This window comes from Cuniculiplasma divulgatum, assembly GCA_031200235.1.
In the GTDB taxonomy this organism is placed as follows: domain Archaea; phylum Thermoplasmatota; class Thermoplasmata; order Thermoplasmatales; family Thermoplasmataceae; genus UBA509.
The window spans coordinates 1,034,324-1,265,009 of sequence record CP133595.1 but is presented as its reverse complement, the minus strand read 5'-3'; the positions used below and the strand labels follow the sequence as shown (position 1 = coordinate 1,265,009).

The window sequence follows — 230,686 nt, the reverse complement described above, 5'->3', positions numbered from 1 at the left end:
CATTACCGCATCGGCCCCTGCAGCTATGGCCTTCACAATGTCCCCTGAAAAGCGGATTCCGCCATCTGCAATAACCGGGACACCGTGCTTGGCCGCAATCTCAGCCACATCTGAAATAGCAGTGATCTGTGGGACTCCGATTCCAGCGATGATTCTGGTAGTACATATGGAACCGGGCCCTATCCCAACTCTCAGGCCGTCCACATCAAGTGAGATGAGATCCTCCGCAGCCTCGGCGGTGGCTATATTACCTGCCACTATGTCAACCGATACAAGTTTCCTCATCTTCTTGATGGAGTTCAGCACATTCTCATTGTGGGCGTGAGCAGTATCAATTACTATGGCATCCACGCCCTCCTTTTCAAGTGCCTGCGCCCTTTCCAGATCAAAGGGGCCAACGGCTGCCCCAACAAGAAGCTGGCCGTTTTCATCCCTGCTTGCTTCCGGGAATTTCTCCCTGTTTCTTATGTCCTTGGCGGTTATGAGCCCCACAACCCTGCCATTCCTGTCCACCAGCGGCAGCTTCTCTATCCTGTTCTTGTGCAGTATCTCCACCGCTTCCTCAATTGGTATATTGTCATTGGCGGATATGACCTTCCGGATCATTATGTCCTCAACAGTGTTTCTTCCCTTTCCTGCAAAGTCCAGATCCCTGCGGGTCACGATGCCCACCAGTTTCTCGCCGGAGACCACCGGAAGTCCCCCGATGTTCTTTGTCCTCATTATATCCCTGAGATCGTCTATTGTTGTCTCAGGGGATACAGTGTGCACATTCCTTATTACAATGGTCTCCTCTCTTTTGACTCTTCTTACAAAGCCTATCTGCTGGTTCATGGTGATGTTTCTGTGAATTATTCCCAGTGCCCCCTGCTTTGCCATGGCCATTGCCATTCCGCTCTCTGTGACAGTATCCATGGGGGAACTCACAATGGGAACCTTGAGTTTTATGTGCCTGGAAAAATTTGATGAAATATTTACTTCCCTGGGTTCCACTGCAGTTCTGGAAGGAATCAGAAGGACATCGTCATACGTGAGGGCTTCCCTTATCTGCTGGAATTTATCTGTGAACATGTTGACGTAAGGCTAAACGCCTAAATAAATCTGTTCAGAGCCCATTCTGGATCTCCATTCAATGGCCCTGTACAGGTCTGGATCAGGATTCAATCCCATACAGTTCATGGGCTATGGATGAAGCAAATTCAATGGATTTTAAGGTTTCTGTGGTAAACTCATACCTTACAAGAGAATAGTACCGCTTCATTATTGCACTGGAAATTCCAAGCTTCCTGGCTGATTCCACCGTGCATTCATCCCTGAACTCATGGGCATGCATCATGGCACTGTTGAGATGCCCTATCTCCCGTGAGCAGCCCACTCCCTTTCTCTTCACTGTCACTGCAAATACAGGTGCATGGGAACTGATGCGGTTGAATTCGTAACCTATGTCCCATATAATCCTGAATCCGCTGCTGAATGCACTGAGTGCCTCATCCCCTATGACAAGTGCAAACTCCGCTTCATTGAGAAGGTCTTGGGCCTCAGTGCTGCTGCTTGGTTTTGTTTCATATTCAATGCCTTCACTCCGCAGGATATATTTCAGGTACATCTCCGTTGTCCTGGTATGCCGCGTGACTGCGATTTCCATGCCCTTATGGGGAAGCGTTCCTCGGGAAACAAGCAATGTTGAGATCACAGGACCAATGGATGAAATAACTGCAGAATTCTCAAGTTCCAGAACATCCCTGTGGCTGAAATATTCCAGCAGTGACACCATTCCACAGGCAATGCTCCCGTCAAGGATGGAAGAGATTATTCCACGGGGCGAATCCATGACCATTCCAGCAGGATCTGGATAAGCCCTGTGAAGAGGACAGCTATGGGTGAAATTTATGAGTCCAATCATTCAGTTCTTATGGTAATTGCACCCAGTGTCAAAAATGTAACAGTTATGATCATTCTGCAAAGCATTTGGACAGAACTGCAGATCTGTACCAGAATATTTTATAGCTCAGTTAAGCTGAAAGTTTAATGATGAGCGCACTTGCAGCAAAAATCGTACTAACGGCAGGAAGTGCTGTTGTGGCCGGTACAGCCATTGCGGCTGGTTATCACCATGGTATAGCCGTGGCCCTTCAGAATGTGCCTGCATGGACCCATGCTCATGGTGTCCTCCTCAGGCTTTCGGGAGAACAGCATCCTTGAACCGGGTGGTTTCTAAAAATAATTTTTTATCCTGTAGAATGTGTCTCTCTGGGCAGGTATCTTTCCAATCTGCCTGACGAGTTCATTCAGTTCCTCCACACTTGTGCCCTCTTTCCTGTCTGTAGCCCCGAATATCTTCTCGCTGAATGCTGTACCAACAAGATCACTGCCGCCGCCCGTGAGTGCAACCTGTGCTATTCCCTTGCCCAGTGACACCCAGTACACGCTTATGTTTGGTATATCCTGCCCTGCAAGTATCCTGGCAAGGGCTATGACCTTCAGGTCTGTCTCTCCTGATGCGGGCATCCTGACCCTTCCACTTTTCTGGAGAGGTGTGTTGTCAGGGCTGAACTTCAGTGGGATAAAGGAGAGAAATCCCGGCACTTCACGCTGGTTGTCCCTTATCCTTATTATGTGATCTATGATGTGTTCGATCTTCTCCACGTGGCCGTATGTCATTGTTGAATTGCCTGGTATTCCCATGCTGTGTATTACCTTTGCATCCTCCAGCCATTTCTCGCCGGATATTTTCTGCGGTGTTGTGATCTGTTTCCTTACTTCTGCGTCAAATATCTCCGCTCCACCACCGGTATGTGCATCCATCCCGGCAGCCCTGAATCTGCTCAATATCTCGGTAAGGCTGTTTCCGGTTGTGCGGGCTATGAAATCAATCTCTGGAATGGTAAGCGCCTTGAGGGTTATGTCAGGAATTTCCCTCTTGACTGTCCTGAAAACTTCCTCGTAGTATTCTACTGGAAGATCACTGTTAAAACCGCCAACTATATGGATTTCTGTGGCACCGGCAGCCTTTGCCTTGCCCAGCTCAGACCTTATCTGATCCAGTGACAGCTCATACCCCCTGTCCGTCTTACCCTTCATTTTCATGGGAACATAAAATGCACATATGGGACAGCTAGCTGTACAGTAATTTGAATAGTTTATATTATAAGAAACGGCATATGAGACCACATTGCCAACCTGCACAGACGTGAGATTGTTTGCCAGTTTCATGAGCTGGTAAAGATTCAAGTCCTTTTCCATGGCAACTCCTTCTTTGAAGGAAAGGGGATAGCCAGCCCTAATCTGCTCTGTCCAGTAATCCAGAGGATACTGGGAAAAACCTTCCATTGTTCAAAATTACCTGATTGTAGTTAACCGTTTCTAGTGGATTCATTTTCACCCATTCCGGTAATGATCCATTTCCTCTACCTCATCCATTGCCCAGTTATTCGCCAGGCTTCTGGAAGTCATGAAGTTGCTCAGCACCCTGTATCACGCCGGTTGATCCTGGTTTAACGGTGTTTTTCTGTACCTGGCAGAGTTAAGTGCCCTGGCATAATATAATGGCACGGGACGCGATTCCAACAGCAACCGGAACAATTTGCCAAAGGATTAATAGTCATTATCAATAAAGGACTATGCTCAAACAGCCTGACCAGGTTGATGATATTCTGAGAAGCGTACAGAGTGGTGAAATACCCACCAGGGACGATATTATTTTCATGTATGATGAAGCAGACCTCAATTCTCTGGGCCAGGCTGCCAGATTCCTTGCACAGGAGAAATCCGGGAACACCGTTTCATTCGTATCCAATATGATACTGAATTACACCAACATATGCAACGTCAGGTGCAATTTCTGTGCATTTTACAGAACTGGTACAGAATCTGATGCCTTCCTTCTTACAAAGAAACAGGTCATAAAGGAAATTGAGCCATACTACAGGAATTTCCATATCACGCAGCTGCTCATACAGGGAGGAGTGAATCCTGCCCTTCCTCTTGAATACTATACCGATCTCTTCCGTTCAATTCATGAAGCTTATCCGGATCTGGGGATTCATGGACTCTCCACGTCGGAGATATCATTTATTGCCAGAAAGGAACATACAAGTGTGGCAGATATCATAAAATCACTTGTGGAAGCTGGCATGCAGTCAATACCCGGCGCAGGTGCCGAGATATTTGACGATGATGTCAGGAAGGTTCTTGGCAGGCCGAAAGGCAGTGGGAAGCAGTGGCTTGAAGTGATGGAAACTGCCCACAGGCTTGGCGTCCACAGTTCCGCCACAATGATGTTTGGCCATGTTGAGGAATCACGCCACAAAGCAGATCATCTGCTTGCTCTGGTTGATCTTCAGAGCAAGTACAACGGATTTTTGAGCTTCACTCCGTGGAACTTTGAGCCGGGCAATACCCAGCTTCAGAAGTCTGGGGCGGTGATGTACCGCGCCGGCGGCGCAGACGTACTTCGCAATATAGCCATATCCAGGATTGTCCTGAATAATTCCATTCCAACCATCCAGAGTTCATGGCTGACCAATGGAATCCAGATGGGGCAGATGTCCGTACTTTTCGGGGCGAATGACTGGGGCGGCACCATATACGATGAGAAGGTTATTCCTGCCACTGGAAAGCAGGTGGGCAACCTCAGGAAGGATGCCATAATAAACGGGCTTAACCAGATAGGAATGGAAGCTGTGGAGAGAGATAACCTTTACAGAGTGATAGGCCATTACCCGGCTTGACCCGCCTGAACATGAACTGTCGGTGGGCATGGAAAGTTATGTAACCGACACAAAGCCGCTCAGGGGTGTTTTCAAACAGACTCCGGAGGATTTTCTTGTGCAGGAAATTCCAAAGTGGATCCGGAGATCAGACAACGGCAAATACATTGTCATCAGGGCAAAACTCAGGGAATGGGATACAAACCGGTTCATAATCTTCCTGGCCAGGGAACTCCATATCAGCCACAAGCGCATAACATACTGCGGAACCAAGGATAAACACGCTGTGACCACACAGTATTTCAGCATAAACCATGATTTTGACCCATCCACCATCAGCATATCAGACTGTGAAATCCTGGACTGGTTCAGAACAGACCGGATGCTTGCCCTTGGCGATCTTATTGGCAACAGGTTCACCGTTAACCTTCACCTGAATCGTGACGACATAGGTCTACTTGGTGACTTGCTTGAAGAGCTGAATGCCTCGGGTGGATTTCCAAATTATTTCGGGCTTCAGCGGTTCGGCAGCATCAGGACCAACACTCACCGGGTTGGAAAGCTGCTTGTTGAGGGTAAGGATGAGGAGGCTGCCCTGGAATACATATATGATCCAGAGATAGACACAGAATATTACAGGAAGGATTTTGCCTCCACCATGGATGCAAGGCTGGCGCTGAAGGAATTTCCCATGCATCTAAACTTTGAGAGAACACTTCTTGGATACATGCTGGAGCATGGAACCCTCAGGGGGTCACTGGCTGCGTTCCCCAAGAATCTGGGAATGATGTTCGTTCATGCATACCAGTCATATCTCTTCAATAGGATCGTATCCATGCGTATCAGGGAACTTGGAATCAACTCTGTCAATGAAGGTGATGTTCTATATCCTGTTGACGGACTGTTCAACAGCGACGCAAGGAAGGAGATCAGGGTCAACTCAATGAACCGGGGAATCCTGGAGGACGCAGTGAGACAGAACAGGCTCAGGCCCTCGGCACCGCTCATAGGATTTGATACTCATCTGACGGATGGCCCACAGGGTGAATTCGAAAAGAATATACTTGATGAAGAGGGCGTGAATCCCGGAATGTTCCGCCTCCGGTCATATCCGGAATTTTCATCATCCGGAGAAAGAAGGGTTGTGTCCTGCCTGCAGTCAGACCTTACCATTAACAGTGATGGAATAATGGAATTCAACCTTGGCAGAGGGATTTATGCAACATCCCTTATAAGGGAAATTCTGAAAAATAACATGACCTGGTGATCAGATCAGGCCAACTTTCTGAAGTTCCTTCTTCACCTTTATGACGGCCTGCTCAATCTCGCTTTCTTCCTTTGCACCGGTACAGACCACCTTTCCAGATCCGAAAAGCAGGAGAACCACCTTTGGCTCCTCGACCCTGTAAACGAGGCCCGGGAATTGCTCAGGCTCATACTCCACGTTCTCCAGCCCAAGTGACATGGCAATATCCGTGAGGTTAAGTTCCGCCTCGAGATCATATACGGCAACTATGTTCTGGACAACAATATCAGGGTTGTCATATACCTCAATACCGGCCTTTTTCAGCTTCTGGATTATTGTGTCGATTGTGAGCTTCACATTTGCAAGATTCTTGGCGCCTGTGCAGTTGACCTTGCCACTCCTGAATATGAGAACAGCTGTCTTTGGTTCATGGAGACGGTAGATAAGGCCAGGAAACTGTTCGGGCTCGTATTCCGATCCCTCAAGTGCAAGTGCAATCCTGCTCAGATCAAGATGTTCCGCCAGTGACGTAGAAGCCACGATGTTTTCCACTGTAATCTTTTCTCTCTCGCTCATAAATAACCCTTTCGTTCACTATATAAAAAGGGTATTTAAAGGTGCGTCGTTTCATGAGAGAATCTCGATCCTTATTCAAAATAAAAAGACAGATTCTCGAATGATAATACTATACTCAGAGAGGTCCCACCAATAGCGGGAATCCTATGTCATATTCAGGGCTTCCTTGGCCTCATCTGTCATCATTGAAGGATTCCATGGCGGGTCCCATACTAGCTCTATATCTGCAGCCTCAACACCCTCCATGTTCTCCACTATCCTCTGAGCTTCAGAAAGTATCCATGGTGTAACGGGGCACGTGGGAGCGGTCATTGTCATCTTAATATAGACCCTGTCGCCATTGATCTCCACATCATAAACGAGACCAAGGTTAACCACGTCCATGCCTATTTCCGGATCTGAAACCTGTTTCAGCTGCTCCAGAATTTCCTCCTTGGTAACCATTATGCTCTTTTTTTAATGGCTTCCCCGTACTTAACCATTATGTAGATGTGCAGGAACACTTTTAAGGACTCCATGAGAAGAATAATGGGAATATTGGTGAGCGGCGAAACTCACTGGATCTTTTCATCCAAGCCATAGAATGAAGCGCCGGTCCTTGGGATGAATGCATTCCTGATGGCCTCATAAACAAGTTCCTGTCTGGTGATCCTGTTGCCCGAGATTATTCCTGCAATACCTGAAGTTGATCCGGGGTCCGTTCCGCCATAGGATTCTACAAAAGCCTGAGATTCCGTAAGCCCGTTTCTGATTCCCCTGACGATATCCGGTGGAATGGCGAAACCGCTTCCCGTACCCACTGTAACCCTGGAATACCTGTCAATGACCACACAGTAGTGGATGTCAATCGCGCTTCCAGTAATCCGATCCATATATACACCGGATTCAACACCAACACCATAATCCCGGGATCCCAGGGCGGACTGAGCCCTCTTCATTGCACTTATCTGTGTGTCGATGCCCAGTGGCTGATCTGTCTCCAGTTCATACTCCTGATTGCGAAAGATCTCATAATTTCTCATTACTTTTGAAATATATCTATCCAGAGCCATGACCTTGAGGCTGTTGGCAGTGGATATTCCTATGAGGACTGGCGTGACCCTGCGGCCGTTAGCCCTGATTTCTCCCTTCACAATCCTGCTGGAGCTTATGGGAAAAAGGTCTTCTGCCAGAGCAATGGGTACCTCCACGATCCTCAATGGCTTGAGCCCCTTCCGGATCCTTGACGAATTTATTGCTTCAGCCTGGGCACGGGTTTCTCTTGATACAACAATGGTATCGTATTCAGCAGAAGCATCAGCGTTCCCGTTTCTCGAATCAAGAGGATATATTTCATAATCCGATGTGAACCGGGATATATAGTTATCAAGGGCACGCTTTCTCATAGAATATCTGGGCGCATCATACGCCTTGTGGCTCTTAAGAAAATCATCTGATGCGAGACCCACGATCAGGTGATTTCCTGTCCTGATAGCAGCATCCAGCATCAGCATATGCCCTTTGTGGAATCTTGTGAAAGATCCCCCCAGTACTGTGATCATGGTATTATCAGCCTACTGGGGCTGAAGCACGGACATTTTCTTCTCCAGTACAGAAGCGAGCCTCTTGATTCCCTCGTAAATCTGTTCATCTTCGGAGAACGTGAAGTTCAGCCTCATGCTGTTTGCCTGAGCCCTGGCCGGAGAGAAAGCGTTTCCACTGACATAGGCTACCCCATCCTGTATGGCATCCTGCAGCATATCCGTGGTGTTTATCCTGGAATCAACTGTGGCCCAGAGGAACATTCCGCCAAGCGGCTTTGACCAGCTTGATCCATCTGGAAAATACTCTTCAAGTGCCCTGAACATGGTATCCCTCTTTCTCCTGTACAATTTGATTGTCTTGGGAATCTGCTTCTTCACCTCGTCTCTGGCAAGGTACTGCCACGCCACAAACTGGCTGAAGGTGCTTGAGGACAGATCAAGAGCCTGCTTCAGAAGGTTCACTCTTGATATGAAGGACTCGGGAGCCACTGTGAAGCCCATCCTGAGTCCCGGACACATGATCTTGGAGAATGTGCCAAGATATATGACTTCCGGGTCAAGCGATCTAAGAGATGGTATCCTATCCCCATCATACCTCAGTTCCCCATACGGGTTGTCCTCAACCAGTGGAATCTGGTATTTCTGAGAGATTTCTATGAGGTGGCGCCTTCTTTCCAGACTCAGGGTTACCCCGGTAGGGTTCTGGAATGTTGGTATTGTGTATATGAACTTGGGTTTCTTTCCCTTTGATATGAGTTTCTTGATTTCGGCTTCAACCAGTTCTGTCTTGATCCCATTCTCGTCCATTGGGATGGAATGCATATCCGCATCATTGGCGTCAAACGCCGATATGGCGCCAACGTACGTCGGCTCTTCTGTAATTATGGCGTCACCAGGATTCACAAGTATCTTTGCTAACTCATAGAGCCCCTGCTGTGATCCGGCTGTAACAAGGACCTGCGATTCTGAACTCTTTATGTTTTCAGTTTCCCTGACAAGGCGTACTATTTCCGTGCGCAGCTCGTTGAGGCCTCCAGTGTTCCCATACTGCAGAGCAATTGTCCCATACTGATTCATCACGTCATCCATAATGGACTTGAGGTCTGCCATTGGAAACGTTTCGGGATTGGGCATGCCCCCACCGAATGATATGAGATTCTTGTTGGTCGCATATTTGAGGAGTTCCCTTATCTCGGAAGGCTTCATATTCTTCAGGTTATCTGAAAACTTGAATTCCATAATGTCACCATCCAAGTATGCCCAAAAAGTTAATAAACCTATTCAGTGCGAATCATTGTCAGAGCCAACGTTTTACAAGGTTGACAGAATATTATGCTGAGACGTAACAATATGGCATTCCTCCAGAACAGTGATCAATAGCGAATATTGAATAGCGTCAAAATGTCGGAGAACACGAAGTCACACAGATTGCCTCAATAATGCAGACTTCCCTGCAGTAAAGCTGAGGAAAATTCATGATATTTCCGCGGAAATATCGGAACAGAGCATACCGTATTTGTAACTTTCTGTACTGCGACGGCAATTTGCAACGAACCGAGATTTCACCAGCAAAAACTATAAGAAAATCCTCCTAATCAATTGCCAATGGTCATGGATCGTGTTGCCTGGAAAGTTAGTGTTGCCGGAGGCAAAGGTACCGGCAAAAGTGCCCTCATATCCCGGGTAGTATACGATTCTGACAGCCCTGGTTCGGCTTCAAAACTGCTTTCAAGGAAGCGTCTTGTTGTTGACAGGGACGGCACCAAGATATCTGCTGATCTGCTGCTCCAGGAAATATCTGATGGCCCGGAGGCAGAAAGGTTTCTTCCAGGATCCAACATAATACTTGTGCTGGTGGATGTCACAAACCCTGCTTCACTGGACTTTGCCCATGACATAGTGAAATATTCCAAGACTTTTGAGAAAAAACCCCAGATTTTGCTTGTGGGAACTAAATCTGACATGAAGTACGAGGCCCAGATCTGGACTGAGGATATTGAGAAGATTGGAAAAAAGGAAAAAGTGGACTATGTGATGGTATCCTCGCGGACCGGTGAAGGCATTCCGGAGCTGCTGAACAGCATCACCGACAGCCTTGTGGAGAAGGTTTATGCAAAAAGGCAGCGGACCGCATAGGGCAATATGCCAGAAGGTTGTCTTTTCCATAGAAGAGGGGAAGGGGCCCTCTCATCTGCAGAGCAAGTACAGAGTGGGCAGGATAATTTCCGGGATCCTCTACCTGGATCCGTACGAGGCGCTCTATCTTGTTATTAAGGGAAGAATCACAGCGGAGAATCCCTCCATGAGAAGCCTTCTTTCCCTCATCAGCGCGTTTGATCAGCCCCCAGGGTTCACCGATCGCTTCTACCTGTTTCAGTTGCTGAAATCAAAGGGCTTCCTGGTGAAGGTTGAGAACAACTCCATGTATTACAGAAGAACGCCACGTGAGGATTACAGGGGACCTGTTGTCACGGTCAGGGAAGACCGCACCATTACATTTTCCCAGCTCGTAGCGGGCAATGATTCGATCTATGCAGCCATAGACGACGATCACGATATCACAATGTTCATTGCCAGACCGTTTGAACCTGAAGGTAATGTCAGGACTGCGCTGGGTAACCCAAAAAACATAGTTGATCTCAATGGTACCCCTGCATCCGAGGACAGCGGCATACCTGAGTGGATGGGGACGACCCTTGGGAGCATAAGGCTCCTGAACGAATACGAATCTTCACTTCTGTCCGGAACGGCAGGTAACGATGAGAGCCTCACCATGAGGGTTTTCCGCGATCTTGTGTCCAGGGGATTCATAGTGAGAACAGGATTCAAGTACGGAGCAAATTTCAGGGTTTATGGTGTTAACATTGATGCCCATGCAGAGTTCCTTGTGCATGTGCTTGAGGAAACTGAGGAATGGTACAAAATAAGCAGGGCCGTAAGGGTCGCGCAGGGCGTAAGGAAAGAAATGGTATTTGCCGGAAGATCCGGTTCAAGGACTGCATATGTAAAAATTATCAGGGTAAGGGACCCCTTTCTCAATGACCATCAGATCTGGGACTCGAAATCGTCAATGGTGTAGTTGAACTCCGAGTAATCCCTTATGGTACCACGGTTCTTCAGGATCTCCCTTGCCAGCAGCCAGTATATCACTGCCAGGGATCTTCTTCCCTTGTTGTTTGTGGGTATTATGAGGTCAACGAAATCAGTCTTATTGTTTGCATCGCAGAGAGCCACTATTGGCACTCCAACCCTCTTTGCCTCCTTCATGACCTGCGTGTCTGCCAGGGGATCGGTGATTATGATTACCTTTGCTTCCCTGTAGCTGGACAGCTGTGGGTTGGTCAGGGTGCCCGGAATGAACCTGCCGACTATGGATTCTGCCCCAACCACTTCTGAAAACTTTGTGACTGGTTTGAATGCATACTGCCTCTGGGCTACGACCAGTATTTCAGAGGGCTTGAACCTGGACAGCATCTTTCCTGCAACTATGAGCTTGCTGTTGGTCTTCTTGATGTCAAGGATGTAAAGGCCGTCGTTCCTGATCTTGAAGATGTACTCCTGCATATCCTTTGACTTTACCTGTGTTCCTATGTGAATGCCGGATTTCTGGTATTCCTCTTCCGAAAGCAATAATTCCTCTTCTGTCATGATATCCCTTTAATGATAACTACCCACAATGCTTCGCCATATATTTAAATTACCTGAAGACCTGAATTTTTCATTCCCATTCAATTGTTGCCGGCGGCTTATTCGTCACATCATAAACAACGCGGTTTATGCCTTTCACCTCGTTGGTTATCTCGGTGGAAATTCTGTCCAGGAAGTCCCATGATGGCCTCGTGAATGTGCCGCTCATTGCATCGCTGGTATCAATCATCCTTATGGCCACCGTGTTGCCATAAGTTCTCTTGTCTCCATGTATGCCGGTGCTCTGAACCGGCAGGAGCACTGCAAAGTACTGCCAGGGCCTGCCCGATGCATCAGCATACTCATCCCTGACACCACGTTCCACTATCTCCGTTACATCCCTCAGGAGATCGGCCTTCTCCCTGGTGATCTCCCCAATTATTCGTACGGCAAGTCCGGGGCCGGGAAAAGGCTGTACATCCGTATCTAACCCTACGAAACGTGAAATATCCCGTATCTCATCCTTGTAAAGGTCCCTGAGTGGTTCAATAAGCTTCAGGTTCATTTTCTCCGGGAGGCCGCCAACGTTATGGTGGCTCTTGATTACTTCCCGGACGCTACCGCCGCTCTCAATCCAGTCTGGGGCAATTGTTCCCTGCAGGAGGAATTTTGCGCCATATTCCTTTGCCACCTCCTCAAAAACATCGATGAAGGTCTTGCCTATGATCTTCCTCTTCTGCTCTGGCTCTGATATGCCCTTCAGGGCTGACAGGAAGCGATCTGAGGCATCAATTATGCGGTAGTTCAGGGAAAATCTCTTGAAAATGGCTTCCACTCTTTCAGGTTCACCCTTTCTGAGAAGGCCCGTGTCAACGAACACAGTAAGGACCTTCTCTCCAGCAGCCCTGTTGGCCAGCACCGCAAGGAGTGTGCTGTCCTGCCCACCAGAACATGCCAGGATGCCGCGATCCGTAAGCTTTGATCTTATCTCCTGGATTGCTTCCTCTACGAAGGATTTCTCATTCACCATTTGCAACCCCATGGTATGTATGGTAATTAATCTGACTTTTCTCAAAAGGTTTGCCTATGAAAAATGCCGCATAACGGCAGGACTGAAACTTCAATGAAAGAAGCTAAATCTCAGGTGCCGATTTCTTGCCATGTCTTCGGAATCACTTTATAAGGAATCAAGGGAGATCTTTCCGGGTGGAGTGAACTCACCAGTGCGTTTCTATGAACCTTACCCCAGATTCATCAGGTCTGCATCAGGATCCAGGATTTATGATGCCGATGGCAGGGAATATGTTGATCACTGCCTGGCATTCGGTCCCCTCATCCTGGGACACGGGAATCAGAGAGTAATGAAAGCACTTCAGATCCAGATGGAACGCGGAATACTTTTTGGCGCTCCGTCAGAAGGGGAGATACAGCTTGGTAAGGCCATAAGGGAAGCAATTCCCTCCGTAGAGATGATGAGATTCACAAATTCCGGTACGGAGGCAACAATGCATGCTCTGAGGCTTGCGAGGCACCATACGGGCAGGGATCTGATTCTCAAGATTTCGGGTGGATTCCACGGCGCACACGATATGGCCCTGTCTGCAGCTCCATATAAGCCGGATACTGACCCGGCAAGGTATTCAACACTGGAAATTGCCTTCAATGATATACCTGGCCTTGAAACGGTTTTCAGGAATCTTGGACCGCGGATTGCGGCATTTATCACGGAACCGGTTCTGGGAAATGTTGGGGTTGTGCCACCGGATCCGGAATTCCTGAAGGCTTCCAGGGAACTGACCAGTGACAGTGGTTCAATTCTTATTTTTGACGAGGTCATAACTGGTTTCCGATCATCATACGGCGGCTATCAGGATATGATTGGTGTGAAACCGGACATGACGACGCTTGGAAAGATCATAGGCGGAGGGTTGCCTGTTGGAATGTTCGGGGGCCGCCGTGAAATAATGGAGGATGTTGCACCCAGTGGTACCTTCTACCAGCAGGGCACATTCTCCGGAAGCCCTCTTGCAATGGCTGCAGGATATGCCACACTGCAGGAGTTGAAGAATGTCGACTATACCGGCATATGTTCGTATGTGACAAAACTTGGTGACGAAATAGTGGACTTCGCCGGACAAAAGGGCATAGATATTCAGTTCAACAGATCAGGAACCATGTTCACTGTATTCTTCAATAACCGTGAAATTACAGATGGAGCAGCTGCCTTGAGGTCACGTACTGACCTTTACACAAGGTTCTTTAACACCATGCTGAACAATGGGGTATTTATCCCGAAATCGCAGTTTGAGGCATGTTTCACCAGTTCCGTACATACTCTCGACGATCTAGGGAAAGTGGTGGAGGCATCAAGGAACAGTCTCAAATCAATTTCATGAATTCGTTCCGTCATTCAGGAATGCTGAGCTGATAATTTTCATTTTTTCTGAATCATGGCTCAGGGCGGCATCACGAAGTGATGTGGCATACTGCCCCAGCAGTTTTTTAACTAGGGAGTTTACCATCTTCAGCCTCACGTCATCGGGATTCCTGCCTTTCCTGATCTCCTCCAGAAGCCGATCCACTTCGCTCCTTGTTATTTCCTCTGCATAAGAATAAGATCTGGTGATAAATTCCTCAGCCTGGAACTCCATGAGTTTTTTCGAGAACGTTGCCAGTGATTCATCGATTATGGCCTCGACCTTTGGTATCTCTGACAGTTTTGATTCCCTGTTCCGGGAAGCAATTCCCTCCACTGTATTCAGGTCAATGACCACCTTCTCCGGAATATATCTTACCCCCTGGTCTATATTTATGGGGTTTGATATGTCAATAAAAACCTGCAGTCCTGATTTCGAAATGTCTCCAGGATGTATCAGTATTGATTTTGAAGACGTTGCAGCGATGATTATATCGCTCTGGTTGACAGCCTCCGGCAACCTATCCGTGCTGACATATACCCCGCCATACCGCCTGGCAAGTTCCTCTCCCAGATTGCTGTTGCGCCCTGCAATTGTGAGTTTCCGTGGAGGTGTCTTAACAAGGTACCTTATGAACGTCTCCGCCATCTGCCCCATCCCTATGACCAGAACAGATGATTCCGGTATGGACCTGATTCCTGCAGCCAGATCAAGTGCGATCACAGGTATGGAAGTTTTTCCCCTTGAGATGCTGGTATTTTCCCTTGCAAGTTTCCCCGTACTTATTGCCTTCCGGAAAATGAGGGAAATGAGCTTGTCGGTCCTGTTCATTTTACTGTATTTCTCATAGGAACTCTTGATCTGGGCCAGTATCTCATGCTCTCCCAAAGACATGGATTCGAGCCCGGATGCCACCCTGAAAAGATGTGAAACTGCATCCAGTCCAGAAAGATAAATCCCACCGGCCATGTCCACGTGGGGCGAATCGTCAGAAGTTGTGAAATAGATTTCAACCCTGTTGCAGGTTGAAAGTACCACATAGTGCTGCGATACGCTGGCAGCCAGATTATCTATCTTTTCCGGAGTCAGTGACACCATTTCATTGAATGATGGTGGATCAAGCCTGTAATTCCATATAATGGCACCAAATGACGTCATATTCAACACGAATATCTCGGAGTGTCCATGGTCTCCGGGGACCTACGCTCCAGATTCTTAAAATATATTTAAATTCAGTTTTTTATTGGAAAGTTCCATAATATAAACATCCAGTCACTGCACTATTTTATGCCTGATACGTGCCGGAATTGAAGCGAAGAATGAGGCGATGCTTCCCATCATGATCCACAGGTAGACTCCCACAACAATAAGAACCCACTTCATTTTCAACTGTCCGGTTGACAGTATGAGGGCGGCAAGCATAAACCCCAAAATAAGTATGACAATGTTTGCCTCCCTTCGCCTTTGAATCGAGAAATTATCCTGCCTATATGGTTTTCCCAATCCATAGCATGCATTGCATATCTGCAGGTCGCCGTTATGCGTGTAACCGGTTCCATTGCATTCGCTGCAGATATTTCGAGACTTCAATAGATGGTTATGAGAATGGATTCCTATATACTTTGTCTAAGAATTTTTTTCGTAAATATCTCCTCAACTGCTTCATCAAGTATTTTGGATGGATGATCTATTGCCTGAGCCCTTCCCTGCTGGAAATCGTTTCAAGGACATATGAAATAATATACACAGCTGGAAGCAGATAGAAACCCAGTACCATGGTAATGTCAGCACCAGAAAGGGCAGGAGATGAACCGAATCTTGCCAGAGCTGAGAAGTGAGCCGGGTTGGAAGATACAATCATGGCAATTATGCCCAGCAGAATCCCCATTGACTTTGCTGCATGGCTTCCTTTGTAAACAAAATAGGCATCGACAAAAATTATGGCTGCGGCAACAATTGTGAGATAGGTCAGGTACAGTGGCACAAGGCCGGAAAATCTGAGTATTGCTGCACCTGCAAGAATCACGAAACCTGCCATCGCAAGAATCAAGGAATAATAGGAATCCTTCACGGAGGAGTATTGATCATAATATGAAAATGTTGGGGATGACAACGTGCTGAACCGGAAAAATGTCTGGATCAACTGAAAAAATCAAGTATTAATATTGTTAATTGAAGACTCAGGTCTTCATTATGGCACCCAGGAAGACCAGGAGACCTATTACAACCCCTATTATGGCTGCCACAATATAGAATATGGCACCAATGATCACATTCTGCAGCAGGTGAATATCGGGCATTCTGTAATGTCCGAAGTAAACCATGATTATTCCTATCACGATACCTACAACCAGAAGTAGCGAACCCACTGTTCTGCTCTTTCCGCTGCCAAAGTACGCAGTCAGAACTCCCAGCACAAACAGCGATAATGCAAGGAGCCCCAGAATCACAAACAAAAATACTTCCCAGTTCCATGTGTCGAAAACTATCATTAAGATATGCACCTCATAGCTTTATGCCAGTAAGGGTTTTGGTATCTATAACACCGTCGATTGTCCTGATCTGTTCGATCACGATTTTTCCAAGCTCACTGTAATCCTTTGCATCTATCTTAACGATAAGATCGTATTCTCCAAACAGTGGATGTATTTCCACCACATACTGTATCTTGGATATCTTGTTGTATACTTCATGCTCCTTTCCGGGAACCGTGCTTATCAGAATAAATGCCAAGGACACAATCTCACCCTCGTACTATAAACTTCCCAGCCAATATAAATTTTTTCAAGCGAAACCTGCTTAGTCTGTAAATCATTGACAGTAAGAAATTACAGATTCACGGCAAATATGGGATCTATCCAAAGGCACCAGTCCTATTTGGATACAAATTTGCGAAAACTCAATAAAGGCTGCAAGTCAGAATCCCCTGAAGCAACAGGTCGAAGCACCTATTGCTTCAAAGAGAATCCAGAAATTCAGCGTATGATATGGTTGACTGCTTTCCAGAAACCATATCCTTTATTGTCACTGATTCTGTCTCCACCTCTCTTGCCCCTATTATTACGGATTTTGCCAGTCCTGCCGAAGATGCTGCCCTTAGCTGCGCGGACAATTTCCTTCCACCGGAATCGCGCACTGCAGTTTTCCCACGCTTCCTCACTTCCGCTGCCAACCTCATTGAATACATCTCAACTCCGTCAGATGCCATGCACACGTAATAACCGTCAGTTGCAGTTCGCCTGTTCCACAAACCGTTTCTCCGTAGCAGGAGCTCCAGAACCACATCGCCCATACCAAAACCGACAGCGGGAATCTCCTGCCCGGAAAGCAGCGTCGAAAGGCTGTTGTATCTACCGCCACCAAGTATTGACCTGAGCTCACCCATGACATCAAAGGCCTCAAACACAATGCCTGTATAGTAAGAAAGCCCCCTTACGATTGAAAAATCAACCACAACACGCGAATCCGTGAAGAGTGATACCATCTCCATTGTCTTTGCCATCCTGTCCAGGATATCTGATAGATCCTGTGTGAGGGGGACTATCTCCGAAACTGCCTGCTTCAGGTATACGGATTCAACTCTGGTGCCTGCAAGCTTCAGGATCATTTCAGCGGGTTTTCCGGAGATATTGATGAAACCCAGTGCCTCAATAAATTCGTCTTCTTTGAGCTTCCGGAATCTGTCAATAACAGAGAACGCACGTGCTGTGTCCTCAACTTTCATGGACTTCAGTATCTGCTCCATCATTCCCCTGTGATTCATCCTTATCTCATAGTTTCCAGACAGTCCGAGTGAATCCAGAATCGTTACCGCCAGGCCTATTATCTCCGCGTCAGCATCAGGTGTGTCCGGACCAAAAAGATCCGCGTTGAACTGAACGTGTTCCCTGAGCCTGCCTGACTGTGGCTCCTCATACCTCCATATCTTGGGAAGGCTGAACCATCTTACGGGCTTCTGAAGATCTTTCTTTGAGGTAAGCATCCTCACAACCGAAGGTGTTGCTTCAGGGACCATTGTAACTTCCCTGCCCCCCTTGTCAACAAAGGAGAAAGTCTGGCTCACAAGCTCATCACCTGATTTTATTCTGTAGAGATCAAGCGGTTCAAGGCTTGGAAAGTCTATTATCTGGAACCCAAAGGAATGCGCAACCCTTTTGGCCGTGTTGAACATGTTCTCCCTTGGCTCTGCATCTTCAGGATATATGTCCCTGAAACCCCTCAGGCTTTCAAATTTCATTGTCAAGGCATTCACTCAGGATATATATCCGATTTCATTCTTATGGTCTCGGAACAATACATTTAAATATTTTCATGTTAATATTTATTCAGTTGGATTCCAAACGTGCCGATACAGTTTTCGCCATGCTCAGGGATGGCGGGTTTACAAAGAATCAGTCAAAGATACTTGCTATGCTGGAGCAGGTCAGTGATGTGGGCCTTCCTGAATTTACCCTCTATCTTGGGATGAGTTCGTCCAGGGCTTCAGAAAGCCTGAAGACACTGCTTAGAACCGGCTACATAATGGCAATGGACGTGAAATACGTAATGGGAAAAGGGAGGAGCAGGCGCATATATCGCCTGAAGATGCCCATAGAAGAAATCCTATCTGATTCGCGCAGAAGAGTTGCCGTTATGATAACATACCGCAACAACATCGATCCCTAGTGTCCGTTTATTTTCCTTTCAAGCCGTTTGGAATACCTGTTCAGGGAGAAATGGGAATATGACCCCAGCGTGTTTTTTATCTTAAGCCCGTCCATTCCGTCTATGCCTTTTCCTATGATGTTAACCAGAGACTTCTCTCCCTGGTCGACTATGCTGCTGTAATGAAATTCATGCCCCCGCACGACTTCTCCCTTCCTGAAAAGCAGGGAATCCTGGACGGCCTTAAGCTGCGTATAGCTGAGTGTGAGCCTTTCATTCTTCTTCACAGTACCGTTAAATACACCCCCCATGGAATAAACCCCGGATTCAGTCTCCATATCCTTCTCAAGATACATCAGCCCACCGCATTCTGCAATTATGTTGCCCCCCGATTCAGAATAATCCCTGATCATTCCACTCAGCGCATGGTTGGCAGAAAGTTCCGGTGCATAAAGCTCGGGATAGCCTCCGCCAAAATAAACCATATCTGGATTCTCTGGACGTTCCCCGGATATGGGAGAAAAGTAGTTCACATTGCCAATCCTTTCAAGCCCCCATATGGAATCTGCATAATAGAAGTTGAATGCCCTGTCGAGGGCTATCCAGATATTTTTTCCACCACCTGAAATCCTGGCAGGGCTGGGCTGCTGAAACTCTCTCTCAGGCAGATTTTCTATGAAGTCCATTTCAAGATAATTTGATACCAAGGAGGCTTTCTCCAAGATGTCATCCATCTCCTGCCCGGTGTGCAATCCCAAATGTCTTTCCGGGACAGTGAAGCGGTCTTCCCGCGGTATTGCTCCTATTATTGGTATTCCATGTTCTGTGAAGGGTTTGGATACCATCTCAAGGTGCTTTTGGGATGCATACCTGTTGATAACTACGCCCAGAGTAAGACGGGTTATGAAGGATTTTGCAATGTAATAGGCTGATTCAGCGAGCTTTGATACATCGATGACCAGAACATACGGAATCGAAAACTTCCTGAAGTAATAATATGTACTCAGGTTTATTGGTGACCCTGAATCATAAAGTCCCATGACGCCCTCAACAACTCCGTAGTCATATTTTGAAGCAGCTCCTGCCAGTACGCTGGAATATGCTTTCCCCTGTATCCAGCGATCAATGTTCCATGTCCTGTTTCCGGTGACTCTTGAGGAAAGGCCGCCATCTATATAATCCGGACCAATCTTAAATCCGGTGGAATTTTTAAGCCTGGAAAGAAAGGCCAGCGTCACTGTTGTCTTTCCTGAACCAGTCATTGGGGCAGTTATGCCGAAAACCTTCATGACGGGTTATTCAGTCCCAGATAAAATAAATGACCTTAAATAAGGGTGGTGCGGGCATATCTCAAGTAGCTCTGGGGCATATATGTTATAAACAAATGTTAATTACTAATTAGAAATATAACCTCATGGAACGGGACTATTATGTTGATTCCCTAAGGAAATCAAGTTTCAAGATAACACCGCAGAGGCTCACCGTTATAGATTACGTGAGGGATCACAGCCCAGGACACTTCACTGCAGAAAAGATATTCAACGCAATAAGGGAGGAAGAGCCAACCATCACCCTGGCAACAGTCTACAATATACTCAAGGCACTGCAGTCCGCAGGCACATTGAAATCCCTTGAACTCAACGGCACAACATGGTTTGAGACCAACACAAAATTCCATGCCAATTTCCTTTGCACGGTATGCGGGAACATCTACGACATGGATATGGACGAGGATTCTCTTTTCCGCTCAATAGACGTGGATGGAAACTTGATAGAACAGGCAAGTTTAATTCTGAAGGGCGTATGCCGCGAATGCCGCAGAAACGGCTATGATCACTGATTTTTCAGGGCTTCTATAATTTTCACAGCATCCGAATTTTCAGCTGGATCGTGAACCCTTACAATATCCACCCCTTCTGCTGCAAGATATGCGGTTAGGGCAATGGTTCCGGGAAGTCTTCCCTGCACATCACGACCGGTTATATTTCCTATGAATGCCTTACGCGAAACTCCCACAAGCAATGGAAAGCCGAACCTGTAGGATCTGATATTCCTCAATATATCCATATTCCCAGCGGTATCCTTTGCGAATCCAATTCCGGGATCCACGACGATCCGGTTAGGCTCCACTCCGGAATCCATCATGCGGATAACGCGCTCCTGGATTTCTTTGACTGTCTCCGCAATGAGGTCCCCGTAATGAGTCATAGACTGCATGGTTTTGGGAGTACCGCGCATATGCATGACAACACACTGCAATTTACTCTCAGCAGCAATCTGGATCATCCGCTGGTCCGAAAATCCGGTGATGTCATTAAGCATGCTGATCCTGTCCCTGAAGTGATCGGCTACCTCCGTATGCCTTGTGTCAAGCGACACAGGAATGCTGGAAGTTGAGGTTATGTAATCCAGCACCGGCTTGATTCTCTCAATTTCTTCTGCTGTGCTTACAGGGGCACTGCCTGGCCTGGTGCTTTCCCCACCTATATCAATGATGTCTGGCTTCTGATCAAGTATGCTGTCCACATACTTATCGGGAACACTGTGCCTGGAACCTGGGTAAAAGGAATCTGGAGTTGTATTGATGATGGCCATGATTCTGGTGTGGATCTTGCTGACGTGCCTGCTTTCAATGAGCCGGGCCCCAATCCTGGCATCCACATTCAGATTGGCGATTTCCCTTGAGATATAATGGAAATATAACCTTCCCCATATGTTTACAGGCTCTAGAGGAACGACACCGCCTTCATGGATTTCCTCCACACTGATCAGTTCAAAATTCTCAGGGTATCCCCCATGGAATGGATCATTGGTATTTCTTGCAGGAAAAGCAAATACACCTGTGGACATTGAGCCTGATATAACTCAGACATATTTATCCTGCCCGATCCGGCAAAGAAGCTACATGACAGTTACTGCCATATGGACCCCTGACTTTATGAATAAATAAACATAATTTGATAAAATTTTATGACATTTTGTTGATTTTTCTATTGCCAGATAATCTTATTAATAAAATTACAATTAGGATTACTTGCGTGACTAAGAGGATCGAAACCAACATGGAAAACAGTGAAGACCGCCCTATTGAGGGTATTGGGTACCACAGGAATTACACAAACATTGATGAACTGTCAGTGGCCATAAGCAAAGGCCTCAGCCTGCAGAACAGGAGCATGAGCCCGGAAGAAGCTTTTGAGGCAGCCGAACACCTCATCAACTTTTTTGGGTACAATGATCGGGTCATAGACAACATGCTTGAGCCCGAGGACAGGGATGCTTTCTATACCATGGAAGATATTGGCATTCTCCAGACAGAGAGGGAGGAAACCACCCTGTATGACGGAAGGGAATGGAGAATACATTACTGGATACTCAATGTGAACCGCATTATTGAGCTGTCAAAGATGAAGACGGTTACCACGAAGATTGAGAAAAACCAGGACTTCCAGATATATGATGATATTCCTGATGAGTACTGGAAGATGAACTAGGTGCTGAATTGCAGATCGCTGTACTTGATCGGGAAAGGTGCCATCCAAAGAGATGCCACCATGAATGCCAGTATTACTGCCCACCTGTACGCAGTGGAACGCCTACAATAGAATTTCCGGTGCCGGATGAGCAACCGGTCATAAATGAGCCGCTGTGCATCGGATGCGGCATATGCGTGCATCGGTGCCCCTTTGGCGCAATAAAGATTATCGGGCTGCCGGATGAGCTGAACTCAGAAATTACCCACCAGTACGGGCTGAATTCTTTCCGCCTCTATTCACTCCCAATTCTGGAACAGGGTAAGGTTACAGCCATCCTGGGGCAGAATGGGATGGGCAAGACAACAACACTGAAGATACTTTCAGGGCTGCTGGTGCCTAACTTCGGCAAGTATGAGGAAGAGGCTTCAAAAGACAACGTCATACGTTATTTTGCAACCTCTCTTATGGGCACTTATTTCCAGGACATCTATGAAGGAAAGAGGAAAGCTGTCCTGAAGGATCAGAACGTTGACCTGATTCCAAGGGTAGTGAATGGGACTCTTGGAGAAATCCTGCGAAGGAATGACCCTCAGAACAGGTTCGATGATGTGGTATCACAGCTTGAAATGCAGGGATCACTGGACAGGGACGTAAAGGCATGCTCTGGCGGTGAGCTGCAGAAGCTGGCCATTGCCACAACTCTGCTGAAAGACGCGGACATATATCTCTTTGACGAGATGTCATCCTACCTTGATGTGGCCGAAAGGATCAGGGTTGCCAAAATAATCCAGGAACTGTCAAGAACCAAGACCGTCATGGTTGTTGAGCATGATCTGGCCCTCATGGACTGGATGGCTGATAGCGTTCATCTGGTATACGGCCAGTCTGGTGCCTATGGAATCATAACTGAGCAGAGAACCAGCAACAAAGCGATAAATTCTTTTCTTGAAGGATACCTGAGGGAGGAAAATGTCAGGATAAGGAATTATTCAATAGATTTCCAGGAGAAATCAGCCAGGAGGACTGACAGCGGGTCTGAAATTGCCTCGTGGTCAGACCTCTCCATGGAACTTGAGGGCTTCACCCTGAAGGTGGAAAACGGGTTGATACGCAATGGCGAGGTTATCGGTGTTCTGGGAAGAAATGCACTTGGGAAGTCCACCTTTGCAAAGATGCTTGCCGGCATAATGACACCAACCACGGGATCATTATCAAGGACTCTGAAGATATCATACAAGCCCCAGTACATCTCGTCAGATTTTCAGGGTACTGTGTCTGAGCTGCTCTACCAGGCCCTGAAGGAAAGGATGGACAGCGCCATGGTCAAGAATGAGGTCATGAAGCCCCTGGAAGTTGATTCACTCTTTGATAATAATGTGGGAGACCTTTCAGGTGGTGAGCTGCAGAGGGTTTCAATCGCCCTGACTTTATCCCTTGATGCAGACCTGTACATAATCGATGAGCCTTCTGCCCACCTTGACAGTGCTTACAGGATGTCCGCAGCTAGAATAATAAGGCGGGTAATGGAAAACAACAAGAGGAGCGCCTTCGTAATTGATCATGATGTGTATCTCATTGACCTGATTTCAGATGCACTCATAGTTTTCAACGGTACTCCCGGGAAGGAGGGCTTTTCACGGGGCCCCATGTCCATGAAGGATGGAATGAACATGTTCCTCAGGGATGCGGGTGTGACATTCCGGAGGGACGCCACCACCAAGCGCCCAAGAATAAACAAGATCAACAGCAGGCTTGACAAATCCCAGAGAGAGTCCGGAAATTACTATTATTCGGGATGACATCCCGCATTGAGGTACAGTGTTGGAAATCATACACAGGGATGGCCTGGCAAGGATCGGGAAATTTTCCACAGCACACGGTGATATCCAGACCCCCACAATCCTTCCGGTTGTAAACCCCAATATACCCACACTCACCACAGAGGAAATGGTCAGTCTGGGAGCAAGAGCGTTCATAACGAACAGCTACATAATCAGGAGAAATCCGAAACTTAGGGAAAGAGCCGAGAAATATGGGGTTCATTCCCTGCTTGGATTCGACGGGCCAATAATGACCGACAGTGGCACCTTCCAGAGCCATGTTTACTCCGACGTTGAATTTTCAAATGTTGAGATAGTGGATTTCCAGAGGAAAATAGGAAGTGACATATCCACAATACTTGACATATTCTCAGAACCTGATTTTTCCCATGACCGGGCAAAGGAGGCCGTACTGGAGACACACAGGAGAATGGCTGAATTGCCTCCCGTTGATGATACCATAATGGCAGGGCCCATACAGGGGTCGCTTCACATGGACCTCAGGAAGATGTCTGCTGAACTCATGAGCTCATCCCAGGCAGGATACCTCCCCATAGGTGGTGTTGTCCCTCTGCTTGAAAACTACCGCTATGATGATCTTGTTGATGTCATAATTTCCAGCAAGATCAATGCTGATTTTTCCAAGCCCATACACCTTTTCGGCGGGGGACATCCAATGTTCATGGGAATGGCTGTTCTCCTGGGCGTTGACATTTTCGATTCTGCATCCTATGTCAAGTATGCCAGGGACAACAGAATGCTTTTCCAAGACGGGTCCAGGGACCTTTCAAAGATAGGATCATTTCCCAGGTGGAGCCCCCTTTACGGTAAATACACCGTGGATGAGGTCAGGAATGCCACCCCAGAAGAGCGCTTCAAACTGCTTTCCATGCACAACCTTTCTGCAATCTTCAATGAGCTTGAGGAGATCAGGGAACAGATTTACCAGCAGAGGCTCTGGCAGTATGTGGAAGCCAGATCACGATCTCATCCCTATCTTTTCCGCGCATTCCTGCGCCTTCTTGATAATTCCAGGTCCCTGGAAAAATTTGAGGACCTTTCCAAGAAGAGCACATTCTTCTACTTCGATGAATACAGCGAAAGGGGGCCGTATTTCAAGAGAATTGAGCGGAATCTCGGGTACATCATGTCACCGGATAAGGGAAAATTCAGGGTGCTCTCACCAGACCACTGGCACCCGGGGAGAATCCATTCCCCTGAGTTTGTATCCCTCTATGAGAGAACCAGTGAACGCTTCCTGGTGCCATGGAACAACACTGTGATCCCGGTTGAGCTGGATGAGACCTATCCATTCCAGCAGATGATATCCAGCGGCCTTGTGAGGCCGGATTCCATTGCAGTTGCAGGGGAATGGCCTGCAGATGGAGGACTGCCGGAAGGCATTGAATCCGGATCAAGGAGCTTCAGGCTGGAGAGAGTGAGGATGGTTGCTGATTTCCAGTTTGGTTCGGGAACTGGCAGGAAGCTGTTTCCTGATGCATGCGAAGTGAGAGTTTCACGATCAACAGGCAGGTTGAGGAGCGTCCTGCTAGATGGGCGCCTCCTGGCAACGCTCAGGGCCCATGACGGCTTCTTCACCCTTGGAATTGCAGGTGCGGAAATACTGCATGACATTTCACCGGGCCTGGAGAACAGGGTTGTGGTTACGGACGACAGCGCTGAATTCAATTCACAGGGGTACAATGTATTCTTCAAGTTTGTGAAGAAATTCGACAGTGCAATAATAGCAGGAAATGAGGTGCTTGTTGTTGATGAAGCTGATCACCTTGTGGCTGTGGGTAAATCTGTTGTCTCCGGTCCAGAAATGGGTTACTACAGAAAAGGCCTTGCAGTGAAGGTCCACAGAGGAATCCGGGAAAAGCCTGAGGCAGATCAGGACTGAGCGCCTTGCGTGCGCTTCGTCTTCAGATACTTGTCCAGGGAAGTCATGAGCATTGCCGCAACCATGACTGTACCACCTATTATGACTGATATGCCCAGTGCCTCGTGTGCTATTATAACCGATGCAAGTGCCGCAAATACCGGTTCTCCAACATAAATTACACCAGCAGCCGCGGGATCAACATATATGAGTGCAATTGTTGAGACATAATATCCGAAAATGCTTCCAAATATTGCAGTGAAGACAAGCGCGAAGATCACGTAACCGTTGAATGTCCCTATTCCACCCGGAGATATGGGTATGGCTGCAAAAGAGAATACGGTGACGGCAAGCAGCTGGTAGAAGGTGAATGTGTACGAATTCAGGCTGCCTGAATACCTTGATACGTATGCTATCTGCACTGCATAGGCAACTCCGCATATGAGTGTGAGGAGATCGCCCAGTCTGCTGCCGAAGCCTGCTGATGAACCGGCTGACATTATTATGAGCCCTGTAAAGGCTATGACAGAGGCGTAGACATCCATGCGCGATACTTTGTTGTGAAGGAACAAGAAAGAGATGAGGGGGAGAATCACAACATAGATGCCTGTTATGATGCCGGATGCCGCAGCGCTTGTGTAATCAAGCCCAACTGTCTGGAAATAGTAGCCAAGGAATAGAAGGAAGCCTGCAGTGAAACCTGTCAGGATGTTGCGCCTCTTCCAGAAATCGCCGCCTTTCCGCACCAGTATTCCCATAAGTGCTGTTGCAATCAGGAACCGGAAGGCAAGGAATGCATCTGCGCTTACGTACTGCAGGGCTGTCTTTATTATGGGGAAAGTCACACCCCAGAAGAATGTGACCAGAAGAAGCATGAACATGTAGAAAATTTTCTTCTCCATCAGGCAGCATACGTTATTTCATGGGAATATAACACTTTTGGGGAATGACCTGAAGTCAACATCCGGCAGTCAAATGTCGTCATGCATCAGCCGATCCGGCCACTACCCTGTTCCGGAAGAAATTCATCAAAATTGCTGGATGCCTGATGAGCATCCTGATCACCAGGCGCGATGGATAATCTATGTCTCCAAGGCTGTTTATCATATGCACAACATCAGGGGATGACAGCATGCTGTATATTCGTGAGAGCGATGAATCGCTCAGGCCTGCGAAGATCCTCTGCACAATGCCATCCATCCACAGTTCACGGCCCAGCTGCGATTTCCAGTACCGCTCATATCTTGACAGGAAATTTGCGCTGAAATTCTGATTCTGAAATGCCTCATTTATGGCACTGGCAGCGTGATGAGCAGAAACTATGCCGGTATATATGCCGCCTCCGGTGAGCGGCTTCACTATTCCCGCTGCGTCTCCCACCAGCAGACTCCTTGGCCCTGATGTTCTTGAAAGGTATGCAATTGGTATCGGTCCGCCAGTCACCGACAGGATCCTTCCTTCCGGAAACCTTTTTTGGAGCCTGCTGAAAAGGTCCCTTGCACCCGGACCGATTGTTCCAAGACCGATTCGGGTTATATCACCCGTGGGAACTGCCCATGCAAAGAAACCATGGGAGCTCTCGCTGCCAAGATATACGTTTACGCTTTCCTGATCTGGAAGCCGGACTGCAGAATCCACCTGGTATGTTGAAACGATCCGTGATGGGCGGGACCCGTAGAGAGATTTCCGCACCACGCTGTTGGCCCCGTCAGCGCCAACTATCATGGACGAAGCTGCCTCAAGGAGGTTGCCTTCGTGCCTGTATTTTATATGGACAGAATCACCTGCAACCTTCACTTCGGTTATCCTTGAGTCAAGCCTCACATCGGCTCCGGCAGAAATGGCCATGGCTGAAACATCCCTGTCGAATGAATCCCGGTATATGACTGTGGTCTCCTCGGACTTCTCAATGTGCATTTCCCTGTTCCCTGGAAAGAAAACATTGGCACCACGCACCCTGTTTGCCACTGCACTGCTCTTCACATATCCGAAAACCCGGGACGTCACAACCCCGGTGCATTCAACGGGCCTGCCTATCTCCCTGTGTTCCTCCAGGTTGAGAACGCTGTATCCCATGGAGGCAAGCCTGTATGAGGCATAGGATCCTGCGGGGCCAGCACCGGCCACAATGACATCCAGCACAGCATCACATGCAATTCTTGGTTAAAACGTTCTCGTAGCTATTTACATATGGCTTTTATATGGAAAATCATTGACACATGAAGCCCATGAAGAAGGTCAAGCCGTCCCAGCTGAAATCTATTCTTACTGAGGTTGCAATTAATGGCAGGCTGCCGGTTATGGTGTGGGGTGCACCGGGCATCGGGAAATCCCAGATCGTGAGAGAGACAGCTGCCGGACTTGGAATGAACATTCTTGACCTGAGGCTCAATTATTATGAGGAGACTGATTTCCTTGGCATACCCATCCGCACTGAAAGAGGCATGGAGTTCATCAAGTATTCCCGATTCCCGCGAAGTGGCAGGGGTATATGGTTCCTGGATGAGATCACACATGCAAGGACATCCACCCAGGGGCTTGTTTTTCAGCTGATTAATGACGGGATGATTGAAGATTATACAGTCCCGGAAGGATGGAGGTATTTTGTCGGTTCATCAAATCTGCCTTCACACAGGAGCATTTCAAACACCATGCCATCGGGTCTGTCAAGCAGGTTCACCGGCGGGCACTATGAACTGATCCCTGATGTGGATGACTGGGCAGAGTGGGCCATTGCAAGTGCTGTGGATGAAAGGATCATATCATTTGTAACCTACATGGAGCACAATGATCAGAGGCCCTGGCTCTTCCGGCAGGAGAATGATTATCCACTCACGCCGAGGACATGGGCAACAGGCGTGAATTATGCCGTCAGGAACCTAAAGGGGGAGGCACGTGACATTGCAATAATGGGAATGATTGGGGAGGATAACGGACTTGAGTTTCTTCATTACCTGAAACTTGCCGCCGACATGCCTGACCCCATGAAGATCATAGAAGGCCAGTATGAATGGTTAAACGGGAACCATGATCCATCCCTCTGGTATCTGCTGGCAGGAAGCATTGCCAGGGTAGCCTCGCAGGACCGTGGAAGGATCACAGGATGCCTGAGGGCGCTGCTTCACATGAAGGACGAATACGCTGCTCTTGGATTCAGCCTCATGAGAAAAGCTGTGGAAAAAGAAGCGCTTGCATCCAATGAGTTTCTTGCCTCCAACATTGGTAAATTCAGGGAGATCATGGGTGTTTCAGGTGCAGAATCCTGACAGCACACTTTCCTCCATAAGAAGAAGCCTTCTGGTGGAGTTTCCCTTTCTCGGGTCCATTCTTTCGTCAATTGAATTTATCTCCGACGGCAGCGTCCAGAGGTTTGCCTTACAGGATGCCGCGTTTCATTACAACGCTGATTATCTTGCTTCCGTTGCACCTGTGGAGGCACGATTCCAGCTTGCCAGATCAGTCCTGCATGTGGCTCTGAACCACGGCCCCAGAAGAGGCCGGAGAAATCCTGATCTGTGGTCCTTATGCACAGATATTGCAGTGGATTGCATCCTGGTAGAGGCAGGGCTCGCCAATGGCGTTTCCGGCGTACTTTACGTGAGAAACATGAGAGAAATGTCTGCCGAGGAGATTTATTCAATACTTTCAGCTGAAGCTGGTATTACGGCGGTGAGCCTGTTGGGTGATCCATATTCGTCCAGTGGCGGGCCAGCCCGTGAAATACTTGCAGACCGCATCTCAGCGGCCAGGAAGATTAACAGATCGCTGATTCTGAAAAGCATGCTGGAGAGCCTTGGCACTGATTCCGAAGGTGGACAGTATTCAGCCAGAATGCGCGAAATAATTGCCGGTGCCAGGATGACTGCCATCATGGCTGGTAAGAACACAGTTCCGGCTCAAATCCGGGTTAAGGATAATGAAATTCAGCGGATTTTAATAAGAAATCTTCTGGAACCATACATGGAACCCGACAGATCTGCAAGGAGCAGATCAAGGTTCAGCAGGAAATACATGGATGCTGGCATCTATATTCCCGGTGGGGGAAAGAAATGCCTGAAAGCAGTCATAGCCATTGATGTTTCTGCATCGATTGACCCTGAAATGGCAGATGCGTTCTTCTCTGACAGTGCGGAACTGATCTATGGCCTGCAGCCGGAGGATGAGGTCAGGCTCATTCAGTTTGATTCTGATATTGTTTACGACCGGATGTTCTCAGGACAGCTATCCCGTGGCGGTTTCCAGTTCGTAAGGAGAGGTATAGGGGGCACGGATTTCAATGCCGTTCTCTCGAAGCTGGCAACGGATGGGAACACATGGCCCCTTGTATTCCTCACGGACGGGAAAGGAGAAATTCGCACCAGAGAACCAGATTTTCCGGTGATATGGATAACAACCGGAGAATGCCCTCCTATGGGAAGATGCGTTGTGTACGGGGATTACCCATGAGAATCAACAATATTCTCCGCATATTGGCAGATTTCATAAAGGACTACGGACCTGGCAGCGTTTCACTGGTGGAGGGGTCTGCAGTTCTATCATTTCCTGAACTGGAGCCTATGCTGAGGAGATACGGAAGCCAGTATGGCTACACGGCAATGCCGCTTATGCGCGTTGTCTTCAGCGTGCCTGCCATGGTGGATCTGTCAGGAAAAGCCTACTCTGGTGAAATTACCGTTGATGCAGTGGAAATTGAAACTGGAAGGATCATGATTACAATGGGAGACGGCAGCGGGGGAATTGTAGTGCTGGATCCGGCTGCAGTGGACAGGCTGGTATTCCGTCCTGGCGGAAATGAGCAGAAAAACATGGGCAATGTGAAAAAATTCCTTGATGACATTGATGAAACAGGTCTCTGATTAAAAAAACAATAGATCGTCCCAATTCTGACCTGCACCATCAGGTTAAGCTAAAAAAAAATTTAAATGGTGCAATAAATTATAGCAATAATGACAGAGTATAATATAGTTGGAAACGAAGTGCAGTACCTTGAAACAAAGCTGAGTGAGGGAGATTCTGTGCTCATTGAACCGGGTCACCTCATATCCAAGAGCCCGTCAGCAAGACTGGATGTCAGGAGCGGAGGGCTCAGAGGAGCGTTCTCACACATGCTTGCCGGTTCCGCAGTATTCCTTCTGAAGGTTGACGGCCCGGGCGAGATCAGGTCTGCAGGTTTCCTTCCCGGGAAAATACTGAAGATTGATCTCACCGGTAATGCAATAATAGCTGAATTCAATGCTTTCCTCTGCATGGATTCCACCATCAACTATTCCACGAAATTTGCAGGCATATGGCAGGGCATTCTGGGAGGGGAAGGGCTATTCCTGGAAAGGTTCAGCGGAACCGGTTCAATCATGCTTCACGGCCATGGTCATGTTGTGGAGATGAATCTCAAGGAAGGCGAAGAGATACAGGCAGAGCTAAGCCATGTACTTGCTTTTGATGAATCTGTCCAGTACAACGTCGGCCGAATTGGCGGCCTTAAAACCATGATACTTGGCGGAATGGAGGGAGAGGGGCTCTTCTTTGCGGATATGAGGGGGCCTGGAAGGGTCTGGCTTCACACCATATCCATGTTCCAGTTGGCCGCAAAACTTGCCTTCAAGAGATGATCTTTCAGGAAAGCATGAAGGCCATCCCTACATTTCCAGCGTCTGAACAGTGACAGCCTGCAATTTACGAAAAAGGAATTAAGCACTGCATGATTCAGCATACATGAGAGCCACAATAATGCTTGACGTGGGTGCCGATATTGCGGAAAAATGTTCCGCTGTTGCAGGCATACCTGTGGATGTGAAGAACCCGGATGGCGCGGATATACAGATCGGTATGCGGGATTTTGTCCCAACACCCCATCTGAAGCTTGTCCAGACAGTATCTGCCGGCGTGGACCACCTTAATTTCAGAAACTTTTCTGACCGGGTATTATTCTGCAGCAATGCGGGGGCCTTCTCCGATTCAGTGGCGCAGCATGCCTTCGCCCTTATCCTTTCCAGCACAAATAGAATATGCCGATTCAATGATGAAATCAGATCCGGCGTATACAGGAAAGACCTTGTACATACACTTTACGGGGAAACTCTGGGAATACTTGGATATGGAGGAATAGGCCAGAGCTGCGCCAGGATTGCCAGAAGCCTGGGCATGAATGTGCTGGCGTACACCCGAAGCAGAAGGGATGATGGATATGTTGACAGGTATGCAGACAGCCCTGAGGAGGTCATGTCAGGATCATCTGTGGTTATCATAGCGCTGCCGCTGACGACTGCCACAAAGAACTACGTTGGCAGAAAGCTTCTGCAAAAATTCAGAGGAAACATTATTGTGAACATCGCAAGGGCAGATATTGTGTCAAAGGGTGACATGATTGCATTCCTCAAGGAAAATCCAGGGGTGATGTTCCTTTCAGATGTGTGGTGGAACGAGCCGAATGTTGAGCTTCCGCTTCCTGAGAACTCCGTGATCACGCCCCATGTAGCGGGCATATCGCAGGAATCCATGACAACCGCACTCATGAGGGCATGCGGCAACGTGAAGAAATATCTTGAGGGGAAACCTGAGCATGTTGTGAACGTAAAGGAATATCTCTGAGGTGCAATACAGCTTCTTTCGACAATCAGAACTCGAAGAGGCTGGTCTGCTTCTTCCCTTCCTCGGCATCGGCGACAGGCCTATTCGCCTTAACGTCGGGCTGATCCTTTAAAGCCCCGAAATTCAGAAGGTTTGACTGGCTTTCAGCCGATACGTAGTCCTCTGCGATTCCTTCCAGTACCCTGTCAAGGGTCTCTTCCACCCTTCTTGCGTAATAATCCCAGTCCGGTTTGCCCTGAAATTCAGCACCGTCAATGTATGGCTCAACCTCCTGGGGTGATTTCCTGCTGTTTGTGACTATCCATGAAACTTTCATGCCGGGTATGAATGTCTCTCCCCTTTCCATGAGCATCTTGGCAATCCTTACATTGGCCAGAGATTTTTCCTCCTTGTAACTGCGGAACTCCTTGACCGTGCGGGATATCACCAGGCTTTCTATGTCTATTGAGCTGTCTCCCTTCCTGATCTTGTCAACTATTTCTCTCTTGTACTCCACCGCCCCTTCTATATTACGGTCAAGTACCAGATCAAAGACGTGTGATAATGCCTGGCTCTGCAGATCAAACGAATCTGTGCGCCGTACCTCGTACCCGCGCACCAGTATCTCCCCCTTCTGGGATTCCGGGTAAATTATCTTGCCTGCATAACGCTTCTTGGCCCCATGTGAGAAGAGAGGGTCCATGACCTTCTCGAATTCAACGGTGACACCTTCGTCCCTTGAAACCCTCTCGCTGAGTTCCATGCCAACCTTCACGGCTTCACTGTCACTGCTTGCTCCGGATTCTATGAATATGCTGTCAGTATCTCCGTATATGACCCGGTAGTTCTCGCTTTTGAGCTTTTCGATAAGTGAAGTTATTGTTTTCCTGGCGAACGCCGTTACCGCACCGCCTATGTCCAGATTTGTGAATCTGTAGAATGAGGATGCCAGAACGCCGTAAAATGTGTTCATGAGGATCTTGATGGCCCCCTGCACGCCATCCAGGTATTCCTTTTCTCCGGGACTGGCCGTCTTCATCTGCCTCTTCACGGCATCCCTCTGATCCATGAGCTCCTTCAGCAATCTTGGGACAAGCCCCTCCCTCCTTTCCTTGGCGAGGAAATGGACTCCGTTTGGAGCAACTATTTCCCCGGATGGATCAAATGTCGTGAAGCATATATTGTATTTCATGATCATTGAGGGATACATGCTCTTGAAGTCCAGCACAACAACGTAATCGTAAATTCCGGCACCAATGCTGTGCACATATCCCCCCTCTATGGGGGCTTCCTTGTAGTTGTGCTTTGTCATTGGCACGCCTATGCCTTCCCTGTCAGCTTTCCTGATGAGGAGCGAATCCACATAATTGCTTGTCCCGCCGTTTGTGACGTCGTCAAGGGGGAGCTTGGCCACAGTGCTCATGAACATGTTGCGGTCTACAATGCGTATTTTCTGGAAGATTCTGAGGGTCAGGTCAGCATCCTTGATGCAGTACTGTGTCACCTCATCAGGCCTTGTTGCCCACTCTTCCTCAATCTTCAGCCTGTTGATGTTATCCTTGCCCTCGCCCAGCAGTTCCCTGGAAACATAGTTGAGGCTTTCATGCTTCGGGTGCAGCACCTTCTTGACACCCCACCATGTATCTGATATGATGCGCCCGTGCAGGCGCCAGTACTGCCCCTGCACCCTGTGAGGAGACTGGTGATCCCTGCCTATGCCAAACCTGACGCCGTTCCTCTCCATCCTGTATTTCAGAACCGGAAGGTCGTAGCCATCTATGTTGTACCCGGTGAGCAGATCAGGATCCTTGCTGTTCACGAGCTTAACGAAGTCCCTGAGAAGGTCCCGTTCCTTCCCTGAAACTGCACCTTTTTCAATGGTCTTTCCGTCCGTCAGTGAATAGCCTATGACAAAAATCTGTCCATACTCCTCATCTGGGCCTTTCTGAATGGCATTTTCTATATCAAAGCTCATTATCTTCAGAGGAGAGTTGAATTCAGGTATGTTCCTGATATTCTGGATGCGCAGCACATAATCCGTTGTATAGTTCTGCCTCTCATCAGGCATATCCTGGCCCTCTATCTCAACACATGACCCAAGATCCATATCATATATGAAACGGTGATGGAACGGTATATCTGCTGCAAGCACCTGGACATTCTGGCACTTCTCCCTGAGCTGCGGAACAAGCCACGGTGACTTTACATAAATCCTGATGACACGCTGGTCTGAGCCGGAAACCCAGAGCTTCTTTTCCTCCTCTCTGACATACTGCTCATCGAGCCTGTATTTCTGCAGGCAAGCATCAGTGGGGTTCACAAGATCGAAATAGGGCTGGAATCCAAAGTAAAGTGCGGTCACGGACTTTCCATCATCGGTCCTGCCATAGATCTCCATGGCCACATCTGAACGCCTGTACGAGGCCACCAGTATCCGGACATTCAGCTTCATCATACTTGCTATTGCGGTTACATTGAAATATATGTTGATCAGAAGTTCTGGTCAATCTATGCCATGGTTCCCGGTATAATGCAAATCTGGTACCCCATAAACTAAGCTCTCAGTCTTTTCAGAAATTAGCAGGTATGGGCTGGCGGCTGGATTGATGAGTGCTGATCTGTGGGACAATATTGCCTGAATGTTTACGTTGAGAGATTTTCTTCACAATCCGAGAGCATAACCATTTCATCAGAGGAGTGAATTTTCAAAATGTTAAGCATAGTATGATTAATCATTGACATTTCAGCATAGTCCCTGTGTGTGGAATATTCTGTTGATAGATTCACAAGCAACTTCCTGAGCAGATCATGATCCCTTGATAGCTTCAACAGTGTCGCATCCATCCTAGGGACTGCCGTCTTTATCTCCACGTAGAGAGATGCCTCCTCTTCATCTGCGTGAGCTATAACCTTATCATGCCAGAGATCAATGAGTGTTTTTACAGCAATACCGTTGATGGATTCTGCATTTCTATTATAGCCATCAAGTACAGCCAGCGCCTCTTCAATCTCTCCTTCGACTGCTCTGTGAATCATCATGTGTGATCTTTTTTTCTTTAGCGCTGGACCTGACATAATTACCTCCTTTCATTCCATAGTTGTCTTATATTTCATTGGAACATTATCTCTGCTTCTTCCGGTGAATATCCTGACAACAAGACCAATGAATTCATACACCCATGCCACTATGGCTATATAGACGAAATAATCCGAAATAACCTTGAACTGAGTGAAGGTCGTTGCTTTTGCCATCATATACGTGGAAACAGTGTACATACCCATGGGAAATACCCCGCTCCAGAAGAATGGATCGTATCTCAATATCCTGTCATGTCCCCGGGTATATTTCCAGATGCCAACAATGAATAGCCATGGTATCCACCAGCTGCCGTATGCCCATATCATTAAAGTGGCTCCAAGAAGAAACGGTCTTATCACAGTAAATTCAGCAAAATCCGGTCCCTGACCCTCTATGAGCAGGAGCGCTCCGGCAAGCGTGGTTATGGCTGTTGCCCCCATATTAATCCAGTATGGGCCAGTAATATCGGAGGCATCCAGCTTCATGAACAGCAACCTGTAATTTATCAGTGACATCACCAGGATATACGTCATCCATCCGATCATGTACATGACAAGAGCAACAAGATACATCCAGTGATGCAGTGGAGATAGCTGTGCAGCAAGGACTGCTACGGATTGCGTTGATACGATTGCGACGAGCCAGGCTCCATTGATTCCCTTCTCCAGCGTGGGTTTGTTTTTATCTAAGGAAAGTGCAGAGAATATGAAGTATTGATAGAAAACCCACAGTATGAAACCAAATATCCATAACCCGAATGCTATGGTGTAATTCTTCTCAACCAGTAGAAAAACAGATCCCAGGGTATTGTTCCCTGCTATCACCGTGAAAAAGCCTGGGCCACGGGCATGATCCATAAGATCCGCAAGATATCTCTTTCCATGTACGGCCATTCTGTACAAAGAAAGAGCCCACAAAACAGCATAGCCGATCAGATCGACATAAAACAGGAACTGTGCAAAATAATTCATTCCATAGATGTGTGCAGCGATGGCAACTATGCCAGTTGCCATCACCATGGCAAAGTATGCTGGCAGAAGATCTTTTGCAGTGCTGTCCCATCTTCCTAACAACCTAGGCATAAATTCAGTCATTTTTGTCCCTGCAGTTCAAGTTCGCCAGATTTGGCAAGATCGTTGTTCATCCTCCGGAATACCAGTGGTTTCCTGTAGAGGTATCTAACAGGTGTTGTGAATATGTGAATAAGCCTTGTGAAAGGAATTGACGGGTAGAGAAGGAAAGACAGCAATATGTGTACTTTGAAAATAAGTGGCACGCCCTGCATCAGTGACGCATCCGGCCTGAAGGTGAAGAATCCAGTCATCCACTGGCCCACGTTTGACATTACTGAATTGTATGCAGCGGAACCATTGATAAGATCATATCCCAGTGGAAGGGATAGGCCGAATGACATGATCACAAGAAGCAGGATAAGGACATATGTATCGCCGAAGCTCGAATTCTGCCGTATTCTTTTAACGAATAGCCGCCTGCCAATGAGATAAGCCAGTCCAATCCATGCCATAACGCCGAAAATGCCGCCAGCGAGAACAGATACAGCATAATTCATGTAATCAGACACGCCGAACCTGTTAAGCAGTGATATGGGCACGAAGAGTCCGGCGAAATGCCCCAGGATAACAAAAATTATGCCGTAATGGAACAGTCTGGCTCCCCACCGCAATCTTTCCTTTTCCAGAAGTTCACTGGATTTGGATGTTATGCTGAGAGGCCTGTATTTGAACCTGTAAACCACGCCAATGATCATCAATGAGAACGACATATATGGGTATATCACCCAGGCAAGCTGATTCAGGAAATCCATCAGTACTCGCCCCCTTCGTACCTTAACGGGTACGGCATCTCGCCAGTATCAGCCACAACAAATTCCCTGGTGGCAGTGTCTGTTTTATTGGTGAGTAAGGCTTTCATGAGGGAAAAGACCCCTCTGTACAGTTGAGAATCAATCTTTGTCTCTATTTCAGAGAAATAATGGGCCAATCTGATTTCCAGGGATTCGGGCAAACTTCCGTCCTGAAACGAACCCAAGAACGATAATAAGAGAGGCACATAATCTGGTATCTCGTTCTTTTTCAAGGTGAATCCACTCGATTCGATCATCCTCTTGATTTCAACCATTGCATCTCCTCTCTTCCTAGAATCTCCATACTCAAACGCAGTCAGATATAGAGGGGCAGATTTGCTCATGTCGAACGTTCTGACGTAATCCATCTGCAGGTCCACTATATCAAGCCCAGAGATACTACTCATTATTGTAGAAATTGCCGGGTTGTCGGACGGTGAGCATATCCTGGTTACGTCCTCAAGGAGTTCTCCCACAGATACAAAATCAGGATAATCCAACAATATAGAACCCAACCGAAGTAGATCGGATTTATTTGAGATCAGAGTTCTCTACCCCCCTTCAGTTTAGGATAGATAACCCCCTCTTCCGGCGCTATCCCCTCCAGGCTGCATGCTCCCTGGAGGTACGATGCATCTGCTGTTGCCTCTCTTCTTCCGGTAGGAATCACAAAGCGTTCCTCATATTTGGCAACTCCGAAGAGTCTTGACATTTCCACAACATCTTCCGGAGATAACTCAGATTCCTCTAGCAGTTTTGCGCCTCCAGCCTCATTCAAATTCAAGGATCTCATATAAGCACGCATTGTACTCATTTTCACCAGAACCTTCCTGATGGTCTCTGTGTCACCTGCAGAGAGGATTGATGCGAGATATTCCATGGGTATTCTCATGCTGTCAACAAGGGTGACGTAATCATACGCTCCGATCTCCTCCTCGTGATCCACAGTATTCAGAATGGGGCTCAGAGGTGGAACGTACCATACCATTGGGAGTGTCCTGAATTCCGGGTGCAAGGGAAGAGCGACCTTCCACTTGACGGCCATTTTGTATACGGGTGATTTCTGGGCAGCTTCGATCCACGCATCATTTATTCCTTCTTCGTGCGCGTGTTGAATCACCTCAGGATCAAATGGATCGAGAAATACTGATAGCTGCGAATCATACAGTTTCTTGGGGTCATTCTCTGCAGCAGCTTCTTCTATCCTGTCTGCGTCGTAAAGCACAGGGCCAAGGTATCTGATGCGGCCGACGCAGGTCTCAGAGCACACAGTTGGTAGACCTGCCTCTATTCTTGGATAGCAGAACGTACACTTCTCTGATTTGTGCGTGTTCCAGTTATAATATACCTTCTTGTATGGACAAGCTGTAACACAGAACCTCCAGCCCCTGCATGAATCCTGGTCGACAAGAACTATACCATCCTCATCCCTCTTGTATATGGCACCGGCAGGGCATGCCGCCACACAAGCGGGATTCAGGCAATGTTCACATATCCTTGGAAGATATATCATAAATGCTTTCTCATATTCGAAAGCAAGGTGATTCTGCAATTCCCTGAGATTTGGATCCATGGATGAAGTTGCGGTCCCGCCAGCCAGGTCGTCATTCCAGTTCGGCCCCCATTTAGGATTATCTATGAACTCGCCGGTCAGGGAAGAGAACGGTTTCGCAACAGGTTGATGTTCCTTCCTGGCGCTGTCCAGAAGATTGCCATAGTCATAGTTCCAGGGCTCATAATAGTCATCTATTGTTGGAAGATCCGGATTGAAGAATATATTGAGAAGCCGCTGGAGGGAGCCGCCCGATCTCAAACGCAGCTTGCCGTTCTTCAGAATCCATCCTCCCTTATACTTGTCCTGATTTTCCCATGCAGTGGGATAACCGGGGCCTGGCCGTGTTTCAACATTATTGAACCACATGTACTCCGTGCCGGGCCTATTGGTCCACACGTTCTTGCACGTTACACTGCAGGTGTGGCATCCTATGCATTTGTCAAGGTTCATCACCATAGCTATCTGGGACTTAACTTTCAAGCCATTTCACCTCGTTGAGTTTGCGGATGAAAGCTGTTGCATCTCTCTGGTGACCGGTTGGCCCGTAATAATTAAAAAAGAATGCCAGCTGCGCATATCCGCCTATTAAATGGGTTGGTTTCAGTATCACACGCGTAACACTGTTGTGTGTTCCGCCCCTATCTCCGGTTATCTCACTTCCTGGTGTTCCCACTGTACGATCCTGTGCGTGATACATTATTGCATCTCCTCTGGGTATCCTGTATGACAGGACAGCTCTTGCAACAACAACACCGTTCATGTTGTAAATTTCCACCCAGTCGTTATCTTTCAGATCAATCTCCTTTGCGTCATCCTCATTAATCCACACATACTGCCCTCCGCGGAAAAGTGTAAGCATGATGGGCGTGTCGGCGTAGGTGGAGTGAATGCCCCATTTCTGATGTGGTGTCAGATATCTTACTGTAAGATGTTTGCCTGTTGCCAGTCGCGCGCCGTCCTCCTTGTTTGTATAGAATGCAAGCCCCAACGGAGGCTTATAAATGGGCAAATTCTCGGCCATTTCCGATATTAATTCGTGGTCCAGATAAAATGCCTGTCTGCCTGTCAATGTTCTCCAGGGGATTGAAAATTCAACGTTCGTTGTAAATGGAGAATAACGCCTCCCACCACCTTCATTGCCGCTCCAAACGGGGCCGGCAATTGCACGTCTGGGCTGCCTAACGAGGTCATCGAACGAGATATCCGTTTCATAATTCCCCCGGAATGATTCAGTGAGGTTCTTCCCCATCTTCTTAGAAAGGAAGGCCCATTCTTCTTGAGACCGGTGGCCATTGGTCGCACCGGAAAGTGTCATCATTGCATCGGCAACCTGCCGCTCTTCCTTAATTGATGGAAGGCCAAAACTTGAACCCTGCACATCATATGCCGGCAATTTGCTCTCAAGCAGATCATGGAATGCATTCTCTCCGGGGATCGTTATGCCTTTTGCAGTTATCCTTTTCTTCTCCAGAGGGCCAAGGGTTACCATCTTGTCATAAATTTTGGTATAGTCCCTTTTTACGAGAGAAACTTTGGGAAAGTTCTTTCCAGGTATTGGGGTTGTTTTTGAACTTAACCAGTCATCGACAGTTCCAAATGGCTGCGCAATTTCATCGATTGAATCATGCTGCATGGAATTCAGCATTACATCCTCAACCTCAGGAAGCTCCTTGGCAGCCATTTCTGAGAAATTCTTGGCAAGTATCTTGAAAGTTTCCCAGTCCGACCTAGTTTCCCATGGCGGTGATATAGCCGCACTGAATGGATGGACGAAGGGATGCATGTCAGTGCTGCTAATGTCATATTTCTCGTACCATGTGGCTGCAGGCAGCACGATATCGGAATATAGGGCGGAACTTGTCATTCGGAAGTCCACATCTACCATTAGGTCAAGTTTCCCCTCCGGTACTTTCTCTGGTATGGAAACAGTTTCCGGTTTCCAGCTTTCGCTTAAGTCACCAAGCGGATGGCCACTTGATCCAATCATGTGTTTTATGAAATATTCATGGCCTTTCCCTGCTGCACCTATTAGATTGGAACGCCACAGGAAAAGCACTCGAGGGAAGTTTTTTTCATTATCTGGTTCCTCGACGGAGAATTTAATATCACCGGAAAGGAACTTTTTGACAACGTATTGACCCACCTCCTCATTTGTCTTGCAGCCTGCTTCCCGGGCTTCCTTGGCAATGTCCAGAGGGTTTCTGTTGGTCTGGGGATAACTTGATTGCCAGCCTTCCCTCACAGCTAGAGCCAGAAGATCCGCAGGGTGCTTGCCGGCATATTTCCCCTGAAATGGAGTTAACTGTGTGTAGTCATATTTCTGCTCATACCTGAACTGATCTGATGCCAGATAGAAAAATGAGGTACCATTCTGAAGTCTTGAAGCTGGTTCCCAGTCCATTGCAAAAGCAATATTGCTCCAGCCTTCGAACGGTCTAACCTTTTCCTGGCCCACGTAATGCGCCCAGCCACCACCATTAACTCCCTGGCTGCCTGTGAGAAGCACCAGACTGATGATACTTCTGTATATGACGTCGCTGTTGTACCAGTGATTTGTGCCCGCGCCCATGGCGATCATTGATTTTCCATTGGTTTTAGCGGCGTTGTCAGCAAATTCTCTGGCTACTCTAATAGCCAGATTCCTGTCCACCCCTGTTATCTTTTCCTGCCACGCTGGAGTGTATGCCCCATCGGATTCATAGTTTTCGGGATAGTCACCTTTCAGGCCACGAGGTACGCCCAGACTTGCTGCAAAGAGATCGAATACTGTGGTGACGGATATCATACCCCCGTCTGCGCTTTTTACTTTTTTCACTGGAACCCCACGCGTTGACGTATATGAGCCAGATTCGTCGAAAAATGGGAATTTAACCAGCTCAACAGAATCCTCCGATCCCACAAATGTTAATGCAGGATCTATTTTCTCATTATCTACTCCGACAAGGTCCAGATTCCATCTGGATGACTCATCCCACCTGTAGCCTATACTCCCGCCGGGTATACTCAATTTCCCTGAGGCGCTGTTCCACACAACCGTTTTCCATTCAGAATATTTCTCGCCGACCCCGAGATCACTGGCCCTCAGGAATCTGTCTGACCTGTAGTCATCGCCTTCCTTTTTAAGGATGACAAGGAATGGCAGATCAGTGTACTTTTTTGCATAGGAGGCGAAATATGGTTCAAGCCGATCTGCATAAAACTCCTTGATAATCACGTGTGCCATCGACAGGGCAAGTGCGGCATCTGTGCCGGCCTTTGCGGGAAGCCAGAGGTCACTGAACTTTATGTATTCGGCATAATCAGGGCTTACGCCAACAACTTTTGTCCCGTTGTATCTGGCCTCAACCATAAAATGTGCATCAGGTGTCCTTGTTTGGGGGAGGTTTGTTCCCCATATGATAAAATATTTGGAATTGTACCAGTCCGCACTTTCAGGGACGTCTGTCTGCTCACCCCATATCTGCGGTGAAGCGGGGGGCAAGTCAGCATACCAGTCATAAAAACTGAGCATGCTTCCTCCTATCAATGATAGGAAACGTGAACCTGCTGCGTAGCTGACCATGGACATGGCGGGAATAGGTGTAAACCCCAGTATCCGATCCGGTCCATACTTCTTTATAGTTGAGATCAGAGAAGCGGATATTATCTGGGATATTTCATCCCAATTGCTTCTGACAAAACCTCCTTTTCCACGATCCTTGACATATTTATCCCTTTGCTGCGGATCGCTGGTAATACTGTCCCACGCAGATACAGGATTCCCGGTTTCACTGAGTGCCTTTCTCCACATTCTTACAAGAGACCCACGTATATATGGATATTTTACTCTCATTGGACTATAAGTATACCAAGAAAATGTTGCTCCCCGAGGACAACCCCTGGGCTCGTATTCAGGAAAATCCTGACCATTGGATGGGTAGTCTGTTTGCTGTGTTTCCCAGGTTATTATTCCATCTTTGACGTACACCTGCCAACTGCAGGAACCGGTGCAGTTCACGCCATGTGTTGATCGGACGATCTTGGTGTGATCCCATCTTGATCTGTATACATTCTCCCATTCTCTTGATCTGGGATCGTACTCTATCCATTTGTTATTGCTTGCCTGTCCTTTCTTCTCGCCTATGGCTTCAGTCATTGACTTTCCTCCTGCTCAGTGGATTGAATCTATCACCTGCTATTTTGAACGAATCCTTATTCTCAAGTTCCTGCAGAAAATCCCCATAGCTGCTGACGTTGGCGGCTACAAGTATCAAACGATTCAAGGTGGAAAAATCATTTATTTCTTTTATCATCTGCCTTGCACGCAAATCAATACTGCCGAACCTTCCTTCGAGGACATATAGCAAATCCTCTACGTCCGATTCTTCCATGTAAATGCAATTCCTGAAGGGATATAGTTTTTACCCCGCAAAAATACGCTTATAGGGCAACTAATACTGTTTCTGGTTTTTTATCTTTATTCCACTGAAACACAGAGCTGACAAATTTCTTAAGCACGTGAAAATAATATTCTCTTGGAAGATGGAGTATCTCAGAGATTTCGAAATCATTCTCGTTATAAGGTTCCTGGAAATGTAGCACGTGACTACAGGTAAATATTTTCATAAAAAACACAATTTAACCGAATGGAACCTCGACTCAACTATGGCAGCTTTTCTCCGGAAATACTGAGATCACTGCACACCATGGAAAAGGCAATTTCCAAATCTGGGATAGACAACAGGCTTCTGCACCTTATTAAGATGCGGGCTTCACAACTCAATGGCTGCGGATGGTGCCTTGATATGCACTCCAAAGATGCTCTGTTGGACGGCGAAACGGTCCAACGGATTGCACTCTTGAGCGCATGGTGGGAATGCCCGCAGTACACGGAAAAGGAAAAAGCTGCTCTGGCATGGACAGAGAGGATCACCCTTATATCAAATATCAGGGAGGATAGTGATATTTACAAGAATCTTCAGAAATTCTTTTCTGACGAAGAAATAGTTGTCCTTACATGGGCCATTATAGCCATAAACTCCTGGAATAGGCTGAATGTGTCCTTCAAGACCATCCCGGGTACTTACGAAGCAAAGAAGAAGAGCACAAGCCCATGATGGTCGCCAGATAATCTTCAAGGGTACAACACTCAGGAAAATTGTGGAGAACCAAGCAATTAAACTTTAATCATACAAACAGTGGTCTAAATTGATGGTAAAACTTGAACTGAATGATCCGCCTAAGGAGTTAATTTCTAAAGCAATAGAGGGAATCTCACAGCAATGGGCAGAATGAAAGGACAACTGTAAGGCAAAATTTTTAGGATTTGATCTAGAAAATGGTTACACTGGATAGGTGCTATTGAAGCGTCGAAGGATGCGTGTGTTGTAAGAAAGGTTGGATACGAATGGCTCAAGGTATGGAATAAATCCAGTTATGAAGGCCGTGTTCCGAGATTTGCAGACGGTAAGCCGTCAAGATCCTTTATACCTTAGGTTCAACAAAACAATCTGGCGTGATCTTGCCAAGGAACTTATCTATTATGAGCTGTGTCCTCTTCTTTTCCCTATTCCAGATGCTGTGCGCTATGTACATGTGATATAAATCTTCGCTCTTCCTCTGGATAAGTGTTCCCTTCTTCTCGTACTTCAGTACACAGTCAGAATAGTCAGCCATGTTATGCGTATACAAAACATTACAATATTTAGATTTATACGTTGGGCTCAGAAAATTACAGTTTCTGTAAAAATATTTCATGTAAAAATGAGGGAGTTAGATATCAGTTCAGAATTGTAAAGGTGTGCTGACCGAAGCTACCTCAGATTTAAGTAATGGAGATTTATATTTACAGCGGCCCTTGTGATTGAAGCTGAATTGGAATTCGAACAAACCATGGACTCTTTTAGGACCTTGGTGAAAAAGTATTCCGCGATGATTAAGATCAGAGATATACGAAGAAGTCAGGAAGGTATTAAAGATCTCGTGGATTTCTTTGTGCCACCAGGTGACACTGAGGGCTCTCATGACGAGATACACCGGCTTGTTGGAGACCACAATGAAAGCCTAGTTTTTATTGATGACAACCACATAACCGCTATCGTAAATGCAGATGAATGCAATCTTTGCAGCAAGATGTTGAACTGGGACCTCTTTCTTACAGAAGCTCATACGACTGAAACTGGAAGTATCGTCATGCGTCTACTTGCACCGGATGAGGCTACTCTAGCAGGATTCTTGGAAAGGCTTGAAAATGATGATGTTGCATTTAGATTACTTAAAAAGGCGCGTTTGACCAAGAAAAAAGAAATAACAATCAGGCAAGAGTATGTTGTGAAGACAGCATTGGATCTGGGATTCTTTGAATATCCAAAAAAAATAAATCTAGAAGGTTTATCAAAACGATTGAACGTTTCATATGTGACTTTAGCAGAAATCTTGAGGCGTGCTGAGAAGAATATCATAACTTCATATTTCAAGCAAGGCAAAAATTGATTTCACTTTAAGAGCACATCTGGATACCATTTTGAAAAACTATGTCAATCTTGCATTTTCCAGATCGTATATTACCGGAATACGCTGCGGATTGCCTCCGTTCCCTCCACTGTTCTTATTTCCGCCTTTAATGGAAGTGCCGTCAAGAATTCAGATAACAGACATAAAAGTTGGATTCATAGGCTGTAATAAACGTAATATCATCCTCCTCCATTGCTTCACACCACACGACCTACTATTTACTGTTTTGGACACAATTTTCTGTCATTTCACCTTGTTTTGCAGGCGCCAGAACAATGGGCATATCATCAACCTGAGTGCCCTGTTCATCGGATATGCAACATTATTGTTTCCATCCTCGCATTTCTAATAAATGACCAGATTCCCTGGTGATTCACAGGAAGAATCATGTTGCTAGTCCCATCTTGAAAAATATTACATTTCCTGCTATTTTAACAGCTTGCGCATTTGAACACTGTTGGTTGTGTCATGGCGCCCACAGTTACAATCAGACTGAGTATTGCTTTGAAATACGGAACTCCCAACTTGCTATGATTCCGCGTTTTAGATATGTTCATAGATATTCTTATTTCCAAGCCCTACAGAGTTATTGTCATAGCACCGTGGCCTCAAGAAAATACAAAGCCCTTATTTTCCATAAGAGGATAGTCTAACACGTCTGTTATAGTTCTTGGAAGCAGGAATATCATCGGGTTCAATCTCATGGGAAGGCTCATGGAAACTGGCGTCAGGGTTATCGAGTCACCTAAAGCTGGAGATTTGTTGAAGGTAAGGAACAGGCACGCAGATGCTGTGGTGAACGCCCTGTATGGGGAAGGAATAGGTTCTGCAGTTCCCGAGGACAAACAAACTGGTGAACTGGTTATCGCTGGCCAGAAGTTAATATCATATCTCTTCCCAGAGAGCAAGAACATCCTCGTTTCCTCGGACCTGGTGTACAGACCATGGCCTTCCGAGAAGGACGAAGACTGTGAAGTAGACCCCTCCACACCACTTGGCGAGAGTATGCTGACAGCGGAGAAACTTGCAGATTCCAGCGCACTCATTGTCAGGGCTGGCATTCCTCTTGGCCACTGTGCCCCAAATCTACTTGACGGGTGGGCCCTCAAATCCGTGCAGTGGCATCCAAAGAATGGAAGGAAGAGGGCATTTGTGCTGAATAGAGACCTCTCTTTGGCTCTAATGTCACTGCTGGACAAATCCGGCGTATACAACGTATGTGACTTCAACATGTATGAGGAAGATTTTGCAGACTATACAGGCATTGAAGCAGATGCCACTGAACATGATCCGGCTGACTACTCCCTGAGTTGCACGAGACTTACCAGGGAAACTGGTCTCAGACCTAGCGGTCCTGATGTGGTATTGTGGAATGATGATACAATTTGATTACGAAGCTTACTAAAAATGTAACTGAAGGGATTATGGGCCCTTATAGATAGGATATTGAAGGACTTGCAAGTATGCACCTGTGTTGAATAAGAGAATATTTTTTCCCGGAGCACCTACTGAACACCCCAGGATGCCAGCAGGATTTGACGAACTTGAAATCTAACATGCATCTATGTGGATGCTCATGAACAACATACAGAAGGAAATTGATACAGGCGCAGTGAACAGGTCTCCCAAGTATGCCGGTGAGATCTGCAATGCGCTCCAGGACCATAACAGGCAGGAGGAAAAACAAGTATATCTCATAACAAGCACCGAAAGGGATTTGATTTCATTCTATGAGTCTGATGGCCGAGTATTAAAGAGGACGATATCTTTCCTCAACTAATGCACGGGTCTTTCCGTTCGCCTATGCTAAAGCGACATATCCGGGGGACTTCTGCGAGCCCATATGGTGTGCCTGCATTCCTTACTCCAGTAACCTTCACCTTAAATCTTCTCATTTAAACAACCATAATGCCGCCACCGTATGAACAAACCAGTATGTGCCATATCATGACCTTCACCTTTGATTTATTTGGCCCTGATCTACAGGTACCTGAAAATAGCCTATTGAACTACAAGGGACGTGCTAAAGACGCGCCTTCAGGCTCATTTTTAATCCTCATTATGTTCAGCAGAAATAGCAATATCGCAAGAATGAGAATGTATATTGACAGGTATGATAAGAAATTTCCAAATTTCCACACCATAGCAGATAAATCTCCTCCCACTCTCAGCACAACCGCTAGATCCAGAGCAATGATGGGTGAAAAGGTAACTCTATTGGTATCTGCCCTTAGTTTGAGAATAAGGGGGAAAATAACAGGGCTATGGGCTATTATGAAGGACCCTATGAATCCCAGCGCGATCGCATGGGTTGCTGCGTCCATATAACCATGTGATATGTTCACCTGGATTATGTACAGAATAAGGCCAATCCAGATCCAGATATATGAAGAAAGTATGCCTGCTCCCATAAATCTCTGCAATTTCCCGCGTGGATGCCTGATTCTGAACACGGGGTCAAATATGGTGACAGCGAAAATAAATAAAAACATTGGCAACAGTGCCAAGTCGAACAACAGTCGAATCTCAATTTCGTCTTGCAGAATGGATGAGATGAAAAGTAGCGATGGAATTAAAACCGCAGATATCTTCATTAAAAGCATGTAACCATGTTTGATGCCTCTCATCAAACCGAGTTCAATTCTCTCGCCAAAAATATAGAGAATAGGGAATGAGAGCATCAACAGAGCCACCGATGGCGATGATGTCGCTGACTTGAACGATACAGAAATGGCACCTAACGCCAAAGCCAGCAGCGAGATGCCCATAATGAACTTTATATCAGTGCTGCCAGGATTCCTCCTGGAAATCATGAACCACATGAACAGTAGTCCTGCGGTGGCAATAAGCGCTGCTCCTACGAAACGTAGGTCCTGAAAAATTGTGTAATATGTAACGGAAAGAATGGTAACACCCGAAATCATGCTAGCTACTATGGGATATGATATTGGAATCCCTCCTAGAATCTTGAATTTACCCATCATTTCAAGCTTTTCGCTGATAAGGAGACCCCCTACCACACCAAATACCATTATCACCGGATGCACATGGATATACCCTGCAAGTACTGTATCAATGGTGAATCCATGCTGCTGTGCAAGTTTTGAGGCACCTAACGCAAATCCGATTATGAGCATCGCAACCGTAACTGCGAGGGAAAATGATACCAGACGGTTTATGTGACTGACTCTATTTGCCAACCTCATCGCCTATTTGCCCATCAGTGTTCTGTTTTATTAACCTTGCCAAGTTTCTCCCTGCTGCCGACAGATATCATGTCGTAGGTATGAATCAGCACCGAGACCAGAAGAAATAATACTGCGGGGATAAAAATGATTCTCAAAGCTGCTACATTGAGCGCCACCATGAGGAAAGTCACCCCCAGATCGAGCAGTATTATCTCCACTTTAATCAGCTCGCGGTTGAAAGGAACCCTGCCTGCGTATGATGGTATCATTATATTTGTTATACCGAAGATCATTGATACAACAAAACCGAATAGCCAGAGCATTGATATGCTACCTCCCACAATAAGGAGACCTATGGCAGCTCTCAAAAGATAAAGTATTAACCCAGCCAGAAGGAAAATGAAGGCCTGACTGAAATACACCGTATTCACTGCAATATATTCTCTGTCCATATTTGATCAAACATCCATGCCAGACAACCAGTGCGAAAATTACTCTTACCGGCCACATTCAATAAATTTGAGGTCTGTGGCCGTTAAGTCTGTCCCGTTTCAGGCATATTCTCCCAGTGACAGTTTTCTCTGTACCTCTTCGTGATCCTGTTCCGTTGGCATAGGCACGACAATATGCAGGGCCTCCATGTCAGTCCTGGCTTTTATGCCCCTCCTTTCACCTGCCGGAACAATAATTATACTTCCGGGCTTTATCTGTGCTGTTTTCTCACCCATAGTCGCCTCCCCTTCTCCTTTAAAAACCTGGAATATTAATGCCGTGTTTGGAGAATGCACTGGTATGAACTGGCCTGACCTTATATATGTGATGATAACCCCATATTTCTCATTGGTGAAGACAGGCACGGCGGAAAAATGATCTGACAGGAATTCCCTGCTTTCATCATAATCGGTCAGTATGCATTTACTACGTGCTTCTGCATCCATAGACCTCACATAGTAGGCGTGCCACAGGCCATCTTCATCTAAAACGGCTTCATACTTTGAAGCATCTACAGGCAGGCCGAGATGCTGCATGTGAAGAAGGAGATGATCCGGTCTGTGATCCACGACAACCTCTAATGTTTCACCGGCCCCTATCTTCCGGAATTCCTTGAAAACCAGTTCATGTCTCTCATTTGCAGCTACACTTCTTACATCCACAACATTTACTACAGTCTTTCCCATGAAGTCTGAGCATTCTGGTTAGGATAATATTTATGCCTAAATATTTAGGTATCGGTTTTGTGTCTGCATTTTTTCAGAAAAACCATGACGAACCTCATCATTTAGGAGATTCCTATGAAAATGATGCACAGCTTCCACTTGGGTATCATGAATCTCTGGAGAAGAACTCCCCAATTATTTTCCTTTCAGCCCTGCGGAGAATCTCCGATATCGTGGTGTATGAAATACCCAGGCGTTCTGATAATCCTTTAAGATCAATTCTTTTTGGATAGTCAAAATAGCCAAGTTCCAGAGCAGTTTTAAGAATAAACTCCTGACGGGCAGTTATTTGCGGCTTTATGTCTATATCACTCTTTCTCACTATGATGTAAGACATGCCATCACCATTAAGACAACCCAGAAATTCTGATAATGTTTGTTCGTCAGGCGATAGAAAGACCATACTAACATCCCCTGAAGGGTGGGAACGGGCATCGATGAGAAAAATGTCAAATCTCACAATGGCACTGCATACAGGGCAATTATGTGCATCTATGATTGCAGTTATCCTATTCTGATCTATTATCTTTACTCGATCGCTTCCATTTTGCAGACCTACCGGAAGTCCTTTCGTGGGCAAACTTCCGTGTCCATCCGGGAGGAAAATATCAACAAGATCCATCACACCTCCGCGTCCATTTCTAACATCTCTTATCCTTACAGTGGAAGAATGATTCTCAGCTAGTTCAGATATCCATTCAACGGGCCTGACGAATCGAATCTCTGCCTCTATCAATTTACCCTCTTTCCTATGATCTCCTCATATTTAAACTGGAACAAGTTTGGCAGGACTTCATCCATCTGAAATCATCCAGGATCGGTTCTGAATATAATCTGCCCATTCGTTCTCTGCGGTTCGATGGCACAGCATTCCATTGCGAAATCGCCTGCTCTACTCTGCGATCAAGGTCCTTCAAGCATTTTCTCTTGTGCCAAGATTAATCTTATTGCGTTTTCAGCCCGGTAATTCTCTGGATTAACGTACCTTTACAGGATGAACATAGAGGTTCCGTCTCATCCCACCACCTGAACAAGGTCTTGAAAAGCGCCTTACATTTCTTTGATTTGCATGTGGAAACGATATGGAATAAAACCACGTACACTGCATGCAGGTCATATTTCGTTTCTGACTTACAGTTTCTTTAGGAGCTTTTTCGCAATTTTGTATGACACGCATTCGGACTTGCCATAAATCTTTCAAGCTTCCGGCGGTTTTGTTTTGACTGAATTGCAAAGGACGACAAAGAATAATTCAGCCATAATCCACATCCGTAATAGTTTTCAGCATATTTCATATTAAGTGATGTTAGATTTCCCTGGCGGGACGAATTCGAGATTTCTTGCCTTTGAAGTGATTCCCTTTGAAAAATTTCAGATGAGCATTCTTCGCTGGGAAAACCTATGAATGAGGTGTCAAGATTAAATACTGGGATATGCATTGATTGGAGCACACTGCCTTATCTTGGCAGGGGAAGGTTGTATCATGAGTGAAATCCTGAAGCTTGTAAAGAAGCATGAAAAGTACAGATCAGAATCGTTGAATCTCCAGGCATCTGAAAACGTTATGAGCATGGATGCCAGGGAAGCCCTTTCTTCAGATCTTGCCTCCCGATATTCACTTGTGCTTGATCCAAGCAAGGGCGATGCCTACGGGGGAACACAGTATACGGAAGAGATACTCCATGAAACTGAAAAACTGGCAGCCGCCCTGTATGGATCAAAGCATGCCGAAGTGAGACCCCTGGGAGGCCATATCGCAGCCGAGATGGTTATCCTCTCGCTAATGAGCAAGAGGGAGAACATGATGTCAATCGCTGAGAAGAATGGAGGATATACCGGCTATCAGAATGGATATCTGCCCCAGATGTTCGGTTTCCAGAACTATGAGATCCCCTATGATGAAGCATCCCAGGAAATAAATCTTCAGAAGCTTGAGAAGGCCATGAAGGCATCCAGCCCCTCCCTTGTGGTTCTGGGACAGTCATTCTTCCTGAAGCACTATGACCTGAAACCCATCAGGGAAATGTGTGATGCGTACAATTCATACCTTGCATACGATGGATCACACGTAATGGGCCTCATTGCAGGCCAGGCCTTCCAGAAGGACGTGCTTGAATACTGTGATCTTCTCTTCGGATCCACACACAAGTCGTTCTTCGGCCCACAGGGCGGCATCATACTGACAAACAATGAGGACATTTTCACCAGGATAAGAAAGAACATCACCTGGAGAACCATGGACAATTATCACCCGTCAAGGATAGCTGCACTTGGAGTTGCGCTGGAGGAAATGACAAAATACGGCAGGGACTATGCAGCAGGTGTTGTCCGAAACTCAAGGCACCTTGGAAAGGAACTGCATGAGAATGGCGTGGGAGTAAAATTTTCGCCGTGGTATTCGGAGACACACCAGATTGCACTTGATGGCAATTATTTCCAGAGCAGGGGTATGAGCTTTGAATCAGCATCCCGGATTCTTGAAGATAACGGAATCATCGTGGACAGGGAAGGGAGGATAGGCACTTCTGAGATAAGCCGGATGGGATTCAGCGATATGGGTCGGATTGCAGAACTCATAAGCAGTGCCCTGTCCGGGAAGAATGTAAGTCAGGAAGTCAGTGACCTAATAAAGGAATTGAGAATACACTATACAGGTGCATAATATGAAAGTCAGTGACATAATGATCACCAAGGATCTTGTAACTGTGAGCAACACTGAAAGCGTTGGAGAAGCCCTGTCAAGGATGAGGGACACGGGCGTGCACCAGATTCCCGTACTTTCGGGAAAGCGCTATCTTGGTATGCTGAGCTACAGGGAAATCCTGCGAAGGAGAAGCATATTCCCTGCCTCAAAGGTTGAGACAGTAATGATAAAGACCCCGAAACTGAGTCCGGGCGATAACATCAGTTCTGCCATAAGGCTTTTCAGGGAGGCTGGAGTTCCGGCACTGCCTGTGGTACAGAAGGGGCTCCTGGTTGGCCTCCTTTCAAGAACGGATATCCTGAAGAACATCTCATCAATTGTCAGGCCTGGACAGCTCAGGGTTTCAGAGATCATGTCAGATGACCCCATAACCGCCAGGGAAGATGAGAACCTGGAACAGGCAATAGAAAAGATCAGGGGACTGGATGAAACAGAAATTCCTGTATCTGACGGTAATGGAAAACTCACCGGCATACTGCGCATAGATGAGCTAAGCGGCGACGCCATAATGCCGGGCAAGGAAGGCCATGGCAGAAGGGACTGGATCAGCAACCCCGAGAAGAATGACATAAAGGTTGCCTCCATAATGTCTCAGCCGGTGTCCGTGAAGCCAACAGCCTCAGTTGAGGACCTTACATCAATAATGGTGTCTAACGGGCTTCATGTTGTACCTATTGTTGACGGTTCTGACAGGATTGTAGGAGTTGTTGACGTATATGATGTCATCAATGCAATGGACGTGGGCAGGAGCAGGGCAGGAGTTCTTGTGCAGGTCTCAGGCCTTGGACCCTATGACGATGATCTGTATGACATCATCTACTTTGAGGCGGGAAAGTTCCTGAGCAAGCTTGGCAAGATGTCTGGTGTCAAGAGCGGCACATTCAACGTGCATGTTGCAAAATACCACTCAGAAGGCAGGATTAAGTACTCCGTCAGGACAAAACTCTTTGCCGGCAGCCTGAATATGTCTGTAAGCGACTATGACTGGAACTTTGGAAAGTGCATAGCAAAGATATTCGAGACCTATGAGAACCTGCTGAAGAAGGACAAGGCGAAGCAGTGATGGGAGGTGAACTCATAGACAGGGCGCTGGAATATGCGTCCAGAAGCTCAAGATATTCCGAAGCCCGGTACATGGAGATACTGACAAATGATCTGTCCTACAGGAACTCTGAATTTGAGGGGATGGATTCTGGAAAGGAAAGCGGATATGCCGTCAGGGTGATAAACAACAGCATAGCCATGGCATACTGCGACAGAGAGGACTGGGGACGCCTTAAGGAGGCAATCGATCATGCTGTGAGAATTTCAATGAAGCCTGGCAAATCCTCCATCTGGGAAGGGAATAGCATCAAGGACAGCTGGAAGGTGAACCAGAGAAAGCCCATTGAGGATATGTCCGTGGAGGACAGGGTGACACTTGCCAGAGATTTCGATTCACTCATGAAGAGTGCAGGTGCCGATGTCAGGATGAATGTCATACATGACAAGCGCACGAAGCAGCATTACGTCAATTCAGTGGGAAGCGATATCAGGGGCGATGTTGCCAGGCTTTATTACTTCTACATGGTGGGTGTCATTGAGAACGGTGAATTTGAGCAGTCAACAAAGGAATATGGATCATCCTCAGGATATGAGTACCTGGATTCCCTGAATCTAGAGGAAAGGATAACCAGTGATGTCAGGGATCTGCATGAGAGCGCATCTGCGCCGAGACCTTCACCGGGAAAGTTCGACGTAATCGTTGGTCCGGAGATTTCGGGAATAGTTGCACATGAATCGTGCGGACATCCCACCGAGTATGACCGAATCGTTGGCAGGGAAGGAGCGCTTGCAGGTGAATCATTCCTGACAGGCAAGAAGTTTCCCTTCAGGATAGGCTCTGAAAACGTCAGTGTCATAGATGACCCAACAATACAGGGAAGCTTCGGCTACTACAGATATGATGATGAGGGCGTTCCATCCAGGAAGCGTTACCTCTACAGGAAAGGTTACACAGATGAATTTATCCTGAACAGGGAGAGTGCTTCCATGATAGGCAGAGATTCAAATGCCGGAGGACGGTCTTCCTCATGGGACATGGAACCGCTTGCCAGAATGAGCACCACATATATCGAACCGGGAGATTACAGGTTCGAGGAGCTCTTCGAGGGCGTCAGAAAGGGCATATACATTAAATCATTCACGGAATGGAATATTGACGATATAAGATTCAATGAGAAGTATGTTGGAAAGGAGGCGTACCTCATAACAAACGGAGACCTGTCAGGAAGGGTCCGCAGGCCGGTGATAGAAACAACCACCATCAATTTTTACAGTGCCGTGGACGCTGTAGGCAGAGATCTGGAATTCAGTGCGGGAATGTGCGGAAAGGGTGACCCGGAACAGGGAGTTGACGTGTGGATGGGTGGACCACACATGAGGCTCAGAGAGGTGTACATACAGTGACAGCAGACCTTGTTGATGATGTCTTCAGGAGGCTCCAGAAGGAAGGGTTCCAGGAGATTGCACTGGAGTTTGCAAGGGAGAATGTTGAACAGATCAGGTTCTCCGCCAGCAGCACTGACCTGCACAATTACTGGGATGAGGAAAATCTCTCCGTCTTTGCCGCCATGAACGGCAGGACTGTTTCAACAGTGATCAAGGACCCTGCTTCTGTGGATCAGGCCATTATAAGGCTTAAGGAAGTTGCCCTGCGGACGCCCGAAAACCCTTCATTTGTCTCCATTAACAGGGAACACCAGACATACGGTAATGGAATGAGATCACATTTCCAGTCCGCTGATTTACAGGACCTGCAGAACGCAATGATCAACGGATCACTTGCAGCCGGTGCCGAACGTGCTGCAGGCCTCATATACAACAGGAATTCTGAAATCACAGTGAAGACCAGCTATAATGAATGCCAGTTCAGCACCGGAGGCCTCGAGGGTGTCATCAGGGCTTTCAAAGGGCCGTTCACAGGACAGGAGGCCCAGCATTTCGGATTCAGCACATCCCCAACAGGAAAAACCTTCGAGGAGATGGGATCAGAAGCTGCCGCAACAGCCTCTGCTACCAGCCGGATGTCAGAGATCAATCCGGGAAAATTCAGGGTCCTGCTTTCACCATACGTAATGGGGAACATACTCTCCTACAGTTCCGGATTCCTCTCCTATTACGCAGTGGAAACCGGGCTAAGCTGCTTTGCAGGAATGCTTGGAAAGGAAATCTCCACAGGGGAATTCAGCCTCTACGATGACCCTGAGGATTACAGTGGCGTTGGATCACGAATGTGCGACGACGAGGGGACCCCCACCTCAAGGCTTGAGATCATCGGCCAGGGGAAACTTAAGAGCTATCTTCACTCAACATCCACTGCCACGCGGGCTGGTACCGGAACCACAGGCAATGCCGGAATAATATCTCCCCGAGCATGGCAGATGAGCCTCAACGCGGGAAAAACCAGATTCGAAAACATGCTGGATGATCTTGAGGACGGGCTGCTCATAAACAATGCCTGGTACACCAGATTCCAGGATTACAGGAACGGCATTTTCTCCACGGTTCCCAGGGACGGGGTTTTCCTTGTCAAAGGCGGTGAAGTTCAGGGTGCGCTCTCCGGCATAAGGATCAGCGATTCTGTCATGGATATACTGAAAAACGTGACTGCAATTTCCAGAGAAAGAAAGAGGGTAAAATGGTGGGAGGAGATATCCGCCTCAACAATGCCCTACGTGATGGTTGACGGGATAAACATAAGCAAGGCCTTCTGAAACCTAAGGAATGGCCTTTGCCATCCTTATATTGACATTCAGACCCTCAAGTGATTTTTTAACTCCTGTCTGGAGATCCGGTGATGTATATCCCTGAAGCAGGCGCCTCATCTCAGCCTCTCTGCCGATTCCTATGAGGGGCACCGTTGCCTCTATGGTTCTTGACGGTACCCTTGATCCCACGAAGACCTCCTTGAGCTGGCGAACCATGAAATCAAAGTTTGTCAGGAGGAATTCCCTTGAATCCGGGCAGTTTGCCGCCGAGATGTAGAATCTCCCCGTGTCCTGCTTTTTCACCTGGCCGTTCCTGATGAGATCCAGTGCGCTGCCAAGTGACTCGGGCTTCCCCAGCCAGCCCATTGCACCAATTATCTTTGTCCGATCCTCGTCCGTTACGCATCTGGCCAGTGTTTCCTTCAGGGAATCGAAATCCCCTGTTGTCCTCGCATAGCTTATGGCCACAACCTGCCTTATGTCCGGATCAAGGCTGAAGTATCTGCTGAATTTTTCCGCCATGGCTGCCGCAAACCTGTCATCAACCAGAGACAGGGTCAATGAGAGGGCGGCCCTTGCTATTGAGATGTTGATCTCCTCACCGGGATGTTTTTCTCCCAGCCGTTCCAGGTGCATGGAGGCAAACTTCATTGCAGCTTCCCTCACCGATTTGCTGTGGGGCTTCAGCAGGTAAAGCGAGTTCATCTGGCTGTTGATCTCCTGGAGAACCAGTGGATCAGTGGCATCCCATATGGACATGATGCCCCCCATATAATCACCGTACGGAATCCTGCCGGACTGCAGTGCAGCATACAGATCGTTCGCAAGACCCCAGAGATCATGCCCCGACAGGCTGTTCCTGCTTTCTGAAACAGACGCAAACAGGCCGCTGTCGTATACCGTCCTGTAGAAGCCTGTGAAGTCGCTGTTCAGCTTTATGAATCCAGCTGCTGGAATCTTCATTTCACGATCTTCCATAAGCACGGATTCTGTTCCGTTTTCCCTTACAATTGTGAGAGGTACTGGCCAGGTCTCGTTTGTGCTGCTTCCATCAAGGAGGAACTGCTCCTGCCTCAGTTTCACTGCATCGCCGTCACGGCTGGCCAGAATAACCGGATAACCCTTTCTTCTGATCCATGCCTCCATTATCCTTGACACTGGCATTCCTGATGCCTTCTCTATTGATTCCCAGAGGTCTGAACCCTTTGCATTGCCGTATTCATGATCCTTCAGGTATTTCCTTATGCCATTCCTGAAGTTGTCCTTGCCTGCATATCCCTCTATCATCCTGAGTATGCTTGCACCCTTTCCGTAGCTTATCTCGTCGAATATCTGGGCAATCTCCTCCGGATCCCTGACGGTTGCATCAATGGGGTGTGAATTCTTCAGCGCATCGTTCTTCAGGGCACCCTCGGTTCTCAGGTTTATGAGATCGCCGGTGGCATCCCATTCAGGTTTTATGACATCTATGATCTTGTATGACATGAATGTGGCAAAGCTCTCGTTGAGCCATAGATCGTTCCACCACTCCATTGTCACGAGGTCCCCGAACCACTGGTGCGCCAGCTCGTGCGCTATGACTTCCGCAATGCTCTTGTAGTTGGATGATCCGGTGGAATCATCTATGGACAGATATATCTCCCTGAAAGTGATTGCCCCCCAGTTCTCCATTGCGCCTGCACCGAACTCCGGCACGGAAATCAGGTGGAGCTTGGGCAGCATGTATGGTATCCCAAAGTATTCCCCGTAAAGTTCCAGCACCCTGCCTGCAATTTCAACCGGAAAGTCTGATCTGGTGAGCCCCCCATGGGGTGCTGCCAGGATGATCTCGGTGCTGCCGTGCATTACTGACCTGAAATCAAACTTCCCTGCACCTATGTAAAGCAGGTATGTGGACATCCGTGGTGTCCTGCCGAAGACCACGGTTTTCCTTCCGCCATTCTCTACCACTGATTTCACCGGCATGTTGGATATGGCATCAAGATCTTTGTCTATATCAAGGGAAAGATCAAAGGTTGCCTTGTAGAAAGGATGGTCCACACATGGAAATGCCCGTCTCGCTCCATTGGATTCAAACTGCGTGGTGAAAACATCTGCGTTGCCATACCTTGCCAGATAGAAGCCTGTCAGGAGCCTGGGGATGGCACCACTGAAGTTTATCTTCAGCACAGAGTCCTTTCCCGGGGTGCAGCTGAACACCACGGTCTGGCTTTCCCGTGCATCTGTTGGCTTCACTGCTTTGCCGTCCAGATATGCATCTGCTATGGACAGATCCACGCTGTCAAGGACCAGCTTATCACTGGCTGGTCTGAAGCGTATCTCCTCAGTTCCCCGGTATGTGTGCCTGCCGCTGTCGATGATCATACTAATGGAATAGTTCTCAATTGTGAGGCCAGAGTTTGGATCCACCCTCTCGGAACGGTTCATTCACTTCCCCTTACCCTTTACAAGGCGTGAATATATCTCAAGGGTTTCAAGGCTCTTCTTCACACCCTTGGCAAATGAGGGTTTCTCCAAGGATTCCAGCTTCTTCTTCATCTGCTCCTCACGTCCCAGCCCAACGAACGGAACAACACTTTCAAGCATGGTCCCAGTATATCCGGTGCCCTCGAAATACTTCTCAACAATGGCAACAGCATCATCAAGGTTCTGGAAGACCGCTTCCCTTGCCTCCGGATTCATTGCCATGTAAATGTACACCCTCATTACGTCCTGTTTCTTCACCTCACCGCTCTTCGCCAGTTCAAGGTACTTCCTGTGGTTCTCCTGGCCAGTGAGGAAAGCGAGGCCCATGAGGATCTTAATGCGATCCTCATCAGAATCCGAGACTTTGAAAGCTGACAGCAGACCCTGAAAATCATTGGAGACCATGGCATAGGAAATTGCCACTGCAGACTTGAGGTCAGATTCCACATCGGAGAAGTTTCTGAAGAGGGCAGATAATTCAGACGCATAGTCGTGGTCCACAAGGGCAAGTGCCATCGTTACTGATTCCCTGAGGACTGATGTGGAATCCGGTTCACCTTCCTTATGCCTGCCCAGTGAATCTGCCTGCCTGCGGAGATAATCCCTGGCAGTCTTTGTTATCTTTTCCTCCTCCGGCATCAGAAGGTGCAGCGTCATGAGTTCCCCGCTTATCTCGTGGGCCACTGTGGGATGGGTGTTGCCCATGAATATTGCCAGATCTGACAGGTAGCGGTCCAGATTTATTTCCCCTGCCTTCAGGAGTGCAAAACTGTCCGTGAGCAGCCCCAGGACGTCCATGTAGCCAAGCCTGCCGAAGCTGTGCCTGAGGGATTCCATTGAGGCCTCGTCATAGATAACACGGTAAAAACCTGTGTTCTCTGAGTTGAGTTTTATGAATCCTTTGGCATCAATTTCCATTGATTCGGATTCCATGAGCAGTGATTCCAATCCTGAATCTCTCACCACAGTGAGCGGCACCGGCCACTTTTCTTTCCCTGGTTTTCCAAGCATGAGAAACCTCTTCTGCTCCAGCCTGATTTTGCCGCCAGTCCTTGTTACCCTTACCACGGGATAGCCCATGCGCTTTATCCATGCCTCCATTATCCTTGACACTGGCATTCCTGATGCCTTCTCTATTGATTCCCAGAGGTCTGAACCCTTTGCATTGCCGTATTCATGATCCTTCAGGTATTTCCTTATGCCATTCCTGAAGTTGTCCTTGCCTGCATATCCCTCTATCATCCTGAGTATGCTTGCACCCTTTCCGTAGCTTATCTCGTCGAATATCTGGGCTATATCATCAGGGGTCTTCACCTCTGCCTCTATTGGATGTGAATTCTGGAGCGAATCACCGTTGAGTGCACCCGCCGTCTCTGTCATGAAGAAGTCCCCCCACATGTACCAGTCCTTGTGAAGTTCGTCAACCATCTTGAATGACATGAATGTGGCAAAGCTCTCGTTGAGCCATAGATCGTTCCACCACTCCATTGTCACAAGGTCTCCGAACCACTGGTGCGCAAGTTCATGGGCAACTACCTCTGACACGCGATGCTTCACGGAGGCGCTTGTCCTGTCGTTCACCAGTATGACCAGTTCCCTGAAGGTGATTGCTCCCCAGTTCTCCATTGCGCCTGCACCGAACTCCGGCACAGAAATCAGGTGGAGCTTGGGCAGCACATATTTTATCCCGAAATAGTCCTCGTATTTGGCAATGACATGGTCTGCCTCCACAAGGGGAAAATCATTGCTCATGAGCCTTCCCCGTGGTGCTGTCAGATATCCGTCAATATGCCCCATCTTCCTGCTTATGCTGTCAAACTTGCCCACGCCGATGTACAGCAGATAAGTGGACATCCTTGGTGTGTCATTGAATATGACTCTCTTCTTATCCCCTGCTTTCTCAGTTGAAGCCACCGGCATGTTGGATATGGCCTCCAGATCATTGTCAATGACAAGCTTCAGGGAGAACACAGCCTTGTAATTTGGATGATCCACACAGGGAAACGCCTGTCGGGCACCTGTGGATTCAAACTGTGTGGTGATCATATGATCATTGCCATATTTGGCCACATAGAGACCCATGAGCGTCTCACCCACTCTGGCAGAGAATTTCACCTCAATGGTTTCAGTAGGGCCCAGCTTGTGATCTGTGTTAACCGTTTCATCCTTGCTGTTGATTGTGAATTTAATGGGTTTTCCGCGGGATGATATCTCATGGATGTCAATTCCCACAGAGTTAAGGAAAAACGTGTCGCCCTCTCCTGCTAGGGTGATCTTTTCTACCCCGGTATATTCAAGTTTTCTGAAGTCGATATTGAGCTCTATGTCGTATTTTTCTATTTTCATGCAATTCTGCAAAGCATCTTTGAATTAATAAATGATTCGGGAGATTCAGTTCACAAGAATCAGATTCCGCTGAATTTCTCCCTGAGTATTGATGTTACGTAACCCTTTGCCTGCTCCATATTTATTTTTGGCGGCATTGGCCTTTCGTTGGAATCCACAAAAACATTGAGAACAGCAGGACCCCTGGCCGCCATAAGTTCTGTCAGGGCAGCATCCAGTTCCGAATATTTCCTGGCGGTGAAGGCTTCTATTTCAATGCTCCTTGCCAGGGCTTCGAAATCCGGGTTGTAAAGGTCCACACCGAATTCCGGATAGCCCATGACCTCTTCCTCAAACTTGATCATTCCAAGCTTTGAGTTGTTGAAAACTATGTATTTGACGGGCCTTGAATATTTCCTTGCAGTTATGAGTTCCATCATGGTCATGGCGAAACTCCCGTCTCCAACTATGGCCAGTACGGGCCTTCCCGAGGCAAAAGATGCACCAATTGCACCCGGCACGCCTGCCCCCATGGTCCCGAGCCATGACGAGAACAGGAACCTGTGTCCCTCCTTCAGTCTGAGATTACGGGCTGCCCAGACAGTAACGTTGCCGGTGTCTGCCACTATCACAGCATTGTCCTGAAGCTTACTGGAAACTGCTGAAACAACCGCCTCAGGCTTTATGGGGTCTGATTTGCCCTCCTCAACGGCCTTCAGGTTTTCCAGCCATTTCTCCTTCTCCTGCCGCAGATCATCGTAATATTTCTTCTGCTTCTCCTGAACCTTCAATTTTCTCAGAAATACGCCAGCATCGCAGACACAGTAAAGATCAGGCCTGACCCTCTTGCCGATCTTCAGGGGGTTCGAATCCACCTGAATGTACTTCACGCCTTCCGGAAGGAACTGGACATATGGGAAGGATGTGCCTATGAGTACGACCAGATCGGCTTTCTTCATGGCAGCAACTGATGGTCTGGTACCCAGTAAACCAAGTCCACCCATAACACGCGGATCCGTATCCGAAAGTATACCCTTGCCGTTCAGTGCATATATGAGGGGTGCCCCGATCCTTGTGGAGAGATCCTTCAGGCCATCCGCACAGCCAGCTGCCCCTCTCCCGTACATTATGACAGGATGCTGGCTCTGGTCCACGGCCTTCACTATGGCTCCCAGATCGGGTTCCATTGACACTGCGGGCCTTTCAGTCATGCCATAGTCATCCTGCAGTTTTGCCTGCGATCTCAGTATGTCCACAGGAAGATCAAGGTGGGCAACACCCGGATGTGTGCGCGCCTCGAATATGGCTCTTTTCACCAGATGTCCCGCGGAATCAGGATTAATTATTCTTGCCTGGAATACGGAGACATCGCTGTAGAGATGCATCATGTCAACCTCCTGGAAATAGTCCGTCCCAATGAGGTCCGTCTCTATCTGGCCGGTCAATGCAAGAACTGGAGAGGCTTCCATCTTTGCATCGTAAAGTCCGTTGAGGAGATGTATTGATCCTGGCCCGGAAGTCCCCATGCAGACTGCAATGTCACCTGTATATTTTGCTTCAAATGATGCGGCCAGTGCCGCACCCTCCTCATGCCTCACCTGTATGAACTCAATGGCTGTGTTCCTTCTTATGGCATCCATGAGAGGATTCAGGGAATCCCCTGGTAATCCGTATATCCTCTTCACTCCGGATTTCACCAGGGCATCTATTATCAATTCTGCTACCGTATTCATGCGTCAACATGCCCCTCTTGGTAGTTTAACCTTTGCAGTTGCATTGAAGTGTACGGCAACCTCTGCAATGCCAGACGCCCTTTACATTGCTTCTGTATGTGCCATGGGATGATCATTTAATGGTCAAGGTAATATGTCAGAAAATCATCTGCGGATAATGCCATTCCATACCCGCATAGTTAAGGCCGATCAGAACAGACCTGATCCGGAGGCTGTCCATTCTGGCGCTGAGGTCATTCTTGCCGGAGGTACCGTGATCTTCCCAACTGAAACCGTTTACGGTCTTGGAGCCAACGGCCTTGACCAGGAAGCATGCCTGAAGATATTCACGGCCAAGAGCAGGCCTGCAGACAACCCCCTGATACTTCATATATCCTCACTTGAAATGCTTGATGACATAGCCGTTCTTCCCGATTCCAGACTCCGGGAGAGTCTGATGCGCTTCTGGCCCGGGCCTCTGACTGTGCTGCTTGAGAAGTCAGATGCGGTTCCTGCCGCCGTATCTGCAGGGCAGCCAACTGTTGCAGTGAGAATGCCGGACAACAGACTGGCACTTGAGCTTATATCTGCCTCAGGCGTTCCCATAGCCGCCCCAAGTGCAAACCTTTCCACCAGGCCCAGTATAACTGATTCGCAGGATGCCATCCTAGAAATGTCTGGAAGGGTTGATCTCATTTACGATTCCGGAAAAACCAGCTTCGGACTGGAATCCACAATACTTGATCTCACAACGTCTCCTCCCAGGCTTCTCAGGGCAGGATCCACAACTGTTGAGAGCCTGCAGGAAGTCTTCGGAAGCATTGAAATATCAGATGCTGCCAGAGGCACTGTGGAAAGCAATGTTGCAATAACGCCGGGCATGAAGTACAGGCACTACGCGCCCGAAAAGCCCTTCTTCCTCATGCACAGCGTTGAAGACTTCAGGGCACTTGTGAACCTTGACCTTTGCCATCTGGGGATCCTTGCCATTGGTGCCGATGAGCTATGCCGCAGTGATCAGTGCCTCAGGCTGGGGAGCATGACTGACCTCAGACAGGTGGGGCACAACCTATTCTCTGCCTTCAGGCAGCTTGACCTGGGCGATTATAACATGGCGGTGATTCATCCTTTCCCTGAAAATGGATACGGCCTGGCAATAATGAACAGAATACGAAAGGCCACGGGCCACAGGACCGTGACTGTGAAGGAAGTGCTGGAACTGGCGGGAAACTCAAATCAGTCAGCCTGATGGCTGAACTATCCCGGCAGAAATCTGCAATCCCTTTTATACCATCTGCAAATTTCTAAGCATGGCAAAAGTTGGAGTCATAATGGGCAGCAGCAGTGATTTCGATCACATGAGGGATGCCATTACTGTCCTGGGCGAACTGGGGATTGAGGTTGAATACAGGATAGTTTCTGCGCACAGGACACCTGATCTTATGTATGAATATGCAAAGAGCGCCCAGTCAAGAGGGGTTGAGGTCATCATAGCCGGGGCCGGCGGATCTGCGCACCTTCCGGGAATGACAGCAGCTCTCACTCCACTTCCGGTAATAGGCGTTCCCATTCAGACTAGGAGTTTGAACGGCATTGATTCGCTCCTGTCCATAGTGCAGATGCCGGCAGGAATTCCTGTGGCAACTGTGGCAATAGGAGGGTCAAGGAATGCGGCACTGCTGGCTGCAAGGATTCTTGGCATAAAGTATCCTGAAGTTGCCGAAAGAGTGAAAAAGTTCATGGAAAACCAGACAAAAAAGGTTCTGGGTGAAAAGCTGGAATGAACATAGGAATCATTGGCGGTGGGCAGCTGGGCTGGATGATGGTGCTGGAAGGGCGGAAGCTGGGATACGGATTCAACAGCATTGATTCCGATTTTTCAAAGCCTGGCGTGCGCATCTCGGACCATGGCTTCACCTATGATAACTACAGAGATTTTGTTGATTCATCAGACGTTGTGACATACGAGTTTGAGCATGTTGATGACCGTGTTCTTGATTATGCTGATTCCCTGGGTAAGCTGAAGCCGGGGATGCTTCCCATAAGATTGAAGAGAGACAGATCGCTTGAAAAGGAATTTCTCCGTGATGCCGGTCTGCCTGTGACGCCTTTCACTGTTGTGCATAGCCTTGGGGAACTCAGGAAAGCATCCGGCCAATATGATCGCTCAATAGCAAAAACTGCCATGGGTGGTTATGACGGCAAGGGCCAGTATCCCGTATCACCCGGCAGTATTCCTCAGGGGATGCCGGAGGGCAAATATGTGCTGGAGGAATTTGTAGACTTCAGCCAGGAAGCCTCGGTCATAGCATCCAGGGACATCCACGGAAAGATGGCTTTCCATACGGCTTCCCTGAACGTTAACATGAAGGGGATGCTGCTCTACAACGTAGCCCCGTTTCCCGATATCGGCATGAAAGACGTTGCCATGAAACTTCTTGAGAAACTGGATTACACCGGTGTCATGGGGATTGAATTCTTCATCAGGGACGGAAAGCCCATAATAAATGAATTCTCCCCAAGGGTCCACAACTCAGGGCATCATACTCTTCTTGGTTCCTCAATATCACAGTTTGAGCAGCACATAAGGGCCATAGCCGGGCTTCCTGTGCCGCAACCGGAATTGCTATCTGCATCCGGCATCGTGAATATTATAGGAAGGCAGATGGACGAGGATTTGAAGAACAGGATTCTTGAAATACCAGGGACACAGGTCTACTGGTACGGAAAGGACAACGCGAAAAAAAGGAGGAAGGTTGGCCATGTGAATATTGTCGCCCCTTCAGCAGATGATGTCAGGGAAAGAATAGATGCGCTGATTGACATTATGTATGGGGGAAATATACTGGATTTCCTGGAGTATTCCTAGAGTATCACCACTGCTTCGACCCCGGGAATCTTCTTCAGGTCAGACAGGAGGTGCCCAGGGATTGGGCTGTCCGTAACTATGGTTGCCCTCGGGCTGTCCACAAGCTCAGGATCATCCACGATGACCTGCCTTATGCTGATGTTCTCCCTGGCAATTACCTGTGAAACACCTGAAATTATGCCGGGCTGCGTTGCAGAGGTTGGAACTATCTGAATCACTCCCATGCCCAGTCTTGAGCTGACCATTGAGAAATCGGGGATTGGTTTCAACTGTGAGTAGAAATTGGAAAGTTCAGGATCGCTGATTATTTTTCCCAGTATTTCAATGACGGCTCTCCTGTCAACGCCAAGTGCCTGAGCAATGGCGGAGGCTTTAACCTCAACGTCGCCGCAGTACACCCTGGGCATATTCTCATGATCTTTTCTCACGGATAGACCAAGTGAGATCAGCTTTCTCAGCACCTTCACCTGCGAAGGGTACCTGGCAAAGTTGTCATTTATGTATTTCCACATTTTCCAGTCTTACTTACACTCCATCAATTACTCCGTCCTCGGAGATCTGGATTACCGTCTCTCCTTCAGGAAGATAGGGCGAATCGATGAGCCTGGCAATTCTCTTGCCCCCCTTACTCTTCCTGAGATATATCCTGAACGTTGCGGTGTGACCAACAACATTTCCGCCGATTGGCGCAGTTGGATCGCCAAAGAATACATCCGGCCTGGCCGAAACCTGGTTTGTCACTGTTATAACTGCGTTGTATATAGTACCGAACTTCAGAAGGTCATGCATATGCCTGTTAAGAAGCTGCTGCCTCTCAGCCAGTGAACCTCTTCCCATGTATTCCGACCTGAAATGCGATGTCAGGGAATCCACTATGAGAAGCTTGATCGGGAATTCCTTGGCAAGTTCCGATGCCCTCTCAGCAAGGAGTATCTGGTGATGAGAGTTATACGCCCTTGCGACATGGATGCGCTTCAGAACCTTTTCCGGATCAAGCCCCCTGAACTTTGACATCTGAATGATTCTTTCAGGCCTGAATGTGTTCTCAGTATCTATGATCAGGACATCTGAATCGAAACCGCCATTTTCCACAGGCATTGTTGCATTCACAGCTGCCTGGTGCATGATCTGGGTCTTGCCCGATCCAAATTCTCCGAAGAATTCCGTTATGGACTGTGTCTCGAATCCACCGCCCAGGAGGTTGTCAAGATTCTTGCTGCCTGTGGTGAGTTTCTTCACTTCCTTCCTGCGCTCAAGTATCTCTTCACCGGTTTCGAAATTGCCAACATCGGCATATTTTCTGGCAGCGGCTATTATCTTTGAGGCGTTTCCCTCAGCGATGCCTGCTACATCCGAAAGATCCTTGGGTGAGGCAACGGCTATGGTCATAATGTCATCGTAACCATTCTCCCTAAGCTTCTCTGCTGTTGCTTCTCCAACTCCGGGCAAATCCTCTATTGTGTATTTCTTCTGCTCCTTGCTTTCAACCATTGTTACACCCTTTTTCCAATATTCAGCGTCTTATCAGTCTCAGAAATGGATTTTTCACTGTCCATTAACTGGAACATGGCCCTGATTGCGTCCACATTTTCGGGTACCACATCGCTTTCCTGATGAACTGCCTGTATGTAATTGAGTTTCGTACCTTTTAAGTTTACGCTTTCCTTCCACACTGCTATTTCATAAAGATCGGACCGAGATCTGCCCATCTCCCTGGCCATATCCATTATCTGTGCTGTGGACGTGAGTCCTGATTTGCCGGACACCAGCATGATTCGCCTGTACTTCCCCATCTCAGCTATGACCTGCTTCTGACCCGCTGGCTTTTCCAGATCAATGCTGACCACATGGACATGCATCAGTGTGGTGGGTGCCTTTATGGCCACGGTGTCAACATCAACATTGCCTATGACTGTCTGCAGATCAGGTGCGTGGTGTGACGGAAATTTCAGGCTTGGTTCCAGTGCATTTATTGGCCCCTTTGAGCTGTCATTGGGGTCAGTGGCCCTTCTTATGAGTGTGGCACTGACATGTTTCACGCCAAAGGATTTCCGAACAGATGTTACCGTCCTGGCAAGGGCAGTGGTGTTGCATGAAACAACCCTCACGTAATCCTTTCCCCAGGAATCCATGAAATTTGAGTATGCATTGAATGAGGCCTGGGCAATCTCATGATCCTCGCCTCCCTGGAAGATGGCCTTAATTCCATTCTTCCTGTAGGTTTCAATGTTCTTCCTGCCCATTCCTTCAGGAGTTGCGTCCACAATTATATCTGAATCAGAGATCAGGTCTTCCAGCGTACCGGATGCCTTGATAGAAGAGCTGTTGAAGGATTCCAGCGATTTTGCATCAGCGGCAAATATCCTGAAATCATGCATGGCTGATTCAGCCACATAATCTGGCCTGGTTTTCACTATGCCGGTCACAATCATGTCCTTCTGCAATCTCACTGCCTGAGCGACCCTCCTGCCGATGGTACCATAACCATTGATTCCTACCTTGATCATGTTATTACTCCATTGCCTGCCTGCATATAATAGTTCAATTCTGGTGGTTCATGGATATTTTTTATATAACTTATCCCTTAAGGGTGATTTATTAATCTATGCTACTTAAGGTATTAATGGTATTAATAGTATTAAGTTTATTAATACCAATTACGGTATTTACGTCTGAAGTTTCATCCGGATCAAATATTCAAGCTCCCGTCGGCAGTCCAGGCCTCTATAACTTCACGGAGATTCCCTCTGGCCAGTATCCTGCAAACACAAGCTGGGTGAACTTCAATAACACACCGCTCAATTCCTATTCACACATGGTTGAGGGTAGCGCATTGCCAGTTTCCGGATTCAATATCAATACAAGCGCACCCATATCCAGCCCGGAATATTTTTACATAAACCTCAACGGGACATCAAATGAGAGCATGAAAATCACTTACTCGTGGAACGACGCTGATAATCTGCTGACAACTATTGACAACCTTGCAATAATGCAGGGCGGCCGCAATATCATCCACTACTTTTTTGGGCCCGGTGATCAGCAAAATGGCGTCTCCCATCAGTATATCTACGGAAAAACCATTCAAAATGTAGGACCGGATCCAGCAATTGACGCGTTCCAGACAGTTGAATTGTCATGGAACAGCCTGTATCCAAACAAGATATTCTTTTCAATTGAGAGTGGATACAACTCGACGGGAAATTTCCCCATGACTGTGCCGGTCAACAGTACACTACACCCCGGGAATTTCAGCCTTCTGGTCGGCGGTAGCAACTGCAGTATCACTCTGGACGAACTCTATGTTACCAGCCACGATGCGGGCTTTGCACCTCTACAGTCCAGAAATTATTCATACGAATTGCAGCAGTCCGGAAATGTTACAGGTGACATTCGAAGTGCGTCGATCCCGGTACTGGACCCTGAACTTAATGATGTCCTGTTCGTTGCGCACTCCAGCAAAACTTCTATTTCATACTGGAATTACGCAAACCAGACTGCAGGTATTCTCACCCAGGTACAGCCTATCTCCGGAGGAAACTTTGTATCTGTGGTATCTGGCAACGTGGAATATATTGCCTGTGGGAACAGCACGGAAGTGAACATGATTGCCGTTAACCTGACAGATCTTTCAGTCTCCAGTGCACTCTCCTATGGACATTTTCCCTATTTCACTGGAGTCTTCTTTCTCCACGGAAGCTTTGTAATGGTTTCCCGCTTCTCGCTGGTAGCAATCAATTTCACAAGTGGAACATCCACAGCATACAATATCTCTCTTGGTAGAGACAGCTTACTTGTGGCCATGAGCCAGTCACACGGAAACCTAACGGGAATGGATCTCAATCTCTCGTCCGGGGACACCATTCATTTCATTCTCAATAAAACACTGGATATGACCATGGCTCCTGGACAGACATTCAACGGGAATATTGTGAACACGAGCCTGGCCTGGGAAACAGATGGCGTATACGAAGTTCTGATGAACGCAACAACCAGTGGACATTATTCATTCATGCTTGACCCTGAGGATTACAGCCGGATGCTTATCATCAACGGATCCCTGAGTACCTGGTCAGGGGCCGGAGACACTGCACTGCACATGGATTCTGGACAGGCTGAGTTCCTGAGCCCGTACTATGCCATCGCCAGCAACATTTTTGTGCAGAACATAACCGGAGTCTATCTTGACGAAAATGCCTCTGCCGGTACACTTGCTGCCGGTAGCGACATATACATATTCTACAGCAGCGCTGAGCCACTGTCTACAGATGGTATAGGCATAAGTCTGGAGCCTGCAGGAATAATAACACACAATTCTACCGTGGAATACTCGGTGCATTCAAACCTCACATACAGCCTGAATGCGACCCTTGGCGGTACTGAGCTTAAAGCCAGTAACGGCAGTATCACAATCGATGCCTCACTTTTTCCCACCGGGACATACCGGCTCACTGTAACAGCCAGCAACATGGCCGGTTATTCATCCTCAGTGTATGAGGAGGTTTCCATTGACAGCCAGATACCTGTCATATATGTGAATCCAGGCAATGGGACATACATCGCCCAGTCCCAGGGATTTACAATAAATATAACTGGCACTTCTGGCAATGGCACAACAAGCGTGCAATGGAACAGTGGAACGTACACAACAAATTCTCTGGCATTCGGGCTGTTTGTGTCCTCCAACCCGGGGAAACTGGTTCTCTGGGTGAACTATACAGACTGCTTCGGAATAGTGCATTCCAGATGGTTCAACTACACCACCATAAAGGGCATTTCAGGCAGCACCTCCATAGGTATAACAAATGGGACGTACTACAGCAGGAGCAACATAACTGTACAATGGGTAGGAGTGGAGAACGTTTCATATTACGACCTATATGTCCACGGTGCCGCTATGAATCTCTCGTATCAGCTTGACACCAACTGGACAACCCTCAATCTGACAAACGGAAATTATGTCCTGTCGCTCAATGCAACGCTTCTTGATGGTCAAACTGCATTCCTTGGTTCCAGGAGCTTTGGGATCGAAACATACCGACCTCTGTTGAGTGTGAACACATCCGGTTCCCGTTTACTTTCATTCTATGGTGATTCCAGCAATAACACCATGACAATCAACGCAACAAGCAATGTAACATCACGGATATCTGCATCCATCATTTACTGTGGCAATGTGATTGGAGAGTGGGAGGTCACCGGAAAAAACTGGAATATTGTCCTTGATCAGGGCAGTGGCTTTTTCCACGAGAATGGTACTTATCATATGAATATTGAGGCAATCGGCAGTAGCGGCCTGATTTCATCCCGTAACTTATCATTGAGCGTGAACAACACAATTCCGGTTGTGCCATCCTTCCCGAAGCCTGTCATATACACAAATTCAACTGTGCTGCATTTTCCTGATGTGGACAGTGCCAACATCTCCATCGTGGCAAACATAAGCAGAGGAAGATCGTGGGCAATCCAGTCTGCCGAAGATGGGGAAATAACTTTACCAGAAGGAAATTCAACTTACAACGTGACGTTTTACGCCAGGAACCTCTGGAACAATTCTGCCAGGGAGAACATCATGGTAGCCAGCTATGATCGACCTCCAGCAATATCGGTGAGAGTTGCAGACATGAATCTTTCAGGCACAAACACCACTGAACTGGCATTTTCTGTTATGGATGCCGTACCGGCATACATTGAGATCAAAATGAGCAATTCAAGAGTCCTGTATTCTGGATATACGGGCCGGGGGAATGTCACCATTAACTTCAATGCCGATGGAAATTACAGCGTATTCCTGACAGCCACAGACATGTGTGGAAACATAAACAGCACAGAAATTAGAGGAATAAACGTCACTTACTATCCTCAGATCACAGGCATAGGAATTGCATACAGCATCATATCAGGTTTTGCAGAATTTCATCCAGTTGTTCATGGTACTGACCTTCAGAACCTTAGATACACTTGGACTGTATCAGGGGAATCCTATGGAGGAGATTCATTGAGCATTTTTCTCCTTCCAGGGTACCACACTGTGAACCTTGATGTCCATTTTAACGGTCACGGAAAAAGCACAACCAGGACCGTGTTCACTTTCGGTTTCATTCCTGAGGCACTGGTAGCCATGATCCCGGTATCATTGGTCGCATACAGGCAGGTTGCCTATGGCGCAGATGAGGATGCCGCAGCTGAGATCATAATGGAAATGAGAAACAGAACCATACGTGAAATTATGAAAAAAGGCAAGGCTGGCAGAATCAGGAAGAAGACCATGGAATCGGCTCTCAGAAGATTGGTAGATCGTGGGAAAATCCTCATACTTGCTGATCCTGATGGCCAGAAATACGCCATGGATCCATCAATGGCAAGAAGAGGAAACTGAATCCGTATCTGGAAAATTGCAGTGAAAAACTTATTTAGAGAAATTCATATCTGTTTCGGATTCAATTTCATGAAAAACAAGACAGCCATTTCACTAGCGGCTCTGGCATTCGTTTTTGTGCTGGCCGTTGCTCCAATATCAGCCATGGGAAGCACTCCTGTACTGAATCCGCCCCCATCGAGTCTGCCCTCAGTTACCTATTATATAAACGGAACCGAAAACCATTACACGATCAGCACTACGGAGTGGAACTCATTCTTTGCAGATATAATAGATAACAGCACATACGTAACATACAACTGGAGCGCAAATTCAACGCAGGACCTCATAGTGTTCGATCTGTCATACACAGGCCTCAACCCCTACGGACTTGATGTTATAACTGCGCTGTCTTCAATTGGTTTTCCCAGTGTCCAGAACTTCACCATAGCATTCAAGATGACTGAGAACCAGCAGTCCCTTGTGACCAGCGGCGGAAGCCACCTGTCAAACATCAAAGCCCTTGATTCCGGTGCTTATCCTGGATTTTCGTGGTCCAAGCCCAGGGTTGTCAGTCTTTATGACGATTACAGGGATGCAGCGATAATCGTGGCAATATTCGCCGCAACCTTCGTACTGTACTTCTACTTTAACAGAAAGCGCTGAGACCATCACTTATATATCCCATATACATCTTTTATGGATATTCATTGAAGGGAGACAATAGGATAGTTGTGGGCGTAACAGGAGCTTCAGGAACTGTTCTTGCGTTCAGGCTCCTTGAATCGCTTAAGAATTTTGAACGCCACCTGATCATTTCTGATGGTGCGAAAAGGGTCATGACCGCTGAGACAGACCTGACTCTGGAGGACTTTTCTAAACTGGCTGAACATGTTTATGATGATTCTGACCTTGCTGCACCGGTGAGTTCCGGATCCTTCAGGTTCAGGAGTTTTGTCATAATTCCCTGCTCCAACACCACCCTTGCAAGGATGGCTACCGGCATGGCTGACACTCTCATCACACGGATTGCTGCAGTATCCATGAAGGAGCGTAGGAGGATGGTGATTGTACCAAGAGAGATGCCACTGAGCTCCATTTACATTGAAAACATGCTGAAGCTGTCGACAAACGGAGTGATTGTGGCTCCTGCAATGCCAGGTTATTACACAAGGCCTGAGACTGCTGGTGACATGGTGAATTTTGTTGTATCTCGGGTTCTGGATCTGATGGGCATCGACAATGATATGTCAGGACGATGGAAAGACTACTGAAATGAGATTCTTCGCTGACAGCATGCTGGGGAAGATGTGCAGGTGGTTACGCCTGATGGGCTATGATGTCGGGTATGCAACCTCTGACATGGCGGATGATTCAATCATTGAGACATGTTCAAGGGAAGATTTGATCCTAATAACAAGGGACAGGGAACTTTCCGTAAGGTACAGAAATTCCATATATATCAAATCTGACAGGCATGTGGAACAGCTCAGAGAATTCGTGGCAAGATTTCCGCCTGATGAATCCCTTTATTTCACAAGATGTCCACTCTGTAACGGTCTGCTCAGGGTCACTGATGACCCAGCCATCATGGCAAGTCTGCCACCCGGGGTCAGGAAGTTGCAGAACAGGGTTTACATTTGCACTCACTGCGGAAAGATCTACTGGGAGGGGACTCACTATGCATCAATAAAGAATGAGATCCGGTCCATAGTTGATGGCACGGCGGAGAAAGAAAGATGAGGATCACGGAAAAGAAGGATTCTGAATGGATTACGGTACACGTAGATTCCGATGATGATTTATGGTATCTGAAGAACCTCATAAATCCTGGAGACATGGTCAGGATGACAACCCTGAGAAGGGTGGAGAAGCAGCAGGACATGAACAGATCCAAGGAATCCCCGCGAAAACCTGTCACCGCATCCATAGTTGCTGAGAGCGTTGAATTCCAGGATTTTTCTGGAAATCTGAAGGTTCTTGGCACCATAAGGGAAGGACCTGAGGACATCATTGGAGACCATCAGTCATTCAATATATCACCCGGCGACAACTTCGAACTCAAGAAGCAGCAGTGGCTGGAACAGCAGCGTGAACTCCTGGCTGAGGCCCTGGATAATAAGTTTTCACAGAAATTCTATTTCATCGCCGCAGATGATGAGACCGCATGGATTCTTATGCTGAAGTCATACGGGATACAGAGCATAGGCAAGATCGATTCACATCTCACAGGCAAAGCTTACGAAAGTAATTTCTCTGAACAGGATTTTCACAGGGAAATTGTTGAGTCATGCCGCAGGATGCTGCCAGAAGGAAGCACCATAATAATCCTTGGACCAGGATTCACCAGAGAAAAGATAGTAAACGCATTCAGAACATACGGCGGAACAGGATTCCGGGTGGTGACATACCCCACCAACAGATCAGATGCAGGCGCTGTCTGGGAATTCCTGAATACTCCTGAGGCGGATGCCATTTTCAGGGACCTCAGAATTTCTGGAGATTCCAGACTCGTGGAGAGCTTTCTGAGGCATGTCGGAACAGACGGCCTTGGAACATACGGATACGAAGATGTTCTGACAGCACTTGAAGCTGGCGCCGTGGATACACTGATTGTTTCTGAGGAAAAATTCAGGACCCCCGAGGGCAGGAAACTTCTGGAAGAGTCGAGAAACTATGGTACAAGGGTGCACATAATAGGAACAGGAACTGATCCTGGCAGGATAGTGAGTAATTTCGGAGGCTATTGCGCCATCCTCAGATACAGGTTACTTTGACCTGATGGACTGGCACCTGCTACAAAAATACATATAAGTATGTGGGTTTAGGGTCTGTTCTGCTCCGATGGTGTAGTCCGGCCAAGCATATCGGCCTTTCGAGCCGACGACCCGGGTCCAAATCCCGGTCGGAGCACTCTATTGGGAATCCGGCGTCCTACTGCTTCCAAGATTATTATAGCTTCACAATAATGTTAAAACATAACAACCTTGTTTTTTATCAGGCATCTGTTCTAAATTCAAATAGATCCGCTCTGCTGATCCAGCAAAATAACTCGGATCTTAAAAATGGAGTGCGCTGGAACTCACGTGCCTGCTTTCTGCTTAGACTAAGAACAGGCACTCTTTCATAAGGGATCTACAAGTGCACTTCTTACTGCCTGCAACGCGTTCCTCTTTTCTGGTATGGCCTTTAAGCCAAGGATCTTATCCAGAATCTTTCGCAAAATCCCATCCACAGATTTCAGCCGGAATGCATCAGGGTAGGTGATTCTGTAGCGTTCGATCATGTGCTGAAACATGAAGATATTGCTTTGGTTACAGAGATCTCTAAAGTAGAAATGAAATAAGTGCAATTTTAATGCTACCATACATGATAGTTAAGCATCTTCCAAGCCTGATATCTTGATTACCGGTCATATATTGAAAGCGATTTTCTTTCATATTTAACCGGAGAAATGCGATGTACCTGAAATATGAACAAAATTAATCCGATCATATCAAATGCAACACCTGAAAATGCATTGATAGTTCAGGTTAAGGTAAAACGGGGGAATGGTCAGATTATTGCCGAAGGTAATAAGCTTACTGTTTACACCAACGAGCCTAGAGAAAATGGTAAAGCAAATGCCGATGTATTAAGGCAACTTTGCGCTCATTTCAATGTTGAACAATCCAGAATAAAAATCATCAGAGGAATGAGATCAACAAACAAGACTGTCAAGATTCTTGAGTGAAAGAAAATAAAAGCCATGAATGTGCGGTTCGGAATTTTCAAGGATAGAATAAATTTTTAAGGTGTGCTCGCTGCTTTTTCCATCATTGCAGACTTTCTATACACCGCTATTGAATAAAGCGCTATGAGCACAGCCAGAATTAAAAGCCCAACAACCGTTATTGCCACATATGCCGAGGCCATGGGGCCTGATGATATCAGGCTATTCACGTCTATGTTTCCGCCAAAGGCTGTAGGATACACCATGAATTCAAGCGAAAAGACATCTGCCGATGCCCACGCAATGAAAAACACCTTGTTTGTTACCAGCTTCACCGTGTTTGGAATATAATAAAGGATAGGAACCAGCAGTGCAAGTATTATGGGCACAGCCACCAGGAATGGCAGCGATCCATGCTTGAACAGATCCAGAGAGATCACCGAAACCACAAGGCCCACGACTGTGAATGGGACAACCAGTTTCTTGAGGGGCGCAAGATCGTAGAACACCGGAGCCAGACCCACTGCAATCAGGAGGGCACCGATTATGAAAAGCCAGGATGCAGCATTGCCTGCCCATGCAGATACGCTGAACGTAAGCCTGTTCAAATCAATGCCATTTCCCCCTATTATCCCGGTTATTATGACGAGCACCACCAGGCCAAGGAGCAGTGTGGATATGGAATAACCAGTGTAAAGCTTCTTCTCGTCCAGCCATCCCTTCTTCTTTATGAATTCCGCGAACACTATGGTGGAATTCCTGGCCACAAACAATATCAGGAATATGGCAATGGCTGCTGAGAAGATGCTTGCCAGCGGGATAAGTATCTTTGGATACGCAAAATCAGATGCAACAACCCAGAATGCTCCGAAGGTGCCGGTCACTTCCCAGACAGGGACAATATAGTCCAGAACCTTCTTCCTGACTGCCTCCCATGCAATGAGCATCAGAACGCTACCCATCATTTCAGTTATGATGAGCACGGCGAATACAGCAAATACAGCAAAGTTGATGCCAAACAGAATGTTAATAATTAACACCCCCTTCTGCTGCCGGCTTCATGTCCTCTTTGACCGGATTTGAATTGAAAACCCTGGCAAAGAAATAGAACGTTGCCGGTATGAGCACAAGGTAGAACGCAATGATGAAGTATCCTGGAACAAGCTGCCCAGTGGAATAATTGGCCGCCTGGTAAACCTTCATCACGTTGTAAACAATCCAGGGCTGCCTGCCAACCTCATCGGTCACCCATCCGATTTCATAGACCAGGAGTGCAAAGAAACCAAAGAATATCTGGAAATACATCATGTACCTGTTCTTCACGAAATCTTTCCTGAACACATAGAAGAGGAAGGTTATGAAGAGGAACAGCCCCAGGAACAATCCCCCAACCACCATAATGTCAAATGTGGTGTGTATCATCAGAGGTGGCCAGTCGCTTGCCGGGAACTGTGATAGACCCGGAAGCGTGGTTATCCCTGTCTCTAGCTTTGCAAGGAAGGCCTGCAACCCCGGAATCTGTATGGAATCAAGTATGTGCCCATTGTACAGGTAACCGAACAATCTTTCAGAAAACCCTGTTCCAGGTGTTGGATTGAGGTCCATTGCCGCATATTTTAATGGCTGGTATTGCAGCAGTGTTGACATTTCATTTGATCCCGAAGCACCTGCAAGCAGTATATCAATGATGGACACCCCACTGATAATCCGGAGCATTGACCTGAACATTCCCTTCTCCTCCGGGTCACGTGTCCGCAGATATTTGTAAGCGAAAAATGCACCGATAAGCATTACACCGGCAAAAACTGTTGTTGTGAGGACGTGGGCTATTTCGCCAAAGGTTGAGGGTGTTGCAAAGGCAATCCAAGGAAGAACCCCTGTTACCTTTCCTGTTGAAAGATATACCGGTATGTTGAATCCGTTTGGCGTGTTCATCCAGGCATTGACCATTGTTATTAACACACCTGAGAGAAGTGTCCCGAATGCTACCACAATTGAAAGTGCCAGGTTTGTGTATTTCCACCTGAACACGCCCTCAAAATAAACATAGATCACAAGGCTGATGGTCTCCAGGAAGAAGGCGAATATTTCAGCATAGAATGCACCTATTATGCCGGTTTCTGAAACAAGAGTCATGAAACCGGGAAAGAGATTTATAAGTTCAACAGCCACAACTATTCCGGAAGCAGTACCCACACCAAATGAGATCACAAATACCTTCTTGAGCCGCTTTATTAGGGCCAGGTGGTAACTGTTCCTGTTCCTCAGATACAGGAACTCCAGTATGGATATCAAAAGAATCAGCGCAATGCTCATTGACACAAGAATTATGTGCGATCCTATGGTGAATGCAAAAAGGAATCTGTCAAATCCTACCATTGACATGTTTCTATCAATTGACAAAAGTTATAAGAATTATCGCGAGCAAAACTGTGCTAAAATGCGCTAGTGTGCCAATAAATGCTCATGTGTGGGTTCTTGAGCGCAATACCTCTCCCATCTATTGCAAAGCACGATGAAAAGGGGAGTACGATTGAATTTGCACGGAAGCCCAGGGTACCTATCGGCTGAGATAAATCTATAATAGGAAGAAGCCATGATAAAAGCATGTACGGCGTTAATGGCAGGGTTCTCCATGTTGACCTTACAAAGGGCAGCATAAGAGAGGAGAAGATTCCAGAAGAAATATACAGGAAATACCTGACCGGCTATGGTCTGGGAGCATACATTCTGAACAGAGACATGAAACCTGGGGCAGATCCCCTGGGAGAGGAAAACATCCTGGGAATCACAACCGGGATATTCAACAGCCACTCAGTTCCTCTGGGCGGAAGATTCCAGGTTGTAGCTAAATCTCCCATGACCGGCGGATGGGGTGATGCTGACTGCGGTGGCAAGTTCGGCCCGGAGCTGAAAAACTCCGGCTATGATGCAGTCTTCATACGGGGCATCTCACCAAAGCCAGTTTTCCTGAAAATCACCGACGGCAAGGCTTCCATAGAGGACGCTTCCGGCCTGTGGGGAAAGGACGCATATGCAACCGAGGATGAGCTGAAGAAAATAGAACCCAGGGGACAGGCACTTGTCATAGGTGTCCCCGGGGAGAAGAAACTTCTGGTTGCCTCACTCATGAATGATTACGGCAGAGCAGCAGGCAGATCAGGGCTCGGAGCGGTAATGGGATCAAAGAAGCTGAAGGGACTCATAGTAAGGGGAAAGCCCATATTCAAGCCCTTTGACCAGGCAATGCTCATGGAGACAATAAAGGAGATCCAGATAGAATTCAGGAAGAACATAGATCTGGCAAGGCCATGGCAGCTGTACGGCACAACCGCCGGAACAGAATCCTCACACCTCAACGGCGACACGCCAATAAAGAACTGGGCCGGTGTAGGCATAATAGACTACGGTGCTGACAATGCCAGGAAGATAAGCGGGGAAGAAATTGCAAGGGACAAGCTGAAATCCTACGGATGTGCGCAGTGCACGCTTGCATGTGGTGGCCACATAAGGAGAAAGACCCGCTTCGGAGAGATTGAGGGGCACAGGCTTGAATATGAGGGGACAGGATCATTCGGAGGGCTCAATCTCAACACTGATCTGGATGCCATGGCCATGGCATTTGAGATGTGCAATAGGGCAGGGATGGACATAATATCCGTGGGCGCAGTCATAGCCTTTGCAAACGAATGCTTCGAGAGAGGCATAATAACAGAGAAAGATGTTGGATTCAAGATTGGTTTTGGAGATGCCGATGCCATGGTGAGACTCACCGAATTGATCGGCAGGGGCGAGGGCATTGGATCAGTCCTTGGAATGGGCGCGAAATATGCCGCACAGAAATTCGGCAAGGGCAGCGAGAAATTTGCCATGCAGGTTGGCGGCCAGGATCTGCCAATGCACGACCCCAGACTACTTCCAAGCCTCGCCACCACGTACATTGCAGACCCAACACCAGGAAGGCATACTGCAGGCGGCCTGGGATTTGACGAGGGCGGCACCATGACGCTGCCGTTCCAGTACAGTTTCCCCAGGGAGAAGATAGACAGGTACTCATACCATGGCAAGGGGAAGATGCAGGCGCTTTCTGTATATGGAATGCAGGTACTGAATGCCACTGGCATGTGCCTGTTCTCCACTTCCGTATGGCCTAACTCATACCCGTACTACAAGCTCTTCAAGGCCATCATGGGCTGGGATGTGTCTGAAGAGGAGATCATGGCAATGGGAAAGAGAATACAGCTGCTCCGGCATCTATTCAACTACAGGGAGGGCATCAATCCCAGAAAGATTGTACCGCCATCCAGGATGGTTGGGGAACCACCCCTCACGGCAGGCCCCACTGCCAATGTGACCGTGGACTACCGTTCCATGGTTGATGAATACCTGCAGGAAGTGGGTATTGATTCAGATGGCAGGCCATCACCGGATGTCATGAAGGATCTTTCAGTGGAGATCTGAGACAGGATTTTCAGGAATCATCAGCGATTCCTTATCTTCTTTAAACAAATTTATAAGTTCAGGTTATTACCAATCATGGAAAAATCACGTTTTGCCTTAACTGCCGCTGTAATCCTTGTGGTGGGATTGCTGGTTGGGGGCTTTGCCGGTTACTATATCTCGGAATCGTCACATCCTGCTCCAGCAAGCGTATCTGTATTTGCAGCAGGATCCCTGGAATACGCCCTTGGCAATCATTTTAACCTGCAGTTCAAGAACACAACAGGCATTTCCGTTGGCCCAACATTTTCAGGATCAGTCAGTGGCGCCAAGAACGTGCAGAGCGGAGCCCATTACGATGTGTTCATATCAGCATCGGCTGGAGTGATTCCAGCCAACCTGATGCCTAAATACACCGACTGGATGATCATATTTTCAGCAAATGAGATGGCAGTCACATGGCTGAACCACAAATATAACATTCCCGCCGGGTCCTTCTGGTTTGAGAACATTACCGCCAAGAATGTCACAGTAGCGGCATCAACTTCACAGCTTGACCCAAGCGGATTTCAGGCAATAGAGATGACCAAGCTTGCAGGACTGCTCTACACTGGATGGGACAATGCAACGTATGGAAAGTACGTGCAGCAGGCGTTCTCTGATAACTTCACCATGTACATGAAGTACAACCGTGCCTGGAATGCCTGGTTCGGTCCAGGTGGAACGCTGGCATCAGAATCATGGGGCGGAAACTATCCTGTAAATGATTCAATGGCACTGTACAGCCAGGTGTTCGGATACATGCTGGGCAAGGGCTATACAAAGCTCACCACGGTTGAAATAGGACTTGATGGCCTGCTTGAGGCTGGAACCGCTGACTATGCGCTTACTTACAAGTCCCAGGCCATAAACCAGAACCTGTCATATTTCAAGGCTCCTGACGGATCCAATGGCCTCAGCTCCTGGATCAACCTTGGAAATATTACAGAAGACCACGTCCTGTTCTATGGGATGGTTAATTCCACGGGACCAACCACTCCCGACGACAACATCGGCAATCTTCCCGGAGCGCCCATACTGTATGCTGCAACGATCCTGAACGGGACCGCCAACCCGTCCATGGCTGCCGCCTACATCTACGATCTTGTGACGGGGTACGGACAGCACACTCTTGCTGCCAGCGATTTTGATCCACTTCCGGTGGCATTCGGATATCATATGTCCAATATCCCATCATATTTGGGCACCGTTGTGGAACCTATCCCGAGCTACATCCCGGCTTCAGCCTATGACTGATTCCGGGATGTTCCGGAAACATTATTTTGTCAACATTCCATGTCACATTCCATGAGAAACCGACTTCTTCTGCTGTTTTTTCCGTTCATGGCAGCATACCTGATCTTCCTGGTTCTGCCCATAGTGAGAATACTTACATTCAACTCCTTCAGTTTTCTCATTGGCGACGCCCACAGTGGAATACTGGCCAGCATATACTACACCTACCTCATCGCCCTTGCAGTTGCAGTTATTTCCGTGCTCCTGGCTCTCCCGTACTCCTTCGTCATGGCCCGCAGGAACACCATTCCATACCGGATCGCCGATAGCCTGGTGGAGATTCCCATAATGATCCCAAGCACCGTTGTGGGCATCATGATCCTCATAACATTTGCACCTCAGATGCCGGTGGGATCCGCCATTGCCAGAATTTTTCCCGGATATACATTCCAGGATTCGCTCTTCGCAGTGATCATAACGCTGCTCTTCGTATCCTCCGCATATTCAATCAGGATTATTGGGGTGAGCTACAGGCAGGAGATACTCCGGTATGAGGAGGAGGCCATGACACTTGGAATCAGCGATGCAAAGAGCTTCCTGCTGCTCTCCGTTCCCATGCTGATCAAACCAATGGCAAGAGGCATAGTCCTGTCCTGGGCCCGTGCAATCTCCGCAGTTGGTTCCCTGCTCATTGTGGCGTATTACATATTCCCCAGCTTCACCCAGCTGGCAGGAGTGTTCATCTACAGCCAGTTCCTTGGAGGCGGGCTTCCGAATGCCGCAGCATCATCCAGTATCCTCATAATCACCGGCATCATTGCAATGGCCATTCTCAGGGCCATGGGAGGAAGAAATGCAGCTGTCTATTAGGGACCTGGTATACAGGCATGGCAGCTTCACTCTGTCCATTGATCAGCTTGATTTGCCATCGGGGAAACATTTCATAATGGGCCCAAATGGTTCCGGCAAGACCACGCTGCTGAAGAATGTGTGCGGCATACTCCGTCCTGATTCCGGAAGCATACTTCTTGACGGTGTCCCCTCTGAGGACAGGAAATCGTGGGAGAGGCATGTTGCATATATCCCGCAGGATCTCCTGCTGTTCCCGGGGATGAGCGTCGAAAAGAACCTCATGTTTCCAGTGCGGCATGCAGGCGGGAGCATGGACATTTTTCATGACATGGTGGAGAGCATGGGACTGAAGGATATCCTGCAGAGAAAAGCTGACCAGATATCTGGCGGGCAGGCCCAGAGGGTTGCTGTGGCCAGGGCAGTCATAAGTGCACCTTCCCTCCTCCTGATGGACGAACCGCTCTCCATGCAGGACCAGTCTGCAAGGGTATGGATACTCTCTCGCCTGGATGACATGATGAAGAAGTACTCCTTCTCCATATTATACGTAACGCATGACCAGAGCGATCTGGACTTCGGATATGATTCCCTGACCTTCATGAATGCAGGGCGAATCACTGAGACCATGTCTTCCCTTGATGAGCTGCACCAGGCAACAAGTGCTGCGATGCTCCATTACGGGAACATGGTCAGGATCAATGGAAATCACTACCTGGCCGGTGATGAGTCAATAAGTTTCTCAGATTCCAGCGGGTACGGCTACAGGTGGTGGAAATCCCATGACTACAATGTGCTTCTTGCTTCCATTGACGGAGAGGAATATTTCATAAAGACCTCCAGGGTGCCTGATGGCAAATATCTTGTGCTGAACTTGGAACTTATGAAACCCCTGGGGCATGAATCCATACTGCAGGAAGGACGCTGAATCATCCGGACCGGATCAAATGGGAAAAATATGATTTGTGGAGAAATTGATGGATAAATCCGCAGGTGTGACTGCCTTTTTCATTGGCAGCCGCCGCATTTTCCGGTACAGGCAAATCCGTATATATCTGGATTGGTTTAGTTTTACAGTGGTATCATGAGTTATGGGGGATATACCGGTAAATTCCTGAGGGTGAACCTTTCAAAGGGTTCAATAAGCATTGAGGACACAAACATGAAGTGGGCCAGGGACTACATAGGCGGCCAGGGCATAGCAACAAGGTATTTTGTGGATGAGGTTGATCCAAAGGTCGATCCCCTCTCACCCGACAATATTATGATCATGGCGCCCGGCCCCCTGACCGGCACAAGCTCTCCAACTGCTGCAAGATACATGGTAGTGACCAAGAGCCCGCTCACCGGCACAATAACCAGGAGCAACTCCGGCGGGTTCTTCGGAGCAAAGCTGAAGCATTCCGGATTTGACATGATAATATTTACCGGGAAGGCTGATCATCCCGTGTACCTTTACGTCCATGACGGCAGGGCGGAACTCAGGGATGCAACTCACCTGTGGGGAAAGGATGTCTTTGAAACCGACGATGCACTGAAAGCCGAGACCGGTGTCAACGTTTCTGTTGCGTGCATAGGCCCGGCAGGAGAGAACATGGTGAAGTTCGCATCCATTGTGAATGACAAGCACAGGGCTGCCGGAAGGAATGGTGTTGGTGCGGTAATGGCCTCCAAGAACCTTAAGGCCGTTGTTGCATCAACAGGAAAAATGCCCCAGATCGGCCATGCCGGGAAGTACAGGGATACCCTCACGGCCATGCTCAAGAAGATCAAGGCCAATCCGGTCACAAGCCAGGGTCTCCCTGCATACGGAACAGAAGTCCTTGTGAACATAATCAACCAGTCTGGAATATTCGGCACAAAAAATTACATGGATTCTGGCAATGACCCGCTTGCAGACATGGTCAGCGGAGAGACTCTTGCCGACACATACCTAATAAGGAACACGCCATGCTTTGCCTGCCCCATTGCGTGCGGCAGGGTATCCAGATACAATGAAAGGGAGACGGAGGGACCTGAATATGAATCCACTTGGGCTCTGGGCCCCAATACAGGCGTACACGATCTCTACACAGTCATAGCCGCAAACGACAACGCGGACAGGCTGGGATATGACACCATAACGGCTGGAAACACATTATCTGCCGCAATGGAGCTCTACGGTGAAAAGAAGATACCCGACAGCGTTGTGGGCCCAACAAAACCGGTCTTCGGCAACTCATCCTTCATCCTGGAGGCCTCTGCCAAACTGGCCTACCGCAAGGATTTCGGAAATGACCTGGCTGAGGGGTCCCTGAGGCTGGCCCGCAAATACGGTGATGAGAATGCGTCCGTGAGCGTCAAGGGACAGGAAATTGCTGCATACGATCCCAGGGGCGCTTACGGAATCGGCCTGGAATATGCCACAAGCAATATCGGCGGGTCCCACATGAGGGCATACACCATTTCCAATGAGATACTGGGTGTTGAACCTGTATCCAAGCCTACAGAAAAGGAAGGCAAGGCTGCTCTGGTGAAGTACGTGCAGGATTTCACCGAGGTCATGGATTCATCCGGGCTCTGCCAGTTCCCGTCCTTTGCACTGAACCTGGACGACTACCTGGCACTTGTGAATGACGTCACGGCCTTCGACTACACAAAGGATGAGATTATGCTGGCTGCAGAGAGAACCTGGAACCTCGAGAGGCTCTTCAACCTGAAAGCTGGCATAAAGCCCGAAGAAGACAGGCTTCCGGAAAGGTTCCTGAAGCAGGCCCTTGAAAAGGGTCCCAACAAGGGAAACACGTTCCCAATGGATTACCTCCTGAAGGACTACTACAGGGTCAGGGGCTGGGATGAGAAGGGAATACCCACAAGGGAGACAATAAAGAGGCTGGGCCTGGAATACTACTCACTGTAGTCACCCTCCGGCCACGGGCGGGAATATGTCCACTGAATCCCCGCTCTTTATGACTTCCTGAAGTCCCTTTCCGAAAATTACGTTGACGCCGTTTATGAGTATTATGACATTTCCCCTGAGTTTTCCGTCCTCAAGCATCAGCTTCCTGAATGGCTCACCATAGCGATGGCAGAGGGAATCCACAACCTCGCCCACCGTTGCCTCCTCATAATCCATGGAATCTTCCTTCATGCCTGTAATCTGCCTGAGATTGGCATAATATTTTACCGTAATCATTGCCCTGAAAACATCGGGATATCATATTTACGCTTTTCTGACGCCATGTGTCTATCCATTTCTTATTGCCTGCAGTGAACCGAAAGCTATTGCGTATATGCTGCAATTGAATTCAGTGGCATGATTGAGGCTTTCGTTGGGAAGGGGGGCGTGGGGAAATCCACGATTTCAGCCGCTTACGCAAGGGTACTGTCAGGTCATGGGAAAACCCTGCTGGTTTCAACGGATTATATGCCGTCACTGAGGCACATATTCACCAGGGACTTCCACAACATAACAGTCATGGAGATATCTGAGTCCGACATTGCTGCGGAGTGGAAATCCAGGTATGGAGACCAGGCTTACGCCATCATATCGGAATTTGCCGATGTGGGACCTGAGATACTTGATCACATTGCCAGCAGCCCCGGTGTGGGGGAAGAGTTCATGATATCACGCATCGTTGATCTCCATGATTCCGGCAGGTATGACTATGTTGTCTGGGACACGCCGGCATCGTCCTCCACCATGCACCTCCTCTCACTGGAAAGGGATTTCTACAACCACCTGGGGCGTGACCTGAAGTTCCTCATCTCCGCAAGGGACCGAATCAGAGGCGACAGGATCGGCGCAATACTGAAGGAGTGGCAGAAGCTTGCACAGGATGTGTGGAATCACATGGAAAAGACCAGATTCTTCCTGGTTTCAACGGCAGATGCCCTGAGCCTGATCCAGGCAGATGAGATCCAGGAGGAATTCAGGAAGATGGGCCTCAGCATATACGGGAGGATACTGAACAGATCCAGGGAGACACTGCCGGGATACAGCCTCTCAATTCCTGAGATGCATGGCACGGTGCAGGAGATTGTGGAAGCCATGATGGAACCCATGGAGCGGATTTTCAGGGAATCACACAACCAGTGACATCACCGGGAATATCCCGAAAAATCCCTGCCAAGAACTTCAGTGAACCATCTGCTCTCAAGGACCTCAAGAAATTTCGAAAGCCTGTCCCGGCTCTCCCTGAGAATGAGGAAATCATATTCCTCCTTTCCAAGAGGTATGAAGTCCAGCCCGTACATTACAGCAGCCTGCCTTATTGCCACACCTGCATCTGCCCTGCCGCTCCAAATGGCATTGGCAACCGCATAGTGTGTTTTTACCTCATAGGTGAACCCCCTGATATCCTTCCCGCTTATGCCTGATGACGAAAGCATGCTGTCTATGAGAATCCTTGTCCCGGAACCATGGTTCCTGTTGACAAATGACAGGCCATGGGAGGCTATGTCCGCCAGTGACCTTATTCCATGAGGATTCCCAGGCCTGACAAGTATTCCCTGTTCCCTTGTGTATCCCTTCACAAGCTCCGCCTTCTTCATTAGATCGTCATCCGAGGAGAAATCATTGTACTTCATGCTTGCCGGATTCAGTATGTGTACTCCTGCAAGGTCAGCTTCCCCTCTCCTTATTGCCTCCACACCTCCCGTGGAGCCGATGTTGATGACCTTTACATTCATTGAGATTTTCCGGAATATTGATTCAATGGCAATGTCATGACTTCCAATGAATGTGAGATCAGGAATCTGCACATCGTCTGAATATAGTGACACCTGGGTCATCTCTCCAGCTTCAATGTACGGCCGATTGCCGTATGCAGAAATGTAGCCGTCTGATCTCATTACCCGGGAAACAGACCCGGAATCGCCCAGGAGAGGATAAGCCACCATGGATTCCCTCTGGATCAGGCTCACAGGCACAAGATTGGTTTTTCCCTGCGCCAGGTGCACCCGGACGGGCACGGTGGCGGAAACCTGTCGTGTTTTCCTCCCAATGCCGCATGCCCCCAGGAGCGCAGGGAGGAATACTGTGTCAAATACCATGATGGCAGACACCGGAAAACCGGGGAGGCCTATGACCGGTGTATTTCCCATCATGGAGAGAAGCGTGGGCTTCCCCGGCTTGACCTCAACGCCGTGGAAAACAATGCCCGGCCTGAACTCCGCAAGAACGTCGTACACCATGTCGCCTTCCCCGGCCGATGTGCTTCCGCTTGTTATGACGGCATCATTTTCTGCAGAGAGCTCGGCTACTGTCTTTCGAATTGCTTCCCTGTCATCCTTAACGATACCGTGGTATGTGGCCTGGAATACCGGATACTGTCTGAGTATGGACTGCACCGCAGCGCCGTTGGATTCATACAGCCGTCCCGGAATCAGATGGCTGCCTGGCTCCAGCAGTTCATTCCCCGTGGAGAGTACGGCAATCCGCATTTTCCTCCTGACGGTGACAGAACTGATTCCAACTGAGTGCAGCACGGCAATCTCCCTTGATCCCACTGTGGTGCCGGCCCTGAGGATGAGTTCACCCCTGGAGAGGTCAGATCCGGCCTGCGAGATGTTCTCGCCCGGTTCCACAGACCTGAATACCTCCAGGGTCTCTCCCTTCTGGCGGGTGTACTCCACCATGATGACAGAATCCGCCCCAACTGGAACCACGGCACCCGTGGCGATTCTTATGCATGTGCCGGGCGCATGCATTTCAAGGGCAGGCTCCCCTATGGATGCTGAACCTGCTATCCTCAGCATCACAGGCGTATCCTGTTCAGCTCCCTCCACGTCCTGCGACCTGACGGCGAACCCGTCCACCTCTGACCTGTCAAAGGGAGGGGAATCAATGCCTGAGAATATGTCCGAATCCAGCACCCTGCCCTGGGCGTCCACCGCATCGATCCTCTCTGATCCTGTTATGCTGCCAATACTCTCCGCAGCAAGCCTTTTTGCCTCTTCCATTCCAACAAGTTTGTGAAATATAAGTGCCATCAGTAAACATCTCCAGTGAGTGTTATGTCCACCATCTCTCCTTCCTCCAGTCCCTCCCTGTTTTCCGGAATCACGGTGATGCCGTTTGAAAGGAGCAGAGACGACAGTATGCCTGACCCTGTAATCCGCAACGGGTCAGCAACAAGCCCATTCTCCGTGTTCCTGACCCTGACACGCAGGTATGATCTCATGCCATCCCTGTTGGCGACTCTTTCGGTCATGGCAGCCCTGACCACGACCCTGGTGCGCTTCAGTCCGGTCTGCACTGCCAGGAACGGGCCCAGGAAGGCCTCCAGGGAGATCAGTGCGGCAACGGGCAGGCCCGACACTGAGAATACTGGCTTCCCGCCAACATCATACAGCGATATGGTGCGGCCGGGCCTGATCATTACTCCACCGAATATCATTTCACCCATCCCGTCAAGCACATCTGCCACAAGGTCCCGGGAACCCAGGCTTGTGCCGCCGGTCACTGCCAGGATGTGGTGCCTGCCTATGCTTTCATCTATGGCGGACCTGATTTTATCCGGATCATCGGGCACCACGCCAAGATCGCCTGTACGCATGTATGCAGATGAAAAATAAGACAGGAGCAGCGGCTGGGTGGTGTTTCTGACACCCATCCCCGGCATGATCTCATTTCCCGTTGATATTATGCCCATTTCCATGATTGCAAAGACCTCCAGCTTTTCTATCCCCACGGCAATGCATGCAGCCATGTGCTGTGCCCTGATGATCTCCCCGCTGCCCACAATCTTCTGGCCGCTGGTAATGTCCTCACCGGCACGCGACACGTTCTCGTACTTCCTCACGGACCGGAACACCCTGAGGGAATTTCCGGACCTTTCCGCATATTCTGCCATAACCACTGCATCTGAGCCTTCAGGCATCTCCCCTCCTGTGTATATCTCATATGCCTGGCCGTGATCCATGGATGCTGGATCGGTTCGCCCAGCCTCAATCTCCCCCTTCACTTCAAGGGTTATGAAATTGTATTCCGAAGCGCCGGATACATCTGATGATACAACGGCATAACCGTCCACGGCGCTCCTGCTGAATGACAGTGAGTTCTCGCGTGCATAAACATCTGATGCTGAGATTCTCCCTGCTGATTCACGTACCGGGATCATTTCAGTGGCGATCCTGTCCCATTTTCTCCCAGCCAGACGCTCCAACGCCGTGGAAAATGCCATGAGGCTACCAAAACCCTGCATCTTCCTCCGGTTGCCTCCCATAGAATTGAATTTTTGTACAGTATTAATCTCTATCGATTCACTGCCCTCTGTTCTTCAGGAGGGATGTGACGGCACCAACAAGGCTGAGTATGGCCGAGATGAACATCACCGTGCGGAATCCCTCTGAGAAGCTGTTGAAGTACTGGGGAGTTATCGCCACAACAGTTCCGGAAAACATCCCCATCGTCAGGGGCCTGGGTATGTAGGCGGATATTATCACTGTTGCAAGAACAATGCTGAACAGCTGGCCCGTGAATCTCATGGTTCCAAGGAATCCCGATGCGGTCCCGGAGTTGTCGCGTGATACTGAACCCATTACGGAATTGGTGTTTGGTGCCGAGAACAACCCGAATCCTATGCCGATTATTCCCAGAAGGACAAGTATATTTGCCCTGGTGAGTGGATGCATGAAATAGAGTCCCAGGAATGAGAGGCCTATTATGAGCATTCCCAACGAAGCAATTGATCTTGACTCGAACCTGTCTGAGAGCCTTCCTGCCACCGGTGACAGTGCAACCATGAACACCGGCTCAGGGAGTATCAGTATGCCGGACATGAAGGGGCTCACGTGAAGTATAACCTGCAGGCATATTGAGAAAATGAACACTATGGAGAACGTGCTGAGGTAATTGAGCAGCGCAGTGAGATTTGATGCGGCAAATGTCCTGTTTCCCCGCAACATTTCCATGGGGACTGCCTCACCTGCCCCATGTGTCCCGTACCTTATGAACAGCATCAGGAAAACCGCTGCAATGGGCAGAATGTAAGCTGACCTCAGGAAACCGGTCACATCCCCAAGCGCTACATATGCAGTCAGTGAAAGTATTGCTCCAGCAAGAAAGGCCGGGCCCATGATCCCTGATGCCGTTGTACGCCTCCTTATCTCAATATTCCTCATGCTTACGGCTGACAGTGCCAGGGCTGCAAGGCCCACGGGGCCAGAGAACAGGAATACAGATCTCCACCCGGTGAACTCTATAAGTATACCTCCCAGAAACGGGGCAAAGGTCAGTCCCAGGTACACTGACATTGCATTGATGCCCAGCGCGAAGCCGCGGCCGCCGCGGGAATACACATAACTCACGATGGCGGTTGAGTTTGTGCTTAAGACTGCTGAGCCAAGTCCTGCCAGGAATACCATGGCAATGAGGAACGAATATGATGAAGAGAATGAGGCAGCAATGGAGGCTACGGCAAATATTATGAGACCGGCACGGAAGATCCTCACTCTCCCCACATCGTCGGAGATTCTTCCAAAGAATATCATGAAGGAGGCCAGGGGAATGAGGTAAACCATGGGTATCAGGGCCACCTGCACAAAGTCCAGGTGGAATGAGACACCAATCCGTGGGACCGCAAATGCGATGGCACTTGATAGGAATGGGGTCACGAATGCAGAAATGGAGGTTGTGGTAAGCACAAGCCTCCTTGAGACTGAATCATTCAATCACATCGCCATGGCATGCATGGCCTGTCCGCACATTAACAGTTCCTTTTTATGTTCACTATGAAGGTATCAGGATAATCCATTCCCTGCATTTCCCTCCGGCACAACAACGGATATCCCGCCCCTGATCCTTGAAAGGAAAATCCCTGTGAACATAACCACGACACCTGCAATGGAGAATATGCTGGGAATCCTGGAGGTCATGAATGCTTCCAGCACCACTGTGAATATGGGTACGCTGAATGCAAGGACGGTTATGCGGTTCACCTTGCTTATGCGTATCATGTAATTCCATAAGAGGAACTGAAGGGCACCGCCAAGTGTCCCCATCCAGGCGAGATCAATGAGAAATCCTGTGGTGATCCTGAGATGGAAATCCAGGGGGCTCAGTGCAAGCATTATTCCTGCGCCCACAATGAACTGTGTTGCATTCACCGCCACAGGGTCCTGGTCCTTGAGCTTCCTGTAAAATACGGTGAAGGTGCCCCAGAAAAATGCGTTGATGACTGTCAGTACCATTCCGACCAGGGTAAAGCCCGAAAGAAGCGGTATACCGTATATGAGAACTCCGGCGAAACCTATGACGATTCCAAGTATTTCCATTCTTGATGGCTTCTCCGATACCAGGAGAAAAGCTATGGGGAGGGAGAAGAGCGGCATTGAATAACTGAGGACTGCTGATTCCGATGGGGACACGTAAAGCAGGCCGTATGCCCAGAACACTGTGCTTGTCACCGTTACGGCGGAAAGGAAGAGAAGGCTCTTTGTCAGTATAATTCTCCTTGAAATTGAAAGCAGCATTGCCCCGGCTATGAGATATCTCAGTCCCATGAAAACAAAGGGCGATGCAAATACGAGCCCATCCTTGGCAAAGAAATACGAAAAAGCGGTAAACACAACGTAAGGCAAAAGAAACTTGAGTTCCTTCAACCATGGGGTGAGCATTCTCCCGGCTAAAGCTTTGCCATAGCCGGTATTTTCACTTTTTCCTTCATGAAAATGTCCTCACAGAAATTCTATTGTTAAGAATTAATGATTAAGATAATGCCATGTTGTGAGCAATGCCACGGAATCCATGATATATCAGGAGCTATATTCATAAGTCGGCAAGGAATAACATATCCATGACAAAGATCAATGATGCCGTGAAACTTGTGGTGAAGGAAAATCCGCTCTACGCAACCATGATAAAAAGCGGCCTTGTTAACTATGCAAATCTTGCCAGGAAGATCCAGCCAACTGTGGAGAGCATGACGGAAAAAGATGTGAAGATCAACACCCTTGTGAAGAGCCTCACCCAGATAAAGCCTGAAACAACGTGGGGCAAGCAGATAGATCTCCTGAGGAATTCCAAGCTCTCACTGGATTACAAGTACAAGGAGAAGCTTGTGCCAAGGCCTGAAGATATAGATAGCAAAGCCATTGTTGCGGTAAGGACACCCCAGGGATTCAAGTGCCTCATGGGAGGGATGGATGACGGCGATCTTGCCCTCATAAAGATAGAACTTCCGGAGGATGCATCCAGAAGTCCTGGACTTACGCTCTTTGTGGTGGAATACCTCATGCTGCAGAAGGTGAACATCGAGAAGATATACCGGTTTGACACGGAGATCATACTGACGGCCAGGCAGGAGGATGCTGTCAAGATTCTTGAGCACCTGAGCAACCTTATCTATAGATCCAAGGTGTAGTTCCAGCCAATAAGCCTGTGCCTTAACGGTTCAGGCATACTGTTTTTATTCAACCTGCCGATGAAAGCGGGATATAAATGAGGCCATCAATATCGCCTGAAGGGGATACTGCATATCTGGACGAGATTCATGATGACAGCGTCCTTGCCGTTTCCGGATTCAACCTTGCAACAACACCGGAGTTCCTCATCCTGGAGCTTTACAAAAAGTACCAGGCCACTGGGCATCCGAAATCCTTGTTCCTGGAGACAGATGCGCTGCCGGCTTCTCCCGGGAGAGCCCTGGATCTCGTTCTGAAGGACATGTCGGAATCAGGTGACTGCGGTTTCATCAAAGGGATGCTTGTTCCCTTCATGGGGTTCTCCCCATATCTCCAGAAAATGACCCTGGAGGACAGATTCCAGGTGTATGGATGGCCAATAGGTATCACCGCTTACTGGTTCAGAGAGGTTGCATCCGGCAGGCCGGGCCTGCTCACCAAGATCGGCATAGACACATTCCTGGATCCGGACCAGGATTCCGGCACCCTGAATGAATCCGCCGCAAGGAACAGGATGTGCTATTCAACAAAGATTGATCTCTTCGGGGAGGAATTCCTCATATACAGGGCACCGAAGCCCAATGTTTCCTTCATCAGGGTCACGTCCTCGGACCGGCTTGGAAACCTCAGCATGGAGGATGAGCCCATAAGGGGAACTGTCATGAGCATAGCGCAGGCCAGCAAAGCCATGCCAAATCCTGGAAAGGTTGTTGCCCAGGTCAAGCGGGTTGTGGCCGATGGGGCATTTTCACCCAGGCAGGTTGAGGTCCCATATCCCCTGGTGGATTACGTTGTGACATCCCCACCTCAATACCACTGGCAGGCAAGTTCATTCGAATATGATCCAAGGGCCTGCTTCAGGGTCAGCCCCGGAAATACCGACCGGCTGCTGGGGGACATGGGTGCCAGCAAATCGCCGCAGCTGCACAGGATCATCGCCAGAAGGGTTGCGCTTGAACTCATACAGTTGCTCAACAGCAAGGGTTCCCCAATACTGATCAACCTAGGAGTGGGTGTTCCGGCTTTGCTTTCCGGAATCATCTCTGAAGAAGGTCTTTCCAGGGATGTTGTGAGCGTGGTGGAATCCGGTCCATGGGGCGGTGTTGCCTTAACGGGACCGGACTTTGGAATCTCCATGGGGGCATTTGCCCTTTCCACCATACCTGACATGTTCTCCAATTATGAAGGAGGGATCATAGACACAGCCTCTCTTGGATTCCTCCAGGTGGATCAGAATGGAAACGTGAATCCTTCATACATACCTGGAAAACTCACGGGCCCTGGAGGATTCCCCGTCATAGCCGAGGGTACGCCGCGGGTTTACTTCGCAGGCACTTTCACCGCCGGAAAGAGCGACATCGCTGTTGAAAATGGAAAGCTGAACATCAGGTCGGATGGCGATGTCCTGAAGTTTGTCAACAGGGTATACAAGATCTTTTTCAGCGGGAAGCAAGCCATGAAATTCACAAAGGAGGTCAGGTATTTCACCGAGAGGGCAGTGTTCACCCTGACAGAGAACGGACTCAGGCTGGATGAGATTGCACCCGGCGCTGATCTGGACCGGGACATACTGGGCAAAATGGAGTTCCGGCCAGTGGTCTCCAGGGAACTCAAGGAGATCCTGCCTGCTGTTTTCTCGGGGAACAGGATGAACCTGAAATACATGATCACGCACCACTGATTGGCACCTTCATTCATGATGTGGCACCAGCATGTACGGTGTCATCAACTTTTAATCTGTAATTGTGATATTCATTCATGTCAGATGAAATAAAACAGGAATACATGCAGTTCAACAACGGCACGCTTTTTCACAGAAAACTTGACACAGGGGCACGAAAGAACATAATCCTTCTCCACGGGTGGTCATTCACCTCCAGGAACTGGAAAGATGTGGGTGCTTTCCAGCATCTTGGCGATCTTGGATTCAATGTCTATGCACCGGACTATCCTGGATTTGGGAACTCCGACCCCCAGGACAGGTATACCATAAAGAGAGGTGACATATCCAGGGGCACAGAATTTGTCAGAGACTACATGGGGCACATTGGTCTGAAGAATGCATATTTGCTTGGCGCCTCCATGGGCGGTGGCATGGTGGTCATGGCAGCCCTGGACATCCCGGATATGGTTGATGGCATCATAGCCGTTGCACCTGCATGGGTGGAAGATCAGAAGGACAGGATGGCTGGAATCACGAAGCCTGTTCTATTTATATGGGGTTCCAATGACAATGTGGTGATGCCTTCCCTTGGGCAGCAGTACTCCTCCATCATAAAGGGATCAAGGCTGGAGATTGTGCAGGATGCACCACACCCTGTATACATAGACCAGCCCATTCGGTTTTTCTCAATAGTTTCTGATTTCCTTCGATCCCACTGAAGCCACCGTTTTGAATTGTGGCTTCCCATCAGCCATGGGAAATTTTAAGACCATATGAATAATTTTTTAACATCCTGATGCTTATTCTCCCTATGATAATTGATGAGATAAACGGAATGCTGAACCGCCAGGTGGTATTCTCTTTTTCAGTTGACCTGCCAATCACGGATTTCTCAATGAAGTACAATCTGCCCATGATCGTCAGGATCAGGATCACCAAAGATGGCGGTTATGCCCTGGTGAACATGGAAAACAGCCCCGGCCTGGATGAAAGCGATCTCAAGGAGATATCGAAATATGATGTGAAGAGGACCAGGGATGCCATAATGGCCAAGGTAGACCTTACTGGAACAAAATTTCTTTCCGGTTTCATAGCCCTGAATGCTGTCCCGTCTCTGGTGGTGGACGGAGTCATCGTCCATGATGGATACTGCTACATATATTTCAGGTTCCACGAGAACGACGAGCAGAACGTAACAAAGGCGCTCAGGCAGAATTTCATGGATTTCAGCAGGTATGCAGTTCAGTACATAGGCCCCAGCACCGGAGCCATAGACGTGTTCAAGGAGCTTTCCGATGTCACGCCCCTGAAGTACGTTGAGATAACATCATCAGTTCCACCATCCTTCATGAACATAACGAATGATCCGGTCATTGTCAATCTGGGGGTGTCGTGGACACGGGAGTTGAAGTATCTTCTGGAGGATGAGATAAGAGCCGTATATTATGACAAGCACTCCCTTCTGACCGACAGGAACAACTTCGTTACCGAAATATCAAAAAAGGATCATATATACGAGACATCATTCACAAATCCACTTATCCAGTTCTTTGTGAAGCAGGCCTCGGAGAATTTCACAATAACCCTGGGAATGCCTCAGAAACTTAACGGGAAAACATTCTCCTTTTCCACCATAGTCCCCCAGATCGTTCTGCCGGACTTTTTTGAGACAATGAGGGAGGCAATCAAGCAGTTCCAGGAATGGGATATAGACATACACTATGTCAGGGATGTTGAGGCCCTGGAATCCCCATAATCACCTGTGTCCGGATTCCATCCGGAATCACGCCCTGAACATAGCTACCTTCATATATACAGGGCCACAAGTGAAACCGCTATGGCCGCAAGCACCGCATATCCCAGATTCCTGGTGCGCAGTGCCACCATGGCTGCGACGACCAGCGACACCAGCGATCCGGCAGTGAATTCCGTTATGTTGTAAACTGCAAGGGCAGAGAAGGCCGAGACTGCAAAAAGGTTGAATATCTGCTCCATGTGCCTGCCCCCGCTGAACCTGGAAATGACAAGCCACGGCACCAGCCTCTGTGAGAGACTGAGAATGGCAAGGACAGCGATCAACAGTATGAGGATCATGCTGGCCTCCTGCTCATCACAATGGCCATACCAGATGCAACTCCCACCAGGATTGGAACTATTATGAAGTATGAAGGCAGGTGCAGCGCTCTTGCCGCAACAGAAACTGCAATGGATGCGGCGGCAGTCACAGCTGTCGATCGGTCGGATATCTTTGGCAGGAGCAGCGCCAGAAAAAGTGCAGGAAGTGCGATGGCTATTGCGGCTTCAACTCCTGGCGGCAGGAAATTCACCAGAATGGAACCAACCGCTGTGGAACCTATCCAGTTCACGTAGGCATAGAGGCTCAGAATCCTCACTGAGCGCTTCGGCAGTGGTGGATCCTGCACGGAGAGGGCGTAAACCTCATCGGTCAGGAGGGGCGCGATTGACATCATATCCTTCAGCGTTATGTCATTCCTGATGCCCCCCACATGCGGGCCGTAAAATGTATGGCGGAGATTGAGCAGGAAAGCTGTCAGGAGAAGCGTGCCAGGATCTATGCCGATGCTCCAGAAACCAACGAAGGCGGACTGGACTGCACCGGAATAAACAAGTGCAGAAAGCGATATTGTGGCCCAGACAGGCACATGAAGTGCTGTTGCTATGGCGCCAAACGCAATGCCGGAAGGGACATAACCTGCAGATATGGCTGTCAGACCGCCCCTTAAATCCCATTTCAAGGAAGGAACACTTCTCCTGTTTCCCCGTCACTGGTTGATGACAAACCTGTCTTCTTCCTTTTCAGGTGCCGGGTTGAAGCTCCTGCGGCCCTGGATAAGATGCACAGCCTCGCCTATTATGAGCCCGGCAGTCAGTGCCAGTACCACGTCAACCGCAAATGCGATGGTACGGTTGGTGGGATAGAGAACTTCCAGCAGTATCCGGGACACATAGGAAGCCAGCCAGATTATAAGGATGGCTGGAGAACGCCTGTAGTATACTTCCCCGTTCTTCATGAAGAATGAAATTCCGCCGCCTATTCTCAGTCCAACGACCGCACCGGCAGGGATCAGGAGAAGGGTGTAATATATATCTGTGTCCCCGAGGTTAAGGAATATTACGAATACCAGAGTTAACAGCACATAGAATACAGGAAGAAAGAGAACCCTTCCTGTGCTGTAGCGCCTCCCGTATATTCCGCGGGCGATCCTCCTTGCCACTATGATTGCGATGATTGCCAGAAAAATGACCAGTGTTTCCATGGAGCCTGTAGATGGCAATCCGGGTTGATTTGCCTGAGTTGCATTTGTATATATGAGGGCTTCCAGCAATGTTATCTCTGACTTAATATGTGTTAAGATTAATATTTTATGATCCATCCTTAGAGCGGTCTTTCATTCCCCGCCCTGATTCGGAGGAACAGCTGTGGGAAGTCGTCCATGAGCTCTGATAATTGGAACTGCCGTCGCGTCATTCAAAACCCTCATACCACCGTGTGAAGTACTGACGGAATATTTCACCCATCCATTTCCCAAAGATTTCACTGGCTTCTTCCAGGATCCAATGCTCCCCAGACATTTATAAATTATGAAAAAATTTGGCATGAATTCGCTCACATCCGGGAACTGGTACCATGCTGCTGAAAAATCCAGGAAAGCTACGAGTCTTCCCTGATGAACCTTTCCAGGAGCCGGTTGTAGCCGTCCCGATCCTCCCACATGGTCAGGTGGGAGCATCCCTTGAATATGACAAGTTCTGAGTTCCTGATCTTGGCGTGTATGAGGTTGGCCACCCCGGGAGTTACCTCATCATATTCCCCCACTGTTATTAGTGTAGGGATTCTTATGTCCTGTATTCTGTCTGTTATGTCCCAGTCCCTTATGGTACCAGTGATGGTGAATTCATTGGGTCCGTTCATTATCCTGTAAACATTCCTCTTATCCCCATATTCAAGTGATCGGGCTACTTCTTCAGGGATGCTGTCCATCCTCAGGAGGTGCTTCCTGTAAAATTCCTTCACAGCGGCCAAATACTCAGGATCTGAGGCATCACCTGTCTCGTCATACCTCCTTATGGCATCCCTGGACACAGGTGTGAGGTTATCTATGAGGCGGTACATTTCTGCCACCGTCAGAGGCACGCTTGATAGGCCCCCGGAAACAATAAGACCCTTCAGCCTGTCCTGATATTTCAGGGAGTACGCCAGCGCCAGTGCCCCGCCATATGATGACCCCATGAGGAAGACCTTTTCGTCTCCGACAAGAGCTTTCCTGAGCTGCTCGGCCTCCTCCACGCCATAATCTATGGTGAATTTGCCCTGATCCGGCTCCTCTGATCTGCCGCAGCCGAACTGGTCGTAAAAAATGACGGTGATGCCGCGATCCGACAGATCTGCAAGCGGCAGAAGATAATCATGGGACATGCCGGGCCCGCCATGCATGGTGATCAGCTTTGCCCGCTCCCTCTCTGCCCTGAATATCCTGTAAAATATGCGGATTCCCTGAATTTCCAGGAACCCATCTTCTGACTTCCCTGCCATCAACTACACCATGTAACTGAAAGGTACTGAAAATATAAATGATACGTCAGGACATGCCCGCGTATCATTTTGGTGATCCTGCATTCTTGCTGCCATGAGATGCCATCTGGTCAAACATCTCCGTTATTTCCTCGACCGATTTTCCCTTTGTGACAGGCATTATCATGTAGAAGACGGCAGCCGCAGCAACAGAGAGCACACCGAATACCACAAGGGACCCTGCTATGTGTATTGTGCTGTCCATGAAGGGAAATATCTCAACTATGGCAAAGTTGGCCATCCAGTCTATGAAGGCTATGAGCGAGGCCATGGTGCCACGGTATTCTGTGGGGAAGTATTCGCCCTGTATGATCCAGCCGGTTCCACCAACGCCGAAGGCAAAGAATACTATGAAGAGGGACATGGCAACCAGCATTCCGATGTCGCTGTTGGCATACTTCAGGGCAGCGCCCAGGAATCCGAACACTGCCATTCCTGTGTATCCGGTTATGGCCAGGGTTCTTCTGCCTGCCCTGTCAATTAACTTGAATCCAATATACGTGGCCGCCACGTTTATGACGGCAAATATTGAAGCTGCCTCAACGGCAAATTCCTCGCTCATTACGCTGCCGCTTGCAGTGGAACCCACAAGATGCAGGCTGCTGATGATCAGCGGACCATAGTAGAATGGTATGTTTATTCCTGTAATCTGCTGGAACATCATGAACAGCCCCACTATGATGAATGCCCTCTTCACCCCGGGCGTCATCCGCTTTCTCCCTGCAGATGACAGGGGATACTCCCTCTTCAGCTCCTCCTCATTTGTGTCCACCCCAAGCCTCTTCAGAGACTCAACGGCTTTCTCATATTTACCCTTGAGAACAAGCCACCTCGGGGATTCCGGCATCACAAACCTGAATCCCAGACCGATGATTGACGGCACTGCAGCCACTCCCAGCATTATCCTCCAGTCAAGGTTGAATGCCTGTGAGGGCAGGCCGTAAAGAACCGCAAGCCCAATGAGATATGCTCCCAGGATACCCACAGTGATCATCCACTGCTGCAGTATGCCGAAACTGCCTCTTCTCCTCTTTGGTGCCCATTCCGCAATGTAGGCGGTTGCAATGGCCGAGTCCGCACCAACTGCAATTCCTATGAGCGTTCTTGAGACCAGCAGCATGAAGAGGTCTACTGTTACAGCGGACAGGATCGCCCCAAGGCTGTATAGAAAGGCATCGAATATGAGCATGTACTTCCTGCCGTATCTGTCAATAAGTCCTGCCGCAAGGAGCGCACCCACTGCGGCACCAAGGGACACCCCTGAGAACAGGTATCCCTTGATGAAGGGATTCACCGTCACGTAGCTTGAGGGGAGAAAGCCCTCCACAATGCCTATGTTTGAGGTATCATAGCCAAAAAGAAATCCTCCTATTGTTGAAAGAACGGTCAGAAGCCAGAAAAATCTTGATGTTTTTCCGTTATCAAGCCTTTCAAGAATCCGTTCCCCGGTTCCAGTGCCTGTGGTTTCCATTCTTCCAGAGCGCAATATCAACTATAAATTTTTGTCAGACGATATTCATGAGCTCGTATTTTCACGGTGTTTTCTCTTGTTTGCTGACAGCTCCAATGCGTGTCCAGCGGGGTTGCATTCCTGACATGTATCACGGAATCAATATATTCGGAAATGTTGATTTCACTGGCTCAGGAATTTTCTGATATCTGTAAGGAATGAAAGAAATACCAATTTTACAGTGTTGAGGCCGTCAGACAGCCAGGTTATATTTATACTTTCTTGCAAAATTTGTTTATTGGGGAAAGTAATTTTTCTCGGGAAATCCCTAAAATTTTCCCGAAAATTTTGGCAAAATATTTATCAATAAAGTACATTTAGCTCCTCAATAAGGAGTAATAGAAAATGACCAAATTTGTTCTGGTATCAGATTCCACATTGAGTTACGAATACAGGAATTTTCCCCTGCTGGATTTTCTGCCATGTGCTCCTGGGCAGGCTATCCCGGGGCCCGTATACAGGTTTCTCAAGGGGCCAGCCCCGCCGGCCCACCCCAATGGTGAAGCTGTTTTTGCGCCATACGCCCTGAGAAAGATTGAGGCTGCACTCCTCAGGAAGTTTCCCAAGAAGGATATTGCTGTGGCGCATGAAGACTATCTGGACAGATTCATAACGGATGACACGAAGGTCATCGGAGTGTCCACCATGGACCCGCTGGGCATAGGCCCAACGACAATGTCATATTACGCATTGTTTGGCGGCGAGATGATGGCATGGGTCCGCAAGGAGTGGGATTCCCTCATAGCCCGTATAAATGCCGCCAGGGCAGGCAAGAAAGCAAAGCTTGTTGTGGGAGGACCTGGAGTATGGGAATTTACAATCCTGAGGGATGAGATAGAGAAATACAACTTTGACTATATAGTCCAGGGCGAAATTGATGATATTGCTGAAACGCTCTTCGAGCAGATTGCCGAGGACAGCATAGATAGCACACTCTTCCACAGGGGTTACATGACATACGACGACGGCTTCAAGAAGGTTGTGAAGAATGATGACCTGTTCCTTGCAAGAGGATTGACGAAATCAGCCTATCCAAGGCTTGAAGACATACCTGAAATAGTAAACCCCTCAATGAAAGGCATGGTTGAGGTAATGAGGGGATGCGGTGTTGGATGCGACTTCTGTGAGGTTACGCTCCGCCCCCTCAGGTACAATTCCGTTGAGAGGATTGTAAACGAGATAAAGGTGAACCAGAGAGGCGGGCTGGATAACGCATGGCTTCACTCCGACGAGATATTCGGATACAAGCACGGCAACATGTTCGCTCCCAACGAGGAGGCGCTTTCCGAGCTGTTTTCCGCAGCCATAGGCGTTCCAGGCATAAAGACCTCCAACCCAACCCACGGGAGGATATCCATACCTGCAGGCTACCCTGAAATGATGGAAAAGCTTTCAAAGATACTGAAAACGGGCCCAAGGAACTGGATAGGAATCCAGACGGGTGTTGAGACCGGCAGCGATGAGCTTGCAAAAAGGCATATGCCCAACAAGACACTTCCGCTGAAGATTGGCCCCGACGGCAGCTGGCAGGAAATTGTCTGGCAGGGAGTGTATGTGGAGACAAGGAATTACTGGAGGCCTGCTTTCACAATACAGGTGGGGCAGGAGGGCGAGACGGTTGAGGATATGTGGGATACCATTTCCATGGTCAACAGGCTCAGCAACTCCTATGCACAGGGAAGGCCATTCGAGTTCACGGTGACTCCTCTGGTAAATGTTCCGCTGGGAAGGATAAAATCAAGGGAACTGAACACGGACGTTCTCACAGCTGATCAGCTTGCAGTGTACTACGCATCCTACAGGCACCTTGCAAAGATGGCCTCAAGGGACGGCTTCAGGGATGCCCATGGAAATATAATTGCAAGGCTTGGCACAGGATCACTCATATCCGGAGGAGGCCTCCTGATGATGAAGTACGTGGAATCCGTTGCCAGGAAGAAAGGCGTTGATATAGATAAGGTCAAGAGGTGGGGACTGGACCAGAGGGATGAGTTCCACTCACTTGCCGCCATGAGCGGCGCCTGATCCCTCTAAACTTATTTTAACCCATTTCAGTTTACATCCTGTTGATAGTCAGGAATCCCGATGCACTTGATTTTTCATATGTCCCCCAGAAACTCAGATTCAGAGATGTGCAGATAGAGACCATCAGGAAAACCATGCTTGAGCCCCTCAGGGCCGGCATAAGCAACAACCTGGTGGCGTTCGGCGATTCCGGCACGGGAAAAACCTCCACAATGAAGTACCTTGCCAGGGAGGAGAAAGGCTTCATAATTGTTTATGAGAATGCCCTCTCGTTCTCCAGTCTGAAGATGCTGCTCATTGATGCCCTTTACAACATGGGCAAGCTTGTGGGTTCCAGGAATATGTCCTACTCAGACATCTTCAGGGGATTCAACCTGGTGTCTCAGAAGAAGGGCAGGAAGATTGTCCTGGTCATAGATGAAGCCACAAACCTCATAAAATTTGAAAGGGACGGGCTATACAATCTCCTCAGGGCAGGAGAGATATACTCCACCCCGGTGTCCACAATCCTTGTGTCAATGGAGGATCCGTCCATTTACATGACCGAGAGGGACAGGAAGTCCCTGGGCGTGTTCTCAAGCATTCTTTTCAACAGGTACTCCGAGGATGAACTGGTGCGGATCATAGAGGAGAGGGCCAGGATAGCAATGGTTCCCGGTTCCATAAATGAGGAGATGCTCAGACACATAGGGCATGTGGCAGAACCATTCGGGAGCGCAAGGGTGGCCATAGAGCTCCTCCAGAAGTCCATTTACATCTGCGAGTACCGTGACGGCACATCAGTTTCCATAGAGGATGTCAGGGCAGCACAGTCCATGATCAACCCGTATGTGACGGAGAGCAAGCTCAGCGAACTTGATCCCCTTGACCTTGCTGTCCTGCTCTCCATATGCCACTGTCTCCGGGATGATCCCAGCACTTCCATGTCGTGCGTTCTTGAGGACGTCAGGATTGTCTCTGAACAGTTCGGGGTTACCATCAGGGAGAACACTGCAATATACAGGTCGGTAAAGAGGCTTGAGAACCTGGGCATCGTGGAAGGCAGGGTTGTGGGACGCGGAGACAGGCAGGGTGTTGCCAAGCTCATAGGCATAAACGACATACCCGTTTCTGTTCTGGAGGAGAAGGTTGAGGCGCTCATACGGAGAAACTGAAGAGATCTGCCTGCTTCTTCCGGGGTGAGCATGACCTCACAATAAAGTCAATCTGCCTGAATGCCATGGATAGCTGCCTTTCGTAGAACTTCAGGTCAATCCCATCATGTGTGCCATCCAGGTCCACAATGCCGTGGTGGTGATCCACAACAACAACCCCAACCCTGCTGCCGGGCATGATCCTGTATCCCCTGCCCATGGCCTCCTTAATTGCCATTCCCTGTATATTGTGAACTGCATATTCCTCAGGATTTCTTGTGACATGCAGCGGTATCCGGAAATCCTCCAGAGGAAGGTACCTGAGTGATTTCATATAACGTGCCTCAAGATCCCTGATCTCGCTGCGTTTTGCCCATATATCTTCAGGAGCCATGCAGCTCCTGAGAATCTCTATGGCTTCCCACTGGAAGTTTACGCATACCGGTGCGGCATCGCGCCTCCTGACGTACAGCCCGCGGACCTTTACGGTCCCGTCCATTCGAAGGCCAATGTATCTGTTCAGCGCCCCAAGCCCGGAATTCGCCGGCATGAATACAATCCATCTGTAGTGGCCATCCTCCACTATGCCTATGCCTGTCCTGTCCTGAATCTCCCATAGCACTTTCCTCACATCGCCGGAGCCTGATATCCAGAGTGAATCCACTATTCCATGTATTGGCGTGAAACCATTGGCCCGTGCTATGTTCATGGCCATGGCCAGCGCCCATCTCCCCATGGCTGTTATTGATTCATGTATCTCTATCTTCCCGAACTTGGCGTTCTTGTATCCGGTGTACCCGAATGATGTCAAGAGCATCCATTTGAGGGCGGCATCCCTCATGCCGTAAAGCCCTGATCCGGCCTTCACCGATTTGTAAAACAGCCGCCTTTTCAGGAGACCCTCAAGGGCGGATGCTAGGAAACCCCGGTCAGTTCCCGATGCGGAATAGGGAGTGCCATGAATCCTTATGTCCCCATTCTTCTGGAGGGTTTCCGGGGAGAGGTTGTACCTGACCATTATGCTGGGGTACATGGATGAGAAATCAATCTCATGCACATCGGTGTAAATGCCAGGATCAGGCTGCAGTACCAGCCCGCCGCTGTCTGTGTTCAGCAGTGTACCGGCGCTTTTTGCCTCCTCATGATCATCCTTCCTGACCGGGATCAGAACACCGCTCCTCAATGCATATGCTTCCTCCATTGATGAAACAGCGGTACCGGTGGTGACTCTTGATGCAGTCACGATGGGAAGGCCGGATGTGCGGGATATCTCAATTAGTCCATGAATCCCGGTCTCGGAATATGCAAATGAATCAGATTCTATGCATATCTTCCCGTCAATTGAAACCCGCGGATTGCTGTAGTGGGTCTGCCCGTAGGATTCAAATGTGGAGCCGCTGGATGTGGTCACTCTGGGGAGCCCGTAACCCTGGTGGAGAATCATCTGAAGGATCTTCCTGAAGAAGCCGTCCCTGTTACTGTACACAATTATTGTGCCCTGGGTTATTGCCCGGTGAGCCTCGTATATGGCGTCCGAATCTATCCTGGGAAAATGCGTGCCGTTTATTTCAATATCATATGGCACTCCAAGCATGGACCTGCCCACTATGGTGGAAACAGGAATCTCCGGGTCCTGGTCCATGGGGTCTTCAAGAGTGAAGAATCCCAGATTCCTCTCGGCCATGAAGCGCAGCACCGGATCAATGTCACCGTTGTATATGGAGAACTTCCTCTCCATGCCTATGCCGTTTATTATAGCATTGAGATCCCTCATTCCGGAAGGCCATACGGGTATCCTGATGCCTTCAATCCTGCCATGCACATCCCTCATGGTGTCCATGCTGTATCCGTATATGCCTGATTCATCAAGCTGCCTGGCAAGGAATGCCAGATCATACATGTCTCCGGACACGAATATCCAGCTCCTGTTGCTGTGTTCCCTGTAGCTTATCTTTCCATGATCCAGGTACCAGACCCTTATGATATCGGAGCCGGTGGCGTTTACGATTGTTCCGTGCATTCACTGCCCATCCTCCATAATCCTTGAATAGAGATCAATGATGATGGAAATCAGAAAACCCGTATATGGATCCACACCGGAGTACGATATCTCCGCAGAATGCTTACGCCCCATCATGACAAGATCATGCATTATGGCTGCCTGTGACTGCGGCATTATGGAAGCCATCCTTTCCAGGTCTCCTGCCAGATCCTCCATCACCTGGCGAGCTGTTGGAACGCTCCTTCCCATTTCAGATCATCCCCCCATTAATGGTCCTGTTGCCCAGATACCTTGACATTATTCCCGGATCGCCGATTATGTTCATGTAAACAGGGCAGCCATGGTAGTACGTCATTATCCGGACTATGTCATAGATGCTGGCCACAATTGACCCGGGCCATGACGAGACAACACCGGAAGCAAGCGCCAGGTAATGCGGCTTATCATCTGAATCCATGAGTATTTTCTGGAGCTGGAATATTGTCAGTATGCGCTGCACCATTATGATGCCAAGTTCATCACGGGTAAATTCATGCCTGAAATCCGACATGATGCCGTCCGTGATGAGCAGATGAATCACATCTGATTCAAACTCCTTCATGAAAGACCTGACATTTCCTGCCTGGAACGATTTCGTTGAAAATATCCTGAGAGGGGCATGCATGCCTTACTCTAGATACACAGGTATATTAATCAGATTATGTGTCCGTGCAAAATGAGAAAATGAGTGGAAAACCGCTATTTCACTACCTGGCGCTTCCTTGAAAATGAGGCTCTTGCCTTGAATGCCTCATTCAGGTGCAGGGCAACATTTATGACGCCGAGGTGTGTGATGGCCTGCGGGAAATTCCCCAGCTGATCCCCGGTCTGGAAATCTATCTCCTCAGAAAAAAGACCAAGGTGGTTTCCCCTGTCAAGTATGGATTCGAACACGACCTTGGCCTCATCAATCCTGTCCATCTGGATCAGGACGTTCACGTACCAGAATGAGAGAAGGAGGAAGGCGTTGTCCTCTCCCTTGAGCCCGTCATCCTCGCGGTACCTGCGAAAGAGGTGATCAGTGACCCTGAGATCCTTCTCAATCTTTGCCACGGTGCCAACGATCCTTGGATCATCAGCAGGAAGGAAGCCCAGGAGCGGCATACGGAGCAGCGAGGCATCGGTCTCACTGCTTCCATAATACTGCACAAAGCTGTTCTGCTCCTCGCTGAAGCCATTGGCAATAATGTCCTCCTTTATCTCATCGGCAATGGCCCTCCACTTCCTGTATGGGCCTGAAAAGCCCTGGTATTTGCCCATGGCGATGGCATTGTTGAATGCAGACCACGAAACAACCTTGGAATATACGTAATGCCTTGGTTCTGTCCTGAATTCCCAGATGCTTGAATCGGGAGATTTCCATAATTTTGAGAGATGATCCAGTGTTTCGCCCACAAAGTTCCAGAGATATGAGTTTATTACGCCGCCAGCATCGCTCAGTGCACAGATTGCATTTACAATGGATCCCATCTGATCTATCTGGAGCTGATCGGATGCCTTGTTGCCAACGCGGACAGGCCTTGATCCCATGTAGCCCTCGTAATCAAGCTCCATCTCCTCCAGGCTTGAACTGCTGTTTATTGGGTATATTGTGCGGATTCGACCATCATGCTCAATCTTATCCATCATATCATAGAGAAACTTGGTTGCCTCCCTCTTGTAGCCTATGAGTGAAAGTGCCTCAATGACATAGGCTGTGTCCCTTATCCAGGCAAAGCGGTAATCCCAGTTCCTCTCGCTTCCGATGCACTCCGGAAGGCTGGTGGTGGGTGCTGCCACCATGAGGCCGGTTGGTTCAAAAAAGAGACCTTTCAGGGTCAGGGCAGATCTGTTTACATCGTTGTTGTAGAGCCCCCTGTATGTGGTGGAGTTGCTCCATTTCTGCCAGTAGTCAATGGTATCCTCCATCCTCTGGTAAGACTTGTAGTCAGATATAACGTCCAGATGTGAAATGCCGTAGAGCGCAACAAGCCATCTTGAAGTCCTCCTGGGTATTTTCTGGGAACCTATGACCCTGTCGCCATCACGGGAAAGAGGGATCTCGCTGACTATCCCAACCTTTGTGTCCCTGTACCTGAATATGAAGCCGTTCTTCCTCTGCTCTATGACCGGTGTATGTTTCCCGTAATTTATGGTGGCCTTGAAGGCAATATCAACTTCCACATCCTCGGAAGTGGTCTCAACCATCCTGTGTATTTCCGGAAAGCTGATTGTTGAATAGTCAGAAGTTGGAATGAAGTCCGTAAGGCGCAGTATGATCTTGCCGTCCCTGATGAATTCAGTGATGAGGACATTGGTGAGTTCCTTGTATGACTGTATGACCTCAAGATTCTCTGTATCATGGGGCTTGATTGAAAAATAACCACCCTTGTTCTTGTCAAGTATTGAATCAAAAACTGGAGGTGAATCAAAATTTGGAAGGCATGCCCAGTCGATTGTTCCGTTCAGGCCCACAAGGGCAGCGGTTCTGTTGCTGGCGATCATTCCATGGCTTGAAATTCTGAGGTAACCGTTCCTGCCAAGATCTCTGTATTTTCTTGCTCCTTGAAATGCCATTTGAGATTGCCATCAGTATACGTGGCAGTTATTAATAAATTCTCAGTGAGGGGACGGCATGTTCTTCATGAGTATCAATCAAAGTCTCCATAAAAGCGGTGAACAGCGCTATGTGAATGGTTTTGCGAAGTATTGTGCCTGCGAGACGCACCTCATCGATCGACTGTGAATTAAATGGTTCGTTGAAAGAATGCCTAAATTTTGATTTTTTCCAAGAGTATCTGACAACAGTTCTTTCCGATAATTGCTCTGGAATTGAATTGCATATAACCCAAATCTTCGGGGATAATATAAACTACGGATCTGGGATAAGACTTCCTGGTTGATTTAAAGACAACTTTGAATGATCTCTAGGTACAGAACTGAACATGTGCGTATCATTTTGAGCAGAACACTATATTGTCAAAGAAATGTTTAAGTAAAATAATATAAATAGGGGTTTGAAGCAAAATGGCAGATGACATTGAATATAAGAAGAAGCCGTGGGGTATAATTGCTGCATTGGTTGTAGTTTTTATACTTGGATTTGCTGGCGGTTATGTACCGTTCCATTCTACCACAGCAAAAACCTCAACGGTGCACATAGTTTTTTACGAAAGCCTAGCCACCTCTGAAGCGAACTTTGTTAATGACACACTAATACCACAGTTCGATGCCCAGCATCCTGGAACCACCGTTACACTGGTTAACGTTGGAAGCGGTGACACATCAAAGGACATTCTTGCCCTAGAACAATCTGGGAAGGTTGGACCAGTGGTTGTTGGACAGGATAATCTGGAAATAGGACAGCTAATTTACAGCAGTTCTGGGAATATTATGATGAATCTCACTAATGTATCATCAAATATGCTTCCTACTACAATCATACCTGCTGCAAAGAGCATGATAAACTACGAGAAACAGGTATTTGGTGGAGTATATTTCTTCCCATTCAGGGCCAACATACCACTGGTGTTTTACAATAAGACGGCTTTTTCACAAGCTGGAATCTCAACACCACCGTCGAATTATACTGCCCTACTGAATGACCTACATAATATAAAGTCAAAAACGGGAAAAGATGCATTGATGATACAGGGTGGAAGTACTAATCCGCCACGGGGAGGATCTTCCACAGCAACAGAGCTATACCAGATGATGGTGCAGTATGGTGGGAACCCATTGTATGCCAATGATACAGGAGACATCCATGCCTTTGAGATGCTTTACAACCTTTCAGACTATTTCGCACCAAGTTACACAACCGGTTACTGGGGCAGTTACCATGGTCTTGCAGTGGGCAACTATTCAATACTTGACTATCAGTGGCCATACATATACAACCAGCTTACGAACACAACCACTGGTTACAAGATGACAAACCAGACGTTGGGCGTGTATGCTGGACCCAACGGATCAGTCAACGGCAACCACTTGCTTGGTGGAGACGTTCTCTACATCCCGAAAGGCGCAACGGATGTCCCACAATTGGAATCATTTATAACTTTCCTGCTTGGAGCGCAGGCACAGAGAGAATATATGATTGCAATGTCCTGGCCAGCAATAAACCTAGCTGCATATGTTGACCTTCCTGCTGCCGAATCTCCAGTGTTCCTTGCAGAATCACAGGCCATACAGACAGGCATATTCCTCAGGAATCCAACGCCATGGATAACTGAATGGCAGACCGTCTTGGATGAAAAAGCCTTTAATCCATTGATTGTCGATCATCAGGGCAACACAGTAGCAAATATTACCGCCGCACTGAGCGCCGTACATTCCACTATGTATACATACATCAGAGAAAACTATGGGCAGGCAAATGCAACTTTATACAATAATCCGGCAAACTACGCACCCATATCGGTTTAGCCCCACAAAAATACCAAACTTTTTTTATTTTATTAGGTGATAATCTTTGGTGAAGTTGAGGAATGATGAATGGATTGCGCTTCTATTGATCTTGCCGGCTGTGTTATACGTTTTGATCCTTGCATTTATCCCGGCTTTGCAATCAGTCTATGGAAGTTTTTCCACCCTGAGGGCGCATAACACCATTTATAATTACCAGTTTGTGATTGGTACATTCGGCCTTTCACCAATTGTTAATACTTTTATAGTAACGGCATCGGCCTTGGGCCTCCAGTTTTCCATTGGTTTTGTTGTCGCAAGCCTGCTGTCAAAGCCTTTCAAAGGAAGAGAAGCATTTTCTGCAATCCTTTTCTTGCCATTTGGAGTCGCAACAATTGTTACGGCTGTCATTTTTCATGATATTTTCTCCAGTTACGGAGGTTATGCCAATACCATGTTAAAACTGCTTGGCGGACACGCAATTGACTGGACAGGGAGCTTTGGAACATCGCTTTTGATAACAGTTCTTGCTGATTCCTGGAAAAACACGCCCATTGTCTCTCTTATTTTACTGGCAGGAATGACAACCATTCCTCCGGATTTATACAGCCAGGCAATGGTGGACGGAGCTGGTACATTCCAGAGATTTTTCCGTATTACTTTGCCGAATCTTGCACCTTTTATTGCCATCGCACTCATGATACGCGGGATCAGCGAATTCAATATCTTTGCTATTGCTCAGGATGGCCTGTTTCCGCATCCATTGCTTACAACCATGACCTATTCGCTGTTTGACATTGTAAATCCTCACCCTTCCTATGCTTCTGCAACAATACTCCTGGCTTTTGTCCTTATTTTTGCGTTTTTTGTAATGTTTTACAGAAGCAGATCTGCAAAGGTGAGCTGAATTGGTAAGCGAATATAACAATCCTAGAAACAGGAAATTCTATTTCATTATCGCAATTATTTTCGCCACAGTAACTCTCATACCAATGTATGTTTTGATTATTATAGCGTTTGCAGTCCCTTCACAGACTGTGGCTGCATATTACCCTCCGCTGCTGCCATCGCAGTTCACTTTATCGAATTTAATAGGTGCGTTCTCGGGTTACAGCAGCATTCTGGAAGCAGCATTTATTAAGAGTCTTATTACTGCCACGATTGTTGGAGCTCTTGCTGTTGTTCTAGGATTCCATGCATCCTACGGTCTGAGTAAGATGTCAAACAGAATGAGTGCACTTATAATCTCTGTTTTATTCTTTTCCACCATGATACCGTCTCTAACCATTGCCATACCAATAAGTGTGAGTTTCCTGAAATTGGGACTTTATGATTCCGCACTGGGACTTGCACTGGCGCAGGAGCTTGTTGTCCTACCTATGACCATATTCATGATCACTGGTACTCTCCAGTCCCTGCCAAAACAGCTGGAATTGCAGGCCAGAGTTGATGGGGCGGGTTTTATGCAGAGTCTGTACACAGTGATTTTACCCCTTGCGAAACCAGGCATCTTTGCGGCTTTTCTGCTCTCCTGGATGATGTCCTGGGATGAGTTTACGTTCGCCGTTATTCTCTCCCCGGTACATCCTACTTTACCTATACTTATATATATCGACAGCACGGCCAGGGGCAATATCCTGTTTGCATCCGCTTTCGCCCTCCTTGTTACCATACCCGTCATAGTAATCACTCTGGTGCTTTCTAAATTCATAAAGGGAAACTACTTAACTTCCGGTGTCACCGGCTAATTACCCATATAAAAATATACAGGAATGTGAAAAAAAAATGACCGCAAAACTCGAATTAAGGAATGTCTCAAAGACCTATGGGAAGACTACAGTCATAAAGAACCTCTCACTGCTTGTAGAAGAGGGTGAATTTTTTGTGATCTTAGGACCGTCAGGGACTGGCAAATCGACTCTTTTAAAACTTATAGTAGGCATTGAACAACCTACCAGCGGCCAGGTATTAATTGACGGAAAGGATGTTACTGCAATGCCACCCAACAGGAGAAATCTTGCAATGGTGTTTCAGAACTACGCTCTCTATCCCAATATGAACGTGTTCAATAACATTGCATTCCCACTGAAAATGCACCATTCTGGTAACATAACACAGAAAGTTAGGGAAGTTGCTGAAAAGCTAAACATCTCAGAGATTCTTGGCAAAAGGGTCAATCAGATCAGTGGTGGTCAGCAGCAGCGAGTTGCACTTGCTAGGGCAATGGTCAGAGACCCGGCGATGTTCCTTCTCGATGAGCCCCTTAGCAATCTTGATGCCAGAGTGAGATTCTCTGCTAGATCAGAACTTAAGCGCCTACAGCAGGACCTAAAACAAACTTTTGTCTTCGTAACACACGATCAGAAGGAAGCTGAGGCACTTGGCGACAGGGTTGCTGTTCTGAATCAGGGACAGTTTCAGCAGATAGCCCCCTATAAAGAACTTTACGAAGACCCAGCTACTGCCTGGGTTGGTGACTTTGTTGGAGACTTCCCTATGAATTTTGTTAATGGCAAGGGTTTCAGACCGGAATGGGCAAATGTAGGGTCAGGGCCTTATTCGATCATCGTTGATTCATCTGAGAGTTTTGGGGATATTTACTACGTTTTTGGCAGAACGGAAAAGGGTGAACATATAGTACTTAAAAGCCCAGAGTTGCTTTCTATAGGAACTCGACTTAATTTTTCCGTGACTCGTTTCAAGGAATTTGAAGATATCCCTCAGTCTCCCACAGGTTATGTTTGATTGAGAATTTCACATCATTTTTCTTGATCTCCATCATCTCGTATCTCAACATTTAACGATATATGTAATTATACCAGACAGTGTGCCAGTTTTTGCTGGTTATTGCCTATAACTATATTTTCAAATCTGTTTCCAATTGCAGTGTCTCGATTTCGTTCATTTTTGTGCCAGATATCTTCGGAGAAATTAATTCATTACTGTGGTTTACCCAGATCTTGTGATTTACTCATACTCTCAAACTGAGCCGCTTTCTCAATCCGGCCTCGACGACCAGAATTGAGCCAGTACGCCCGCATAAGCAATAATATACGTAGAATAGCTTCTTGCTTGGACCTCTGGAATTTAGAGAGTCTGACTATAAATCAGTCAATTCAAGCTACACTCCGGAATCACAGGCAAATAAGCCTGCCAAGTATTGCCACCTGAATAAAAGAGAATTCAGATCCAGGATGATCTTGTTTACACCGTTATCTTCTTATCCTTGCCGGACACAGCTCAAGCGACTTCTTATCAAGCATCCTGGGCATAAGCTTAAAGCACAGTTTAATGAAACATCATCTTGATAAAAAATAACAGAGAAATTAAACACCGCTACCTTGAGAAGTATCCGAGCTTTGAGATAAACATGGAGTGGAAAATTATCCCTCCCTTTCTATGGTTATCTTCTGGTTGCTCAAGACCACTGTAAATTTTTCCCCGTACCAGTTAAAATGCCTCAGTGTAATTTCTTTCATTTCCTCTGGCAGATGAGGATGAAACACGGATTTGATGTCTTTAGTGCTATCACCCCAGACAGGCATTCCCGCCATTCCTCCCAGCAAAGACATGATGAACATGGATGAGGACCATCCCTGCGCAAACTGGCCTGTTGGCGTGGGCTGGTCTGATGAATATGCTTCGTTTATTCTTCCCGGATCTGCTGAATGAAATGCGTTTTCAATGAAAGTCTTGATCTGGTCATATCCCTGGTCAAAGAATCCCTGCCTGTAAGCAGCAATTGAAAACCATCCTGTCATTAATGGCCATACGATGCCGGTGTGGTATCCACCATCATACTTCTTATCTTCAGCAGACATGGATCGCACTCCCCATGGCGTTATCATGTCGCTCCCAAGCAGTTTTGAAAATTGGTCCTTCACCCTCCTGTCATCAAGGAACATTGCAGGCACCAGCAGCATTGCGCTTTTAACCGCGTGTGCTGAAGTAGAATCTATGGAATCTGTGAATTCCGGTCCTTCGAAGAACTCCTCCAGATATCTGTCAATGGCTGTCTGAAAGTACCCGCCATTTAACCTGCTGCCAAGTGATTCAAGCACGGCAATCCAGAGCGCATTGATATCAACGCACTTTCCATCCCTCTGCGATGCCCATGTCTCCGGCCATCCTATGAGACTCTTTTTGAAATCATTCTCAATGAGCATATCTCCATCTTTGTCACAGGACATGGAGAAACCAAGCACCTTATCTTCAACTGAATCTGGAAATGGACCATAGCCCCAGTGATTCAGCGATCGGTTACATAGGATCCACAGCAGGTTGCTGTCAATTGACATGAAACGGGTGTCCGTGCTGGTTCTGGAAACCTCATATTCCTGATTCCCAGAATTGAGGGCAATCTCGTGGGGAATCTGGCCGTTCCTGGAATGATTCAGCAGTGTCTGCATGTGCTTTCTCGTAATTTCACCAAGCCCGCACATGTTCGCTGCCAGCCCCATCCACAATCCATCCCGTCCAAAGAACCATGAAAATACGGGAAAACCTGCAAACCATCCTGATCCTACACCTGTTTCGGTATAGAACTCCAGCAGATCATGCTTTGTCCAGAGAAATACCTTATCCAATTTTTTATTGCCAGTTTCAATCATGAGTGAATCCTTAATTCCCAGATGATAACTGACAGTCTGATCAAGATCGTTCCCGCCTTCCGGCACATCATCAGATGATATGGTGAGGTGCAGCAGAGTAAAATTCTTAACAACTATGATGAGATAACCGTCAGTTAAATTGCAGGAAACACTGCCATCCGACTTAACGCTGAAAAAGGTTGTGCCGCTGGTGCTGATTACTGAAAATTGCTTCTCATTCCCTGAAATATGCATATCCCTATCTTCATCCACGGCTGGCCAAGCATTTCTGTGATCCACTTTCAGCTTTACTTCAATGGAATGGAGCCCATCAGCACGGTACCAAATGGAAAGCAGCCCCCTGTCTGCAAGCACATAATCCAGGCGTTCCATGCTCTCGTATTCACGGTAAATATACCCCAGTCCTCTGACATATTTCCTCAGCAAGTCAGCAGCTGAAATGCAGTCCATGAAAACCCGGAACTCCGAGATATGGCCTTTCCCGTCGCTCCAGAAACCGTTACGGGTCCTTCTGAAATCCGTTGGAAGGACCTCGCCGTTTATGCATGAAATGAAATGGGATTTCTTTCCCTTGATCATGGAATAGTTGAAGCCATCGAGCCGGTCCTCAGGAACCTTAACCCAGTATTCCATATGGGTGGTGTTGGACGATTCGTCAAGATTCCTGCACTGATCCATCAGCACTTCTATCTGGCGTGAGGCTATGCTTTCTCCCGTATCCACAAAACAGTAGCTTTTTTCTGACTTAATAATTATTCCATTGGATATCCCGGAGGATTCATGGGAATGCTTTATATTCAGGTAAATACATTCAATACTGGTGACTTGAATTACATCCACTCCTGAAAGAATAACATTGCCCATCAATGGGAGAGATGTTCCGGTGGTGCTTGGGAACGGCACCACAGATCACATCCTAGATACTGCCGGAAAGTACGACAGTGTTGTATTCATATCAGGAAGCTCCGCCATGGAAAAATTCTCCCATTATATTCCTGACCTGGATTCCATAAGGGGAGATCTGACCAAGATCACTCTCAACGAGGGGGATAACCTCAAAAATGTGCGCAATTACCAGAAGATAGTAAAGGTGCTCATAGACAGGAACGTTTCCAGCGATTCCCTTGTCATAGCTCTTGGCTGCGGCGAAGTCCTAGACCTTGCAGGATTTGTTGTATCAACCTACAGGGGAGGCATGGATTACATCCCCGTTCCCACAACACTGCTTGCACAGATAGGCAATTCTGTTTCCGGCCTTGCAGGCATCAATTTCTCAAATCACGAGGATGTCATATGCAGCAGGTCTACGCCATCAGAAATCATCGTTGATTCCCATTATGTAAGATCACAGACCAGTGACGAGATCAGGGACGGATTTGTGGAAATGGCCAGATACGGCGTGGTGGCAGATCACTCCATAATAAGCATGATAATGACTGCCGAGGATGTTCGTTCCTTCAGGGAATCCGAAGGCGTCTGCAAGATCATAGGAAAGGGGATGCGAATAAGGGCAGAGCAGATGTCCACTCAGGTGGGAAAGAGAAACATCGCCACGGAATTTGGGAAGACCATCGGATCAGTTCTTGGTGAAATACACAGGAACAAGGTTACCTACGGCCAGTACATGTCAACAGGGATGCTGATTGAATTCTTCCTTGCCGAGAGGTCCGGAATATCGGTGAAGAACCAGCGTGATACTCTAAATTCCGTTCTTGACAGATTTGGGATAAAGAGGTCTTCACTGAAGGATGCCGGCATTGAGACCATAGTCAAGAAACTTGGTGAAAGATTCCCGGGTGAACGCAGCACCATTGATCTCCTTGTGCCAGATGAACCGGGAAAGAGCCAGAGGATTGAGATAGGCAAGGATCGCCTCTTCTCCCTCCTGAGGTCATACACCGAGCTTTATGAATTCGTACCATCTCAGTAAATACGGCTTGCCTCACCGGGCACCATGATGAATATATTTACAAGTAATTCATATGGACGAACATGCTGCTTTTTGAAGATTACAGGAAGAAACTTACTGAAAGTATAAGGTCGCTCTATCCTGAAGTGAGGGACAACGACATTGCACCTGACCGAACGGGGCATGCAGACCTCGCTTTGAGAGCATTCTCGCTTCTCAGGAAGGGAGATATTAAGATTGAGGACGTTGCGTCAAGGATCACAGTTGCACTCTCAGGAGAGGATTACATTGCTGCCATAACATCATCCGGTGGCTACATAAATTTCACCCTGAATCCAACGAAGCTGATGGAAGCAATCTCCAGCGAAATATATGGCACAGATCGGTTTCCTGATGTCTTCCAGGATCCTGAACGTGTTTCTGTGGAACACACCAGCACCAACCCCACAGGGCCCATACACATCGGCAGAATCCGGAACTCCATAATCGGAGATTCACTGTTCAGGATCCTTTCAAGGTACGGGTACAGGGTAACCACACAGTATTTTGTCAACGACTCAGGAAGGCAGGTTGCGTCACTCTATGTTGGTTACAGGAAATTTGGCCAGAATGGAAACCTGACAACGGAGAATCTTCTGAAGGCATACCAGAGAATGCACAGGGAGGTGGAGGCAAATCCTGAGCTGGAGAAAGAAGTGGACGAAACCATAAGGCAGTATGAGGCTGGAAAACCCGAGGTTATGGACGGAATAAGGACAATCTGCTCAGTGATACTTGGCAGCATAAATGGCACCCTTGAAAGGCTGGGCATAAAGATAGACGATTACACCTGGGAATCCGATCTCATCAGGAACGGCGATGTGAACAGGGTGCTGGAAAGCCTTGAAGATGAACTTGAGGATGAGGGAGGCGCGAAATACGTATCAAGTGGAGGAAGGAAAATGTTCCTGACGAGAAATGACGGCACCTCTCTATACTTTTCCAGAGATATTGCCTACCACCAGTACAAGATGGATAATTTCGACTGGATCATCGATGTCCTTGGGGAAAACCACAAGGAGCACGCTGGTCATATCAAATACGTGATGAAGGACCTCCTTCACAGGGATGGTAAACTGGATTTCGTGTTTTACTCATACGTTTCACTTGAATCAGGCAAGATGACCACCCGGGGAGGGAACATTGTGACTGCAGATGAACTGCTGGACAGGGCCATTGAGGAATCACTGAATATCGTGAGGAACAAACGCGGTGAACTGCCGGAATCCGAACTCTCCGGGATAGCTCAGGCTGTTGCCACGTCTGCCATAAGGTTTCACATAGTCAAGCTGAATGCAAACAAGCAGATGGTCTTCAAATGGTCCGAAGCTCTTAGCCTGGAAGGGGATTCTGCACCGTTTATAATGTATTCATATGCCAGGGCGGCGAGCATCCTGCGCAAGGCTGGGAATGCAGATATCAGCCCAGAAGGGAGTTACGGTGACATGGAAGCGCCTCTGGTCAAGAAGATGTATGAATACGCCTATGTCCTCCATGACGCGGTATTGGGCCTTAAGCCTGAGACCATTGCCAATTACCTGCTTGAACTCACCAGAACCTTCAACGATTTTTATACAAATTGCCCCGTGCTTACTGCTGATTCATCAGATCGCGGAAGAAGACTTGCAATTGTCAGGAACTTCAAAAATATAGTAAAAGATGCTGCATTTCTGGTTGGTATAAATGTTCTTGAAGAGATGTGATCTCTTCTAAAAATTATTTCTTCTTCTCGTCCTTCTTTGCCGGCTGCTGTTTGGGCTGGGTGGCCGGCTGGGTTGTCTTTGTCTTTTTAGACCCTCCAGACGTGAGCCTGTAGTATGCGAATGATATGAATATGATCACAACGATAACGCCAACTATGATAAGTGGCGTTTTGTAAGCTGGCGGATTAACGCTGTGCGTGAATGTATAGGCGCTTGTGTTTGCAAAGAACGATGGCTCACTGCTGTTTGTCGCCTTGAATACGAAAGTTACACTGCCTGAAGCCGGTGAGGAGAAGTTGAAGTCAACAGATTTTGTTGTCCCTACTGGAAGGTTAGTGTATGAATGGCTGGTTACAAGCTTCCCATTTACGTACAGGCTTATTGTGTATGATCCTGCATTTACGGTTCCGTTGTTGCTCACATTCACGTGGGCAGTGACTGTTGATCCCTGGTCAGGTGTTGTTGAAAGATATGCACTCTGCACTATGATCATTGGGGTGGCAATTGTCATTATGAGTGCCCTGCTTGATGTTCCATTAACGCCAGACGGGTTTGTGGCATTGAGTGACATTGTGAAACCGCTGACTGTGTTGAACTGTATCTTCACGTAAGGTGAATCTGTCATATTCCCGCCAACAACTGCGTATGTGCTGCTGCCTGGAGCAACCTTGGTTCCGTTTGCATACTCAACACTCCAGTTGTAGCTCAGGCTTGTTTCCTTGTAGTAAGGGTCTGAAGAGGAATTAGCTGAGAAAGTCGTTACCTGCCCCGCAACTGGGTTGGTCTCGGACACACCGGTAGCGTTGTAAAGAGTCATTACAGGAGACGGGGCTGTGGTATCATTCACTGTTACTGACAGAGATATGTTTGTGTATGTTCCTGCAACACTTGTAACGTTAAGATAGCCGGTCACCGGTCCACCAAGGCTGTTAAGCTGTGTACTGGATGGGGTATTGAATGTCTGGGTTATGTTCTGTCCAAGTGTCTTGTAACCTGTATAACTGCCAATTGGAGCAAAATACCAGGTGAAGGTGAGCGGGACGCTGTAGCCGGTTTCGTTAAGGTAGGAGCCATATCCGCTGAACTGCACGCTCTTGGACTGCGGTACGTACATGCTGGCCTTTGAAATACCTTTAGCAGCGAAGTTAACCTTTCCTGAGGATGTCACATTCAGGCTTATTGATGGCACCTGTGAGGTTGTGATGGCTATGACACTGAAATTCGTGGTGTTGGATGCACCCGAACCGCTGGTGTAATTCAGCATTATCTTGTATATTCCGGATGTGTTGAACTGGTCCAGGCTTGCATTATAACTTGTATTCATGAGCTTTGTTCCATTGTACCATCTGAAAGTTGCGCTCTGGTAATCATGTTCTCCCGTCACAGGGTTGTAATAGGCCGATGAAACGTTATAGTAAACAGGAACCCCCGCCGGAACCACGAATATGGTATTGTTGAGTGAGCTGTTAACAATGTAGTTACTGGATACCATTCCATTCCAGTACAGTGAGATCTCAGAAGCCACCACTGTGGGCTTTACCGATGGGCTGAACTTCAGGTTAAGGTAACCGTTGGATGCCTGTGGCGTTATATTTATGGGGCTCTTGAATGAAGTCACAACGCTTGTTGGTGAAGCAAGCGCTACCGTTGGAAGATTGTAAGCAAACTGGTAACTGTACCTCAGGGACCCCATGGTATACTGTGTGCCAATTGCATACAGGTTAACCGTGAAGCCTGATGTCAGATCGGTTGCCTTGATGGTTGAGTTCATATACCTAACAGTAACGTTGAATGTAGTGGTGTTGGCAGGCAATGATGATACCGTAGCCTTTCCCACGCTTGTTCTGTAGTAGTTGTAGCCGTCAATGGTTATCGTGTAATTTGATACGCTTGGAGTTACGTTCTGAACATAGGACTGGAGTGAGGCAGTAGTTATTGCGTTTGAGTCAAAAATATGCTGCCAGTAGAGTGACCCTATTGAAGAGTTTCCGAAGAAAGGCAGGGCGGTTGCATTGGAAATAACGTACTTCAGTGAAAGGTTAAGGTATTGCGGATTTGTTCCCAGGGTGTAGTTGGAATAAACGTTTGATGATCCTGGAGTGAGATTCACGGTCAGTGGCTGACTGCTTGTTATTGGAAGAGGGTATTGAGCTCCAGCATAGCCCGGAGCATCCACAACCATATAATTATATTTGTAAGCACCTGTGTTATTTGTAAGATTTGACAGTGCAAAATAACCGTTGCTGAATGCAATGTTCTGATAGGTCTTTGCAGTGGAGTTTATCAGGATTACATTGAATGAACTTATGCTGTTTCCAGTTGTGGCATTGTAGACAAATCCTGATGCCTGCAGGTGCCTATTGAATGCCAGTGTAACACCAGATTTAGCATATACCTGCGGGAACGTGAAAACCGTTCCACCGTATGTTGCGTCAACAACAAAATTTCCTGGGTTCGGTACCATGGCTGTTGCATTTTTGCTTGTTGTGTTTGTCTGGAACACAAAGCCCTGTGGAGTGACAAACTTAACAGTGGCGCTTGTTCCGGACACTATTCCTGGGAAATTGAAAGTCTCCTGTGAAGTCAGGTACGCCTGATCAACCAGCTTTATGCTTGTTGTGCCTGTTGTCACATTGACAAGCTGCCTGGTACCGTTTGCAATGACATAATTGCTTCCGGCAAGTACCGCTTTCGGGGACACTATGAAATAGTACTGTCCAAGAGGAAGTGTTGCCTTGCTAGCAGTGCCGGATAGCGTCGTTACAGGGACGCCTGACAGCGTGGTCACATTTATTGACTGTGAGCCGGCACCCAGGAATTCAGTGCCATGATAGTATCCTTCCTGATACGATACCGTACCTGTCTGGAATCCAGTAGCTGAGCTATTCCCTATGAGAGCAAGCGCGCTCCCCACCATCATCAATGTAACGATTGCTGCTATAATTGCTGTCTTCTGCAACAGTATCTTCCTCGCGTGAAATGGCTAAGGGAACTGAGTCTTATAAATATTATCGTGCATGGGAAAACCGTCAGACAAATATGGTTTCATGCCTGAAATAACTGCCCTTTGTAACGATCTCATATGGAGAAAGCTCAACCTCCGGGAAAAAAATGTATGCTCTTGCAGGGTGAATGCCATGGCTTACCAGGAACTCGTATGGAACTTCAGTTGACATTCTGATTATTTCCTCCGGACTTATAATTCCAATCCCCCTCTGGTAAGTATAGAGGAAACACGTCTCCCTGAACATGTCCGGCGCGGCCACCATTCCATTGTCGGTCCCAAGCATCAGCCGCACACCATGACTGAGGAATCTTGCATAATTGGGCCTCTTGCCATAGAATATGTTCGATCTGGGCGTAATCACCACGGGAATATTTGCACTGGCTATGCTATCCAGTTCCTCATCCGAACACGCGATTGAGTGCACTATGAAATCAGGTGAAAGCCTCATGAGGGCATCAATGTTCTCCGGCAGATTTTCACTGAAATGTATCCCGAACAGCTTCCCTTTCTCCCTGCTCAACTGCTTCATTGACATCAGCTGGAAAAAGTCATCATCGTTCAGTGCACTGGGCGCAAAACCCTGGCATCGGTCAATAATCTTCCCCAAATCTGATCCTGTTGAATCAGGCCTGCCAAGAGGAACAGGCATCACATCATGTTTTGCTGCGCGTTCAAGCAGCTGAAGGCCATGAATGTCAGATTCCCTGAAATCAATGAATGCAGAAGTACCGGTATCCTGCATTATTTTCATTGATCTTTCCATTCCTTCAATGATGACTTCATCTGTGGCGGATGAAAGCATCCTGTACTTGAAGCCTCCGGGACCAACAATCCCGGGTATATCTCCGGGCGGGACCTCGGTTATGAATGAATCCCCTATGTGTGTATGTGCATTTATGAAGGATGGTATAATTGTTCCCACCTTGCCTGTATTTCTCTGCCCACCCTCCGTGAATTTTATTCCGTCCCTGATTTCAAGAGTGCCCTGCCTCATGGCTCCATCAATAAAGATATTGCCCGATATTTCACCAACGAATTTTCTCATCCTTTCACAACTCCAAGTGGCGTCATCCTTGCAAGAGTTCTTGTGAGACCGGCCCCCTCAACGGAATATATCACATCATCTATGTTCTTGTAACTTCCAGGAGCCTCCTCAGATACAACCTGTCTGCTCTGAGCCTTCAGATATATACCCCTCTTTTCAAGCTTTGAAATGACATCTGAACTGTTGAACTCCTTCAGGGATTTTGTCCTGCTGAGAAGTCTCCCGGCTCCATGGCAGCTTGAGCTGAATGAAATGTTTTCATTTCCAGCTGTTCCCACCAGGAGGTATGATGCACTTCCCATGTCTCCAGGAACCAGCACCGGATGCCCTGTTTTCCGGAATATCCCTGTGAGGTTGCTGTTGCCCGGGCCAAAGGCCCGTGTGGCACCTTTCCTGTGCACAAGCAGTTTCCGTTCCTCTCCATCCACCATGTGCCTTTCTATCTTCGCAATATTGTGCGCAAGGCTGTAAACCAATTTCAGTTCCGAATCCGGCAAAAACTTCCGGAACGCCTCCCTGACTCTTGAGATTATGACCTGCCGGTTCACGAAACCGAAATTTGCAGCTGCCCCCATTGAGGCAATGTAACGGTCTGCCAGAGAAGTTCCGATCCTTGCCGAATTTAGCTGCCTGTCCACCGGATGCCTTAGAATGTCCGGGGATGACCCATTAAGTTCGCCAATGAAATCCGTTGCAACCTGATGACCGAGCCCACGGGAACCTGTATGGATCATCACTGTGACCTGATCTTTCTCCCTTATTCCAAACTTCGAGCTTCCATCTGGATCAATTATCCTGTCAACCCTCTGGATCTCAAGAAAATGGTTTCCCGCACCAAGGGTGCCAATCTGCTTGATACCCCTTGCCCTTGCTTCTCTGCTCACAGAGTTGGAACTGGCACCATCTATGGATCCACCATCCTCAGTGTGTGCAATATCATCTTCTGTTGCAACTCCGTGATCCCTGGCCCACTTCAGGCCACCGGCGAGGATTTCCTCCAGATCTCTGTCAGTATATCTGGCCGTTGAGCTGCCGATCCCTGAGGGCACATTCCGGAATATCTCGTCTGTTATCTGGTGTATCTTTGGAATTACAGTGTCTGCTGAGAGATTGGTCTGCAGAAGCGAGACACCACAGTTAATGTCGTAACCCACTCCACCTGGGGAAACTATTCCCTCCCGCCAGTCGAAGGCAGCAACACCCCCAATGGGAAAACCGTATCCCCAGTGGATATCAGGCATAGCGTATGAAGCTCTCACGATACCTGGCAGCATTGCTACATTCACAACCTGGGACAGGGATTGATCTGACCTAAGTGTCTGCATCATCTTTTCCGATGCGAAAACAACTCCGGGAACGTTCATCCTCTCATCCGTACTGGCAGGAATTTCATATGTGAATGGTCTGATCTCTTTCAGCTGGATTTCTGGCATTGACACATAATCCCATCTCTGGATTTACTATTTTGCAGTTTTGTGTTTGTGAGCTGTCGGAATCATGCAGAATTGGTCCATCACATCAATATTAATATTCTCGACAACATCTCTACCTGATTGGTCAAGATCATAGAAATTGATGGCATGGACAGCAGGCTCCAGTTCGATGTCAGGCTCCAGATAGCACTGAGGCGCAATGCAATGGGCATAATGGCCCATTCCCCTGATCCCGCAAGATTCAGAGAATACATAAAGGAGAGGGACCTGAGAATAAGAAAACTGTTGAATACTGAAGATGAAGATATACGAATTGTTTACAGTGGAAAAGAAATCTATCCATGATGTTAACCTCAGTATCCTGGACAGATTGAAGCCTTAATGGAAACTGGTTCATGTATCAAACATGGGTTCATTGAAATTGACAGCGCTGATTCATAACTATTTATTATGATTAGACATACAGTGTCATGGATTCATCCACGACCCTTTTCGGGGAAATCAAGAATGATCTGGAAACGGTGAAACGACACATTGCTATTGTGCAGACTCTTATGAATGAGCAACCCGTCGGTATTATCAAGATATCGCATGAGACAGGAATACCGGAGCACAAGATCAGATATTCATTGAGAGTGCTTGAGAAGGAGGGGCTCATACTACCGTCAAGGGAGGGGGCAATTCTCACACCCGAGTTCCTGGAAAGCAAGGACAAGATTATAGCTGAAGCCCAGGCCCTGTCCGAGGAGATGCAGGAAATCTTTCATAACCTGAAGACTTCGCTGCTTAAGAAGTAACAGCAAAAGATTATTTGGCTGTTCCATTTCTGTTAATGGGAAAGTCCATGCTCTGGAAGGAAAAGGCTGAGACTCAGAGAGCCGGATCGGGCTATGTTATCAGGAAAGCTGATCCCAAGGATGCCAGAGGAGTCATTAACTGCATGCAGAGCGTCATGGACGAGAGGATATATCTTGTCAGTGAATACTATCTGCTCACCGAGAGGGGAGAGCAGGAGAGGATAAGGAGTCCTGATGACCTTACCCTTGTCTGCGAGAAGGGCACTGAAATTGTTGGAGTGCTCACAATACAGAGAGGAATGTACAGGAAGAACAGGCACACTGCAAACCTCGGAATTGCAATAAAAGCCGGCCACAGGAGATCGGGCCTTGGCACAAGGCTCATAAACCAGGGCATTGAATGGTGCAGGGAAAATGGAATAAGGAAGCTCAACCTGGAGGTCTTTTCAAGCAACAAGAACGCAATTTCCCTTTATGAAAAACTTGGATTCCAGCACGAGGGGACACGCAAGGAGCAGTTCATTATTGACGGCGAATATGTTGACGATGTCCTGATGACGTACTGGGTGGAAAATTAGCTGTTGAACCTAGCAAAAGTAATAAATCCCCATTCTGATTAGAGTTTTCATTATGAAGACGATGATATGGAACATTGACTACTTCTGCAACCTCCGCTGCAAAAGCTGCAATGCCTGGCAGGGCCAGATTTTCTTTCCTGAGGACCTGATTGACAAGCATATCGAGGAGATGAAGAAGAACAAGATCAAGATTGTATCACTCACCGGAGGGGAGCCGACCCTCAATAAGTCAATACTGAGCATAATCCAGAAGCTCAAGGAAAACAAGTTCATAACCCATATCGCCAGCAACGGTACCAATCCGTATGTTCTGAGGAAGCTTTACCCCTATCTGGACGGTATAACAATATCCCTTGACTCCAACATACCTGAAGAACACAACGAATACAGGGGGCTGAAGATCTTTGATACAGTCACCAAGGTCATCAAGGAGGCAAAGGGCCAGGTAAAGATCCTCACTGCCAATGCACTTGTGACCAATTTCAACTATTTCAAGGTCAAGGACATGGTGGAATACGCCAACAATGAGCTTGGAGTACCCCTGTCAATGTGCTTCCCTGATCAGGAATCATATTACTTCCAGGATTTCCACGTCTCCAACGAGATGATTCGTGAGGCTTTCTCATATGCATATGAGAACTATGATCAGCATGTGTTTGGCAACACCAGGTCCTACTACAAGGAGGCTGTGGACTACGTTGACAAGAAGCCTGTATCTGCCTGCAAGGCAGGACAGACCACGTATTACACCGATTACAAGGGGAAGGTACACCCGTGTTTCACTCATATGGAAACAGTGCTGAACAAGAAACCACAGTGGGAAGTCTTTGACAATGACTGCAATGACTGTTTCACGCAGTGCTTCAGGGAACCCTCAATACCGAGTCCATTCGAGGATGCCAAGCTGGTATCAAAGATATGGTGGTTCAACCACGTGAAAACAAGGAAAACAGTTCTTCCATTTACACAGAAAGCCCCTGCTGCACCATCCTGAATCAGACATTTCTGATATTTCCCTATCTCCCTCATTGAGTCAGGGAATATAGTTCCCAGAGTTTCACTGCTATCCCGGCATATCATTCATCATTCAATGGTTTCCTTGGCCATATTTTTCTGAAAAGAATTGCCTGATAGTAAATACATACACTTTCCACAAACAATATCATAATCACCGTATAGTACTCAAGCAGATTACTGCCATGGTACACAGCGGAAATCAGGGTCAGATCATTCTGGAAACCTGGAATGAAGTAAAAAAACTGTGCTATGATTATTGCATCTATAAAAAGCATCAGGACGATATAAGAGACTCTGAAGAAATCATCAAAAATATAACGAAGCAGCTGAGACCTGGTGAGATCCTTAGAGGAGACGTCCTTGTACTCCTGCTTATCTTTGTAATATACTCTGGGTTGCTCCCTCATCAGCCTCCTCCAGGGCACCGGGTTCGTCATACAGAAGGCACGATACAAAATGGTCTGGCTTTATCTCCTTCAACCTGGGTATAGAAGGTTCTATCATTGTGATTACAACCGAACTCTGATCGCTTCCAAGTTCTACACTGTTGATGGCCTTGAAACGGATGCCGTTCTTCAGATTGCTTTCCTTGTCAATAAGATCCTTAATGCTTTCCAGATGCGAGGGATTCAGGGCAGTAGTGAAGAACACCGTGATTTTTCGATTATCTTCATCAAGTTCGATATTATCAATGGGTGGAAAGTTCAGTACTTCAGGGTTCCGGTACTGGTCGAACATTCTCCTCATTGATTCGCCCATGTCCCTTGGCGTCCAGCCGCACGTCTTCATCGCCGAAGGACACCGTGTATGAAAATAGCATCCCGCAGGTGGATTGGCAGGACTTGGGATATCTCCTTCCAGGATTGTACGTTCCCTTTTAAGTGTTGGATCTGGCAATGGAATTGCAGATAAAAGCGCCTTTGTGTAAGGGTGCAGCATTTCCGAGAACAGTTCCTCAGTATCTGCAATCTCAACTATCTGACCAAGGTACATCACTGCCACTTTGTCTGACATCATCCTTATGACATGAAGATGGTGCGAAATGAATATGTAAGAAAGACCTCTCTTCTGCTGTATATCCCTAAGGATATTGAGAATCTGAGCCTGTACAGAAACGTCAAGGGCCGAAGTAGGTTCATCAAGAACGAGCATTATGGGTTCAATACTTATTGCCCTGAGTATCCCTATCCTCTGCCTCTGTCCACCGCTGAACTCGTGGGGGAAACGATAAAGGTGATCCTCACTTAAACCAATTTCCTCGATCAGCGCCTTTTCCTTTTCGAGTATCTCCTCGTCAGAGTATTTGGTGAGCAATTTCATGGGTTCAGCTATTACATCCTTGATCAACTTTCTGGGATCAAGCGAACTGAAAGGGTCCTGAAACACAGGCTGCATCTTTTTCCTGTAATCCTTGAGTTCCCTCTGGCTCTTCTTTGTTAAAGAATAGCGAGAGCGATACTTGTCAACCTTCTGTTTCAGTTCTGTATATTCTTCCTGTTCAGAAGGGCTCCTGTTCTTTTTAAGATGAAGATCGTGGAACTTTTGCTCGGTTCGGATTACGTCCTCCATGATTTCCTGAGGAAGATCAAAGTAAACGTCGCCATCTGTGGGCTTTGTAAGATGGAGTATTGTCCTGCCCAGAGTTGTTTTTCCGCATCCTGTTTCACCAACAACTCCAAGGGTTTCTCCGCTTTTCAGACTGAATGTGACGTCGTCGACTGCCTTGACCGTTCCTGTTTTCTTGAGCCCGTTGTTGATGTCAAAGTATTTCTTGAGATGTGATACGTACAATAAAGTGCCATTTCCGTCGCTCATGCATTCTCCTCCACTTCACTTGAATAAAGGAAGCAAGCTACCTTATGGCCGGCCTCTAATTCCACTAGCTTTGGTTTTTTCTCTTTGCAGACATCCATTGCAAATTTGCATCTTGGATGGAACCTGCAGCCGGAAGGTGGTGTAATCAGATTCGGTACGCTTCCTGGTATGGTGCTCAGCTTCATGTTTCGCCTTTCCTTTCCGAATTCCCTCGGGATAGATGAAAGAAGGCCTGTTGTATAAGGATGCTTTGGATTGAAGAATATATCATTCACTGAAGCTTCTTCTACGAGGTTGCCGCCGTACATCACACCAACACGATCGCACATCTCAGCTATTACTGCAAGATCGTGGGTGATGAACAGAATGGATGATCCTGTGACATTTTTCAAATCTTTTATAAGATCAAGTATCTGCGCTTGAGTTGTTACATCAAGAGCAGTTGTGGGCTCATCCGCAATAAGCATTTTTGGGTTTGTGGCCAGAGACATGGCTATCATTGCTCTCTGTTGCATACCTCCGCTCAGTTCGTGCGGGAATGAGTCCAGTGTCCTTTCCGGCTCCGGGATATTGACCATTTCAAGCATTTCAATTGCTCTGTTTCTGGCAGCCAATTGAAATGGCCTTTCATATTTTCTTTTGAGAAATCGCCTCAGGAACTTGTAACTGAAGAATTCAGATCCCACCGACTTCTTAAGGTCCTGGATCTTAGCCTGCACGGTGTCGACTTTCTCCCTATTGTTCTCAGATTCTGCCTGTAGAAGATCCCGGTTAAGCTTGAACAGATCTTCCTCGTATTTGTAATAATCTCTCGCCTGACCTATTGCTACAAGATCCACTTTCTGGTTGCTTTCATTGATCAGGGAGAGTATCTCCTTAGAAATCACGGTAGTATCATTGTTGGAGAGAACTGCTTCATAGATCCTCTCATCAAGTTCAGCTACCCCGTAGTTCCTGCACCAGACCCTGACAGCCCCCCTTTTCTTGTAAGGATCGGAAATAGTTGAGGATGATTCCAGAAATTTCTTTATGTCTTCTTCCGAGATCTGAGACCTCCTGAGTATTGCGTTTGCAATTTCAATTCTTGAGTGAAGCAGAACCGCCTCTTCAATCTGACTTCCTACGCTGAGAACCGGATTAAGTGAAAGCGACGGTTCCTGAAATATCATAGATACGGTTTTCCCTCTTATCTGCGATAGAATGAAATTATGTCGTTTAATCAATCGCTTATTCCTTTTAATTTTGACGTTTGTCTCACTTTTTATGGTGACTTTCGAGAGTTTGCGAAGATCAGATAATATGTTAAAGCCATCAATGAATACACTACCCGCCATTATTTTCCCTGGTGGGTCAGGTATGAGATCCATTATGGAACTTGCAGTAACACTCTTCCCACAACCGCTTTCGCCTACGAGCCCGAATATTTCTCCTCTCCGGATCCCAAGTGTGACACCATCCAGGGCCTTTACGATGCCCTTGGACGTGAAAAATTGTGTTTTGAGATTCCTCACTTCAACGAAATAATCCTTAGTGTTCGGCTCATTCTTTAATGCTTTTTCCTGCACGGACTCCATCTTTATCTCCTCAACCTTGGATCCAGAACATCTCTAAGTCCATCACCCATTAGATTAACAGCAACTGTGAATATCAGGAGAAAGACTCCAGGAATAACCACAGGCCACCACATTATCATCCCACTTGGCGTGGTGTATGTAAAGAACGTCTGTCCCCAGTTTATCATCTGTCCAAGCTCGGGCAGAAGAGGGTTTCCCTTGTTCAGACCTATGTAATCGAAGGACGCAAATATTAACACTATGCTACCCAGATCTAGGGAGAATTGCACAAACGTTGGTGAAAGTACATTCGGTATTATATGTGAGAATATTGTCCTTATCTTTGATGAACCTGAAGCTGTCGCTGCTTCAATATATTTCATACTTCGAACAGAAAGGGTGAGACCTCTTGTAAGACGCGCATATATGGGCCACCAAATTATAATAAGAGCTATAACTACAAAGAACAGCGATTCACCCAAGACAAAAGTTATGGCAATTACAAGGATAAGCGAGGGCACACTGAAGAATATGTCAGTTATCCTCATCACGGTTTCATCAACGGCACCTCCAAGGTAACCTGATATTGTACCTACGACAACACCAATCAACATCCCGGTTACTACTATAAGGACAGAGTAGGCAATGTCAAACTTCAATGCCGCCAGCATAACGGGCAATATGGGGATCTGGTATTCTGTTGTCCCTAACCAATACCACCAACCGTGGCTCAGGGTAGGGGCGGTTGGAGGGGCCAAGCTCAATGCGCTCGCACCCCCTGGTGTGAAATTGGCAGCATTATTAATGTTGGCAATTCCCAGCCAGGAGGGATGAGCCCAGTCAAGTATGGCTATTATCCCATACGTCATGGTTATTATGAAGCCTGCCAGAGCCAGCTTATTTTTAAGAAACAGATTGAAAGTACTCTTGAAGCTTTCAATTCTCGGGTGACGTTTACGGGTTGCCTGAATTCTTCCCGCATTCTTAATCTCAGTAATGTCTGCCATAATTCACCTCAATATCTTATCCTGGGATCTACGAAAGCATACACCACATCAACGATCAGGTTGGCAACTATAAGTATTATTCCAAAGAAAAACGTTGTTCCCAGAACACCGTAAACCTGATAGGTTTCCGCTGCATTGACCGCTAGCATACCTATTCCTGGGTATGCGAAAAGATCTTCAATTATCACAACCCCGCCAAGAAGACTGGAGAACAGGAGACCCATTACTGTAATAGATGGGATCAAAGCATTTCTTCTTATGTGCCTCTTTATCACAATCTTCTCTGGCACCCCCTTTGCGCGTGCAGTCTTGACATATTCCTGATAGGAAGAATCTACCATTCCAGCACGTATGAACCTTAGGACCCCTGCGAGGATAGTGTAGGTAAGTGTTATAACTGGGAGGATTACATGCTTGAATCCATCCCAAGCCAACCCCCATGCACCATTTAGAAGGGCATCAAAAATGAAAAGATGAGTGGGAGAAGTGAATTCACCGTGAAACCACGTCGGGTTCGGAGATGGTATTGCTGTAGGATTGAATGAGCCAGAATATGGTAGTACTCCCAGAGGGTTACCAGTGATTACACCGCTCCCTAAAGCGTAAATCAATAATATCCCCAGCCAGAATGCAGGCATTGAGTAGCCACTGAGTGAGAAAATTCTTCCGGCTTGATCGCTCAGTGAGTTTGGTCTTGCCCCAATATATGTACCGAGAGGAATTGCAATAACAATTGAAAGCAGGGTTGCAAACAGTGCAAGCTGAACGGTGTTGGGGAAAGCCAGTTCTATGGCACTTAGCACGTTAGAAGGATACCCGGCAAGATTCATAATGCCGAGGTTACCTGTGAAAACATCCTTTACATATATAAAGAAATGTATGGGTGGTGGTTGATTGAGCCCAAGCAGAGCATATATATTCTGAAGCTGCTGAGCCTTTGGAACTGAAGAATGAGGATTCAGATATGGTGCCGCGAGAACCGACTTTGGTATCCCACTCAGCAATGCGAAAACGATCACAAGCAAGCCTATAAGAGTGGGAATCATGACCAAGAGTCGTCTGATTATGAAGTAACGTAACTCCATCGTGTGCCTTATCAGAACGTGATATTTCACTCTTTCCATGATAATGTTCTTTCCGCTATTTAAAAGAGGAAATATGATGCATTCTTCCTGAACAGTATCCTACCTCATGGAGAAGAAGAGAACACCCATGAATTTTGCAATGTACTTCTTCTCTGGCCTTGATTTTCACTTGCTTATCTCGGGGACTTTTAGGTCTTCTATCCCCGATACTGGATTAGCTGTATTCTTGGCGGGACAATCCAACCGGGGTCTTGGCCATCTTCCTCGTTGATATTTATCAGAATACCGAGACACAGCAAATTGGCCCACGCCTTGTTCCTTTGGTATCTGTCAAGTAATGCTATCACGAATATAATCTCACAATGCAGGTATTTTCGGAAATAATGTTCATGCCTTTTTGGTCCTTCGAAGAGGTGCCGTTTCCTCTTCATGAAATATCACTCATGATGCGTTCCCACGATTGTTGTAGAACCCACGCAAAACTGAGATACTATCAACAAGGAGAAAGTTCATTTCTGTCCTTGCGGATAAGCATTTCCTAAGTAGAGTGCTCTTTGGAGTTGAGAGGACTAAATGGCATGATAAAATTGGTTAGGTTACAGACAAGATATCTCTGTAATGAAACGTGGGGGAGTTAGGATTAGTAAGCTTCTCCTATTATCTTTATACCTCGGCGAATAGAATCAATATAAATGTGCATCATAGTAAGAACATAAAATTCTCAATTCTAACGAGAAAAAAGAAAAAATAAAAATTAGTAAAATAAATAAAATTGAGTTTATGACCCTTATTGATAGAAGTTATACATCTGGTCTCCGCCGCCGCCAGTCATTATATTGGATTCGTTAGCAGCATACATGCTGTTAGGTATCGATGATGTGTGTATCCAGAACTCGTTCTCCTGATACAGATACACGTACCATGTCTGGTTCACGATGTGATTGTTCATAGCATTGAACCAGAAGCTTGCCTGCTGTGAGCTAGTTGCTGCTGAACCATTGTTGTATTCGGATATCATCTGCTTCATTACTGCTGCCTGCTGCACTCCACTTGGAACTCCACTCTTTGCGAACCAGTACGGTGTGAACTCATTGGCGCCAGGGTACAGGGAAGTGTTCGTAGGCAGACCCATTGGAGCCAGATAATCCGTTGGGTATGGGTAGTCTGGAGCCCAGCCCAGGAAATACACTGGCATCGGGTTTGCCCCCTGTACCTGATATCCAAGTATTGTTGGGAAAGCAAGAGGCGTGACAACGAACGTGGACCCAGGTATTACTTTCATTAGGTTAGATGCCCATGTTGTTGCGCCTGCAAGGTCAGTGGGGTCAGCTGTATCTATGACAATCGGAATGACCAGTGGATGGCCATTATACTCAATTACTCCTGAGACATTCGTAAGACCCAGTGCACTAAAGTCTGCAGATTTAGTGAAGTTGTTCCAAGCTTCTTTAGCCAATGTCATGTTGAAAACAGGCACTGATACGTTGCCGTTATACTGGGTTACCAGTGTATTGTTGTTAGAAGTCAGTGTAGGAGCAAAGGCCATTCCAGCCGGAAGCATTCCTGCATATGGCACTGCAAAGGTCGTATGGTATATGCTGTTGCCAACCTGCTGACCGAAGTAATACGGGTAGTTATATGCATACGCGAATGCCTTTCTGACGTTGTGGCTCACAAACAGTGCTGACGGCATGTTTGTGCCGGAATACACTACTTTCTGAGCCATGCTCACGTTGACCTGAGCGTTGAAGTTATACCAGAATATTGATAGAGTTGGGAAGCTGTATACTTTGGCGATTCCGGAATTTTCAAGTGCCTGTACCTGGTTCCAGGAAGAACTGGGTATTGTGGAACTCTGTGCGATCCCTGATTTCAGGTCCAGATAGGCTGTTGTTTCTTCAGGCACCCACTGAATCACTACGTGGCTTAGGCGTGCTGCTGGATACCATGGCCCTGGAGATTTGAAAGCAGGGTTTTTCTCAAACACAACTTCCTGGGACGGCACTATATACTGTATCTCAAACGGACCATCCGCCAAGACGTTATTCTGCACATAGGTGTTGTAATCACCGGAGTTGCCATGGGCCTTGTATGCCTGGAAGCCTGCTGGTGACCACGTTATGCCTGCACCATTGGCAATCAGCCAAGATGCACTTGCAATTGCCGCTCCTGATACCTGACCCAGTATTTCATAAACCAGCGTTGGAGACATTGCCTTCTGGAAGTGGAAAGTTATGTTGTTCGTAGCGTTGTTCACTGTGATGTTCGTTGTAATGTTGTAGAAAGTATTGGATGTGTAGTAATTGCCCGGGAGCAAGTACTGTGCCTGTATCCAGCCTGGAGTACCGGGTGTTCCAGCATCGAATAGAAGAGTCCTCGTTATTGAGTACATAACATCCCAAGCTGTGACGGGTTTACCATTCTGCCAGGATGCATTGCTCCTGATGTTGAATGTGTAATTCTGGTATGGAACTTCATGCACTGTGTAGTGTGTTCCCCATGGAGTCTTCATGGTGTAGTTGTGGTAATGTAGGTTCACTCCACCAGCTACCGTATTAGGAAGATGACTGGCCAGCATTGGTTCAAATGCTGAAGAATTGTTTCCCTTGTACATCACAAGTGTCTGAAGTGTGTTCAGGAGTACTTCATAGGACACAGTATCGTATTCTATTGCCGGGTCCAGTGATTTGTAACCACCAGTTTCAAGTTCAACTGCCGTGTATGTTCCAGCGCCAGATACTACTGGAGCATATGGAGCGAATCCGAATATTGGGACATTAACTGTGGGCTGCGAGAACACCGGTATGTCTATGTAGTACTCTGTTGAGTAAACCCCAAGGGCCGTGTCAACAGTTCCAGTAGGGACAGTAACTGTTGTTGTTCCGGAATGGAAGGTAATAACGGTTACGTTCACGTTTTCTTTAGTGTAATTGACCGTGGTGCTGGGGTTGGTATATGAAAGTGTGGTGTTCATGTTGTATGTTGTATTGCTGTATTGGCTCACATATTGAAGCATATCTCCCATATTATACCACATGTAGCTGTTGTGATTGTACGTTACATTAGTTTCGTTAAGAACTTCCACTTCAGCTGTCTTTGTGAAGTTCAGATAAGATCCACTTGGAACAAAGTAGCTTGTGGTGTAGCTTGAGCCGTTGAAGACCATGGATTTTGTCTTTCCCGAGCTGGCGTTATGGTACAGAGCTGTGGTATTTGACATGAAGCTTAAGTTTGTGTCGTGATTGAACGTCAGGTTGTCACCTGCCACATACGTCATATTGTCATACATGTTCAGTACAACAGCGGGCGTGCTGTGTGGTTCAGTATATGATACGTTTGCAAGAGCCTCATAGGTCACATTTGTGTTAGCGTAGTTTGTTACCCACGTACCGGTATTGTAGCCAAGTTCAATGGAAGTGTTCAAAACTGGAGCACCCGCGATTTTAACAAGATATGTACTATTGTATGTCTTTACCCCACTGGTTTTCACAACTGATGTATTTGTAACGGTTGTTGGAACTGTGTAAGTCTGAGAATATACTTGGCCCGCCTGAGTTGTGACTTCAAGCTGGTAGAATCCCTGGGACAGATTTGTTATGTTCCACGTTGTGTTTGCCGGGTTAACAATATACCTGTCCTGTGTGGTGTTGAAGTAGTATGGCAGTGTGTAAGACTGGTTGAAGGCATCCATGTAGTACAGGTTAGCAGACTGTGCGAAAACTTCTCCAGACTGCGGGCTCTGGTAAAAACCAATCTGTGCTGAAAGGTTGACGCCAGGCTTCAGTGTGAGAGTCCCATTATGGTAATCAAACAGGCCATTATCCGTGTTGTTTAAAAGATAAACCTGACCAACTGCCGAGTTAGGGTTGATTGTTGATGAAGACTGATAGTTCGTCACTACGGGAATAAGGTTGTTGCTGTTGTTGTAGGTTGCACCTGACGGGAAATTAACCACATAATATATCAGATATGTTCCAGGATTATTGTACGTATGCGCCAGAGATACCTTATCGCTACCGCTCCATGGCATTACAGTTTCATGCCCATCGCCCCAGTATATGTCAATACTGCTGAACTTGCCGTTAACTGTTAAGCTCAGGTTAAATGGTGACCCCAGAGTTGCACTGTTGGTCACTACTGACGCAGTAGACGTAGAGCCTACTGTAACTGGGTGATAGAAGCCCAAAACTCCAAGTGCAGCTATCACCACTATGAGGACAGCTATAATGACATACCATTTGCCATTACCCGCCGGCCTCCGTGGTGGAGCCACTGGAGCTTGAGGGGCTTTTGGTTCATCGTTTCCACTTTGATTTTCCATTTTTTACCTCCTTTAGAGAGTTTGAGATGATCTAAATATATGTATATAAAAGTTGTTTTGAGAAGATATTCATATCACTGTGAATTTCACAATTCAATATGTGGATCGGGTGGATAGGTATCTGTCAATTTATAACAGAGTAACATGATATTGAACTGAAATAATGTCAGCACAAACTGCCGTATTTCCTATTCTCTGGATGTGGATATCACACTTGATACTGTTTAGAACACATGAATCAGTATAAAATACAATAATATAGAGACAGAAATATAGAGCATTCCTACGAGAATGTAGAGCCCTGTCAGGATGAGCTGCTGCTTCTGTATATACACCATGTCTGCATCATTTGGGGTCTTGTGATAAAAATCTTTGAGGTCTTTGAGGTATGAGGATGCCCCAAAGTCGAACCAGGCACCGAAAAATATCACAACAATTGCTGCAATAAATATTACATCAGGCATGTATGTCAGATACGGTATGAAACCGTAAAAGAAAACAGATGAAAGTGGCAGAAAAACCAGAAGGAATAAGGCCAGCAATGGAGGCTTGATATACTTCCACCTGGCCTGTATCAATGCTTTCCTGATTTCCTCATTTTTTTCCCCGGAAGCATATGCCTTCATATCATCCAATCATTCCTCATTATCCGCTTTGTTGAAGCTCCTGTAGCTGCTGAGCTCATCCTGGGTGAAGTGGCAGACATACCAGTGGCCGGATTCAGGCTCCTTTCTTGGGGGTGGGGTATTTTTGCATATATCTCTGGCATATGGGCACCTCCTGTAAAATCTGCATCCCTTTGGCACATCTATGGCATTCCCAATCTCTCCTTTTATTTCTATTTTTGAGGGGTCCCAGTTCGGATTGGGCTTAGGAACCGCCTTAATAAGGGCTTTCGTGTACGGATGGAGCGGATTCCTCATTACCTGCTCTGAATCGCCGCTTTCAACGCTAACTCCGAGGTACATAACCATAATCCTGTCGCAGAGATACCTTGCAGAAGCCAGGTCATGGGTTATGAACATAACTGTTATCCCGAACTGATTCCTCAGTTCAAGGAGCAGATTCATGAACCCCGCCCTGAGAGAAACATCCAGCATGGATATGGGCTCGTCTGCCACAAGAAATTCAGGCCGCAGAACCAGTGCCCTTGCAGCTGCCACTCGCTGCCTTTCTCCACCAGAAAGCTCGTGTGGATATCTCTCAGAATAACTCTCAGGTGGATTCAGCCTCACGATCTCCAGCGCCATGTTAACCATTTCTGTTATCTTTATTGGATCGCTGGTTATCCTGTGCGCAATTATTGGCTCCTGGACTATGTTGAATACGGTCTGCTTGGGATCTATGGAATCATACGGATCCTGAAATATGAGTTGGGTTTCCCTTCTGAAAAGCTTCATCTGTGGCGATCTCTGATGACTTGCAGTAACATCTATTTCCACGAAATTCTCTGACACTGAGTTTTCCATGTTTTTATTGGCATAGAACAGAACTTTACCAGAGGTCGCGTCCAGTAATTTAAGAATTACACGACCAAGCGTGGTTTTTCCTGACCCGCTTTCCCCAACAACGCCAAAAATCTCACCCTTCTTGATGTCCATATCGATGTGATCAACTGCCCTGACTATTCTTGTGGCCTCTTCCTTGCCATAGAGCTGCCCGTATGTTTTTGTTCGTAAGCTGAAATATTCTGTAAGTTCATCTGTCTTAAGAACTTCCGTTTCAACACTGCGATTCTTCTTTTCTGAGGCATGTGGTTTGATCTCTTCAACCATTTCACCATCAAGGAATTTATTGGCAAAATGACATCTGCTAAATCTGCCGGGGGATATCTCTTCAAGCTTAGGTACGGTGCTGTAACATATGCTGTCTGCATATTTGCATCGGGGTGCAAAATAACAACCCTCCCTTTCCGTTAGTGGATCCGGCAATGCCCCGGGAATACCGTCTATATGAGATTTTGTGCTATCAATGGATGGATAGCTGCTCAGAAGAGCCCGGGTATAAGGATTCAGGGAACGCCTGTAAACTTCCCACGTTGGGCCAATCTCCATTATGCGTCCCGAATAGAGCACTACAACCCTGTCCGATAGCTGTGACACCACCCCCACATCGTGGGAGATTACGATCATGGAATTTATTGAGGTTCCCCGCAGACTTTTGAGCTCCGAAATTATCTTCGCCTGGGTGATCACGTCCAGCCCGGTTGTGGGCTCGTCGGCAATTACTAATTTTGGTGAAAGTGCCAGCGCCATTGCAATAACAGCGCGCTGCTTCATTCCTCCACTTAATTCGTGTGGATATGCCTTGAGCGCCGATCTGTTGAGTCCAGCTGATTCGATTACCTGAAGGGATCTTTCCTCTATTTCCTTGTCCGTCAGGTTTGTATGAATTTTGAACACTTCCCCTATCTGTTTTTCTATTGTGTACGCAGGGTTGAAGGCATTCATGGAACCCTGAAAGACCATGGATATCTCCTTCCAGCGCATTAGTATGAGTTTTTCTGACAGGATCTTCCTTTCCCTTCTCTTGAGTTTCTGGTAAGCCTTCCCAAAGTGTTCAGAATCTATGATCATATTTCCATCAAAGTAAATGGTCCCCCCCAGCTCGGCATTGTCGGAAATCAGTCCCATAATAGCTGTGGCAAGAGTGGTTTTTCCTGACCCGCTTTCGCCTATTATGCCAAGAGATTCCCCATTGGCAAGGTTCAGGTCAATGTTCTCCAGCGCCTTAAGTCTGCCCTCATAAGTATCAAAAGTGACTGAAAAGTTGTGTATATGCAGTAATGGCGTCGAAGATTGTGCCGTTTTTTTATTTTCCTGATTTTCCTGAATTTCAATCATCTTACCTTCTCCTTATCCTTGGATTTACCACTTCGTCAACCCCTCTTGAAAGAAATATGAATGCCATGATGAAAAGAGTGAGGGCTACCGTTGGGGGGATCACCCACCAAGGCGCAGAGGCTGCCAGATAGAAGTTGTTTTCAAGTGGGTTGAGCATTGCACCCCAGGTGAGTATTGTCAGAGGCGCAACGCCGAGAAACTGCAGAGTGGCTATTCCGCCCACTGCTCCGCTTACATTGAGTGCCGTCAGGTATATGAGGAGAGGTGTCACGTTAGGCAGCATGTGCCTCCTGAGTATCTGCATCGTTCCAGCCCCTGACACTTTGGCGGCTTCAACAAAGGCACGTTGCTTGATGCTTCTGATTATGCCAAGAATGGTAAATGTTGTGAAAGGCCAGCTCAGGAAGCTTAAGATCCAGATTATATTGAAGAAGGAAGGGCTCAGAACAGATGTGAGGGCAATAAGCAAAGCTAAACCCGGAATCAGATATATTACAAGTGTGACAGTGTCAAGAGCAACTGACACAAATCCCCTGTAATATCCTATTATCATTCCCAGGACAAGGGCAATTGCTATTCCTATTAGCCCCACGCTTATTCCGACTATCCAGTCCGGCTGGAAACTTGCAATAAACTGGCTCCATACATCGTTACCCTCTGTGTTGGTTCCGAGCAGATACATAGTGCCTGACGGCGTATGCAAGGTTGGAGGCATAGGATTTAGAGTTACACCGTTGGCAGAATATACAAAGACGGCTCCAGTCGCGTTTACCATGGCAATGGCTTCCTGCCCAGTGTTAGCGTCAAGCAGAAGAGTAGCGGCAGAGACATTGACAGGCGATTTCGAAACTGATCCAAGCCAGTTGAATGGATTTTTTCCAAGGGTTGCTGACAGTGAATATAACTCCCCCTTCTGTGAAGAAATTATGTAACTGTTCAAGCTTGGTACGTATACCGGATCATAAAGGTAACCGCCATAGGTGGTTATCATAGATGCATTACCACGAACATTTCCTGGCGAACTAAGTATTACAGCCGTATTTCCAGTGATGGCAAGTAATGATGAGGGGAAACCGCTTTCTCCTAGGGAAGATGATAAAGCGGATATTGGATGATCGCTGCTGTAGACCTGATAAGCTGTACCATTTGAGATATAGAACCCATCGACGTAATATCCAGAACCTGAAGAAAGAACTTCAAAGATGGAATCATAAGAACTGTAAGATTGCTGGTATGAAGCGGGAACCGAATATTTCCCCGAGAAAACATATGGCTCAGTTGCTTTCCATATTTCTGTTCCATTTGAAGCATAGAATCCGTATAGGCTATTTTTATCAGAAATTACAACCGTCTGATGTCTAACCTGGCTGTTGCTGTAAAACGCACCTATGAAAGCCATGCTGGACGGGGAGGCAAACGGCAAGCTTTTCGTCCACATCACCGAAAATGGGCTATCCTGAATCTTGACAAGATATGTTCCGGTGTCGTTTGACCCTATGGCAAAAACGGCACCGGAAAATGGTATGCTTGGGAACACGGATGTATCCACGGGAAATGAACTGGAAACCGGCATTGAACTTAAATTCAGGCCAAGATCAACATGGCTGATTCCTGAAGCCACCAATCTTCCAACACCTGGAGAACCTCCCGTCCAATCTAGACTGGCAAGGGTCAAATTGCCCCCTGCGGTTGCTATGAGAATGTAGTTATCCTTTACACCTACACCAGCCAGTGTAATTGTCTGAAGTGGAAACACTCTTATTCCAAGCACCCTGTTATTGCGAGATACACTCGCATTGAACAAATTCACATTAGCTCCTGAATGCAACGATGTCGCAGAACCAAGAGACGTCCCATAGACCTGGCCATTTGAATTTACCGAGTATACCATGTTTGAACCAAGATCTGAAATTGCTGAGGCTGCAACAGCAACAGGGGTTGAATTTATCATGGCAGGGATCCCTATATCCGATTTTACTGAGAGACTCATCGCAGTTGTGTCCACTGAAGGTGCTACATAAGAAAGCGCATCCCGATGAACTTCAAGAAAGGGAGTCAGAATGGCAATTATGGCAAAAATTAGAATTATGTAAAAACCCACCTTTCCATATGCGGATCGGTAGAATATTTTCCATTGTTTTTTGAACTGATATAGCCTGAAATTAAGCCTCTTCTTTCTGAGCTCTCTGATACTGGAACCGTTATCCTTGTCATCAACCATAAATTCACCTACAGTTTAATCCTCGGGTCAAGCCAGGCGTGTATGAAGTCTACAAATGAGTACGTTATAATTGTAACCAGAGAGATGACAAACAGAGCGCCCTCAGCGAGCGGGTAATCAAGTGAAAGCGTCGCCTGATAAAGCAGATGCCCCATTCCAGGCCATGAAAATATAATCTCAACAATTACAGCACCACTCATAAGCAATGCAAATTCCAGAGCCATACGGGTACTTATGGGGATCATGGCATTCCTGGCTGCATGGTGAAACATAATGCTTCCTTCACTGACCCCTTTTGCCTTTGCTGTGGTTATGAAATCTTCTCCAAGTGTCCCTACCATGGCAGCCCTTGTTGTTAAAAGATGCCCCGCAGCTTCTATTATTACAAGGGACGCGGTTGGAAGGAACATATAATATAGCACTCCGCCCCAGTGACCGGGCTCGGAGATCCATGCAATTGGGAAATCAGCTCTGACTGGAAACACAGGGAATTTTGCAGTAAGATATATTATCAGTACTATGGCTAACACAAAAAAAGGTATGGCATTCAGTATGTTGGAAGTTGAAACAAGTGTGCTTTCCTTTTTCGTGCCCCTGACCCAGGTCGTTACGATTCCAAGCGGTATACCAATAACGAATGAGACCACTGCTGCAGTTCCAAACAGGAGCATTGTATATGGCAAAGCCTGCTTTATAATATCCCAAACAGAGAGCTGTTCGAAATAATCAAATCCAAAGTTGAACGTGAACATATCCCTCATGTAAATGAGGAAATTAGCAAAGTTCCATTTACCTCCAGCAAGGCCAAGCTGCGATTCAACTGCCAGCAATTTCTGGGATGATAACCCCGCCTTCTTGGCACCAAATAAAAGCAATTGAGCTGGATTGCCAGGCATCAGTCTGTATACAACAAAAATGACCACAGCCATCAGAACTATCAGAATTACATCCTGAACTATCTTTCTTGCAATGAGATAGGGATTCATGCCTGTTGTTATAACGAAATACTCTATTTAATTCTAACTAAATCGCCAGTGAATGAGGGCGTGTTAAATTTTGCTATTAAGATATGGAATCATTTAACTTCTCTGGAAAGTAGGCCCAAATTGAAATCCCATTATTTTCCAATTACGGATTTGCCTTGAGCCATGAGATTGCATACACGTCTCCATATCCCAGTTAGTGGTCAATTCCCTCTGCTCTTGACCACACTATCCAGGCTGAATCAGTCCACAACTTATAGGACTTGATTTCACCAGGAAGAACCTCTGCTTGCACTGAACTGCATATTTTCATTAAAAGTCACAAAATTACCAGTGAATCTTATCCCGAGAGTTCAGGAATATGTGCAATTCTGATTCTCAGTATGGGCATTTTGAAAAGCCCATTTCGAGAGTACGGATAAAATCAGGAAACTTTGTGAAGTTCTCAACGTGTCTCTTTTCATTCTTCTGGGTAAAGTTGTTCGTCCTCTACGGTGGTTATAATCCTAAATTGATCTCTGCGCTTATAAAATGGAATGTTTGCATCAACACAGGAGAATGATTGCGGCAAAATTGTCGGCTGTAGTGAGCGGTTCCTGGTTTACCCGACCATAATATCACCTCATGCACCACGCAGAATCAGAACTGATGAGACGTAAATCTTGGTGCCAAATATAAGACACAGGTAAGTTATAAAACAGTTGATAAAGATCAAAATGTAGATAAAATTTTGAAAATGAAAAAAAAATGTATTTCCGGTTAATCAGTTACCGGTCTTTGGTGGTTCTCCTCCTGTTGGCGGTGGAACGACTTTCCTTCTTCCCATGACATACAGTGCTGCGAAGATCACAAATAGTGCAGCAAATACACCAATCAACGAATAATACAGAATATTATTGGGTGGCGTCGGTGCAGGCTGTATGTAGACGTGCTCCAGATAGGTTGTTCCATCAGCCACCACAGTTATTGTAACCTCAGTTAGTGTGGTAACCTTCGGCGCAGTGTAACTGACCGTGTATGTTCCATTGGAGTTTGTTGTATTTGATGTCTGAGAGAATGTTCCGTATGTTGCGGACAGTGTGAATGGAACATTTCCCGCTGATACACCTGCAGGTGAATTGTATGTGGAATTCACGTACAGAGTGTAGGTGGATCCACTGCTCAGGATTACGGCACCGTCAACCGGCGATATTCCGGGGAAATAGGTTGCAGCCATTGGAGATGGTGGCACGTTTGTCACAGACTGGGAGGAGTTTATGGACATTTGAGTCACTGCAGTGCCTGTAACACCAACAGCACTTATCTCGAAGTCGTCAGCAGGTATCAGGTAAGGATCTGTGAAAGACTGCGGTGTGAACCCTATGAAATTGCCATTCTGCATTGCCACTGAATACATCCCAGCGTTGAACATGGCTGTGGCCATTCCCATAGAGTTGGTTGTAAGCTGTATTCCGGGGAGTTCCAGGCTTCCGAACAGTTGGTTCTGATCAGTGGCCTGGATTACTGGTCCAGCTCCGCTGAAATATCCGCGGTTTGCACCCAGTGCATTCTGACTCATAAGGTCCAGTTCAAAGTTAGGTACCGGAGCCCCTGTCGCGTTAACAACTGTCACATTCACCTGGACTGCTCCTCCCGGGGACGATATGTTGTTTGGATATGTTGTCATTGAGATTGTGTAAGCAGGGCTACTAACTGAAATCCCAAGTGGAAGCTCCACTGGCTGAAGTGTTCCGAATCCGTTGGGGTTTGTGGCCGATGTGATCTGTCCTATAGTCATATATGGTGCAGCTCCCGATACCGGCGCACCAGCTCCATAGTTTCCAAGGAATACATAGCTTTCAAGATTCTGTCCCATTAGGTTAAAGTCCGCTCTGGGCCCAACTTTAAGCATCACAGTTAGAGTACCGTTCTTGGCTGTGGCGCCAGTTACCTGCCACAGTGTATAATTCTGGTATATTGCAGAGCTGGAATCGTTTACCACTGTAATATATCCAGAACTATCAGCAACAAGAGTCATGGTTCCCACTGTAAGCATACCCATGGGGCCTGCTTCGGTTGATATATTTGTTACAACAGTATCCATAGTGCTGTATGTTCCAACATCGGACAGTGCTATTGCAGACAGCACGTTGGATCCGGTGTCTGACGCATAAAGGAAGCCACCGGAAACTGAAAGCTGTTGTGGATTTTTGCCCACAGATACGTTTGTGATCCAGCTGTAGTTAACATAGCCTTCTGCTGCAAGGGAACTGTTGTATGACAGGTTTACCAGCTGGATTGCTGATACGTTGTTGCTACCCGATTCTGCCACATAGAGATCTGCCCCCACAACTGCCATACCATCCGGTCCCTTCTGTGTGCCAAGCTTAATCTGGGATTTGCTGGTAGTCGAGGAGCTTAGCTTTGAGATGTTTATTACGCTCACATTACTGCTTCCGTAGTTTGATACCAGGGCGTAATTGCCGGAGAAGGCAATATAGTCAGGCATGCTACCCACAGCGATGTTTACGTTAGAACCGTGTCCGTGTGATGCATTTACGTAATAGGTTAGATTAATCGCTGTTACGTTGTTAGACCCGGCATTAGTTACCAGAGCAAAGCTGTCGTTTACTCCGTTCATTATCAGGGAGACGTCGCTCGGATTATTACCTACTGCAAAGTTCCCAGCAGTTTTGCCACTACTTAGGTTAACCGCTGTTACATTGGCACTTCCATAGTTCGAAACAAAGGCCCAGACAGAGGTGGTGTTCGATGTCATCTGTGCTACCGAAACTGAATCAGGACCAGTTCCCACGGCGAAAGTCTTGGAGATTTTCATGCTGGATAGATTGAGCAGTGAGATGCTGTTGGTTTCGTTGTTTACGATAACTGCAAATGTACCGTTTGGAGTCAGTGCAAGATTCACTGGTTTAGTACTCGTTGACGATATGTTTGATACCTGTGTTCCATAGTTTATGGAATTGTACAGTTCGTTGAGCGGGTTGCCTGATACCATGGAAAGGGCAGCGTTACTGTATGTTACATTTGTCATGGTGACAATGCCCGCAATGGTCTGCAACGTGAGGCTGTAATTGCTTATTGGGTCTCCAGTAAGCGGATTGTATACCTCTATCTGCATTGGCTTCAATACATTATAGCTGTCATTGAGTGCCGGCATTTCAGTTACCTTATAGGCGACCGGCTGAGGCTGGACGTCTATGAAAGTATAGCCAAGTCCAGGAACAACAGAACCTGGTGTGGCGCTTGAAATTGTCGCAGCAGCAGAGATGTTGATTTCTCCAATGTAGTCTGATGTGTATACCAGAGGCTGGTTGTCAAGCACTTTGAACTCCAGTGTGTAAATGCCGTTAGAATTCGTAACACCGTTCAGGCTTGTTATGTTCAGCAGTGCTCCGGAAGGATTCACACCAAGCGTAATATTGGCACCCGATACAGGTGATCCGTACTGGTTCCTGACCTGTACTGTAACGTTTCCGTATTCTCCATTGGTGTAAACCTGTTTGGGAGTCATTACTCCAACACTCAGCTGTTCTGGAGCCTTGCTGGGAGGTGCAGCAACAACTTGGGACCTCAGGTGGACTGACATGAAATTCCAGTACTCAAAACCGGTTTGGCTTAGAGTGTCATGTGTTGTATTAACAAATGTTGAATTATCTATTGGGAACAGATCTATACCGTATCCAACATTTATCATTGTGGACTCATAGGCCGCTATTCCCTGAATCTCATTTCCGGCAGCTATTCTTACAGACAGAGTTGTGTTTGTATTCATTTTGTTGTATAATGATGTCATGAGGTTGTCGTAGTAAGTTCCGTTGTGGGATGTTGTTAGGCCTGGGAATGTTGTTGAATTCATAGGAGTGAAGGGCCCCAGATAGAACCCGCTACCATATCCTGCAGGTGTGTAGAATGTGACGAAGTCCCCGGTTGGATCTCCCTCTATTCCACTTATCCCGAGCTCTATGCCACTATATCCGTAATCCAGTAAGTTTGAGACGATTGTGCTGAAAGCTTCCTGCGTTACAGTTGTATGAACGCCTATAGAATCCCACCACTTCTGAATGAGCAGTGCCCCCTCAACACCAAGCGGGTTAGATGCCGCAGAAGTAATCTGTATATTCATGGTGAATGGAACTCCATAGTACTCGTACACACCATTCACATATTTCATTCCAGGTGTCTCGTTCAGCAGCTGCATGGCCTTTGCTGGATTGTATGAGAAAGACGGTAAGCTGGTATTCTGCCAGACACTATCTGAATCAGGAACAACTGAAGTCCCAGGAATACCATACCCTTGGTCAACGACTGAATTAAGATAGACCTTGTTCACCGCATAGTTAAGAGCCTGTCTCACCGATGTTATATTCAGCGGAGGATACATCTTTGCAGGCGTGAATGGCCCACTCATTCCGGGATAGGCTCCAGCCGATGCGTTTGCCGCAGATCTGGGGCCAAATGAGTTCAGCTGAATATATCCATAGCCAGTGGTGGGCTTCTTGAATATGTATGTGTGCGAGAACGTGGCTATTGTAGGAATAAATGTTGGGGTAACTCCACCCTCGATCTGATACACCTGATTGAGAGACATTGCTATAACAGCGGATGATAGCGACAGGTACTCTGGAACGTAAAGTTCATAGAATTTTGGAGTCCACTGCCTGAGTGATTTTGTGTACTGTACGAAGTAATGGGGATTTACGTAAAGTTTCCAGTACTGATCAAATATCCACTGACCGCTCGGCATGCCATATCCTCCATTCATCATGAATGGACCGGTTCCAACGAGTTGTGGAGCCATGCCAGTGGTGGGGTTGTAACTGACGTTCCAGTTATTGTATCCGCCCGTGGAACTTGGAGGGGATGCAGTGTAATTCCAGACCCCTGGAACTGTTGAATAGTCGTGATTGACCCATATATGATATGGAAGTATGGGTGTTTCAAGGCTGTACGTCACGAATGTAGCAGACTGATTTGAGAGATAGAAATCCACTGTAGTGTTGCTTACAGGAACCACATTTACAATGTTGGCAAATGAACCACTGTAATCTTCAGATGATTGCAGTATTTTCCACGAAAGTATAAAATCTGCAGACTGGACATAATGTGTCTTCATGGTCATTGGGCTGAATCTGTAGTGTATTGTGTGTGTGTTGCCCCTTGGACCATTAAAAGTTGTTACATTGCTGTATGTGTATGTACTGCCTGCGTTAGCTGGTGTCCAGTCAGTCCACTGTACGCCCTGTCTTATATTTACAGTATATACATATTTCACCGGTTCAAGTTTTCCATTTAGGGGATCGTACGTCGCTTTTGTAGTGGAATTGACAAGACCCAGGAAGCTAGCTGCATTTGTTGATGTCACCGCAGTTTCTGACCAGTTAGTTGCCAGCCACGGCGAAATTGTTTCATTTGGCAGCAGGTTGGTTGCCGAATCATATATCTCGTCGAGCAGGTAGAAGCTATAAACATCGGTCGTAAGATAAACATTCAAATGTTCAACATTGTTAGTTGCTGCCATTATATATGTTCCATTAGTATAGCCAGGTTCCTGCATTGTCGTGGTGGGATATGTATAAGGTGTTACCGAGCCTGCAGAAGCAATTGCAGAGCTTCCTACAGCTGATACTGCATTGGAGCCGTTGCCCACAGCGTTTGATTCCGATACAGCAAGGCCAACCATAACAAATACAATAAGTATGGCCATTACGGCACCAAGTTTCATATATCTTTTTCCATCTAACTTTCTTCCATCACTTGATATAGCATATCACCTTCATCGATGAAATGTTTATGAAAACTATCATATTTATAACTATCGTTCAATATCTGGATTAATAACAATCCATAACCAGTTCTATAGAGTTGAAATAAGGATCTATTGGCCATTACGAAGAGAATTTTGCCTTTTCGGCATACCTCGATGCTTCAGTTAAAAACCATAGCAAACTTCAATGTTTGCCAGTTTATTGGATGATTTTCAACTCTCGAGTCACATCCTGTTTAATAGGATCGAAGTGTGAATTTACAGAAAAAGGGTTCATTAAAGATGGATATTCTGATTTCAATGTCGAAGGCACTTTTCTGAAATTACAAGTATCAATTACTTGCAACACTTTGTTCCAATGAAAATATTTATCAGAGAATGATAAGATATACTGGGTTACCACCACACCATTTACTCTGAAGATACTGTGCATGAGATAAATGTGGAATATCTTAAAGACCTATGGCTTAAATTCCACACGCCGTTCTGATCCATCAAGCATTTTCATGCATTTCTGCAAAGCGTAATCAAGCTGTTCGTCCTTGCCATTCATGTAAGCGTCAGGTGGGTTTTCAACATCGTCTGTGGGTTCTGCGCCATGATTCTCCAATCCAAATTTTATATCCTTGAACCAGAGAGCAAATTCAGGCTGGGTTACTATGGTGCCATCCACCAGTTTCCTGCGGGGGCTTATTCCCACGACGCCACCCCATGTTCGTTTGCCCACAACTGGACCTATACCAAGCAATTTAAACGCGTGGGTGAAGATGTCACCATCTGATCCCGCATTCTCATTTGTGATTGCCACTATTGGCCCGTTTACAGAATCCGCTGGATATGCATGCGGAATACCGTATCTTGGTTTATCGAAACCAAGCCTGGCGCGCATCAGCTTCTCCAGAATGATCTGTGATACAGAACCTCCCCCGTTAAATCGTACGTCCACAATCAGGCCATCGTAATTTGCTTCCCTGCTGAACAGTCTTGAAAATTCGTTAAATCCGTTGACCCCCATATCAGGTATATGCACGTATCCAAGCCTCCCGTTGCTCTTAGTATGAACATATTTTCTGTTCGTTTCGACCCAGTCCCTGTATCTTAGAAAGCGATCGTCGGGAATTGCTCTCACCGGCCTTGCAACTATTCTTCCATCCTTCCTGATTAACTCCACATTTACGATTCTATTGGAACAATTGATGAGAGCCTTCCATGGTGTGAAATCCTTGTTGAGTTCCTGACCATTTATTCTGTTGATCACATCACCGGCCTGTGCAAATCCGCCATAGGCAAGCGGAGACTTTTCGTTTTCGTTGGACGGGTCTCCCATGAGCACCTTAGTTAGGACATATCTGCCATCCTTGAATGAAAAATCCGCTCCAAGCCTGGCAACTTGCAGGGAAGAAGCTACATGGAAATCACCGCCCATCTCATATGAATGCGACGTACCGAATTCCCCCTGCATCTCCCTGATCACATCAGAGAGTTCGTATCTGCTGGTTACGTTTTTCACAAGTTCTTCGTATCTTGCATAAATATCAACTGAAAGCTTCTTTGAAATTTCTCCGTTCCAGTAATTATCCCTTGCAAGCCTCCAGCTTTCCCTGAACATCTGCAACCATTCTTCACTGGGATCAATAGATACGCTGATGCGCTTTGTGTCAAAATTTGTTTCCGCTATTATCTTGAACGGTTTAAATTCACTCGCCACATTGAATTCTAATTGCCTGAGAACGTCCCCCTCAAATCTGGCCATTACTGAACTGCCTGATCTGGAAACAGTGTATTCTGCAACCTTTTCTGCAATTACCGATTCCTCCCTTTTGGCAAAGCTGTACAGGCATAGTTTTCCTGTCCTCAGGGCCATAGTATTATAGTATTTCATTCCACCTTCCACTTCATATCTCAAGTAAGTGAGACCCCCGGGGACTGACTTCAAAGCGGAAATATCTCCTGCTGGCACCATTAAGGGTTTGCTTGAAAGTTTTTCATCTCCCGTGCCGGTATCAATATAATTTTCTGGTACCAGATCTGCAGGCAATGGCACGTCATCAGGAGAACTGAGTTTACCCAGTGCAATGGAATAAGGGCGGGTTATCTGCTGAAAACCCAGATCGAAAACAAGCTTGTCCGATACTGGATCCAGCGACCTGTCTGATAAGTAAAATAAAAATTTGTCATCATCACTGAAAGCAGGAGAGTAGTCGCGGGAATTATCCGTGGTTATATGCCTGATATTGCCTGTTTTCAGGTCATATATCCTTAGAGTGGCAAATTCATGTCCACCCAGGAACTGCCTTATGACAGGGAACACATAAGCAATCTTGGAGGAATCGCGGGACCAGGCAACATCGTATATCCTTCCCTGTGGACTTGTATCCACCACAATATGGCTTGCATCTTCATTATTTACAAGAATAAGCTGAAAACTGTTGTTTGTTACGGCCAGCCATTTCCCGTCGGGTGATGGAACAAGAGATTCAATACTGCCAAGCTCCCCCTTAAGCTTTGAACATTTGCCGGTTCGGAAATTGTATCTGTAAATTGTTTCGATATTATCCTTGTCTCCATCAAACACTACACTGTCAGGGCCAATAAATCTGGCCAATCTTATTCTTCCGGAAGCAGCATCAATTTTAATGGACGGACCATCCTTCACACCCGTTATGAATCCCTGCCCTCTGACCACCGTGAGGACCACATCGCCAGTGTTATTAAGTTCAAACTCTTCCAGGAATTTAGAGGAATCAACATATCTGGTGGTCAGACTGGTGAACCCAACCCTGAACTGCGGAGTAATATCACTGGTTATACCATCCTTCGGATTAAAATTATACAATTTTCCGGCTTTGGAAAATACTGCCAGAGAACCATCCGAAGAGAGATGCCTTGGGTAAAAGTCCTTGAATTCCGTGTGTTTTTTCAAGTCTGAACCATACTGATTTATTGAATATATCTGGCCGAATCCATCCCTGTCTGTCAGGAAATATATCCTGCCATTCATGTACACCGGAGAAGATACATGGGTTTCCATGTCCACAATCAAGGAAAAACCTCCATCAGTGGTTCCTTTCCATACTTTACCGCGAGTACCTCCCCTGTATCTCTTCCAGTGTGGCATTTCCCAGGTATTGCGCCCCAGGAAGATATTACCATCTCCAAATATTATGTGGGAAGCAGGGCCGTATAACATTCGCTCCAGAATTCCATTTGCTGTGTCAACAGAATAGAGATATGTCAGTGCTGTGAATGGACTCAATGCGTCTGTGGATATTATCACGTGCTGGTTATCTTTCCACCCTGCCACATCCGTATACATCCTCCTGCTTGTGCTTTTGCCCGTCAAATAAGTGAGCCTATGCAGATCGGTGCCATCGGCATCAATGACATATATATCGGCAGAACTTGCATCTTCACCAGACATCACCCGGAAAGCAATTTTATGGCCATCAGGGCTGAATTTAGAATTGCTGATTATGCCCATGCCTCCTGCAAGGTAATGTGGTACCCTCTCTCTGATGGACATTATCCAGAGACTGTCATTGGCAGTGAAAATTACGTTCTCACCGTTAATATCTGGTGCAGTTATGTATGCATTCATAATTGCTTAATGTCTTTATTCCCCTATATGCATTTCTCAAAAATATGAACTAAGTTCATTTGAAACAAGTATTATTATGCAGGTTGCTGCATATACCACTATGGAAACATACCAACTCTTTCCAGACATTCACCTTGATAGAATTGCTTTTGTGGCTGACGATGAAATATGGGAATACGAAACCGGAAGAGGGAGCTACCAGAAGATTCTATCTAACTTTGGTGCAGTGACAAATCTGAGATTCTCGCCTGATGGTAAGCACATATATTTCTGCCTTCTCCGTGGAACAGAGGCAACCTCCAGCGAAGTTTTCAAAGTTTCATCTTCCGGAGGAACACCCATCCAGGTAACTTTCTTCGGAAGTCCTTCCCTTGGTATTGCCGGATTCTCAAAGGATGGAAAACTTATCGTGACAACCGATTCATTGAGCCCATTCAGAAGGGCCTCTGAACTCATTGAGATAGATGAGGATACAGGATCCTGGAAACCACTGAATCTTGGGCCGGCCACCACAATTCTCTATTCAGATAAGTACACAATCCTTGGAAGAAACACATTCGATATTCCAAACTGGAAACACTACAGAGGAGGGCTGAGAGGCAAAATATGGGTCAGGAGTGATGGCGATCAGTTCCGTAAGCTTCTTGATCTGGATGGAAACATTACTTCAATCACATATGCAGGCAACAGGATTTTCTTCACATCGGATTATGAAGGAACAGGGGAACTGTATTCTGTTGATATTCGTGGCAGGGATATCAGAAAACACACGTCCTCTGGAACATATTATGCAAGAAATGTGAGATCAGACGGCCATTCAATTGTATTTCAGTCCGGCGGAGAAATCTTTTATATGGCGGACGAAGGCTCCAGCCCTGAGAAACTGAATCTGGCACCGGAAATCGGGGGACTTCAGACCTCAATGCGCTTCGCAGATCCATCACACTTTCTCACCGATTTTTCGGTCTCTCCAGATTCGTTCAGAGTATCTTTTGTCTCAAGGGGCCATTCATTTGTTATGAGTCCGGAGCACGGGCCCGTGGTTGAGCTTGGGAGTGAAGAGAAAGGCCGGATAAAGTCACTGATCTTCATTCCCGGTTCTAACAATACCATAGGAATATCAGATGAGGATGGTGAAGATGGTTTTTCCATTTATGATCTCAATGGAGAATTGGTCAGGCGTATTAAAATTGAGAGAGGGCTTATCAGAAAAGCATACGCAAGCCCGGACGGAAAAAAACTGGCATTTTCTAACAGCCGCTATGAGCTATTCGTCCTGGATTTATCGAATGACAGCATAGATCTTGTTGCAAGGTCTGAATACGGCTTCATTGATGACTTCAGCTGGCACAGAAATTCAAAATATATAGCATATTCATTCCCAGAAAGCAGAAGCCAGTCAAGCATATTCGTAGCTGATGCTGACAGGCTTGACGCTCATCGTGTAACAACCGGTGGCTACAGGGATTACAGCCCGAGCTTTGATCCAAAGGGAAGATACCTGTACTACCTGTCCCAGCGGGACCTGGATCCGGTATATGACAAGATAGTCTTTGAACTTGGATATCCCATGGCCGCAAGGCCGTATTTTGTGACACTCGATGAGAAAGTGAAATCACCACTCCTTTCAAATGACCTGACAGAAACATACAGCGAAATTTCCTTTCAGGGGATAACCGGCAGGGTTGGCAGCTTTCCAATGGAAGTATCTGATTACACCAGGCTGGAAGCTGCCGAGGAATCGTTCTATACATTGAAGTTCCCTGTTGAGGGAAGCATGAAATATTACCTCTGGTCCTCCGCAGAAAGAAGCTCAGGCATACTGGAGAACTTCGATCTGAAGAGACGGAGGGGCGAAATAGTTGCAACCGGTCTGACTGACTTCAAGCTTTCACCGGACCTGAAGCATATGCTCATCAAATCTCAGGGTAAATTTTTCCTCATGAACCTGCCGCAGAAAGACATAGTTTTTCCAACGGTAGCTGATCCGTCAAAGGCAGTACCTGTTGATCTGCAGAGGATAAAGCTCAGAGTTCATCCTCGTTCTGAGTGGAAACAGATGTTCAGGGAGGCATGGATAAGGATGCGCGAATTCTACTGGAATCCTGATAGAATCGGCAGTTTCTGGAATGATACCTATACCAAGTATGAAAAATTGCTGCCAAGAATAACCACAAGATATGCTCTTTCCGATCTTATAAGGGAGATGCAGGGCGAACTTGGCACTTCACATTCCTATGAGATCGGGGGAGAGATGACCACTGTTCCCAACTATTCCATAGGACGGCTGGGTGCAGACTTTCAGTGGAATGGCAGTGCATTCATGGTTTCCAGAATCTACTGTGGCGACGAGTCAAGCCCGGGTGAGAAATCCCCACTGCTTCTCCCGGGAATTGACGTCAGGTCCGGAGACCTTCTGTTATCCGTTAACGGCATCAGAGTTGGAAAGGACATGCCACCAAATGCCGCCCTTCTCAACCATTCAGGTGAAGATGTCCAGCTTGAATTTTACAGGGACGGGCATCGAACCTTTTTCACGGTACCGGCAATTCCGGATGACCGAAGCATCAGGTACCGGGACTGGGTTGAGGACCGCAAGAAATATGTGCACAAAAAAACAGATGGAAAAGTCGGGTACATACATATCCCGGACATGGGCCCCAATGGGTTCAATGAATTCCACAGGCTACTTGAATCCGAGACTAAGTACGAAGGCCTCATCGTGGATGTGAGATTCAACGGCGGAGGGCATGTATCCCAGTTGCTCCTTGAGAAGCTTGCCAGAAAGAGGATAGGCTTCGATCAGCCGAGAAGAGGGCCGAAAATACCGTATCCTGATTATTCCGTTGCAGGGCCCATGATTGCTGTCACCAATGAATTTGCAGGCTCTGATGGAGATATATTCAGCCACTCGTGGAAACTTTTCGGCCTTGGACCACTGGTTGGCACCAGGACCTGGGGAGGAGTGGTCGGGATCAACACTGATTCCACTCTGGTGGATGGCACCATAGTGACCCAGCCCGAGTTTTCCTTCAGCTTCATTGATGTTGGATTCGGTGTTGAAAACTACGGCACTGATCCGACAATTGAGGTAGAACCTTCACCCGATGATTACCTCAAGAACTCAGACCCACAACTGGATAGGGCCATAGGTGAAATAATGGAAATGATGAAAAACAAAAAATAAATAATCTATATTTAAAGAAATTCTGCCAGGTCTTCAGGCTTCAGTTTGTAAAGCGGCTGGTCAATGAGTGACTTTGCGCCTATGACGGGGCTCCTGTCCTCATAGGTTTCCTCATCCACATCATAGAAAATGCCTATTGGGATCTTGTCTCCCCACTGAAGTGCCATTTCATATGCCTTGGCAAAATTCTTGGTGTCCATTTCCGGCTTGTAAACCCTCTTCCTGAAGAAATCGTATGTGTTGATCTTATTGTATGTCACGCATGGGCTGAATACGTCTATGAAGGAAAAACCCTTGTGCTCTATTCCCTTCTTTATGACTTCCTTCAGGTGAACAGCATCACCTGAAAATGCCCTTGCAACAAATGTTGCACCTGCCGTGAGCGCAAGCGTAAGCGGGTTCATTGGCTTCTCGATGTTGCCGTCAGGAGTTGTCTTTGTCTTCATTCCAAGCTCGCTTGTGGGTGATGCCTGGCCCGTTGTGAGACCGAATATCTGGTTGTCGGATACTATGTATGTTATATCCACATTCCTCTTGGCAGTGTGGAAGAAGTGCTGAGTACCCTCAAAGAAGCCGTCTCCATCGCCACCATAACAGATGACATTGAGCTTCGGGTTTGCCCACTTTATTGCTGACGCAACTGGAAGGGATCTTCCATGTATGCCGTGAAATCCATAGGTATTTATGAATTCCGGCATGTTGCTGGAGCATCCGATGCCTGAAACAACAACTGTATCCTTTGGATCCATTTTCAGATCCGTAAGTGCTCCGCTTATTGCAGAGAGCTGTGCGAAATTACCGCAGCCTGGACACCAATCCGGCTTTACCTTTCCCCTGTAGTCTGCTATTGTAACCATATCATTCACCTCTTTATTACAGCCTCAATTTCCTCGGCAAGCGCCCCGGGATAGAAGCTCTCTCCATCGTACTTTGTTATCAGCTCGGTATTAACAAGGAACTCAGACCTCAGAAGCTTATTCATCTGGCCGGAGTAGTTTCCTTCAACCACTATTATCTTCTTCTTGCCGGAAAGCAGCTTGCCAATATCCGGGTTCAGCGGGTATGGCCTGTTTATCTCAACAGCGCCTGCCTTGATCCCCTTGTTTCTGAGCTCATCAACTGCTTCCTCGACAACGCCCTGAGTGCCACCCCACTGGACAACCGCATACTCTGCATCGTCATACCTGTATGTTGGGGTCGGAGGCATGCTCTTTATGTAAGCGTCAAGCTTCCTCATCCTCTTCTCCATGGACTTTGCCCTCAGTGAAGGATCGGTAATGGCATCGCTAACCACTTCGCCGTATTCATTGTGCTCATCTGAGTCCTCATTATGCATTAGACCGGGAGTGCCTGGAAGTGCCCTCAGGGACACACCATCCACAGTGTATTCATAACGCTTGTAGTTCGAGGTTCCTGCCTGTGCAATCTTTCCCCTCTCAATCTTGAAATTCAGGTCAAATTTCTCAACGGTCTCATAGTGTTCTGCTATGTAAAGATCTGACATCAGTATAACAGGGGTCTGGTATTTTTCTGCAAGGTTCAAGGCTTCCCTGGCCAGGTAGAATGCGTCCTCCACGTTTCTCGGAGCAAGGACAATTCTCTGGAAGTCACCCTGAGATGCGCCCAGAACAAGGTTCAGGTCTCCCTGCTCGTTCTTGGTTGGAAGTCCTGTGGATGGCCCTGCTCTCTGTGCCTCGTACACAACAAGGGGTACCTCCATCATTCCTGCCATTCCCAGAGCTTCCACCATCAGTGAGAAACCTCCCCCCGATGATCCGGTCATGGCCCTTACACCTGCGTAGTTTGCGCCAACTGCCATGTTTATTGCTGATATTTCGTCCTCGGGTATCTTGACGAATACACCGAACTGTTTTTCATGAGAGGCAAGATAATGGATGATTGATGATGCCGGAGTCATTGGGTAACCCACATACATCTTCAGGCCGCCATTAACTGCCCCAAGCCCGGCTGATTCCCCTCCGCTGATGAGATAGAATTTCTTGTTCGAAGTCTTCAGGGTGATGCCAAGTTTCTTGAAGTTTGCAAGGTAATAGTCGTATCCTTCCTTTGCTGCCCTGACGTTTTCCTCCGCAACCTCGCCCTTGTTTCCAAACTGCTCTCTTATGACGTCCGCAAGCGTGTCAAAATTCATGCTGATTGCAGCCATTGTGGCGCCTATTGCCACCGTGTTCTTCATCAGCGCATTTTTCCCGTGTTTGGCTGCTATGTCGCCAAGAGGCATGGAAACATACTGCACATCCTCCTTCTTGTAATCGGAAATTGAGGAGTCGAATATTGCCACTCCATTCTTGCCAAGTGGAGATGCGCCGCCCTCATTTATCATTGGATTCGTGTGTCTTTCAAGAGCGTCCCTGTTCAGTGCAAGCAGTATGTCCAGCCCGTCTCCCTGAGACCTGACCGGCCTGTCGCTTGCCCTTATCTGGTACCAGCTCTGGCCACCCCTGATTATGCTCTGATAATAATTGTATGTGTTCACGTGAAGGCCGCTTCTGGAAAAAACCTTTGCAATAATGAGCCCAGCGGACTGGACTCCATCGCCTGCCGCCCCCCCGACTCTTATAACCACTTCGTCGGTTTTCATTCAAATCTTCTCTGTATCTCAAGATTATATTAATTCTTATTGCATTCAATCATGAGCATAAAATTTAAGTTGGGATAACTGCAAACAGTTATTATTTTTCCAGTGATAATGTACTATGGCAAGAACAGAAAGGGATGTAATTGGAGATGTCAAAATAGAGGATTCTGAATATTTCGGCATAAACACATACAGGGCCATACAGAACTTCCAGATCACAGGCCTGACCGCGGATTCTGATCATATCAGATCCATAACGGCAATAAAGAGGTGCGCAGCGGTGGCAAACAACAAGGGGGGGAAGCTTTCCGCCGACAGAATGGAGGCCATTGTGAAGGCCTGTGACCAGATATACGGAGGGAAACTCCATGACCAGTTCCGCATTGATCTCTTCCAGGCAGGTGCCGGAACTTCCTACAATATGAACGCAAATGAGGTTATTGCAAACCTTGCACTGGAAATTGCCGGAAAAAAGAAGGGGGACTACTCGTACATCCACCCAAATGACCATGTGAACATGAGCCAGTCAACCAATGATGTGTATCCAACTCTCATAAGGGTTGTTTCATACATTAAGGCAAAGAAGCTGTCGGAAGAGATCAGGAGCCTTGTGGAACTGCTCCGCAAAAAATCAGAACAGTTCAAAGACGCTGTGAAGCCTGGCAGGACGCACCTTCAGGATGCAGCGCCCGTGACATTCGGGATTGAGCTATCTGCTTGGGCGTACACGCTGGACAAGGACAGGAAGGAACTGGAGGGAGCCATGGACTACATACTGGAGCTCAACATCGGTGGTACAGCCGTGGGCACAGGCATAAACACTTCGCCTGGATACCAGGACAACGTTGTGGCGGAGCTGAAGAATTTCCTGGGCATACCCTTCAGGAAGAGCCTGAATCTCCCTGGAATAATGGAATTCATGACGGACTTTTCAAGGTTGATGAACGCCGTTGCAAACACCGCACTGGATGTGACAAAGATTGCAAACGATATAAGGCTTCTATATTCAGGCCCCGGTGCAGGTATTCACGAGATAAAGATACCGGCGGTGCAGCAGGGATCGTCCATAATGCCCGGGAAAATCAATCCCTCAATTGCTGAGGCCATGAACATGATCTGCCATTCCGTCATAGGGGCACAGCAGGCACTGAATATATCTGTGCAGGCCGGCCAGCTGGAGCTTAATGTCATGATGCCCCACATAGACTACGAGCTCACCAGATCTGAGGACATTCTATCAAACGGGTTGAAAATGTTCAGGACAAAACTCATAGACGGCCTGGACGTGAACAGGGACGTGGCAAGGGAGCATCTAAGCAAGAGTTTCGGCTCTGCAGCACTGCTGAACCCGTACCTTGGATATGACACCGTGGCAAAGATCGTCAAGGAATCCCTGGATACTGGCAGGTCCATTAAGGAACTTGCCCTGAAGACCGGGAAGGTAACCGAGAGCCAGTTTGACGAAATAATGAAGAATGGTGTTCCGGGAAACTGATCAGATACCTATCCAGGGATTCTTCCTGTAGGCCTTTGAAATAATCATGGTCTCGAATCCCTGGACTCCCGGAATCCTTGACAGTGTGTCCTCGAAATCCTGTATTGCCTCCATGTTCAGGAAGAGCGTTTCAGCAAGCAGCTCATTCTCGCCCCTCCTGCGATATAAAGTCAGGATGTTCATGTTATCCTGAAGCTTCTGGCTGATCTCCTCCAGCCTCGGGGGTTCAACCCTGATCTTCAGGTATGCTTTTATGCTGTTTTCCACTGCCTGCAGGTCCACAAGTGCAGAAAAACCGATAATGATCTTCTTGTTCTGCAGCCTGGCGATTCTCCTCCTCACGGTAGCTTCGCTGGTGCCAACTTTCTTGGCTATCTCTGCATTGGACATCCTGGCGTCATACCTGAGGAAACAGATTATTTGCTTATCCAGTTCGTCTACAGGTAACAGTGAAGGGTCAATCTTTGACCATCTTATTGCCACGTCACAACTATATCCTTCGAGATATTGTTCATTAACGTCATCAGTTGCCATAATTCGTCATCCTTACTGAATACTTAAGACTTGACTCTCCTCCCTGAACTCTATGCAAAAATGCAAAATAGGTGGTCTGGATCAGCTAACGCCAGTGTCCTCTAATGAAGATTTACTTTGAATCCTATGGTTGCACCCTTAACAGAGCTGAAGCGGGCCTTTACGTGAACCGTATGCTGGAGCAGAATAATGAGCTTGTTTCCCGCCCTGATGAGGCGGATCTGAGCATCATTGGAACATGTGTTGTCATAAAGCATACGGAGGACAGGATGGTGAAAAGGATACAGGAGCTGTCTGCGCACTCGAAGGTCAGGGTGACAGGTTGCCTTCCGCCAGTTTCCGGAGGGACTCTTGAGAGCGAAAACATAGAGGTCATCAAGCCGCGGGAAATACGCAGCTTTTACCAGGGTTACCTTGATGACGTTGTGATCAGGGAGCCGTCAGTGTTTGAAGGCATACCCATAAACCAGGGGTGCACAGGAAGTTGCAATTACTGCATATCCCACATGGCCAGGGGAAAGCTTTTATCCAGGCCTGTCCAGAAGATTGTGAGCCAGGCAATGATGCAGATTGAGCGGGGAATTATGGAGGTGAGGATATCGTCCCTTGACACGGCAGCATATGGCAGGGACCTTGGAATAAGGCTTCCTGAACTGGTTGATGCGATTACAGGGATTCAGGGTGATTTCAGGCTCAGGATAGGCATGATGGAACCCAGGAATACCACCGACATAATGGATCATTTGATGAACAGCATGGGTTCGGAAAAGGTTTTCAAGTTTCTGCATGTGCCGGTGCAGAGCGGGGATGACAGGATACTTGACCTCATGAACAGGGAATATCATGCCCATGAGTTCAGGCATATCTCCGATACGTTTCGCCGGAATTTTCCGGATTCCACATTTTCAACCGACATAATAACAGGATACCATGATGAGGATGAGAATTCCCATGAACTTACAATGAAGCTGCTGCAGGAAGTGCGGCCTGAGATCGTCAATATCACAAGGTTCTCTCCGAGGCCATACACACCGGACTTCGGAAGCGCTGTTCCATCTTCAAATACGGTGAAGAGAAGGGCCAGAGAACTCACAGACCTTCACCATGAGATAATACAGGAGCGGCTTGCCTCGCTACATGGAAGAGTGGAGAAAGCCATGGTCACGGAGAAGGGCCGCAACGGTACCGTTGTTGCAAGGGATGATGCCTATCGGCCAGTTGTCATAAAGGGCGAATACCCCATCTATTCCAGGATAAACGTGGAAATAGTTGACAGCGGACCAACCTATCTTGCCGGGAAGATGGTCTCATAACCGGTCAACGGCAACAATCTCGTCCATCACGTATCTGCCTCCGGCATGCGGTCCGAATAGAGACTGAAACTCCGGCGGGGTCAGTACAGGCATGGGAAAGCGCTCCTCCTCGTCGATTGGAACCCTGGGGCATCCAGTGAATATTACTGCATCGCACCTCATATTCTCATAATCGCTTGGTCTTGCGTCATTTGCCGTTACAAGTACGGCTTCATGCCCCATACCAGTGATCTGCTTCACAATGTTACTGGCAAGCCTCATCCGGTACTGCCCTATCTTTGTGTCCACTACAACGCAGAATTTGTGTGCACCCATTGCCCTTGATATCCTTGCATACCTGCGCCTGAGAAACTTATCTGTTTCATCTTTCATGGGAACTAGGCGGCGAAGATTGAGGTCAAGTATATACACCGGCTTATCTGAGGCCAGCTGTGCTCCGATGCCGTGGAACTTCCCTGTGCTCACCACAACATAGCAGTCAGCCCACGCGGATATTGAGTGCGCAGCGCTGAAATTGCAACCCAGAACCTGGCCCGGATACGCCATCCTTGAATCCTGCTTTCCGACCTGCACTTCGTATCCGCTGCTGACAAGAATCTGCCGCACCATCTCCATGTGATTCATGTACTGTATGGAGGCCAGGAGGCCAATCCTTTTGTAGCCGGACATGGCAAGAACGTCGAAAACATGGGGATCGATCTCCACTCTGGCTTCAGAACGGTATTCCACGAATATTACAGGTAGTGGGTAAACGATGTTGGGTATTACTGAATGGCCCAGCTGCACTATCGCATCCACCTTCCCGTATACCTCCTGGTTTCCTATGTCACATGCCCCGTAGAAAGGGTCCGAACTAACAATGACTGAGAATTCCCTTGAAAATTCCGTGAAATACCTGAATACATCCGGCTTCAGCCCATCGGGTAGCTGAAGCAGTATCTTCCTGGCCCCCAGTTCCCTGAGCCTCTTAACGACCTCAATCGTATCGACCTGCACCCTACCTGATTTAGTTCCGGTATATTGACATTTAGAGATACAGAATTCGTGCCGGAATCATTTCAGTAGAAGTACTTCCAGTCAGCCTGGCACTGGTATCCCTGCATTATTGTGAAGGAAACATTGCTGGTGGAATACTCTACCTGGACATTTCAGAGCTGCATGACGCCATTCCTCATGACCGGCTCTCCCGCAATGAAGGCCGTGTCCACAAGCCGTGATCCGTATTCATATGGTATCTTCCTGTAGTCGTCCGTGTTCAGTATTATGAGATCGGCTCGCTTGCCCGGCTCTATTGTCCCGGTATTCTCCAGTATCCCCAGTGAATACGCTGCATTCACCGTGACTGCATTCAGGGCTTCCTCAATGCTGATATTGCAGTACCGCACGGCAAGATAGATGGCGAATATGAGGCTTGTGTTGTAAGATACTGGTGAAGAATCTGTGGCGATTGCCACAGGGATGTTATCCTGTATGAATTTTCCAATATCCGGGTATTTTCCATCCGCTATGTTGAATGCTGTTATTGGCAGGAAGGTTGCCACGGACCCGCTCTTTCTGATGCGCTCTCTGCCATCGCCATCAGTGTAGAGGAGGTGATCCACGCTTGCGATTTTCAGGTCATCCAGTATCCTGAGGCAACCGATGTCCGCAAGTTCATCTGCATGCATCCTGGGGATCATCCCAGCCTGTATAGCAGCCCTGAAGAAGGCCTCCGTGACTTCGGGCGAAAACGCCCCCCGGTCGCAGAATGCATCCGCAAATCTGACTTTACCAGCGAATTTCGGCAGCATCCTGTCGGTGACATATTCCAAGTATGAATCCTCCCTTCTTCCCTTGGGAATGGCATGCAGAGGCAGGAATGTTGGAACCACATTGATGATGCCAAGCCCAGCAATCCTGTTGATTACATTCAGCATCTTTGACTCGGAATCAAGATCAAGCCCGTAGCCCGTCTTGATCTCCATTGTTGTTGTTCCTGACCATATGGCATCGTATACCCTGGAAAGGCTCTGGGAGAATATCTGGTCCTCTGTGGCCGATCTTGTCTGGTCCACAGTCCTGTAAATGCCGTTGCCGGACGTGAGTATCTCCAGGTAGCTCTTACCCCTGACCTTCATGTAGAACTCGTCCTCCCGTGTTCCTGCATAAACCACATGTGTATGGGAATCAATCATTCCTGGCATGACGGCGTGGCCCTTTGCATCTATGAATGTCGCGCCGTATTTTTCACCAAGCTGGCGGCCCTTTTCATGGTCAAACACCCCGATGATCTTTCCGTCGTCCAAAAGAACAGAGGAGTTTTCCCTGATTCGCAGCCGACGCATCATGTCGCCCTTCAGCGGGTCCCATCCAGCACCGGCCATTGTCAGCACCTGGGACGTGTTCTCTATGAGATAGGAATGCATCTGGTGCAGAACCCGTGTTTGATTAAAAATTTTTGTCGACTCCTCCTTCTGGTATATTTATAAAATGGCCACAATCGCGAGATATGCAAGGAAACCCAGGAATATCGGGATCATGAATGGGACCCTGTAGGTCATGTACCTTACGCCGTTCTTTTCCCCAGTTGAAAAAGCATTGGGCTTTCTCCTGACCAGATCAGAATCATACTTCATCCTGAAAAGCCCTGTACCGAACTTCCTGTCTCCTCCGGTCAGGATTATTCCATATACGGCCCATGCCAGCGAGAATATGGATATGCCAACCAGTATTATGAGGGCAGGCGGAACTATTCCGTATACGATGTCAGGTCTCACCTGAATTATGCTGTAAGCCAGCGGGAAGGCGTACATAACCGAAACTATTGCCTTTATGTCGCCAGATCCAAAGAGCCTCTCCTGGAATCCAATGAGATATACCACTGACATGATGAGCATCTCATAGCCATAGTAGAAGCCAGAGATTTCCATTGCCACCAGCGATGCAGCGAAAAGGGCTATTCCGGTGAGCAGATACGCCCATGTGTCTGCCCTCAGGAATGAAAGGAACATCATGATTGCACCTGCTATCAGGAAAAAAATGGCGGAATCCAACTGTAAGTTTACAACGATACCAGCAACCATCAGTGGAACAAAGAGAAAGGAACTGACCGTTCTTGTCCTGAGGTCGGAGTAGGAACCGTATGCAAGAGAGGCTATTGCTATTACGATCACTGCGTATCGGATAATTTCCAGGAAATTCAGCGAACTCATTGATCAGCTCTTCCCTGAGAGGAAGCGGAATGCCCTGAGAACCGACGAATAATCCAGGCTGCTGAGCCCTATTGATGACGCAGCAACATAATACTGCACAGCAGATGCTTCCAGAGGCATTGGGGCATTGATTGATGCCGAAAGTTCCAGTCCATTCCTGAGATCTCTGATCATGCTTGATAGAGGATATCCAGGAACGAAGTCTCCATCCTCCATTGTCCTGCGTTTCTCCTGAAGGGCTGATCCTCCTGCATTCCCGGCCAGCAGCACGTCAATGGATTTGGCTATTGGTATGCCCGCATGCTCTGCTGCCACAATGGCTTCTGCAGAAACAGCCAGGCTGGTAGCCGATGCCATGGTTGCAATGATCCTCATTTTCACTGCATTTCCCGCAACGCCAAGGTATATGACCTGTTTTGAGAATGTCTCCAGAATCCCCTTCAGCCTTTCATAAGCGCCTGCATCGCCCGAAACCATGGTGAGGAGCGCCCCGTCCAGTGCCTCCTGCACACTGCCCATTACAGGGCAGTCCATGTATATGGCTCCCTTCTCGGCAAACCTTCGGTACGCTGACATTGCGAAGCCGTACGAAACGTTTCCAAGGTTGGCAACTATGGTACCGGGGGCTATTGTCTTATCCAGGCCAGTTTTACCGAAAAAAACCTCCTCACAGGCCTCTTCGCCTGAGAGGGATGCAAAAATGATGTCACAGGTTGAACCCATTTGAAACGGTTCACTGTTAATTTTTGCCGGTGAAAATAGAGCCCCCTTGGAAGGATTCCGATCATATACTGCGTGAACGCCAAATCTGCGGCGGATACGGCTCAGTATGGGAATTCCCATCTTTCCGAGGCCCATGAACCCTATGTTGGTCATGCCATGTTATCTCCAGAGGTATATAAATTCAATCCGTCTCAAGGGTGTAGACTGGCGTCCCCAGTTCCTGTGTTGCACATTCCAGGGATGCGTAGGCAATATCCCTGTTGTCCAGGTATGACCTGACAGTGGTTGCTGCCTTCTCAGGGGTGTTGTTCTCCTGGCTCAGGTGCGTGAGCACTATGCGAGTCCAGCTGGATGCAATCTGCGATATGGCTTCAGCAGACTGATCATTGGAAAGATGCCCCTGCCTGCCCAGGATCCTTTTCTGAAGCTGCAGAGGATAGCGTCCATTTTTCAGCATTTCCACATCGTGGTTTGCCTCAAATGCTAAAATATCAGAGCCTCTGGCTTCCTCTATAAGACGAGGCGGCACCACGCCCAGATCTGAGACAACGGTAATCTTCCGCCTGCCCCACTTCAGCACGTACCCAACCGGGTCGGCCGCATCGTGGGACACGGGTACTGAAGTTATGCTGAAGTTGCCGATTGCAGTTTTTTCCTTTATTCCGTAGCCGTCACGAAGGCCAAGGGCAGAAAGGGTCGCTTCCTTGGAGTATATATCGATCGAATGATTCCTTGTAAGATATGGTATGCCCTTACTGTGATCAGTATGTTCGTGGCTTATGAAGAGGCTGGCGCTTCCCAGATCCAGATTAATCTCTTCCAGCCGGTTTTTAAGCTTGCGGAGTGTTATCCCGAAGTCGATAATTATTATGTCTTCCTGGTCCCATATGAGGGTGGAGTTGCCCCGGCTGCCTGACGATATCATTGTGAAGTGCAGGGAACCCATGACAGGGAATGATGGCGGCGATTAAAATTATTTCCGGCAAGGCTTGCAACTTACACTGATCACAAACCGGAGATGCTGTGGACATGTGAACTGAAATATTCAGCCATCGACAGTGAATCCTGTGAGCCAAGGATCAGAAATTTTCCACTATCCAGCGCCACTACTAGGGATGTGGCATTGTCCGTTGCGACATATGCGGTCTTATCGTTGCTAAGGGTAAACAATCCCTCATTCAGGTTTCCCAGCGATGTGCCTGCGTCCCTTATGGTTATTGTGATATTCCCGGTGTCTATGTTTTCCACGAAGGCATAACTTACCTCTGAAGTGGTGAAATTCCGGTTGCCTATGTAAGGGCCACTGACATGCACAAACCCGGAGCCAATACTTATTTCCGCCTTACTGCCGCTAATTCCCTGAACTATGTATATGGGGAGCCCGGTAATGAGAATCATTGCGAAAACCAGGCTGAGAAGCCTGTATATACGCTTCTTCCTTTGACCGTCCTTGAGGGATAGGGCTATGAAAATAATGAACCCTGCAGCTCCTGCTGCCATCAGCGATATGCCGACATATGCCAGCACTGGAATTGATGAGGATATTGTTGCATGATACATTGCGAGATTATTTCCCATAAATGCATGCTATTAGAACTTATCCTGCACTGAAGAAATGGTGAGGCAATTAATTTCTGTCCACAAAATAGAATAAAAACATAGATGCGCGAAAAATGGACCGGTCGGGATTTGATTAATGTTTTAATGGAATACTAATTATTTGTATGATTCATTCTTAACTGAAACACCTTTATCAGAAACAGATAACGCAACAAAATGGGCACTGTTTCCTACGGCATATGTTAGATCAAAAATGTAGAGATAATCGGAAACGTTCTTTGAAATGAATGCCATAATGTTGATTGCCAGAACAACAAGGGACACAATTACTACAAGAATTAAGTGGTATACATAACGATTCATGATTGTCTGGCACTCCTTTTAACTCTATTCTTCCTACTTATGTGAGCACTCAGAATAAAATATACTCCAGCGATAATGGAAACTATGGAAATCAAAGTACCAAATGAATACAATATTTGAACATTAAATGAATCTAATAACCCCACAACACCTAAAGTTAGAAATATAATTCCAAATGTTGATAGGAATGATGCCCTAATTCCTGCTTTTTCTGTATGCACTCAAACCACCTTGAATGAATAATCTAACCATAGCAGCGAAAATTAACATTATACCAATTACAAATGAACCTGCCCATACTAAGGATTTTACTCCCAAGTAAAATGCTAGAATACCGAACGAAAATAAAGTGATTCCACTAACTAAACTCATCATGCCGGTTCTGAAAAACCAAGGGGAATCTTTTTCCATTATAAAAATAACTGCCACACCAATAGAGGCTATGGAAAAAACCAATGGCAAAACTATTGGCAATGCCGATATGAAATTTCCATTAAACTTTAGGTTGTTAGATAGAAATATTGACACATATAGAAGAGCTAAACCAACAATATAAAAAAGAAGGGACTTATAGGTGTTCTCATATCTCATATTTACTTCCCTTTTCTCAATCTTATTAAGCCCCAGTGCAACATTGAATTACATTATACGCATCCTCAGTGCACTCTCCTGCTTTATAAATACAATAGGCACATGCAAGAACATCAAGACTAAAGCATATAAGGCAAGCAGGTAACGTTAAAAAATCAAAGCAAGCTGCAAGACAATCGGGTAAAACTAGACACTCTGCGCATATCTCCTCAATGTCAGGAACACTAAGAACGCAATCCGTGAGACTCAATGCATTCTCCAGGCAACATGTAAAATTAAAATCCATTAAGGTCACCTTGTAAGATAGTTCCATCACATCAATTGTCTTCAATTTATTTCGGTTGCTTTCATATGCTTCAGGAAATGCGCTCAGAAGAGACTCCATTTTACTGTAAATCCACTTTCTCTTTTCTGAGGCACCATTATCTAATTTGTTTATAACAAAACTTAAGTCTTTTGCAACCGATAAAAAGTCTCCTTTATAATTTATGCTTATAGGTAAAGCGAAAAAGTCAACATGGGTTGGGTCCTTTGGTGAAACGTTGATAGATAGAAATAATGCACCTTTGTTGTTTTCAAGTGGAACTATATTCCCTTCTAAGTATATTATGGCCTCATCATCGGCAATCTCAAAGTATAATGAATAAGCTTTTCCAGACTGAGATATTTTTTTCTCTGAAAGTTCATAATCCATCTCTCGAAATGATAAGGTGTAATTTTGAGTTTTATCAGAAAAAATTAGAGAAATGTTTTTCACACCGCTATTAGCAAACGTTTGAGGCGTTTGAATTTTTGGGGAGATCTTTCTAGGTTTCTTGTAAGTAATAACCTCAGTTTTTATTTCATCTTTATCCTTTGTCACTCGTACTACTTCTGACATTGTGAGTTCCTGCTTTCTGCTACCCATAATAAAAGAAGCAAAACATATTATATAAATATATTCACATTTATTAGTAAACCCTGTAGTTCAAAGCATTTTTTAATATATAGAAGATGCGTCGGGATTTGATGTGCAGCCTGTAAAAGTATCAATCCAGTTGGAGGAACCAACCCATGAAAGAACCTGATAGCATGGTAGCAAATCGAACACGCCAGTTGAGTAATCACTGGTGTGAAAGCTTCGAGGATAATGTCTCCGGCCTCGAAAGAGGTGGCCGTACAGGGGGGCTAGCAAGTGGACGGGCCATAGCATTAAGTGAACTCTGCAGCGCCGCAACGACCGCCACTCGAATACGGTTTGAGTGGAATATTGAGTGCGGTGAGCCTCTATCAAATGGGCGAAACCAACATCTTTGGGCAAGACGGGTATATGCCCCGAAGAGCACTCCGGCGTAAGGGAGATAGCACGTTCACAGGGATTGATATACAAAGCAGGGAAGGACCCTGAGCATAGAAGGTCAATGAGGGAATGCGTAGTGCCAACTTCATTGATCGCTCAAGGCCTGGCGGATCAGGTCGTAGTACCCATGACATCCCTGATAACAAGGGGAAGAGGAAAGGACCTGTGGACATGGTGGTTTTCGGGATAGCGGATGGACAGGTTATTGCCCTTAAATAGGCTATGAGGCCGATACCTTTCCGGTCTGAGTCACTGGAAAAGTATAGTTCCGGAGCCGTTAGACTAAAGACGAAGAATACATCAAACCGGGAGGGAGGGATGTATTTGACCGATAGGGCGCCATGCTTGAAGCCGGATGGACGAAATGCCCCAGTCCGGAATTTTAGTGGGGTGGCTGGAAACAGATCTCTCGTAATCGATTCAGAGGGATGCTGAAATATGATCAGAATACAGGAGAGACTGCGCTTGCCATCTACACGACTAACGTTTTGAGGGGATACTTACTAAAATAGCACAGTCTGCTCTGTAGCACATTAGTCACATTTCAAAGGTTATTACAGGTATTACTTGTTACAAGTGTAACATTTTGGGGGCAGTGTCTTTTAGTTTAATAGGAATTACTGACCATCCAGAAGCTCCCCCATCTGCTTATTGATTCCTTTCCTATCCTCCCGTTCATTTCATGAGAAAACTTGAGACCGCTGCACTTCATTCCAATAGTTATAGTCTATTTCTGCTATTCCTGATTTCATTTTTGATTATAGTCATTGACTATTGCGGCCACAGAGCGTTAGATGGACTTTATTAACCAAATCACAGAACTGACGGAAAATGGCCGGTTTTGAATTCATTGATTCCTACACCTATTTTACTCATACAGAAAAGCGATAACCGACACCGTGGTTTGCTATATAGATTATAAAATATGCCTAACGGTGTAAAGGTACAGTGAACATGTATGTCAATTCAAAACAGGAAAGTGTCATGGATTTCCTGAATGAGATAAGATACAGTAATCCGTTCAATCATATCATTCTCATACTGGATAACTTCTCTGCCCACAGAACAGAGAATGTTGCAATAACCGCAGAGATACTGGACATTGAACTGGTATTTCTTCCACCGTATTCACCACAACTGAATCCAATAGAAATCATATGGAAATTCATCAAGAAAGTAGTGTCACATACATTTGTGAAAGACCAGGAAATGATGGTTGATACTGTTAAAGCAAGCTTCATTGAATTCTCAAAAAGCAAATCCTTCTGTAAAAGATGGGTGGAGATGTTTGTTAACTAATAAGGGTACAATGTTATGATAAAGACTATAATACCACCTATTTCCCCAACCCCTCATACTTTTCTTTCAGGTTATTGAGTTCCTGTTCTCCGCTCAAATTTGATACTGTTTTCAAGATAGCGGTAAACAAAGGCAAGAGCAATCATTATCACTAATGAAGGCACCGCTGCATAGAATGCAAAGTCCCTGAAAGTAAGATAGGCATTTGCTACAAGCACATAAACTATGAAAAATATGGCCGTCCCACCTATGATATACCTGTGAATGTGTTTTGAAACCATTTTTCACTTCCTCTTTGAATTTTCAAAGAGTTCACTCATTCTCTCTTGTCTCGAACCGCTTTTTAGGCTTTTTATATATCCTACTGTTCCCACAATTACGATTACCGGTAACAAACCCAGATCAATAAAGGCCAGAACATGTGAATGTATGACTATTATCGCAATTGCTCCGATTAATAAAAACGCTATGAAGAGGAAACCTGCGATAAGACTCAAATAACTAACTGGTTTATGATATTTTACCACTATAATCATCCCACGTTAATGTAAACTATCTAGCATACACCTATCTTTTGGCATATGTACTCAGCTCCCACGCTACAACCGTAATCTGTTATTTCCTCTATTGCCAGTGCGCAGAGAGAGGCGCAAATTGATAGACAGATAAGGTAACCGATTAAGGTTTCAACAAATAATAAGCAAATATCTCCTGCTCCCGCAACGCACACGTCCGCACATATCTCATCCGAAGGTATGCCGTCTGCCAATTCCTCGCATATTTCCTTAACTAATGCCTGACAAATGTCGCATTGAATAGATGGATCATTGCTTGAGTATGTTTTATTTGATACCACTAATGTTATGTCTATCGGTTTACTATTCCCGCAACAAGCTTTTCCCTCACTAATGCCTACAATTTTTAGCTTTGAATCATTTTTATTCTTTTCCTTTGTGTTTATGGAGTACGTTGCTTTCCCAATATTTTTCCCATCGAATATAGTATAGTTGATAGTGTGATTACCGTTTACATCTCCTTTCAATAGTTGCATTCCTTGAATTAGTTTTGGTTTCTCTCCCTCAATCTCTATAAGGATAGAGGCTTGCTGGATTCTCGCTTCCTTTTCCGTGCTTTCATCAAAATGAAGCACCTTTACACTCTTAATTTTCTTTGTCATAAGACTAATAATAAAATCATCATGTATATATATTCCTATTTTGTGAGTGGTTAGTCCTTTGTGACATACCTTTATGTCCATTTCATATAGAGCCTTGAAATTAAACGAAATAGTAACAAAATAGAGGATTTAGTTTTTACTTAATTGAATTTTGCCCCATACATAACGAGAAAGTCAGTAAAATACAAGCTACACGTACGAAAATAGCAAATTCATTTTCATAATCCACTGACCAGATATTCTTGAATAATAGAAAAACAGCACGGCACGAGAACCCCTCATATTCCTGTAATTCCGCACTGAGCGAAGCGGCATTGTGCGGTCAAAAATTCCTCTCCCCTATTCCCCCTTGTAATTGCACTCCGCAGGAGAGAATAATGTGCCCGAAGCGAGCCGGAAGTCTTGCGTAGCAAGACCGAGTGGTGTAAGCGTTAGCGGTGGGTGGTGTGAAACACCACACATACACCACGAGCGGCGAGCACAGGACACCACCCTGAATGAGCATGGCGAATGGGGGGGCTCTTCGAAGAAGAGTGCGAGACGAAAATCAAAAGAGGGGTGGATTGCGTAAGCAAGACGGGGTGAATTTTGATTGGAGTCGAAGCATGGGGTCCTGTGCTCGGCGTGCAGGAGAGCGAAGGGCACATACAAAAGGCGAAGGTTCAAAGAGGGGTGGCCGAAGGTCGGGGTGAATTTGAGCCGAAACCTACCAAAAGATATTAAAATCTGGAAGAATAGTGTGTTATAATATGTCCACAACAAAACAGTCACGGCTCGTGAGCATACCGAAATCTGATCTGGAGAGCCTTGAGGCCACTATTGAAACCTTGGAAAACGAGTATGTCATGGATCAGCTGGAAAGAAGTGAGCAGGACATACAAAAGGGTACAGTAAGGAATGTGAGAGAGTTTCTCAAGGAGCTCTAACAGCCACCGGATGAAGGATCAAGAAAAATTAAAGTAAGTATGGTATCTAACATGGCTATGAAGTGTCCAATTTGCGGAAATGAAAATAAAAATCAACCAATCAAAGAATGGACGTTTAATGTTTTCCAGGTCTCAAGGTACAAGTGCTCTGAATGTGGCGATCATTTCAACACGTATGTTGGTGAGAAGAATACTTACACTATTCCTCGTAGTTCGTAGAAATCCTATGCAACACCGGATATGTTGCGCTGGGTTTGCATAATTATGAAATGAAGTCCATCGCAATCAACTTCAGCTTTGACACGTCAAAGGGGTTCACTACCGCCTTCTTAAATATTCCCTTTTCGGTTAAGAAACCTCCGAGTTCCGTGATCATTCTTTTCCAATCGTTGTTCTTTTTATACTCTCTCCATATTTTTCTAAGTTCCTGGAGTCTTTTCTTGGTTGGCGGCAGGGAAAGGAGTTTTGTCTTGATAGGTTCCCACACCTGCTCCGCAGAAGTATCATTGGGGTATTCATTCAGATAATCAGTTATTTGTAATTCAATTTCATCAATCATCTTCTTGATAAATTTAGTGCTTTTTGACCTGTTAAGTTCTTTCAATTGCGAATCCTGGGTGTGACTCAACTCGATTTCCTTATACATTCTCTCTATATCCTCCAGAACCAATTTGTTGGCATCATAAACCCGTTCAAAAAAGTCCGGAATTACCCGTATTTCGTCTGGTTTGCATTTTATAAAGTCTAAAATCTCGGTTTTTCTTGTAAGCATTATGCCAGATTTCAGGTCGTATAGATACCAAAAGTGAAAATCGTCTTCGAATTTGTAGTAGAAGAATATTCCTGATGGCTTGTCTTTTTTCAATCCGCTGAATACCCCATTCGGTATTTTTTCGAGTTCCTCAACACCCTTATTCTTGAGGAAATCTTTCAGGGGTTGGTAGAATACCTCTCCTCCACCAAATATATCCTTCTCTAATTCTGCAAATACCTTCTCGTCCTTGCCCTTGATTCTTCTGATAATTCCAAATACCTTGGGATGTATCTCCTCGCCAAGTATGGTCTGGTCCAGTCCCACTGCTTCGTCAATGCCTATTATCTTATTTTGCAGTATTTCTACGAGCTTGAGAAGTTCTTCGAGCTCATCTTCCGGGAAGAAATTATAGACGTATATCTCTTTGTATGGAGATCCAATCCTGTCGATTCTCCCTGCTCTCTGAATCATCCTAGTGGGATTCCAGTGCAGGTCATAATTGATAAGGAATTTAGCTGTTTGCAGGTTCTGTCCTTCTGACAATACATCTGTACTGAGTATGATATCGACTCCTTTCTCGAAGAATCGTTTAATAATAGTCTCTCTTTCCTGTGGACTCTTACTCGTCATGCCGGAACTTGATATTGCTTCTATCTTAAGTTTCGAAAATCGCCCATCTTTCATTATCTCGCTGTAGATGTAGTTCAGTGTGTCCGCGTAATATGTGAATAGAACGATTTGACCGCCCTTTGACAGATCCAGGAGTTTCTCCTTGAGAACGTTGAGTTTAGAATCGTCTTCCGGTCTGATCTTGTTCACTTTTTCCAAAATACCACTGAGCAGTGAGATGTCTATGTCTATGTCCTTAAACAGATCATCAGTTCTGTATTCATCAATTCTGAAGTCGTCCAAAACATCTCTAAGGTCTCCATCTTCCAATTCATCGTAAACATTGAGGAGGTACTTCAAATAACTCTTCTTCGTTAAGAGCTTTCCCGATTTTAGATAGACCTTCAATTTCTCCAGGAATCTTATATGGTTTGAGATACTCTTCCTGAAGGAATCAACACTGCTCTCTAACCTTTTGAGAAGTATGGTCCTGAATATACCGCCTATGGCAACCATTCTACCTAGTGCGAGTCTTTCCTCTTCGGTTTTGAGGGGTTCCTTCCTGTATTCCAGAATCTTATAGTAGGCCATCTTCAGTTTCTCTGTAATCGTGTCAGAAATCTCCTTATACATTCCCTTGTAGGCGCTGTCAAGCTTGTAGTTGACATTCTCCAGAATTCTCTTTGGAAATGTTACTTTTTGTTCCTCTACCTCTCCGTTCGGTAGCTCCCGGATGATGAATGCGTCAGGGTAATTCTCAATAATGTAGTCTCTTGTTCTCCTTATGGAAATCTCATTCAGCAAATCATTCAGCATTGAAGGGGTTCCTTTTGCTTCCTTGAAGAATTTAAAAAGATCAGGTATGTTTTCCTTGATAAATGCTGATCTATCCATCAAAACAAGGAGCATGATCTGCCAGTACAGGTCCCATGGGGTGTTGTTTATGGGCGTTGCGGTTAGGAACAGGATGTAAGGTTTCTTTCCTGTTTCTGAAATGTTGTCGTGAACCAAAGAAAAGAAATTTTCCCATCTGTTCGACAATGGATTCCTGAAATTGTGGCTTTCATCCACAACAATCAGTTCAACGTTATCCATCCTTCCACCAAGTGTTCTTTTCGCCTTTTCCAGATAAGATTCAGAAGCGAGGTCTTCCTGTGAAAGAATGTTTTCCTTGGTGTCAATCTTTTTTAATTCGGATCGCCACATTTCTCTCAACTGAGCGGGGCAGACGACCAGAATATTCTTTCTCTCATAGTATCCTATCTGTTCAAGAATCTTTTTTGCAATCCAGGTCTTTCCCAATCCCACTGAATCCGCAACTATACAGCCACCGTATTTCTTCATTCTTGTCCATATCCTGGCTATGGCATCCTCCTGGAATTGGGCAAGGTTAACCTTGGTTTCCGGCAATCCTCTTGGCTTGTCCTTTTCTCCTTTCTGTTCTTCTTTGATGTCATCCTTTTGGAGCTCGTACAGTGATTTGATATAGATTTCATAAGGAGAGTATTCTTTACTTCCAAACCTTGAATCCTCCAAGAGCCTGATCAACTCATCCTTGAAATCCACCGATTCTGACCAGAATTTCTCAAACCATTCCTTTCTTGTGTAGACTGCCTGGGACTGCTGCTGCCACGTGTTCAGCTCACCATATCTTGTCAATCCCGCTGCGGTGAAGTTCGATGACCCTATTACGATCCTGTCATCAAAGATGTACGCTTTTCCATGAAGGAATTTCTCGAACAACCGCACTTCGACGTTTTCTCTTCCCAAGAACTTGATGAACAGTCTCACGGTGGAATCTGATTCCCTGGTTAAGTCAAACCCTTCAACTTCTTTCCGGATCTCTTCCAAAAGAACATCTCCAAGGGTCTTTTCATTCTGGATTTCCGGAGTCTTGCCGAGAAGAAGCCTGAATCTCGTAAACCCGTTCAGGTTGTCCTTAATCATTGCAAAAGCCTCTATATTGAAGAATGCAGTTGCTATATCGAGATTCGTATTGGCGTTCTCTTTCAAAGTGCTGTTGAGAAAGCTAACCAACTTGTTTCCTTCGCTATTATCAATTATCTCTTTTTGTAGTGTCACATTATCCCCCTAGAATTTCCATCCTTCTATTCTGAACATTTCTATAATGTCGATTGAATCTATGTTGTATTTCTGGCAGACGTAAGGGATTCTGATTTTTTCCCCTCTCAGTTTTTCTTCCGTAACTACTATCCTCTTTATCGGAGTCAGTGTTTGCTGGGAATCTGTTGTCATCTCTATGGCTAAAGCAATAACCCATGGATCCGCATCATATTTCCTGTCTTCCCTTACCATTGACGGATATGCTTTTAATATGCCCTTCAGAATTTCTATCTGTTTCTGTGTGGGTGTACGAAAAAAGCTGGTTTGTTCTTTGGCCCATTTTGCCAGCTGATCATCTCTTTCCGTTATTTCGTAAAGTACCTCAGTAGGGGCTATCAAGAGGCCTTTACTGATCAATGACTCCATATTCTTCCACACACTGGGAAATACATCAATTGGATTGTGCCTGTTCAGTTCAATCAGCGAAGACGAATCCATGATATAGTTATTTGAGGTCATTTTCTCGCTTTCGCCAGAACCCTGTCGAAGTTCTTTGATTTGATTGACAAATAATTCAGGGCATCACTGTATGTTATGAAATCCTTGTCGAAATTGTTAGCTACTAAAGATACGAACTTGTTGCCCATCTCCGAGAGGCATCTCTGATCTGATGTCAGGCTTATACCTTTCTTTTTAACTTCAATCTTCTTGGTTTCCTTTGGCACATACCTCGCCAGAACATTCTCGAATTCCTGTCTTGAAATATAATCCAGTTCCAGCATCTTGACCAGAAGCACGGCCTTGCTGACCTTATATTTTCTGGACAAAGAGTTTAGAGTTTCTGTTTCCGTCAGTCTACCACGATATTCTTTGAATAATTCGCTGATCGATTCCTTTGGCAGCAAGAACGAGGCCGAAAATGCATTACACCACCTTTCTATGCTATCCCTATTTGCCTGAGATTCGTCAGGAATATCTATTACTGTTTCGCCAAGAAGAATGTGCCCGAATTCATGCATTAGGGTAAACAATCTTGCCTCTATACTGTCTTTTGAATTAATTACAACAATGGATGGGAACTCGTCTGCCAATGCAAAGCCCCTTGCATCTTCGATAGGCATGGAGAACTGGAAAACCAGAACGTTTGAATCTTCAAGGGCATCTCTCAGGTAACCAAACAACTTGTATGCATCTTTGAGTTTTCTTTGTTTTTCAAAGTCAAGAGCGAACAACTTCCTATATTCAGCTGCAATGAGCTCTGGATTATCGGTTAAAGCAGCCTTTTTGGTCTTTGTTACTGTTTCATATCTTATGTTCAGGGATAGCTCTTTGCCTATACTCTGTAGGCTTCTGGACCTTCTTATCGCAAGGATGGTCTTTTTGTCAAATACGTTTGCTCGGTTTGGCAGGAACCTGTAATCTTTGGGCAGAGGTTTTTCTTCCTTTGGTTTAGACAGGAAGAATGAAGCCGAAGGTCTCTTGTATAGTTCAGACAGTCTCCTTAATTGTGTTAATGTTGGTGATTTTTCCCCCGTCTCAAAGTCTAATATAGCCTCAGAAGTGCTTCCCAATCTCTTGCTAACTTCATCTATCTTCCAGCCAGAACTTTCTCTGAGCCACTTCAGGACTTCAGGGTTTACTTCAATAGGCATTGATTTTGGCATTTTATTCCCTCAAACTCTTCGATTTATCGATTCTCTGCTTTACCAGCTCACAAATTGACCAATACACCTCTTTTCTCTCTTGCTGTGTTAATCCCAACTCATCGAAAATGATGTTGTCAAGTTCTGCCCGATCAGGAAGGGGGTTAGGTTCTTGCTCACGTATTGGTATCGATTTGTTAAATCCAAGCTCTTCGTAGATTGTTTTAACTTCTCTTCTAAAGAAATTGTGGTCTTTGAATTTTATATCTTTGTCCAGTATCGGAAGTTTTCTCAACTCCGGTTTTTCTATGTCTAAGGCACCGAGACCAAGATTTCTCCTTCCAAATAATTCAAGCATTAGAAAGTTCAAAGTAGAGTTCAAATAAATGATAAGTGAGGAGTGCTTGTTTGTCTCAAGCCTATAAAATCGATTCGCAATAAACCTAGTTGGATTGTAAAAGACTTCAAGTTTATCGTTGTAATTTCTTGGAAATAGTATTTCTGTGCAAAATCTCGCTTGATCTGGGAGTCTCCACCACGGTTTTCTTTTTGAGGGGCCAGACCTTTTGTTGTATTTCTTTCTGACTCCGAATTGTATATAGTCATTGACCTTCATCCCTGAAATGTTTTCATCATCGGGAATAGAAATTATATAGGATTTTACATCTTTATCTTCTATTAAAATCCTTGACAATTCTTGGGAAGACTTAATGATTGGTTGAAGGAATTTATTTTCCACTTCAAACTCTTCGTTAAACTCCGTATTTAAGATAAGAGAGGTAGCCTTGTTTCTTTGCTTCACCTTCACAAAGTAAAATTTGTCGACTCCGCCAGTATTAAGATACGTTCCTATTTTGCCCATGGTTTCCAAGTCTCTAAAATTTCCCTTTTGTAGTACAGAGTAAAGAATATTCGGTGCTCTTAGGTATTTACCACCCCAGTTATTGCCGCCATAATTACCTTCCCTGAATCTTTTGTTGTTATAGTTTTCAGGATATTCCCACCCGTCCTCAAGTAAATCATCCTGGACTATTGGGAAACATCGGTAGTCGTTGGTTTCTACTACATTTCCTACTAACTGGGTTATTTCTTCTCCTCTCTTTGTTGCCTTTATGTTATCTAATTCAATTAGGTTAGAAGGTGATAGAACTTCTTCAAATGATTTCTTAAACATCACAAACTTTGCTACGCTTCTAAGTTGTGGCCAAACTTTTTCGTTACCAGCGCTCGCTCCTGGCGTCCAATCGCTTAGACTTCTTTGTTTCACTTCGGCAGCTCCGAATAATGCAATTATCGTGTTAACATCAGCATGCGCAAAACTTCTTTTGGGATTATCATAAATAGAAAGTATTGGGACATACTTACAGAGAAACTCTTGTAACTTCCAACCGTATCCAACATCAAGCCAAGAATTAGAAGTTATGAAGGAAAAGGTTCCTTTCTCATTTAAAAGGCTCAAACCATGAAAATAGAAATAAATATAGTAGTCATTTTTAAGATCTAAACTATTGACTACGGGAAATCTGGCTCTGACTGACTGGACCAATTTTTCCTTATACTCTTTCCGGTCGTCCTCTCCAACATCGGATTTAAGTCTGTTAGGTGGAGAAATAACTTCGTGTCTAACGTATGGCGGATTACCAATGACAATATCAAAGCCTCCTTTATCACCAAAAATTTCAGCAAAATCAATGTCCCAGACGAAAGGTTTCTTCTCAGGATCATTCAGATGGCTTTTGACATTTCTTAGCTTCTCAATTTCCTCCTTATTTGAGTCAATCCTTAGTTGGTTCTCATTTACTTTTTTCTCATCTATTACTTGCTCTCCGGCAAGAGTTTTTTGAGACCTTGCCATCTTTATGTTATGCTCAAAGACTTGTATATCAGTTGTAAGGCTTTCAACTCTTTCATCTATTATTTCCTCAAATAGTCGAATCTCCTCTTCTTTAACCTCTTCAGGCGACTTAAATTTGGCAGTTGGTGAGTTTTCAAAGTACTTCCTTTTTTCTTGTTTTAAGTCTTCCAACTTCCTCTTCAGGTGATTCTTCAAGTTATTAGTTCTTAAATTGAAGCTTATTCCACCAATTTCCTGAACAAGGGAATCTCCGACTCTCAAATTGAGATTCAGGTTAGGCAAAAGAGGATGTTGTCTTAATTCCTCTTTCTTGAACTCTGTCTCCACGATGAGTTGAAGCCACAACCTTAGTTCAGCTGCGTGTATTGCCCATGGCATCACATCTACACCATAGAGAGAGTATTGTATGACTCTGTTCTTCAGGGCAAAGTCTGTTAGACTGCTCCCTATGCGTTTATAAACCATCCTATAAATCTCAGAAACAACATTCAGCATTCCTACGAGGAATGCCCCTGATCCGCAAGCAGGATCAACCACGGATAAGTTGTTCAGGGCATCCTCTAATTTCCTCCATAAATTCTCTTTTTCGAACCAATTCTCAATCTTATCTTTTTCCTCAAGTGGGTCAAAGATTAAATGGTAAAATTTCTCCTTTGGGATTTCAGACAAGTTCTTTGATAGGTATTCAACCAGACTTCTTCTACACATGAAATCTACTTCAACTCTAGGAGTATAGAAGATTCCAAGGTCATTCCTGTCATATATCTCTTCTGCAACATTGGCTAAGGACTCGTAAACGTAACCGATCATCTGCGGGTCTACTGCAACCTCTGACTCAAGAGGCATATCTTCCTTGATTGTAAAATTATAGGATTCAAAGAATTCGAGGATTTTTTGGAACATCCTGTCACTAATCTGAACTTTTAGGTTGTCTAGATCGTTTTCTCTGAATAAGCCTCCATTCAGGTAAGGTACATTTGAGATTACTTTTACAACCTCATCCGGCAGACCTTTAATCTCGTTTGCGCGATTGTTAAACGCCTTTAGAAATACTTGCTTGAGCCATTCTTCGTAGAATTCGTTCGAGTTAAATTTCCCAAGTTCTTTGTAAGAAGACCATAGCCAATCAACAAATTTCGGCTTTTCCAGCCAATTCTTCTTTGAGATGAAATAAATAAACATTATCCTGTTCAGAAATTGAAGGGTAAATTCATGGGATTCCTTGCTGGGAATTCTCTGCTTATGCAATTCATCTCTTAATTTGAAAAAAATCTCTTTGTAACGTTCAAAGAATTCCTTTGTCACTCTTTCAACGCTAAAGGCCTTTTTCCACTTTCTCCACACCTCTCTCCAACTTGCTTTATCTTCATATTCCATGTTTGCAAGTGTCTGGATAACACTGTAATAATCCCTTTTGCTCTTTATATCCTCTTTATCAAGAGTCAGTTTCGTCAGCTTCAGTTTGTGTTTCCCCGCTTCTATCTTCTCTTTATCTGGGAAAACAAAAGAGATTTCGGAGTAATCTGTTGTGAAAATTAATAAAAACTGCAAATACTGTTTATCGAAGGTGCTTGCTACCGACCTCACAAAAGATGGGTGCAATGTTGTTGTTTCCAGCAGGAAAACAGGTAAGTTCTTGTCAAAACTCAAAATTGAATATATCTCCTTGATCCTTTCCTCATCCTCCTTTCTAAAATCTAAGTCCGATTTTTTCCTTTTTGAGGATGGGTCTAGAATAACACTTTCTGGATAGCCTAATATCTTGAAGAGGTCAAAAAGGTCTTTTGCAGACCTGGTTTTGATCACTTGTTGGTAAACGTGTTCGCGCAAAATAACCTCATTTAGCATGCTCATAGCCTCTTTCTTAGTTCTCCAGATACAATAGACGCATCGGATAATAATATTTGTGACTCCATTGTATAATATCTGCCTATCTTCTTCTTTATCAGAGTAATGAGACCAAGATTCTGCAGGTAGTTCACGCTCTGGAAGAATGTTGATTTGCTCACTCCCCTGAGGAGCATGTTGCCTGACGCTGAAACTTCGGAATACGCCCTGTTCGTATCCTGGTTCTTGATCAGGGCTGCCAGTATCAGCAGATCCCGATCTCCGAGGTTCTTCAGCGTTTCGCCCTCCACTTCCACGTAGGCCTGCTTCAGGGCAGTTCTTACGGACTCATCGTCCCACTCGTTCAGCCTGCCGATGATTTCCAGCGCCTTGATGCCTATCCTTGCGTCGCTCCTGTAGTCCCTCACAAGCATCGCAGACAATAAACCCAGAGACTCCTTGTCGTATTTGTTAAGCCCCTCGTCGGCTCTCATTTTCAATATTTCCCTGATCTCTTCCGAACTGTATTCATGGAATACGATGTGATCCGGCTGCAATGAGCTCTTGACGCTCTCATCGTTCATGTCCTTGTACCAGTATACCTTCTGCGTCAAAAGGATAAGATTGGCCCTGGTGTGTCTGGTCAAGTGATATAATATGTCATAGTCCTGGAGAAAATCTACTTCGTCAAGGATAACGATGGACTTTCCGGAAAGCATGGCATCGAATCTGCTCTTCACCTCATCTATGTCGTGACCTCTGCTGTCAATTCTCGTCAGCTTGCGGTAAATCTTTATTGACGTGGGGTTTTCTCTTGCGTTTACGTAGAAAAACGGTATGGATTTGCTTTCCCTGAAAGCCGATGCTATTGTCAGCGCACTCAGGGTCTTACCGGAGCCCTTGGAACCATAGATGATTATGTGCCTTGGAAGGTTCAGGTTCACGTAGTCCGCGAGATCGTTTGTTACCTTGTTAAGTTCGCTTCTTATGAGGATTCTTGGCGGCTTGAAGTCCATGTCGAAGATTATTGCACTCTTGATGTTGCTTGTCTCTTTGGCTCTCTCCTTCACCTTCTCCTCCACAAACGATATTGGATCTTTCATGGACATTCAATTACCCTTGCGACTATTTGATTGGACACGCAAAATTCTTAAGACTTTCGAACGAGCCGAATATCACAGTGTTGTAAAATGGTAATTTCACATTTTGGAGAGAGAGTGTGAGAAAACGAGTGAGGCTTTCGGATAAGATGAGACTGTTCAAAAAATAACAAAATTCCATATTTCTGGTATGTTATGTTCATTGTATCAGTTATATAATATATATAAGGAAACTGCTGACGCGTTCGGCGACTCTCTCTCTTTCAGCGGTTTTCCCTCAGAATCCTCAGTATCGGAGTGATGGAGCATTCAAGGGACTTCGCTATGGCTCTTGCTGATAATCCCTTTTGCTTCAACTCCATTACCTTTCTTCGGTCTATGAAGCTCCCGTTTCTGGTCTTCAGTGCAGGTCTTCCGAATTTGACACCCCTGCTCTGTGCCTGTTCCCTGCCTGCCTTTGTTCTTGAATTGATCATGTTCCTCTCAAATTCAGCGAATGCGCCCAGAATTTGCAGCAGGAGCCTTCCGTTGGGTGTTGTGGTATCTATGCCTGAGTCATTGACGCTGACGAATCCTGCGCCATTCTGGTCAAGATATTCAAGCGTTCTCAGCAGATCGGACAGGGATCGGGCAAACCTGTCGATCTTGGAAACAATAACAATATTGGGCCTCCTGTCAAGCGATTTGAGCATCTTCTCGAATTCTGGTCTCAGCGTATTCCTGCCTGACTTCGCCTTGTCTTCAAATATCTCTAATTCGTAGCCTTTCCGGGCTGTATACTGCCTGATTGCCTCCTTCTGCCTCTCGTTTGAGCCCTGCCTGACCTCTTCTATGGTGCTTGCCCTGACATAGGCGAAAGCGAGTGTCATTTAAATCATAGAATTTAGGGACGCATATGTTATTAAAATCCAGTGTTTAGTGGCGTTACTAAAATTACAAGTTTAGTGACAAATATTGTATTTAGCGATGCGCCAGAAGAATACCCCAACATAGATAAGTACTCCAATAACAATCGACCCTATTATCACAGATAGAGATGAACCGGACAAAAAATTACTATGAACCCATAAAATGGAGAGGAGAGCAAACGAAGTAAACAGTAAAAATACTACAGACATAGACAGTGCCCATACCTTATTTTTGACGTTGCCAACAAGATAAGAAAGTGCAATAAACAGCCATACACACACGATAGAAACCACAAGTAGTAGGAAAAAGAAGCTATTATACAGCGTGATTTCGAAATGCACGGTATTACTGTACTGCCCTAAGGAATTATAAGTAAATCCAGGGATGGTTACAATAAGCGGTGTTAATATGACAATGAGAATCGCTATTAGGAAACTGACCGTAATTTCCAATGACCTGCGAAGATCGTTTAGACAGTTATTATCTTGAATGTTCTTACTCATAACTTACCACGTGAATAAATAAATCGGTCTGTCAAGTTAGCGGTTAGCCGTTACTTGTTCAACCGTTTCCTGATTTCCGTTTCAACGTTTTCCAATTCCTGTCCCTTCTCCTGTGCTATCTTCTCTAAATCGCTTCTCCACTTCTCTATCAGTTCATCAGGTCCGTAATACTTGGAATACAGTCTGTAAGTGTCGTATTGCCTGTTGGTGACCTTGAATCCGACGGTTTTCGTATACCGATGGTCTGTTTGCTCAGCATTTCTCTCTAAGGCCTTGGCTGGCTCCTGAGATATAAGGTCATCCAAACCTCTTCGTTTCTTTTCGCTCATCGTTTCACCCTTAACCTGTTTTCAACCTCTTTTGCAAGCTCAACGTAAGATTTTGAGGCAGAAGCATCCTTCCTGTAAATTACCACTGGCTCTCCGGTCATGGTTGAATCAGTCACGGTAACATTTCTCGGTATTATGGTCCTGAACAGGTGCTTCGAGTAATGCTTCCTGACATCCTCAAGCACCTCATTCGATGATTTTGTTCTTGAATTGAACATGGTTACGACCATTCCCAGTACTTTCAGTGTTCGACCAAGCCTCGTGTTCACGAGATCCACAACGCTGAGTAGCTGTGTGAGACCTTCAAGAGCAAAGAACTCTGCCTGCACTGGTATCAGAACGTAATCAGAAGCTACCAGTGCGTTTATGGTGAATACGCCAAGACTCGGCGGTGTGTCTATAATGATGAAGTCGTATTGCCTTGACAGCTTCCTGAGTTCGTTGGCAAGGATGTATTCCCTGCCCATCCTGCCCGATAATTGCACTTCTGCACCTGCCAGGTCTATTATGCTTGGAACAATGTCGATGCTGTCTTTCCTGAGTATGGCTTTCTCAAGGCCTCCATCAAGCATCACATCGTACATCGTCCGGTTCAGTTCACCCTTATTCACGCCAAAAGAGGTTGTAAGATTGCCCTGCGGGTCGATGTCAATAAGCAGCACCTTGTGTTTTCTTGCCAGTACTGAGCCAAGGTTTACTGCGGTTGTGGTTTTTCCGCAACCTCCCTTCTGGTTGGCGATTGAGATGATCATCGATTGAACTTGGAAGCAAAGAGTTATAAGTTTATGGTTAACCCGCTTGGATTAACGGTTAGCGGTTAATTACCTTCATCAGTCTGTCTTTTATTATTTTACATAGATTCCATATCTGTAAAATAGTATTCTTACGTGGTCTGTATGAGTAACAAATCCAACGATAAGTTGCCGATTCTGTTGTCCTCTTTGACGCTGACTTTAGTACTTATAACGCTCATTGTTGTGGTAGCACTCAGAGCACCAACCCAAACTCTCACCATACCTGCAAAATCGAATTCAAATATTGTGTTGCCCTTCGGCCATGTTAGCTCCTTTAGTACATACAGTAATGTGTACGATGTGGAATTTAATGCCACTAAGGGGCAGAGTATTGGTGGATCATATTCATCAACGCAACCCTTGGATTTCTATCTGATGACGCCTTCACAGTTCCAGACTTATATTGGAGACGTCCCGTTTGATAGTCTGATATCCAGCAAGAATTATGTCTGGGACTTGTACTATAGTGGCATTACCTACATGGACAGCCTTGTGTTGCCCTCATATGGGGGCCTCGTTTCAAATTATTCTGTTTTAGGCAAGTTTGAATCAAATTATCCTGTAACTTTTTACATTTTGACACCCAGTCAGTATTCCAACTATGAAATCTATCATCAGATGGGAGGCTATGTTTATTCTTCAACGGCAGTTCAGGGATCAACCTCTACGATAAACGCAAAGATACCTCCTGGAAGCTATTATTTTGTCTTTTACGACCCAACTGCAGGATATAACTACACTTTTGGAACTTACCAAAATACGACAGTGACAATTCAACAGTCTATTGTTGTTTCACCGGGTTATTCTCTGACCACAATTTATAATGCAACCCAGTCTCAGAACAATACATTTAGTGCACTCCTGCCCAGTAATGGGCCGTATTATCTGGTTTGGGAGTATTACAACACTAGTGGTGAAGGAGCTGCTCTGAAGATAACGAAAACAATTAAGTTGGGATGAAGTGTCCAAAAAAGAGATCGAAGGTATAATAGGTGCTTTGATAGCGTTATTCTTCATTTTGTGGGCTGTATCATACACTCTTGGTATTCTTTGAGTGCATAGGTTCCATGAGCATTTCCCTTAAAGAATCTATAGTCATAACTAATACCTGGTCCCCCAAGTTCTGGTATTTGTCGATTAAGTCTTCGTTGGGTACAATTATAATCACCCTCAGATTGGTACTCTTTATCCTATCCTTCAGGTCTTCCATGCTGTGCTTCAATCCTGTTTCGATCTCAACCATGAAGAAGTCTGTCTCAACGTCAAATGCACTTCTTTCACCTGTTGTGGAAATTCTATTGATGGTCACACCGAGATCGTTTAGGATTCCCACAACCTGGCTTTGCATTCCGGTGTGAAGATTGGATAGGTTCGGGTTCTTGGAGTAGTACATGACTATTGGCTTTCCATCTCTGATGTATTTCACTCTGCCCACTTCGTTGTTGTTCTTTAGGTCTTCCAGTGCGGATTTCAGCTTGAGCTTCGCCTGGTCTTTTGTGATGTCATACTTCTCGGCAATTATCTTTCCCATTTCTGTCGCGTAGGACATTTTTTCATCGAGAATTTCCAGGGCCTCCCTCCTGAAGTCGACAGCCTCCCCTCTCCCTCCGACTCCCACTTCCCTCCTTTGCTCTAATACTACCGCGGCGACCTTTTGCGTTTCATTGTGCTCCAGGCCATTCGATACGTATGTGAAAACAGGCGAGAATGCCGATCCTTCAGGAAACTCTATGTCTATGAACTGTCTTGGCTGGAGTATTTCAACAGCATATCTCATGAGTGGGTTGTATGATAGAAGGTTAAGGTCGGCGTCTCCCAGCCTGAACGTGAATTTTGTTCCGAAGTTTGCCCTCATCTCAGGCAGGATGTCGATAAGATTCTGCGTGATTATCCAGAGCATTCCCTTGTCTCTTATCTCGCGGGACATGACATCAAGGATTGTATGATATGACTTGGTCAGGCGATGGGCTTCATCGATCAGGATAAGAACATCATTCCTCTTGCGCTCTTCCATTTCCCTGTATATCTGCCTCAGCACAAGCTCGGCATAGAAGTTCTGAGCCTGCTTTGTCGGTAAGGATGAGAAGTCGAAAACAACACTTCCATCATCAAGAGCTACGCTTCCCATAGCCTCAATAATGAGGCTTTTCACGTTCTGTTCAATGGCGTTCAGAGCCTCTACCTGATTCTTGGATGCGGATCTCTTCCTATCGTTCAGCATCTTCATGAAATCCTTCCAGCTGTTGCTTTCGGAAGCAAGTTCCTGCAGGAATCCTGGAGTTTGCTGAAGCTGTATCCCTGAAGAGGTTCTCTCACCGAAGAATGCGGTCATGTATGCCTCAGAAAAGGCGTTCACATCGCTGAATGGATTGGGCAGGCACTCCTTTGCATCAATGACGGGAATACCAAGGTGCAATTCGTGGTCGTTTGGCTTGAATGAGAAAATGATTATCTCCTTATCGCTGAATATCGATATTAGGTGAGTGGTCAGATAGCTCTTGCCCTGTCCTGATACTCCCGTTATTGACACATTCCTGTTGCCTTTGTGGATGATATAGTCCCCGAGGGAAGACGCCTTTGGAGAGCATTCTTCTCTCCTGAATTTCCCTCTCTCGGCGTCAGGGATTATTGCGTAAGCAATTGCAGTTCTACCTGTGAACCTTTTGAGCCTTTTCTCTGGATGATAGAATAGTCTTTCCTCGTTCCTTATGGGCAATTCTATTATTGGTCTGGATAGGACCTTTCGTGCCTTGATGAGATCGGAAAAGCCCATTTCCCGCATATTTCTGTCTTCGCATCGCAAATATTTATCCATTCTGTCTACCTTTTGACAATGTACTTCCTGTGCACGGAGAGTGTTATGGTGTGTTGCTCGATCCTCACCGTCCTGGTTTCCACGAGATACAGCAGGATAACGGCACCGACAACAGCCCCCAGAATCACAGAGTATGTGAGCCCCAGAACCAGATAAAGAAAATACAGGGGAGCCAGGACAAAAATAGAAAATATCGCTATGAAGATGAGAGCAACGATTGCATAGTAGATCAGAACAACGCCTCCAACAATAACTATCAGGAATGCTGAAGCTGCAAGAACCATCAGGAATGCCTTTCCCGATACCAGCCACTGAAGGAGCATTGGCCAGAATGTGGGGTCAAGGAAACCCGCAATAATCATGATCAGCGCCATGGCGGGAAACACCTCAGTGAACAGATCTTCGGCTTCCATAATTCACCTCTGTGCCCTGAATCTCCTGTTAGGGGTGAGCGTTGCCGATATCGAGGCTTCTTCACGCTTGAATATGAGACCACGTCTTGTAATCACAAGGTCCATGCTCAACACGGGGTTAGACTCATATTCTACATAACTAATATCGGGATTCCGCTCCATGAAATCCCGTATGGCTGCTATCTGCCTCCGGTCTTCGATTTCGTATTGATTCACGGTGTTCTCAATGATTGTCTCCTGGAGTCTCTCTATTGTGCCCTTCTTTCGGGGATTCGCTATCTCATAACGCACAATCTCCGGTTGGACAGTTCCTGCGTATTCTGGCTCGTTTTCACCCAAAATTACTCTCTGCCTTCTACTCATTTTCTTTCTCTCCATGGAAGAAAGCTAGCCAGGTCTGGGCTTTCGCAAGCAATTCCTCACCTGTTACGCTGTCCGGCTCAGAAAGCAGTATTTTTGACAATGGATGCGAGGGAAAATTGCGCACAAAAGCTACTTTAACTCCGGAAATATCAATCTTTCTGGCGTGCTCTCCCATGCTTAACGATGGCTTTCAGGATAATACGTCGATTTACACTGGATTACGACGGTTGTCTGCGGCATCATGAAGTCTGGAAAAGTCCTCCACGGTCAGAGGATCGAACATATCAACCTCATCCGAGTAGGAATATCCGCATCCGCAGTCGAATCTGATGGCAAGGTGCCTGATTGTTACATCTATGTGCAGATCGTCATTCACCACGTATCTTGCGGCCCTGTTGCCGGTTATATCGGCAATAAGAGGCCTGCGGCGGCCGCATTCCGGGCATATCACATTGCCACCGGAATTCCTGAACCTGACTATGAAATAAAAGTGACCCTTCTCTATCAGCTTCCAGAAGAGCATGGGGTCCCTTTTGATCATATGGGTGTATATTTCCTCGGACCTGGTTCTGAGCTCTACCCTTCGCCTATCTTTTTCATCCTGAATTCTGTCGATGAAGTTTCTCTTTTTGAGCCTTTTAATGGCTTTATCGATCCACTCGTGCTTGAGCTCGTTGGTGGAAGTAATCTCATCCTCCATTTTGTCTGAAAACATCATGTATAAGTCTGTGGTGTAAGTCCTCTCAAAACTTCTTTCTCTGTCCTGAATGGTCCTCAGCACCATCTCCGCATTCTTATCTTCGGGAAGGCGGTAATCTATGGGCGTAGAAAGAAGCACAATTCTAGAAAGGCATTTTCATTATAGCCTTTCCGTTGGGCATCCTGCAATTTAGTCAGGAGTTTCAGAAACCAAGGCTATGTTGGTCTCTTTTCGTCCTCAACGCTAATGCCACTTGATGAGATGGACAAGGCAACAAAATGGGCACTGTTTCCAATTACATAAGCTATGTCGAAAAGATAGAGATAGTTAGAGACATTCCTTGTGTAGAATGCAAGGACATTGACTATAAGTGTCACGATAGAGACTAAAATGACAAAGAGCAAATGATGTGGGTATTTACTCAGCAATTGGATTTACAACTCCTTGAATGCTCACTTTGACACCTTATTCTCTTTTCTGTTTCTTGCCAAATATCTCGTCTGTCCTCTGTCGGAGTTTACCACTTCGTGCACCGGTGAGTACACCTATTGTCAGGAGAATTATAGAAATTAGGAAAGCTAATCCTCCGTACAGAAAAGCATCTGCCAATATTGAACCGTTAAAATTAAAAATTGCCCCTATAACTAAAACAATAAGAGAAGCGAAGAACAGAAAGGTACCCACGGTCATTACTTTGTTTATCGGATGAAATTTAACCATTTTATCACCTCATTTATAGTCATTTTTGAATTTCTTAATGAATTCTAGCATTTGCTCCTCTTTCGCTCCATGCTTTCCGACGTAGTTGTAAAAGCCCGCCTCATCTAATTCACCGCTAAGGTATTTATTCGCCGCTTCGTTAAGCATTCTAGAATATTTCGTTGTCCCATATGGTTTTCTTATGAACAGGTTAGTGTATTCTACAGTCTTACCATCCGGTGATTTCACCGCCCCTGGCAGATCAGAAAGAATGTCGTGGTCGGATTTCCACATTCTTGTGCCCTGAATCCTATTTTGTCTCATCACTCTTGTAAAGCCCCCTGATCCGAGTGTTCCAATAATCGGATTTATTCCATAATCACGTGCCTTAAATATGCCATACAGGAGAGCTGAGAGGCCAATCCCAAAGGGGACGAAGAATCCAAGGAAGGACCCCCAATAACTGTAAATTAGAATTTTTGGATATCTGAGAGAGACTACAGTATCAACAGATATTATTGTGATCCCGATAATGATTAACACAAGTCTGTATCTCATAGAACCACCATGCTATAATGGGTGAGACTATTTAAATACCTCATAGAGAACAACCGATTGCTTTCTCGCATATATAGTCTGCACCAAGTTCACACGCTACGTGAACGCCAATATCTATTACCGTTTGAAGGACAACGTCGCAAATAGATGCCACGACTCCAAAACAGACGACATAAACAATAGGATCTTCTATGAATTCCAGACATACAATACCCGATGCCTCCTCGCAAGCCAAGTCCTCAGAAACTCCATCTGCGAGAAGTGTACAGAGCACCGTTCCAAGAGCATGGCAGATAAGACACTCGATGGCATTTGGGTCCGATTTTATGTTCGAGAGAGCGACATCCTGGTTAGCAGTCGTAACCCTGCCGTTCGAGTTCAGTCCGCTTCCCTCAACATGAACAATTTTCTTACCGTCGATTGTGTCAATGTACTTCGTCTTGAATTTATTGGTTATTGTTTTTCCGCTATGCTGTATTACGTATGTAATCGAGGCATTTGATGAAGTTTCTCCTTCGATAATGTACTTCCAGTTTAGGAGTGCACCAGGGCCCTCTTTAAATTGCACAACCGTAACTCCTTCGGTTACGTTTGTTGCTCCCACCTTATAGGTCTCTGTGTGTGGCACGCTTATTTTGGTAATCTTCCTGCCTTTTGCATCAAAACAATTACTGCAACTCATAATTTATGAATAAAATCATGTTATAAAAATGTTGGCCCTATTAACTAGGGCGGCATAAAAGCATAGAAACGATCGCAGGTTTCTGCTTTTATCAGTTTAGCTAATCGAATTATATTTATTACCTTCACGCATAATGCGAACAAGAGCCTATAACTCTATCTAACTTCATTTATCGAAACCCCTAGATAGCCCAACTAAAACGGCATTTTCATTATAGCCTTTCCGTTTGGCAGGACTGCCTGGAACTCGTATCCTTCGCCTAGCAGTTTCTCTATCTCATTCATGGGAACAAGTCTCTGCTTCGAGCCGTTGCTGGCCATGGCTCCTGCCACCTTGTCCCTGAGTAGCTTCTGGAAGTCGTCGCTGCTTATGTCGGTGAGATCCATTTTGTCAATCTCCTCCTGTTTGTAGCCAACTGCTGATAGGAGTTGCTGCTGCAAATATAATCGAGCCTTGTCCTCCTCAAGCTCGCTGTATCTGGTCTCAAGGAATTTCGTGCTCTTCCTGTAAGCCTCTCTCATCTCCTCGATCACATCAGGAGGTAGCCGTTTGTTCGTTGAGTATCTTGCTTCTATGTCTCCCTTGTGGCCCATGATGAACTGTCTCCATGGATGGGATATCAGGCCCTTTGCCTCTGCTATGTCCAGTGCCGTTGAGAAATACGCTCTCATGACATATGGGCGCATCCTCAGGCCTGAGTTTTCTATTGCTTCCCTTATATCCCTGGTAACAAGGGTGGTTCTCAGGAATGCGTTCTTCCTTACTCCCCTGACATCGAACTGCAACAATGGAGACTCGTAGGTCAGCTCTTCGCCCTGTTTCCTTCTTTCTTCAAGATATTCTTTGATGTAGGTACCTCCTTCCTCACCGATGAAGCTGAAGTACTGGTGCCTTGCCTTGCTCAGCTTGTTTTTCACCACAATCATTGCAGGGGTCTTTTCGAACTGTATTTCATCAGATATACGTAATTCTTTGATGTCGCCAAGTTTCAATCCGTCTGTGCCTTCGTAATCTCCTAGGGATTCAGGTCTCAGCCCAGAAAAAGCCATAATGCCTATGGCAGCTCTCCCTCTTGATGTGGCTTTTCTGAGTATTCTTGCCAGTTCATCTTTGCCGGGCACCCTTTCGTTAACGATTGTCGGTGTTTCGTTCTCCCCGGATATGTTAACGGTTAACTGCAAACCGATATCGTTAAACTTCAGCCATGAAAGTATGACCTTCTTAAATCTCGCTATGTATGATCCTGCCTTGCCTTCTTTTTCCATCTTCCGGACAAAATCTGTGAATTCATATCTGAAATTCTTCTCGTTGGCTTTTGCCTTCCTCAGGATTTCCTTCGTATCGGTATGGGTAAGCTCACAATAGTGGCCAAGATTTCTTAATGCCACTGTTGCCGTCAGTACAGACTTTGCCCTCAGGTTCTCGTACCACCTTCTCACATCATCGTCAAGAAGCAGTTCCTGGTACTTCGGCTGCATGGTCATGAGAACATAACGAGTGGTGCAATAAAAAGTATTCGATTAATAGATTAAATGGACCGGTCGGGATTTGAACCCGAGGCCTCCTGCTTGCGAAGCAGGCGATCTACCGCTGATCTACCGGCCCTTCAATGCTTATGTCGGATCTCTTAAAAATGTTGCCACTTCTGCGATGCGGGAAGATGGAATAATCATATTAATATTGAGGCGTAATTAACCGGTGTGACGCAAAACTTCCTTGGAGGTAATATAGAGCCAAGGGAATATCAGATTAACATTTTTAATTCCGCCAGGGAGTTTAACACACTTGTTGTATTGCCCACCGGACTCGGGAAAACGGTAATTGCAGCCATGCTTGCGGAATACATTCTTTTCGAAAAAAATGAGAAAGTACTTTTTCTGGCCCCCACAAGGCCGCTGGTAATGCAGCACCTTGCAACAATGAAAAGGCTTTTCAGCACCCATAATATTGAAATCTCGGCTTTTACGGGAGAAATAGACAATGAGGATAGGCTACTGCTGTGGACAACTTCCAGATTGATTATATCAACACCCCAGGTGGCAGAGAATGATCTGAGGAATGGCCTCTTCGATATATCCCGCTTCGGTCTCATTGTGTTTGATGAAGCCCACAGGGCAACCGGGAACTACGCCTACTCAACGATTGCAAGGCACTTCCTGGAGGCCAGGAAGAGGCTTGTGCTTGGGATCACAGCAAGTCCTGGAAGCGATAGGGAAAAGCTCGACGAAATAACCCGAACCCTGGGAATTGAACGCGTGATCATCAAGAGCGAGCATGACCAGGATGTGGAGAAATACATCGGTGGAATAAAAATAGAAGTAGTAAAACTGGAGCTCCCACAATATATCAGGAATCTCTTGTCCACACTTAAGAAGGTGCTCAGGAACATTACTGAAAAACTTAGGGAGGCTGGATTCATGGGCTCAGGCAATTTTTCCCGCAGCGAAATGGCCAAGAAGATCACAGAGGTAGTTCAGAGAGCCAGGACTGAAGACAGTAAGCTTTTCGGCATAATTCCATACATGTCAGCTGCCATCAGAATAGATTACCTGCTGGAATACCTTGAAACACAGGGAATAGAAATCGCGTGGGACTATGTTTCCCAGATACTGTCTGGCCAGGACAAGACCCTGAGGAGAACAGCTTCCATACTTCAGAAGATGCCGGAATTCAGGGAATTCATGAATGAATTCAATTCACTTATGGAAGAGAAGCCTGACAATCCGAAAATGATCACCGTCCTGAGACTCTGTGAGTATAGAATAACAGAGAATCCGGATTCCAGAATCATAGTATTCACCCATTTCAGGAAGACCTCAGATCTTCTCACCGAATTTCTTTCCACCAGATCCCGGAAAATCAGGCCGGTGAGGTTCATTGGGCAGTCCAGCAAAGGTGAGGATGCCGGCATAAGGCAGAAGGATCAGGATGCCATAATAAGGAATTTCAGGGAGAACACATATAATGTTATGGTCGCCACAAGCGTGGCTGAGGAAGGCCTGGATATACCCTCAACAGATCTTGTAATATTTTTTGAGCCAGTTCCTTCTGAAATCAGGAGCATTCAGCGCAGAGGAAGAACCGGCAGGACCCATGCAGGTGATGTCAAAATACTGATGTACATGGATACAAGGGACAGTGCCTATTACTATTCAAGCATAAGAAAGGAGGCAAGAATGAAAACAAACATCGAGAGGGTTTCCAATTCATTTCATCCCGAATCTGCGCCAAAGAAGAGAAATTTCAACCTTGATGACTTCATTAATTGAATTCCTGGCCTATATAGGCAAGCCTGGCCATCAGTGCGTCGAGCTGTATGGTATCGCTGGAGCCCTCCACAATCCTGAACTCAGATTCACCCAGGGCCATTATTATCTGAAGTTTCTGCCTGGGTGATATGAGCTCTTTCCTCACCACTGAATGTATTCCCCTGACAATGTCAATTCCGGAAAGCCCCTGCTCAATCATCATTGAATCAAGGGTTTCCCGTGCATCATCAAAAAGGCCACTGAGCGCCTTTGAAAGCAGGGATTTGTACTGCTTCGGGTTGGCCATTCCGGAAATCTCGTAAATTCTTGATGCTGTCATTTCTCCCGAGGATTTTATGGTCTGCAGAATGTTCAACGCCTTTCTCATATCCCCTTCAGATATTTCAGTGATGGCTGCCATTGCATCATCGTCTATGGTAAAGTTCTCCTGCTTCGCTATGACCTCTATCCTCTTTTTCATGTCTTCCGGCCTTATGGGCCTGAAACGCATAACAACTGTCCTTGACTGTATGGGCGGAATTATCTGGGAGGAATAGTTGCATGAGAAGATAAACCGCGTCGCTGACGAATAAAGCTCCATTGTCCTCCTCAGCGCCGCCTGTGCTTCGGGAGTGAGCTGATCCGCCTCGTCCAGAAATATTATCTTGAACCCGAGCCCATTGGATGGCATTATCCTGGCAAAATCCTTCACGTTATCCCTGATAACATCAATTCCTCTCTCATTTGATGCATTGAGTTCAAGGAAATTGTCTCTCCAGTCCTCACCAAACAGCTCGATGGCCACCGACAGTGCGGCGGTAGTTTTCCCAACGCCAGCAGGGCCAGCAAATATTAGATGAGGCAGTTCCCTGTGCCTAACAAAGGACTGCAGCTTACGGATTATTTCGTCCTGCCCCACAATATCTGACAGCTTTCTGGGTCTGTATTTTTCCGTCCATATGTCTATCATTTCTTTTCCTCGTGTTATCCGTCCTATGACGTTATCCGCAGTGGCAGTGTGTGTTGATGCGAACCTTAATCTCTAATCCTTCAGGCAGTTTCGTGCATCCATGGATTACATGGACTTCTTTGAGATATGAGATATCCATGGCTATGATCAGCATATTGCCCCCATTCCACCCTGAGGTTTCAGTTGCAATTTGAACAATACATCTTCCACGGAACATGCTCACATATGGGTGAGTCCGCCAACAACACATTATTTTCTGTCCAATAATAAGCTTTTCATTTCAGTTATCGGCTGAAATCTATAGATGATGATTCGTTCCATAACCCTGAAGTTTATCCATCAGAACACTGACGGGGTGCTGCCACAATAATGATTTAAAAGTACTCATGATACGTAATCAGGATGACAGGTATTGTTGTTTTCGCTTCGGGCAGGGGCACAACACTTCAGGCTATTATTGAAGCAGTCAGGGGGCACCGGATACTGGCTTCCATTTCTGCAGTCATATCCGACCACGACGATTCGGGTGCACTTGAACGGGCCAGAATATCCGGAATAAGGGCAATTTTTATGGACCCATCGCCTGGAAAAGAGAAATTTTATGCCGGTATAATGCGGGAACTTGCCGGTATCAGCCCTGAAATAATAGTGCTGGCTGGATTCATGAGAATTATCCCAACTGAAATTCTCCTCAATTTCACGGCCCCTGTGATTAACCTTCACCCCTCACTTCTTCCCTGCTTTGGCGGTAAGGGCATGTATGGAATTCATGTGCACAGTAAGGTTATGGAGAGCGGAGCAAGATATTCTGGATGCACCGTGCATTTTGTGACACCTGATGTTGATGCCGGACCCATAATTGTCCAGAAAGTTGCGGAAGTGCTGGACAGTGATACTCCAGAAAGCCTGGCTGACAGAATCAGGCCACTGGAGCATGAGGCGGTTGTGGAGGCCATTCAGCTCGTCTTATCAAAGAATTACATTATCTCTGGAAAAAGGGTCATCAGAAAAGGATAAAATAGAAAAAAGATTTTATGGTTTTGAAAACTGGTTCCCAGTACTCATGCCAGGACAAACTTGTATCCGTATTCTATGATTCCCGATTCCCCTTCCTGGGCAACCCTTCTGAATACCGATGTGACTCTTTTTCCCATCTCAACTTCCCCGGGATCACTGTCAACTATCTGACCGGTCACCGAGGGGCCGTCATCCAGCCTTATTATTGCGATTATATATGGCCTCTGCCTGGTAAAGGCCGGCGGGACGTCGTGCACCACGCTGAAGGATTCTATTGTCCCGTTTCCGGACAGCGTGAATTCCTTCATCTTGCCGATGGATTCTCTGTGGCAGATGGGGCAAACGTCACGAGGCGGGAAAAATATCCTCTTGCAGTTCCCGCACTGATTGCCCATGAGCCTGTATCTGTGAACCGATTCTCTCCAGAACCTTGAAACCTCTCCCATTATTCACCACCCACTATATGTACAACAGACATGGAACCCGTTCCGGCCATGCTGTGCAGTAGGGCATATTTTGGACCCTTAACCTGTCTTTCCCCACATTTGCCCTTTAGCTGCCTGTAGGCTTCAACAAACTGCCCGACTCCCGTGGCTCCGAATGGGTTTCCCTTGGCCTTGAGGCCACCAGACGGATTAATTGGAATCCTTCCTCCCAGTTTTATGTCGTCGAATACCAGGTCCTTTGCATGCCCTCTCTCTGCAAAACCAAGCTCCTCCAGTTCGATAAGGCCGTAAATACTGTAGGAATCATGCAGTTCTGCAAATGATATATCTTCAAGCTTCACGTGGGCTTTCTCCAGAGCGGCTTTGCCAGCTATCCTTGCCGAATCCAGTGCATAAAGAGATTTCCTGCTGTGGACGGCAAGATAGTCCTGGGCATCCGCCGAACCGGCAATCCTTATGCCATCAATCTTGTTTTTCTTCACGTATTTTTCGGATGCAAGGATTATTGCAGCTGCACCGTCACTGACAGGGCTGCAGTCCATAAGGTTCAGCGGTTCCGCCACGGGAGTTGCGCCCATTGCCTGCTCCACGCTGATCTTGTTCTTGAACTGCGCATCCGGATTCTTTGAGGCATTCAGGTGATCATTCACAGACATCATGGCAAGTGCCTCCTTATCAACACCGAAGTCGGCCATGTATTTTCTGGCTGTAATGGCAGCAAGAGATGCAGGAGTAGCTCCGAAGAATGCCTCCCATTCCCTGTCAAGAACCGAGCTTGTCAGGTCTATTATCTCTGAGCCGTATACGTCAGTCATCTTCTCCACACCGCCAACCATCACCACATCGTATTCCCCTGACTTGATTGCCAGGCTGGCCTGCCTCACGGCAGCACCGCCTGATGCTGTGGATGCCTCGACCCTAATTGCAGGGATATGATTCTCTGCAATTCCCGAGAAATCAGAAATGAGCGCGCCGATGTTCTCCTGGCCATTGATTATGCCAGCAAGGCTGTTGCTTCCGTAGAGCACCTGGATATCCCTTGAGAATATGCCGGCGTTCTCGATGGCTTTCAGTCCTGCCTCAACTGCCAGTTCCCTGAGAGATCTTTCCCACAGTTCACCAAACTTTGTCTCTCCTGCCCCTATTATGTAAACATCACTCAACGCCTTCACCTACCACTATTTTCTTCTTGAATTTTGCATACATTGCGTAGTCCAGCCACCTGACCTTGCTCAGCATTTCCTTTATTGTTGGAGCTGCCTGCCTGTCCATCTCCTCTATTGCATCTGTCACGGTGAGATCGAACGCATCGGATCCTGCACCGGAACCGAATGACGTCGCCAGTATCCTGTCACCAGGTTTGGCGATATCAAGCACCGCTGAAAGGCCGGTCATCATGGAAGCAGAATATGTGTTCCCTATGACTGGGGTCAGAAGGCCATCCTTTATCTGGGGTTCCGTGAATCCCAGGGTCTTGGCTGCTCTTGACGGAAATTTCCCGTTGGGCTGGTGGAATACCGCATAATCATAATCAACGGGCTCCGTTTTCATTCTCTCCATCATCATCCTGGCCGCAGAAAGCGTATGCCTGAAATATGCGGGTTCACCTGTGAATCTCTCTCCGTGGCTAGGATATGGCTGGCCCTCCCTTCTCCAGAAATCCGGAGTATCGGAAGTGACTGAAAGAGTGCTGTTGATCTCCGCAATGACATTTTCCCTTCCAACAACAAAGGCAGTTCCTCCGGCAGATGCCGTATATTCCAGAACATCACCAGGCGCCCCCTGTGATGTGTCAGCACCTATTGCCATTCCGTACTTGATCATTGAGGAATCCACCATTGCCTTGACATTCTGAACACCGGCTGTGCCTGCCTTGCATGCAAATTCATAATCAGCAGCAAACAGAGAGAAGTCAACGCCAAGTGCCGACGCAACTATTGTTGCAGTTGGCTTCACGGCATATGGGTGGGATTCAGAGCCTACATATATCGCCCCAATTTCCCTGGGATCAATACCCTTCCTTTTCATTGCATTCCTGGCAGCCTCAACCGATATGGTTGCAACATCCTCATCGGGGGCTGGCACGGATTTACTCAATATGTATATGCCGTTTTTAAGGGCATCCACGTCCTCTCCCCATACCCTGGCTATTTCCTCAGGTTTTATCCTGAACCGGGGAATGTAGGAGCCGTATGTGACTATTCCAGACATCAGTACACCGAACTTGTGAGTGTGTGCATATATATAAAAATTCACGAAACACGATTCAGCGTTTGCCGATTTCCCACTGTGATCTATCCTGCAATTTGGGTGTGCCTTCCTGACAGGAAAAACTGGATAATGCTGTTAGATGCAATAATATTTATATGCTTTTTCACTAACCAATTTCATAAAGGTGAAATAATGGCCGATGTTAGCCTCAATCCCAACGAAAAGAAAGTTTACGATGCCGTAAAGAAACTTGGTGCAATTTCGGATGACAAGGTCAAATCTGCTGACGACATTATGAAAGCGGCGGGTGTGGGAAAGGCCATTGTGACTTCAGCGCTTCAGACGCTTGCAACCAAGGGGTACGTCAAGAGAGTTGCAAGGGCGAAAAGTGCCGGATATTACGCTCTTAAGTAATTATATAGGTTGTATCTGAATCCCATTAGATACTTTTATATTTTAAGTTTGCATCTTTTATTTGCGTCGAGGACGTATGTAGGTATATGGTCAGATGGAAACCATACATCAAAGGCTATATACTCGCCTTGACTTGATATGGTGATATCGATCATGACCACTCTGGTTCTGAACATAGACAGGGATAACGATTTCGGGGAGAAGGCTGGACTAGAGGGTCCCATAGTCGGTTATGAGGCATGCTACGCGGCTGCGCTCAAGCTGATCACCATTGATCCGGAGGATTCAGATGCCAATGCACTTTTTGGGGCAATAAGGCATTATGAGGAACTGCTCAGGCAGGGACAGAGCGCCCAGATTGCCCTTGTTACAGGAGATATGGATGTGGGACAGGTTTCCGATGAGAGAATCGGGAGCCAGCTGGACCTGCTTCTTTCCAACAGTGATTATGATGACGTTATCCTTGTTACGGACGGGGCGGAGGATGACTACATTGTTCCCCTCATCATATCAAGGAAAAGAATACGCTATGTGAAACACATCATTGTGCGTCACAACCAGAACATAGAATCAATGTACTATTACATAGTGAAGGCGCTCAAGGATAAGAAGCTCATAAACAAATTTATCATACCTCTGGGGCTTGTTTTCCTGACCTATGGTATTGTTTCACTGGGCTTCATAATTTATGGCGCCCTTGTGAGCAGGTCACTTGCTGTTGACCCGAGCCTTGGCGCCGTAACCTTTGTGACCATTGTCCTTGGAGCATACCTTGTGGAAAGGGGATTCGAGCTTGGAAGGATATTCGTTGGTATGTTGAAGTCTGTGAGAGAGTATGCACAGGAGACCCGGATCATTTTTCTATCGTATGTCATAGCCGCAAGCCTTGTTTTTGTTGGGATTGCATCAAGCTACGTCATAACAAGGAGTACCATGAAGAACCCTGTGGACGGCGTCCTGATCTTCCTTTCAATGTTCACATGGTGGATATATGGAGCTTTCTTTGCAAGGGAAGGCGGATCGGCAATCGAGATGTACATAAACAACAACCGCACTGGAATATTCAAGACCCTTTACGGCCTCATGTTTTCTCTGTCGGTCGCATTCATCGTTTATGGAATGATAAACTACATCAGGTACATCCTTGCTTTCATACCGTTCTCTTCTGCAATCATAAGCATATTCTTCCTGGTGCTGGGACTTATCATCGCAATGCTCTCTTCCATGGTGCACAGATACTTCACGGACAGGGGAGAGATCACGGAACTGAAGCCTGCATCCAACAGCAGCTCCACCTCAACAGTAAACAATGCTCCTGAGCACAAATGAACCCGGAACTATGGAATTCCTATTATTCAAGAATCTCCGCAGATCTTGGTTTTTCAACGCAGGACGATTACACGAGTTCCCTTCTGCTTTCCGGGATACTTGGAGACCGTTCACGACTTTCCCTCCTTCATGATTATTCCGCGGCTAGCATCATGGTCGTGGGAAATGCAGCCTCAATGCCAGATGACCTTGCCAGGATGCACGGCGACATGAGCATAGTGGCTGATTCTGCTTTGCCTGCATATATGGACTTGATGTCCTATCCGGAAATTGTTGTAACAGACCTTGATGGCAGCATTGCGAAAATAGAGGAGGCCTCAGCAGGTGGAAGCCTGCTTGTTGTGCATGCGCATGGCGATAACATGGATAAGATCAGGGAAAACCAGCAGCTTCTGAGTGGCAGGGTGCTTGGGACAACACAGAACTCTCCACTGTGGAACGTATACAACTTCTATGGCTTCACAGACGGCGATCGGGCTGCTTTTCTCGCCGATTATCTGGGTGCTGAAACCATTTTGCTGGCTGGTTTTGACTTCGAACACCCAAATTTGAAGCCGGGCCAGGACATGGAAAGGAAGCTGAAGAAACTCAAGTGGGCCAGAAAGCTCCTTCAAGAGCTCGCAGCTGAACGAGGCAGGACGCTGCCGGATACAGGAAGCCTCATAATCTGACAATCCAGCCGTCAGTATACTCCAGTGCAAAATGGGCAGAGTCCAGCTGAAGGCATGCTTCTATGTCCTGGCCTGATCCCATGATTCTCAGCCTTGCAGCACCCTTTGACTGCCTTACTCTGTCAGCGTATATTTTGAAATCAGGATTTGAACCTTCCAGCATTTCCCTGAGATATTCACCGAAGATCTGATCCTCATCGGCGGACCCATCCGGCCTGCCTGACAGAATTATGTCCACATTGTCTTCTGAGGAAAGCGCCTCTGCAATGGCACCTGCATTGATGAATGAACCTATGAGTATGCGCCCCGTTCCAGAAATTTTCCTGAGCACCCTGGTTCCATTGGTGGATGTGAATACAATGGTCTTCCCGTCCACATGGGCATTCATGAGTTCCACAGGGGAGTTGTTGTAGTCGAATCCGGGTATGCGAAGCCCGTATCTTTCACCCACAAGGACGTAGCCAGGGTTGAGGCGTCTCAACTTTCTTGCCTCCCTGATGGAATCTGTGGGGAGGATTCTGGCTGCTCCACGGGCCATAATCACCGGCATTGAGGATGTGGACCTGAATATATCAACAAGCACCTTGGTGGATTTATCAAAGTTCCGGGCACGGCGACCCTCAATAATACGGACAGTCAACAGCACATTATGCTCCTGGATCTAAATATTCTTTGCTGCGGTCCCGGAGTTGAAGACACCGCAGCTCGTTTTCATCCGGCTTTCCCATGAGAGCTGTTGAATAACTGTACATGGAAATCCAGGTAAAAACACCTGCATTGGACTTTATGATAATTACGGTCTGAAAAAACGTTTTTGGAGCAGGTTTCCGTGTGACTGCCTCAGGAATACGATTTCTTCTTCTGGTCATCGTCTGCCATGAGGATTCCCATGAAAATCGAGATGGTGATCCAGACTATGGCGATTATAAGCAGCAATATGCTGGGCTCTATGAATATTGAAATTATTAATAAAATTGCGGGGATGTAATATTTTAACATGCCCCAAAAATAGCTGTAGTAGTCCATTCAGTGCCCTTATCCGAAAAGTGAACTGAGACCTGCAAGAGCGTCCTCTTCGGATGCCTCTTCCTTCTTCTCTTCTTTCTTTTCTTCCTTCTTGGACTCTGCCTTCTTTGGTGCTTCTGCAGCGTGGGCTGGTGCAGCAACAGCCATACTGGCTGCGTTCTTCAGCACCTCGTCGATCTTGACCTCTTTCAGGCTTGACACCAGTGACTTCAGCCTTGCATCATCTGCCTTGACTCCTGCCTCTGTAAGTACCTTCTTGAGGTTTTCCTCATCCACTTCTTTCCCTGCTGAGTGAAGCAGCAGTGCTCCATATATATATTCCATTTTCTATACCTCCTTATCCAAATAGCGCGCTAAGGCCCTCTGAAGCCTTATCTTCATCGTCTTCCTTGCTTTCTTCCTTGGGTGCTTCAGGCGCAGCCTCGTGGGCTGAACCCTTTTCCTCGGCTTCTCCTGACATTGCTCTGTTCAGTGCTGTGGCTTCCCTAATCGCTTTCAATATAAATAACTCTACATTGCTTTCGTCCACAGTACCGGTGTCAAGAGCCAGAGCCTCGGCAGCGATCCTTGCCTTTATGATCAGGTCAGGCACGATCTCCTTCACCAGGAACATGGCATCAAGTGCTATATTTCTGGCCTGCGAGAATGCAGTGACCATCTGGCTCAGTACCATCTCCTGGGTGATGGATATTGCCTCCCTGTTGAATATCACTCCATCGCTGTAGGCCCCTATTACGTCAAGGCCCACGGTAACAGGCAATATTTCCAGCTTTTCAAGGATCTTTGCCTTATCCTTTGGAATGACCTCACCACTCTTTACGTAGAGTGTTTCCTTCTTGATGACAATCTTTCCCTTGTCTATGGCCGTCTGTAACCCTGCCTTCTGGAACTCACTTATCATGGGTCCTGGAGGGAAATTTGTGGCCATTTCGGGAATGATGATATCATGATCAGCTATTTCCCCGCCCCTTGCTGCAGCCTTCTGTTTCTTGCTTTCAAGAATGGAATAAAGCTTGGATGGTGTTTCTCCCGTTGTAACAACGGCAATCTGCCCGGAGGCGAGTTTCCCAAGTTCAGCTATTCTCTCCTTCTTTATGTCAGCAAGGGCCTTTAAGAGCAGCCTCTTTCTCACTACACGTATCTTTGCGTCTCCCTTGAGTTCTTTCCTTATCTTCTGCAGCTGCGCGTTTCTTATTCCCTTTATGCTAACAAGGGCAGTTACGGGGCTGCTGTTCAGATCCTCAACAAGAGAATTTACAGTTTCAACTTTCCACTGAGCTGGGTGCCTCATTCTATAACCTCCAGATTCAACTTTACGGGTTTGCCCATGGTGGTCTTGAGGAAGACTGAATCTATGTTTCCATACCCCTTCTCAAGCTTGCTCACAATCCTCTTGATTACTGCACTGAGATTCTCAGCAATATCCTCGTTGCTCATGAGCTTGGTGCCAATGGGAACATGGAAAGTCCTTCTGTCCCTGCTTCTGGCCCTCACGGTTCTCTTAAGGCTGGCGATGAGCGGCGTTGGATCCTGGCCTGGCGGCAGAGGCCTGGGGATCTTACCTCTGGGACCAAGAACCTGACCCAGTGTCTTACCGATGTTTGCCATGAGTGTTGCTTCAGCAATGAAAAAGTCAATCCTGTTTGCCAGTTTCTTGAATGCTTTCTTATCGTCTGCAAATTTTGACAGATCCTCTGGGCCATAAATAAAATCTGCTGAGTTCTTTGCCTTGCTCTTCATGTCCTCAGTACCGAACACAGCGACCCTGAGATCCTTCCCTCTCCCTTTGGGAAGAGCTATTTCCTCGTTAATCCTGCTCTTGGGATTTGTGAGATCAACTTCCTTTATGTTTATGGCAAGTTCAATGCTTTCCGGGAACTTCCTTTCCGGGGAAGCTTTCTTGACCTCTTCAATCTGTGCGAGCAATTCCTTCTTTGATGCCAATATTTTCACCTCTGTAGTGCCTGCGAGATAAAATCTCTCCTACAGTTAAATCTTGATTTCACCTTTCTTTATAAGCATTTGCGCCTCTTTTGGATCCTTGCCATCTATTGTGATGCCAAGCGAGACGCATGTTCCAATTACCTCCAGGACTGCAGCCGTCAGGCTGTTTGCCATCATGCTGTCCATCTTCATGCGGGCAACCTTCTTTATCTGCTCAATGGTTGCATTTCCTGCCACTGCCTCCTTTCTCTTGGCTGCCCCTGTCTCGATTCCTATCTCCTTCTTTATGAGGGCGGACGTGGGAGGAATTCCAACCTTTATTTCGTACTTCTTGGTGGCCGCGTCGATGACCACAAGTGTGACTGGAACCTGCATTCCCTGAAAATCCTTTGTCTTCTCGTTAATTTCTTTTACTATCTGTCCCAGATTCAGTCCAAGAGGACCAAGTGCTGGGCCAAGGGGTGGGCCCGTTGAGGCTTTTCCTCCTTCAACCATGGTACTGACTGATTGTGCCAAATGTATTCACCTATGAGTTTCACCACATGGCTAACAAACACTTTAAACTTTTTATTACCTGTTTCCTGAAAGTCCGGGAACTCTCGCCAATAAAATCCGGAATTATCCTGGCATAACTGAAACCAGTCAGTTAACCAGTTTCAGCTCCCTGAGCTTCTGCATCACTTCAGGGGCATGATCCTTTGGAGAGACCCTGGGATATACGTAGGCTATTTTCCCATCCGGTCCCACGATGTATGTCACCCTTGAGGCACTCCTTGTCCCCAGCACCCTGTAATCCGATGCTATCTTCTTGCTGTTGTCCACCACAAGAGTGAAGTTAAGGTTGTATTTATCAGCGAATTTCCTGTGTGAATTCTGGGTGTTTACGCTTACGCCGAGAACCTTCACACCAGCCTGCTCATATGCAGTGATGTTGTCCCTGAAGCTGCATGCTTCCGCAGTGCATCCCGGTGTGTCATCTGCAGGGTAGAAATACACAATTACAGGCTTTCCAATGAAATCTCTAAGCTTCACTGGCCTGCCGTCCTGATCCACGGATTCAAAGTCCGGTGCCTTTTCACCAATTTTAAGAAGTTCTGCCATGAATCTTAATACATGATATGCATATAATCTTTATAATCAGACAGATGCAGATAAGTTCAAATATTGATGTATCAGGAATAGAATTTCTTCAGTATCTTATCCCCGGGGAAGTGCATGAGGGTGATCACCTGCCCCTTCTTGTTCTCCATGATATCTGAAGCATCCCTGTCTGCAACCCCAACTGCAATGTACTGGTTATTCCTGTTCCTGATATAGACCATATCCCCTTTCTTGATTGCAGGATCCATCTCGGTTATGCCCTGGGCAAAAACATTGGATCCGTTGATAATATGAGGAACGGCTCCATCGTCCACGGTTACGTTGCCCCTTGAGGGGTGGAAGTCGTTTATGAGGAACAGAGTGGGTACCGTGCTTTCGCCAACGTACAGATATGGCTTCCCGGAACCGAAGTAGCATTTCTCGCCCTTCCTCTGGTCAATCTCTATTCCATCTGGCGGAAGATCTATGCCCATTCCCATGAGTGTATCGTGCACATCCCTTGCCTCCTTCCTTGACACAAAATGACGGCCCAGCTGCATCACCTCAAAAATATTTTTATATTCTCCAGCTCCTCTGGAAGCGCATCCGGTCCCCGTTTGATTATGCTGCACACGTGATCCCTGATCTTCCATGCAAGATCCTTTTCCGTATCCGTGAACTGCCACTCCCTGTTCCTGCTTTCCCCGATGCAGTCCAGGAACGCATAGAAAAGTGATTTCCTGACGTTTGAACTGCCAAGGTTCTTTTCTGCATTTCTTATGGATTTCTCACGTCCATGCGCAAAATAATCCATCAGAACGTCCACAAGAAACTGGGAGTCAGGAGACCATCCGGACACCTCCACGGAATTCCTGATATCCATCCCCCTGGAGGCGTTCTGGATGGATTCAATCTGATCCACAGGAGACCCATGTGATGATGCTATTACGGCCTCATCCACCTCAGGAAACAGTTCTTTCAGGATTTCCCGGCCATGCGATGGCCAGACTGCCTCCAGCACCTTCCTCTCGGAAAAGGCATCCATCTGGAATCCCCTGTTTGTTTCATGCAGTATCTCTATGATCTTGCTGTCGGGAACATACTTGAAAGGATATTTACCGGCAAGTTCCTCCGGAGTCTTGAATACCTCCTCGCCGATGATATAATAGCCCGTCTTCACCGCTTCGTTCACCCTGTAATCCATTATGTCCCTGATGAAGGTCCTGTCGTTGATCTTGCCCTGCATGTACATCCCCAGGGAGTTTGCAGGTATTCCGGAAAGTGTTGAGCCGAGAAAATCACAGGAAAATGAAATGTCTGCAGAAACATCCGGGGTCAGTATATGCTTTAGAATCAGGTTTACTGTGTTCAGGGTTGAATTTTCCATCACGTTGATGGTAACTGCAGAAAGATGCGATACTGCAAGCGTGTGCCCGCTGTTGCCTATGGTTATTGATGATCCTTCAGACGTGAACTGCACGCCCTCGTCTTTCAGGAGGTCCTTGAAGAACTCCACGCCTGGAGATGTGTTCTTGCATGATCCCAGAAAGAAATTTGATGAAGAATACACCCGAACTCCCTTAGTCTTTGCCAGTGAAGAAAATGCAAGCATCCTCCACAGGGGATCGTCAAAGTGCTGTATCCCGGCAAGCACCGTGTCATCGGTGGAGCCACCACGTTTTGCGTACTCTATGCTGCCGAACTGTGTCTTAAGCACTCCGAAGACCGTGTTCTGATCTGATTCCATGGCCCTGTGTGTTTCACTGAGCCCGGAAAGAATCTGGTCTGGCGATTTTGAATATTTATCATAGTTTCCTGAAGCGCTAAGGGATGCAATCTTCTTCTCGTAGGTCCTGAAGGGGCAGAACATACCACCGTCAACGCATTGTGGTACAATGACGGACGGGTCCTGGAACAGCTTCTCCATGTGCCCCAGAAAATCCCGCTGCTTTTCTCTTGAAGTGCTCTTGAGCCTCATAGGCATTATTTGTTGTCCAGCATCCTGATGGCCTCGGCCCTGACCGTGACCGGGATAGGCACCATGGACTCCACCAGCTGGACTGTGACCTCTTCCTTGCCCGAATCGATGGACATTATCTTGGCCTTCTCGCCCTTGAATGGCCCATCTATAAGTTCAACAAAAGCTCCCAGTTCAAGACCAGTAACGGCAGGCTTTGGCGTGAGATAGTGCTCAATCTCTTCCAGTTTTATGTCACCCTCCACCATTCCCTTGTAACCCTTGATCCCCTTGGCAATGAAAGAAACGCGGTCAGGATGCATGGTCTCAACGAAAACGTAACCCTTGACCTCGTGTGGTGCCATTATGGCGAATACCTCATTTGTGGCCTTTGGGTCACGTTCCAGCCTTTCCTGCTTATCCTTTTCACTTCTTCTCTCCAGATCCCTGGAAACTGGGAATTCATTTCCCACTGTGGTCTTAATTGCCACTATGACTGGCGACAGTGTCAGGGTGAATTCTTTCTGGAGACGGTGTATTCCATCGTCAGATTCCACTGTTACAACAAATGATGCCCTGTCTCCAAGATAGCCGCCCTTTGGGGTTGTGAATACCAGGGTGAGTTTTCTTTCCTTTTTGCCGTCTATGTCAAATTCTTCCGACACCGGTTTATTGTCAATGGGGGAAAGCGAGAAGGTCTTTGTCTTCTGGTCCTGAATAGCAAGTGACCACTCAACAAGTTTATCCACCTGGTTAAACTCCGATGAAACCGTGATTCTGAATCTCCTCTTTGAGGACTGTATGTTCCGGACCGTAACAGGAACTTCAACAGGCCTGTCACTACCAACACTCAGGCTGGCAACATCCATTCTTATCCATTCAAACTGATTTTCTGCATTTTCCATGTTCAAACACACACCTATGGCACAGGCACGTAGACTCCCATGATAAGGTATATGAAAAATCCCACGAGCCCGAGCAGTATTATTCCCACACCCGTTATGAGAACGACCTTGATATATTCATCCCTGGTGGGCTTCTTTGCCATCCTGAGGATTCTGGAGTACTTTCCCTTTCCTATTCCTCCAATCTTACGCTCTATCTTATTCTGAACATCAAGGAGTTTATCATCCACGGTCATGATCAATCAACATTCCATTAACATAATGACAAATAAAACCTTTCTCAAATATGAGACTTCGGGACAGAAGTCGTCACTCCTGGTCTTTTTCAATTATGAGATAGGCCTTCTTTCCCAGGAATTCCTTGGGGCAATCCACCTTTGCTCCTGATCCGAATTTTGTCACAACTTTTTCCATATAGGCTTGAATGTTTCTTACAGTAATCTCATTGGCCTCAACAACCTGAACCTTCTTCACAAATGTATATATATTCGGTATATATCATACTTTCGTGATCACCCAGGATCAGTACGAGGCATTCAGGGATAACATCAACACACTGATAGAAGAGTACAGGCAGAAATTCTCAGTGCCGGTGATCTCAGATACAAAGAAATATGAGGAAATATACAGGAAAAGACTTCTTGGAATGTCAGTGGAACTCAGATCCATGATCGATCATGCATCCTCCATTGCCATAAATGAATATGGCAGGCCATCTTTACTGAACGCTAAGGAGAAAGCATTCATACTCCTGACAAAGGAGATAATGAAGCTAAGCAACAGGAGAATGGCATATGGGCTGCCGCTGTTTGGAATTGACAGAATCATCTCATACAAGACCGTTGAAAGGCTCTATTCAGATCCCCTTGTTATCATGATACTGAACAACCTCTTCATTGAAACACTGAGGAAAAAGGAGATCGGGAAATGTGATGCTGCTGGCGATGGAACAGGCTATTCCCTCACTGTAACCAAGCATTACCGATCAATGAGGGAGAAACATGGAGAATCCGTAAAGAAAGGGCAGTTCGTCTATTCATTCGCCCTGATGGACCTCAGTACAAGGATGTACATTGGGTATGCCGTCTCCCTCAGATCGGAGAGGGACGCATACATGAAAGCCCTGGACATGATCGCCAATCTGAGGATAGATCTGGAAAGCATCAGGCTGGACAGATACTATTCTGGACAGAGCATACTTGATGACTTCTCTGAAAACACAAGGATATTCATCATACCGAAGAAGAATTCCAGAATAAGGGGGCCATGGGCATGGAGGCATATGATCCTTAGGTTCATGAACGATCCCATAGCATACCTGAGGGAATACTTCAAAAGAAGCAACTCCGAGGCAGGATTCTCCTCAGACAAGAGATCGACAGGGCACATGATATTCCAGAGAAGAAAAGATCGTATAGAGACCTCAGGATTCTGCAAGGGACTTCTGCACAACCTGATGCTTGTGAATGGGTAGGGCTACTTATGTCCCAGAGTCCAAATATGAGAAAATAAATACACAACTAAATTGACTAACTGGCTGGAGAAGATTATGCCTGTGACTCGCCACTACTTAGGAGGTGATCCATCCGCAGGTTCCCCTACGGATACCTTGTTACGACTTAACCCTCCTCACTGACATCAGATTCGAGTTTGTTCTCTCGAGCATACCCTCATCCAACACCAGCTCGGATGGTTTGACGGGCGGTGTGTGCAAGGAGCAGGGGCATATTCACCGCGGGCTGTTGACCCGCGATTACTACGGAATCCACATTCATGAGGGCGAGTTACAGCCCTCAATCCTAACTACGAACAGGTTTCGAGGTTAGCTACCCCTTTCGAGGTCGCAACTCATTGTCCTGTCCTTTGTAGCGCGCGTGTAGCCCGGGAGATTCGGGGCGTACTGACCTGCCGTCGACCCCTCCTTCCTCCAGCTTAGCGCTGGCGGTCCCTCTAAAGTGCCGTTGCCCGCAAAGACAACATGGCAATTAAAGATGGGGGTCTCGCTCGTTATCACACTTAAGTGAACGCCCTACGGTACGAGCTGACGACGGCCATGCACCACCTCTCCTTCTATCGAGTAAACTCGTCAGGTTGACTCTCATCCAAAGGTCGCTCCCGGTGAGTTTTCCGGCGTTGAATCCAATTAAACCGCACGCTCCTCCCGTTGCGGTGCTCCCCCGCCAATTCCTTTAAGTTTCAGCCTTGCGACCATACTCCCCAAGCGGCCCACTTAACACCTTCGCTCCGGCACTGCCTCCCCTCAACGGAGAGGCAACACCAAGTGGGCAGTGTTTACAGCTAGGACTACCCGGGTATCTAATCCGGTTTGCTCCCCTAGCCCTCGTTCCTCACCGTCGGATCTGTTCTAGTTGAACGCCTTCGCCACCGGTTGTCCTTCCAGGATTACAGGATTTTACCCCTACCCCAGAAGTACATTCAACCTCACCCAGTCCCTAGTCCCACAGTCTCTTCAGAGGGTCTCCCGTTGAGCGGGAGAATTTATCTGAAGATTTACAGGACCGGCTACGAACGCTTTAGGCTCAATAAAAGTGACCACCACTCGAGCTGCGGGTGTTACCGCGGCGGCTGGCACCCGTCTTACCCAGCTCTTATTCCTCAAGCTTTTTAGGCTTAAGAAAAGCCTTGACATTGTCAAGGCACTCAGGTTTCCCGTGTCGCGCTTTCGCGCATTGCACAGTTTTCGCGCCTGCTGCGCCCCGTAGGGCCTGGACTTGTGTCTCAGAGTCCATCTCCGGGCTCCCCCTCTCAGGGCCCGTACCCGTCCTCGGCTATGTGGTCCTTTACACCACATACTACCTGATAGGCCGCAGACTCATCCTCAGGCGCCGGAGCTTTTGCCACCAAAGCATTCCAGCATATGGTAGCTATGGGGAATTACCCTCAGTTTCCCGAGGTTATACCCCACCTGGGGTTAGATTGTCCGCGTGTTACTGAGCGGTACGCCGGTGTCTTGCGACCCCATGACTCGCATGGCTTAGTCGAAACCTGATAGCAGTGGCCGCCGGCAGGATCAACCGGAGTTAATCCTTTATGAAATATTATGGAAAATTGGCGAGCCACAGTTTGCACCTTTTCTCCTGTCAGAAGTGAGTTTTGCCTCACAACTCCATGTTTACCAGACCTGGAATCAAGGGTTCATACTGAACTCAAACGTTCTGTCCCCCTATCGCCTTATGTTCTGATATCTATTTGGCCAATTAGCCATTTAGTGCGTAATCCGACTTATAGCAAAACAATATATAACGTTTTCGAAGTGGTGCAGGTTGTGTTCTGCTTTGCTTTAAATAGATCCAGGAATACAGTTGCCTTACCTTCAGTATTGACGCATCTGGTTCATTGATTCTGGCAGGATCACGATGCATCTCCGTGGTCAAAACCTTAAGTGTGAATGGATCCTTAAACTTCTGGAATGCAGTCGATGCACCGTTCCATGCCATGGGCAATCTATGCCTCACGTGGAATTTACGGAATGAACTGGTTCTCAATCGCCCCGGGCCTTCCGTACATTATCAGTGGCCTTGGCATGACCACTGTTCAGGGCGGTCTTGTGGCCACATCATTCTACCTGGGAATCATTCCATTTCAGGTACTGGGTGGGGTTCTCTCATCCAGATTTGGGAATTCCATCATCTCCATTTCCGGAATGGCCATCCTTGGCATCTTTACAGTGCTGTCATCCGGGGCGCATAATTTCAGCGTTCTGTTTGCTTGGAGATTCCTGGCCGGCTCGGGGTCAGCAATGTTCTCATCGCCTGCGCTGGCATTTCTCTCCTCCCTGGATAGCCGCAGAGATCTCACCATGCGTGTGGGTCTTTACAATGCAGCCTTCAGCATAGGATCTGCATTCGGCATAGTGTTTTTCACTTTCACCGATGCCACCCTGGGATGGAGAATGACCTTTCTCGTGGCAGGTTTGCTTGCCCTTGCATCGGTACCCATCATGGCCATAAGTGCCAGGGGCATTGCCACTTCACCCGCTCCCCAGATAAACGATGGTTACAGGATATCTCATTCTGTAAGGGGAGTGTGGCGTTTCTCCCTCTCGGCGGCCATTGCTGTTCTTGCGGAGGCCATCATAGGGCAGGTATTCATCCTGTACTCCGAAAGGCATGTGCAGCTTGGTGGATATCTTTCCGGGACCATTGTAACTGCCTTCATGCTTGTGGGATTCATTGGCGGCATCATCTGGGGAAAGTACTTCAGGCCATCTGGAACCAGAAATGCCATGTTTATCTCCACTGTATCCATTCTTTCTGCAACGTTCTTCCTGATCCCGTTCCTGAAAACATTTGCTTCCCTCCTTGCCATTATATCCCTGGATGGAGTGCTCACCGCTGCGATTCTGTCAATGACCTACTCGAGAGTGATAGAAAGTGCTGTTGATGCTGAAAGGGTAGGCCTGGCCCTTGGCCTCAACAATTTTCTACAGAAGGTTATTGCTTTCGGATCTCCTGCTCTCTTCATTCTGATTGGTGTGACCTACGGCTACGGAATATCGTGGGTTTTCTTTGGAGCCGCCGGTATCGTTTGTCTGCTTGCATATCCGCTGGAGCGTCTGGCAACTCAGGAATCAGCACCCAGTTAGGAACGAGAAAAACAGTTATGACACCATCTGGCAGATACTGTTGCTGCAGGCGTATGGCTTTCCCGGGCAAGACCAAAAAAAATTTGGAAATTTTGTTATGTGAGGTCAGTCCTGCTTCTCATTTTCTCTTTTTATTGTTATGGGGATGACATTGTTATCGAATTCCATTATTGCTATGTCCACAGGGTCCATGATGTGAGGTGGGATATCAATAATAACCGGGGCACCCATGGAAATCTGAAGGGCCCGTGCACCTATAATCCTAGCTTTTTCAAATTTGGTGAACGACATAAGAACCAATAGAATCGTTAGGTAATGAAACAGATTATATTAAACTTACATGCATCTGAAATGTTCACAGTCATGAAATATCCCGGGCCGGAACCACCGTGCCGCCGTTGATTTCCACCTGAGCAGAATCAGCGGACAGTGGCTCCTGATGATACCGCCTCATATGTTGAGAAGAGCGTACCGGAAGCATTCAGCGGCAGTATTTCATTATCAAGCACAGCAACAGCCCTCCTTGTCCCGTCCACCTCTTCCATATGCAGCTTTGCCTCCTTGAGCTTATCAATGTCAATCTTTCCGGAAGTGTTGTATTCGTAGTCCCCAATCTTAACAGGCGTTCCTGGCTTGACTGCGGTGTCCATGGGGGAAAGGAGCGATACCGTCTTTCCATCATCCGCTGCAAGAAGCATACCCTGAGATTCCTCCCCCCTGATCTTTGACCATTTGAGATTGTCAACGATAATGATCTTTCTACCCAGGAGCTGATCCGGTGAATAATGCTGCCTGAGCCCGGCGACGACCTGAGCACTCCTGTATCCAAGGTTAACCCGTATTATGTAGAGCCTGTCTGCTGATGGGTGATTCTTCACTTCAACTATCTCACCTATTTTAAGGTCCATGAAGTTGGGGTTGCCCTTGATTATATCCAGCTTCCTGAAAGGTGGATCGGATCTGACTGGAGTGAATTCCGAACCGGCCAGTTCTGTCAGGTCCCAGTTAATGCCGTTCTCCCTGAACTTTCTTGATCCCATGGCGGTCAGCATGCTGGCGGAGGATGATGGGATGAAGGGGTATGCCATGGCAGAAAGTGCCTGGATGAGGTACAGCGAAATATGGAGCTTATGTGAACACCTCACGGGATCGGTCTTCTTCAGGGACCATGGGGCGGAATCGTTGAAGTAGGAATTGCTCTGGCGCACAAGTTCCAGCCAGCTTGAAAGCGCCTTCTTGATTTCCACTGCCTCCACATGATGCGAGAAGTTTGCAAGGGCCTCCGCTGCCTGGGAAAGTATTGTTCTGTCTGACTCATCCATGATTTCCATGTTGAGCTCCGGGGCTATCTGGCTGTTCACAACAAATGAGGTTATCCTGTGCACCAGATTTCCGTACTTGTCTATGAGTTCGGTATTGACCCTGTTCTGAAGATCCTCCAGGCTGAAGTCTGAATCACCTCCCTCAGGAAGGTTGAAAGCTATGTAGAATCTCAGGTAATCCCTGTCCACAAGCTTGAGTATCTCATTGACCGTATAACCTATGCCCCTGCTCTTTGAGAACTTCATTCCCTTGAAATTCATGTACTCATTAGCCGTGACCAGGTAAGGCAGGTTGTACTTCCCCATTGCCATGAGCATGGCAGGCCATATTATTGTGTGGAACGGTATATTGTCCTTGCCCATGAAATAATAGTTCTTCACTTCAGGGTTGAAGTAGAAATCTTTCCAGTAATCATCCTGGCCTGTTTCCCTGGAATATTTGCGGGCACCTGAGACGTATCCTATGAGTGCCTCAAACCACACGTATATCCTCTTGTCCTCATATCCCTCAACCGGAACGCGTACTCCCCAGCCTATGTCACGTGTTATGGGCCTTTCCTTCAGGCCGGATTTGATGAAGTTCCTTGTGAATGCCATCACATTTGGCTTCCAGAATGTCTTTGTGTCAAGCCATTCAAGGAGCTTTTCCTGGAATTCTTCAAGCTGGAAGAACAGATGCTTTGTTTCCCTGAACTCCGGGGCTGTTCCGTGCAGTATGCATCTTGGATCAATGAGCTCCTGCGGGTCAAGTGTGCGCCCGCAGTTATCGCACTGATCCCCGCGAGCCTGAGTATAACCGCAGTAAGGGCATGTCCCTTCGATGTACCTGTCCGGCATGAATCTGCCGTCCGTGGGGCAGAAGGGCGATACCATCATTCTCTCCTTTAGAAGGCCGTTCCGGTAGAAATGCATGAAGAATTCCTTCACTGTCTCCGAATGTTCCGGATATGTGGTCCTGCTGAATATGTCAAAGTTAATGTCCAGATTCCTGAAAGTTTCCAGGTGCTCTTCGTGAAATCTTGAGGATATCACATAGGGATCCACTTTCTCCTTTTCGGCTGTTATTGTAATGGGAGTTCCGTGCTCGTCGCTTCCGGAAACAAACAGTACCTCGTTGCCTCTCATCCTCTGGTACCTGACAAAAATGTCGGCGTTAAGGTAAGCTCCTGCAATATGTCCGGGATGCAGTGGACCGTTTGCATAGGGAAGAGCGCAGTTGACAAGTATCTTCAAAGCTGAAATACACCTCCCAGCCTGATTATGACTTTATATAATATTTTGATTGAAGACCGGAGTCCCACCATAATGCGCTACACCTCAGGAAATCAGGAGACGGCCCTCTTCAGCCTCTCCATTACCCAGTCCCTGTCCAGGTTTGAAAGGAAATACCCCAGCCTTGGGCCGCGGGTCTTTCCTATGAGCACCCTGTAAAATATGCTGAATCCTTCCTTGGGGTCCATATTTCCTGATCTGAGTATTTCATGTATCCTGTTGTGTATTGACTCAGCATCCCAATTTACGCTCTGGCCTGTTTGCAGGAACTCCTTTATGACCGCCTTCTCAGCCTGGCCAAGTTCAACTGGTGCATCCATGGGCAGAAGCGTGAATTTCATCTGATCCGGACCGTAGGTGTCAAGCCACGATCTTGCTATTTCCATCTCAGCCCTGAGATCACCGGAAATGCTGTCGTGGGTGTATCCCCCCCTCTTCAGGGCAGACAGGAGACCGCTGTCATCATGGTATATCTGTATGAGCGTGATCAGGTGCCTGAAGCTCACCACATCGCCGGGCTTTTCCTCCCTGACCCTGCTCAGCTCGTATATCCTCTTTGCATCATTGTCATCGGAAGCCTCAAGGCCGAAATAGATGTCCCTGTAACGTTCGTACTCATCTATGAGGTTAAGGAGGCCGAGGCCGGGATCAAAGTCTATGTGCCTTCCAGGCTGCGATCTGGCTATGAGGAATCGAAGAATCTGTGGAGGCGCAACCCGTATCATCTCGGATGCTGGAATGGCTATTCCTGTGGAAGAATGCATGGCGCCCTTTCCCTTGAGCAGTATTCTCTCGTAAATCATGGGTTTTGGTGCGCTTATGCCGAATATTTTCTCAGCTATGGCCTTTCCCGTGTCATAGGATCCGCCGGGAGCGCCATGATCCTTTCCGAACGGCTCCACAGTGACCCCAAGTATTTTCCATTTTGCCGGCCACTCTATTCTCCAGGGAAGCTTGCCCTGGTCCTTTCGCACATCAGATTGCCCTGAATGGCCGCACCTGCAGCTGTATTCCACATATGGAAACCTGTAAGATGTTACGGATGTTGTATTGATCCTTCCGCAGCTTTCGCAGATGGGATTGTACGGTGACCAGTTTTCCTCAATGTCCCTTCCGGATATATCCTCCAGAATCCTTCGGATCTGCTGGGAATTCTTCATTACCACATCAATGGCTTCAGCAAACTTTCCTTCCCGGTACAGGTTTGAAGTCCTTATTACCTCAACCTTTACGTTGATTGTATCAAGCGTGTCCAGGAATGGACGGAGAAAATACTCGGAATACGTTCCTTCCCCCTGAGGGGTAGGAATTTTGTAAAGAGGCCATCCCACATAACTTGAATATGACCTGTCAAGGAACGGATAGACCTTCCTCAGGGGGTCCATGTCATCACAGAGATAGATGAACCTGGTTTCAAGCCCACGATCCCTGGATGCAACGTAAATGAAGTTCCCGGTGAGGATCTCCCTCATGTTTCCAACGTGTATGGGCCCGGATGGGGATATCCCTGTTGAGACTGTCTGATGTCCAGCCAGGTCCTGGACGAACGCATCTGCCCAGTGCATATTCCTTACATTCCACCAACAAGGCTGGTTCTCAGTATTGAACGTATCTTCACGTCGGCAATGTCGTCACCGTTCAGCTTTGAAGCAAGGACCACAGCCAGCACGGGTGTACCGCCTTCATTCTTGGTATCCATGATGGCTCTCTTCATGGTTTCCCCTGTGCTCACCACATCGTCAATAATGACAACATTCTTTCCCTTAACTGATGCATAGTTGCTGCTGAAGAATCCTTCCTTTCTGTTGGGGTGGGGCCGATACACTATGAGTTCACGGCCAAGGATGTAGGACACCATTGTTGCCAGGGGAATGCCGTTGATTGTGATTCCCAGAATGGCATCCACTTCATAATCACCATTTCCGGATTCCTCCTCTATTATGTCGGCTATAATGCTGGCAATTGCATTGATACGTTCTCCTGTAACACCTATGGATCTCCAGCCAATCCTGACATCCTGTATCTTTGATTCCTTGAAAAATTCCTTGCTGAGCAGCCACGTGACTGTTCCCACTGAAAGGTGAAGCTCTGTTGAGATTTCCTTATCTGACATTCCCTTGTTTTTCAGGTCAAGCGCTCTCTTGTATAGCTCTTCTATGCTCTTCATCTTAATCCCTTGAGATCCCCTTGCATGGTAAGGTAAAAGATTATATTATACATTATCGCAGTTCCGGAATCCTGCCATCGTGATCTGCTATCTCATTCCTGATGAGGACTGCCATCTGTTCCAGTTCCTCATCTTCAACCGCCTTTCGGCCCCAGTTCAGTTCCCTGCTGCAGAATCGCGGGATTATGTGGACATGGTAGTGGAATACTCTCTGGTTCGCACAGGCGCCATTGTTCTGCCCTATGTTCACCGCGTCCGCCCCCACAGCCCTTACAACTGCCGGTGAAATCATTCTGGTAACCCTGTGGACCTCCAGATACACCGGTTCATCTATATCCATTATGTTCACATAATGATCCTTGGGAACAACCAGTACATGTCCGGGTTCAACGGGAGCAATGTCCATAAACGCAATCACACTGTCATTTTCATAGACTATGGATGCCTTCCTGTCCCTGATAACATCACGGCAGAATACGCAATTTTCACTGTACATCCAGAGCAGAATAAAACGACAGGATTAATAGAATTGTCGCACCTGTAAAGATGCTCAGGCTAAAATACGAATCTGCAATTCGGAATTATGCCAACCGGAACAATAAAAATGAACCAGCCACCACCGCAGCCAATAATAGGGCCTCCACCAAAGTCAACGAAATACAAGGGTGTGAAGCATACAATAATGGTGATGAGCGGGAAAGGGGGAGTGGGCAAATCCACAATATCGGTGAATCTGGCTGTTTCCCTGGCCAAAAACTACAAGGTTGGGCTCATTGATGCGGATATAAATGGGCCTGATGATCCAAAAATGCTGGGGGTCTCAGACGAAAAGGTTGATGTCAACGAGGAAGGCAAGATCCTTCCGGTGAAGACTAAATACAATGTCGATGTCATATCCATGGGATTTCTTCTTCCCACAGAAGACACTGCAGTCATATGGAGAGGAGCACTGAGGCACAAGGCACTGCAGCAGTTCCTTGAGGATGTTGCCTGGGGGGAAAGGGACTTTGTCATAATGGATATGCCTCCAGGAACAGGTGACGAGGCACTGAGTGTTGCCCAGATAGTTCCTGATGTTGAAGGTGTCGTTGTGGTTGTGACTCCACAGGATGTTGCCCTGCTGGATGCAAAGAAGGCCATCAACTTCGCCTCACAGATGAAACTGAAGGTTCTGGGGCTAGTGGAGAACATGAGCGGTTTTGTCTGCCCGCACTGCGGCGAAACAGTGAATATCTTCAAGAAAGGAGGAGGGGAAGAGGCTGCCAGAAAATATAACGTACCATTCCTGGGCAGGATTCCCCTGTACACAGAAATAGTTGAGAGCTCCGATAACGGAGTGCCTTCTGTAAGCCAGAGCAACGCCATAGCAGAAGCTTTCAATAAGGTAACAGAGAACCTCCTTAATGTGATGGAAAAACGGTCCACTGTCCGGTAAATTTTTTCCACAATTCCTTTAATTTCTGGTTGAGACTGTCAAATCTTCATCTTTTTTGAATTGAGTGGAATCAGCACATTGACTTGAAATTCAAAAAAATTAAAAATACGCACAAGGGTATTATACCAGATTTCCGGACCTTAGCATGGATTGTGCATTCGGTCGATTAGTAACTGTAGACTGAATGCCTCGCCGAAGCTCGGCACTTACATCCCAGTTCTATCAATCTCCTCTTCTAGGAGAGACCTAATAACGATGTCTATTTTCAGGGGCGACTTCAAGCTTAGATGCTTTCAGCTTTTATTCGCGTATGACGTGGCTACCCGGCAAATGCCTTGACAGACAACCGGCAAACCAGAGGTCACGAACCCCCGTTCCTCTCGTACTAAAGGCTCCTTCCCTTCAGACATCGAACACTCCCACGGAGAAGCAACCCTACTGTCTCGCGACGTAGTGAACCCATCTCAGGATCCCTTTTAATGGGCGAACAGCCCCACCCTTGGCACCTTGTTCAGCACCAGGATAGGAACAGACGACATCGAAGTAGCAAACCCTCGGGTCGATATGAACTCTTGCCGAGGACAACTCAGTTATCCCTGGGGTAACTTCTCTCTTATCACCCGCCCCCACTAAAGGGGGACAGGGTGGTTCGTTAGGCCCTGCTTTCGCATCTGCGTTCCTTATTGTCCGGAACTCAGTCAAGCTAGCTTTTGCCCTTACACTCTACGGAGGATTACTGACCCTCCTGAGCTAACCTTTGGGGGCCCCTGTTAAATTCTCGGGGGCGTGGCGCCCCACCCAAACTGCCCACCAATAGTTGTCCCTCTTGCGAGGTTAGTAATTCAGTACTCAAAGGGAAGTGTTTCATCGTCGCCTCCACCTGAGCCAGAACCCAGGCATCGACAGCTCCTTCCTACTCTACGCATTAAGCACCGTATTACAGCTACAGGCTGCAGTAAAGCTCCACGGGGACTTCGCTTTCACGTGGGAGAGACTGGATTGTGCACCAGTGCATCAATTTCACGGGGCTGAACGCGGGGACAGTGGGACTCACGTTGAACCTTCATGCAAGCCGCCAATTAAGCGGCTAGGTATTACGCTACCTTAAGAGGGTCATAGTTACCCCCGCCGTTTATCGGCCCTTCTTTCCCTTGTACGGGATTTTCAGGTACCGACACTGGGCAGGTTTCAACCGCTATACACATCCTTACGAACTAGCAGCGATCTGTGTTTTTGGTAAACAGTCGGGGTCCCCTTGCCACTGCGACCTATTCCCTCTCGGAATAGGCACTCCTTCTACCTAAGATACGGAGCTATTTGGCCGAGTTCCCTCGCGTCCATTATTCCCAAACGCCTTGGACTTCTCATCCAGGGGCACCTGTGTCGGTTCTTGGTACGAACTCGAACTTGACCCATACAATTCTTTCACAGACTCCAGAAATCTAAGAAATCCCCATAGGGGGACTCACAAGCTTTCTCCGGCTTCTCATCATTACGATTCTCCACCAGATTATACTTGCAAATACGTTGTCACCCGTACTTCCAATATCCCAAAGTCCAATTATATGGCAAAACGCTCGAGGTGCTGGAATATTAACCAGCTTCCCTTTCGGTGGTTTCCTGTTAGGGACCACCTTAGGATCGACTAACCCTCGGCTGACGAACATTGCCAAGGAACCCTTAGCCCTTTCGGCGGAATTGATTCTCACAATTCTATTCTGCTACTTTTACCAGGATCCACGATACCACACGGTCCACTCCTCCTCTCGAAGAAGCTTCCGTCCATGCGGCACGCCCCCCTACCAGATCACCTCTCGGTGCTCGGAGGTCTCGGTAACTGACTTTAGCCCCTTCCATCTTCGGGGCATGTAGCCTCGGTGAGTGAGCTGTTACGCACTCTTTAAAGGATGGCTGCTTCTAAGCCAACCTCCACACTGTCTTTGGCCACAAACCCCTTTAATTTGCACTTAGTCAGTTTTAGGGACCTTAACCCCCGTCTAGGATGTTCCCTTCACGGGTACAGAGCTTATCCCATGTACCCTAGCACCCGGTATCTACGATCTCGACAAGTTCGGAGTTTGATAAGCTGGCGCAGTCTTTCGACTGCTAACCTGCTAATCGGTCGCTCTACCTCGCCGAGCATCTCCACCGAAGTCTACCTGCGGGTAGTATCGGGGGGAACCCGCTATTGCCGGCCTAGATTGGCCTTTAACCCCTACACCCAAGTCATCCAAACGATTTGCACATCAGAACTGGTTCGGTCCTCCACCCAGTTTTCACTGGGCTTCAACCTGCTCAGGCGTAGATCGACCGGCTTCGGGTCTTCCACGAATGACTAACGCATAGATTACGCTATCCCTCCATTGCTGTGCGGATACTCGCTTTCGCTACGGCTTCTCTTTAAAAGATTAACCTCGCCATTCGTCGAAACTCCCTGGTCCGTTCTTCAACACGGACAACAAAACACTGGTCCATCGTGGTTAACGATATCATCCCTTTGGTGCCTTGTAAGTTTATCACTGCTTGGTTTCAGGCTCTTTGCACTACCCTTTCGGGTTGCTTTTCAGTTTTCCCTCACGGTACTTGTTCGCTATCGGACTTGGGCTGTATTTAAGGTTAGATGTTAGTGCCACCTATATTCTCGCGCGAAAAACGACGCACGATACTCTGGAACTCTCCTCTCGTAACCTCTCAACTTACTCCAACAGGGCTATCACCTTCTCTGGCTCTGCTTTCGTTCAGATTAGGATTCATTGAGTAGGTATTGAAGGAGGTCCTAACTCCACATATACCCGATATTACTATGGGGCATTCGGTTTGCCTTATACCGGTTTCGATCGCCTTTACTAACGGTATCTCGATTGATTTCTTTTCCTCCAGGTACTAAGATGTTTCAATTCCCTGGGTACCCTCTCCTTACGGAGTGTCTTACGACGGGAAGTCCTATTCGGAAATCCTCGGATCTAGGGCTCCATGCGCCTCCCCGAGGCTTATCGCAGCTTGGCACGTCCTTCTTCGGCCCCCAAGCCAAACCATCCCCCAAGCAGTTTAGCAGTTGCACAATCCATATTACTGTAAACGGAAATCTGGTTTCATCGGCAATATTGCCTCTAACCCTTCCCTCTTAATTTCACTTAAGAGGTGCATTTGAAGTGCGTAGACTTGGAATAGTAAGCCCCGATATAAGCATTTTGGTGAATGCGGTTGGCCCTGCACCTGGTGTATATATAGACGTTTAAAATAAGGCTATAAATATGCATATTTTCAAGTGAAGGTCATTTTTGGTCTCCCTTTTCGATTTCAGGTACTTGAAAATCGCATTGTTAAAATTCTACTTTCGGGTCTCCATAATCAACGGGTGTGATGAAAACCATTGATTCAGATTAATTTTGCGAAGGATCTGCGGATTCTCGGGGTGGATGATGGCCCATTTGTCAGAGGGGTGGATAAAGTGTGCCCCATAGTCGGTGTCCTCATGCGCCTTGATGGGAAGATAGAGAATATTGCTGCGGATTCCTTATCAATCGACGGAGGCGATGTTACAGGAAAAATTTCAGGTCTTATGGATATGCTGAAGATCCGGCCCTCTGTTGTAATGTCAGAGGGGATTACATTCGCAGGTTTCAACATCCTGGATCCAGAAGAATTTTACGGAAGGACTGGTGTGCCTTTTCTCTCCGTAAGAAAGGGCAAGCCCGACATAAGGGCAATGATTATGGCCATTCGCAAATATGAGCGTGATGCTTTCATCAAGGAAAGTACTCTGAGAAAAATCAATCCTGATTCCATGAACCTTGGTGGAGCCGAGATTACAGCAAATTATGCAGGAATGACCCATGAAGACGCGAGAAAACTACTTCTGAGAACTTTGGGAGATGGAATCTTACCCGAACCGGTAAGGTTGGCCCACATTGTTGCCTCTACTATCTATGGATATGCTCATGCCATAGAGAAGCGCGATCCCGATTCTTAAGGGCATTCACTGCCCGGAATGAAAACAGTTTTATCACTTGTGGGATAAGGAATAGATCGAAGTGTCCCTGAAAGATAAGGGTGCAGTGGAGGCACTGATTGAAGTGACCAGGTCAGACTGTCTCATAACAAACTACGTCAACACCGTTGGTGCAAAGGCCTCGGTTGAAAGACTCCGAATAGGTGAAGACCTTACCTTGCACCATGTAACTGTGGACTCGGACGTGGACATGGTGGGATCAGACCTGAGAAAGCTTTCAACAAACGTCATACGAGTTGGGAAGAATGGTTTCTGGGCTGAGTCTCGAAGCTGTTCGGCCTGCAGGTTTTTCGCCTCCTCACAGCTTGTGGTGATAAGCACCAAGGCACTTACGGGAAATAAGATACTCTACCGTGTTCTCCTTCAGAATCCTGTAAAACTCAAGATCCTTGAAAAGGACCTGCAGGAAGCGGGCCTGAACCCCCTGATCCTTGAAACGCACCTGGAAAGTTCAGAAATCCTGACAGAGAGGGAAAAAGAAATAATCAAGGAAGCTTATGAGAAGGGTTATTTCGATCCGGACAGGAAAATGTCCCTAACAGAGATCGCTAAACAGATTGATGTGTCGCCTGCATCCCTGTCGGATGTCCTTAGAAGAGGCGTAAAGAAAATAATAAAGTATTATCTGGAAAACAAGCTCTGAAAATTTTACTCACGGAACATTTCAAAGGCCAGTTCGTCCACTGCCTTTTCCTTTAGTTCAGGAAGATTCTTCATTATATCGTCAAGTTTTTCCTCGTCTACCGGAATGTACTTCATTTTTCCCAGGGACATGTGATAAGATCCAGGGCAGAGGACACCTTCCTTCACAACGATTGCATCAGGTTTCAGTGAAAGTATTCCCTGCATGCATCTTTCCTTTCCTCCATATGGGGAGCCGAAACCCGGGTTCTCGTATTCCTTTATCTGCTTGCTCTCGTCATCTATGAGCATTATGGAGTTTCCATACTCCAGGGGTGTAACGTAATTCTCTTCGTCCACAACAGCTACTATTTTCATAATACCTTGTATTCAAATCAATAATTTAACTTAACTGTATCAAATTCAGACAAAAATGCTTAAATATAGAAAAATCAGTAGTAACCGGAATAATTCAGTTCCAGCGAAGGTATTTCTATTCCGGAACCGTTTTCCACGTGACCAATTTCCTTGAAATGCACCCTGTTCCTGAGGGTGCTCATGAAATCAATCCTGCTTTCCGGATCAACAACTATTACATATCCCATACCCATGTTGAAAATTTCATACATCTGTTCGTAGGAAAGCTGCCCCATTTCCATGAGTTTCTTGAATACATTCTGGGGCTCTATGGGATCAGAGATGACGTACTTCATGTCTTTCATCCTTGTAAGGTTCTTTATTCCACCACCAGTAATGTTTGCCATCCCCTTGATATTGACTATATTCATTATGTCCAGAATTTCCCTAACATATATCCTGGTGGGTTCCAGCAAAACATCAACCGTCTTCTTTGTATCACCGGGAAACTTATCCATTAAACCAAGCTCATTATCCTTGATTATTTTTCTCACTGTTGTGTAACCGTTGGAATGAAGACCGCTGCTCTGAAGAGCGAATATAAGGTCCCCGTCATGAATTTTCTCTCCATTAATTATTTGCGATTTCTGGACAATCCCGAGAGACGTCCCGGAAATATCTATATGATTGATGAGGTCAGGCACGATTGCGGTTTCGCCTCCAACAATGGTGATGTTGGACATCTGAGCTCCAACATTGAAGCCTGTTCCCAGATTCTTTGCCATTTCTGCATCCGGCTCCCGAAGGGATATATAATCCACCATTGCAATTGGCTCCGCTCCAGCCGTTATGGCATCGTTTACATTCATTGCTATGCAATCAATACCTATGGTGTCGTACCTCTGCGCCTCTTCAGCAATGATTGTCTTGGTACCCACACCGTCATTGTTGAGTGAGACGGCAAAATTACCCAGATCTATCAGAGAAGTGAATCCACCGAACGTTCCGATGGTCTTGAAATCCTCACGCTTGTATTTCAGTTGCCTTATGAATGAGCTAACAAAATCTCCTACAGCTTTCCGGTTAATTACCTGAGGCTCGCTTTTAGGCATACATGGGATATTACACCATAACATAAATTTTTATCAGAAATTAATACCGTTGGAACTCTGGTTATGAATCTCTTTCCATTTCCTGACAAAATGTGAGATATCTGAATTGAGATTTTGTCATATTGAGATAACCTGGATTGGACACCTACCGACCAGCATTGCAAGAAAAGGGCAATTTATGATCGTGATCCGGAAAAACCTAAGAGAATTTCGAATAACTTGTATAATTTTGTGATCTCAGGGCAAAAAATGATTATTCGCGTGCAAACAGAAGTATTTACCTAATTTTGTCTCCATTCATTTCCTAATCTTCCATGTTTTCATGGAAATTTCGACAGCTTACGCTATCCCTGCAAGATCTTTACAGCATGTAAATTGTATGCAAAACATGCGAACATGAATTTGACCCTCACCCTTCTTATGGTAGTGACAAGAACATGGCCAAAGTGGAATACCCTCTTAATCACTGCGTATGGATATTCCACAAGTGATCTCTTCCTTGATATCCTGAGGTTCCTGCGGACAGATTCAATGGGGAGCTTGTGCCCTCTCACAGCTCTATCCATTGTTCCATTGATTCCCTTCGGATCATTTCCAAAATATCCCTTATCTCTGTACACGGTAATGCCAGTTTTTGACAGATCTATTGCTGTGTCATGATCCTTTGCGGTTGTGACAGCATATGAACGCAGGATCGGTATCTTATTGTCATCCACAATTGTATGGCCCTTGAAACCGAAGAATGTCTTGTTGTTCTTCTTTGTGAAGGATCCATCCTTGGATCTCCTGGTCTTTCCTTCGGTTCATGGACCTTCATGCTTAGAATGTCCGGGATCTGCAGTTATGAATGTAGCATCCTGTACAGATCCACGCTTCACCTTGATCCCTCTCAATTCAATCTGTCTCTGTAATTCATTCCAGATTATACGATCCCTGCCGGTTTTGGAAAGCCTTTCCCTGAAGAACCATATTGTCTTTGCATCCGGCAACAGATCAGGATAATCAAGAAAATTCATGAAAGAGATACGGTCACGTATGAGTGTTTCAGCCTGTTCATCAACCATGTTATACATGCTCTGGAGGAAGAGAACTTTCACCATCGTGGTTACAGGTATATTTGGTCTTCCTCCCTGGTCGGTCTGGTTGTGATAGAGATCTTCCAAAAGATTAGGAAAGACAGACCAGTCTATTGCATCCTTCATGTATGCCAGAGGATCATGAATACCGCTAAGGCGGTATTTCTCCTTAAGTGCTTCATCAAGAAGACTGCTCATATTGCAACATGGCTATTTCATGAATAAATGTTGCTGTGATTTAGGCAATAATTATGGGGTTTTTAGAAATCCTCCTAAGCGGGTTTACCAGATAATTTATATAGGAATCTGGTGATATCGAATTAGGTGATCATTTGGTCAAACTGGAAACACTAGATTACAAGCCCAAACCAATTGATGAGAATTTTTTGGAAGATACTGCTAACTACCCAGTAACTGGAAAGCATCATGACCATGATGTAAGGGCCGAAGGCAAGCAGAGAATGGATGCCGCTGGAAAGCCTTACCCCACGAAACTGGGAATTCATGGTTCACACGTTGCAGTGGACTGGGAAACCTGCATAGCTGATGGAGCATGCATGGATGTATGTCCTGTGACTCTTTATGAATGGGAGCTTAATCCTGGCCAGATGGGAACCGGCAATGACAAGAAGATAGAGAAGGGTACCCCGGAATGGGACAAATACAGAACCGATAAGTGCGATCCCGTAAGAGAGAGCGAGTGCATATTCTGTATGGCATGCGAAAGCGTGTGCCCCACAAGAGCCATAAAAATCACACCGTAAGTTACCAACTTTTCATTTTATTGAGTGTTTTTTTATTTTTCTTTAACCGTGTTTTTCACAATCAGGTCTGAATTTCTCTTTTGACCGATTTTCCCAGACATATGCCCTATTCTATTGAAATGAAGATGCAGAACACTTAATGTGAAGAAAAAAAATTTGTAATAAAAAGGTTCGAGATAAATCTAAAAAATATGAGGAATGGAATTATTTCCTGACTACTGCTGATTTTGAGTTAAGGCTTATAAGCGCTATGGCAGCAATCACTCCAGCTGCGAAGATGAAGGCGTAGAGGATGCCAATGGGTGGGATGACATTCACATCCACGCCGACGCTGGTAGTATGCAGTGTCTGATATATCAGCAATCCCAGTCCTATAGCTCCTATTACTATTGAGATCAGTGCACCGGAAACATATTTGTTCATTTTATGCCCCTCCTTTGCTGCCAAATGGTTCCTCATCCGAAGTCAGGTACTGCGAGTCAAGTGTCACAATCTCCTCTATTTCCTGAGTTCGTATACCACTGTGCTCAGCCCAGAAGTAGAAAGCAATTGCAACAATTATGACCATTATGAGATCCCACGGATAGGGCACACGGTTTGAACCGCCAAGTGCGGTTTCACCAAGGAATGATTCTGCAGACAGTACCAGTATGTACACTGGAACCCAGATGCCAGACTTTACGAACTCCCAGGTGTGTATCTTCTGCCTGGTGGGGTCATTCTTTTGCTTGAGCAGGAAGAATATCACGTACACAACAAGCCCAATGAAAATTGCTATTGCAAGATCTCCAACCAGTGGCCAGCCTGACCAGTAAACCACAAGTGATGCGCCAATGAATGCCAGAGGAGCCAGGATTGATGATCCGGGAAGCTTGAATGGGCGCTTCAGTTCTTTGGCGTTTCTCCTCAGTGACCTCAGAGCCGGACCCCCAATCAGGTACGTGAATACCGTGGCACTGGTTATGAAACCAACTAACTTGTACCAGCTTGGGAACGGTGCAAAGAATACGATACCAACTATAAGTGACACGATCAACGGCATTACTGGAATGCGCCTCTTCTGGTCAACCTTCAGCATGGAAGATGGAAGGTAGCCCAGGGCAGCAGTTCCATAGAGCGTTCTCATTGATGTTCCGAGATATACATTCAGAGTTCCACTTGGGGAAACATAAGCATCTGCAAACAGAACGTATGTGAGCATGACAAGGCCAACCGATGAGGCAATTGAAGCAAAAGGAGCTCCATTAAGATAAGATATGGCTGGCGTAATATATGCGCCTGAAGCATTGGCCTGTAGAAGTGCCCATGCGCCTTCGGGAATTCCCAGCTTCCCAAAGTTAATGGAACCTATGAACGCAACCTGCAGAAGAACATAAACCAGTATGCCAATGAGAACTGAACCTATTGTGGCAATAGGAATTGATCTCTGGGGAGTCCTGGATTCTCCACCATAGTCAAGCCCCTGCCTGAACCCAAGGAACGAGAACACTATTCCTGATGTGGCCACTGCAGACATTACAGGAGCGAAGCCATATGGCATGAATCCTGAGCTGGATGATGTTACACTCACGCCCTGAAATGTTCCAGAGAATATAGTTGAAAAGTTTGCAAGGTCGAACCTCACGGAGATAAGCAGGAGTATTGTCACCAGTGGTAGAATCAGCTTCCACCACGTCATACCTGTATTTGTCTTTCCCATGACTCTTATCCCGAAGTAGTTCAGGAAGAAGAAAAACACCATCAGGAGTGCGGCAAACAGTATACCCAGAGGTTGCAGAACCACACCATTGTACAGGTGTGATATGTAAGGACTTGCATATTCCACCACAGCTTCTGCCTCAATTGCAGGAACAGACACGGCGGAAAGGAAATATGCCCACGCCATGAAATATCCTGCCAGATTCCCATGAGAGTACTGCCCATATCTAACAATCGCACCCGACCTCGGTATCATTGCACCCAGCTCAGCATAATTCAATGCAATTATGAGCACAATTACACCTCCAATAATCCATGAGAGTATGGCGGCCGGACCGGCGATTGAGGAAGCGGCGTACGCTGCAAAGAGCCATCCTGAACCTATTATCCCACCAAGACTGAGGAATAGAAGGTCCCAGGTATTGAGGCTCATTCTTAATTTTCGATCAGATCTTTCAGCTATAACTTCTTCTTCAGCCATTGCGCAATACAATGTACATGGCGGTATATATATTTATTCATAATTTCTCCATCATTCAATCGTATTATGTTCAGTATATTTTTGAATAGTAGTCAGAAAATTCTTTATTACAGGGCTTTTTGAGATACTCTCAAAAATTTTCGCTGAAGTGGATGCCATGATTACTCATGTGCTGTGAGTTAGTTTACTTTAATGCATATATTTATACAGCAGTGAGGTCCCGTGGATAATTCTATATAAACTTTGTTCCTCAAATAAGAGTTGTCAGTCTTATTTATTGATGGAATATGGACGGAATTGATAAGTATGGAAATGAGCGATAAGACTCTGTTTTCAGTATTAACGGTCGTCGTCATTGTAGCAGGTGTGGGTATTGGCCTGGTGATGAGCCACCCAGACATGACCAATTATGCACCGCCTGTCTCTGGCGAAAGCAATGGTGTGTATCAGCTGACACTTGTCATCACAACAAACAATTACTACAACAGCACAGTTGGGGACCAGCCTGCATATTATGTCCTGAGCAATGGAACACTCCTGAGTTCTGGAAACATTCTGCTTCCTGCCAATTCTCTGGTTGAGGTCACCATCATAAATTATGATAATGGAACCGCTACAGTTCCAGGCCAATATGCCAATGTATCCGGCACGGTCAATGATGAAGTCACCATCATCAACAACACACTGATCAACTCAACTTTCCAGAACAATGGGATTTCAGTCAGGGGAGCATGGACCACAACAGGCGTCAATGATTCAGATATTGCTCACACATTTACAGTGGCTGGCCTGAACCTGAATGTCCCGGTGCTTCCTCAGTCTGTGGAACAGTTCTCTTTCCACACTGGCGGCCAGAACGTCTACACCTGGCAGTGTGAGGCTTCCTGCGGCTCCGGACCAACCGGCTGGGCAGGTGCAATGTCAACTGTTGGATGGATGACCGGAACAATAACTGTTCAGTAAATCTTTTTCACATACCAAATTTTACTTATTAGGGTGTCTCGTATTTCATGAAGAGTCAGACAGATGTCGAACATTATTAACAGAATGAGAATATTGGGATATGCCCACACAGCATATCCCGTTGATTATGGAACTGATAGACAATATAGTTTCGCCCGATCAAAGGAGAAGAAAATATACAGATCGGCAGATTCTGAAGATTCTTGTGCTGCTGCAGATATTCGGAATATCGTATCGATCTGCCGGGGTATTCCTCATCAATCATGAGGAATATCTGACCATGATGGACCTTAAGGAAATACCAAGCTTCCAGACCCTGTCAAGGAGGGCGAGGAAATTTGATCTCCATGCAATAAACAGGGAGATCACATTCCTCTATTCCATTAAGGAATGCGCAGCAGTGGATTCCTTCATGATCCACACATGCAAGTATTCCACTGCAATGAGGAGGAAACACTGGGGAAATTACAAAGATCCTGAATCAGGATGGTCCAAGACCACCAAGGGATGGTCTTATGGCAGGAAGTGCCATATGTCACTGAATATAGATTCCCTCCTGATCATGGACTGGCTTGTTACTAAAGGAAACATGCATGATTCACGTGTATCCCATGACATGGTGGATTCTGTCAGAAACTTCTCCTATATTCTTGCAGACTCAGCATATGATACATCTGACATATACGATTATGTGTTTGAGAATACACATTCCATTCCTGTGATTGACACAAACAGAAGGAGAGGAATTATTCCTGAACGATTGTCCACGAACAGGAAAATAGGCATTGATCTCAGGAGGGAATACTCTTCTCTGTATTCCCTCAGGTGGGAAATAGAGAGGACATTCTCCATCCTTGAAGAGATAATGGAAACAGAGGATATCTGGTACACAAGGAACAGATCATTCGATACTGCAATTGGTCTTAAGGCAATTGCATACAATCTCATGATTGTATCAAACATCAAAATGGGAAATAGGCCCAGGGAGATAATGAAAATCGTCAGTTGTTAAAAGATGAGACAGCCTATTACTTATTTTTGAATGTGCGGTTCAAAATGGAGTTTTTTAAAAATAGGAAAAATGAATGGTGGGAAATTATTCACCGGAAATGCTCAGAACAATCCGGTTATGATCCCGTCATCAGTCAGGTCGACGTTGTTTGCTGCAGGTTCCGTTGGAAGCCCGGGCATCGTCATTATGTCGCCCAGCATGGGTACTACAAACCCTGCCCCTGATGACACGGAAATCGACTTTACATGA

At 46.7% G+C, this 230,686-nt stretch carries 204 protein-coding genes, 2 tRNA genes, 2 rRNA genes and 1 pseudogene (2 of these 209 cut by a window edge); 77 read left to right on the top strand and 132 right to left on the bottom strand.

The window, feature by feature from the left end; all coding sequences use genetic code 11:
• Positions 1–1,071 carry the 5' portion of an IMP dehydrogenase gene (gene guaB / locus RE469_06580; GenBank protein WMT43868.1) on the bottom strand. 387 nt of this gene lie to the left of the window's left edge, so only the first 1,071 of its 1,458 coding nucleotides appear in the window; it begins with the start codon at positions 1,069–1,071; the stop codon falls past the left edge of the window.
• An 82-nt stretch (positions 1,072–1,153) separates the two neighbouring features.
• Positions 1,154–1,831 carry an MqnA/MqnD/SBP family protein gene (locus RE469_06575; protein ID WMT43867.1) on the bottom strand — a complete coding sequence of 226 codons (678 nt, stop codon included), beginning with the start codon at positions 1,829–1,831 and terminating at the stop codon, positions 1,154–1,156.
• A 197-nt stretch (positions 1,832–2,028) separates the two neighbouring features.
• On the opposite strand from RE469_06575, the gene RE469_06570 reads away from it, so the two are divergent.
• Complete coding sequence (locus tag RE469_06570; protein WMT43866.1) at positions 2,029–2,202, top strand: hypothetical protein; 174 nt, start codon at positions 2,029–2,031, stop codon at positions 2,200–2,202.
• Positions 2,203–2,214: 12 nt separating this feature from the next.
• Here RE469_06570 and RE469_06565 read toward each other — a convergent pair whose 3' ends face one another.
• Entirely contained in the window at positions 2,215–3,330 is a 1,116-nt protein-coding gene (locus RE469_06565) for a radical SAM protein (protein ID WMT43865.1), read from the bottom strand.
• A gap of 290 nt (positions 3,331–3,620) precedes the next feature.
• On the opposite strand from RE469_06565, the gene RE469_06560 reads away from it, so the two are divergent.
• Together RE469_06560 and truD are read left to right on the top strand one after the other, a co-directional pair.
• Entirely contained in the window at positions 3,621–4,730 is a 1,110-nt protein-coding gene (locus RE469_06560) for a CofH family radical SAM protein (GenBank protein WMT43864.1), read from the top strand.
• Between the two features lie 28 nt (positions 4,731–4,758).
• A complete protein-coding gene (gene truD / locus RE469_06555) occupies positions 4,759–5,976 on the top strand; it encodes a tRNA pseudouridine(13) synthase TruD (GenBank protein ID WMT43863.1) in 1,218 nt (405 codons plus the stop codon).
• Here truD and RE469_06550 read toward each other — a convergent pair whose 3' ends face one another.
• From RE469_06550 to RE469_06535, 4 genes are all read right to left on the bottom strand, one after another.
• Positions 5,977–6,531, bottom strand: coding sequence for a TATA-box-binding protein (locus tag RE469_06550; protein WMT43862.1), 555 nt, complete (start codon positions 6,529–6,531; stop codon positions 5,977–5,979).
• Between the two features lie 144 nt (positions 6,532–6,675).
• Complete coding sequence (locus tag RE469_06545; protein WMT43861.1) at positions 6,676–6,975, bottom strand: metal-sulfur cluster assembly factor; 300 nt, start codon at positions 6,973–6,975, stop codon at positions 6,676–6,678.
• A gap of 110 nt (positions 6,976–7,085) precedes the next feature.
• Positions 7,086–8,072: a pantetheine-phosphate adenylyltransferase gene (locus RE469_06540; protein ID WMT43860.1), complete on the bottom strand. Its 987-nt coding sequence runs from the start codon at positions 8,070–8,072 to the stop codon at positions 7,086–7,088.
• Positions 8,073–8,084: 12 nt separating this feature from the next.
• Complete coding sequence (locus tag RE469_06535; GenBank protein WMT43859.1) at positions 8,085–9,293, bottom strand: PLP-dependent aminotransferase family protein; 1,209 nt, start codon at positions 9,291–9,293, stop codon at positions 8,085–8,087.
• A gap of 366 nt (positions 9,294–9,659) precedes the next feature.
• Between RE469_06535 and RE469_06530 the strand changes: the two genes are divergently transcribed.
• Together RE469_06530 and endA are read left to right on the top strand one after the other, a co-directional pair.
• Entirely contained in the window at positions 9,660–10,190 is a 531-nt protein-coding gene (locus RE469_06530) for a GTPase domain-containing protein (GenBank protein ID WMT43858.1), read from the top strand.
• Positions 10,165–11,133, top strand: a complete 969-nt coding sequence (gene endA / locus RE469_06525; GenBank protein ID WMT43857.1) for a tRNA-intron lyase — start codon at positions 10,165–10,167, stop codon at positions 11,131–11,133. The genes RE469_06530 and endA overlap by 26 nt, the downstream gene beginning before the upstream one ends.
• Here endA and rpsB read toward each other — a convergent pair.
• A complete protein-coding gene (gene rpsB / locus RE469_06520; GenBank protein ID WMT43856.1) occupies positions 11,100–11,702 on the bottom strand; it encodes a 30S ribosomal protein S2 in 603 nt (200 codons plus the stop codon). The genes endA and rpsB overlap by 34 nt on opposite strands.
• A gap of 70 nt (positions 11,703–11,772) precedes the next feature.
• Positions 11,773–12,711: a glutamine-hydrolyzing GMP synthase gene (gene guaA, locus RE469_06515; GenBank protein WMT43855.1), complete on the bottom strand. Its 939-nt coding sequence runs from the start codon at positions 12,709–12,711 to the stop codon at positions 11,773–11,775.
• Positions 12,712–12,841: 130 nt separating this feature from the next.
• Here guaA and RE469_06510 point away from each other — a divergent pair, with 130 nt between their 5' ends.
• On the top strand, positions 12,842–14,077 hold the full coding sequence (locus RE469_06510; GenBank protein WMT43854.1) for a glutamate-1-semialdehyde 2,1-aminomutase: 1,236 nt from the start codon (positions 12,842–12,844) through the stop codon (positions 14,075–14,077).
• On the opposite strand, the gene hemA is transcribed toward RE469_06510, so the two are convergent.
• The 6 genes from hemA to hisS all read right to left on the bottom strand — a co-directional run bounded on the left by hemA (position 14,072) and on the right by hisS (position 18,335).
• Complete coding sequence (gene hemA, locus RE469_06505) at positions 14,072–15,256, bottom strand: glutamyl-tRNA reductase (protein ID WMT45648.1); 1,185 nt, start codon at positions 15,254–15,256, stop codon at positions 14,072–14,074. The two genes, RE469_06510 and hemA, sit on opposite strands and share 6 nt — an antisense overlap.
• A 114-nt stretch (positions 15,257–15,370) precedes the next feature.
• Positions 15,371–15,688, bottom strand: a complete 318-nt coding sequence (locus RE469_06500; GenBank protein WMT43853.1) for a hypothetical protein — start codon at positions 15,686–15,688, stop codon at positions 15,371–15,373.
• A 97-nt stretch (positions 15,689–15,785) separates the two neighbouring features.
• Positions 15,786–16,169, bottom strand: a complete 384-nt coding sequence (locus RE469_06495; protein ID WMT43852.1) for a hypothetical protein — start codon at positions 16,167–16,169, stop codon at positions 15,786–15,788.
• Positions 16,170–16,278: 109 nt separating this feature from the next.
• Positions 16,279–16,590 carry a hypothetical protein gene (locus tag RE469_06490; GenBank protein WMT43851.1) on the bottom strand — a complete coding sequence of 104 codons (312 nt, stop codon included), beginning with the start codon at positions 16,588–16,590 and terminating at the stop codon, positions 16,279–16,281.
• Between the two features lie 13 nt (positions 16,591–16,603).
• The gene (locus RE469_06485; GenBank protein WMT43850.1) at positions 16,604–16,837 is read right to left on the bottom strand and encodes an Lrp/AsnC ligand binding domain-containing protein; all 234 of its coding nucleotides are present in this window, start codon (positions 16,835–16,837) and stop codon (positions 16,604–16,606) included.
• 217 nt (positions 16,838–17,054) lie between these two features.
• Positions 17,055–18,335: a histidine--tRNA ligase gene (gene hisS / locus RE469_06480; protein WMT43849.1), complete on the bottom strand. Its 1,281-nt coding sequence runs from the start codon at positions 18,333–18,335 to the stop codon at positions 17,055–17,057.
• 92 nt (positions 18,336–18,427) lie between these two features.
• Between hisS and RE469_06475 the strand changes: the two genes are divergently transcribed.
• Entirely contained in the window at positions 18,428–18,763 is a 336-nt protein-coding gene (locus RE469_06475) for a hypothetical protein (protein WMT43848.1), read from the top strand.
• Here RE469_06475 and RE469_06470 read toward each other — a convergent pair.
• Positions 18,760–20,031, bottom strand: a complete 1,272-nt coding sequence (locus tag RE469_06470; GenBank protein ID WMT43847.1) for a cobyrinate a,c-diamide synthase — start codon at positions 20,029–20,031, stop codon at positions 18,760–18,762. The two genes, RE469_06475 and RE469_06470, sit on opposite strands and share 4 nt — an antisense overlap.
• Positions 20,032–20,156: 125 nt before the next feature.
• Here RE469_06470 and RE469_06465 point away from each other — a divergent pair, with 125 nt between their 5' ends.
• A complete protein-coding gene (locus tag RE469_06465) occupies positions 20,157–20,582 on the top strand; it encodes a Fur family transcriptional regulator (GenBank protein ID WMT43846.1) in 426 nt (141 codons plus the stop codon).
• Here RE469_06465 and folP read toward each other — a convergent pair.
• Positions 20,576–21,592, bottom strand: coding sequence for a dihydropteroate synthase (gene folP / locus RE469_06460; GenBank protein ID WMT43845.1), 1,017 nt, complete (start codon positions 21,590–21,592; stop codon positions 20,576–20,578). The genes RE469_06465 and folP overlap by 7 nt on opposite strands.
• Before the next feature lie 188 nt (positions 21,593–21,780).
• Between folP and RE469_06455 the strand changes: the two genes are divergently transcribed.
• The 3 genes from RE469_06455 to tgtA are packed head-to-tail and all read left to right on the top strand — an operon-like array spanning position 21,781 to position 25,941.
• Positions 21,781–22,236 carry a DUF6015 family protein gene (locus RE469_06455; GenBank protein ID WMT43844.1) on the top strand — a complete coding sequence of 152 codons (456 nt, stop codon included), beginning with the start codon at positions 21,781–21,783 and terminating at the stop codon, positions 22,234–22,236.
• Positions 22,237–22,244: 8 nt separating this feature from the next.
• Positions 22,245–24,017 (top strand): ribosome biogenesis/translation initiation ATPase RLI, encoded by a 1,773-nt coding sequence (locus RE469_06450; protein WMT43843.1) that lies wholly within the window; start codon positions 22,245–22,247, stop codon positions 24,015–24,017.
• A 22-nt stretch (positions 24,018–24,039) separates the two neighbouring features.
• Entirely contained in the window at positions 24,040–25,941 is a 1,902-nt protein-coding gene (gene tgtA / locus RE469_06445; protein WMT43842.1) for a tRNA guanosine(15) transglycosylase TgtA, read from the top strand.
• Here tgtA and RE469_06440 read toward each other — a convergent pair.
• Complete coding sequence (locus tag RE469_06440) at positions 25,932–26,822, bottom strand: DMT family transporter (protein ID WMT43841.1); 891 nt, start codon at positions 26,820–26,822, stop codon at positions 25,932–25,934. The two genes, tgtA and RE469_06440, sit on opposite strands and share 10 nt — an antisense overlap.
• Positions 26,823–26,901: 79 nt before the next feature.
• Complete coding sequence (locus RE469_06435; protein WMT43840.1) at positions 26,902–28,062, bottom strand: NAD(P)/FAD-dependent oxidoreductase; 1,161 nt, start codon at positions 28,060–28,062, stop codon at positions 26,902–26,904.
• A gap of 86 nt (positions 28,063–28,148) precedes the next feature.
• On the opposite strand from RE469_06435, the gene RE469_06430 reads away from it, so the two are divergent.
• From RE469_06430 to RE469_06410, 5 genes are all read left to right on the top strand, one after another.
• Positions 28,149–29,186, top strand: coding sequence for an AAA family ATPase (locus RE469_06430; protein WMT43839.1), 1,038 nt, complete (start codon positions 28,149–28,151; stop codon positions 29,184–29,186).
• Positions 29,164–30,366: a VWA-like domain-containing protein gene (locus tag RE469_06425; GenBank protein WMT43838.1), complete on the top strand. Its 1,203-nt coding sequence runs from the start codon at positions 29,164–29,166 to the stop codon at positions 30,364–30,366. The genes RE469_06430 and RE469_06425 overlap by 23 nt, the downstream gene beginning before the upstream one ends.
• Positions 30,363–30,776, top strand: a complete 414-nt coding sequence (locus RE469_06420; GenBank protein ID WMT43837.1) for a hypothetical protein — start codon at positions 30,363–30,365, stop codon at positions 30,774–30,776. Before RE469_06425 ends, RE469_06420 begins: the two co-directional genes overlap by 4 nt.
• A gap of 90 nt (positions 30,777–30,866) precedes the next feature.
• On the top strand, positions 30,867–31,529 hold the full coding sequence (locus tag RE469_06415) for a TIGR00266 family protein (GenBank protein WMT43836.1): 663 nt from the start codon (positions 30,867–30,869) through the stop codon (positions 31,527–31,529).
• A gap of 103 nt (positions 31,530–31,632) precedes the next feature.
• Positions 31,633–32,508 (top strand): 2-hydroxyacid dehydrogenase, encoded by an 876-nt coding sequence (locus RE469_06410; protein ID WMT43835.1) that lies wholly within the window; start codon positions 31,633–31,635, stop codon positions 32,506–32,508.
• A gap of 25 nt (positions 32,509–32,533) precedes the next feature.
• Here the strand turns inward: RE469_06410 and RE469_06405 are convergent, their stop codons facing one another.
• The 8 genes from RE469_06405 to RE469_06370 all read right to left on the bottom strand — a co-directional run bounded on the left by RE469_06405 (position 32,534) and on the right by RE469_06370 (position 43,355).
• On the bottom strand, positions 32,534–34,942 hold the full coding sequence (locus RE469_06405) for a DNA polymerase domain-containing protein (protein ID WMT43834.1): 2,409 nt from the start codon (positions 34,940–34,942) through the stop codon (positions 32,534–32,536).
• A 188-nt stretch (positions 34,943–35,130) separates the two neighbouring features.
• Positions 35,131–35,562 carry a hemerythrin domain-containing protein gene (locus RE469_06400; GenBank protein ID WMT43833.1) on the bottom strand — a complete coding sequence of 144 codons (432 nt, stop codon included), beginning with the start codon at positions 35,560–35,562 and terminating at the stop codon, positions 35,131–35,133.
• 12 nt (positions 35,563–35,574) lie between these two features.
• Positions 35,575–36,648: a tellurite resistance/C4-dicarboxylate transporter family protein gene (locus RE469_06395; protein ID WMT43832.1), complete on the bottom strand. Its 1,074-nt coding sequence runs from the start codon at positions 36,646–36,648 to the stop codon at positions 35,575–35,577.
• An 8-nt stretch (positions 36,649–36,656) separates the two neighbouring features.
• Positions 36,657–37,391, bottom strand: coding sequence for a respiratory nitrate reductase subunit gamma (gene narI / locus RE469_06390; GenBank protein WMT43831.1), 735 nt, complete (start codon positions 37,389–37,391; stop codon positions 36,657–36,659).
• Positions 37,391–37,933, bottom strand: a complete 543-nt coding sequence (gene narJ / locus RE469_06385) for a nitrate reductase molybdenum cofactor assembly chaperone (protein ID WMT43830.1) — start codon at positions 37,931–37,933, stop codon at positions 37,391–37,393. Before narJ ends, narI begins: the two co-directional genes overlap by 1 nt.
• Before the next feature lie 38 nt (positions 37,934–37,971).
• Positions 37,972–39,465 carry a nitrate reductase subunit beta gene (narH, locus tag RE469_06380; GenBank protein WMT43829.1) on the bottom strand — a complete coding sequence of 498 codons (1,494 nt, stop codon included), beginning with the start codon at positions 39,463–39,465 and terminating at the stop codon, positions 37,972–37,974.
• Complete coding sequence (locus RE469_06375) at positions 39,455–43,120, bottom strand: nitrate reductase subunit alpha (GenBank protein WMT43828.1); 3,666 nt, start codon at positions 43,118–43,120, stop codon at positions 39,455–39,457. Before RE469_06375 ends, narH begins: the two co-directional genes overlap by 11 nt.
• Positions 43,113–43,355 carry a hypothetical protein gene (locus RE469_06370; protein WMT43827.1) on the bottom strand — a complete coding sequence of 81 codons (243 nt, stop codon included), beginning with the start codon at positions 43,353–43,355 and terminating at the stop codon, positions 43,113–43,115. Before RE469_06370 ends, RE469_06375 begins: the two co-directional genes overlap by 8 nt.
• Positions 43,356–43,610: 255 nt before the next feature.
• Between RE469_06370 and RE469_06365 the strand changes: the two genes are divergently transcribed.
• Complete coding sequence (locus RE469_06365) at positions 43,611–44,081, top strand: carboxymuconolactone decarboxylase family protein (GenBank protein ID WMT43826.1); 471 nt, start codon at positions 43,611–43,613, stop codon at positions 44,079–44,081.
• A 367-nt stretch (positions 44,082–44,448) separates the two neighbouring features.
• Here RE469_06365 and RE469_06360 read toward each other — a convergent pair whose 3' ends face one another.
• Positions 44,449–44,640 (bottom strand): hypothetical protein, encoded by a 192-nt coding sequence (locus RE469_06360; protein WMT43825.1) that lies wholly within the window; start codon positions 44,638–44,640, stop codon positions 44,449–44,451.
• Positions 44,641–44,823: 183 nt separating this feature from the next.
• Here RE469_06360 and RE469_06355 point away from each other — a divergent pair, with 183 nt between their 5' ends.
• The 3 genes from RE469_06355 to RE469_06345 all read left to right on the top strand — a co-directional run bounded on the left by RE469_06355 (position 44,824) and on the right by RE469_06345 (position 47,257).
• Positions 44,824–45,456: a helix-turn-helix domain-containing protein gene (locus tag RE469_06355; protein ID WMT43824.1), complete on the top strand. Its 633-nt coding sequence runs from the start codon at positions 44,824–44,826 to the stop codon at positions 45,454–45,456.
• 723 nt (positions 45,457–46,179) lie between these two features.
• Entirely contained in the window at positions 46,180–46,866 is a 687-nt protein-coding gene (locus RE469_06350; protein WMT43823.1) for a hypothetical protein, read from the top strand.
• Positions 46,867–47,053: 187 nt separating this feature from the next.
• The gene (locus RE469_06345) at positions 47,054–47,257 is read left to right on the top strand and encodes a hypothetical protein (protein ID WMT43822.1); all 204 of its coding nucleotides are present in this window, start codon (positions 47,054–47,056) and stop codon (positions 47,255–47,257) included.
• A gap of 229 nt (positions 47,258–47,486) precedes the next feature.
• Here RE469_06345 and RE469_06340 read toward each other — a convergent pair whose 3' ends face one another.
• From RE469_06340 to RE469_06325, 4 genes are all read right to left on the bottom strand, one after another.
• Entirely contained in the window at positions 47,487–48,683 is a 1,197-nt protein-coding gene (locus RE469_06340; GenBank protein ID WMT43821.1) for an NnrS family protein, read from the bottom strand.
• A gap of 14 nt (positions 48,684–48,697) precedes the next feature.
• Positions 48,698–49,117 carry a hypothetical protein gene (locus RE469_06335; GenBank protein ID WMT43820.1) on the bottom strand — a complete coding sequence of 140 codons (420 nt, stop codon included), beginning with the start codon at positions 49,115–49,117 and terminating at the stop codon, positions 48,698–48,700.
• 99 nt (positions 49,118–49,216) lie between these two features.
• The gene (locus RE469_06330) at positions 49,217–49,843 is read right to left on the bottom strand and encodes a DUF2249 domain-containing protein (GenBank protein ID WMT43819.1); all 627 of its coding nucleotides are present in this window, start codon (positions 49,841–49,843) and stop codon (positions 49,217–49,219) included.
• Positions 49,844–49,988: 145 nt separating this feature from the next.
• Positions 49,989–50,618, bottom strand: a complete 630-nt coding sequence (locus RE469_06325) for a helix-turn-helix domain-containing protein (GenBank protein ID WMT43818.1) — start codon at positions 50,616–50,618, stop codon at positions 49,989–49,991.
• A 747-nt stretch (positions 50,619–51,365) separates the two neighbouring features.
• Here RE469_06325 and RE469_06320 point away from each other — a divergent pair.
• From RE469_06320 to RE469_06305, 4 genes are read left to right on the top strand one after another with little or no spacing between them, the layout of a single operon-like run.
• Positions 51,366–52,544, top strand: a complete 1,179-nt coding sequence (locus tag RE469_06320; GenBank protein WMT43817.1) for a beta-eliminating lyase-related protein — start codon at positions 51,366–51,368, stop codon at positions 52,542–52,544.
• A 1-nt stretch (position 52,545) separates the two neighbouring features.
• Positions 52,546–53,649 (top strand): CBS domain-containing protein, encoded by a 1,104-nt coding sequence (locus RE469_06315; protein WMT43816.1) that lies wholly within the window; start codon positions 52,546–52,548, stop codon positions 53,647–53,649.
• A complete protein-coding gene (locus RE469_06310; protein WMT43815.1) occupies positions 53,649–55,034 on the top strand; it encodes a TldD/PmbA family protein in 1,386 nt (461 codons plus the stop codon). The genes RE469_06315 and RE469_06310 overlap by 1 nt, the downstream gene beginning before the upstream one ends.
• A complete protein-coding gene (locus RE469_06305; protein WMT43814.1) occupies positions 55,031–56,341 on the top strand; it encodes a TldD/PmbA family protein in 1,311 nt (436 codons plus the stop codon). The genes RE469_06310 and RE469_06305 overlap by 4 nt, the downstream gene beginning before the upstream one ends.
• A gap of 3 nt (positions 56,342–56,344) precedes the next feature.
• Here the strand turns inward: RE469_06305 and RE469_06300 are convergent, their stop codons facing one another.
• The 3 genes from RE469_06300 to RE469_06290 are packed head-to-tail and all read right to left on the bottom strand — an operon-like array spanning position 56,345 to position 62,859.
• Positions 56,345–58,762, bottom strand: coding sequence for a M1 family metallopeptidase (locus tag RE469_06300; GenBank protein WMT43813.1), 2,418 nt, complete (start codon positions 58,760–58,762; stop codon positions 56,345–56,347).
• A complete protein-coding gene (locus tag RE469_06295) occupies positions 58,763–61,147 on the bottom strand; it encodes a M1 family metallopeptidase (GenBank protein ID WMT43812.1) in 2,385 nt (794 codons plus the stop codon). It abuts the gene before it with no gap.
• 59 nt (positions 61,148–61,206) lie between these two features.
• Complete coding sequence (locus tag RE469_06290) at positions 61,207–62,859, bottom strand: pyruvate oxidase (GenBank protein WMT43811.1); 1,653 nt, start codon at positions 62,857–62,859, stop codon at positions 61,207–61,209.
• Positions 62,860–63,016: 157 nt separating this feature from the next.
• On the opposite strand from RE469_06290, the gene RE469_06285 reads away from it, so the two are divergent.
• From RE469_06285 to RE469_06275, 3 genes are all read left to right on the top strand, one after another.
• On the top strand, positions 63,017–64,087 hold the full coding sequence (locus tag RE469_06285) for an L-threonylcarbamoyladenylate synthase (protein ID WMT43810.1): 1,071 nt from the start codon (positions 63,017–63,019) through the stop codon (positions 64,085–64,087).
• Between the two features lie 61 nt (positions 64,088–64,148).
• Positions 64,149–64,622 (top strand): 5-(carboxyamino)imidazole ribonucleotide mutase, encoded by a 474-nt coding sequence (gene purE / locus RE469_06280; GenBank protein ID WMT43809.1) that lies wholly within the window; start codon positions 64,149–64,151, stop codon positions 64,620–64,622.
• The gene (locus RE469_06275; GenBank protein WMT43808.1) at positions 64,619–65,707 is read left to right on the top strand and encodes a 5-(carboxyamino)imidazole ribonucleotide synthase; all 1,089 of its coding nucleotides are present in this window, start codon (positions 64,619–64,621) and stop codon (positions 65,705–65,707) included. Before purE ends, RE469_06275 begins: the two co-directional genes overlap by 4 nt.
• Here RE469_06275 and RE469_06270 read toward each other — a convergent pair.
• The 3 genes from RE469_06270 to RE469_06260 are packed head-to-tail and all read right to left on the bottom strand — an operon-like array spanning position 65,704 to position 68,214.
• The gene (locus tag RE469_06270; protein WMT43807.1) at positions 65,704–66,219 is read right to left on the bottom strand and encodes an ACT domain-containing protein; all 516 of its coding nucleotides are present in this window, start codon (positions 66,217–66,219) and stop codon (positions 65,704–65,706) included. The genes RE469_06275 and RE469_06270 overlap by 4 nt on opposite strands.
• Before the next feature lie 13 nt (positions 66,220–66,232).
• A complete protein-coding gene (gene radA, locus RE469_06265) occupies positions 66,233–67,198 on the bottom strand; it encodes a DNA repair and recombination protein RadA (GenBank protein ID WMT43806.1) in 966 nt (321 codons plus the stop codon).
• Between the two features lie 2 nt (positions 67,199–67,200).
• On the bottom strand, positions 67,201–68,214 hold the full coding sequence (locus RE469_06260) for a type II glyceraldehyde-3-phosphate dehydrogenase (protein ID WMT43805.1): 1,014 nt from the start codon (positions 68,212–68,214) through the stop codon (positions 67,201–67,203).
• Between the two features lie 116 nt (positions 68,215–68,330).
• Here RE469_06260 and RE469_06255 point away from each other — a divergent pair, with 116 nt between their 5' ends.
• The 7 genes from RE469_06255 (at position 68,331) to RE469_06225 (ending at position 75,798) form a co-directional block, all read left to right on the top strand.
• Positions 68,331–72,086: a hypothetical protein gene (locus RE469_06255; GenBank protein WMT43804.1), complete on the top strand. Its 3,756-nt coding sequence runs from the start codon at positions 68,331–68,333 to the stop codon at positions 72,084–72,086.
• A gap of 69 nt (positions 72,087–72,155) precedes the next feature.
• Positions 72,156–72,731, top strand: a complete 576-nt coding sequence (locus RE469_06250; GenBank protein ID WMT43803.1) for a hypothetical protein — start codon at positions 72,156–72,158, stop codon at positions 72,729–72,731.
• A 44-nt stretch (positions 72,732–72,775) separates the two neighbouring features.
• On the top strand, positions 72,776–73,339 hold the full coding sequence (locus RE469_06245; protein WMT43802.1) for a flavin prenyltransferase UbiX: 564 nt from the start codon (positions 72,776–72,778) through the stop codon (positions 73,337–73,339).
• Complete coding sequence (locus RE469_06240; GenBank protein ID WMT43801.1) at positions 73,308–73,808, top strand: DUF5615 family PIN-like protein; 501 nt, start codon at positions 73,308–73,310, stop codon at positions 73,806–73,808. The genes RE469_06245 and RE469_06240 overlap by 32 nt, the downstream gene beginning before the upstream one ends.
• Positions 73,805–74,842 (top strand): pelota family protein, encoded by a 1,038-nt coding sequence (locus tag RE469_06235; GenBank protein WMT43800.1) that lies wholly within the window; start codon positions 73,805–73,807, stop codon positions 74,840–74,842. The genes RE469_06240 and RE469_06235 overlap by 4 nt, the downstream gene beginning before the upstream one ends.
• Positions 74,843–74,903: 61 nt before the next feature.
• Positions 74,904–74,978 (top strand) — tRNA-Glu (locus tag RE469_06230).
• Positions 74,979–75,537: 559 nt separating this feature from the next.
• A complete protein-coding gene (locus RE469_06225; protein ID WMT43799.1) occupies positions 75,538–75,798 on the top strand; it encodes a DUF167 domain-containing protein in 261 nt (86 codons plus the stop codon).
• Between the two features lie 56 nt (positions 75,799–75,854).
• On the opposite strand, the gene RE469_06220 is transcribed toward RE469_06225, so the two are convergent.
• The gene (locus RE469_06220; protein ID WMT43798.1) at positions 75,855–76,817 is read right to left on the bottom strand and encodes a hypothetical protein; all 963 of its coding nucleotides are present in this window, start codon (positions 76,815–76,817) and stop codon (positions 75,855–75,857) included.
• Positions 76,804–78,162: a cytochrome ubiquinol oxidase subunit I gene (locus RE469_06215; GenBank protein WMT43797.1), complete on the bottom strand. Its 1,359-nt coding sequence runs from the start codon at positions 78,160–78,162 to the stop codon at positions 76,804–76,806. The genes RE469_06220 and RE469_06215 overlap by 14 nt, the downstream gene beginning before the upstream one ends.
• Before the next feature lie 222 nt (positions 78,163–78,384).
• Here RE469_06215 and RE469_06210 point away from each other — a divergent pair, with 222 nt between their 5' ends.
• From RE469_06210 to RE469_06190, 5 genes are all read left to right on the top strand, one after another.
• Complete coding sequence (locus tag RE469_06210; GenBank protein ID WMT43796.1) at positions 78,385–80,238, top strand: aldehyde ferredoxin oxidoreductase family protein; 1,854 nt, start codon at positions 78,385–78,387, stop codon at positions 80,236–80,238.
• A gap of 75 nt (positions 80,239–80,313) precedes the next feature.
• Positions 80,314–81,513, top strand: a complete 1,200-nt coding sequence (locus RE469_06205) for an extracellular solute-binding protein (GenBank protein ID WMT43795.1) — start codon at positions 80,314–80,316, stop codon at positions 81,511–81,513.
• A 51-nt stretch (positions 81,514–81,564) separates the two neighbouring features.
• Positions 81,565–82,362 (top strand): ABC transporter permease, encoded by a 798-nt coding sequence (locus RE469_06200; protein WMT43794.1) that lies wholly within the window; start codon positions 81,565–81,567, stop codon positions 82,360–82,362.
• The gene (locus RE469_06195) at positions 82,346–83,269 is read left to right on the top strand and encodes an ABC transporter ATP-binding protein (GenBank protein WMT43793.1); all 924 of its coding nucleotides are present in this window, start codon (positions 82,346–82,348) and stop codon (positions 83,267–83,269) included. The genes RE469_06200 and RE469_06195 overlap by 17 nt, the downstream gene beginning before the upstream one ends.
• A gap of 156 nt (positions 83,270–83,425) precedes the next feature.
• Positions 83,426–85,240, top strand: coding sequence for an aldehyde ferredoxin oxidoreductase family protein (locus RE469_06190; GenBank protein WMT43792.1), 1,815 nt, complete (start codon positions 83,426–83,428; stop codon positions 85,238–85,240).
• Here RE469_06190 and RE469_06185 read toward each other — a convergent pair whose 3' ends face one another.
• Complete coding sequence (locus tag RE469_06185) at positions 85,241–85,516, bottom strand: ubiquitin-like small modifier protein 1 (GenBank protein WMT43791.1); 276 nt, start codon at positions 85,514–85,516, stop codon at positions 85,241–85,243. It abuts the gene before it with no gap.
• A 120-nt stretch (positions 85,517–85,636) separates the two neighbouring features.
• Between RE469_06185 and RE469_06180 the strand changes: the two genes are divergently transcribed.
• Positions 85,637–86,419, top strand: coding sequence for an ArsA-related P-loop ATPase (locus RE469_06180; GenBank protein WMT43790.1), 783 nt, complete (start codon positions 85,637–85,639; stop codon positions 86,417–86,419).
• Positions 86,420–86,421: 2 nt separating this feature from the next.
• Here the strand turns inward: RE469_06180 and RE469_06175 are convergent, their stop codons facing one another.
• From RE469_06175 to RE469_06160, 4 genes are all read right to left on the bottom strand, one after another.
• Positions 86,422–88,314 (bottom strand): molybdopterin biosynthesis protein, encoded by a 1,893-nt coding sequence (locus tag RE469_06175; GenBank protein WMT43789.1) that lies wholly within the window; start codon positions 88,312–88,314, stop codon positions 86,422–86,424.
• On the bottom strand, positions 88,314–89,549 hold the full coding sequence (locus tag RE469_06170; GenBank protein ID WMT43788.1) for a molybdopterin molybdotransferase MoeA: 1,236 nt from the start codon (positions 89,547–89,549) through the stop codon (positions 88,314–88,316). The genes RE469_06175 and RE469_06170 overlap by 1 nt, the downstream gene beginning before the upstream one ends.
• Before the next feature lie 37 nt (positions 89,550–89,586).
• Positions 89,587–90,996: an MFS transporter gene (locus RE469_06165; GenBank protein WMT43787.1), complete on the bottom strand. Its 1,410-nt coding sequence runs from the start codon at positions 90,994–90,996 to the stop codon at positions 89,587–89,589.
• Between the two features lie 69 nt (positions 90,997–91,065).
• Positions 91,066–91,926, bottom strand: coding sequence for a DMT family transporter (locus RE469_06160; protein WMT43786.1), 861 nt, complete (start codon positions 91,924–91,926; stop codon positions 91,066–91,068).
• A 194-nt stretch (positions 91,927–92,120) separates the two neighbouring features.
• Between RE469_06160 and RE469_06155 the strand changes: the two genes are divergently transcribed.
• The 4 genes from RE469_06155 (at position 92,121) to RE469_06140 (ending at position 96,146) form a co-directional block, all read left to right on the top strand.
• On the top strand, positions 92,121–92,687 hold the full coding sequence (locus RE469_06155) for a hypothetical protein (GenBank protein WMT43785.1): 567 nt from the start codon (positions 92,121–92,123) through the stop codon (positions 92,685–92,687).
• A gap of 77 nt (positions 92,688–92,764) precedes the next feature.
• Positions 92,765–94,408 (top strand): CoA-transferase, encoded by a 1,644-nt coding sequence (locus RE469_06150; protein WMT43784.1) that lies wholly within the window; start codon positions 92,765–92,767, stop codon positions 94,406–94,408.
• A 77-nt stretch (positions 94,409–94,485) separates the two neighbouring features.
• On the top strand, positions 94,486–95,109 hold the full coding sequence (locus tag RE469_06145) for an alpha/beta hydrolase (protein ID WMT43783.1): 624 nt from the start codon (positions 94,486–94,488) through the stop codon (positions 95,107–95,109).
• Positions 95,110–95,201: 92 nt separating this feature from the next.
• On the top strand, positions 95,202–96,146 hold the full coding sequence (locus RE469_06140) for a hypothetical protein (protein WMT43782.1): 945 nt from the start codon (positions 95,202–95,204) through the stop codon (positions 96,144–96,146).
• Positions 96,147–96,196: 50 nt separating this feature from the next.
• Here RE469_06140 and RE469_06135 read toward each other — a convergent pair whose 3' ends face one another.
• From RE469_06135 to RE469_06115, 5 genes are all read right to left on the bottom strand, one after another.
• Entirely contained in the window at positions 96,197–96,484 is a 288-nt protein-coding gene (locus RE469_06135; GenBank protein WMT43781.1) for an AzlD domain-containing protein, read from the bottom strand.
• Positions 96,481–97,146, bottom strand: a complete 666-nt coding sequence (locus tag RE469_06130) for an AzlC family ABC transporter permease (protein WMT43780.1) — start codon at positions 97,144–97,146, stop codon at positions 96,481–96,483. The genes RE469_06135 and RE469_06130 overlap by 4 nt, the downstream gene beginning before the upstream one ends.
• A 27-nt stretch (positions 97,147–97,173) precedes the next feature.
• On the bottom strand, positions 97,174–97,737 hold the full coding sequence (locus tag RE469_06125) for a hypothetical protein (protein ID WMT43779.1): 564 nt from the start codon (positions 97,735–97,737) through the stop codon (positions 97,174–97,176).
• A 326-nt stretch (positions 97,738–98,063) separates the two neighbouring features.
• Entirely contained in the window at positions 98,064–98,945 is an 882-nt protein-coding gene (locus tag RE469_06120; protein WMT43778.1) for a proline iminopeptidase-family hydrolase, read from the bottom strand.
• 64 nt (positions 98,946–99,009) lie between these two features.
• Positions 99,010–100,455 (bottom strand): sugar porter family MFS transporter, encoded by a 1,446-nt coding sequence (locus tag RE469_06115; protein WMT43777.1) that lies wholly within the window; start codon positions 100,453–100,455, stop codon positions 99,010–99,012.
• Between the two features lie 384 nt (positions 100,456–100,839).
• Here RE469_06115 and RE469_06110 point away from each other — a divergent pair, with 384 nt between their 5' ends.
• Together RE469_06110 and RE469_06105 are read left to right on the top strand one after the other, a co-directional pair.
• Positions 100,840–102,519, top strand: a complete 1,680-nt coding sequence (locus RE469_06110) for a radical SAM protein (protein ID WMT43776.1) — start codon at positions 100,840–100,842, stop codon at positions 102,517–102,519.
• Between the two features lie 41 nt (positions 102,520–102,560).
• On the top strand, positions 102,561–103,673 hold the full coding sequence (locus tag RE469_06105) for an orc1/cdc6 family replication initiation protein (protein ID WMT43775.1): 1,113 nt from the start codon (positions 102,561–102,563) through the stop codon (positions 103,671–103,673).
• Here RE469_06105 and RE469_06100 read toward each other — a convergent pair.
• The 4 genes from RE469_06100 to RE469_06085 all read right to left on the bottom strand — a co-directional run bounded on the left by RE469_06100 (position 103,657) and on the right by RE469_06085 (position 108,249).
• Positions 103,657–105,672, bottom strand: coding sequence for a type B DNA-directed DNA polymerase (locus RE469_06100; protein WMT43774.1), 2,016 nt, complete (start codon positions 105,670–105,672; stop codon positions 103,657–103,659). The genes RE469_06105 and RE469_06100 overlap by 17 nt on opposite strands.
• Positions 105,673–105,903 carry a hypothetical protein gene (locus RE469_06095; protein ID WMT43773.1) on the bottom strand — a complete coding sequence of 77 codons (231 nt, stop codon included), beginning with the start codon at positions 105,901–105,903 and terminating at the stop codon, positions 105,673–105,675. It abuts the gene before it with no gap.
• 1 nt (position 105,904) lies between these two features.
• Positions 105,905–106,318, bottom strand: a complete 414-nt coding sequence (locus RE469_06090) for a hypothetical protein (protein ID WMT43772.1) — start codon at positions 106,316–106,318, stop codon at positions 105,905–105,907.
• A gap of 74 nt (positions 106,319–106,392) precedes the next feature.
• Positions 106,393–108,249: a glycoside hydrolase family 15 protein gene (locus RE469_06085; GenBank protein WMT43771.1), complete on the bottom strand. Its 1,857-nt coding sequence runs from the start codon at positions 108,247–108,249 to the stop codon at positions 106,393–106,395.
• Positions 108,250–108,699: 450 nt separating this feature from the next.
• Between RE469_06085 and RE469_06080 the strand changes: the two genes are divergently transcribed.
• Genes RE469_06080 through RE469_06065 form a run of 4 tightly spaced genes read left to right on the top strand, consistent with a single transcriptional unit; the run spans position 108,700 to position 112,824 of the window.
• Complete coding sequence (locus RE469_06080) at positions 108,700–110,100, top strand: ABC transporter substrate-binding protein (GenBank protein WMT43770.1); 1,401 nt, start codon at positions 108,700–108,702, stop codon at positions 110,098–110,100.
• Positions 110,101–110,149: 49 nt separating this feature from the next.
• Positions 110,150–110,986 (top strand): sugar ABC transporter permease, encoded by an 837-nt coding sequence (locus RE469_06075; GenBank protein ID WMT43769.1) that lies wholly within the window; start codon positions 110,150–110,152, stop codon positions 110,984–110,986.
• A gap of 1 nt (position 110,987) precedes the next feature.
• Positions 110,988–111,827: a carbohydrate ABC transporter permease gene (locus RE469_06070; protein ID WMT43768.1), complete on the top strand. Its 840-nt coding sequence runs from the start codon at positions 110,988–110,990 to the stop codon at positions 111,825–111,827.
• 37 nt (positions 111,828–111,864) lie between these two features.
• Positions 111,865–112,824 (top strand): ABC transporter ATP-binding protein, encoded by a 960-nt coding sequence (locus tag RE469_06065; protein ID WMT43767.1) that lies wholly within the window; start codon positions 111,865–111,867, stop codon positions 112,822–112,824.
• A gap of 638 nt (positions 112,825–113,462) precedes the next feature.
• Here RE469_06065 and RE469_06060 read toward each other — a convergent pair.
• Positions 113,463–115,412 carry an amylo-alpha-1,6-glucosidase gene (locus RE469_06060; GenBank protein WMT43766.1) on the bottom strand — a complete coding sequence of 650 codons (1,950 nt, stop codon included), beginning with the start codon at positions 115,410–115,412 and terminating at the stop codon, positions 113,463–113,465.
• 160 nt (positions 115,413–115,572) lie between these two features.
• On the opposite strand from RE469_06060, the gene RE469_06055 reads away from it, so the two are divergent.
• Complete coding sequence (locus RE469_06055; protein WMT43765.1) at positions 115,573–116,619, top strand: hypothetical protein; 1,047 nt, start codon at positions 115,573–115,575, stop codon at positions 116,617–116,619.
• Between the two features lie 62 nt (positions 116,620–116,681).
• Positions 116,682–118,340: an arginine--tRNA ligase gene (argS, locus tag RE469_06050; GenBank protein WMT43764.1), complete on the top strand. Its 1,659-nt coding sequence runs from the start codon at positions 116,682–116,684 to the stop codon at positions 118,338–118,340.
• Between the two features lie 13 nt (positions 118,341–118,353).
• Here argS and RE469_06045 read toward each other — a convergent pair whose 3' ends face one another.
• The 3 genes from RE469_06045 to RE469_06035 all read right to left on the bottom strand — a co-directional run bounded on the left by RE469_06045 (position 118,354) and on the right by RE469_06035 (position 123,825).
• Positions 118,354–121,299, bottom strand: a complete 2,946-nt coding sequence (locus tag RE469_06045; protein WMT43763.1) for a CARDB domain-containing protein — start codon at positions 121,297–121,299, stop codon at positions 118,354–118,356.
• Between the two features lie 70 nt (positions 121,300–121,369).
• The gene (locus RE469_06040; protein WMT43762.1) at positions 121,370–122,392 is read right to left on the bottom strand and encodes an amidohydrolase family protein; all 1,023 of its coding nucleotides are present in this window, start codon (positions 122,390–122,392) and stop codon (positions 121,370–121,372) included.
• Positions 122,389–123,825, bottom strand: a complete 1,437-nt coding sequence (locus tag RE469_06035; GenBank protein ID WMT43761.1) for an RtcB family protein — start codon at positions 123,823–123,825, stop codon at positions 122,389–122,391. Before RE469_06035 ends, RE469_06040 begins: the two co-directional genes overlap by 4 nt.
• Positions 123,826–123,945: 120 nt before the next feature.
• On the opposite strand from RE469_06035, the gene RE469_06030 reads away from it, so the two are divergent.
• The 4 genes from RE469_06030 to RE469_06015 all read left to right on the top strand — a co-directional run bounded on the left by RE469_06030 (position 123,946) and on the right by RE469_06015 (position 126,194).
• Positions 123,946–124,170: a hypothetical protein gene (locus tag RE469_06030; GenBank protein WMT43760.1), complete on the top strand. Its 225-nt coding sequence runs from the start codon at positions 123,946–123,948 to the stop codon at positions 124,168–124,170.
• Between the two features lie 125 nt (positions 124,171–124,295).
• Positions 124,296–124,622 carry a transcriptional regulator gene (locus tag RE469_06025; protein WMT43759.1) on the top strand — a complete coding sequence of 109 codons (327 nt, stop codon included), beginning with the start codon at positions 124,296–124,298 and terminating at the stop codon, positions 124,620–124,622.
• Positions 124,623–124,657: 35 nt separating this feature from the next.
• A complete protein-coding gene (locus RE469_06020; GenBank protein ID WMT43758.1) occupies positions 124,658–125,200 on the top strand; it encodes a GNAT family N-acetyltransferase in 543 nt (180 codons plus the stop codon).
• 52 nt (positions 125,201–125,252) lie between these two features.
• Positions 125,253–126,194 (top strand): radical SAM protein, encoded by a 942-nt coding sequence (locus RE469_06015; GenBank protein ID WMT43757.1) that lies wholly within the window; start codon positions 125,253–125,255, stop codon positions 126,192–126,194.
• 82 nt (positions 126,195–126,276) lie between these two features.
• Here the strand turns inward: RE469_06015 and RE469_06010 are convergent, their stop codons facing one another.
• The 12 genes from RE469_06010 to RE469_05955 all read right to left on the bottom strand — a co-directional run bounded on the left by RE469_06010 (position 126,277) and on the right by RE469_05955 (position 151,407).
• Positions 126,277–126,624: a hypothetical protein gene (locus RE469_06010; GenBank protein ID WMT43756.1), complete on the bottom strand. Its 348-nt coding sequence runs from the start codon at positions 126,622–126,624 to the stop codon at positions 126,277–126,279.
• Positions 126,590–128,032, bottom strand: a complete 1,443-nt coding sequence (locus tag RE469_06005; protein ID WMT43755.1) for an ABC transporter ATP-binding protein — start codon at positions 128,030–128,032, stop codon at positions 126,590–126,592. Before RE469_06005 ends, RE469_06010 begins: the two co-directional genes overlap by 35 nt.
• Entirely contained in the window at positions 128,029–129,606 is a 1,578-nt protein-coding gene (locus RE469_06000; GenBank protein WMT43754.1) for an ABC transporter ATP-binding protein, read from the bottom strand. Before RE469_06000 ends, RE469_06005 begins: the two co-directional genes overlap by 4 nt.
• Before the next feature lie 2 nt (positions 129,607–129,608).
• Entirely contained in the window at positions 129,609–130,592 is a 984-nt protein-coding gene (locus tag RE469_05995; GenBank protein ID WMT43753.1) for an ABC transporter permease, read from the bottom strand.
• An 8-nt stretch (positions 130,593–130,600) separates the two neighbouring features.
• The gene (locus RE469_05990) at positions 130,601–131,716 is read right to left on the bottom strand and encodes an ABC transporter permease (protein ID WMT43752.1); all 1,116 of its coding nucleotides are present in this window, start codon (positions 131,714–131,716) and stop codon (positions 130,601–130,603) included.
• Between the two features lie 748 nt (positions 131,717–132,464).
• The gene (locus RE469_05985) at positions 132,465–135,998 is read right to left on the bottom strand and encodes an ABC transporter substrate-binding protein (GenBank protein ID WMT43751.1); all 3,534 of its coding nucleotides are present in this window, start codon (positions 135,996–135,998) and stop codon (positions 132,465–132,467) included.
• A 224-nt stretch (positions 135,999–136,222) separates the two neighbouring features.
• Complete coding sequence (locus RE469_05980; protein ID WMT43750.1) at positions 136,223–136,633, bottom strand: hypothetical protein; 411 nt, start codon at positions 136,631–136,633, stop codon at positions 136,223–136,225.
• Entirely contained in the window at positions 136,634–138,841 is a 2,208-nt protein-coding gene (locus tag RE469_05975) for an ABC transporter ATP-binding protein (GenBank protein WMT43749.1), read from the bottom strand.
• Between the two features lies 1 nt (position 138,842).
• Positions 138,843–141,062 (bottom strand): ABC transporter permease, encoded by a 2,220-nt coding sequence (locus RE469_05970; protein ID WMT43748.1) that lies wholly within the window; start codon positions 141,060–141,062, stop codon positions 138,843–138,845.
• An 8-nt stretch (positions 141,063–141,070) separates the two neighbouring features.
• Positions 141,071–142,048 carry an ABC transporter permease gene (locus tag RE469_05965; GenBank protein WMT43747.1) on the bottom strand — a complete coding sequence of 326 codons (978 nt, stop codon included), beginning with the start codon at positions 142,046–142,048 and terminating at the stop codon, positions 141,071–141,073.
• A 760-nt stretch (positions 142,049–142,808) separates the two neighbouring features.
• The gene (locus tag RE469_05960; protein WMT43746.1) at positions 142,809–147,767 is read right to left on the bottom strand and encodes an ABC transporter substrate-binding protein; all 4,959 of its coding nucleotides are present in this window, start codon (positions 147,765–147,767) and stop codon (positions 142,809–142,811) included.
• 502 nt (positions 147,768–148,269) lie between these two features.
• Positions 148,270–151,407, bottom strand: a complete 3,138-nt coding sequence (locus RE469_05955; protein ID WMT43745.1) for a S41 family peptidase — start codon at positions 151,405–151,407, stop codon at positions 148,270–148,272.
• A gap of 100 nt (positions 151,408–151,507) precedes the next feature.
• Between RE469_05955 and RE469_05950 the strand changes: the two genes are divergently transcribed.
• Positions 151,508–154,594 (top strand): PDZ domain-containing protein, encoded by a 3,087-nt coding sequence (locus tag RE469_05950; GenBank protein WMT43744.1) that lies wholly within the window; start codon positions 151,508–151,510, stop codon positions 154,592–154,594.
• A gap of 11 nt (positions 154,595–154,605) precedes the next feature.
• Here the strand turns inward: RE469_05950 and RE469_05945 are convergent, their stop codons facing one another.
• Entirely contained in the window at positions 154,606–155,451 is an 846-nt protein-coding gene (locus tag RE469_05945; GenBank protein WMT43743.1) for a thiamine pyrophosphate-dependent enzyme, read from the bottom strand.
• Between the two features lie 5 nt (positions 155,452–155,456).
• Positions 155,457–157,196 carry a 2-oxoacid:acceptor oxidoreductase subunit alpha gene (locus RE469_05940; GenBank protein WMT43742.1) on the bottom strand — a complete coding sequence of 580 codons (1,740 nt, stop codon included), beginning with the start codon at positions 157,194–157,196 and terminating at the stop codon, positions 155,457–155,459.
• Between the two features lie 115 nt (positions 157,197–157,311).
• On the opposite strand from RE469_05940, the gene RE469_05935 reads away from it, so the two are divergent.
• Positions 157,312–158,688 (top strand): aspartate ammonia-lyase, encoded by a 1,377-nt coding sequence (locus tag RE469_05935; GenBank protein ID WMT43741.1) that lies wholly within the window; start codon positions 157,312–157,314, stop codon positions 158,686–158,688.
• Here the strand turns inward: RE469_05935 and RE469_05930 are convergent, their stop codons facing one another.
• Positions 158,689–159,222 (bottom strand): Lrp/AsnC family transcriptional regulator, encoded by a 534-nt coding sequence (locus tag RE469_05930; protein ID WMT43740.1) that lies wholly within the window; start codon positions 159,220–159,222, stop codon positions 158,689–158,691.
• Positions 159,223–159,326: 104 nt separating this feature from the next.
• Here RE469_05930 and RE469_05925 point away from each other — a divergent pair, with 104 nt between their 5' ends.
• Positions 159,327–160,535 carry a tRNA (N(6)-L-threonylcarbamoyladenosine(37)-C(2))-methylthiotransferase gene (locus tag RE469_05925; protein WMT43739.1) on the top strand — a complete coding sequence of 403 codons (1,209 nt, stop codon included), beginning with the start codon at positions 159,327–159,329 and terminating at the stop codon, positions 160,533–160,535.
• Here RE469_05925 and dph2 read toward each other — a convergent pair.
• The 8 genes from dph2 to RE469_05885 all read right to left on the bottom strand — a co-directional run bounded on the left by dph2 (position 160,530) and on the right by RE469_05885 (position 166,593).
• A complete protein-coding gene (dph2, locus tag RE469_05920) occupies positions 160,530–161,531 on the bottom strand; it encodes a diphthamide biosynthesis enzyme Dph2 (protein WMT43738.1) in 1,002 nt (333 codons plus the stop codon). The genes RE469_05925 and dph2 overlap by 6 nt on opposite strands.
• Positions 161,532–161,683: 152 nt before the next feature.
• Positions 161,684–162,940, bottom strand: coding sequence for an imidazolonepropionase (gene hutI, locus RE469_05915; GenBank protein WMT43737.1), 1,257 nt, complete (start codon positions 162,938–162,940; stop codon positions 161,684–161,686).
• A 57-nt stretch (positions 162,941–162,997) separates the two neighbouring features.
• Positions 162,998–163,726 carry a hypothetical protein gene (locus tag RE469_05910; protein ID WMT43736.1) on the bottom strand — a complete coding sequence of 243 codons (729 nt, stop codon included), beginning with the start codon at positions 163,724–163,726 and terminating at the stop codon, positions 162,998–163,000.
• 3 nt (positions 163,727–163,729) lie between these two features.
• The gene (locus RE469_05905; GenBank protein ID WMT43735.1) at positions 163,730–164,602 is read right to left on the bottom strand and encodes an NAD(P)-dependent oxidoreductase; all 873 of its coding nucleotides are present in this window, start codon (positions 164,600–164,602) and stop codon (positions 163,730–163,732) included.
• A 28-nt stretch (positions 164,603–164,630) separates the two neighbouring features.
• On the bottom strand, positions 164,631–165,395 hold the full coding sequence (locus RE469_05900) for an MBL fold metallo-hydrolase (protein ID WMT43734.1): 765 nt from the start codon (positions 165,393–165,395) through the stop codon (positions 164,631–164,633).
• A gap of 59 nt (positions 165,396–165,454) precedes the next feature.
• Positions 165,455–166,027, bottom strand: coding sequence for a hypothetical protein (locus RE469_05895; protein ID WMT43733.1), 573 nt, complete (start codon positions 166,025–166,027; stop codon positions 165,455–165,457).
• Positions 166,028–166,165: 138 nt separating this feature from the next.
• On the bottom strand, positions 166,166–166,333 hold the full coding sequence (locus RE469_05890) for a hypothetical protein (protein WMT43732.1): 168 nt from the start codon (positions 166,331–166,333) through the stop codon (positions 166,166–166,168).
• 35 nt (positions 166,334–166,368) lie between these two features.
• Positions 166,369–166,593 carry a hypothetical protein gene (locus RE469_05885; protein WMT43731.1) on the bottom strand — a complete coding sequence of 75 codons (225 nt, stop codon included), beginning with the start codon at positions 166,591–166,593 and terminating at the stop codon, positions 166,369–166,371.
• Positions 166,594–166,745: 152 nt separating this feature from the next.
• Between RE469_05885 and RE469_05880 the strand changes: the two genes are divergently transcribed.
• Positions 166,746–166,928: a hypothetical protein gene (locus tag RE469_05880; protein WMT43730.1), complete on the top strand. Its 183-nt coding sequence runs from the start codon at positions 166,746–166,748 to the stop codon at positions 166,926–166,928.
• A gap of 60 nt (positions 166,929–166,988) precedes the next feature.
• Here the strand turns inward: RE469_05880 and RE469_05875 are convergent, their stop codons facing one another.
• On the bottom strand, positions 166,989–167,870 hold the full coding sequence (locus RE469_05875; GenBank protein ID WMT43729.1) for a hypothetical protein: 882 nt from the start codon (positions 167,868–167,870) through the stop codon (positions 166,989–166,991).
• Positions 167,871–168,255: 385 nt separating this feature from the next.
• Here RE469_05875 and RE469_05870 point away from each other — a divergent pair, with 385 nt between their 5' ends.
• The gene (locus RE469_05870) at positions 168,256–168,492 is read left to right on the top strand and encodes a hypothetical protein (GenBank protein WMT43728.1); all 237 of its coding nucleotides are present in this window, start codon (positions 168,256–168,258) and stop codon (positions 168,490–168,492) included.
• 764 nt (positions 168,493–169,256) lie between these two features.
• Positions 169,257–169,601, top strand: a complete 345-nt coding sequence (locus RE469_05865) for a transposase (GenBank protein ID WMT45647.1) — start codon at positions 169,257–169,259, stop codon at positions 169,599–169,601.
• Positions 169,602–169,672: 71 nt separating this feature from the next.
• Here the strand turns inward: RE469_05865 and RE469_05860 are convergent, their stop codons facing one another.
• The 3 genes from RE469_05860 to RE469_05850 are packed head-to-tail and all read right to left on the bottom strand — an operon-like array spanning position 169,673 to position 170,778.
• The gene (locus tag RE469_05860; GenBank protein ID WMT43727.1) at positions 169,673–169,882 is read right to left on the bottom strand and encodes a hypothetical protein; all 210 of its coding nucleotides are present in this window, start codon (positions 169,880–169,882) and stop codon (positions 169,673–169,675) included.
• A gap of 3 nt (positions 169,883–169,885) precedes the next feature.
• Positions 169,886–170,128: a hypothetical protein gene (locus tag RE469_05855; GenBank protein WMT43726.1), complete on the bottom strand. Its 243-nt coding sequence runs from the start codon at positions 170,126–170,128 to the stop codon at positions 169,886–169,888.
• 29 nt (positions 170,129–170,157) lie between these two features.
• The gene (locus tag RE469_05850; protein WMT43725.1) at positions 170,158–170,778 is read right to left on the bottom strand and encodes a halocin C8-like domain-containing protein; all 621 of its coding nucleotides are present in this window, start codon (positions 170,776–170,778) and stop codon (positions 170,158–170,160) included.
• Between the two features lie 749 nt (positions 170,779–171,527).
• On the opposite strand from RE469_05850, the gene RE469_05845 reads away from it, so the two are divergent.
• Positions 171,528–171,704 (top strand): hypothetical protein, encoded by a 177-nt coding sequence (locus RE469_05845; protein ID WMT43724.1) that lies wholly within the window; start codon positions 171,528–171,530, stop codon positions 171,702–171,704.
• Positions 171,705–171,966: 262 nt separating this feature from the next.
• Here RE469_05845 and RE469_05840 read toward each other — a convergent pair whose 3' ends face one another.
• From RE469_05840 to RE469_05805, 8 genes are all read right to left on the bottom strand, one after another.
• A complete protein-coding gene (locus RE469_05840; GenBank protein WMT43723.1) occupies positions 171,967–175,149 on the bottom strand; it encodes a helicase-related protein in 3,183 nt (1,060 codons plus the stop codon).
• A 9-nt stretch (positions 175,150–175,158) separates the two neighbouring features.
• The gene (locus RE469_05835; GenBank protein ID WMT43722.1) at positions 175,159–175,629 is read right to left on the bottom strand and encodes a DUF4411 family protein; all 471 of its coding nucleotides are present in this window, start codon (positions 175,627–175,629) and stop codon (positions 175,159–175,161) included.
• A 17-nt stretch (positions 175,630–175,646) separates the two neighbouring features.
• Entirely contained in the window at positions 175,647–176,795 is a 1,149-nt protein-coding gene (locus tag RE469_05830; GenBank protein ID WMT43721.1) for an XRE family transcriptional regulator, read from the bottom strand.
• A 1-nt stretch (position 176,796) separates the two neighbouring features.
• A complete protein-coding gene (locus RE469_05825) occupies positions 176,797–180,435 on the bottom strand; it encodes an Eco57I restriction-modification methylase domain-containing protein (GenBank protein ID WMT43720.1) in 3,639 nt (1,212 codons plus the stop codon).
• A gap of 44 nt (positions 180,436–180,479) precedes the next feature.
• A complete protein-coding gene (locus RE469_05820) occupies positions 180,480–181,565 on the bottom strand; it encodes an orc1/cdc6 family replication initiation protein (GenBank protein WMT43719.1) in 1,086 nt (361 codons plus the stop codon).
• 254 nt (positions 181,566–181,819) lie between these two features.
• Positions 181,820–182,425, bottom strand: coding sequence for a recombinase family protein (locus tag RE469_05815; GenBank protein ID WMT43718.1), 606 nt, complete (start codon positions 182,423–182,425; stop codon positions 181,820–181,822).
• Positions 182,426–183,018: 593 nt separating this feature from the next.
• Positions 183,019–183,297, bottom strand: coding sequence for a hypothetical protein (locus tag RE469_05810; protein WMT43717.1), 279 nt, complete (start codon positions 183,295–183,297; stop codon positions 183,019–183,021).
• On the bottom strand, positions 183,294–184,049 hold the full coding sequence (locus tag RE469_05805; GenBank protein ID WMT43716.1) for a ParA family protein: 756 nt from the start codon (positions 184,047–184,049) through the stop codon (positions 183,294–183,296). Before RE469_05805 ends, RE469_05810 begins: the two co-directional genes overlap by 4 nt.
• Positions 184,050–184,193: 144 nt before the next feature.
• On the opposite strand from RE469_05805, the gene RE469_05800 reads away from it, so the two are divergent.
• Complete coding sequence (locus tag RE469_05800; protein WMT43715.1) at positions 184,194–185,051, top strand: hypothetical protein; 858 nt, start codon at positions 184,194–184,196, stop codon at positions 185,049–185,051.
• A gap of 70 nt (positions 185,052–185,121) precedes the next feature.
• Here the strand turns inward: RE469_05800 and RE469_05795 are convergent, their stop codons facing one another.
• The 11 genes from RE469_05795 to RE469_05745 all read right to left on the bottom strand — a co-directional run bounded on the left by RE469_05795 (position 185,122) and on the right by RE469_05745 (position 191,926).
• On the bottom strand, positions 185,122–186,906 hold the full coding sequence (locus RE469_05795; protein WMT43714.1) for a hypothetical protein: 1,785 nt from the start codon (positions 186,904–186,906) through the stop codon (positions 185,122–185,124).
• 5 nt (positions 186,907–186,911) lie between these two features.
• Positions 186,912–187,319 (bottom strand): hypothetical protein, encoded by a 408-nt coding sequence (locus RE469_05790; GenBank protein ID WMT43713.1) that lies wholly within the window; start codon positions 187,317–187,319, stop codon positions 186,912–186,914.
• Between the two features lie 3 nt (positions 187,320–187,322).
• Positions 187,323–187,682, bottom strand: a complete 360-nt coding sequence (locus RE469_05785) for a hypothetical protein (GenBank protein WMT43712.1) — start codon at positions 187,680–187,682, stop codon at positions 187,323–187,325.
• Positions 187,675–187,857, bottom strand: coding sequence for a hypothetical protein (locus RE469_05780; GenBank protein ID WMT43711.1), 183 nt, complete (start codon positions 187,855–187,857; stop codon positions 187,675–187,677). The genes RE469_05785 and RE469_05780 overlap by 8 nt, the downstream gene beginning before the upstream one ends.
• Positions 187,858–187,890: 33 nt before the next feature.
• Positions 187,891–188,520: a hypothetical protein gene (locus tag RE469_05775; GenBank protein WMT43710.1), complete on the bottom strand. Its 630-nt coding sequence runs from the start codon at positions 188,518–188,520 to the stop codon at positions 187,891–187,893.
• Positions 188,521–188,597: 77 nt separating this feature from the next.
• A complete protein-coding gene (locus RE469_05770; GenBank protein WMT43709.1) occupies positions 188,598–188,759 on the bottom strand; it encodes a hypothetical protein in 162 nt (53 codons plus the stop codon).
• Between the two features lie 88 nt (positions 188,760–188,847).
• Complete coding sequence (locus tag RE469_05765) at positions 188,848–189,102, bottom strand: hypothetical protein (GenBank protein ID WMT43708.1); 255 nt, start codon at positions 189,100–189,102, stop codon at positions 188,848–188,850.
• A 9-nt stretch (positions 189,103–189,111) separates the two neighbouring features.
• Entirely contained in the window at positions 189,112–189,639 is a 528-nt protein-coding gene (locus RE469_05760; protein WMT43707.1) for a hypothetical protein, read from the bottom strand.
• A 40-nt stretch (positions 189,640–189,679) separates the two neighbouring features.
• Positions 189,680–190,321 (bottom strand): hypothetical protein, encoded by a 642-nt coding sequence (locus RE469_05755; GenBank protein ID WMT43706.1) that lies wholly within the window; start codon positions 190,319–190,321, stop codon positions 189,680–189,682.
• 194 nt (positions 190,322–190,515) lie between these two features.
• Positions 190,516–191,805: a site-specific integrase gene (locus tag RE469_05750; protein WMT43705.1), complete on the bottom strand. Its 1,290-nt coding sequence runs from the start codon at positions 191,803–191,805 to the stop codon at positions 190,516–190,518.
• Between the two features lie 49 nt (positions 191,806–191,854).
• Positions 191,855–191,926, bottom strand: a tRNA-Ala gene (locus RE469_05745).
• A gap of 95 nt (positions 191,927–192,021) precedes the next feature.
• On the opposite strand from RE469_05745, the gene RE469_05740 reads away from it, so the two are divergent.
• Positions 192,022–193,590: a helicase-related protein gene (locus RE469_05740; protein WMT43704.1), complete on the top strand. Its 1,569-nt coding sequence runs from the start codon at positions 192,022–192,024 to the stop codon at positions 193,588–193,590.
• On the opposite strand, the gene RE469_05735 is transcribed toward RE469_05740, so the two are convergent.
• Complete coding sequence (locus tag RE469_05735) at positions 193,583–194,539, bottom strand: replication factor C small subunit (GenBank protein WMT43703.1); 957 nt, start codon at positions 194,537–194,539, stop codon at positions 193,583–193,585. The two genes, RE469_05740 and RE469_05735, sit on opposite strands and share 8 nt — an antisense overlap.
• Before the next feature lie 402 nt (positions 194,540–194,941).
• On the opposite strand from RE469_05735, the gene purN reads away from it, so the two are divergent.
• Positions 194,942–195,556 (top strand): phosphoribosylglycinamide formyltransferase, encoded by a 615-nt coding sequence (purN, locus tag RE469_05730; protein WMT43702.1) that lies wholly within the window; start codon positions 194,942–194,944, stop codon positions 195,554–195,556.
• A 44-nt stretch (positions 195,557–195,600) separates the two neighbouring features.
• Here purN and RE469_05725 read toward each other — a convergent pair whose 3' ends face one another.
• From RE469_05725 to RE469_05715, 3 genes are read right to left on the bottom strand one after another with little or no spacing between them, the layout of a single operon-like run.
• Positions 195,601–196,002 carry a Zn-ribbon domain-containing OB-fold protein gene (locus RE469_05725; protein WMT43701.1) on the bottom strand — a complete coding sequence of 134 codons (402 nt, stop codon included), beginning with the start codon at positions 196,000–196,002 and terminating at the stop codon, positions 195,601–195,603.
• On the bottom strand, positions 196,002–197,174 hold the full coding sequence (locus tag RE469_05720; protein ID WMT43700.1) for a thiolase domain-containing protein: 1,173 nt from the start codon (positions 197,172–197,174) through the stop codon (positions 196,002–196,004). The genes RE469_05725 and RE469_05720 overlap by 1 nt, the downstream gene beginning before the upstream one ends.
• Positions 197,158–198,213 (bottom strand): hydroxymethylglutaryl-CoA synthase, encoded by a 1,056-nt coding sequence (locus tag RE469_05715; protein WMT43699.1) that lies wholly within the window; start codon positions 198,211–198,213, stop codon positions 197,158–197,160. The genes RE469_05720 and RE469_05715 overlap by 17 nt, the downstream gene beginning before the upstream one ends.
• Before the next feature lie 192 nt (positions 198,214–198,405).
• On the opposite strand from RE469_05715, the gene RE469_05710 reads away from it, so the two are divergent.
• The 3 genes from RE469_05710 (at position 198,406) to RE469_05700 (ending at position 200,627) form a co-directional block, all read left to right on the top strand.
• Positions 198,406–198,627, top strand: a complete 222-nt coding sequence (locus RE469_05710) for a transcriptional regulator (protein ID WMT43698.1) — start codon at positions 198,406–198,408, stop codon at positions 198,625–198,627.
• Positions 198,628–198,780: 153 nt separating this feature from the next.
• Positions 198,781–199,956, top strand: a complete 1,176-nt coding sequence (locus RE469_05705; protein WMT43697.1) for a DUF373 family protein — start codon at positions 198,781–198,783, stop codon at positions 199,954–199,956.
• Positions 199,953–200,627 (top strand): DUF115 domain-containing protein, encoded by a 675-nt coding sequence (locus tag RE469_05700; protein ID WMT43696.1) that lies wholly within the window; start codon positions 199,953–199,955, stop codon positions 200,625–200,627. The genes RE469_05705 and RE469_05700 overlap by 4 nt, the downstream gene beginning before the upstream one ends.
• Here the strand turns inward: RE469_05700 and RE469_05695 are convergent.
• From RE469_05695 to RE469_05645, 11 genes are all read right to left on the bottom strand, one after another.
• Positions 200,617–201,267 (bottom strand): 2-phosphosulfolactate phosphatase, encoded by a 651-nt coding sequence (locus RE469_05695; GenBank protein ID WMT43695.1) that lies wholly within the window; start codon positions 201,265–201,267, stop codon positions 200,617–200,619. The two genes, RE469_05700 and RE469_05695, sit on opposite strands and share 11 nt — an antisense overlap.
• Before the next feature lie 395 nt (positions 201,268–201,662).
• Positions 201,663–201,977, bottom strand: coding sequence for a 50S ribosomal protein P1 (gene rpl12p, locus RE469_05690; protein ID WMT43694.1), 315 nt, complete (start codon positions 201,975–201,977; stop codon positions 201,663–201,665).
• A 13-nt stretch (positions 201,978–201,990) separates the two neighbouring features.
• The gene (locus RE469_05685; GenBank protein ID WMT43693.1) at positions 201,991–202,944 is read right to left on the bottom strand and encodes a 50S ribosomal protein L10; all 954 of its coding nucleotides are present in this window, start codon (positions 202,942–202,944) and stop codon (positions 201,991–201,993) included.
• The gene (locus RE469_05680; GenBank protein ID WMT43692.1) at positions 202,941–203,606 is read right to left on the bottom strand and encodes a 50S ribosomal protein L1; all 666 of its coding nucleotides are present in this window, start codon (positions 203,604–203,606) and stop codon (positions 202,941–202,943) included. Before RE469_05680 ends, RE469_05685 begins: the two co-directional genes overlap by 4 nt.
• Before the next feature lie 36 nt (positions 203,607–203,642).
• Positions 203,643–204,113 (bottom strand): 50S ribosomal protein L11, encoded by a 471-nt coding sequence (locus RE469_05675; GenBank protein ID WMT43691.1) that lies wholly within the window; start codon positions 204,111–204,113, stop codon positions 203,643–203,645.
• A 126-nt stretch (positions 204,114–204,239) separates the two neighbouring features.
• Positions 204,240–204,698, bottom strand: coding sequence for a peroxiredoxin (locus tag RE469_05670; protein ID WMT43690.1), 459 nt, complete (start codon positions 204,696–204,698; stop codon positions 204,240–204,242).
• A gap of 71 nt (positions 204,699–204,769) precedes the next feature.
• A complete protein-coding gene (locus RE469_05665; GenBank protein WMT43689.1) occupies positions 204,770–205,237 on the bottom strand; it encodes a DUF1947 domain-containing protein in 468 nt (155 codons plus the stop codon).
• Positions 205,237–206,655, bottom strand: coding sequence for a hypothetical protein (locus RE469_05660; protein WMT43688.1), 1,419 nt, complete (start codon positions 206,653–206,655; stop codon positions 205,237–205,239). Before RE469_05660 ends, RE469_05665 begins: the two co-directional genes overlap by 1 nt.
• A gap of 5 nt (positions 206,656–206,660) precedes the next feature.
• A complete protein-coding gene (locus RE469_05655; GenBank protein WMT45646.1) occupies positions 206,661–207,539 on the bottom strand; it encodes a transcription elongation factor Spt5 in 879 nt (292 codons plus the stop codon).
• Between the two features lie 14 nt (positions 207,540–207,553).
• The gene (locus RE469_05650) at positions 207,554–207,775 is read right to left on the bottom strand and encodes a protein translocase SEC61 complex subunit gamma (protein ID WMT43687.1); all 222 of its coding nucleotides are present in this window, start codon (positions 207,773–207,775) and stop codon (positions 207,554–207,556) included.
• 73 nt (positions 207,776–207,848) lie between these two features.
• The gene (locus RE469_05645; GenBank protein ID WMT43686.1) at positions 207,849–208,013 is read right to left on the bottom strand and encodes a DUF2080 family transposase-associated protein; all 165 of its coding nucleotides are present in this window, start codon (positions 208,011–208,013) and stop codon (positions 207,849–207,851) included.
• A gap of 10 nt (positions 208,014–208,023) precedes the next feature.
• Here RE469_05645 and RE469_05640 point away from each other — a divergent pair, with 10 nt between their 5' ends.
• A complete protein-coding gene (locus RE469_05640) occupies positions 208,024–209,013 on the top strand; it encodes an ISNCY family transposase (protein WMT45645.1) in 990 nt (329 codons plus the stop codon).
• A gap of 98 nt (positions 209,014–209,111) precedes the next feature.
• Here the strand turns inward: RE469_05640 and RE469_05635 are convergent.
• Positions 209,112–210,581, bottom strand: a 16S ribosomal RNA gene (locus tag RE469_05635).
• Positions 210,582–210,969: 388 nt separating this feature from the next.
• Here RE469_05635 and RE469_05630 point away from each other — a divergent pair.
• Positions 210,970–212,145, top strand: coding sequence for an MFS transporter (locus tag RE469_05630; GenBank protein WMT43685.1), 1,176 nt, complete (start codon positions 210,970–210,972; stop codon positions 212,143–212,145).
• A gap of 105 nt (positions 212,146–212,250) precedes the next feature.
• Here the strand turns inward: RE469_05630 and RE469_05625 are convergent, their stop codons facing one another.
• From RE469_05625 to RE469_05605, 5 genes are all read right to left on the bottom strand, one after another.
• Positions 212,251–212,436 carry a DNA-directed RNA polymerase subunit K gene (locus RE469_05625; protein WMT45644.1) on the bottom strand — a complete coding sequence of 62 codons (186 nt, stop codon included), beginning with the start codon at positions 212,434–212,436 and terminating at the stop codon, positions 212,251–212,253.
• 128 nt (positions 212,437–212,564) lie between these two features.
• A complete protein-coding gene (gene metG / locus RE469_05620; GenBank protein WMT43684.1) occupies positions 212,565–214,700 on the bottom strand; it encodes a methionine--tRNA ligase in 2,136 nt (711 codons plus the stop codon).
• A gap of 92 nt (positions 214,701–214,792) precedes the next feature.
• Complete coding sequence (gene lysS, locus RE469_05615; GenBank protein ID WMT43683.1) at positions 214,793–216,304, bottom strand: lysine--tRNA ligase; 1,512 nt, start codon at positions 216,302–216,304, stop codon at positions 214,793–214,795.
• A 5-nt stretch (positions 216,305–216,309) separates the two neighbouring features.
• Complete coding sequence (locus RE469_05610) at positions 216,310–216,906, bottom strand: orotate phosphoribosyltransferase-like protein (GenBank protein WMT43682.1); 597 nt, start codon at positions 216,904–216,906, stop codon at positions 216,310–216,312.
• 52 nt (positions 216,907–216,958) lie between these two features.
• On the bottom strand, positions 216,959–217,402 hold the full coding sequence (locus RE469_05605; GenBank protein WMT43681.1) for an HIT family protein: 444 nt from the start codon (positions 217,400–217,402) through the stop codon (positions 216,959–216,961).
• Between the two features lie 87 nt (positions 217,403–217,489).
• Between RE469_05605 and RE469_05600 the strand changes: the two genes are divergently transcribed.
• Entirely contained in the window at positions 217,490–218,341 is an 852-nt protein-coding gene (locus tag RE469_05600; protein ID WMT43680.1) for an Mrp/NBP35 family ATP-binding protein, read from the top strand.
• A gap of 146 nt (positions 218,342–218,487) precedes the next feature.
• On the opposite strand, the gene RE469_05595 is transcribed toward RE469_05600, so the two are convergent.
• Positions 218,488–221,408, bottom strand: a 23S ribosomal RNA gene (locus RE469_05595).
• Positions 221,409–221,714: 306 nt separating this feature from the next.
• Here RE469_05595 and RE469_05590 point away from each other — a divergent pair.
• Both RE469_05590 and RE469_05585 read left to right on the top strand, forming a co-directional pair.
• On the top strand, positions 221,715–222,314 hold the full coding sequence (locus tag RE469_05590; GenBank protein WMT43679.1) for a DUF99 family protein: 600 nt from the start codon (positions 221,715–221,717) through the stop codon (positions 222,312–222,314).
• Between the two features lie 61 nt (positions 222,315–222,375).
• A complete protein-coding gene (locus RE469_05585; GenBank protein WMT43678.1) occupies positions 222,376–222,996 on the top strand; it encodes a helix-turn-helix domain-containing protein in 621 nt (206 codons plus the stop codon).
• A 5-nt stretch (positions 222,997–223,001) separates the two neighbouring features.
• On the opposite strand, the gene RE469_05580 is transcribed toward RE469_05585, so the two are convergent.
• The 3 genes and pseudogenes from RE469_05580 to RE469_05570 all read right to left on the bottom strand — a co-directional run bounded on the left by RE469_05580 (position 223,002) and on the right by RE469_05570 (position 225,717).
• Entirely contained in the window at positions 223,002–223,352 is a 351-nt protein-coding gene (locus RE469_05580; protein ID WMT43677.1) for a hypothetical protein, read from the bottom strand.
• Between the two features lie 74 nt (positions 223,353–223,426).
• The gene (purM, locus tag RE469_05575; protein WMT43676.1) at positions 223,427–224,443 is read right to left on the bottom strand and encodes a phosphoribosylformylglycinamidine cyclo-ligase; all 1,017 of its coding nucleotides are present in this window, start codon (positions 224,441–224,443) and stop codon (positions 223,427–223,429) included.
• Between the two features lie 344 nt (positions 224,444–224,787).
• Positions 224,788–225,717: pseudogene (locus tag RE469_05570) on the bottom strand (IS5 family transposase).
• Between the two features lie 134 nt (positions 225,718–225,851).
• On the opposite strand from RE469_05570, the gene zfx reads away from it, so the two are divergent.
• Positions 225,852–226,283: a zinc-containing ferredoxin gene (zfx, locus tag RE469_05565; GenBank protein ID WMT43675.1), complete on the top strand. Its 432-nt coding sequence runs from the start codon at positions 225,852–225,854 to the stop codon at positions 226,281–226,283.
• A 204-nt stretch (positions 226,284–226,487) separates the two neighbouring features.
• On the opposite strand, the gene RE469_05560 is transcribed toward zfx, so the two are convergent.
• Together RE469_05560 and RE469_05555 are read right to left on the bottom strand one after the other, a co-directional pair.
• Positions 226,488–226,706: a hypothetical protein gene (locus tag RE469_05560; protein ID WMT43674.1), complete on the bottom strand. Its 219-nt coding sequence runs from the start codon at positions 226,704–226,706 to the stop codon at positions 226,488–226,490.
• Position 226,707: 1 nt separating this feature from the next.
• Entirely contained in the window at positions 226,708–228,462 is a 1,755-nt protein-coding gene (locus RE469_05555) for an APC family permease (protein ID WMT43673.1), read from the bottom strand.
• A gap of 312 nt (positions 228,463–228,774) precedes the next feature.
• Here RE469_05555 and RE469_05550 point away from each other — a divergent pair, with 312 nt between their 5' ends.
• Positions 228,775–229,425 (top strand): hypothetical protein, encoded by a 651-nt coding sequence (locus RE469_05550; GenBank protein ID WMT43672.1) that lies wholly within the window; start codon positions 228,775–228,777, stop codon positions 229,423–229,425.
• Between the two features lie 127 nt (positions 229,426–229,552).
• The gene (locus RE469_05545; GenBank protein ID WMT43671.1) at positions 229,553–230,437 is read left to right on the top strand and encodes a transposase; all 885 of its coding nucleotides are present in this window, start codon (positions 229,553–229,555) and stop codon (positions 230,435–230,437) included.
• A gap of 101 nt (positions 230,438–230,538) precedes the next feature.
• On the opposite strand, the gene RE469_05540 is transcribed toward RE469_05545, so the two are convergent.
• Positions 230,539–230,686 carry the 3' end of a formate--tetrahydrofolate ligase gene (locus RE469_05540; GenBank protein ID WMT43670.1) on the bottom strand. It continues 1,493 nt past the right edge of the window, so the window shows 148 of its 1,641 coding nt (coding positions 1,494–1,641); its start codon lies beyond the right edge, outside the window; the stop codon is at positions 230,539–230,541.

What these genes read in the sequence shown, in the direction of transcription:
- RE469_06175 (WMT43789.1), bottom strand. Translation starts at nt 88,314, where the DNA reads ATGGCACTTATATTTCACAAACTTGTTGGAATGGAAGAGGCAAAAAGG.
- RE469_06430 (WMT43839.1), top strand. Translation starts at nt 28,149, where the DNA reads ATGAAGAAGGTCAAGCCGTCCCAGCTGAAATCTATTCTTACTGAGGTT.
- endA (WMT43857.1), top strand. Translation starts at nt 10,165, where the DNA reads ATGCAAAAAGGCAGCGGACCGCATAGGGCAATATGCCAGAAGGTTGTC.
- RE469_06010 (WMT43756.1), bottom strand. Translation starts at nt 126,624, where the DNA reads ATGAGGGAGCAACCCAGAGTATATTACAAAGATAAGCAGGAGTACAAG.
- RE469_05715 (WMT43699.1), bottom strand. Translation starts at nt 198,213, where the DNA reads ATGTCTGGAATAGTCACATACGGCTCCTACATTCCCCGGTTCAGGATA.
- RE469_05860 (WMT43727.1), bottom strand. Translation starts at nt 169,882, where the DNA reads ATGGTTTCAAAACACATTCACAGGTATATCATAGGTGGGACGGCCATA.
- RE469_05850 (WMT43725.1), bottom strand. Translation starts at nt 170,778, where the DNA reads ATGACAAAGAAAATTAAGAGTGTAAAGGTGCTTCATTTTGATGAAAGC.
- RE469_06260 (WMT43805.1), bottom strand. Translation starts at nt 68,214, where the DNA reads ATGATCAAGGTAGGAATCAATGGTTATGGTACCATCGGCAGGAGGGTC.
- RE469_05985 (WMT43751.1), bottom strand. Translation starts at nt 135,998, where the DNA reads ATGGAAAATCAAAGTGGAAACGATGAACCAAAAGCCCCTCAAGCTCCA.
- RE469_06085 (WMT43771.1), bottom strand. Translation starts at nt 108,249, where the DNA reads ATGGCATTTCAAGGAGCAAGAAAATACAGAGATCTTGGCAGGAACGGT.
- RE469_05725 (WMT43701.1), bottom strand. Translation starts at nt 196,002, where the DNA reads ATGGGAGAGGTTTCAAGGTTCTGGAGAGAATCGGTTCACAGATACAGG.
- RE469_06215 (WMT43797.1), bottom strand. Translation starts at nt 78,162, where the DNA reads ATGTCAATGGTAGGATTTGACAGATTCCTTTTTGCATTCACCATAGGA.
- RE469_06570 (WMT43866.1), top strand. Translation starts at nt 2,029, where the DNA reads ATGATGAGCGCACTTGCAGCAAAAATCGTACTAACGGCAGGAAGTGCT.
- RE469_06275 (WMT43808.1), top strand. Translation starts at nt 64,619, where the DNA reads ATGAACATAGGAATCATTGGCGGTGGGCAGCTGGGCTGGATGATGGTG.
- RE469_05990 (WMT43752.1), bottom strand. Translation starts at nt 131,716, where the DNA reads ATGGAAAGAGTGAAATATCACGTTCTGATAAGGCACACGATGGAGTTA.
- RE469_05795 (WMT43714.1), bottom strand. Translation starts at nt 186,906, where the DNA reads ATGGATAAATATTTGCGATGCGAAGACAGAAATATGCGGGAAATGGGC.
- RE469_06170 (WMT43788.1), bottom strand. Translation starts at nt 89,549, where the DNA reads ATGGGAGGCAACCGGAGGAAGATGCAGGGTTTTGGTAGCCTCATGGCA.
- RE469_05550 (WMT43672.1), top strand. Translation starts at nt 228,775, where the DNA reads ATGAGCGATAAGACTCTGTTTTCAGTATTAACGGTCGTCGTCATTGTA.
- RE469_06115 (WMT43777.1), bottom strand. Translation starts at nt 100,455, where the DNA reads ATGGAAACCACAGGCACTGGAACCGGGGAACGGATTCTTGAAAGGCTT.
- RE469_06180 (WMT43790.1), top strand. Translation starts at nt 85,637, where the DNA reads ATGATTGAGGCTTTCGTTGGGAAGGGGGGCGTGGGGAAATCCACGATT.
- RE469_06250 (WMT43803.1), top strand. Translation starts at nt 72,156, where the DNA reads ATGAAAAACAAGACAGCCATTTCACTAGCGGCTCTGGCATTCGTTTTT.
- RE469_05650 (WMT43687.1), bottom strand. Translation starts at nt 207,775, where the DNA reads ATGACCGTGGATGATAAACTCCTTGATGTTCAGAATAAGATAGAGCGT.
- RE469_05965 (WMT43747.1), bottom strand. Translation starts at nt 142,048, where the DNA reads ATGAATCCCTATCTCATTGCAAGAAAGATAGTTCAGGATGTAATTCTG.
- RE469_06465 (WMT43846.1), top strand. Translation starts at nt 20,157, where the DNA reads ATGGAACGGGACTATTATGTTGATTCCCTAAGGAAATCAAGTTTCAAG.
- RE469_06040 (WMT43762.1), bottom strand. Translation starts at nt 122,392, where the DNA reads ATGAGAAAATTCGTTGGTGAAATATCGGGCAATATCTTTATTGATGGA.
- RE469_06440 (WMT43841.1), bottom strand. Translation starts at nt 26,822, where the DNA reads ATGGAGAAGAAAATTTTCTACATGTTCATGCTTCTTCTGGTCACATTC.
- RE469_06375 (WMT43828.1), bottom strand. Translation starts at nt 43,120, where the DNA reads ATGACTGAAGCCATAGGCGAGAAGAAAGGACAGGCAAGCAATAACAAA.
- RE469_06035 (WMT43761.1), bottom strand. Translation starts at nt 123,825, where the DNA reads ATGCCAGAAATCCAGCTGAAAGAGATCAGACCATTCACATATGAAATT.
- RE469_05905 (WMT43735.1), bottom strand. Translation starts at nt 164,602, where the DNA reads ATGACCAACATAGGGTTCATGGGCCTCGGAAAGATGGGAATTCCCATA.
- RE469_05710 (WMT43698.1), top strand. Translation starts at nt 198,406, where the DNA reads ATGGCCGATGTTAGCCTCAATCCCAACGAAAAGAAAGTTTACGATGCC.
- RE469_06195 (WMT43793.1), top strand. Translation starts at nt 82,346, where the DNA reads ATGCAGCTGTCTATTAGGGACCTGGTATACAGGCATGGCAGCTTCACT.
- RE469_06005 (WMT43755.1), bottom strand. Translation starts at nt 128,032, where the DNA reads ATGAGCGACGGAAATGGCACTTTATTGTACGTATCACATCTCAAGAAA.
- narI (WMT43831.1), bottom strand. Translation starts at nt 37,391, where the DNA reads ATGGATTTCCTGAATCAGCTTGCCTGGGTGATATACCCATATATGTCG.
- purE (WMT43809.1), top strand. Translation starts at nt 64,149, where the DNA reads ATGGCAAAAGTTGGAGTCATAATGGGCAGCAGCAGTGATTTCGATCAC.
- RE469_06190 (WMT43792.1), top strand. Translation starts at nt 83,426, where the DNA reads ATGAGTTATGGGGGATATACCGGTAAATTCCTGAGGGTGAACCTTTCA.
- RE469_06370 (WMT43827.1), bottom strand. Translation starts at nt 43,355, where the DNA reads ATGGAAGAATCGGACGTAGAGGATTTGCTATATGTCCTCGAAGGAAGG.
- RE469_05815 (WMT43718.1), bottom strand. Translation starts at nt 182,425, where the DNA reads ATGACACTCGCTTTCGCCTATGTCAGGGCAAGCACCATAGAAGAGGTC.
- RE469_06310 (WMT43815.1), top strand. Translation starts at nt 53,649, where the DNA reads ATGGGAGGTGAACTCATAGACAGGGCGCTGGAATATGCGTCCAGAAGC.
- hisS (WMT43849.1), bottom strand. Translation starts at nt 18,335, where the DNA reads ATGAAATTTGAAAGCCTGAGGGGTTTCAGGGACATATATCCTGAAGAT.
- RE469_06540 (WMT43860.1), bottom strand. Translation starts at nt 8,072, where the DNA reads ATGATCACAGTACTGGGGGGATCTTTCACAAGATTCCACAAAGGGCAT.
- RE469_06255 (WMT43804.1), top strand. Translation starts at nt 68,331, where the DNA reads ATGGTATTAATAGTATTAAGTTTATTAATACCAATTACGGTATTTACG.
- RE469_06410 (WMT43835.1), top strand. Translation starts at nt 31,633, where the DNA reads ATGAGAGCCACAATAATGCTTGACGTGGGTGCCGATATTGCGGAAAAA.
- RE469_05545 (WMT43671.1), top strand. Translation starts at nt 229,553, where the DNA reads ATGGAACTGATAGACAATATAGTTTCGCCCGATCAAAGGAGAAGAAAA.
- RE469_06150 (WMT43784.1), top strand. Translation starts at nt 92,765, where the DNA reads ATGAGGCCATCAATATCGCCTGAAGGGGATACTGCATATCTGGACGAG.
- RE469_06185 (WMT43791.1), bottom strand. Translation starts at nt 85,516, where the DNA reads ATGATTACGGTAAAATATTATGCCAATCTCAGGCAGATTACAGGCATG.
- RE469_05945 (WMT43743.1), bottom strand. Translation starts at nt 155,451, where the DNA reads ATGGTTACAATAGCAGACTACAGGGGAAAGGTAAAGCCGGATTGGTGT.
- lysS (WMT43683.1), bottom strand. Translation starts at nt 216,304, where the DNA reads ATGCACTGGGCAGATGCGTTCGTCCAGGACCTGGCTGGACATCAGACA.
- RE469_05555 (WMT43673.1), bottom strand. Translation starts at nt 228,462, where the DNA reads ATGGCTGAAGAAGAAGTTATAGCTGAAAGATCTGATCGAAAATTAAGA.
- RE469_06020 (WMT43758.1), top strand. Translation starts at nt 124,658, where the DNA reads ATGGGAAAGTCCATGCTCTGGAAGGAAAAGGCTGAGACTCAGAGAGCC.
- RE469_05625 (WMT45644.1), bottom strand. Translation starts at nt 212,436, where the DNA reads ATGTCGTTCACCAAATTTGAAAAAGCTAGGATTATAGGTGCACGGGCC.
- RE469_05700 (WMT43696.1), top strand. Translation starts at nt 199,953, where the DNA reads ATGAACCCGGAACTATGGAATTCCTATTATTCAAGAATCTCCGCAGAT.
- RE469_05955 (WMT43745.1), bottom strand. Translation starts at nt 151,407, where the DNA reads ATGAATGCATACATAACTGCACCAGATATTAACGGTGAGAACGTAATT.
- RE469_06535 (WMT43859.1), bottom strand. Translation starts at nt 9,293, where the DNA reads ATGGAATTCAAGTTTTCAGATAACCTGAAGAATATGAAGCCTTCCGAG.
- RE469_05995 (WMT43753.1), bottom strand. Translation starts at nt 130,592, where the DNA reads ATGGCAGACATTACTGAGATTAAGAATGCGGGAAGAATTCAGGCAACC.
- RE469_05600 (WMT43680.1), top strand. Translation starts at nt 217,490, where the DNA reads ATGCCAACCGGAACAATAAAAATGAACCAGCCACCACCGCAGCCAATA.
- RE469_05875 (WMT43729.1), bottom strand. Translation starts at nt 167,870, where the DNA reads ATGGGTAGCAGAAAGCAGGAACTCACAATGTCAGAAGTAGTACGAGTG.
- RE469_06145 (WMT43783.1), top strand. Translation starts at nt 94,486, where the DNA reads ATGTCAGATGAAATAAAACAGGAATACATGCAGTTCAACAACGGCACG.
- RE469_06530 (WMT43858.1), top strand. Translation starts at nt 9,660, where the DNA reads ATGGTCATGGATCGTGTTGCCTGGAAAGTTAGTGTTGCCGGAGGCAAA.
- guaA (WMT43855.1), bottom strand. Translation starts at nt 12,711, where the DNA reads ATGGTGAATGAGAAATCCTTCGTAGAGGAAGCAATCCAGGAGATAAGA.
- RE469_06470 (WMT43847.1), bottom strand. Translation starts at nt 20,031, where the DNA reads ATGAAGGTTTTCGGCATAACTGCCCCAATGACTGGTTCAGGAAAGACA.
- RE469_06135 (WMT43781.1), bottom strand. Translation starts at nt 96,484, where the DNA reads ATGATCCTCATACTGTTGATCGCTGTCCTTGCCATTCTCAGTCTCTCA.
- RE469_06285 (WMT43810.1), top strand. Translation starts at nt 63,017, where the DNA reads ATGCCATTCCATACCCGCATAGTTAAGGCCGATCAGAACAGACCTGAT.
- RE469_05800 (WMT43715.1), top strand. Translation starts at nt 184,194, where the DNA reads ATGAGTAACAAATCCAACGATAAGTTGCCGATTCTGTTGTCCTCTTTG.
- RE469_05845 (WMT43724.1), top strand. Translation starts at nt 171,528, where the DNA reads ATGTCCACAACAAAACAGTCACGGCTCGTGAGCATACCGAAATCTGAT.
- radA (WMT43806.1), bottom strand. Translation starts at nt 67,198, where the DNA reads ATGGTTGAAAGCAAGGAGCAGAAGAAATACACAATAGAGGATTTGCCC.
- RE469_06155 (WMT43785.1), top strand. Translation starts at nt 92,121, where the DNA reads ATGACAAAGATCAATGATGCCGTGAAACTTGTGGTGAAGGAAAATCCG.
- RE469_06140 (WMT43782.1), top strand. Translation starts at nt 95,202, where the DNA reads ATGATAATTGATGAGATAAACGGAATGCTGAACCGCCAGGTGGTATTC.
- RE469_05810 (WMT43717.1), bottom strand. Translation starts at nt 183,297, where the DNA reads ATGAGCGAAAAGAAACGAAGAGGTTTGGATGACCTTATATCTCAGGAG.
- RE469_05925 (WMT43739.1), top strand. Translation starts at nt 159,327, where the DNA reads ATGAAGATTTACTTTGAATCCTATGGTTGCACCCTTAACAGAGCTGAA.
- RE469_05935 (WMT43741.1), top strand. Translation starts at nt 157,312, where the DNA reads ATGGCAAGAACAGAAAGGGATGTAATTGGAGATGTCAAAATAGAGGAT.
- argS (WMT43764.1), top strand. Translation starts at nt 116,682, where the DNA reads ATGCTGCTTTTTGAAGATTACAGGAAGAAACTTACTGAAAGTATAAGG.
- RE469_06290 (WMT43811.1), bottom strand. Translation starts at nt 62,859, where the DNA reads ATGAATACGGTAGCAGAATTGATAATAGATGCCCTGGTGAAATCCGGA.
- RE469_06015 (WMT43757.1), top strand. Translation starts at nt 125,253, where the DNA reads ATGAAGACGATGATATGGAACATTGACTACTTCTGCAACCTCCGCTGC.
- RE469_05605 (WMT43681.1), bottom strand. Translation starts at nt 217,402, where the DNA reads ATGTACAGTGAAAATTGCGTATTCTGCCGTGATGTTATCAGGGACAGG.
- RE469_06350 (WMT43823.1), top strand. Translation starts at nt 46,180, where the DNA reads ATGGGAAGGCTCATGGAAACTGGCGTCAGGGTTATCGAGTCACCTAAA.
- RE469_05655 (WMT45646.1), bottom strand. Translation starts at nt 207,539, where the DNA reads ATGGAAAATGCAGAAAATCAGTTTGAATGGATAAGAATGGATGTTGCC.
- RE469_06420 (WMT43837.1), top strand. Translation starts at nt 30,363, where the DNA reads ATGAGAATCAACAATATTCTCCGCATATTGGCAGATTTCATAAAGGAC.
- RE469_06395 (WMT43832.1), bottom strand. Translation starts at nt 36,648, where the DNA reads ATGCCTAGGTTGTTAGGAAGATGGGACAGCACTGCAAAAGATCTTCTG.
- RE469_06405 (WMT43834.1), bottom strand. Translation starts at nt 34,942, where the DNA reads ATGATGAAGCTGAATGTCCGGATACTGGTGGCCTCGTACAGGCGTTCA.
- RE469_05785 (WMT43712.1), bottom strand. Translation starts at nt 187,682, where the DNA reads ATGAGTAGAAGGCAGAGAGTAATTTTGGGTGAAAACGAGCCAGAATAC.
- hemA (WMT45648.1), bottom strand. Translation starts at nt 15,256, where the DNA reads ATGACGTCATTTGGTGCCATTATATGGAATTACAGGCTTGATCCACCA.
- RE469_06550 (WMT43862.1), bottom strand. Translation starts at nt 6,531, where the DNA reads ATGAGCGAGAGAGAAAAGATTACAGTGGAAAACATCGTGGCTTCTACG.
- RE469_06080 (WMT43770.1), top strand. Translation starts at nt 108,700, where the DNA reads ATGGCAGATGACATTGAATATAAGAAGAAGCCGTGGGGTATAATTGCT.
- RE469_05660 (WMT43688.1), bottom strand. Translation starts at nt 206,655, where the DNA reads ATGAGGCTCAAGAGCACTTCAAGAGAAAAGCAGCGGGATTTTCTGGGG.
- RE469_05820 (WMT43719.1), bottom strand. Translation starts at nt 181,565, where the DNA reads ATGTCCATGAAAGATCCAATATCGTTTGTGGAGGAGAAGGTGAAGGAG.
- RE469_05835 (WMT43722.1), bottom strand. Translation starts at nt 175,629, where the DNA reads ATGGATTCGTCTTCGCTGATTGAACTGAACAGGCACAATCCAATTGAT.
- RE469_06205 (WMT43795.1), top strand. Translation starts at nt 80,314, where the DNA reads ATGGAAAAATCACGTTTTGCCTTAACTGCCGCTGTAATCCTTGTGGTG.
- RE469_06100 (WMT43774.1), bottom strand. Translation starts at nt 105,672, where the DNA reads ATGCACGGAACAATCGTAAACGCCACCGGCTCCGATATCATAAGGGTC.
- RE469_06090 (WMT43772.1), bottom strand. Translation starts at nt 106,318, where the DNA reads ATGCATGCCCCTCTCAGGATATTTTCAACGAAATCGTTCCAGGCAGGA.
- RE469_05705 (WMT43697.1), top strand. Translation starts at nt 198,781, where the DNA reads ATGACCACTCTGGTTCTGAACATAGACAGGGATAACGATTTCGGGGAG.
- RE469_05970 (WMT43748.1), bottom strand. Translation starts at nt 141,062, where the DNA reads ATGGTTGATGACAAGGATAACGGTTCCAGTATCAGAGAGCTCAGAAAG.
- RE469_05670 (WMT43690.1), bottom strand. Translation starts at nt 204,698, where the DNA reads ATGGCAGAACTTCTTAAAATTGGTGAAAAGGCACCGGACTTTGAATCC.
- RE469_06000 (WMT43754.1), bottom strand. Translation starts at nt 129,606, where the DNA reads ATGGAGTCCGTGCAGGAAAAAGCATTAAAGAATGAGCCGAACACTAAG.
- truD (WMT43863.1), top strand. Translation starts at nt 4,759, where the DNA reads ATGGAAAGTTATGTAACCGACACAAAGCCGCTCAGGGGTGTTTTCAAA.
- rpsB (WMT43856.1), bottom strand. Translation starts at nt 11,702, where the DNA reads ATGACAGAAGAGGAATTATTGCTTTCGGAAGAGGAATACCAGAAATCC.
- RE469_05755 (WMT43706.1), bottom strand. Translation starts at nt 190,321, where the DNA reads ATGAGTTGCAGTAATTGTTTTGATGCAAAAGGCAGGAAGATTACCAAA.
- RE469_06025 (WMT43759.1), top strand. Translation starts at nt 124,296, where the DNA reads ATGGATTCATCCACGACCCTTTTCGGGGAAATCAAGAATGATCTGGAA.
- RE469_06200 (WMT43794.1), top strand. Translation starts at nt 81,565, where the DNA reads ATGAGAAACCGACTTCTTCTGCTGTTTTTTCCGTTCATGGCAGCATAC.
- RE469_06240 (WMT43801.1), top strand. Translation starts at nt 73,308, where the DNA reads ATGATATGTCAGGACGATGGAAAGACTACTGAAATGAGATTCTTCGCT.
- RE469_06545 (WMT43861.1), bottom strand. Translation starts at nt 6,975, where the DNA reads ATGGTTACCAAGGAGGAAATTCTGGAGCAGCTGAAACAGGTTTCAGAT.
- RE469_05930 (WMT43740.1), bottom strand. Translation starts at nt 159,222, where the DNA reads ATGGCAACTGATGACGTTAATGAACAATATCTCGAAGGATATAGTTGT.
- RE469_05940 (WMT43742.1), bottom strand. Translation starts at nt 157,196, where the DNA reads ATGAAAACCGACGAAGTGGTTATAAGAGTCGGGGGGGCGGCAGGCGAT.
- RE469_06295 (WMT43812.1), bottom strand. Translation starts at nt 61,147, where the DNA reads ATGAAAATAGAAAAATACGACATAGAGCTCAATATCGACTTCAGAAAA.
- RE469_05750 (WMT43705.1), bottom strand. Translation starts at nt 191,805, where the DNA reads ATGACCATGCAGCCGAAGTACCAGGAACTGCTTCTTGACGATGATGTG.
- RE469_06360 (WMT43825.1), bottom strand. Translation starts at nt 44,640, where the DNA reads ATGGCTGACTATTCTGACTGTGTACTGAAGTACGAGAAGAAGGGAACA.
- purM (WMT43676.1), bottom strand. Translation starts at nt 224,443, where the DNA reads ATGCCTAAAAGCGAGCCTCAGGTAATTAACCGGAAAGCTGTAGGAGAT.
- RE469_06335 (WMT43820.1), bottom strand. Translation starts at nt 49,117, where the DNA reads ATGGACAGAGAATATATTGCAGTGAATACGGTGTATTTCAGTCAGGCC.
- RE469_06400 (WMT43833.1), bottom strand. Translation starts at nt 35,562, where the DNA reads ATGTCAGGTCCAGCGCTAAAGAAAAAAAGATCACACATGATGATTCAC.
- folP (WMT43845.1), bottom strand. Translation starts at nt 21,592, where the DNA reads ATGTCCACAGGTGTATTTGCTTTTCCTGCAAGAAATACCAATGATCCA.
- RE469_05560 (WMT43674.1), bottom strand. Translation starts at nt 226,706, where the DNA reads ATGAACAAATATGTTTCCGGTGCACTGATCTCAATAGTAATAGGAGCT.
- RE469_06225 (WMT43799.1), top strand. Translation starts at nt 75,538, where the DNA reads ATGAACAAAATTAATCCGATCATATCAAATGCAACACCTGAAAATGCA.
- RE469_05765 (WMT43708.1), bottom strand. Translation starts at nt 189,102, where the DNA reads ATGGTTAAATTTCATCCGATAAACAAAGTAATGACCGTGGGTACCTTT.
- rpl12p (WMT43694.1), bottom strand. Translation starts at nt 201,977, where the DNA reads ATGGAATATATATATGGAGCACTGCTGCTTCACTCAGCAGGGAAAGAA.
- RE469_05665 (WMT43689.1), bottom strand. Translation starts at nt 205,237, where the DNA reads ATGCAGCTGGGCCGTCATTTTGTGTCAAGGAAGGAGGCAAGGGATGTG.
- RE469_06365 (WMT43826.1), top strand. Translation starts at nt 43,611, where the DNA reads ATGGAACCTCGACTCAACTATGGCAGCTTTTCTCCGGAAATACTGAGA.
- RE469_05805 (WMT43716.1), bottom strand. Translation starts at nt 184,049, where the DNA reads ATGATCATCTCAATCGCCAACCAGAAGGGAGGTTGCGGAAAAACCACA.
- RE469_06110 (WMT43776.1), top strand. Translation starts at nt 100,840, where the DNA reads ATGACCAAATTTGTTCTGGTATCAGATTCCACATTGAGTTACGAATAC.
- RE469_06560 (WMT43864.1), top strand. Translation starts at nt 3,621, where the DNA reads ATGCTCAAACAGCCTGACCAGGTTGATGATATTCTGAGAAGCGTACAG.
- RE469_06345 (WMT43822.1), top strand. Translation starts at nt 47,054, where the DNA reads ATGAACAACATACAGAAGGAAATTGATACAGGCGCAGTGAACAGGTCT.
- RE469_06300 (WMT43813.1), bottom strand. Translation starts at nt 58,762, where the DNA reads ATGAACCGTTCCGAGAGGGTGGATCCAAACTCTGGCCTCACAATTGAG.
- RE469_05780 (WMT43711.1), bottom strand. Translation starts at nt 187,857, where the DNA reads ATGGGAGAGCACGCCAGAAAGATTGATATTTCCGGAGTTAAAGTAGCT.
- RE469_06415 (WMT43836.1), top strand. Translation starts at nt 30,867, where the DNA reads ATGACAGAGTATAATATAGTTGGAAACGAAGTGCAGTACCTTGAAACA.
- RE469_06490 (WMT43851.1), bottom strand. Translation starts at nt 16,590, where the DNA reads ATGATAGTTTTCGACACATGGAACTGGGAAGTATTTTTGTTTGTGATT.
- RE469_05630 (WMT43685.1), top strand. Translation starts at nt 210,970, where the DNA reads ATGCAGTCGATGCACCGTTCCATGCCATGGGCAATCTATGCCTCACGT.
- RE469_05610 (WMT43682.1), bottom strand. Translation starts at nt 216,906, where the DNA reads ATGAAGAGCATAGAAGAGCTATACAAGAGAGCGCTTGACCTGAAAAAC.
- RE469_06330 (WMT43819.1), bottom strand. Translation starts at nt 49,843, where the DNA reads ATGGGAAAGACTGTAGTAAATGTTGTGGATGTAAGAAGTGTAGCTGCA.
- RE469_05735 (WMT43703.1), bottom strand. Translation starts at nt 194,539, where the DNA reads ATGATAGACATATGGACGGAAAAATACAGACCCAGAAAGCTGTCAGAT.
- RE469_06270 (WMT43807.1), bottom strand. Translation starts at nt 66,219, where the DNA reads ATGTGGAAATACATAAATGACAACTTTGCCAGGTACCCTTCGCAGGTG.
- RE469_06120 (WMT43778.1), bottom strand. Translation starts at nt 98,945, where the DNA reads ATGGCAGGGAAGTCAGAAGATGGGTTCCTGGAAATTCAGGGAATCCGC.
- purN (WMT43702.1), top strand. Translation starts at nt 194,942, where the DNA reads ATGACAGGTATTGTTGTTTTCGCTTCGGGCAGGGGCACAACACTTCAG.
- RE469_05880 (WMT43730.1), top strand. Translation starts at nt 166,746, where the DNA reads ATGCCGGTTCTGAAAAACCAAGGGGAATCTTTTTCCATTATAAAAATA.
- RE469_06575 (WMT43867.1), bottom strand. Translation starts at nt 1,831, where the DNA reads ATGGATTCGCCCCGTGGAATAATCTCTTCCATCCTTGACGGGAGCATT.
- RE469_05865 (WMT45647.1), top strand. Translation starts at nt 169,257, where the DNA reads ATGTATGTCAATTCAAAACAGGAAAGTGTCATGGATTTCCTGAATGAG.
- RE469_05910 (WMT43736.1), bottom strand. Translation starts at nt 163,726, where the DNA reads ATGAGTTCGCTGAATTTCCTGGAAATTATCCGATACGCAGTGATCGTA.
- RE469_05900 (WMT43734.1), bottom strand. Translation starts at nt 165,395, where the DNA reads ATGGGTTCCCTGCACTTCACAATGATATCGTCAGGCAGCCGGGGCAAC.
- RE469_06315 (WMT43816.1), top strand. Translation starts at nt 52,546, where the DNA reads ATGAAAGTCAGTGACATAATGATCACCAAGGATCTTGTAACTGTGAGC.
- RE469_06235 (WMT43800.1), top strand. Translation starts at nt 73,805, where the DNA reads ATGAGGATCACGGAAAAGAAGGATTCTGAATGGATTACGGTACACGTA.
- RE469_06565 (WMT43865.1), bottom strand. Translation starts at nt 3,330, where the DNA reads ATGGAAGGTTTTTCCCAGTATCCTCTGGATTACTGGACAGAGCAGATT.
- RE469_06510 (WMT43854.1), top strand. Translation starts at nt 12,842, where the DNA reads ATGTCTTCGGAATCACTTTATAAGGAATCAAGGGAGATCTTTCCGGGT.
- RE469_05580 (WMT43677.1), bottom strand. Translation starts at nt 223,352, where the DNA reads ATGAAAATAGTAGCTGTTGTGGACGAAGAGAATTACGTTACACCCCTG.
- RE469_05950 (WMT43744.1), top strand. Translation starts at nt 151,508, where the DNA reads ATGGAAACATACCAACTCTTTCCAGACATTCACCTTGATAGAATTGCT.
- RE469_06320 (WMT43817.1), top strand. Translation starts at nt 51,366, where the DNA reads ATGAGTGAAATCCTGAAGCTTGTAAAGAAGCATGAAAAGTACAGATCA.
- RE469_05975 (WMT43749.1), bottom strand. Translation starts at nt 138,841, where the DNA reads ATGATTGAAATTCAGGAAAATCAGGAAAATAAAAAAACGGCACAATCT.
- RE469_06340 (WMT43821.1), bottom strand. Translation starts at nt 48,683, where the DNA reads ATGAGGTTGGCAAATAGAGTCAGTCACATAAACCGTCTGGTATCATTT.
- RE469_05960 (WMT43746.1), bottom strand. Translation starts at nt 147,767, where the DNA reads ATGAAACTTGGTGCCGTAATGGCCATACTTATTGTATTTGTTATGGTT.
- RE469_05895 (WMT43733.1), bottom strand. Translation starts at nt 166,027, where the DNA reads ATGGGAAATAATCTCGCAATGTATCATGCAACAATATCCTCATCAATT.
- RE469_06095 (WMT43773.1), bottom strand. Translation starts at nt 105,903, where the DNA reads ATGGGAAGGAGCGTTCCAACAGCTCGCCAGGTGATGGAGGATCTGGCA.
- RE469_05790 (WMT43713.1), bottom strand. Translation starts at nt 187,319, where the DNA reads ATGGAAGCCGAAGATCTGTTCACTGAGGTGTTTCCCGCCATGGCGCTG.
- RE469_05685 (WMT43693.1), bottom strand. Translation starts at nt 202,944, where the DNA reads ATGAGGCACCCAGCTCAGTGGAAAGTTGAAACTGTAAATTCTCTTGTT.
- hutI (WMT43737.1), bottom strand. Translation starts at nt 162,940, where the DNA reads ATGCATTCCTATCTCATAGAGAACACGTCCCAGGTGCTGACAATGGCC.
- RE469_05760 (WMT43707.1), bottom strand. Translation starts at nt 189,639, where the DNA reads ATGAGATACAGACTTGTGTTAATCATTATCGGGATCACAATAATATCT.
- RE469_05830 (WMT43721.1), bottom strand. Translation starts at nt 176,795, where the DNA reads ATGCCAAAATCAATGCCTATTGAAGTAAACCCTGAAGTCCTGAAGTGG.
- RE469_06210 (WMT43796.1), top strand. Translation starts at nt 78,385, where the DNA reads ATGTACGGCGTTAATGGCAGGGTTCTCCATGTTGACCTTACAAAGGGC.
- RE469_06065 (WMT43767.1), top strand. Translation starts at nt 111,865, where the DNA reads ATGACCGCAAAACTCGAATTAAGGAATGTCTCAAAGACCTATGGGAAG.